This is a genomic window from Pseudomonas fluorescens, from assembly GCF_001902145.1.
Classification (GTDB): Bacteria; Pseudomonadota; Gammaproteobacteria; order Pseudomonadales; family Pseudomonadaceae; genus Aquipseudomonas; species Aquipseudomonas fluorescens_BV.
This window is the reverse complement of sequence record NZ_MRST01000021.1, coordinates 57,672-285,374: the sequence shown is the minus strand read 5'-3', so window position 1 is coordinate 285,374 and position 227,703 is coordinate 57,672. Positions and strand designations below refer to the sequence as shown.

The 227,703-nt window shown below is 59.0% G+C and carries 220 protein-coding genes and 2 pseudogenes (1 of these 222 cut by a window edge); 95 read left to right on the top strand and 127 right to left on the bottom strand.

Features of this window, described 5'->3' with window-relative positions; translation table 11 throughout:
• Positions 1-27, top strand: the 3' end of a protein-coding gene (locus BUE92_RS09980; protein WP_073523437.1) for a GreA/GreB family elongation factor. It extends 456 nt beyond the left edge of the window; only the last 27 of its 483 coding nucleotides appear in the window; its start codon lies off the left edge, out of view; its stop codon occupies positions 25-27.
• 126 nt (positions 28-153) lie between these two features.
• Here the strand turns inward: BUE92_RS09980 and cysB are convergent, their stop codons facing one another.
• The 5 genes from cysB to BUE92_RS09955 all read right to left on the bottom strand — a co-directional run bounded on the left by cysB (position 154) and on the right by BUE92_RS09955 (position 4,059).
• Positions 154-1,128: an HTH-type transcriptional regulator CysB gene (cysB, locus tag BUE92_RS09975; RefSeq protein WP_003189876.1), complete on the bottom strand. Its 975-nt coding sequence runs from the start codon at positions 1,126-1,128 to the stop codon at positions 154-156.
• 103 nt (positions 1,129-1,231) lie between these two features.
• The gene (locus tag BUE92_RS09970) at positions 1,232-1,732 is read right to left on the bottom strand and encodes a universal stress protein (protein WP_034126733.1); all 501 of its coding nucleotides are present in this window, start codon (positions 1,730-1,732) and stop codon (positions 1,232-1,234) included.
• Between the two features lie 48 nt (positions 1,733-1,780).
• On the bottom strand, positions 1,781-2,698 hold the full coding sequence (locus tag BUE92_RS09965; RefSeq protein WP_034126732.1) for a 5'-nucleotidase: 918 nt from the start codon (positions 2,696-2,698) through the stop codon (positions 1,781-1,783).
• Positions 2,699-2,713: 15 nt separating this feature from the next.
• Complete coding sequence (locus BUE92_RS09960; RefSeq protein WP_073523436.1) at positions 2,714-3,676, bottom strand: putative 2-dehydropantoate 2-reductase; 963 nt, start codon at positions 3,674-3,676, stop codon at positions 2,714-2,716.
• A complete protein-coding gene (locus tag BUE92_RS09955) occupies positions 3,673-4,059 on the bottom strand; it encodes a thioredoxin (RefSeq protein WP_073523435.1) in 387 nt (128 codons plus the stop codon). Before BUE92_RS09955 ends, BUE92_RS09960 begins: the two co-directional genes overlap by 4 nt.
• Between BUE92_RS09955 and BUE92_RS09950 the strand changes: the two genes are divergently transcribed.
• Together BUE92_RS09950 and BUE92_RS09945 are read left to right on the top strand one after the other, a co-directional pair.
• Entirely contained in the window at positions 4,058-4,492 is a 435-nt protein-coding gene (locus BUE92_RS09950; RefSeq protein WP_073523433.1) for a pilus assembly protein PilZ, read from the top strand. The two genes, BUE92_RS09955 and BUE92_RS09950, sit on opposite strands and share 2 nt — an antisense overlap.
• A gap of 130 nt (positions 4,493-4,622) precedes the next feature.
• Positions 4,623-5,699 carry a 3-deoxy-7-phosphoheptulonate synthase gene (locus BUE92_RS09945; RefSeq protein WP_073523432.1) on the top strand — a complete coding sequence of 359 codons (1,077 nt, stop codon included), beginning with the start codon at positions 4,623-4,625 and terminating at the stop codon, positions 5,697-5,699.
• Between the two features lie 69 nt (positions 5,700-5,768).
• Here BUE92_RS09945 and BUE92_RS09940 read toward each other — a convergent pair whose 3' ends face one another.
• Positions 5,769-6,050 (bottom strand): GNAT family N-acetyltransferase, encoded by a 282-nt coding sequence (locus tag BUE92_RS09940; protein WP_073523431.1) that lies wholly within the window; start codon positions 6,048-6,050, stop codon positions 5,769-5,771.
• Between the two features lie 612 nt (positions 6,051-6,662).
• On the opposite strand from BUE92_RS09940, the gene oprI reads away from it, so the two are divergent.
• Entirely contained in the window at positions 6,663-6,914 is a 252-nt protein-coding gene (gene oprI, locus BUE92_RS09935; RefSeq protein WP_003172710.1) for an outer membrane lipoprotei OprI, read from the top strand.
• A 178-nt stretch (positions 6,915-7,092) separates the two neighbouring features.
• Here oprI and BUE92_RS09930 read toward each other — a convergent pair whose 3' ends face one another.
• The 3 genes from BUE92_RS09930 to BUE92_RS09920 form a co-directional block, all read right to left on the bottom strand.
• Positions 7,093-8,058, bottom strand: a complete 966-nt coding sequence (locus tag BUE92_RS09930) for a L,D-transpeptidase family protein (protein WP_019820319.1) — start codon at positions 8,056-8,058, stop codon at positions 7,093-7,095.
• Between the two features lie 97 nt (positions 8,059-8,155).
• Positions 8,156-8,449 (bottom strand): hypothetical protein, encoded by a 294-nt coding sequence (locus tag BUE92_RS09925; RefSeq protein ID WP_003189866.1) that lies wholly within the window; start codon positions 8,447-8,449, stop codon positions 8,156-8,158.
• A gap of 58 nt (positions 8,450-8,507) precedes the next feature.
• Positions 8,508-9,113, bottom strand: coding sequence for an arylesterase (locus BUE92_RS09920; protein WP_073523430.1), 606 nt, complete (start codon positions 9,111-9,113; stop codon positions 8,508-8,510).
• 10 nt (positions 9,114-9,123) lie between these two features.
• Here BUE92_RS09920 and BUE92_RS09915 point away from each other — a divergent pair, with 10 nt between their 5' ends.
• Both BUE92_RS09915 and BUE92_RS09910 read left to right on the top strand, forming a co-directional pair.
• A complete protein-coding gene (locus BUE92_RS09915) occupies positions 9,124-9,807 on the top strand; it encodes an ABC transporter ATP-binding protein (protein ID WP_003189864.1) in 684 nt (227 codons plus the stop codon).
• Complete coding sequence (locus tag BUE92_RS09910; RefSeq protein WP_073523429.1) at positions 9,807-12,317, top strand: ABC transporter permease; 2,511 nt, start codon at positions 9,807-9,809, stop codon at positions 12,315-12,317. The genes BUE92_RS09915 and BUE92_RS09910 overlap by 1 nt, the downstream gene beginning before the upstream one ends.
• Before the next feature lie 36 nt (positions 12,318-12,353).
• Here BUE92_RS09910 and greB read toward each other — a convergent pair whose 3' ends face one another.
• Positions 12,354-12,833 (bottom strand): transcription elongation factor GreB, encoded by a 480-nt coding sequence (gene greB / locus BUE92_RS09905; RefSeq protein WP_032897540.1) that lies wholly within the window; start codon positions 12,831-12,833, stop codon positions 12,354-12,356.
• Positions 12,834-12,958: 125 nt separating this feature from the next.
• Positions 12,959-13,999 carry a hypothetical protein gene (locus BUE92_RS09900; protein ID WP_073523428.1) on the bottom strand — a complete coding sequence of 347 codons (1,041 nt, stop codon included), beginning with the start codon at positions 13,997-13,999 and terminating at the stop codon, positions 12,959-12,961.
• Between the two features lie 240 nt (positions 14,000-14,239).
• On the opposite strand from BUE92_RS09900, the gene BUE92_RS09895 reads away from it, so the two are divergent.
• The 3 genes from BUE92_RS09895 to BUE92_RS09885 are packed head-to-tail and all read left to right on the top strand — an operon-like array spanning position 14,240 to position 17,665.
• The gene (locus tag BUE92_RS09895; RefSeq protein ID WP_073523426.1) at positions 14,240-15,166 is read left to right on the top strand and encodes an ABC transporter ATP-binding protein; all 927 of its coding nucleotides are present in this window, start codon (positions 14,240-14,242) and stop codon (positions 15,164-15,166) included.
• Positions 15,163-15,888: an ABC transporter permease gene (locus tag BUE92_RS09890; protein ID WP_073523424.1), complete on the top strand. Its 726-nt coding sequence runs from the start codon at positions 15,163-15,165 to the stop codon at positions 15,886-15,888. The genes BUE92_RS09895 and BUE92_RS09890 overlap by 4 nt, the downstream gene beginning before the upstream one ends.
• 16 nt (positions 15,889-15,904) lie before the next feature.
• Positions 15,905-17,665, top strand: a complete 1,761-nt coding sequence (locus tag BUE92_RS09885) for a Gldg family protein (RefSeq protein ID WP_073523421.1) — start codon at positions 15,905-15,907, stop codon at positions 17,663-17,665.
• On the opposite strand, the gene BUE92_RS09880 is transcribed toward BUE92_RS09885, so the two are convergent.
• The 3 genes from BUE92_RS09880 to BUE92_RS09870 form a co-directional block, all read right to left on the bottom strand.
• On the bottom strand, positions 17,652-17,960 hold the full coding sequence (locus BUE92_RS09880; protein WP_073523420.1) for a hypothetical protein: 309 nt from the start codon (positions 17,958-17,960) through the stop codon (positions 17,652-17,654). The two genes, BUE92_RS09885 and BUE92_RS09880, sit on opposite strands and share 14 nt — an antisense overlap.
• Before the next feature lie 259 nt (positions 17,961-18,219).
• Positions 18,220-18,654 (bottom strand): DoxX family protein, encoded by a 435-nt coding sequence (locus BUE92_RS09875; protein WP_073523419.1) that lies wholly within the window; start codon positions 18,652-18,654, stop codon positions 18,220-18,222.
• 104 nt (positions 18,655-18,758) lie between these two features.
• Entirely contained in the window at positions 18,759-20,180 is a 1,422-nt protein-coding gene (locus BUE92_RS09870) for a transglycosylase SLT domain-containing protein (RefSeq protein WP_073523418.1), read from the bottom strand.
• 236 nt (positions 20,181-20,416) lie between these two features.
• Between BUE92_RS09870 and BUE92_RS09865 the strand changes: the two genes are divergently transcribed.
• The 8 genes from BUE92_RS09865 to BUE92_RS09830 all read left to right on the top strand — a co-directional run bounded on the left by BUE92_RS09865 (position 20,417) and on the right by BUE92_RS09830 (position 30,378).
• Positions 20,417-21,223 (top strand): TatD family hydrolase, encoded by an 807-nt coding sequence (locus BUE92_RS09865; protein WP_073523417.1) that lies wholly within the window; start codon positions 20,417-20,419, stop codon positions 21,221-21,223.
• A gap of 96 nt (positions 21,224-21,319) precedes the next feature.
• Positions 21,320-22,789, top strand: coding sequence for a methyl-accepting chemotaxis protein (locus BUE92_RS09860; RefSeq protein WP_073523413.1), 1,470 nt, complete (start codon positions 21,320-21,322; stop codon positions 22,787-22,789).
• 198 nt (positions 22,790-22,987) lie between these two features.
• Positions 22,988-27,814, top strand: coding sequence for an RHS repeat-associated core domain-containing protein (locus BUE92_RS09855; RefSeq protein ID WP_073523412.1), 4,827 nt, complete (start codon positions 22,988-22,990; stop codon positions 27,812-27,814).
• Positions 27,815-27,817: 3 nt separating this feature from the next.
• The gene (locus BUE92_RS09850; RefSeq protein WP_073523409.1) at positions 27,818-28,183 is read left to right on the top strand and encodes a hypothetical protein; all 366 of its coding nucleotides are present in this window, start codon (positions 27,818-27,820) and stop codon (positions 28,181-28,183) included.
• A gap of 282 nt (positions 28,184-28,465) precedes the next feature.
• Positions 28,466-28,876, top strand: coding sequence for a DUF6896 domain-containing protein (locus BUE92_RS09845; RefSeq protein WP_073523408.1), 411 nt, complete (start codon positions 28,466-28,468; stop codon positions 28,874-28,876).
• Positions 28,877-29,215: 339 nt separating this feature from the next.
• Positions 29,216-29,509 (top strand): polymorphic toxin type 47 domain-containing protein, encoded by a 294-nt coding sequence (locus tag BUE92_RS29270; protein ID WP_178380699.1) that lies wholly within the window; start codon positions 29,216-29,218, stop codon positions 29,507-29,509.
• On the top strand, positions 29,509-29,898 hold the full coding sequence (locus tag BUE92_RS09835) for a hypothetical protein (protein WP_073523406.1): 390 nt from the start codon (positions 29,509-29,511) through the stop codon (positions 29,896-29,898). The genes BUE92_RS29270 and BUE92_RS09835 overlap by 1 nt, the downstream gene beginning before the upstream one ends.
• 117 nt (positions 29,899-30,015) lie before the next feature.
• Positions 30,016-30,378 (top strand): Mpo1-like protein, encoded by a 363-nt coding sequence (locus BUE92_RS09830; protein ID WP_073523405.1) that lies wholly within the window; start codon positions 30,016-30,018, stop codon positions 30,376-30,378.
• Between the two features lie 9 nt (positions 30,379-30,387).
• Here the strand turns inward: BUE92_RS09830 and BUE92_RS09825 are convergent, their stop codons facing one another.
• The 3 genes from BUE92_RS09825 to BUE92_RS09815 all read right to left on the bottom strand — a co-directional run bounded on the left by BUE92_RS09825 (position 30,388) and on the right by BUE92_RS09815 (position 32,359).
• Entirely contained in the window at positions 30,388-31,185 is a 798-nt protein-coding gene (locus BUE92_RS09825) for an acyl-CoA thioesterase (protein WP_073523403.1), read from the bottom strand.
• 89 nt (positions 31,186-31,274) lie between these two features.
• The gene (locus BUE92_RS09820; RefSeq protein ID WP_073523402.1) at positions 31,275-32,036 is read right to left on the bottom strand and encodes a CHAD domain-containing protein; all 762 of its coding nucleotides are present in this window, start codon (positions 32,034-32,036) and stop codon (positions 31,275-31,277) included.
• 44 nt (positions 32,037-32,080) lie between these two features.
• Positions 32,081-32,359 (bottom strand): hypothetical protein, encoded by a 279-nt coding sequence (locus tag BUE92_RS09815; RefSeq protein WP_005786355.1) that lies wholly within the window; start codon positions 32,357-32,359, stop codon positions 32,081-32,083.
• A gap of 216 nt (positions 32,360-32,575) precedes the next feature.
• Between BUE92_RS09815 and BUE92_RS09810 the strand changes: the two genes are divergently transcribed.
• Positions 32,576-33,613, top strand: coding sequence for a patatin-like phospholipase family protein (locus BUE92_RS09810; RefSeq protein WP_003189836.1), 1,038 nt, complete (start codon positions 32,576-32,578; stop codon positions 33,611-33,613).
• A 127-nt stretch (positions 33,614-33,740) separates the two neighbouring features.
• On the opposite strand, the gene BUE92_RS09805 is transcribed toward BUE92_RS09810, so the two are convergent.
• The 6 genes from BUE92_RS09805 to kdpF all read right to left on the bottom strand — a co-directional run bounded on the left by BUE92_RS09805 (position 33,741) and on the right by kdpF (position 41,781).
• Positions 33,741-34,430 carry a response regulator gene (locus BUE92_RS09805; RefSeq protein WP_073523401.1) on the bottom strand — a complete coding sequence of 230 codons (690 nt, stop codon included), beginning with the start codon at positions 34,428-34,430 and terminating at the stop codon, positions 33,741-33,743.
• Positions 34,431-34,561: 131 nt separating this feature from the next.
• A complete protein-coding gene (locus tag BUE92_RS09800) occupies positions 34,562-37,213 on the bottom strand; it encodes a sensor histidine kinase (RefSeq protein WP_073523400.1) in 2,652 nt (883 codons plus the stop codon).
• A gap of 131 nt (positions 37,214-37,344) precedes the next feature.
• Positions 37,345-37,890, bottom strand: coding sequence for a potassium-transporting ATPase subunit KdpC (kdpC, locus tag BUE92_RS09795; protein ID WP_073523399.1), 546 nt, complete (start codon positions 37,888-37,890; stop codon positions 37,345-37,347).
• A gap of 27 nt (positions 37,891-37,917) precedes the next feature.
• Positions 37,918-39,975 (bottom strand): potassium-transporting ATPase subunit KdpB, encoded by a 2,058-nt coding sequence (gene kdpB, locus BUE92_RS09790; RefSeq protein ID WP_175556200.1) that lies wholly within the window; start codon positions 39,973-39,975, stop codon positions 37,918-37,920.
• 12 nt (positions 39,976-39,987) lie between these two features.
• Complete coding sequence (gene kdpA, locus BUE92_RS09785; protein WP_056791880.1) at positions 39,988-41,682, bottom strand: potassium-transporting ATPase subunit KdpA; 1,695 nt, start codon at positions 41,680-41,682, stop codon at positions 39,988-39,990.
• A gap of 9 nt (positions 41,683-41,691) precedes the next feature.
• On the bottom strand, positions 41,692-41,781 hold the full coding sequence (kdpF, locus tag BUE92_RS09780; protein WP_003218754.1) for a K(+)-transporting ATPase subunit F: 90 nt from the start codon (positions 41,779-41,781) through the stop codon (positions 41,692-41,694).
• 396 nt (positions 41,782-42,177) lie between these two features.
• Here kdpF and eat point away from each other — a divergent pair, with 396 nt between their 5' ends.
• Positions 42,178-43,542 carry an ethanolamine permease gene (gene eat / locus BUE92_RS09775; protein WP_073523398.1) on the top strand — a complete coding sequence of 455 codons (1,365 nt, stop codon included), beginning with the start codon at positions 42,178-42,180 and terminating at the stop codon, positions 43,540-43,542.
• 110 nt (positions 43,543-43,652) lie between these two features.
• Positions 43,653-43,820, top strand: coding sequence for a DUF2897 family protein (locus BUE92_RS09770; RefSeq protein WP_003172675.1), 168 nt, complete (start codon positions 43,653-43,655; stop codon positions 43,818-43,820).
• 57 nt (positions 43,821-43,877) lie between these two features.
• Here BUE92_RS09770 and BUE92_RS09765 read toward each other — a convergent pair whose 3' ends face one another.
• The 3 genes from BUE92_RS09765 to BUE92_RS09755 all read right to left on the bottom strand — a co-directional run bounded on the left by BUE92_RS09765 (position 43,878) and on the right by BUE92_RS09755 (position 45,856).
• Positions 43,878-44,726: an urea carboxylase-associated family protein gene (locus BUE92_RS09765; RefSeq protein WP_073523397.1), complete on the bottom strand. Its 849-nt coding sequence runs from the start codon at positions 44,724-44,726 to the stop codon at positions 43,878-43,880.
• Between the two features lie 14 nt (positions 44,727-44,740).
• Positions 44,741-45,385, bottom strand: a complete 645-nt coding sequence (locus BUE92_RS09760; protein ID WP_073523395.1) for a GntR family transcriptional regulator — start codon at positions 45,383-45,385, stop codon at positions 44,741-44,743.
• Between the two features lie 138 nt (positions 45,386-45,523).
• Positions 45,524-45,856: a ComEA family DNA-binding protein gene (locus BUE92_RS09755; protein WP_073523393.1), complete on the bottom strand. Its 333-nt coding sequence runs from the start codon at positions 45,854-45,856 to the stop codon at positions 45,524-45,526.
• A gap of 380 nt (positions 45,857-46,236) precedes the next feature.
• Between BUE92_RS09755 and BUE92_RS29190 the strand changes: the two genes are divergently transcribed.
• The gene (locus tag BUE92_RS29190; RefSeq protein ID WP_178380698.1) at positions 46,237-46,797 is read left to right on the top strand and encodes a DapH/DapD/GlmU-related protein; all 561 of its coding nucleotides are present in this window, start codon (positions 46,237-46,239) and stop codon (positions 46,795-46,797) included.
• A 108-nt stretch (positions 46,798-46,905) separates the two neighbouring features.
• On the opposite strand, the gene BUE92_RS09745 is transcribed toward BUE92_RS29190, so the two are convergent.
• The 24 genes from BUE92_RS09745 to mtnA all read right to left on the bottom strand — a co-directional run bounded on the left by BUE92_RS09745 (position 46,906) and on the right by mtnA (position 73,951).
• Positions 46,906-48,900, bottom strand: a complete 1,995-nt coding sequence (locus BUE92_RS09745) for a polysaccharide biosynthesis protein (RefSeq protein ID WP_073523390.1) — start codon at positions 48,898-48,900, stop codon at positions 46,906-46,908.
• A gap of 64 nt (positions 48,901-48,964) precedes the next feature.
• Positions 48,965-50,146 carry a DegT/DnrJ/EryC1/StrS family aminotransferase gene (locus tag BUE92_RS09740; protein ID WP_073523389.1) on the bottom strand — a complete coding sequence of 394 codons (1,182 nt, stop codon included), beginning with the start codon at positions 50,144-50,146 and terminating at the stop codon, positions 48,965-48,967.
• Positions 50,147-50,194: 48 nt separating this feature from the next.
• On the bottom strand, positions 50,195-51,208 hold the full coding sequence (locus BUE92_RS09735; RefSeq protein ID WP_073523388.1) for a ketoacyl-ACP synthase III: 1,014 nt from the start codon (positions 51,206-51,208) through the stop codon (positions 50,195-50,197).
• A 4-nt stretch (positions 51,209-51,212) separates the two neighbouring features.
• A complete protein-coding gene (locus BUE92_RS09730; protein ID WP_073523387.1) occupies positions 51,213-51,860 on the bottom strand; it encodes an acetyltransferase in 648 nt (215 codons plus the stop codon).
• Positions 51,857-52,624, bottom strand: a complete 768-nt coding sequence (locus tag BUE92_RS09725; RefSeq protein WP_371915185.1) for an SDR family NAD(P)-dependent oxidoreductase — start codon at positions 52,622-52,624, stop codon at positions 51,857-51,859. The genes BUE92_RS09730 and BUE92_RS09725 overlap by 4 nt, the downstream gene beginning before the upstream one ends.
• Positions 52,621-53,703, bottom strand: coding sequence for a 3-oxoacyl-ACP synthase III family protein (locus tag BUE92_RS09720; protein ID WP_073523386.1), 1,083 nt, complete (start codon positions 53,701-53,703; stop codon positions 52,621-52,623). The genes BUE92_RS09725 and BUE92_RS09720 overlap by 4 nt, the downstream gene beginning before the upstream one ends.
• Positions 53,704-53,764: 61 nt before the next feature.
• Complete coding sequence (locus BUE92_RS09715) at positions 53,765-54,799, bottom strand: Rieske 2Fe-2S domain-containing protein (RefSeq protein WP_073523459.1); 1,035 nt, start codon at positions 54,797-54,799, stop codon at positions 53,765-53,767.
• Positions 54,800-54,934: 135 nt separating this feature from the next.
• Positions 54,935-55,147, bottom strand: a complete 213-nt coding sequence (locus BUE92_RS09710; RefSeq protein WP_034135135.1) for an acyl carrier protein — start codon at positions 55,145-55,147, stop codon at positions 54,935-54,937.
• Positions 55,144-55,749, bottom strand: a complete 606-nt coding sequence (locus BUE92_RS09705; RefSeq protein ID WP_305887674.1) for a sugar transferase — start codon at positions 55,747-55,749, stop codon at positions 55,144-55,146. The genes BUE92_RS09710 and BUE92_RS09705 overlap by 4 nt, the downstream gene beginning before the upstream one ends.
• Before the next feature lie 16 nt (positions 55,750-55,765).
• Positions 55,766-56,665 carry a glycosyltransferase gene (locus BUE92_RS09700; RefSeq protein WP_073523383.1) on the bottom strand — a complete coding sequence of 300 codons (900 nt, stop codon included), beginning with the start codon at positions 56,663-56,665 and terminating at the stop codon, positions 55,766-55,768.
• A complete protein-coding gene (locus BUE92_RS09695) occupies positions 56,665-57,717 on the bottom strand; it encodes a hypothetical protein (RefSeq protein ID WP_143169966.1) in 1,053 nt (350 codons plus the stop codon). Before BUE92_RS09695 ends, BUE92_RS09700 begins: the two co-directional genes overlap by 1 nt.
• A gap of 3 nt (positions 57,718-57,720) precedes the next feature.
• Positions 57,721-58,419: a hypothetical protein gene (locus tag BUE92_RS09690; protein WP_073523380.1), complete on the bottom strand. Its 699-nt coding sequence runs from the start codon at positions 58,417-58,419 to the stop codon at positions 57,721-57,723.
• Positions 58,420-58,781: 362 nt separating this feature from the next.
• Positions 58,782-60,080, bottom strand: coding sequence for a Wzz/FepE/Etk N-terminal domain-containing protein (locus tag BUE92_RS09685; RefSeq protein WP_073523378.1), 1,299 nt, complete (start codon positions 60,078-60,080; stop codon positions 58,782-58,784).
• Between the two features lie 330 nt (positions 60,081-60,410).
• Positions 60,411-60,641 carry a LapA family protein gene (locus BUE92_RS09680; RefSeq protein ID WP_073523376.1) on the bottom strand — a complete coding sequence of 77 codons (231 nt, stop codon included), beginning with the start codon at positions 60,639-60,641 and terminating at the stop codon, positions 60,411-60,413.
• 24 nt (positions 60,642-60,665) lie between these two features.
• A complete protein-coding gene (ihfB, locus tag BUE92_RS09675; RefSeq protein ID WP_003189779.1) occupies positions 60,666-60,962 on the bottom strand; it encodes an integration host factor subunit beta in 297 nt (98 codons plus the stop codon).
• 130 nt (positions 60,963-61,092) lie between these two features.
• Entirely contained in the window at positions 61,093-61,377 is a 285-nt protein-coding gene (locus BUE92_RS09670; protein WP_073523374.1) for a hypothetical protein, read from the bottom strand.
• 160 nt (positions 61,378-61,537) lie between these two features.
• The gene (rpsA, locus tag BUE92_RS09665; RefSeq protein ID WP_073523372.1) at positions 61,538-63,223 is read right to left on the bottom strand and encodes a 30S ribosomal protein S1; all 1,686 of its coding nucleotides are present in this window, start codon (positions 63,221-63,223) and stop codon (positions 61,538-61,540) included.
• 120 nt (positions 63,224-63,343) lie between these two features.
• Positions 63,344-64,033: a (d)CMP kinase gene (gene cmk, locus BUE92_RS09660; protein ID WP_003189772.1), complete on the bottom strand. Its 690-nt coding sequence runs from the start codon at positions 64,031-64,033 to the stop codon at positions 63,344-63,346.
• A complete protein-coding gene (locus BUE92_RS09655; RefSeq protein ID WP_256673952.1) occupies positions 64,030-66,240 on the bottom strand; it encodes a bifunctional prephenate dehydrogenase/3-phosphoshikimate 1-carboxyvinyltransferase in 2,211 nt (736 codons plus the stop codon). The genes cmk and BUE92_RS09655 overlap by 4 nt, the downstream gene beginning before the upstream one ends.
• Positions 66,241-66,268: 28 nt before the next feature.
• Positions 66,269-67,381, bottom strand: coding sequence for a histidinol-phosphate transaminase (hisC, locus tag BUE92_RS09650; RefSeq protein ID WP_073523368.1), 1,113 nt, complete (start codon positions 67,379-67,381; stop codon positions 66,269-66,271).
• Between the two features lie 9 nt (positions 67,382-67,390).
• Positions 67,391-68,485 carry a prephenate dehydratase gene (gene pheA, locus BUE92_RS09645; RefSeq protein WP_003172650.1) on the bottom strand — a complete coding sequence of 365 codons (1,095 nt, stop codon included), beginning with the start codon at positions 68,483-68,485 and terminating at the stop codon, positions 67,391-67,393.
• Positions 68,485-69,570 carry a 3-phosphoserine/phosphohydroxythreonine transaminase gene (gene serC / locus BUE92_RS09640; RefSeq protein ID WP_073523366.1) on the bottom strand — a complete coding sequence of 362 codons (1,086 nt, stop codon included), beginning with the start codon at positions 69,568-69,570 and terminating at the stop codon, positions 68,485-68,487. The genes pheA and serC overlap by 1 nt, the downstream gene beginning before the upstream one ends.
• A gap of 231 nt (positions 69,571-69,801) precedes the next feature.
• The gene (gene gyrA, locus BUE92_RS09635) at positions 69,802-72,456 is read right to left on the bottom strand and encodes a DNA gyrase subunit A (protein WP_073523363.1); all 2,655 of its coding nucleotides are present in this window, start codon (positions 72,454-72,456) and stop codon (positions 69,802-69,804) included.
• 424 nt (positions 72,457-72,880) lie between these two features.
• A complete protein-coding gene (mtnA, locus tag BUE92_RS09630; protein WP_073523362.1) occupies positions 72,881-73,951 on the bottom strand; it encodes an S-methyl-5-thioribose-1-phosphate isomerase in 1,071 nt (356 codons plus the stop codon).
• Positions 73,952-74,060: 109 nt separating this feature from the next.
• On the opposite strand from mtnA, the gene BUE92_RS09625 reads away from it, so the two are divergent.
• The 4 genes from BUE92_RS09625 (at position 74,061) to BUE92_RS09610 (ending at position 77,731) form a co-directional block, all read left to right on the top strand.
• Entirely contained in the window at positions 74,061-75,392 is a 1,332-nt protein-coding gene (locus tag BUE92_RS09625; protein ID WP_032892794.1) for a TRZ/ATZ family hydrolase, read from the top strand.
• Between the two features lie 64 nt (positions 75,393-75,456).
• Positions 75,457-76,155 carry a bifunctional 2-polyprenyl-6-hydroxyphenol methylase/3-demethylubiquinol 3-O-methyltransferase UbiG gene (gene ubiG / locus BUE92_RS09620; protein WP_003189760.1) on the top strand — a complete coding sequence of 233 codons (699 nt, stop codon included), beginning with the start codon at positions 75,457-75,459 and terminating at the stop codon, positions 76,153-76,155.
• 4 nt (positions 76,156-76,159) lie between these two features.
• Entirely contained in the window at positions 76,160-76,831 is a 672-nt protein-coding gene (mupP, locus tag BUE92_RS09615) for an N-acetylmuramic acid 6-phosphate phosphatase MupP (RefSeq protein WP_073523361.1), read from the top strand.
• Between the two features lie 159 nt (positions 76,832-76,990).
• Entirely contained in the window at positions 76,991-77,731 is a 741-nt protein-coding gene (locus BUE92_RS09610; protein WP_014717613.1) for a YciK family oxidoreductase, read from the top strand.
• Positions 77,732-77,806: 75 nt separating this feature from the next.
• Here the strand turns inward: BUE92_RS09610 and BUE92_RS09605 are convergent, their stop codons facing one another.
• The 6 genes from BUE92_RS09605 to BUE92_RS09580 are packed head-to-tail and all read right to left on the bottom strand — an operon-like array spanning position 77,807 to position 83,967.
• Positions 77,807-79,321: an ABC transporter substrate-binding protein gene (locus BUE92_RS09605; protein WP_073523360.1), complete on the bottom strand. Its 1,515-nt coding sequence runs from the start codon at positions 79,319-79,321 to the stop codon at positions 77,807-77,809.
• A 32-nt stretch (positions 79,322-79,353) separates the two neighbouring features.
• A complete protein-coding gene (locus tag BUE92_RS09600; protein ID WP_073523359.1) occupies positions 79,354-80,325 on the bottom strand; it encodes an ABC transporter ATP-binding protein in 972 nt (323 codons plus the stop codon).
• The gene (locus BUE92_RS09595) at positions 80,322-81,278 is read right to left on the bottom strand and encodes an ABC transporter ATP-binding protein (RefSeq protein WP_073523358.1); all 957 of its coding nucleotides are present in this window, start codon (positions 81,276-81,278) and stop codon (positions 80,322-80,324) included. Before BUE92_RS09595 ends, BUE92_RS09600 begins: the two co-directional genes overlap by 4 nt.
• Positions 81,275-82,132: an ABC transporter permease gene (locus BUE92_RS09590; protein ID WP_073523357.1), complete on the bottom strand. Its 858-nt coding sequence runs from the start codon at positions 82,130-82,132 to the stop codon at positions 81,275-81,277. Before BUE92_RS09590 ends, BUE92_RS09595 begins: the two co-directional genes overlap by 4 nt.
• On the bottom strand, positions 82,129-83,076 hold the full coding sequence (locus BUE92_RS09585; protein WP_073523354.1) for an ABC transporter permease: 948 nt from the start codon (positions 83,074-83,076) through the stop codon (positions 82,129-82,131). The genes BUE92_RS09590 and BUE92_RS09585 overlap by 4 nt, the downstream gene beginning before the upstream one ends.
• Positions 83,077-83,079: 3 nt before the next feature.
• Positions 83,080-83,967, bottom strand: a complete 888-nt coding sequence (locus BUE92_RS09580) for a proline iminopeptidase-family hydrolase (protein ID WP_073523353.1) — start codon at positions 83,965-83,967, stop codon at positions 83,080-83,082.
• Positions 83,968-84,150: 183 nt separating this feature from the next.
• Between BUE92_RS09580 and BUE92_RS09575 the strand changes: the two genes are divergently transcribed.
• Together BUE92_RS09575 and BUE92_RS09570 are read left to right on the top strand one after the other, a co-directional pair.
• Entirely contained in the window at positions 84,151-84,915 is a 765-nt protein-coding gene (locus BUE92_RS09575) for a LuxR family transcriptional regulator (protein ID WP_073523352.1), read from the top strand.
• Positions 84,916-85,009: 94 nt separating this feature from the next.
• Positions 85,010-85,942, top strand: a complete 933-nt coding sequence (locus BUE92_RS09570; protein ID WP_073523351.1) for a proline iminopeptidase-family hydrolase — start codon at positions 85,010-85,012, stop codon at positions 85,940-85,942.
• A gap of 114 nt (positions 85,943-86,056) precedes the next feature.
• Here BUE92_RS09570 and BUE92_RS09565 read toward each other — a convergent pair whose 3' ends face one another.
• The gene (locus BUE92_RS09565; protein ID WP_073523350.1) at positions 86,057-87,559 is read right to left on the bottom strand and encodes a nucleobase:cation symporter-2 family protein; all 1,503 of its coding nucleotides are present in this window, start codon (positions 87,557-87,559) and stop codon (positions 86,057-86,059) included.
• A 156-nt stretch (positions 87,560-87,715) separates the two neighbouring features.
• On the opposite strand from BUE92_RS09565, the gene BUE92_RS09560 reads away from it, so the two are divergent.
• Positions 87,716-88,549 carry a nucleoside-binding protein gene (locus tag BUE92_RS09560; RefSeq protein WP_073523349.1) on the top strand — a complete coding sequence of 278 codons (834 nt, stop codon included), beginning with the start codon at positions 87,716-87,718 and terminating at the stop codon, positions 88,547-88,549.
• Between the two features lie 142 nt (positions 88,550-88,691).
• Here the strand turns inward: BUE92_RS09560 and punC are convergent, their stop codons facing one another.
• Positions 88,692-89,876, bottom strand: a complete 1,185-nt coding sequence (gene punC / locus BUE92_RS09555; protein ID WP_073523347.1) for a purine nucleoside transporter PunC — start codon at positions 89,874-89,876, stop codon at positions 88,692-88,694.
• Positions 89,877-89,998: 122 nt separating this feature from the next.
• On the opposite strand from punC, the gene punR reads away from it, so the two are divergent.
• Positions 89,999-90,913, top strand: coding sequence for a DNA-binding transcriptional activator PunR (punR, locus tag BUE92_RS09550; RefSeq protein WP_073523344.1), 915 nt, complete (start codon positions 89,999-90,001; stop codon positions 90,911-90,913).
• Positions 90,914-91,035: 122 nt separating this feature from the next.
• On the opposite strand, the gene BUE92_RS09545 is transcribed toward punR, so the two are convergent.
• A complete protein-coding gene (locus tag BUE92_RS09545) occupies positions 91,036-92,205 on the bottom strand; it encodes an aspartate aminotransferase family protein (RefSeq protein ID WP_073523341.1) in 1,170 nt (389 codons plus the stop codon).
• Between the two features lie 102 nt (positions 92,206-92,307).
• Here BUE92_RS09545 and BUE92_RS09540 point away from each other — a divergent pair, with 102 nt between their 5' ends.
• Complete coding sequence (locus BUE92_RS09540) at positions 92,308-93,213, top strand: LysR family transcriptional regulator (RefSeq protein ID WP_073523340.1); 906 nt, start codon at positions 92,308-92,310, stop codon at positions 93,211-93,213.
• Here the strand turns inward: BUE92_RS09540 and BUE92_RS09535 are convergent.
• Positions 93,210-93,833 carry an HAD family hydrolase gene (locus BUE92_RS09535; RefSeq protein ID WP_073523339.1) on the bottom strand — a complete coding sequence of 208 codons (624 nt, stop codon included), beginning with the start codon at positions 93,831-93,833 and terminating at the stop codon, positions 93,210-93,212. The genes BUE92_RS09540 and BUE92_RS09535 overlap by 4 nt on opposite strands.
• Positions 93,834-94,024: 191 nt before the next feature.
• The gene (gene fabV, locus BUE92_RS09530; RefSeq protein ID WP_073523458.1) at positions 94,025-95,218 is read right to left on the bottom strand and encodes an enoyl-ACP reductase FabV; all 1,194 of its coding nucleotides are present in this window, start codon (positions 95,216-95,218) and stop codon (positions 94,025-94,027) included.
• Positions 95,219-95,494: 276 nt separating this feature from the next.
• On the opposite strand from fabV, the gene BUE92_RS09525 reads away from it, so the two are divergent.
• The 4 genes from BUE92_RS09525 to BUE92_RS09510 all read left to right on the top strand — a co-directional run bounded on the left by BUE92_RS09525 (position 95,495) and on the right by BUE92_RS09510 (position 98,663).
• A complete protein-coding gene (locus BUE92_RS09525) occupies positions 95,495-96,319 on the top strand; it encodes an aspartyl/asparaginyl beta-hydroxylase domain-containing protein (RefSeq protein WP_073523338.1) in 825 nt (274 codons plus the stop codon).
• Positions 96,320-96,466: 147 nt separating this feature from the next.
• On the top strand, positions 96,467-97,840 hold the full coding sequence (ppnN, locus tag BUE92_RS09520) for a nucleotide 5'-monophosphate nucleosidase PpnN (protein WP_032892811.1): 1,374 nt from the start codon (positions 96,467-96,469) through the stop codon (positions 97,838-97,840).
• Between the two features lie 173 nt (positions 97,841-98,013).
• Positions 98,014-98,271 carry an AbrB/MazE/SpoVT family DNA-binding domain-containing protein gene (locus BUE92_RS09515; RefSeq protein ID WP_073523337.1) on the top strand — a complete coding sequence of 86 codons (258 nt, stop codon included), beginning with the start codon at positions 98,014-98,016 and terminating at the stop codon, positions 98,269-98,271.
• Positions 98,268-98,663: a PIN domain-containing protein gene (locus BUE92_RS09510; RefSeq protein WP_073523336.1), complete on the top strand. Its 396-nt coding sequence runs from the start codon at positions 98,268-98,270 to the stop codon at positions 98,661-98,663. The genes BUE92_RS09515 and BUE92_RS09510 overlap by 4 nt, the downstream gene beginning before the upstream one ends.
• A 134-nt stretch (positions 98,664-98,797) precedes the next feature.
• Here the strand turns inward: BUE92_RS09510 and BUE92_RS09505 are convergent, their stop codons facing one another.
• Positions 98,798-99,127 carry a YXWGXW repeat-containing protein gene (locus tag BUE92_RS09505; RefSeq protein WP_047710347.1) on the bottom strand — a complete coding sequence of 110 codons (330 nt, stop codon included), beginning with the start codon at positions 99,125-99,127 and terminating at the stop codon, positions 98,798-98,800.
• A gap of 192 nt (positions 99,128-99,319) precedes the next feature.
• A complete protein-coding gene (locus BUE92_RS09500; protein ID WP_073523334.1) occupies positions 99,320-100,216 on the bottom strand; it encodes a LysR family transcriptional regulator in 897 nt (298 codons plus the stop codon).
• A gap of 66 nt (positions 100,217-100,282) precedes the next feature.
• Between BUE92_RS09500 and BUE92_RS09495 the strand changes: the two genes are divergently transcribed.
• Positions 100,283-100,987 carry an NADPH-dependent F420 reductase gene (locus tag BUE92_RS09495; RefSeq protein ID WP_256673951.1) on the top strand — a complete coding sequence of 235 codons (705 nt, stop codon included), beginning with the start codon at positions 100,283-100,285 and terminating at the stop codon, positions 100,985-100,987.
• A 64-nt stretch (positions 100,988-101,051) separates the two neighbouring features.
• Here the strand turns inward: BUE92_RS09495 and mqo are convergent, their stop codons facing one another.
• Positions 101,052-102,698, bottom strand: a complete 1,647-nt coding sequence (gene mqo, locus BUE92_RS09490) for a malate dehydrogenase (quinone) (RefSeq protein ID WP_073523330.1) — start codon at positions 102,696-102,698, stop codon at positions 101,052-101,054.
• Positions 102,699-103,180: 482 nt separating this feature from the next.
• Here mqo and BUE92_RS09485 point away from each other — a divergent pair, with 482 nt between their 5' ends.
• Positions 103,181-104,368 carry an MFS transporter gene (locus tag BUE92_RS09485; protein ID WP_014717589.1) on the top strand — a complete coding sequence of 396 codons (1,188 nt, stop codon included), beginning with the start codon at positions 103,181-103,183 and terminating at the stop codon, positions 104,366-104,368.
• 541 nt (positions 104,369-104,909) lie between these two features.
• Here the strand turns inward: BUE92_RS09485 and BUE92_RS09480 are convergent.
• Positions 104,910-105,128: a hypothetical protein gene (locus BUE92_RS09480; protein ID WP_073523329.1), complete on the bottom strand. Its 219-nt coding sequence runs from the start codon at positions 105,126-105,128 to the stop codon at positions 104,910-104,912.
• Positions 105,129-105,272: 144 nt separating this feature from the next.
• The gene (locus tag BUE92_RS09475; RefSeq protein WP_073523328.1) at positions 105,273-105,638 is read right to left on the bottom strand and encodes a DUF6124 family protein; all 366 of its coding nucleotides are present in this window, start codon (positions 105,636-105,638) and stop codon (positions 105,273-105,275) included.
• 424 nt (positions 105,639-106,062) lie between these two features.
• Between BUE92_RS09475 and BUE92_RS09470 the strand changes: the two genes are divergently transcribed.
• From BUE92_RS09470 to BUE92_RS27840, 6 genes and pseudogenes are all read left to right on the top strand, one after another.
• Positions 106,063-106,509, top strand: coding sequence for a thiol-disulfide oxidoreductase DCC family protein (locus tag BUE92_RS09470; protein ID WP_073523327.1), 447 nt, complete (start codon positions 106,063-106,065; stop codon positions 106,507-106,509).
• A 178-nt stretch (positions 106,510-106,687) separates the two neighbouring features.
• Entirely contained in the window at positions 106,688-106,930 is a 243-nt protein-coding gene (locus BUE92_RS09465; RefSeq protein ID WP_073523326.1) for a CopG family ribbon-helix-helix protein, read from the top strand.
• Positions 106,931-107,016: 86 nt separating this feature from the next.
• Positions 107,017-107,414: pseudogene (locus BUE92_RS09455) on the top strand (N-acetylmuramidase domain-containing protein).
• A complete protein-coding gene (locus BUE92_RS09450) occupies positions 107,411-107,761 on the top strand; it encodes a phage virion morphogenesis protein (RefSeq protein ID WP_256673949.1) in 351 nt (116 codons plus the stop codon). Before BUE92_RS09455 ends, BUE92_RS09450 begins: the two are co-directional and overlap by 4 nt.
• Positions 107,742-107,885, top strand: a complete 144-nt coding sequence (locus tag BUE92_RS28865) for a hypothetical protein (protein WP_256673948.1) — start codon at positions 107,742-107,744, stop codon at positions 107,883-107,885. The genes BUE92_RS09450 and BUE92_RS28865 overlap by 20 nt, the downstream gene beginning before the upstream one ends.
• 161 nt (positions 107,886-108,046) lie before the next feature.
• Positions 108,047-108,319: a hypothetical protein gene (locus tag BUE92_RS27840; protein ID WP_143169965.1), complete on the top strand. Its 273-nt coding sequence runs from the start codon at positions 108,047-108,049 to the stop codon at positions 108,317-108,319.
• 191 nt (positions 108,320-108,510) lie between these two features.
• Here BUE92_RS27840 and BUE92_RS09445 read toward each other — a convergent pair whose 3' ends face one another.
• Positions 108,511-108,819, bottom strand: a complete 309-nt coding sequence (locus BUE92_RS09445) for a BrnA antitoxin family protein (RefSeq protein WP_073523325.1) — start codon at positions 108,817-108,819, stop codon at positions 108,511-108,513.
• The gene (locus tag BUE92_RS09440; protein ID WP_073523323.1) at positions 108,797-109,072 is read right to left on the bottom strand and encodes a BrnT family toxin; all 276 of its coding nucleotides are present in this window, start codon (positions 109,070-109,072) and stop codon (positions 108,797-108,799) included. Before BUE92_RS09440 ends, BUE92_RS09445 begins: the two co-directional genes overlap by 23 nt.
• 174 nt (positions 109,073-109,246) lie before the next feature.
• On the opposite strand from BUE92_RS09440, the gene dusA reads away from it, so the two are divergent.
• Positions 109,247-110,233 (top strand): tRNA dihydrouridine(20/20a) synthase DusA, encoded by a 987-nt coding sequence (dusA, locus tag BUE92_RS09435; protein WP_073523321.1) that lies wholly within the window; start codon positions 109,247-109,249, stop codon positions 110,231-110,233.
• A gap of 329 nt (positions 110,234-110,562) precedes the next feature.
• The gene (gene tal / locus BUE92_RS09430) at positions 110,563-111,489 is read left to right on the top strand and encodes a transaldolase (protein WP_073523320.1); all 927 of its coding nucleotides are present in this window, start codon (positions 110,563-110,565) and stop codon (positions 111,487-111,489) included.
• A gap of 200 nt (positions 111,490-111,689) precedes the next feature.
• Here tal and rssC read toward each other — a convergent pair whose 3' ends face one another.
• The 3 genes from rssC to BUE92_RS09410 all read right to left on the bottom strand — a co-directional run bounded on the left by rssC (position 111,690) and on the right by BUE92_RS09410 (position 114,375).
• Positions 111,690-112,172, bottom strand: coding sequence for an anti-sigma factor antagonist RssC (gene rssC / locus BUE92_RS09425; RefSeq protein WP_003172602.1), 483 nt, complete (start codon positions 112,170-112,172; stop codon positions 111,690-111,692).
• The gene (gene rssB, locus BUE92_RS09420; protein WP_073523319.1) at positions 112,172-113,353 is read right to left on the bottom strand and encodes a two-component system response regulator RssB; all 1,182 of its coding nucleotides are present in this window, start codon (positions 113,351-113,353) and stop codon (positions 112,172-112,174) included. Before rssB ends, rssC begins: the two co-directional genes overlap by 1 nt.
• 332 nt (positions 113,354-113,685) lie before the next feature.
• Complete coding sequence (locus BUE92_RS09410) at positions 113,686-114,375, bottom strand: MlaA family lipoprotein (RefSeq protein WP_073523318.1); 690 nt, start codon at positions 114,373-114,375, stop codon at positions 113,686-113,688.
• 195 nt (positions 114,376-114,570) lie between these two features.
• On the opposite strand from BUE92_RS09410, the gene BUE92_RS09405 reads away from it, so the two are divergent.
• A complete protein-coding gene (locus BUE92_RS09405) occupies positions 114,571-115,179 on the top strand; it encodes a phosphatase (protein ID WP_073523317.1) in 609 nt (202 codons plus the stop codon).
• Between the two features lie 111 nt (positions 115,180-115,290).
• The gene (locus BUE92_RS09400; protein ID WP_014717525.1) at positions 115,291-115,557 is read left to right on the top strand and encodes a DUF4404 family protein; all 267 of its coding nucleotides are present in this window, start codon (positions 115,291-115,293) and stop codon (positions 115,555-115,557) included.
• Positions 115,558-115,709: 152 nt separating this feature from the next.
• Here the strand turns inward: BUE92_RS09400 and queF are convergent, their stop codons facing one another.
• Both queF and copI read right to left on the bottom strand, forming a co-directional pair.
• Positions 115,710-116,540, bottom strand: coding sequence for an NADPH-dependent 7-cyano-7-deazaguanine reductase QueF (queF, locus tag BUE92_RS09395; protein WP_073523316.1), 831 nt, complete (start codon positions 116,538-116,540; stop codon positions 115,710-115,712).
• A 66-nt stretch (positions 116,541-116,606) separates the two neighbouring features.
• On the bottom strand, positions 116,607-117,128 hold the full coding sequence (copI, locus tag BUE92_RS09390) for a copper-resistant cuproprotein CopI (protein WP_073523315.1): 522 nt from the start codon (positions 117,126-117,128) through the stop codon (positions 116,607-116,609).
• 261 nt (positions 117,129-117,389) lie between these two features.
• On the opposite strand from copI, the gene BUE92_RS09385 reads away from it, so the two are divergent.
• Both BUE92_RS09385 and BUE92_RS09380 read left to right on the top strand, forming a co-directional pair.
• Entirely contained in the window at positions 117,390-118,070 is a 681-nt protein-coding gene (locus BUE92_RS09385) for a heavy metal response regulator transcription factor (RefSeq protein WP_073523314.1), read from the top strand.
• Entirely contained in the window at positions 118,067-119,413 is a 1,347-nt protein-coding gene (locus BUE92_RS09380) for a heavy metal sensor histidine kinase (protein ID WP_073523313.1), read from the top strand. The genes BUE92_RS09385 and BUE92_RS09380 overlap by 4 nt, the downstream gene beginning before the upstream one ends.
• Positions 119,414-119,515: 102 nt before the next feature.
• Here BUE92_RS09380 and BUE92_RS09375 read toward each other — a convergent pair whose 3' ends face one another.
• Genes BUE92_RS09375 through BUE92_RS09365 form a run of 3 tightly spaced genes read right to left on the bottom strand, consistent with a single transcriptional unit; the run spans position 119,516 to position 122,762 of the window.
• Positions 119,516-120,760: a lipoprotein-releasing ABC transporter permease subunit gene (locus tag BUE92_RS09375; RefSeq protein WP_073523312.1), complete on the bottom strand. Its 1,245-nt coding sequence runs from the start codon at positions 120,758-120,760 to the stop codon at positions 119,516-119,518.
• Positions 120,761-120,820: 60 nt separating this feature from the next.
• A complete protein-coding gene (lolD, locus tag BUE92_RS09370; protein WP_019818240.1) occupies positions 120,821-121,504 on the bottom strand; it encodes a lipoprotein-releasing ABC transporter ATP-binding protein LolD in 684 nt (227 codons plus the stop codon).
• A 7-nt stretch (positions 121,505-121,511) separates the two neighbouring features.
• Entirely contained in the window at positions 121,512-122,762 is a 1,251-nt protein-coding gene (locus BUE92_RS09365) for a lipoprotein-releasing ABC transporter permease subunit (protein WP_073523311.1), read from the bottom strand.
• Positions 122,763-122,856: 94 nt separating this feature from the next.
• Here BUE92_RS09365 and BUE92_RS09360 point away from each other — a divergent pair, with 94 nt between their 5' ends.
• Together BUE92_RS09360 and BUE92_RS09355 are read left to right on the top strand one after the other, a co-directional pair.
• Positions 122,857-123,435 carry a PilZ domain-containing protein gene (locus tag BUE92_RS09360; RefSeq protein WP_073523310.1) on the top strand — a complete coding sequence of 193 codons (579 nt, stop codon included), beginning with the start codon at positions 122,857-122,859 and terminating at the stop codon, positions 123,433-123,435.
• Between the two features lie 44 nt (positions 123,436-123,479).
• Positions 123,480-124,202 carry a glycerophosphodiester phosphodiesterase gene (locus BUE92_RS09355; protein ID WP_014717518.1) on the top strand — a complete coding sequence of 241 codons (723 nt, stop codon included), beginning with the start codon at positions 123,480-123,482 and terminating at the stop codon, positions 124,200-124,202.
• Between the two features lie 42 nt (positions 124,203-124,244).
• Here BUE92_RS09355 and sthA read toward each other — a convergent pair whose 3' ends face one another.
• Both sthA and BUE92_RS09345 read right to left on the bottom strand, forming a co-directional pair.
• The gene (sthA, locus tag BUE92_RS09350; RefSeq protein WP_003189670.1) at positions 124,245-125,639 is read right to left on the bottom strand and encodes a Si-specific NAD(P)(+) transhydrogenase; all 1,395 of its coding nucleotides are present in this window, start codon (positions 125,637-125,639) and stop codon (positions 124,245-124,247) included.
• 382 nt (positions 125,640-126,021) lie between these two features.
• Positions 126,022-127,485: a glyceraldehyde-3-phosphate dehydrogenase gene (locus BUE92_RS09345; RefSeq protein WP_032873405.1), complete on the bottom strand. Its 1,464-nt coding sequence runs from the start codon at positions 127,483-127,485 to the stop codon at positions 126,022-126,024.
• Positions 127,486-127,825: 340 nt separating this feature from the next.
• On the opposite strand from BUE92_RS09345, the gene mfd reads away from it, so the two are divergent.
• Genes mfd through BUE92_RS09330 form a run of 3 tightly spaced genes read left to right on the top strand, consistent with a single transcriptional unit; the run spans position 127,826 to position 134,553 of the window.
• A complete protein-coding gene (gene mfd, locus BUE92_RS09340; RefSeq protein WP_073523309.1) occupies positions 127,826-131,275 on the top strand; it encodes a transcription-repair coupling factor in 3,450 nt (1,149 codons plus the stop codon).
• A gap of 11 nt (positions 131,276-131,286) precedes the next feature.
• Entirely contained in the window at positions 131,287-131,853 is a 567-nt protein-coding gene (locus BUE92_RS09335; protein ID WP_073523308.1) for a CsiV family protein, read from the top strand.
• A 9-nt stretch (positions 131,854-131,862) separates the two neighbouring features.
• Entirely contained in the window at positions 131,863-134,553 is a 2,691-nt protein-coding gene (locus BUE92_RS09330; protein ID WP_073523307.1) for a DEAD/DEAH box helicase, read from the top strand.
• Between the two features lie 101 nt (positions 134,554-134,654).
• On the opposite strand, the gene nagZ is transcribed toward BUE92_RS09330, so the two are convergent.
• Entirely contained in the window at positions 134,655-135,665 is a 1,011-nt protein-coding gene (gene nagZ / locus BUE92_RS09325) for a beta-N-acetylhexosaminidase (protein WP_073523306.1), read from the bottom strand.
• A gap of 135 nt (positions 135,666-135,800) precedes the next feature.
• Positions 135,801-136,508, bottom strand: coding sequence for a TetR/AcrR family transcriptional regulator (locus BUE92_RS09320; RefSeq protein ID WP_073523305.1), 708 nt, complete (start codon positions 136,506-136,508; stop codon positions 135,801-135,803).
• Between the two features lie 263 nt (positions 136,509-136,771).
• On the opposite strand from BUE92_RS09320, the gene lexA reads away from it, so the two are divergent.
• Both lexA and sulA read left to right on the top strand, forming a co-directional pair.
• Positions 136,772-137,380 carry a transcriptional repressor LexA gene (gene lexA / locus BUE92_RS09315; protein ID WP_003172575.1) on the top strand — a complete coding sequence of 203 codons (609 nt, stop codon included), beginning with the start codon at positions 136,772-136,774 and terminating at the stop codon, positions 137,378-137,380.
• 10 nt (positions 137,381-137,390) lie between these two features.
• Positions 137,391-137,864 carry an SOS-induced cell division inhibitor SulA gene (sulA, locus tag BUE92_RS09310; RefSeq protein WP_005786162.1) on the top strand — a complete coding sequence of 158 codons (474 nt, stop codon included), beginning with the start codon at positions 137,391-137,393 and terminating at the stop codon, positions 137,862-137,864.
• 37 nt (positions 137,865-137,901) lie between these two features.
• On the opposite strand, the gene BUE92_RS09305 is transcribed toward sulA, so the two are convergent.
• The 7 genes from BUE92_RS09305 to BUE92_RS09255 form a co-directional block, all read right to left on the bottom strand.
• Positions 137,902-138,138: a hypothetical protein gene (locus tag BUE92_RS09305; RefSeq protein ID WP_073523304.1), complete on the bottom strand. Its 237-nt coding sequence runs from the start codon at positions 138,136-138,138 to the stop codon at positions 137,902-137,904.
• 705 nt (positions 138,139-138,843) lie between these two features.
• A complete protein-coding gene (locus tag BUE92_RS09285; RefSeq protein ID WP_003189653.1) occupies positions 138,844-139,365 on the bottom strand; it encodes a DUF6586 family protein in 522 nt (173 codons plus the stop codon).
• A gap of 190 nt (positions 139,366-139,555) precedes the next feature.
• On the bottom strand, positions 139,556-142,177 hold the full coding sequence (gene topA, locus BUE92_RS09280) for a type I DNA topoisomerase (RefSeq protein ID WP_073523301.1): 2,622 nt from the start codon (positions 142,175-142,177) through the stop codon (positions 139,556-139,558).
• 114 nt (positions 142,178-142,291) lie between these two features.
• Positions 142,292-142,528, bottom strand: coding sequence for a DUF1653 domain-containing protein (locus BUE92_RS09275; protein WP_003189651.1), 237 nt, complete (start codon positions 142,526-142,528; stop codon positions 142,292-142,294).
• A gap of 98 nt (positions 142,529-142,626) precedes the next feature.
• Complete coding sequence (gene fadA, locus BUE92_RS09270; RefSeq protein WP_003189650.1) at positions 142,627-143,802, bottom strand: acetyl-CoA C-acyltransferase FadA; 1,176 nt, start codon at positions 143,800-143,802, stop codon at positions 142,627-142,629.
• Positions 143,803-143,831: 29 nt separating this feature from the next.
• Positions 143,832-145,979, bottom strand: a complete 2,148-nt coding sequence (fadB, locus tag BUE92_RS09265) for a fatty acid oxidation complex subunit alpha FadB (RefSeq protein ID WP_003189649.1) — start codon at positions 145,977-145,979, stop codon at positions 143,832-143,834.
• Between the two features lie 559 nt (positions 145,980-146,538).
• Positions 146,539-146,976 (bottom strand): hypothetical protein, encoded by a 438-nt coding sequence (locus tag BUE92_RS09255; protein ID WP_073523297.1) that lies wholly within the window; start codon positions 146,974-146,976, stop codon positions 146,539-146,541.
• 107 nt (positions 146,977-147,083) lie between these two features.
• Between BUE92_RS09255 and BUE92_RS09250 the strand changes: the two genes are divergently transcribed.
• Positions 147,084-147,524 (top strand): universal stress protein, encoded by a 441-nt coding sequence (locus BUE92_RS09250; protein ID WP_034126643.1) that lies wholly within the window; start codon positions 147,084-147,086, stop codon positions 147,522-147,524.
• Between the two features lie 182 nt (positions 147,525-147,706).
• On the opposite strand, the gene BUE92_RS09245 is transcribed toward BUE92_RS09250, so the two are convergent.
• Positions 147,707-149,626 carry an ATP-binding cassette domain-containing protein gene (locus BUE92_RS09245; protein WP_073523296.1) on the bottom strand — a complete coding sequence of 640 codons (1,920 nt, stop codon included), beginning with the start codon at positions 149,624-149,626 and terminating at the stop codon, positions 147,707-147,709.
• Between the two features lie 213 nt (positions 149,627-149,839).
• On the opposite strand from BUE92_RS09245, the gene BUE92_RS09240 reads away from it, so the two are divergent.
• A complete protein-coding gene (locus BUE92_RS09240) occupies positions 149,840-151,768 on the top strand; it encodes a transglycosylase SLT domain-containing protein (RefSeq protein ID WP_073523295.1) in 1,929 nt (642 codons plus the stop codon).
• 143 nt (positions 151,769-151,911) lie between these two features.
• Here BUE92_RS09240 and BUE92_RS09235 read toward each other — a convergent pair whose 3' ends face one another.
• Positions 151,912-153,720, bottom strand: a complete 1,809-nt coding sequence (locus BUE92_RS09235; RefSeq protein ID WP_178380701.1) for an ABC transporter ATP-binding protein/permease — start codon at positions 153,718-153,720, stop codon at positions 151,912-151,914.
• A gap of 214 nt (positions 153,721-153,934) precedes the next feature.
• Here BUE92_RS09235 and BUE92_RS28485 point away from each other — a divergent pair, with 214 nt between their 5' ends.
• Complete coding sequence (locus tag BUE92_RS28485) at positions 153,935-154,108, top strand: PA1571 family protein (RefSeq protein WP_014717504.1); 174 nt, start codon at positions 153,935-153,937, stop codon at positions 154,106-154,108.
• A gap of 154 nt (positions 154,109-154,262) precedes the next feature.
• Here the strand turns inward: BUE92_RS28485 and pdxB are convergent, their stop codons facing one another.
• Complete coding sequence (pdxB, locus tag BUE92_RS09230) at positions 154,263-155,405, bottom strand: 4-phosphoerythronate dehydrogenase PdxB (protein WP_073523293.1); 1,143 nt, start codon at positions 155,403-155,405, stop codon at positions 154,263-154,265.
• A 274-nt stretch (positions 155,406-155,679) separates the two neighbouring features.
• Here pdxB and BUE92_RS09225 point away from each other — a divergent pair, with 274 nt between their 5' ends.
• On the top strand, positions 155,680-157,083 hold the full coding sequence (locus tag BUE92_RS09225; RefSeq protein ID WP_073523292.1) for an MATE family efflux transporter: 1,404 nt from the start codon (positions 155,680-155,682) through the stop codon (positions 157,081-157,083).
• A gap of 97 nt (positions 157,084-157,180) precedes the next feature.
• On the opposite strand, the gene tusA is transcribed toward BUE92_RS09225, so the two are convergent.
• Together tusA and rlmM are read right to left on the bottom strand one after the other, a co-directional pair.
• Positions 157,181-157,426, bottom strand: a complete 246-nt coding sequence (tusA, locus tag BUE92_RS09220; protein ID WP_073523290.1) for a sulfurtransferase TusA — start codon at positions 157,424-157,426, stop codon at positions 157,181-157,183.
• Positions 157,427-157,555: 129 nt separating this feature from the next.
• Positions 157,556-158,632 (bottom strand): 23S rRNA (cytidine(2498)-2'-O)-methyltransferase RlmM, encoded by a 1,077-nt coding sequence (rlmM, locus tag BUE92_RS09215; RefSeq protein ID WP_073523288.1) that lies wholly within the window; start codon positions 158,630-158,632, stop codon positions 157,556-157,558.
• A 196-nt stretch (positions 158,633-158,828) separates the two neighbouring features.
• On the opposite strand from rlmM, the gene acnA reads away from it, so the two are divergent.
• The gene (gene acnA / locus BUE92_RS09210; protein WP_073523286.1) at positions 158,829-161,570 is read left to right on the top strand and encodes an aconitate hydratase AcnA; all 2,742 of its coding nucleotides are present in this window, start codon (positions 158,829-158,831) and stop codon (positions 161,568-161,570) included.
• A gap of 126 nt (positions 161,571-161,696) precedes the next feature.
• On the opposite strand, the gene BUE92_RS09205 is transcribed toward acnA, so the two are convergent.
• Positions 161,697-162,635: an aspartyl/asparaginyl beta-hydroxylase domain-containing protein gene (locus BUE92_RS09205; protein ID WP_073523284.1), complete on the bottom strand. Its 939-nt coding sequence runs from the start codon at positions 162,633-162,635 to the stop codon at positions 161,697-161,699.
• Positions 162,636-162,783: 148 nt separating this feature from the next.
• Here BUE92_RS09205 and BUE92_RS28845 point away from each other — a divergent pair.
• Positions 162,784-162,876, top strand: a pseudogene (locus BUE92_RS28845) (outer membrane lipoprotein carrier protein LolA); the annotation flags it as partial.
• Here BUE92_RS28845 and cysK read toward each other — a convergent pair.
• A complete protein-coding gene (cysK, locus tag BUE92_RS09200; RefSeq protein ID WP_073523283.1) occupies positions 162,875-163,849 on the bottom strand; it encodes a cysteine synthase A in 975 nt (324 codons plus the stop codon). The pseudogene BUE92_RS28845 and the gene cysK overlap by 2 nt on opposite strands.
• 127 nt (positions 163,850-163,976) lie before the next feature.
• Here cysK and BUE92_RS09195 point away from each other — a divergent pair, with 127 nt between their 5' ends.
• The 3 genes from BUE92_RS09195 to BUE92_RS09185 all read left to right on the top strand — a co-directional run bounded on the left by BUE92_RS09195 (position 163,977) and on the right by BUE92_RS09185 (position 167,281).
• The gene (locus tag BUE92_RS09195; RefSeq protein WP_073523280.1) at positions 163,977-165,053 is read left to right on the top strand and encodes a DUF748 domain-containing protein; all 1,077 of its coding nucleotides are present in this window, start codon (positions 163,977-163,979) and stop codon (positions 165,051-165,053) included.
• A gap of 204 nt (positions 165,054-165,257) precedes the next feature.
• Positions 165,258-166,103 (top strand): AAA family ATPase, encoded by an 846-nt coding sequence (locus BUE92_RS09190; RefSeq protein ID WP_003189627.1) that lies wholly within the window; start codon positions 165,258-165,260, stop codon positions 166,101-166,103.
• Positions 166,103-167,281: a vWA domain-containing protein gene (locus tag BUE92_RS09185; protein WP_003189625.1), complete on the top strand. Its 1,179-nt coding sequence runs from the start codon at positions 166,103-166,105 to the stop codon at positions 167,279-167,281. The genes BUE92_RS09190 and BUE92_RS09185 overlap by 1 nt, the downstream gene beginning before the upstream one ends.
• A gap of 42 nt (positions 167,282-167,323) precedes the next feature.
• Here the strand turns inward: BUE92_RS09185 and BUE92_RS09180 are convergent, their stop codons facing one another.
• The 4 genes from BUE92_RS09180 to BUE92_RS09165 form a co-directional block, all read right to left on the bottom strand.
• Positions 167,324-167,866 (bottom strand): hypothetical protein, encoded by a 543-nt coding sequence (locus BUE92_RS09180; protein ID WP_073523277.1) that lies wholly within the window; start codon positions 167,864-167,866, stop codon positions 167,324-167,326.
• 104 nt (positions 167,867-167,970) lie between these two features.
• A complete protein-coding gene (locus BUE92_RS09175; protein WP_073523275.1) occupies positions 167,971-168,882 on the bottom strand; it encodes a biotin-dependent carboxyltransferase family protein in 912 nt (303 codons plus the stop codon).
• Positions 168,883-168,884: 2 nt separating this feature from the next.
• On the bottom strand, positions 168,885-169,583 hold the full coding sequence (locus tag BUE92_RS09170) for a 5-oxoprolinase subunit B family protein (RefSeq protein ID WP_073523272.1): 699 nt from the start codon (positions 169,581-169,583) through the stop codon (positions 168,885-168,887).
• Positions 169,580-170,320: a 5-oxoprolinase subunit PxpA gene (locus BUE92_RS09165; protein ID WP_073523270.1), complete on the bottom strand. Its 741-nt coding sequence runs from the start codon at positions 170,318-170,320 to the stop codon at positions 169,580-169,582. The genes BUE92_RS09170 and BUE92_RS09165 overlap by 4 nt, the downstream gene beginning before the upstream one ends.
• Before the next feature lie 174 nt (positions 170,321-170,494).
• Between BUE92_RS09165 and BUE92_RS09160 the strand changes: the two genes are divergently transcribed.
• A complete protein-coding gene (locus tag BUE92_RS09160; RefSeq protein WP_073523268.1) occupies positions 170,495-171,415 on the top strand; it encodes a LysR family transcriptional regulator in 921 nt (306 codons plus the stop codon).
• Between the two features lie 126 nt (positions 171,416-171,541).
• Here the strand turns inward: BUE92_RS09160 and BUE92_RS09155 are convergent, their stop codons facing one another.
• Genes BUE92_RS09155 through BUE92_RS09145 form a run of 3 tightly spaced genes read right to left on the bottom strand, consistent with a single transcriptional unit; the run spans position 171,542 to position 173,429 of the window.
• Complete coding sequence (locus BUE92_RS09155) at positions 171,542-172,084, bottom strand: DUF2937 family protein (protein ID WP_073523267.1); 543 nt, start codon at positions 172,082-172,084, stop codon at positions 171,542-171,544.
• 10 nt (positions 172,085-172,094) lie between these two features.
• Positions 172,095-172,871 carry a class II glutamine amidotransferase gene (locus BUE92_RS09150; RefSeq protein WP_003189615.1) on the bottom strand — a complete coding sequence of 259 codons (777 nt, stop codon included), beginning with the start codon at positions 172,869-172,871 and terminating at the stop codon, positions 172,095-172,097.
• Positions 172,872-172,901: 30 nt separating this feature from the next.
• On the bottom strand, positions 172,902-173,429 hold the full coding sequence (locus BUE92_RS09145; protein ID WP_073523265.1) for an MFS transporter: 528 nt from the start codon (positions 173,427-173,429) through the stop codon (positions 172,902-172,904).
• 24 nt (positions 173,430-173,453) lie between these two features.
• On the opposite strand from BUE92_RS09145, the gene BUE92_RS09140 reads away from it, so the two are divergent.
• The gene (locus BUE92_RS09140; protein ID WP_073523263.1) at positions 173,454-175,496 is read left to right on the top strand and encodes a S9 family peptidase; all 2,043 of its coding nucleotides are present in this window, start codon (positions 173,454-173,456) and stop codon (positions 175,494-175,496) included.
• On the opposite strand, the gene BUE92_RS09135 is transcribed toward BUE92_RS09140, so the two are convergent.
• Positions 175,493-175,774: a hypothetical protein gene (locus BUE92_RS09135; RefSeq protein WP_073523262.1), complete on the bottom strand. Its 282-nt coding sequence runs from the start codon at positions 175,772-175,774 to the stop codon at positions 175,493-175,495. The two genes, BUE92_RS09140 and BUE92_RS09135, sit on opposite strands and share 4 nt — an antisense overlap.
• Positions 175,775-175,852: 78 nt before the next feature.
• On the opposite strand from BUE92_RS09135, the gene BUE92_RS09130 reads away from it, so the two are divergent.
• The 4 genes from BUE92_RS09130 to BUE92_RS09115 all read left to right on the top strand — a co-directional run bounded on the left by BUE92_RS09130 (position 175,853) and on the right by BUE92_RS09115 (position 178,039).
• Complete coding sequence (locus BUE92_RS09130) at positions 175,853-176,539, top strand: spermidine synthase (protein WP_073523259.1); 687 nt, start codon at positions 175,853-175,855, stop codon at positions 176,537-176,539.
• 59 nt (positions 176,540-176,598) lie between these two features.
• Complete coding sequence (locus BUE92_RS09125; RefSeq protein ID WP_057013308.1) at positions 176,599-176,973, top strand: YajD family HNH nuclease; 375 nt, start codon at positions 176,599-176,601, stop codon at positions 176,971-176,973.
• 180 nt (positions 176,974-177,153) lie between these two features.
• On the top strand, positions 177,154-177,621 hold the full coding sequence (locus BUE92_RS09120; protein WP_003189607.1) for an RNA methyltransferase: 468 nt from the start codon (positions 177,154-177,156) through the stop codon (positions 177,619-177,621).
• Between the two features lie 67 nt (positions 177,622-177,688).
• Complete coding sequence (locus tag BUE92_RS09115; RefSeq protein ID WP_057710842.1) at positions 177,689-178,039, top strand: YgaP family membrane protein; 351 nt, start codon at positions 177,689-177,691, stop codon at positions 178,037-178,039.
• 142 nt (positions 178,040-178,181) lie between these two features.
• Here BUE92_RS09115 and BUE92_RS09110 read toward each other — a convergent pair whose 3' ends face one another.
• Positions 178,182-179,402, bottom strand: a complete 1,221-nt coding sequence (locus BUE92_RS09110; protein WP_073523256.1) for a hypothetical protein — start codon at positions 179,400-179,402, stop codon at positions 178,182-178,184.
• A 13-nt stretch (positions 179,403-179,415) separates the two neighbouring features.
• Complete coding sequence (locus tag BUE92_RS09105; RefSeq protein ID WP_003172524.1) at positions 179,416-179,865, bottom strand: YcgN family cysteine cluster protein; 450 nt, start codon at positions 179,863-179,865, stop codon at positions 179,416-179,418.
• Positions 179,866-180,019: 154 nt separating this feature from the next.
• On the opposite strand from BUE92_RS09105, the gene BUE92_RS09100 reads away from it, so the two are divergent.
• On the top strand, positions 180,020-180,613 hold the full coding sequence (locus BUE92_RS09100; RefSeq protein WP_073523254.1) for a nitroreductase family protein: 594 nt from the start codon (positions 180,020-180,022) through the stop codon (positions 180,611-180,613).
• A 151-nt stretch (positions 180,614-180,764) separates the two neighbouring features.
• Here the strand turns inward: BUE92_RS09100 and BUE92_RS09095 are convergent, their stop codons facing one another.
• The 5 genes from BUE92_RS09095 to BUE92_RS09075 all read right to left on the bottom strand — a co-directional run bounded on the left by BUE92_RS09095 (position 180,765) and on the right by BUE92_RS09075 (position 185,420).
• Entirely contained in the window at positions 180,765-181,697 is a 933-nt protein-coding gene (locus BUE92_RS09095) for a D-2-hydroxyacid dehydrogenase (protein WP_073523251.1), read from the bottom strand.
• Between the two features lie 106 nt (positions 181,698-181,803).
• A complete protein-coding gene (locus BUE92_RS09090; protein ID WP_073523248.1) occupies positions 181,804-182,097 on the bottom strand; it encodes a YcgL domain-containing protein in 294 nt (97 codons plus the stop codon).
• A complete protein-coding gene (gene rnd, locus BUE92_RS09085; protein WP_073523246.1) occupies positions 182,094-183,227 on the bottom strand; it encodes a ribonuclease D in 1,134 nt (377 codons plus the stop codon). The genes BUE92_RS09090 and rnd overlap by 4 nt, the downstream gene beginning before the upstream one ends.
• 122 nt (positions 183,228-183,349) lie before the next feature.
• Complete coding sequence (locus BUE92_RS09080) at positions 183,350-183,949, bottom strand: class I SAM-dependent methyltransferase (protein ID WP_073523245.1); 600 nt, start codon at positions 183,947-183,949, stop codon at positions 183,350-183,352.
• A 100-nt stretch (positions 183,950-184,049) separates the two neighbouring features.
• Positions 184,050-185,420, bottom strand: a complete 1,371-nt coding sequence (locus BUE92_RS09075) for a glutamine synthetase family protein (protein ID WP_073523244.1) — start codon at positions 185,418-185,420, stop codon at positions 184,050-184,052.
• A gap of 386 nt (positions 185,421-185,806) precedes the next feature.
• Here BUE92_RS09075 and BUE92_RS09070 point away from each other — a divergent pair, with 386 nt between their 5' ends.
• Entirely contained in the window at positions 185,807-186,580 is a 774-nt protein-coding gene (locus BUE92_RS09070; protein WP_073523243.1) for a transporter substrate-binding domain-containing protein, read from the top strand.
• 417 nt (positions 186,581-186,997) lie between these two features.
• Here the strand turns inward: BUE92_RS09070 and cynR are convergent, their stop codons facing one another.
• Positions 186,998-187,849 carry a transcriptional regulator CynR gene (gene cynR / locus BUE92_RS09065; RefSeq protein WP_073523242.1) on the bottom strand — a complete coding sequence of 284 codons (852 nt, stop codon included), beginning with the start codon at positions 187,847-187,849 and terminating at the stop codon, positions 186,998-187,000.
• Between the two features lie 112 nt (positions 187,850-187,961).
• Between cynR and BUE92_RS09060 the strand changes: the two genes are divergently transcribed.
• The 3 genes from BUE92_RS09060 to BUE92_RS09050 are packed head-to-tail and all read left to right on the top strand — an operon-like array spanning position 187,962 to position 189,997.
• Positions 187,962-188,603, top strand: a complete 642-nt coding sequence (locus BUE92_RS09060; protein ID WP_054919998.1) for a carbonic anhydrase — start codon at positions 187,962-187,964, stop codon at positions 188,601-188,603.
• A 28-nt stretch (positions 188,604-188,631) separates the two neighbouring features.
• On the top strand, positions 188,632-189,102 hold the full coding sequence (gene cynS, locus BUE92_RS09055; protein ID WP_073523240.1) for a cyanase: 471 nt from the start codon (positions 188,632-188,634) through the stop codon (positions 189,100-189,102).
• Positions 189,103-189,157: 55 nt separating this feature from the next.
• A complete protein-coding gene (locus tag BUE92_RS09050) occupies positions 189,158-189,997 on the top strand; it encodes a cache domain-containing protein (protein WP_073523237.1) in 840 nt (279 codons plus the stop codon).
• Positions 189,998-190,138: 141 nt separating this feature from the next.
• On the opposite strand, the gene BUE92_RS09045 is transcribed toward BUE92_RS09050, so the two are convergent.
• Both BUE92_RS09045 and pobA read right to left on the bottom strand, forming a co-directional pair.
• Positions 190,139-191,656: an MDR family MFS transporter gene (locus tag BUE92_RS09045; protein ID WP_073523234.1), complete on the bottom strand. Its 1,518-nt coding sequence runs from the start codon at positions 191,654-191,656 to the stop codon at positions 190,139-190,141.
• A gap of 66 nt (positions 191,657-191,722) precedes the next feature.
• Positions 191,723-192,907, bottom strand: a complete 1,185-nt coding sequence (pobA, locus tag BUE92_RS09040; protein WP_178380700.1) for a 4-hydroxybenzoate 3-monooxygenase — start codon at positions 192,905-192,907, stop codon at positions 191,723-191,725.
• A 189-nt stretch (positions 192,908-193,096) separates the two neighbouring features.
• Between pobA and BUE92_RS09035 the strand changes: the two genes are divergently transcribed.
• Positions 193,097-193,972: a helix-turn-helix domain-containing protein gene (locus tag BUE92_RS09035; RefSeq protein ID WP_014717471.1), complete on the top strand. Its 876-nt coding sequence runs from the start codon at positions 193,097-193,099 to the stop codon at positions 193,970-193,972.
• On the opposite strand, the gene BUE92_RS28835 is transcribed toward BUE92_RS09035, so the two are convergent.
• Positions 193,965-194,144, bottom strand: a complete 180-nt coding sequence (locus BUE92_RS28835; protein ID WP_003189580.1) for a hypothetical protein — start codon at positions 194,142-194,144, stop codon at positions 193,965-193,967. The two genes, BUE92_RS09035 and BUE92_RS28835, sit on opposite strands and share 8 nt — an antisense overlap.
• A gap of 91 nt (positions 194,145-194,235) precedes the next feature.
• On the bottom strand, positions 194,236-195,141 hold the full coding sequence (locus BUE92_RS09025; protein WP_073523229.1) for a LysR family transcriptional regulator: 906 nt from the start codon (positions 195,139-195,141) through the stop codon (positions 194,236-194,238).
• Positions 195,142-195,246: 105 nt separating this feature from the next.
• Here BUE92_RS09025 and BUE92_RS09020 point away from each other — a divergent pair, with 105 nt between their 5' ends.
• Both BUE92_RS09020 and BUE92_RS09015 read left to right on the top strand, forming a co-directional pair.
• A complete protein-coding gene (locus BUE92_RS09020; protein WP_073523226.1) occupies positions 195,247-196,113 on the top strand; it encodes an MBL fold metallo-hydrolase in 867 nt (288 codons plus the stop codon).
• A gap of 34 nt (positions 196,114-196,147) precedes the next feature.
• The gene (locus BUE92_RS09015; protein WP_073523224.1) at positions 196,148-196,762 is read left to right on the top strand and encodes an NAD(P)-dependent oxidoreductase; all 615 of its coding nucleotides are present in this window, start codon (positions 196,148-196,150) and stop codon (positions 196,760-196,762) included.
• 688 nt (positions 196,763-197,450) lie between these two features.
• Here BUE92_RS09015 and BUE92_RS09005 read toward each other — a convergent pair.
• Complete coding sequence (locus BUE92_RS09005; RefSeq protein WP_073523221.1) at positions 197,451-198,323, bottom strand: LysR substrate-binding domain-containing protein; 873 nt, start codon at positions 198,321-198,323, stop codon at positions 197,451-197,453.
• 110 nt (positions 198,324-198,433) lie between these two features.
• On the opposite strand from BUE92_RS09005, the gene BUE92_RS09000 reads away from it, so the two are divergent.
• The 3 genes from BUE92_RS09000 to BUE92_RS08990 all read left to right on the top strand — a co-directional run bounded on the left by BUE92_RS09000 (position 198,434) and on the right by BUE92_RS08990 (position 202,499).
• On the top strand, positions 198,434-200,056 hold the full coding sequence (locus tag BUE92_RS09000) for a 5-guanidino-2-oxopentanoate decarboxylase (protein WP_073523219.1): 1,623 nt from the start codon (positions 198,434-198,436) through the stop codon (positions 200,054-200,056).
• A gap of 182 nt (positions 200,057-200,238) precedes the next feature.
• Positions 200,239-201,426: a cyanate transporter gene (locus BUE92_RS08995; protein WP_073523216.1), complete on the top strand. Its 1,188-nt coding sequence runs from the start codon at positions 200,239-200,241 to the stop codon at positions 201,424-201,426.
• 137 nt (positions 201,427-201,563) lie between these two features.
• Entirely contained in the window at positions 201,564-202,499 is a 936-nt protein-coding gene (locus BUE92_RS08990; RefSeq protein ID WP_073523214.1) for a LysR family transcriptional regulator, read from the top strand.
• Between the two features lie 32 nt (positions 202,500-202,531).
• On the opposite strand, the gene BUE92_RS08985 is transcribed toward BUE92_RS08990, so the two are convergent.
• Complete coding sequence (locus BUE92_RS08985; protein ID WP_073523213.1) at positions 202,532-203,491, bottom strand: LysR substrate-binding domain-containing protein; 960 nt, start codon at positions 203,489-203,491, stop codon at positions 202,532-202,534.
• Between the two features lie 278 nt (positions 203,492-203,769).
• Between BUE92_RS08985 and BUE92_RS08980 the strand changes: the two genes are divergently transcribed.
• From BUE92_RS08980 to BUE92_RS08955, 6 genes are all read left to right on the top strand, one after another.
• Positions 203,770-204,729, top strand: coding sequence for an isopenicillin N synthase family dioxygenase (locus BUE92_RS08980; protein WP_073523212.1), 960 nt, complete (start codon positions 203,770-203,772; stop codon positions 204,727-204,729).
• A 14-nt stretch (positions 204,730-204,743) separates the two neighbouring features.
• Positions 204,744-205,277, top strand: coding sequence for a hypothetical protein (locus tag BUE92_RS08975; protein WP_073523211.1), 534 nt, complete (start codon positions 204,744-204,746; stop codon positions 205,275-205,277).
• Between the two features lie 178 nt (positions 205,278-205,455).
• Positions 205,456-206,526 (top strand): fatty acid desaturase family protein, encoded by a 1,071-nt coding sequence (locus BUE92_RS08970; protein ID WP_073523210.1) that lies wholly within the window; start codon positions 205,456-205,458, stop codon positions 206,524-206,526.
• 142 nt (positions 206,527-206,668) lie between these two features.
• Positions 206,669-207,688, top strand: coding sequence for a TauD/TfdA family dioxygenase (locus BUE92_RS08965; RefSeq protein WP_073523209.1), 1,020 nt, complete (start codon positions 206,669-206,671; stop codon positions 207,686-207,688).
• Positions 207,689-207,706: 18 nt separating this feature from the next.
• On the top strand, positions 207,707-208,891 hold the full coding sequence (locus tag BUE92_RS08960; RefSeq protein ID WP_073523208.1) for an amidohydrolase family protein: 1,185 nt from the start codon (positions 207,707-207,709) through the stop codon (positions 208,889-208,891).
• Positions 208,892-208,932: 41 nt separating this feature from the next.
• Positions 208,933-209,889: a hypothetical protein gene (locus BUE92_RS08955; protein ID WP_073523206.1), complete on the top strand. Its 957-nt coding sequence runs from the start codon at positions 208,933-208,935 to the stop codon at positions 209,887-209,889.
• 474 nt (positions 209,890-210,363) lie between these two features.
• On the opposite strand, the gene BUE92_RS08950 is transcribed toward BUE92_RS08955, so the two are convergent.
• From BUE92_RS08950 to BUE92_RS28480, 6 genes are all read right to left on the bottom strand, one after another.
• Entirely contained in the window at positions 210,364-211,290 is a 927-nt protein-coding gene (locus BUE92_RS08950; RefSeq protein WP_003189553.1) for a LysR substrate-binding domain-containing protein, read from the bottom strand.
• Positions 211,291-211,550: 260 nt separating this feature from the next.
• Positions 211,551-212,897: an MFS transporter gene (locus BUE92_RS08945; RefSeq protein WP_073523204.1), complete on the bottom strand. Its 1,347-nt coding sequence runs from the start codon at positions 212,895-212,897 to the stop codon at positions 211,551-211,553.
• A gap of 77 nt (positions 212,898-212,974) precedes the next feature.
• Complete coding sequence (locus tag BUE92_RS08940) at positions 212,975-213,907, bottom strand: 3-keto-5-aminohexanoate cleavage protein (RefSeq protein ID WP_073523202.1); 933 nt, start codon at positions 213,905-213,907, stop codon at positions 212,975-212,977.
• 66 nt (positions 213,908-213,973) lie between these two features.
• Positions 213,974-214,762, bottom strand: coding sequence for an SDR family oxidoreductase (locus BUE92_RS08935; protein WP_073523201.1), 789 nt, complete (start codon positions 214,760-214,762; stop codon positions 213,974-213,976).
• Positions 214,759-215,481, bottom strand: coding sequence for a GntR family transcriptional regulator (locus tag BUE92_RS08930; protein WP_073523200.1), 723 nt, complete (start codon positions 215,479-215,481; stop codon positions 214,759-214,761). The genes BUE92_RS08935 and BUE92_RS08930 overlap by 4 nt, the downstream gene beginning before the upstream one ends.
• A gap of 211 nt (positions 215,482-215,692) precedes the next feature.
• Entirely contained in the window at positions 215,693-215,839 is a 147-nt protein-coding gene (locus tag BUE92_RS28480; RefSeq protein WP_178380697.1) for a hypothetical protein, read from the bottom strand.
• Between the two features lie 197 nt (positions 215,840-216,036).
• Between BUE92_RS28480 and BUE92_RS08925 the strand changes: the two genes are divergently transcribed.
• Positions 216,037-217,344 (top strand): MFS transporter, encoded by a 1,308-nt coding sequence (locus BUE92_RS08925; RefSeq protein WP_073523199.1) that lies wholly within the window; start codon positions 216,037-216,039, stop codon positions 217,342-217,344.
• Positions 217,341-218,099 carry a substrate-binding domain-containing protein gene (locus BUE92_RS08920; RefSeq protein WP_073523198.1) on the top strand — a complete coding sequence of 253 codons (759 nt, stop codon included), beginning with the start codon at positions 217,341-217,343 and terminating at the stop codon, positions 218,097-218,099. Before BUE92_RS08925 ends, BUE92_RS08920 begins: the two co-directional genes overlap by 4 nt.
• Here the strand turns inward: BUE92_RS08920 and BUE92_RS08915 are convergent.
• The 4 genes from BUE92_RS08915 to BUE92_RS08900 all read right to left on the bottom strand — a co-directional run bounded on the left by BUE92_RS08915 (position 218,091) and on the right by BUE92_RS08900 (position 222,779).
• On the bottom strand, positions 218,091-218,993 hold the full coding sequence (locus BUE92_RS08915; RefSeq protein ID WP_032901014.1) for a LysR family transcriptional regulator: 903 nt from the start codon (positions 218,991-218,993) through the stop codon (positions 218,091-218,093). The two genes, BUE92_RS08920 and BUE92_RS08915, sit on opposite strands and share 9 nt — an antisense overlap.
• Before the next feature lie 114 nt (positions 218,994-219,107).
• Positions 219,108-220,145, bottom strand: a complete 1,038-nt coding sequence (locus BUE92_RS08910; RefSeq protein WP_073523197.1) for a histone deacetylase family protein — start codon at positions 220,143-220,145, stop codon at positions 219,108-219,110.
• A gap of 73 nt (positions 220,146-220,218) precedes the next feature.
• Entirely contained in the window at positions 220,219-221,451 is a 1,233-nt protein-coding gene (locus BUE92_RS08905) for a Zn-dependent hydrolase (RefSeq protein ID WP_073523195.1), read from the bottom strand.
• An 11-nt stretch (positions 221,452-221,462) separates the two neighbouring features.
• The gene (locus BUE92_RS08900) at positions 221,463-222,779 is read right to left on the bottom strand and encodes an MFS transporter (protein WP_073523193.1); all 1,317 of its coding nucleotides are present in this window, start codon (positions 222,777-222,779) and stop codon (positions 221,463-221,465) included.
• Between the two features lie 157 nt (positions 222,780-222,936).
• On the opposite strand from BUE92_RS08900, the gene BUE92_RS08895 reads away from it, so the two are divergent.
• The 4 genes from BUE92_RS08895 (at position 222,937) to BUE92_RS08880 (ending at position 226,056) form a co-directional block, all read left to right on the top strand.
• The gene (locus BUE92_RS08895; RefSeq protein ID WP_073523191.1) at positions 222,937-223,878 is read left to right on the top strand and encodes a LysR family transcriptional regulator; all 942 of its coding nucleotides are present in this window, start codon (positions 222,937-222,939) and stop codon (positions 223,876-223,878) included.
• A 106-nt stretch (positions 223,879-223,984) separates the two neighbouring features.
• Entirely contained in the window at positions 223,985-224,299 is a 315-nt protein-coding gene (locus BUE92_RS08890; protein ID WP_073523188.1) for a type II toxin-antitoxin system RelE/ParE family toxin, read from the top strand.
• Positions 224,300-224,301: 2 nt separating this feature from the next.
• Entirely contained in the window at positions 224,302-224,589 is a 288-nt protein-coding gene (gene nadS / locus BUE92_RS08885; RefSeq protein WP_073523186.1) for a NadS family protein, read from the top strand.
• Positions 224,590-224,829: 240 nt separating this feature from the next.
• Positions 224,830-226,056 carry an MFS transporter gene (locus BUE92_RS08880; RefSeq protein WP_073523184.1) on the top strand — a complete coding sequence of 409 codons (1,227 nt, stop codon included), beginning with the start codon at positions 224,830-224,832 and terminating at the stop codon, positions 226,054-226,056.
• Positions 226,057-226,129: 73 nt separating this feature from the next.
• On the opposite strand, the gene BUE92_RS08875 is transcribed toward BUE92_RS08880, so the two are convergent.
• Positions 226,130-226,381, bottom strand: coding sequence for a DUF6124 family protein (locus BUE92_RS08875; protein WP_073523182.1), 252 nt, complete (start codon positions 226,379-226,381; stop codon positions 226,130-226,132).
• 642 nt (positions 226,382-227,023) lie between these two features.
• Between BUE92_RS08875 and BUE92_RS08865 the strand changes: the two genes are divergently transcribed.
• Together BUE92_RS08865 and BUE92_RS08860 are read left to right on the top strand one after the other, a co-directional pair.
• Positions 227,024-227,263: a type II toxin-antitoxin system RelB/DinJ family antitoxin gene (locus BUE92_RS08865; RefSeq protein WP_073523456.1), complete on the top strand. Its 240-nt coding sequence runs from the start codon at positions 227,024-227,026 to the stop codon at positions 227,261-227,263.
• Complete coding sequence (locus BUE92_RS08860) at positions 227,253-227,546, top strand: type II toxin-antitoxin system RelE family toxin (protein ID WP_073523177.1); 294 nt, start codon at positions 227,253-227,255, stop codon at positions 227,544-227,546. The genes BUE92_RS08865 and BUE92_RS08860 overlap by 11 nt, the downstream gene beginning before the upstream one ends.
• Positions 227,547-227,703: the final 157 nt, after the last annotated feature.

Here is a 227,703-nt window from a genome sequence, read left to right as displayed (position 1 = left end):
CACTTTACGGTTACCGAGGCCAGATAACCTGCAGCTTCCCTGTAGGAGCGAGCTTGCTCGCGAAGGAACGCAAGGGCGCCGCATACAACCTGGCACCTCGCGTTAACGTTGGCGATCTTCGCGAGCAAGCTCGCTCCTACAAGGTCATCGCGGTCAGTGGACGGGCAATTCAACGCCGTCGAACAACTCTTCCAGCTCTTGCTTGTTGTGGCACTGGATCGCCTTGGCCATCACTTCACGGGTCAGGTGCGGTGCGAACTTCTCGATGAAGTCGCACATGAAGCCGCGCAGGAAGGTACCGCGGCGGAAACCGATCTTGGTCACGCTGGACTCGAACAATTCGCTGGCATCCAGCACCACCAGGTCTTTGTCGAGGTTGGTGTCGACCGCCATCTTGGCGACGATCCCGACGCCCAGGCCCAGGCGAACATAGGTCTTGATCACGTCGGCATCGGCAGCGGTGAACACCACCTTGGGCGTGAGGCCGCGATGGCTGAACGCTTCGTCGAGCTTGGAACGGCCGGTAAAGCCGAACACGTAGGTCACGATCGGGTATTCAGCCAAGGCTTCCAGGGTCAGCTTCGGCAGCTTGGCCAAAGGGTGCCCCTGGGGCACAACCACGCAGCGGTTCCAACGGTAGCAGGGCATCATTACCAGGTCGCCGAACAATTCCAGGGCCTCGGTGGCGATGGCAAAATCGACGGTGCCGTCAGCGGCCATCTCGGCAATCTGCATCGGCGAACCCTGGTGCATGTGCAGGGCCACGTCCGGGTATTGCTTGATGAAATCACGGATCACCGGCGGCAATGCATAGCGCGCCTGGGTGTGAGTGGTGGCGATCGACAAGGTGCCTTTCTTCTCGTTGGAGAATTCCTGGGCGATCTGCTTGATGCTTTCGACTTTACGCAGGATCTCGCCGGCGGTGGTGATGATGCGCTCGCCAGCTGGAGTGACGCGGGTCAGGTGTTTGCCGCTGCGTGCGAAGACTTCGACGCCCAACTCGTCTTCGAGCAGGCGGATCTGCTTGCTGATACCAGGCTGCGAGGTATAGAGGCTTTGAGCGGTAGCGGAAACGTTGAGGTCGTGGTGCGCCACTTCCCAGATGTAGCGCAGTTGTTGAAGCTTCATATGAATCCCTCAAAGCAGATAGACGCCACGGGTATCAGCGACGATATATAACTATATTAAAGGTTTGACGGATAAATCTAGAACTTTTTATCGTTTTTACCGATCAACTATCGTCACTGCGCCGACGCTGCAGCGACGGCACCAGGTAAACCGGCACCGGCGACAACTGCAACACCCGTGCGGCGGTACGCCCAAGGGGGACGGCCACTCCGGTTGCCTGGCTATGACTGCCTACGACCAGCAAGTCGACGGACAGTTTTCGCAACTGGTCGAGAATCACCTCGCAAGGGTCCCCCTGGATAACCTTGACCGAGCGAATCCATTGCAGGTCCTGCTCCCCTTCCTCCCACTCCTCGCGAAAGCTGTCCAGCACGCGCTGTTCAATCGTCGCCATCACCGTGCTCAGCCCCTTGCTCTGCCATTCGCTCAAGGCGGTTTCATCAAGGTAGCTCTGCAACACCGATTCGGCGAACAAGCCAATGGGCTCGACCACGTGGATCACATACAGGTCAGCCTTGAACGTTCGCGCCAGCGCCACTGCATGTTGCATCACATAGGGTGCATACAGACCGAGGTCCGTGGCAAACAGCATCGAGCGAATCATAAAACCTCCTGGACTGCCAGGATGGCGGGAATTGAATGAGCTTAGCAGCTAGCTCTCGGTCTGGATTCTCAACTCATTGCTGATGCCATGGGGCACGTGCCCGGTGGCCACTACCTCCCTGGCTTTCTCGCAATGGCCGGCCTGGTCATCGAAAAACACATCGGCGGCAAAGGCTTCCAGAAACGCGGATTTTTCCAGGCCACCGAGGAACAGCGACTCGTCCAGGCGGATATCCCACTCGCGCAACGTGCGGATCACGCGTTCATGGGACGGTGCCGAACGTGCGGTGACCAACGCGGTACGGATCGGGCAGGCCTCATCGGCAAACTCACGTTGCAACAGGTTCAGTGCCGCCAGGAAGCCCTTGAACGGACCGCCGTGCAAAGGCTGGCGCGCCGACTCTCGCTCGCTGGCCTGGAAGGCTGCCAGCCCGCCGGCCTGGTAGACACGCTCGGACTCATCGGAGAACAGCACGGCATCGCCATCGAATGCGATGCGCAGCTCTTCGCTGGAAGCGCGGCGCGGGCCGCCGGACAAAATCGTCGCGGCCGCAAACCCGGCATCGAGGGCGCTGCGCACATCTTCAGCATGGGTGGAGAGAAACAGATGACAACCGAAGGCGGCCAAATAGGGATAGGGACTACGCCCGCCTACGAACGCGGCGCGGGAAATATCCAGGCCGTAATGCTGGATCGAGTTGAACACCCGCAGCCCGGTATCGGCACTGTTGCGCGACACCAACACCACCTCGACCCGCGCACGCCCCAGGCTGGCATTCAGGCTCAGCAGCTTCTTGACCAGCGGGAAGGCATCGCCAGGCTCGAGGGTTTCTTCCTCGTGCTCGATCTGGTATTTGCGGTAAGCCTCGACCCCTTCAGCCAGATAAACCTTGTGGCTGTCACTCAGGTCGAACAGCGCTCGTGAGGAAATCGCCAGCACCAGTTTGTCAGCTAATCCCTTCACCATGGTGGTTCCCCCTACTCAGCGGTTGTGCCGATCAATAAAACTCAAGGCCTGATAGAGCGCCTGCATGCGTGGCAGTTCGCAACCGGCCGCTTTGGCAGCGGCCAAGGGACGGGCGTAGATGGCCGCCAGCTCCAGCGGCCGCTTGTGCAGATGGTCGTGGTACATGCTGGGCAGGTAGTCGTCCATGGTTTCTGTCATGGCGAACATCTGCCCAGCGTAACTGGTAGGAATTTCATGCCCGCAGGCATGAGCGCCCTGCACCACCTCGGCCATCAGCGCCTGGATCAACTCGCGGCTGGACTCATCGGCCATCATGGCTGTGGTGCCCGTGCCCAGCAATACCGAGAGGCCGTTGAACGGCACGTTCCAGACCAGCTTGTGCCAACGCGCCAGAAGCACATTGGCCATGGCCTGGGATTCGATGCCAGCTTGATGAAACAGCCCGGCGCCGGCTTCGACAATCGCCTGTTGCTGCACCTCATCGTTGGCCGCCGTGCCACTGTGATAGCCCAGGTTGACCCGGCCCAACGCCTGATGCTCGACCACTCCGGGGGCCGAGCGGTGCACACCGATGTAGCACAGGCCGCCCAACAGATGCAGCGACGGCGGCAGGTGTTCACGCAGGCTGTCTTCGACATCGAGGCCGTTTTGCAAGAGCACCACTTTGGCGTCCGGCGCCGCCACCTGGGCGATGGTTGGCGCCAGGTCCACATTGCCGGTGGACTTGGTGCCCACCAATAGCCAGTCGCACGGCGGCATGTCGGCGGCGCTGGCATAGGCCTGAACCGGATGCAGGTGCAGTTGCCCATGCACCGTACTGTTGACGTGCAGGCCATGCCTGCTCACCGCGGCATATTCGCTGCGCAACAGGAAATGCACATCGAAGCCGGCACGCGCCAGCATCAGTCCGTAGTAACCACCAATGGCACCGGTACCGATAATGCCAATGCGTGGCGACGGGGCTGCAACTGCTGTCATGGCAAATCCTCTGGTATTCGATTGAGCGCCTGGTTTACGCATTCGGCGAGGTCGGATGCTGTAAGACGTGTCTGTAATTGCCCAAGGAATTGACCCTCGCACACCAGGAACAACGCCGGCAAATGAAAGATCTGGTAGCGTTCCACCGCACCGCCGTTGTGCCCTGCATCCACCCAGCACACGCGGTTCACCGGCAAGTGCCAGCCGGGCAACTGCTGGCGTGCCCAGCGGCAACTGGCACAACCGACACTGGTGAACACTACCAGCGAAATACCTGGCAATCCCAGCAATTGCTGGTCAATATCCAGGTCGGTCAATTCCAGTTCCTTCACTATACTGCTGCCATTGCCGTCAACTGGACGGCGCTCGGAGTCCGTGTACATGGGTCGTTTTTTACCTCACCCTGATGATGTCGCTGTCGAGTTGATCCAACGTCCCTCTCCCGCCCTGCCCCGCCAACGCCTGCACACTATCGGCCGCGGCGGCGTCGCCTGCAATTGGCCGCGTGCCTGGCGCGCCGGCACGGCGGTTGACCTGCGTATCCCTTCCCTGGGGCCCAGCGCCCGTTATCCAGGCTATGTCGCCTGGTGCCGCAAAGTCGAACAGGGCTATCGCATCGGTATTTGCTTCACCGATGAACACGCCTTGTTCGGTGCGCGGATGGGCGAGCAAGTGTGCCAGATCGAGCGTTACTGCCGCCTGCACGAAGATGCCGAGCCAACGCCTGCACAACTTGAAGCCATGGCCCGTGACTGGGTGTCGCGCCATGCCGGCGAGTTCTCCCATGAGGCGGTTGTGCAGCCAGCGCTGGATTAAACCGGGCTTTGCCCATTGTCGCGGGCCCGTGTTACGCGCTAAGGTTCCTCCCCCCTGCATTCAAATCATGCTGTGCCCGCCGCACGGGGATAGCTGGCGGCCGGCACCCGTGACCCTGGCGAGTAACACGATGGCTGATTTACCGATCAATGACCTTAACGTTGAATCCAACGAGACCCTGATCACCCCCGATCAGCTCAAGCGCGAAATCCCCCTGAGCGACGCTGCCCTGCAGACCGTCACCAAGGGCCGCGAAGTCATCCGTGACATTCTCGACGGCACCGACCACCGCCTGTTCGTGGTGATCGGGCCCTGCTCGATCCACGACCTCAAGGCCGCCCACGAATATGCCGAGCGCCTCAAGGTGCTGGCAGCAGAGGTGTCCGACACCTTGTACCTGGTCATGCGCGTCTATTTCGAGAAACCGCGCACCACCGTCGGCTGGAAAGGCTTGATCAACGACCCGTACCTGGACGACTCCTTCAAAATCCAGGACGGCTTGCACATCGGTCGCAAGCTGTTGCTGGACCTGGCTGAAATGGGCCTGCCCACCGCAACCGAAGCCCTCGACCCGATCTCCCCGCAATACCTGCAGGACCTGATCAGTTGGTCGGCCATCGGCGCACGCACCACCGAATCCCAGACCCACCGCGAAATGGCGTCCGGCCTGTCTTCGGCCGTAGGCTTCAAGAACGGCACTGACGGCGGCCTGACCGTGGCGATCAATGCGCTGCAGTCGGTCTCCAGCCCTCACCGTTTCCTGGGTATCAACCAGGAAGGCGGCGTGTCCATCGTGACGACCAAAGGCAACGCCTACGGTCACGTGGTGCTGCGTGGCGGCAATGGCAAGCCCAACTATGATTCGGTCAGCGTCGCCCTGTGCGAACAGGCACTGAACAAGGCCAAGATCAAGCCAAACATCATGGTTGACTGCAGCCACGCCAACTCAAACAAAGACCCGGCGTTGCAGCCGTTGGTAATGGAGAACGTTGCCAACCAGATTCTGGAAGGTAACCAGTCGATCATCGGCTTGATGGTCGAGAGCCATTTGAACTGGGGTTGCCAGGCGATTCCAAAGGATCTGGCCGACTTGCAGTACGGTGTATCGATCACCGATGCCTGTATCGACTGGTCCGCCACCGAAACCACTCTGCGCAGCATGCACGCCAAGCTCAAGGACGTATTGCCGCTGCGCAAACGCACCTGAGCCTGTACCCGTTTCGCGCACACAAAAACGCCGGGCGTAGCCCGGCGTTTTTTATTGGCAACTGGTCAGTTACAGCTTCGCGGCATGGCGCTGGTGGCGCTCCATGTAGCGTTCGACATAGGAACACGACGGGATCACCTCATAGCCGGCCTCTTTGGCATACTTCAAGGCTTCCTCGGTCAATGCAGCCGCAATGCCTCGCCCTCGCAGTGCGTTGGGCACGAAGGTGCGATAGATATCCAGGGTCTGCTTCCCGAGGTCCATGTAGGTCAGGTAGGCACGATGACCGTCCACATTGGTCTCGAACTGATGACCAGCCTGGTCATGGTGGATGGACAACGCCTCGCTCATCACTACTCCTCGCGGGTCTGAATTAACGACCCTACCTTACCGATGTTTTTCCGGCGAAGGAACATCTACGCCACCCCGTGCCGGTTTCGACAACGAGAAAACCGTGAGCGCTCACAACCAGCACATAGGGAATAGTAGGCACCAATCCTGAAATTGCTCAAGGCGCACTCGTCATTCCCCGCCGCTGGTGGATATAGAAAGGGCCTCGATCAACCGGTGACCGATAGCCTGAACATTGCCGGCAGTTGAACCTTGAGACGAACTGCCGCTCTTAAAGTCACCTCTAGATGCGCGAAAGATGCCTGGCGCAGTAAAGCCCAGCGCAACCAAAGTGCCCCGCTTCGTTATATAAAATTTCATCTGTTTACAAGGCTTAACACATGCAGGCCGGCCCTTTCAGCCTGGATCCAACGTTCGTCGAGGTGCAAAAACCTGGACAGTTTTCATACAAACCGTCAAAAGATTAGCCAAAATAGATTCGGCACAAGAATTTTTTTTGCTTCTTGCGCAACGTCAGTTTACTTACTACAAGTAATGGGTAGTATGTACGCCGGCTATTAGCTCACTCTGAGAAAGTAGCCATTAAATTGAAAGTCCTTGAAGGGGAACACGATGAACAACGTTCTGAAATTCTCTGCTCTGGCTCTGGCCGCAGTTCTGGCTACCGGTTGCAGCAGCGTCTCCAAAGAAACCGAAGCTCGTCTGACTGCAACTGAAGACGCAGCAGCTCGCTCCCAGGCCCGTGCAGACGAAGCCTACCGTAAAGCTGATGAAGCTCTGGCTGCTGCTCAAAAAGCACAACAGACTGCTGACGAAGCTAACGAGCGCGCTCTGCGCATGCTTGAAAAAGCAAGCCGCAAGTAATAATCCTTCGGGGTTGTTATCAAGCCGATCCATTTATGGGTCGGCTTTTTTTTGCCTTTGATTTGGCATGTGGGAGCGGGCTTGCTCGCGAAAGCGGTGGATCAGTCAACATCAATGTTTGCTGGGCCGACGTCTTCGCGAGCAAGCCCGCTCCCACAGGGATGTTCGCTCAGGCTTATTATTGAAGATCGAGCGGGGTGCTGGACGCCACAGGTGCGCCGCCTGGCACACCAATTTCGGTCGGCAAGCCATCCTCGGCGGCGACCACATCACGCACCTGGTCCCAGTTGACGCGCAGGTTATTGGACAGGTCTTCGCGCTTGAGCAACGCATTGATGACCGCGGTGTGCTTGTCGACCACCGATGGCGTACCGTCATCATTCAACGGCGTGTGGGCCTCAAGGTAGACCTTGCCACCACTGCTGCCGAACTTGTACGCGTCATTGATGATGCGCACTGACGTGCCTACCGGCACCATGCCTGCCATTTCCAACACGTTGTTATTGAACATGCGGAAGCACCCGTGGCTGGTACGCGTGCCGATCCCGAATTTCATGTTGGAGCCGTGGATCAGGTAACCCGGCGTACCCAGGGTGAACTTGAAGGGCCCCAGCGGGTTGTCCGGGCCGGCAGGCACCACGTTGGGCAGCGGGTCACCGTTGGCGGCGTGCTCGGCCTTGATCGAGGCCGGTGGCGTCCAGGTCGGATTCGGCGTCTTGGCGATGATACTGGTATGGGCGATCGGCGAACCCCAGCCCTCTCGGCCAATACCAAGCGGGAAGGTATAGACGACGTTTTGGCCTTTTGGATAGTAGTAGAGCCGGTATTCCGCCAGGTTGATCACAATGCCTTCCCGCGGCCCGGGCGGCAGGATAAAGCGTGTCGGCAGCACGATTTCGGTGCCCGCGCCCGGCAACCAGGCATCAACGCCCGGGTTGGCCGCGACCATTTCCGAGTAACCCAGGTCGTAGGTGGTGCCAAGGTCAGCAAAGGTGTCTTCGTACTTGGCCTTGATCACTTGGACCTGGCCAACAATGTCCTCACCGGGCGGCGGCAAGGGCAACTGCAAGGCCGCTGCCGAACCTGCCGCACAAAGCGCAGCAAGAGACAGGCAGCAGGTGACGACGGAAAGGCGCGACAACATCCGGAAAATCCTTCGCAAGACGACGGGTAGGTAAAAAGCGAGCTACAAGCTTTCAGCCGCTAGCTTACAGCTTATAGCTTGAAGCTTGCAGCTGCTTCTATAACTCGAAGCGCAGCTCCGGCCAGATCGGCGGCGTGCCGCGCTTTTGCGATTCGAGAATCGCCCGGCACAAAGGGCAAAGTCGCTGGTCTTGGAAAATCGAGCGGTTGACCGATGACCAGCGTGGTTGCGCCGGCAATAAAGTGCCGCAGAGCGTGCGGTCGATCGAGCCGCCCAGTTCCAATTGACGCGCCACCAGATGCACCCGCACTTCCTGGCAGGCGAACAGGTCCAGCTGCTCGTCCGGCTCGATCAGTTGGTAGTTAAACAGGGACCAGGCAGGGCGCGACATCGAGGGCTCCAAATCGGGGGGGCGCCACCTTAGCCGAAAGCCTGCCGGTAGAAAAGCGTCATAACAGTGGTTTTAGCGTTGGCCAGACATTTTCCAGCAACTTGTCTTGCGCCGCGACTGCCGGATGCAGCCCGTCAGCCTGCATCAACTCCGGATGGCCACCCACGCCCTCGAGGAAAAACGGCACAAACGGCACCTTTTCTTTCTGTGCCACATCACCGAATACCTTGGCAAAGGCTTCGACATAGCGCTTGCCGTAATTGGGCGGAATCTGCATGCCCAACAACAGCACCTTGGCGCCGCTGTCCCGGGACTTCTGGATCATCGAAGCAAGATTTTGTTGCAATTGCGCAGGCGGCTGGCCGCGCAAGCCATCGTTGCCGCCCAACTCGATCACCACCACGTCCGGTTTGTGCGCTGCAAGGGCCGCTGGCAGCCGTGCGAGGCCTCCCGCACTGGTGTCGCCGCTGATGGAAGCATTGACCACTTTATCGTCAAAACCCTCCTGTTTGAGCCGTTGCTCCAGCAAGGCGACCCACCCTTTGCGGGTATCCAGGCCGAAACCGGCACTGATACTATCGCCAACGATCAGGACTGTACCCGCCGCTGCGTTCTGGGCCATGCACATCAAGGCCAGGCCAGCACTCAAAAACCACACTCGCATCGGATTCTCCATGGGCGCAAGCATTCTCACCGCGCGAAACCTTAGCAAAGTGGTTCCCAGCGCGGAAGGTGAACTGACTATCCTGCACGAACTGAGCCTGGAACTGAACAAGGGCGATAGCCTGGCTATCGTCGGCAGCTCCGGTTCCGGCAAATCCACGCTACTGGGCCTGCTGGCCGGCCTCGACCTGCCCAGCAGCGGCGAAGTCACCCTGGCCGGGCAAGCCCTGAGCACCCTGGACGAAGACCAGCGCGCACGCATCCGTGCCGAGCATGTGGGCTTCGTATTCCAATCCTTCCAATTGCTCGACAGCTTGAACGCGCTGGAAAACGTGATGCTGCCGCTGGAGCTGGACGGTCGCCAGGACGCCCGCGAGCGAGCCAAACACCTGCTGGAGCGCGTAGGCCTGGGCCAGCGCCTGACCCACTCGCCCCGCCAACTGTCCGGTGGCGAACAACAACGCGTGGCGATTGCCCGCGCGTTTGCCGCCGAACCGGACGTGCTGTTTGCCGACGAGCCCACCGGCAACCTCGACAGCCATACTGGCGAGCGCATCAGCGATCTGCTGTTCGAGTTGAATAAAGAGAGCGGTACGACCTTGGTACTGGTCACCCACGACGAGCGCCTGGCCCACCGTTGCCGGCGCCTGATCCGCCTTGAAGCCGGCCTGATGGTCGCGCCCCTGGAGCCTTGATGGCACGTTTGCCGCTGTTGCGTCTGTTCAGCCTTGCCATGCGTCAGTTACTGCGCGATGCCCGCGCCGGCGAATTGCGCGTGCTGTTCTTTGCCCTGCTGGTGGCCGTGGCTGCCAGCACCGCCATCGGCTACTTTGGTGCGCGCCTCAACGGCGCCATGCTGCTGCGCGCCACCGAGTTCCTCGGCGCCGACCTGGTGCTCGAAGGCAGCTCGCCGGCCCGTCCCGAACAAATCAAATCCGGGATCGAACTGGGCCTGGATCATGCTCGCATCGTGGAGTTCTCCAGCGTTATCGCCACCGATAACGGCATCCAGCTCTCCAGCATCAAGGCGGTCAACGAGCAGTACCCCTTGCGCGGCGAGCTTAAAAGCAGCACCGAGCCCTTCGGTACGCAAACCCCGGGCGGTGGTCCCAAACCCGGTGAAGCCTGGGTGGAAGCACGATTGCTGACGGCGCTGGACCTGAAAATCGGCGACAGCATCGATGTCGGCATGAAGACCCTGCGCCTGGCGCGCATCCTGACCTACGAGCCCGACCGGGCCGGGAACTTCTACAGCCTCACGCCCAGGGTCATGATCAACCTGACGGACCTGGACGCCACCGGTGTCGTCCAGCCAGGCAGCCGTGTGAGCTACCGCGAACTATGGCGTGCGCCACAAGGCAGCACTGCGCTGCAAACCTATCGCGACCTGGTCAAAACGGGCCTCGCCGCCAACCAGCGGCTGCAGGACTCCCGCGATGGCAACCAGCAAATCGGCGGCGCGCTGGGCAAGGCCGAACGTTACCTGAACATGGCCAGCCTGGTGGCCGTGCTGCTGGCTGGCGTGGCCGTGGCGCTTTCAGCCAACCGCTTCGCCAGTCGACGTTTCGATGCCAGCGCGTTGTTGCGCTGCCTGGGCCTGTCGCGCCGTGAAGCCATGCTGCTGTTCAGCCTGCAACTGAGCGTGCTGGGCTTACTGGCGAGCCTGGCCGGCGCCCTGCTCGGCTGGCTGGCGCAATTTGGCCTGTTCTACTTCCTGCACGACCTGCTGCCCACCGACGTACCGCCAGGCGGGTTGCTGCCGGCTGTCGCCGGGATCGGCACCGGGCTGGTCGCCCTCGCCGGCTTCGCCCTCCCGCCGCTGGCCGCACTGGGGCGGGTACCACCGCTGCGGGTATTGCGCCGCGATTTGCTGCCTATTCCTTCAAGCACCTGGATGGTCTACGGCGCTGCACTGTTTGCCTTGGGGCTGATCATGTGGCGCCTGAGCCTGGACCTGGTATTGACCTTCGCGTTACTCGGCGGCGGTGTAGTCGCTGCGCTGCTCCTGGGTGGCTTGCTGCTGTTGTTGCTACAGAGCCTTCGGCGGTTACTGGCTCGCGCCTCCCTGCCGTGGCGCCTGGGCCTGGGCCAATTGTTGCGGCACCCGTTGGCGGCGGCAGGCCAATCCCTGGCCTTTGGCTTGATCCTGTTGTCCATGGGGTTGATCGCGCTGTTACGGGGCGAATTGCTCGACACCTGGCAAAACCAGCTGCCCAAGGATGCGCCCAACTACTTCGCCCTGAATATCCTGCCAGCCGACAAGGACGCCTTTGGCGCCCGCCTGCTGGACGTCCAGGCACAAGCAGCGCCGCTCTACCCGGTGGTGCCAGGGCGCTTGATCAGCATCAATGGCGAACCCGTGCAGGAGATTGTCAGCAAGGACTCCAGTGGCGACCGTGCCACTCAACGTGACCTGAGCCTGACCTGGGCAGCCGACTTGCCAGCGGGTAACGTCCTGACGGCAGGTACCTGGTGGTCGGCGCAACCCACTGACGGGGTTCCTGGCGTGTCGGTGGAAGCCAAAGTGGCCGAGAGCTTGAAGCTCAAGCTCAACGACCATCTGTTGTTCACCATCGGCGGGGAAAACCGTGAAGCGCGGGTCACCAGCCTGCGCACCATCAACTGGGATAACTTCCAGCCCAACTTCTTCATGATTTTCCAACCGGGCACCTTGAAGGATCTGCCGGCGACCTACCTGACCAGCTTCTATTTGGCTCCCGGCCATGACCAACAGATCGTCGACCTGTCACGGGCCTTCCCGGCGGTCACTATCCTGCAGGTCGAGGCCCTGCTGGAGCAGTTGCGCAGCATCCTTGCCCAAGTAACGCTGGCAGTCGAATACGTGCTGTTGTTTGTCCTCGCGGCGGGCATGGCGGTGTTGTTCTCTGGCCTGCAGGCCACCCTGGATGAACGAATCCGCCAAGGTGCATTGCTACGCGCCTTGGGTGCCGAGCGTAAGTTGCTGGTCAAGGCCCGACGCATTGAGTTCGGCCTGCTGGGCGCCGTCAGCGGCTTGTTGGCGGCACTGGGCACCGAACTGGTGACCTGGGTGCTGTACCGCTATGCCTTTGACCTGGCGTGGCATCCCCACCCGTGGTTGTTACTGCTGCCTGTGATCGGTGCTGTGTTGATTGGCGCTGCCGGAGTGTTCGGCACGCGCCGTGCGCTGAATGCTAGCCCGCTGACCGTTCTGCGCGAAAGCTGACCCCGATGGCGCGTACTCTGCCAAGGGTACGTGCCATCAGGCGGGCTTTACATATTCGATCTTGGTGATCCACCAGCACACCTCTCCGCCTGGGGTCTGTACGATTGCCTCGTCATCCACCTCCTTGCGCAGCAGGGCCCGTGCCATGGGTGAGTCGATGGAGATGTAATCCATACGGTCGTAGATCTCGTCATAACCCACGATGCGAAAACGCTTGGTCTCGCCCTGTTCGTTTTCGATTTCGACCCATGCGCCGAAAAATACCTTTCCCTCCTGCTCGGGCATGTACTCCACCACCCGCATGTCTTCCAGGCGTTTGCGCAGGTAACGCACCCGTCGGTCGATCTCGCGCAACAGCTTCTTGTTGTACTGGTAATCGGCGTTTTCACTGCGATCTCCCAGGGAGGCTGCCCAGGTCACTTTGCGCGTGGTATCCGGACGTTTTTCACGCCATAGGTAATCCAGCTCTTTTTTCAGCGCTTCATGACCCTCTTTGGTAATCAGCTTGGTACTCAAACGCTCGCATCCCCAGGCAATGTCTAATGGTGCCGATACGCCAGGGCATCATGCCCAGGCAGCGGCTGGCTGGGACTGATGATAAATGAACCCTGGAAAGTATCCAGGCCGGCGCCTCTGTAACCTCACCCATGGCCCTCCAGGACTTGATCCAACTCAAGCAGCATGCCCTGCATGCGCTGGCGCATGCCGGACAGCTGCAACATCATCATTGTCAGTTTTTCGGCTTTCTGACTGACCTCCAACCCCTGCTTCTGCAAATAGGTATGGCGCTGCTCAAGTTCACGGCCTCTTTCATCCAGTTGGCTCTGCTGCTGTTGCAGGCATGCCTGCCACTGTTCAAGCATCTGTTCCTTCTCGAGGACGGCGCATTTTTTTTGCGTCAACTCTTGGGCGACCTTGGCCAGATTGCTCAGCGCGCTGTCCATTTCAAGCAAAGAGGTATGTTCCAGGTGGGCAGGCGGGTCCAAGTGGTCGGGCTCGGGTGGCTCCAGCCGCAGATTGTGTGGCTCAAACTGACTGTCATTTTGTTCATCCGGGACAGGCGGCGCACTGGTCTTGACCTGCAACTGCGGTATCGCGGCCAGCGATTGCGCCGGCTCTTCAAAGGTGTCTTCATCCATAGGCTGCGGCGCAGACGTGGGTGAGCGCGGATTTCGGGGCGGCGCAACCATTTGCGACGAAAAGCGAATGGACGGCACGATCACTGCGCTGCTCTCGATCGCAGGCAATGCCGGCGCAGACATACCCAAGGTGATCACCTTCATGACCAATGCCTTCTTGATGATCACCGAGTGATGATCCTCGGGCCTGGCAGGCGGCAGCCGGCAGCCCTTCAAGTCAATAAAGTGAAAGGGAACCTCGGCGTCGCCAATCGAACCTGCCTTCGAGCCTGACGCGGCCGCCATCATCAGGATCTGCTTGAAGACCTGCATCGCTGATTGCAGGTCCTCTTTTGAATCAACCCCCCCCAGAAAATATCGTTCGAGCTTTTTACGTAATACCGCGATATAGACCCGGGAGTGACCGGGTTCGGTCTCCTCATCCAGGCTATACACGAGAAAGTTGGACCCGGTTTGCGTGACAGCGAACCCACAAAGCAACGCGCCGTTAACGGGCGCGTCTTCGTCGTTACGTTCAAGAACAAGAGTACGTAGAAGCATCATGGCAATCAGGCCTCATTACAAGAGATAAAACCTTATATAAACACCAGATAAACATCCGAGCATTAATAAGTCTTCCAAACAAAACAATTGTTTCAGCGAATTATCGAGCTGAACGTAGGATTTTTCTTATTAGTGACGTCTCGCGTTCCCAAGCCACTTTATTGAACGTACCCTTTTTAAAGCGCTCTCCCATACGGCCGGCACCTCTCACACGCCCTGCAAAACTTATTCGGTAAAAATATGATCGAGATAAGCAACTTGACAAAACAGCTGGGCAAAAAAAGCGTCATCACCAACCTCTCCTTCTGCGCACAGCGCCAGGAGTGTGTGGCCCTGCTGGGAGAGAGTGGTGCAGGAAAAACAACACTGCTGAGTTTGATTGCCGGGGCAATCAAACCTACTTCAGGACAAATCACTATCCAAGGCTTCAATACCCAGACCCATTCACTCCAAGCCAAAAAAGTCGTTGGCTATCAACTCCAGAACGGCCTCAATCATCACAGGATGTCCGTCAGGCATATGCTCGATTTTATTGCCGCTATTCGCGGTTTGAGCGGTGTTGAAAAGCGCAGTCGAGTCGAGCAGATAGTCACGCGACTGGAACTGCTGCCCGTGCTCAACTGCCCGATCGATGTGCTTCCACTTGGCTTGAAGCGCAGAGTCGCAATGGCCCAGGCACTCCTGCACTCCCCAAGCCTGCTCCTGCTGGATGAGCCCACGGAGGGACTATGCCCTGATCAACGGCTCAAGTTCAGGGCACTCATCCAATCCCTGACCGAGGAAATGATGATCATCATCGCCTCCCGCCGTTATCAAGAGTTAGCGGATACCTGCACCCGTGCCTTGGTCATCGCCGGTGGCCGCCTGGTGGCCGACGCTTCACTGCCGGATTTGCAACGCAGTTCCCGGCATTTCCAGGCTGTGACCCTGGCGGCGGACACCCCGCTGGATTTGCTGGCACTTGCCGTATTACCTGGCGTCGCAGGCATCGAAGAAGACCGGCATGCCCCCGGCAAGGTGACTGTTCTGGCCATGCCCGGGCACTCCATCTTCCCTTCGATCAACGCGCTCATCACCCACCGTGGCTGGAACATAACGTCAATGAATCTGGAGCCGGGTCGCCTGAACGATGTCGTTCACCATCTGAGCCATGAGGTAAATACTTGAGACTGCTAGCCATCATTTTCAAACGACAACTCGCCAGCTATGCCTCGTCACCGAGCACTTATCTTAGTGTGGCGGTTTTTCTTGTGCTGGGTGCGACGCTGGGGTTGCACAGCCATCACTGGCTGGAGCAAAACAGCAGCGATTTGCAGGCCTTCTTCGAACTGCATCCATGGCTCTACCTGCTACTGGTACCGATTTTATCGACGCAGCTATGGTCAGACGAATCCAATACCGGCTTTTGCGACACATTGAAATCCTTACCCGTCACTCCGATGCAGCGGGTGGTTGGAAAGTTTATGGCGGCATGGATCGTCTGTGGCATCGCTTTAATGCTTAACTTCCCTTGGGTGATGGCTGTCAATTATCTTGGCACCGCCGACAATACCGTTATCGCATCACAGTTCTTCGCCAGTTGGTTGTTGGCGGGAAGCTATCTCTCTGTGGGTTGCTTTGCCTGTGTGCTGACGAACCAACGCGTTATGATTTCCCTCTTGACGCTGTGCTTGTTGCTGGCCGCCAGTGGGATATCTTCAACGTTGGATGCACTGGAACAGCAGACCCCCATATGGATTATCGACAGTTTGATATCCCTTGATCCGATTTCCCGCTTCAGCGCGATGGATAACGGCAAGTTGACATTGCATGACTGCCTGTACTTCATAAGCATGATCTTGGCTTTTCTGTTTGCGACCACTCTCATACTCAACTACAGAAACAGCTGATATAGGAACGCCACTGATGGGATCCGCTTTTCGCGCGGGTATGACATTGATCGTCATATCACTACTGTTTCTGGCATTCAATCTAGTCTGGGTACCCAAACTGCCAACTGTCCGTTGGGACTTTTCCCAAGAAAACACCCACACCCTATCGCCACCGGCGCGGCAATTACTCGTTTCACTTGAAAGCCAACTGGATTTATATTTCTTCAACAGCCGCAATGCACCGCAAAAAAAACCGGTATTGAAACGTTATGGCCGGCGCGTGGAAGACTTGCTCAAGGAATTCGAAAAAGCTGCCAACGGCATGATCAACTTACATATTATCAACCCCACCCCGTTCTCTGAGGACGCCTATAAAGCCAGCTTGTTTGGCCTTGATGACACACAAGGATTCCTTGGCCTTATCGGTACGCGTGCCGGCCAGGGCGCCCAACGCATCCAAGCGTTCAGCCCTGAGCATGAATCATTGCTCGAGTATGAAATCAGCCACCTGATCTATAAGTTGATGCACCCTGATCGCTCCACTGTTGGCCTACTGTCGGGACTGCCCTTGGGCAAATCGGCCGGCGGGTTACTGGAGTTGATGCGCGAGCAATTCAATGTGGTGGAATTGGCAGCGGACATCACCCAAGTACCGCCCTTCATGAACACACTGATGGTCGTGCAGCCACACGCTCTATCTGGTCGAGCCCTATATGCCCTTGAGCAATGGGTACTCAAAGGCGGCAAGCTGATGATGTTCATCGACCCGGTGAGCGAGATAGGCGCCGACGCCGTATCGACAAACGCCAGGCTGGATGCGCTGCTGACCGCATGGGGCATCCAGATGCCTGCGGACAAGTTGCTGGTCGATAATCTTTATGCCTCATCAGCAACGCCCGGCACCGGAATGCCCGCGGTACTGCACCCGGCCAGACTACATCTGCCAAGGCAGGCAATGACCAGAACGGATATCAGCACCTGGGGACTGCATTCGGTCATCGTATCGAGCAGCGGCGCGCTCTCCTTGGCGCCCAAAAGCCGCTCGCTGTTGACCCCGCTTCTGCTGAGCTCAGGCCAATCGGCATTGGTGGACGCAGAACGCTTTGCTTCTGCAACTACGTTCGATTCACTCATAGATGAATCAGCGACTTCAGGGCAGCGTCATGTCATCGCCGCCCGCCTTGACGGGCCTGCTTATTCAGCGTTTCCCGACGGCCTGGAGGGCCAGCCGCCCGGGCTGCAGAGGGCAGAACAGATCCAGATGGTGATCGTGGCCGACACCGACTTGCTCGCAGACACGCTCAACAATGCCCTCCCAAACGGCAACGCGCAGTTTGTATTGAACACATTGGATAATCTGGCAGCACCCGAGGCACTCAGAAGTATTCAATCTCGTGTCATGCGCCAACCACTGCACAGGCTAGAACACATGCACGACGAAGCCGCACAGGCTTATCGCAAAAGTGCGACTGCGATGGAGCGACGACTTGAGCAGACAGAACAAGCATGGCGCAGGTTGAACCCACCCCACACCAGCCTCATGACCCAAGCGGTGGATACCACTACCCAGTTGCAGGCACTCAACAAAGAGCGCCTGCAATTGCCCATCGAGTTGCAGGCGCTCAAGGCCCAGGCATACGCCCCGCTGCTGCGTTTCGAACGATACCTGCAATGGCTGATGGTCGTCACAATACCGCTGCTGCTGTGCCTGATTGCCTGGGTACTTTTCCTATACCAGCGCCGGCGTCGAACATTTACGTTGGCGGCCTATCACCACTCGCTCAGCGACGGGTGATCAGGCCTTGGCGGGCAATGCGTGTCAGTTGATGGATCACCTCATCGGCGTTGCTGGCATTCGGTGCCTGGATCACTGCAAGGTCGAAACTATCGCTGGCAAAACGGGCCAGGGAATCGCCGTCCTCAACAAACTGGATCAGGAACGCCGAAGGTCGACCGGAACGACGTGGCCAGCCGTCCAGATAACGCAGCAGCGTCGGCTGGTGCTTACCGCCCAGGAGGATTTTCGGATTGCGTTGAGTCAGGTCCGCGGTGATCGGGGCCAGGCGTATGAGAGGGCGTATTGCATTCATCGTGTCGTGTCTCTGCCTCAAAAGTCTGCGGGCAGGTGAGAGGCAACACCGAACCAGCGCTTTAGCGGTATTTCGAAGAACGCCCTGCGTGAGCAAGCGTGCTTCTGTCGGGCTGCATTGAGACCCAGTGGCGCCCCGCAATTAGCTGTTTAAATCGGCGCATGAGCAGCATCCTAGAGAAGCCGGTGGGGCAGTGTCAAGAATCCCGGGCAACGAAAAGGCCCGCATCAGCGGGCCTTTTGTGCAGCTTGCTGAACGATCAGTGAGTGATCGCGCGGTCGACAGACAATTTGCCCGCACCTTCCAGCAACACCGCCAACGCGCCGCCGAGCAACGCCAGTGCGAACTCATAACCGTTGTTGGCCATGAACAGCCCGTTATGGATATGTACAGAGAAAATCGCCACCAGTGTCAGGAAGGTCAGGCCCAATGCAGCAGGGCGAGCCAGCAAACCGATGATCAGGGCCAGGCCGGCGAAGAACTCGGTACCGCCCGACAGCAGCGCCATCAGCGTGCCCGGCGCCAGGCCGATGCTTTCCATCCATTGTGCGGTGCCCGCCAAGCCACCACCGCCAAACCAGCCGAAGAGTTTTTGCGAACCGTGGGCAGCGAAGATGATGCCGACGAAAATGCGCAGAATAGTCAGGCCATAACCGGCGCGGGTGGACAGTACACGGGTAATCATTGGGCTCATGGGGGTAAATCCTTTTCCAGGTAGGGGTTGGTTGGCCGCTATATTAATCAGTTTAAGCAATGATAAAAGCCGAAATATTGCCTGATAAACATCGACTAAATCGATTATTTACGTGACGCAATTTTAGCCGCTGGCGGCTCCAGGGACTTCCGCTCCCGATCGAACGCCAAATAATACTTGTTGACGCTATTAACATAGCTGACGCCGCCCATCCCTACCTGCTCCATGGCAATGCGTTCAACCTGGAAGAACCACTGATTGGGGTTAAGCCCGCGGCGCCTGGCCTCGGTGCGCATGCCTTGCACCCGCTCCGGCCCCATGTTGTACGCCGCCAGCATAAAGGCCATGCGCTCACGCTCATTGAGCTTGGGGCTGGAGAAAAACTTGCGGCGGATCATCGCCAGGTAACGTGCCCCCGCTTGCACATTACTGTCGAGCGTCTCGATATTATTGACCCCCACCCGCTGGGCCGCCGACGGCGTAATCTGCATCAGCCCGGTAGGGCCGCTGCTGTTGCGTGCGCCTGGGTCCAGGGAAGACTCCTTGAATGCCAACGCCGCCAGGTTCAGCCAGTCCATACCTTGCTCACGCGCATGTTTTTGCAAAACCGGGCGCAGTTTTTCCAGGCGCTGGCGGTCAGCCCGCGCCAACGGGTTACGGACCTGGTAGAGGCGTCTATAGATACGCTGGAAAGCCACATCCTGGTCGGAAGGCGTGTGATAGGTCTTGAGAAACCGATCAATGCTGGCGCGCAGCATCGAGGCATCCTGGCGCACAAACCAGAACTCGTCGCCCGGCTCGCTGATCACCACCTGCTTGTCAAAGCGCAACTTGGGCAGGATTTTCGACCAGCGTTGGGCAATCGGTTTTTCTACGATCGTCAGGTGAAAAATCCCGGCCTGCACCATCTCCAGGACGTCTTCCACCGCCAGGCTGGGGTCAACCCATTCCACTTTCACCGGTGGTCGCTTGTGCAGAGCCAGTTTTTGATTGACCTGACTGATGGCATCCGCCGCCGCACTGCCCGTGGTCAGCGTCAGCGTGCGACCCGACAGTTGCTCCAGCCTGGTAAAGCGTCGTTCACCCTTGACGCCCACCAGCCACAACGGCACATCGCTGACAATCGGGTCGCTGGCGCTGACCTTGTGCACGCCCTTCACGTCCAGCAACTCACCGGGCGCCACCAGGTCGCCCTCGCCACGGGCCAGCGCGCCGAGTAACTGGTCCTTGGCCTTGGGGATGATCTTGAGGTTGATGGCCTGCCCATCACGGGCATGGCCATTGAGGTACTGCTCGAAGGCACGCAACCGATGGTATTCGACACCGATGGCCTGGCCCTGCACTTCACCGGAACTGTTGCGGCTCTGGTTGACCAATACGCGCAGGGTGCGGCTGGAGCGAATTTGCGCGAGGTCGCGGACCTTACCGGGCTTGGCCACTTGCAGCGGCCCATCCAGACGTGCGACCGCCGCCATGGGCAGCAGCAACGTCAGGCACAACATAAGCAACGCCGAGGGTCGGATCATCCGCTCTCCGGAAAGAAAACTGGCCAGCGCCTTCGCGAATAACGCAGTGCTGGTGGTCAGAAACAGAGCGCTTTATGCGCTGGCAAGGCGTGCAACAGCGCCACGGTGGCAGGCAATCGGCCCACCACAATGTCGCTTGCGACGTTCAAAGACAGCGTTAACGCGTTGTAGTTCTTGGTTTTTCTTATCAATCTACAGCTCTGATATGCTTTCCGGCCGCAGGCGGAGATAGCACCATGCAACTCATTGATATTGGCGTCAACCTGACCAACCCCAGTTTCGACGAGAGGCACACGGCCGTTCTCGAACGCGCTTACGCCGCTGGCGTGCACCAATTGGTACTCACCGGCACCAGCGTCGAGGGCAGCGAACAGGCCCTGAAACTGTGTGTAAAACTCGACGAAAGCGGCCAGCGCCTGTTCAGCACCGCCGGCATTCACCCTCACTCTGCCAGCGACTGGAACAGCGACAGCGCCCAACGCCTGCGCAGCTTGCTGGGCGACAGCCGAGTGCGCGCCGTGGGTGAATGCGGGCTGGATTTCAACCGGGACTTCTCCCCTCGCCCCCAGCAGGAAAAAGTCCTCGAAGAACACCTCGCCCTGGCCGTCGAGTTGCAACTGCCGGTGTTTCTACATGAGCGCGATGCCAACCAGCGTCTGCTGGAAATCCTCAAGGACTACCGCGACCACCTGCCAGCCGCCGTGGTGCACTGCTTCACCGGTGAACAGGCAGCGCTGTTCAGCTACCTGGACCTGGATTTGCACATTGGCATCACGGGTTGGATCTGCGACGAACGCCGTGGCACCCACCTGCATCCACTGGTAAGGGAAATTCCCCGAGGCCGTCTGATGCTGGAAAGCGATGCGCCCTACCTGCTGCCACGCACCCTGCGCCCCAAGCCAAAGAATGGTCGCAATGAACCGGCGTACCTCCCCGAAGTACTGCGCGAAGTGGCCTTGCACCGTAACGAAACGATGGAAGACCTGGCGCTGCACAGCACCGCCTGCGCCCGCCGCTTTTTCGGCTTGCCTGCCATCGATTGATGCGGCGCGTTGACCCATGTCAAAAGCGCTTTTCTGAATAGCGGCACAATAATGGCACCTTGCCAATACTGTTTCCGCTATCAGAGAAAACCTTCCATGGGTGCCTGGCTTAGCAATATCTCGCTCAAATACAAATTCTGGGCCGTCAATGCGGTCGCCTTCATCACCACCCTGCTACTGGTGCTGTACGCCGTACAGCTTGAGCAACAGGCGCGCAGCCAGGCGTCTCAGGCATCGGCCCAGGCCCAGGGACACTTGCTAAGCGCCTGGCCAGCCGACAGAACCTTGCCCACAGGTGAGCACTGGCTCGCATTTTCCAAGGACCAGATCCCCCAGGATCTGCCCGCCCTGAGCACTGCCAACGGCTGGACTGAACTCAACCACATGCCGTTGTTCGGTGAAAACCCGCTGATCGGCGCCGAGGTGGTCAGCCGGGCCGACGGCCAGCAGGTCGCAGTCCTCGCCTACGCGCCGAGCCTGAGCCAGGTGTTCAGTGAACGCTTCGCCAATTACGCCGTTGCCGTGGCAGTCCTGATGCTGGCCATGCTTGGCGCCTCGCAGTTGTTGATCCGCTTCCTGCTCAGTCAGCTCAACACCCTCAAGGATGTAATGCTGCACGTTGAAAAAACGGGTGACCTGTCGGCGCGGGTGCCGTTGGCCTGCAAGGATGAAGTCGGCCAGATGGCCAGCGCCTTCAACGCCATGCAAGCCGGTTACCAGCGCGTGGTCAATACCGTGGCACGCACCGCCCGGCAACTGGACGACGGCGCCGCACGCCTGGCCAGCAGCATGAACGAGGTGCAACACGGCATGCTGGGCCAGCAAAGCGAAACCGACCAAGCCGCCACCGCCATCAACGAAATGACCGCCACCGTCTACCACATCGCCCAGCACGCGGGCGCCACCCGTGACTTGTCCCAGACCGCCGACACCCTCGCCGGCAGCGGCCAGGCAGTGGTCACCCGGGTACAGCGTTCGATCGCCGGGCTGTCCAGTGGCGTACAGCAGACCGCCGAAATGATCCAGAAACTGGCCGAAGGCAGCCAGAAAATCAACGGTGTGGTCGGTGTGATCCACAGCATCGCCGAACAGACCAACCTGCTTGCCCTCAACGCAGCCATCGAAGCCGCCCGCGCCGGGGAAATGGGTCGCGGTTTCGCGGTAGTCGCCGACGAAGTGCGCAACCTGGCCAAGCGTGTGCAAAGCTCCACCGACGAAATCACCCGCATGGTCTCGGCGCTGCAAGCCGGCACCCGCGACGCCGTGGACTTCATGCAGGAAAGCTCATTCAAGGCCGATGACTGCGTGCAGCAGGCCCAGGAAGCTGGCGTGGCCCTGGCTGAAATCACCGGAGCCGTGGCACAGATGCGCGAAAGCAACACCCAGATCGCCGTGGCCGCCGAGCAGCAAAGCCATGTTGCCGAAGAGATGAACCGCGCCGTGGTGAGCATTCGCGATGTGACCGAAAACACCGTACGTCAAACCGTGGCCTCGGCGACTACCAGCAATGAACTGGCGACGTTGGCCGGGGAGTTGAGCAAGGCGATTGGGCAGTTGAGGTTGTAAGACTGTTCCAGCTGTAATCCGACTCCTACGACCAAGCCTCGGTTTACCTGAAGTTAAGACGAAACTTCCTCGCTATTTCCGCGCATAACGCCGACTTTTTTTACCTGACAACCGCTGCAAAGTCCCTCGCCTGATCAAACAGTGCGAGGGATTGCAGATGGTGGTGTTCGTTAGAGCCCTGGTGAATGGGGCTGTCTCTTGATCTCGGTACTTGCCAACCTGGTGCTGGTGCCCATGGATCCCGAAGCGCCGAAGGTTGAGCGCGTATTCGCGGATTTGCGTACCTGCCTGAATACCTTTGATAAGTGGGCCGACACCTTTTCAAGTGGTTCGGCACTTAGCGTAGAGCAGGTGTTCAAGGTGGGAGAAGACGTCGCGCTGGTAGCGCCGGTCTCTTCGAAAAAATCCAGCCGCACGGTCGCTCAATGCAAAGCCCAGGGTGGGCTGACCCTGGTGCATCTGTTCGAAAGCACGCAGTTTGTGCCTATCGGCAACACGCCCGTGATGCTGCAAGCCGTTGCACCGGACGGCAGCCCGGTAGGTGCGCCACTGCATCGGACCATTGGCCCCAGCGGCATTCTTGAAGTCAGCGACTGTACCCGCGACCAGCAGTACCAAATCACCTTTTACCCCACTGTTTCCAAGGCTCACGTCCAGGCGCTGTATGCGTCCTATGAGACTGTGATTGCCGGGCTGGAAACGGATTTGCGCAAGGCATGGACCGAGCAGTTCAAGCCTCGATGGGCAGACTTTGCCAAAGCGCCTGCTTACAAGCGCAGTGCGATGCAGGGCATGGCCTTTGCTACCGGGCTCGGCAAGGCGCTCTACAACCTGTGGGACAACATCACCGAGCTGTACGACCTGCTCGCGAACCTCAAATCCAACAGCGAAAAGTTGCTGAAGTACCTGTCCCAGGCCGAGCTGGATGCACTGCTCAAGCTGAGCAAAGACACGCTGGCCAAGGGGTTGCTGGTACTCAGTGATGAGCCGCTGTTGTTTATCTACCTGTCGGCACTGGTGGCCTGGATACGCATGCTGCCGCCACCCGACCGGTATGAACTGCTGGGTGAAATCACCGGCGAAGTGTTGATCAACTTGCTGCTGATCTGGGCCACGCGGGGCATTGGGGTACAGCTGCGCCTGGGTGCTCAGGTGCTTAGTGGCATCAAGTCCGGGCGTGCGCGGGCATTGTTGGAATTGCTGGCCAAGCAGGTGACAGGGCCTCGGCTGGAAACCCATGTCGAGGCCGCCAAACCGGTGTTGCTGAGCAGTGCGGCGACGCCGGTCAAGGCGGTGCCGGCTGTGCCGTTGAAGGCGGGCGACACGCTGGTTTCGAACCCGGTGCCAATGGTGCGCGGCAAGGCCCAGCGCACGACGTTGGTCCGTCATGAGCCTGTCGATGATATGCCAGCTGTGGCGTCGAATCCGAAGGGCGATGCGGCGGCGCCTGCGGATAAAACAGTCACTCACGGCTGCCCGGTGTCGATGGTCACCGGCGAGGAATTGCTGACCCTCACCGATGGCGCGCTGGATGGGATCTTGCCGTTTGAGTGGACGCGGCTGTACCGCACCAGTGCGGTGGAAGTCGATTGTGGGTTGGGGTTTGGCTGGAGCCATGCGCTGGCTCATCGGCTGGTGGTGTCGGGCGATTCGGTGGTGTGGACTGACCATGAGAATCGCCGTACTCAGTTTCCCTTGCCCACGGTTGTTCGACCCGCGATCACCAATAGCCTGGCAGAAGCGGCGATCTATTTGGGAGCCTCGCCTGATGAACTGGTGCTGGCCCAGGCGTCGCGTTTCTATCACTTTCGCGATGGTGTGCTGACAACCATCAGCGATGCGTATGACAACCGGCTGCGCCTTTGCCGGGATCGTTCAGGACGGATTGAGCGGCTGGATAACGGCGCGGGGCGCTCGTTGCTGTTGCGTTATGAGTTGGATCGCATCGTGGCGGTGGACTACCAGGTGCATCGCGCCACAGGGCGTGCGCCCTACGTGTGGGAGACCGAGCAGAACGTTGTTTCCTACGCCTATGACGAAGACGGACGACTGGTTTGCGCGACCAATGCCGTGGGGGAAAGCGAGCGTTATCGCTACGACGATCAGCACGTCATTCTGGAGCGGCAACTGGCCGGTGGGGCGAGTTTCTTTTGGGAATGGGAACGCGCTGGCAAGGCGTCACGCTGTGTCCGGCATTGGGCGAGTTTTTCGCAGATGGACACGCGCTATGCCTGGGGCGATGACGGGCGTGTCACCGTGCATAACGCCGATGGTAGCCAGGAAGTCTATGTTCATGACGACCGTGCGCGGCTGGTACAGCGCATCGATCCGGACGGCGCTCAGCATTACAAATCCTACGATGACCAAGGCCGGCTGACTGTCGAGCAAGACCCGATGGGCGCGGTGACGGCCTATCAGTATGACGATGCCGGACGTTTGGTGGCGCTGTTTCCGGGGGATGATGAGCCAACGTCCTACGAGCATGACAACGGTTTTGTACGAGTTGTCAGGCGTGGGGAGGCGGTCTGGAAATATGAGCGCAGTGTTCAGGGCGATGTCATCCGCAAGACTGACCCGGATGGCAATTCGACTGACTACAGCTATGACAAACATGGGCAATTAATTGGGGTTTGGTATCCCGACAGCAGTTGCCATCGGCTGGTGTGGAACGAGCGTGGGCAACTGCTTGAGGAGCAGTTGCCCAATGGCGGCATCAAGCGTTATCGCTATGACGATCTGGGGCGGCAAGTTGCCCGTGAGGATGAACACGGCGCGCAGACAGTCTATGAATGGGACAGCGTCGGTAGGTTGATTCGCCTTGTATTACCAGATGGCGCCACACGAGAATTCAGCTACAACCCCTACGGCAAAATCATCGCCGAACGCGACGAACTCGGCCACGTCACCGGCTACGAATACGCAGACGGCCTGCACCTGATCAGCCGCCGTCTCAACGCCGACGGCACCCAGATCAAGTACCGCTACGACAACACTCGGCTGCTGCTCACCGAGATCGAAAACGAAACCGGCGAAACCTACCAACTCGCCTACCACCCCAATGGCCTGATCCGCCAGGAAACCGGCTTCGACGGCCAGCGCACTGCCTACGCCTACGACCTCAACGGCAACCTGCTGGAGAAGACCGAATACGGCGACGATAACAGTCAGCTAATCACCCGCTACGAGCGCGACCACGCCGGGCGCCTCGTACGAAAAACCCTGCCCGATAACAGCGTTGTCGACTATACCTACGACCGCCAAGGCAACCTCCTCAGCGTCGAAGACGGCCACTGGGCCTTGGCCTACGAGTACGACCGCCAAAACCGCCTCACCGCCGAACACCAAGGCTGGGGCACCCTGCGCTACGGCTACGACGCCTGCGGCCAGCTGAAAAACCTGTGCCTACCGGACAACAACCGCCTGACTTTCAACCACGACAAAGGCGGCCACCTCGCCACCGTCGAACTCAACGGTAAAGTACTCACCTCACATCTGTTCAGGAGCGGTCGAGAGCATCAGCGCCAACAAGGCCAACTGCTCAGCCACTACCACTACGACGAGCAAAACCGCCTACACGCCCACGCGGTGACCCAGCAACAAAACCACCGCTACCAACGCCAATACGACTACGACAAAACCGGCAACCTCACCCGCCTGCTCGACACCCGTAAAGGCGAACACCGCTACCACTACGACCCCCTCGCCCGCCTGACCCGCGCCGATCACTCCCAAGACGTACAGGAACGCTTCGGTCACAACCCGGCCGGCAACCTGCTGATGCAAGACCGCCCCGGCCCGGACATCGTCGCGGCGAATCGCCTGATGATCCAGGGCGACCGCCATTACGACTACGACGCCTTCGGCAACCTCATCCGCGAACGACGCGGTAAGGGCCAGCAACTTGTCACGGAATACCGCTACGACTGCCAGCATCGGCTGATTGGCGTCACCACGCCCAACGGGCAAACCGCCAGCTATCGGTACGACCCATTTGGGCGGCGCATCAGCAAGACTGTCGAGGGCCAGACCACCGAGTTTTTCTGGCAAGGCGACAAGTTGATTGCCGAGCATCACGCGGAACGTCATCGAAGCTACCTCTACGAACCGGACAGCTTCCGCCCATTGGCGCTGCTGGAAGGTTTCGGCCCAAAAGAGACCAAGCCCTACCACTACCAACTCGACCACCTCGGCACTCCGCAAGAACTGACCGACACCGAAGGCGAAATCGTCTGGTCCGCCCACTACCGCGCCTACGGCCAGGTCGCCCGGCTCGACGTAGGCAAAATCGACAATCCGCTGCGTTTTCAAGGGCAGTATTTCGATCCGGAAAGCGGGCTGCACTACAACCGCCATCGCTACTACAATCCGGATATTGGTCGCTACCTGACGCCGGATCCGGTGAAGTTGGCGGGTGGGATCAATGGGTACCGGTATGTACCTAACCCTACGGGGTGGGTAGACCCGCTAGGCTTGAATTCATGCCCAGACAGTGACGGGTGTAAACCCAGTGCTAGCGTTCAAAATCCTGCGGCAAGTGTTAACCACGGAGAACCGGCCCTACCGCAACTGACCCGTGCGGAGCGGCAGGCGAGAATTGATGAGCTTGCAGAGGCAAACGCCTACAGACGTCTGAAAGAGATCGAGCAAGCGTTCCCAAGAGCACATTTTTTGGAGAAGCACGGCGCGCAGACAACACGCGGTTCTCAACTTGAAAGAGTACAATCAGGTAAAAATCCGACCACAGGAGAAATTGAAAGATACATTGGCGGAAACAAAGATGGCGAGCCCAAAATACCTACTGCTGCTACTCGGTACCTCAGCCATCGAGACCAGCTTAACGCTATTTACCGTGCCAGACTTATACTTAGGTACACAAACCTAGAGACTTCTCGAGAACCGATGAATATGGGAAAAATAATTGGCGAAGGATACAAAAAAAATAATTTTGAATATGGGAAGCAAAGCAAAGCCATTGTGATCCTGGATATCAACGGAAATCCAATCACTGCGTACACGGAGTTTTAGGTCATGAAACTCACCCCAAAACTATCAGTCATCAAAAGCTTACTATTCACCTACAGCATTGAAAATTACGACGACCCTGAAAGAGAACGCTTCATAGCATCAAAAAATATCAATGATGAAAAGGAACTTACGGAGCTTTTTGACAAATTAACTAAACCAGAATTTCTATCCTACAGACCCGAAGAGCGTCAATGGCATATTGACACACTTCACCATTACCTAAATATGGATGAGAATTTCGAATCTGTATTTCAGTTTTTCGACACTTATTTTGATGATGAAATAACTAATCACAAGCAATTTATGAAAGTGCTACTTCGCTGCCTAGAGCACTACAACTTGGACGCTAACGCAAGTGAATCAAAATAAATAAATCCTACAAAGCTTCCTGCTTGAGAAGAAAATATTCACATGGTGTTCGCACCGCCATTTGCCGCTCTCCGTGGAGACCGCTTGCCGTAGAAAGCTAGTCAGCTCGACCAGATCAGCGCTTGGCAGCGCTCCATAATCCTCAACATAAATGTTAGAAAATTAATACCGTCCAATCATTAATTAAATTTATTCCCTCTCACCTCATCCCTTTTCACTCACGTTGCTGAAGGGCACCGACAGCTATGCACTAGGACTGAACAGACTAGAAAGGCCAAGAAGATGAGAGCTCAAACTCTAGAAAATTTGATCACCGAATACTTGGAACAAGTAAAAAAGGCTACCGACTTACTTGAGCAAGTGTTTGGAACCAAAAATATCATTGGTCTGTGGCGATCCAAAAAAATCCCGCAGCGCGGGACGGTCGCTGCAAATGTCACCTACGAGGTGCACGGTATTGGTTGCAGTGTTTACTTATCTGAAATATGTGTCGACTTTGATTACGGTCCGGACGATAGGGTCGACGGTTTCGACTCGTGGAGGCTGTATATGTACGCACGCGAAACACCCAGCAAGTACAAAAAATATACAGACAAACAAGCCTTGGAACGTGAGTTCAATGCGTACCTAAAAAAGGGCAAAGCCAAGAAAATCGAAGGATCCACATCTAATTTGTACTTCATACAGTCTTGATGACATTCAGGTAAGTCCCCTTACCCTAAACCCCCTGAATATCGAATATGGGATGGGACTTGACCCTGATAGCTGTGAACCAGCCAATGCATGTGCAAACTGACCCAACAACATCGGGGGCAAGCCTTGGTGCCGATCAGTCAAGCGAACGCAATGCTCAACGCAACGAAGATCAAATGTGGGAGCTGGCTTGCCTGCGAAAGCGGTAGTGCAGTAACAGATGCCGTGACTGACACACCGCCTTCGCGGGCAAGCCCGCTCCCACAGGGGATCTGCGTTTAACTGACTGGCATTCCTTCCTCATTCGAACCCGCGGCGCTACGCTTTCCCACCGATGGTTTGGATGAGCCTTTTCGCAGGACGAGCATACCCAAGACCGAATACAGCGTATCGAAATGGGGCAAAGACCAATATGGCAAATCATTTCCAACAGAATGGCGAGTACAAACCGGTCCCAATAGAGGAGCGGAAGTGAATATTGACGATCCTATGCTCGTGCCAAGTAAAGAAGGCCCGAAATCACCTCATATTGGCTATCAAACACCTGGAAAGAGAGGCGACGGAGGAGCCAAAAGAGGCCATATACTGCTCCAACTGGTTCCTGTCAGCCGGTCCAGAATAGGTGTCCCCTGATGAGTTACCTGGAAGACGAAATAGACGAAGCCTGTAATGCGCTGAACCTCGACGCGGGAAAGCTTGATTCGAGCGAACTCAACTTGTTGATAAGCTCTCTGACGAGAAAATTCTTCAAAGCGCAGAGCAATGTGCTTGATCCCATCGAACTGAACGAGAAAAGCACCGAACACAACCCTGACTTTTGGAAGGAGATGCCGCATCGCATTAGCGGGAATGGCCTGGTTCTGCTGGTATTTGACTCAGCGTATAGCGCCTGGAGAATGGAAAACGCTCGAGTGCTAGCCTCTGTGTTAGGCGAAACCACCGGATATCCGTTTTGGATAACCGATAACGAGCTGACGTTCTTAGTACACATGGATGATCATGACTGTGTCATTTGGGCATGAGTGTCACTCCACCTAAATTGCAGCCTATGAGCCCCATAGCCAGCCCCAATTCGCCACCTCGCCCACCTCAACCTAAACTCTGTTCAAGTTGTTTCAACGGACAGAGGATTCACCACCATGGGCAAACGTCACCCCAATCTCCCCGCCTGGCAATGGCGTCAGTACCCACAAAACCATCAGCACCCGACCAACCTGGCGTTGCACCTGATTGCCGTGCCGCTGTTTATCGTCGGTTTCCTGCTGATCGTGTCGGGCGTGTTCAGCTTCAGCCTGGCCAGCTTCGCCGTCGGCGTGATTGGTATTGTCGCGGGCCTGGCATTGCAACGTCATGGCCATAGCCTGGAAGCCCAGGCCAGTGAGCCGTTCAGCGATCGTAAAGATGCAGTGCAGCGCCTGGTGGTCGAGCAGTTCGTGACCTTCCCGCGCTTTGTGCTCAGCGGTGGCTGGTGGCGCGCCTGGCGGCAGCGGCACCACCACTGACCGGCAGGCTCAGGCGAACACCACCACGGTCTGGCGGCTGAGTGCGATCAACTCGCCGGTCGGGCTCCACAAGGCAGCGGCCGCGTGGCCATAGCCGTCGCGGGCGTGTTCGATATTGACGTGGTACTGGCACCAGTCGAGGGTGGTCAGGTCTTGCAGCGGCTGGATGAACTCGATGGTCCAGGTCAGGGTGCTGCCCGGCGCGGGCTTTTTCAGGTGCGGCAGCAACGCCGGTGGCCAGGCGTCGACCAGGGCGAGGATATGCGCCTCGGTCAAAGGTTCTTCTTTCACATCCCCGCGCAACCGTACCCAACCGCCCATGTCGCGGGATTTATTGCCGGTAAATGGCAGGCCACCGACACTCCAGCGCATTGCCAGGTGGCGCATGAATTCGGGGGTAACCTCCTTGATATAGGGCAGTTCCTGGCACTCATCCCAATGTTTGAATACCGGTGGCGGCTCACTTGCCACGTCAATTTCGGAGGGGCGAGAGGCGCCAAAACTGGCCTGGACCAGGGTCGCCACTTCACCGTTCTGCACCACGCGCCCCAGCAACTGGCTGACCGCCTTGCCTTCGCGCAGCACTTCGACTTGATAGCTGGCAGGTACATCCGGCGCTACCGGGCCGACAAAAGTGATGGCCAGCGAGCGCAGCGGTCGATCCGCCGGCACCTGGGCGCGCAGCGCCTCGTACTGCAAGGCAGCGACCAGGCCGCCAAAGGTGGCCCGGCCCTGGGCCCATTCGGCAGGGATGGTGACATCCAGCGGATTGCTACGGGCAGCGTCGAGCAAATCACTAAAGCGCATGGCGACCTCACTTCAAGAAAGTCGTGGAGGAATCTTAACCATCGAATTGCACAGGCACAGCGCCTATTCCGGCCAAAAACCGGACCGGTTTAAAAACATTCGGCGCTGAGTGTATCCAGCACGCGGTCGGCCTTGCCTTGCGCCTTGAGCATGGTGCGCTGCCACACCGCTACGCAGGGTTGCAGGTCTGGCTCGTGCCCGGCCTGGGCCAGCCACTGCCAACAGTCATGCCAGTCACCCAGTGCGCCCTGGGCTTTCTTTAATTGCGGCAAGGCGTTGGCGGGTAACTTGTCCAGTTCGGGGTACGCCTCGGCGGCGTAGCGCACACGCTTGATCAACAACCGTAGCCGGTGGCGATCATGATCGGGATCTTTCAGGGCGTCATCGAGTGCCTGCCATTGCTTGGCCAGGCGTTTCTGGATAAGCGAGCGCAAGCCCTTGAGCAGTTTCTGGTGCTGGGATGCGCGGATAAAGCGCGGGAATGCATCCAGGATCAACAGCAAGTGCGCCAGCTCCGGGCTTTGCGCCACTTGGCGGTAAGCCTGAGGCTGCAAACGCAGGCGCCGATCAGCCGCGTCGTGATAGCCGTGCTGATGCAAATACGCCGCCAACACCTCTCGGTCGCGTAGCGGCGTAGTCAGTTGGCCAACCGTGCTGGCGGCCAATTCAAGCTGTTCGACACCGGGCAGCCCGCGCAAAGGGCGCAACAGGCTGCGCAGGCGGCGTACCGTGGTGCGCAAATCATGCAAGGCTTCATCGTCAGTGACGGCGGCGAGGCGAGCCTGGCAGCTCAGTAACCCTACTTCCAGGCCAATGACCTGAGCGACTAACTGATTGACCAACGCTGACATCCTGCCCTCACTTTCCGATGAAAAATCCTACTCGCCGCTGCAGGTCATCGCCCAGCGCGAGACTCACGAATATAGAACCGCGCCTTCTGGGCTTTGTTGGAGCAGCCTTCGAACGCTTCGAATTGCTGCTGAGTCTTGGCGCCGGTCAACAGCGACAACGCCTTGGAATAGCTGACAGTGCCGGCAAAACCCTCGGCCTTGGCCAGGTCCAGTTCTTTCCAGGCGGCATCCAATTGCGAGCCGCAGCTGTCGCGATACGCGGTTTTCCCGGCACAGCCAGCCAAGGCCAACACGATCACAGGCACACACATCCAGGCTTTCATTGATGACACCTCAAATATACAAATTCAGTCGTAGCCTGTAGACGTTGCCTACAGGGAAAAGTGCCTTGTCCTTAGCCTGAAATCGGTAGTACCTATTGCCAGAGCATACCCGAGCCTGATCATCAGCCTGGAAAAATCTTGCGCGCTGTCAGCAAGGATTGAAGCAGGCCCCTTGATGGGTGCATTGTGGGCCCCTGTTTTGCGAAGGATCCGGCCATGAAAAAACGTGTTGCCTTAGTGCTGGGCTCCGGTGGGGCCAGGGGCTACGCCCATATCGGGGTGATCGAAGAAATCGAACGACGCGGCTATGACATCGCCTGTATCGCCGGCTGTTCCATGGGCGCCGTGGTGGGTGGGATCTACGCCGCCGGCAAGCTCGACGAGTACCGCAATTGGATCGAAAGCCTGGACTACCTCGACGTATTGCGCCTGGTGGATGTGAGCTTTCGCCTGGGGGCAATTCGTGGTGAGAAGGTGTTCGGGCAGATCCGCAAGATTGTCGGCGATATCAATATCGAAGAGTTGCGCATCCCCTACACCGCCGTCGCCACCGACCTTACCAACCAACAGGAGATCTGGTTCCAGGAAGGCTGCCTGCACCAAGCCATGCGCGCCTCGGCGGCAATCCCCAGCCTGTTCACGCCGGTGATGCAGGGCAACCGCATGCTGGTGGACGGCGGCCTGCTCAACCCGCTGCCCATCGTGCCGGTGGTGTCGAGCCATTGCGACTTGATCATTGCGGTCAACCTCAATGCCACCAACCAGAAGCACTACCAATTACCGGTAATCCAGCGCCCGCCCGCATTCAAGAGCCGCTTCAACAGCCTGGCCAAGTCATTGGGCTCGCACCTGCCGTTTCGTCGCAAGCAGGCCGAGCAGTTGATGAAGCTGGAACAAGAAGCCTTGCAGGCCCAGGCCGCCGAAATCAACCCATGGCTGGAGTCTGCCGAACCCGAAGCCCAACAACCTGCCGCCGCGCCGGAGAAAGCCGGCGCACCGAAGTCGGCAACCGGCTCGTTCATCATCGATAACGTCGGGCCTGCGTCGCTGCTGGACCTGATCAACCAGAGTTTCGAGGTGATGCAAACCTCATTGGCGCAATACAAGATCGCTGGGTATCCGCCCGATGTGCTGATCAACGTGCCGAAGCGGGTGTGCCGGTTTTTCGAGTTTTATAAAGCGCCGGAGTTGATTGCTTTGGGGCGGGAGATTGCCAGTGATACGTTGGATCGGTATGAGAGTGAGCAGAGTTGAGTGAGCGTGTGGGTGTTGCTGATGGCCCTTTCGCGAGCAAGCCCGCTCCCACATTTTGATCTGTGAATACATTCAAAGTGTGGGAGCGGGCTTGCTCGCGAAAGGGCCGGCCCAGACAGCGATAAACTCAAGCACTTAGCAACCGATACCCCACCCCCGCCTCAGTCACGATAAACCGCGGCTGGGTCGGGTCATCCGCCAGCTTCTGGCGCAGGTGCCCCACCACGATCCGCAGGTAGTGGCTGTCCTCGGTATGGGTTGGCCCCCAGATGTCCTTGAGCAGTTGCTGCTGGGTAATCACCCGCCCCGGATGCCGCGCCAATTGCGCCAGCACTGCGTATTCCTTGCGGGTCAGCGCCACTTCGGCACCGTCCAGCAAAACGCGGCGATAGGCCAGGTCGACCGTCAGCGGGCCAAAACTCAAGGCGGCTTCCTGGGCATCTCCGGCCGGTGCCTGGCGCAACAGCGCACGCACACGGGCAAGAAACTCCTGGATGCCGAACGGTTTGGTCACGTAGTCATTGGCGCCACCGTCGAGGGCCTCGACCTTCTGACCTTCGCTGGCCCGCACCGACAGCACCAACACCGGCACCGTGGACCATTCGCGAAACTCGCGCAGCACCTGTTGGCCGTCCATGTCGGGCAGGCCCAGGTCGAGCACCAGCAGATCCGGTTTGCTCAAGGCCGCCTGCGCCAGGCCCTCGTTGCCGGTGCCGGCTTCGATCACCTTATAGCCCTGGGAGGCCAGGCTGATGCGCAGGAATTTGCGGATCTGCGGTTCGTCATCAATGACAAGAATCGTCGCGGTCTGGCTCATGGTGTCTCATCAAAACCCATTAAAAAATCACCCCCCTGTAGGAGCGAGCTTGCTCGCGAAAAACCTCTAGGCACCGGGTGCATTCAGGACGCCATCTTTATCGTTAACGACCTTCGCGAGCAAGCTCGCTCCTACAGGTTGTGTTCCAGGGCGGGTTGTGTGGGCAGTGGTAAAAACAAAGTGATGCAGGTGCCCCGCCCGTCAATGCCATCGGCCACGCTGATATGCCCGCCGTGCGCGCCGACCATACCCTGGCAGATCGCCAAGCCGAGGCCGGTGCCCTGCCCGCCGCGATCACCGCGGGCTGCGGTGTAGAACATGTCGAAGATCTTCGCACGCTCTTCCTCGGGAATCCCCGGCCCTTCATCCGCTACGGCAAAAAACAACTGCTCATCCTGCACACCAGCGCGCAACTGCAAGCGACCCTGGGGTGGCGAAAACCGTGCGGCGTTTTCCAGCACATTGACCAAGGCCTGCTCGATCAATGCCGCATGCACATACAACAAAGGCAGTTCCGGCGGTACATCGGTGCTCACCTGCAACGGCGCCAGCACGGCGCGCAATCGCCCAAGGGCACTGCCGACAATATCGCCGGGCGACACCCAATCGCGTGCCAGTTTCAGCGCACCATGACCCAGGCGTGTCATGTCCAGCAGGTTCTGAATATAGCGGTCGAGGCGCTCGGCTTCATCACGGGTACCTTCCAGCAACTCGCGACGATCCTCCAGGGGGATGGCTTCACCCAGGGCCAGCAGGCTGTCGATGCTGCCGCGCATGGACGTCAACGGCGTGCGCAAGTCGTGGGACACCGAAGCGAGCAAAGCGCTGCGCAACTGTTCGGTTTCGCCGTGCAGGCGCGCCGATTCCAACTCCTGCCCCAATTGTGCCCGCGCCAGCGCCTGGGCCAGCGGTTGGCTCAACGCGGTGAGCAAGCGTCGACGTTGCCCGCTCAATTCCAGGCCAGGCTTGGCACTGACACCCAGCAACCCCAAAGGCCCCTCTTCCCCCGACAGCGGCCACCACCACCAACGTCCAAACGGTAAGGTGCCGGTACCCATGCCGGCCGGCTGATCATGCTGCCAGGCCCAATCGGCGGCGGCGCGTTCGGCTTCGGTGAGGGTCAACGGGCCACCGGTCTCGACCGTCCAGCCGCCCTGACCGTCGCGATTGACCAGGCACAGGTCGAGCTCGTTCCAACCTTGCAGATGGTGGGCGGCTGCGCTGATAACGGCTTGGCGGTCGGTGGCAGCGGTGAGCTTGCGCGACAGGTCGAGCAGCTCGCTGGTTTCTTCCTGGGTATCGCGCAACGCCTGCAACTGGCGGCGCTGGCGTGCGGCGAGGTTGCCGGTCAACGCCGCCATCAACAGAAAGAACAACAGGGTCAGCACGTCTTCTTCGCGCTGGATGGCGAAGGAAAAATTCGGTGGAATAAACAGAAAATCGTAAGTCAGAAACGACAGTGCCGCACACACCAGGGAAGGCCCCAGGCTGCTGCGCACCGCCACCAACAGCACGGCGGCGAGAAACACCAGCGAGATATTCGGCAGCGGCAACGCACTGGACACGGCCCAGGCCACTGCGGTAGCAACGAGGGTTGCCACCACCGCCAAGGCGTAATCGAACCACACCAACCCGCGTACCTCCGGCAGGCGTGGCGGTGCAGGCATGTCATCGCTGTCGAGGACGTTGATTTCCAAGCCGCGAGCATTGCGCAACAGGCGTGCCGCCAGGCCGCCACCGAACAGGCGCCGCCGCCAGCGCATCCGTGACTGCCCCACCAGCACTAAACTGGCACGGCGCTCGGCGGCGTGCTGGATCAGGGTCTTGGCCACTTCCCCAGCGCGCAGCAATACCACCTCCCCGCCCAGCCGCTCCGCCAGTTGCTGGGCGTTCTGCAGGCGCAGGCGCGATTGCTCATCCCGCGCACGGCCGTTGTCGATGTGCACCAGGCTCCAGGGCAAATGCCGACGCTGGGCCACACGACTGGCATGGCGCACCAGGCGTTCGGCTTGCGCATCCCCATCCACGCCGACCAGCAGGCGCCCGCGCACCGCCGGCGCGGCCTGGCCGAGTTGGCGATAGCCCTGGGCCAGGTCATCGTCGACGTGGGCGGCGGCGGTTTGCATGGCCAGCTCGCGCAGGGCCATGAGGTTGGTCTGGGTGAAAAACGCATCGATGGCCGCACGCGCCTGTTCGGGCACATACACCTTGCCGTCACGCAGGCGCTCGAGCAGCTCGCGAGACGGCAGGTCGATCAGCAGCAGTTCGTCGGCCTCTTGCAGCACCCAATCCGGCAGGGTTTCGCGCACTTGCACGCCGGTGATACCGCGCACTTGGTCGTTGAGGCTTTCCAGGTGCTGGACGTTGACCGTGGTGAACACGTTGATACCCGCGGCGAGCAGTTCCTGAATGTCTTGCCAGCGTTTTTCATGACGGCTGCCGGGGGCGTTGCTGTGGGCCAGTTCGTCCACCAGCACCAGCTTTGGCTTGGCGGCGAGCAGGCCGTCTAGGTCCATTTCTTCGAGCATCACGCCACGGTATTCGCTGCGCAACAGCGGTTGTTGCGGCAGGCCGCTGAGCAAAGCTTCGGTCTCGGCGCGGCCGTGGGTTTCAACCACCCCAGCGATCAGGCGCACGCCCTGGCGCAGTTGGGTGTGGGCCGCCTGAAGCATGGCGTAGGTCTTGCCCACACCGGGCGCGGCGCCGAGGAAGACTTTGAGCCGGCCACGGCCGTCCCGGGGCAGATCGGCTAACAGGGCATCGGCGCGGCCGGCGTCGCTCATGCTGTGGTCCTTCGATAATTCAATGATGTAGGAGCGAGCTTGCTCGCGAAAAACTCAAGAGCGCCGCGTTTAGGCTGGACGCCCGCGTTATCGTTAACGACCTTCGCGAGCAAGCTCGCTCCTACAGTGGGTCAGAGTTGTTCCAGGACCATGTTCAGGGCCAGGACGTTTACTACGGGCGGGCCTACCAACGGGCTTTCGATGTGCTCATCCAGCAACCGCTGCAAGGTCGACACTGGCACATTTCGCGCCGCCGCTACTCGCGCCAGTTGATAGGCAATCGCCTGCGGTGGCAAGTGTGGATCAAGGCCGCTGCCGGAGGTTGTCAGCGAGGCCAGTGGCACCGGGCCCTGGCCAGGCACTGACTGCTTGCTGGCATCCTCGAATATGCGTGTCGCCAAGGCCGGATTGCTGGGGCCCAGGTTACTGGCACTGCTGGACACTGTGGCAAAAGCACCGGCTGACGGGCGTGGGTGGAACCAGCTGTCGCCGGTAAAGTCCTGGGCGATCAGGCTGGAGCCGCGCACCTTGCCGCTGGCGTCGCGCACCAGGCTGCCATTGGCCTGATCGGGGAAGGCCACTTGGGCCACGCCGGTGACTACCAGCGGGTAGGCCACGCCGGTGATCAGGGTCATGAGTACCAGCAAGCTCAGGGCTGGGCGGATGATGTTTGTCATAGTCAAATCCTCAATAAATCAGACAGGTCAAACCAGGTGCAGCGCGGTCAGCAGCATGTCGATGGCCTTGATCCCCACGAACGGCACCAACAATCCGCCCAGCCCATAGATCAGCAGGTTGCGCCGCAGCAAGGCCGCCGCACTCGCCGCCTGTACGCGCACACCGCGCAGGGCCAACGGGATCAGCACCACGATAATCAGCGCGTTGAACACGATGGCCGAGAGGATCGCGCTCTGCGGGCTCTGCAAGTGCATGATGTTGAGCACGCCCAGCTGCGGGTAGATCGAGGCAAACAGCGCCGGCAGGATCGCAAAATACTTGGCCACGTCGTTGGCGATGGAAAAGGTCGTCAGCGCGCCACGGGTCACCAGCAATTCCTTGCCGATCTGCACCACGTCCAGCAGCTTGGTCGGGTCGCTGTCGAGGTCGACCATATTGGCGGCTTCGCGCGCGGCCTGGGTGCCGTCGTTCATGGCCATGCCGACGTCAGCCTGGGCTAGCGCCGGGGCGTCGTTGGCGCCGTCGCCGCACATAGCGACCAGGCGACCGTCGTTCTGCTCATGACGAATACGCGCGAGTTTCTTCTCTGGCGTGGCTTCGGCCAGCACATCGTCCACCCCCGCTTCAGCGGCAATCGCGGCGGCGGTCAGCGGGTTGTCGCCAGTGACCATCACGGTGCGAATCCCCAACTTGCGCAACTCGGCAAAACGCTCACGGATACCTGGCTTGACCACGTCCTTGAGATGGATCGCCCCCAGCAACTTGCCATCGGCGCACACCAGCAAGGGCGTGCCGCCGCTTTGGGCGATCTTGTCGATTTCCCGCGACAGCGCAGGCAGCAGGTCGCTGCGTTGCTGGCCGATAAACGCCAGCAGCGAGTCCACCGCGCCTTTACGGAACACACGGCCCTGATAGTCGACACCGGACAAACGGGTCTCGGCGCTGAAGGGCACCGCGGTCAACGCCTCCAGGCTCGGCTCGGCCTGGGGGTGCAAGGCGCGCAGGTATTCAACGATGGACTTGCCTTCCGCCGTATCATCGGCCAGGGACGCCAGCAGCGCGCCTTCGGCCAATTCGCGACCACTGACGCCAGGTGCAGCGACCACGGCCGAGCAACGACGGTTGCCGAAGGTGATGGTGCCGGTCTTGTCCAGCAGCAACACATGCACGTCCCCCGCCGCTTCCACCGCGCGGCCAGACTTGGCGATCACGTTGAGACGCACCAGGCGGTCCATGCCGGCAATCCCAATGGCCGACAACAAGCCGCCAATGGTGGTAGGAATCAGCGTCACCAGCAGTGCGACCAGGAACACCAAAGGCAAGCTGCCATTGGCGAAGTGGGCGAACGGCTGCAAGGTCACCACCACCAGCAGGAAGATCAGGGTCAGGCCGATCAGCAGGATATCCAGCGCGACTTCGTTGGGAGTTTTCTGGCGTTTGGCGCCCTCCACCAGCGCGATCATGCGGTCCAGGGTGGACTCGCCCGGGTTGGCGGTGATGCGGATCAGCAGCCAGTCCGAGACCAGCCGCGTGTTGCCGGTGACGGCCGAGCGGTCGCCGCCGGACTCGCGGATGACCGGGGCAGATTCGCCGGTGATCGCCGCTTCGTTGACCGCTGCAATACCTTCGACGACCTCGCCATCACCGGGGATCATTTCTCCGGCGGCCACACGCACCACATCACCCTTGCGCAGGCTGGTGGCCGGTACCACCTTGAAGCTGCCATCGGCTTCCTGGCGGCGGGCGCTCAAGCCTTCGCTGCCAGCCTTGAGGCTGTCGGCGCGGGCCTTGCCACGGCCTTCGGCCAAGGCTTCGGCGAAGTTGGCGAACAGCACGGTGAACCACAGCCACACCGCGATTTGCACCGCAACAAAGGTGGGCACGGTGGTATCGGGCACAAAGCACAACACGGTGGTGAGGATGGCCGTCAGCTCCACCACCAGCATCACTGGCGAGCGTTGCAGTTGGCGTGGGTCCAGCTTGACGAACGCCTGGACCAGTGCCGGGCGCCACAGGGCCGAGATAGCGGTTTTGGCGGGCTCCTGGGGTTTGACCGGGGCCGCGTTTTTTGCAGGCATATTCATTTTCATGTCCCTTTAGAAGCCCATGCTCAGATGTTCAGCGATAGGCCCAAGCGCCAGCGTCGGCAGGAAAGTCAGGCCGCCCACCAGCAAAATGGTCACGGTCAATAGGGTCACAAACAGCGCACCATGGGTGGGGAAGCTGTTCTGGCCAATCGGCGCGGTCTTCTTCATCGCCAGGCTGCCGGCCAGGGCCAGTACCGGGAGGATGTAGCCAAAGCGGCCGATCAGCATGCCCAGGCCCAACATCAGGTTATGGAACGGGGTGTTGGCGCCGAGGCCAGCAAACGCCGAACCGTTGTTGGCACTGGCCGAGGTGTAGGCGTACAGCAACTGGCTGAAGCCATGGGGGCCTGGGTTACTGATGGCACCTGCCGGGCCGGGCAGGCTGGCAGCGATGGCACTCAACACCAGCACGCCGACCGGCATCACCAGCAGGGTCACCACCAGCAATTGCACTTCCTTGGCCTGGAGTTTTTTGCCCAGATATTCCGGCGTGCGGCCGATCATCAGGCCGGCGAGGAACACCGCGATCAGCACGTTGAGCAACATGCCGTACATACCGGCACCGACACCGCCGAAGATCACTTCGCCGACCATCATGTTGACCAGCGCCACCATCCCGCTCAGGGGGCTGAGGCTGTCCTGCATGCCATTGACCGAACCGTTGGACGCTGCGGTGGTGGTCACCGACCACAACACGGTACCGGTGGTGCCAAAGCGTGTTTCCTTACCTTCCAGCGGTGCGGTTTGCTCCACGGCAGGGTTGTTGAGGGTTGGATTGGGTTGGTATTCGGACCACAGCGACGTCGCACCGCCGATCAGGAACAGCGCCAGCATGCACGCAAGGATCGCCCGGCTCTGGCGCAGGTCCTTGACGTAATGGCCGAAGGTAAACACCAACGCCACCGGGATCAGAATGATCGAGGCCACTTCGAACAGATTGGCCCAGGCGGTCGGGTCTTCGAATGGATGCGCCGAGTTCACGCCGAAGAAGCCACCGCCGTTAGTGCCCAGTTGTTTGATCGCAATCTGGCTGGCGGCCGGCCCCAGGGGAATCACCTGGTCCACGCCCTGCAGCGTGACGGCATCAACATAATGGGCGAAGGTTTGCGGCACGCCCTGCCATACCAGAAACAGCGCCAGCACCAGGCACAACGGCAGCAGGCCGTAGAGGGTGGCGCGGGTCATGTCGACCCAGAAGTTGCCCAGGGTCTGGGCAGATTTGCGCCCGATCCCACGGCACAAGGCGACCAGGACGGCGAGACCGGTCGCCGCACTGACGAAGTTCTGCACCGTAAGGCCGGCCATCTGGCTGAGGTAGCTCAGGGATGCCTCGCCGCTGTAGTTCTGCCAGTTGGTATTGGTCATGAAACTGACGGCGGTGTTGAACGCCAGGGTCCATTCCTGGCCCGGCAGTTTTTGCGGGTTCAGCGGGAGGGAGCCTTGAAATAACAGAATAGAGAAGAGCAACAGGAAGCCGGCGAGGTTGAATGCGAGCAAGGCCAGCATGTACTTCTGCCAGCTTTGTTCCTGCTGTGCGTCCACGCCCGAGAGGCGATAACAGGCCTTCTCGACAGGCCCCAACACCGGGGTCAGCCAGGTGCGCTGGCCCTCCATCACCTTGTAATAGAACCGCCCCAGGAACGGTGCCGGCACCAATACCACGGCGAAGAAGGCGATGATCAGCCAATAGTCATAACTGTGCATAGCCCGCTCCTAGTTCCGATCCGCGCGTAACAGCGCAACCAGCAAATAAATGAACAGCGCCACGGCCAATAGCAGTGACACCCCGTCCAGAACGCTCATGGAAATCTCCCCGTCTTGCGGCGATTGCCGCGTGTAGGGCCATTGTCCGCAGGAGCGGTGTAAAGGAACGAGAGCGAGGGGCTGGGTGGGGCGTAAAGATGGCGTAAAGAGTGGGTTTATGCGGGGTTTACAGGAAGATCTGCAGTGGCTGGGAGGGCCTCATCGCGGGCAAGCCCGGCTCCCACAGTGGAATGCATTCCAAATGTGGGAGCCGGGCTTGCCCGCGATAGCGGCAGGTCAGACACCATCGCCCCTATCTGGTGCACACCGAGCCACATTCAAACGCCAAACCATCCCCCAGGCGACACAAGCACTGCTTTGCGACAGGGTTCCTCAGCCTGGCATAACCGCTGCAACACCTTGAATCATTCCAAATGGTTCAAGGAGCGCAGCACAATGAACACACAACTCAAACCCACCTTGGGCACCCTGCATCTCTGGGGCATCGCCGTAGGGCTGGTGATCTCCGGAGAGTATTTCGGCTGGAGTTACGGCTGGGGCGTCGCCGGCACCTTGGGCTTTCTGGTGACCTCGTTGATGGTCGCCGCGATGTACACCTGCTTTATCTTCAGCTTCACCGAACTGACCACTGCGATTCCCCACGCAGGAGGCCCCTTTGCCTACAGCCGTCGCGCCTTCGGTGAGAAAGGCGGCTTGATTGCCGGCCTGGCCACCTTGATCGAATTTGTCTTCGCCCCGCCCGCGATTGCCCTGGCCATTGGCGCGTACCTGAACGTGCAGTTCCCGGCACTCGACCCCAAGCACGCCGCCGTCGGCGCCTATATCGTGTTCATGGGCCTGAACATCCTCGGCGTCAAACTTGCCGCTACCTTCGAATTGGTGGTGTGCGTGCTCGCCGTCGCCGAACTTCTGGTGTTCATGGGCGTGGTCGCCCCGGCGTTCAGCTTCAGCAACTTCGCCCTCAACGGCTGGGCCGGTTCCGACACCTTCGGCGCCCCGGCGATTGCCGGGATGTTTGCCGCCATCCCCTTCGCCATCTGGTTCTTCCTCGCCATCGAAGGCGCCGCCATGGCGGCCGAAGAAGCCAAGGACCCCAAGCGCACGATTCCAAAAGCCTACATCAGCGGCATCCTCACCCTGGTGATCCTGGCCATGGGCGTGATGTTCTTCGCCGGCGGCGTGGGTGACTGGCGCACCCTGTCGAACATCAACGACCCACTGCCCCAGGCGATGAAAACCGTAGTCGGCGACAGCTCCGGCTGGCTGCACATGCTGGTATGGATTGGCCTGTTCGGTCTGGTGGCGAGCTTCCACGGCATCATCCTCGGCTACTCGCGCCAGTTCTTCGCCCTGGCCCGAGCCGGTTACCTGCCGTCTTCCCTGGCCAAACTCTCGCGTTTCCAGACTCCGCACCGTGCCATCCTCGCCGGCGGCGTGGTGGGTATCGCCGCCATCTACAGCGACGGCCTGATCAACCTGGGCGGCATGACCCTGACCGCCGCGATGATCACCATGGCGGTGTTCGGTGCCATCGTCATGTACATCATGAGCATGCTCAGCCTGTTCAAACTGCGTAAGACCGAGCCGCTACTGGAACGCACCTTCCGCGCGCCGGGCTACCCCATCGTGCCGGGTATCGCACTGGTACTGGCCGTGGTGTGCCTGGTGGCGATGGCCTGGTTCAATGCCTTGATCGGGCTGATCTCCCTGGGCTTCATGGCGGTGGGTTTCATCTACTTCCAGCTGACCGCACAAGACCGTGTCGATGCGCCGGCGGATGCGATGTTGACCGGACAATAGCGCCTATGAGGCAGAACGGGCCTACACTGAACTACTCAGAAAGCCCGTCACTCAAAGCAGTGATTACCGTGGGAAACTTTCCCACGGACATCTGCCTCAAGGAGCGTCTTATGCCGTGGTATGCATGGTTGATTATGGTAGTAGCGATCGGGTCGATCGTCGGTGGCCTGATGATGCTGCGTGACAGCGCCAACAAGGTAGAACTCACCGACGAACAACGCAAACGCGTAGCCGAGCGCAATGCGCAGGCGGATGCCAAGGATGCGCAAGACAGATAAAACGCGTGTAACCCCGTGGCGAGGGAGCTTGCTCCCGCTGGGCTGCGAAGCAGCCCCCTACTCCCACTTCGCCTTGGCAATATGCAACCCATGTTGCCCCTTATAGGCCGCACGCTCCGGCTGGCTCCAGCCACTGAGCAACTCATCCTCCAGCCTATAGATCTCAACCCCTAATGGACGACACACCGTCAACGGGTCCTGCGCATCCGGCCCCCACATCGGTAGCGACAAATCCCCGCCTGGGCACGTCGACAACGCACACAGCAAATCAATCTCGGCAAAAAACTCCAGGTAATCGCCCTTCTTCGCCGGACAGGCTTTCATAAAGTACATGTCATCCTGATTGAGCCCGGTGCACTGGAAAATATTCAACACGTCATGCACATCGAACTCCGTCAGCCCATGGGGCAATACCGCACGGGTCAGGTTCGAGTGGCAATGGTGATGAAAGTCCTCCCCCGTCAGCATACGGTTCACATAGGGGTCGCACCGCGTGCCCAACAAATCATGCAAACGCCCACCGTGCTCATCAATGCCGTAGCTGGCCAGGCTGTCATCGGTAATAGTGACCAAGGGCCTTAGAAAAGGCAGGTTCGACCACAACCGATCATGGGTACTGACATGAGCGCCTTGAAGCTGCCGGGTGCGCGCGGCCCACAAACGTTCGCGTGGGTCGTTGGCGTTCCAGACATTAAAGTCCCCCACCTGCGGCCCCACAGGTGTGGTCACACGAAACACATGCCCGGCCGGCACCTTCCACGCCCTTCCCGTGCGGATCGGCACCTCGAACTGTTCGATCAACGTGCGCTGGGTTTTCTGATCACGAATACGCTCATAGAACGCCGTATCCACCTGCAATGCCGAACCTTTGCTGACCTGGTACGCGGCGGGATAGTCTTTGTACATGGGGCAATCCTCCATCAAGGGTGATCAAACAAGGCGAGGGAAAGGTGTTCCGAATCGTCCAGGTACAGGCTCATCGCCTCGCTCGCGGCCTGGGTTTGGTTGCGGGTTAGCAGCGTGTATATCTCCAGGTCGCGCTCCAGCCAGGGTGACTGGAAACGCTGCTCATCAGGCGCGGCGCAGAACGCCAGGCGCAATTGGGCGATCACCTGGGCGAAAAACTCATCGAACAGTGGGCTGCCCATCAATGCGACGATCTGTTGGTGGAACATGAGACTGTGGGTGGCCACCGCACGCCAGTCTTCGCGCTCCTGGGCCAAGGTGGTGGCATCGATGGCGTTTTGCATACGGCCTGATTGAGCGTCCGTCAGCGGACCGCATTGGGCTATCGCCCGCAATTCCAGGGTGCGGCGGACTACGAAGAGGTCGCGCACTTCTGCTCGCTCCAAGCGCCGAACCATTACGCCCTTGTTGCGGACATAGCGAGTGAGGCCCTCCTGGCCCAGACGATGCAGCGCCTCGCGGATTGTATTGCGTGATGCGTTGTAGGCTTTGACCAGGTCGGCCTCGATTAGCGGCATGCCTGGCAACAGCCGGCCGCCGATGATGTCGGCGCGGAGTTCCAGGGCGATTTGGTCGGCTAAAGATAAAGTGGGTGGCATCGTTACCTCGAGATTGTTGAACAATCACTGAGGAAGAGGTAACCACGTTTCGTGCCAATGCTGCCGGCGAGGGGAACTCGCAAGGCCGGATAAGGAAAGGCCGGTCATCAACCGGCCCTTCGCGCTGTTTTCAGATCCTCAATTAATGACCAACCTGTCGCGATTTTTCTCCAGCAATGCCTTGCCGATGCCTTTCACTTCCAGTAACTCATCCACCGCCGTGAACGGGCCGTTGCTCTCGCGATAGGCGATGATTGCCTTCGCCTTGGAAGCGCCAATGCCGAACAGATCGCGACGCAGGGTTTCGGCGTCGGCGGCGTTGAGGTTGACCTTGGTGGACTGCTCGGTCTTGGTCATTTGGGTGGAGATGGCGGTTGGGGGTTCCGGCTTGATGGACGGCGCGGCGGTGGTGGCGACGGAGAGGCTGGTGAGGAAGGCGAAGATGAGGGACGAGATGTAGAGGTTTTGCATTGATGACGCTCCATGATATCGGTAAGAAAAAAAGCAGCTTTTCCGAAGCTGCTTTTCTACGTTAGGCGATGATAGAAGTTAGTCAAAACTAGTAAGTTACAAAGTGTGAGCTAAGCTAACCTATGAAGCTGAAATTTTCTTAAGCGGCATTAAAGATCACACGCTGAAATCAATATAATGCGCACAGGAAAAACGCAACAAAAACAAACCAACAAAAAATAACACCAAACAAAATACTTAAAGCTACCGAACGGCAGAACCACCACACGCATAAACATTGCACAAACAATTATCTTTCTTTCAACCGCTTCGTCATTTGGGTATAATCACGTCGCCAACAGCAAAAACACAACCAAAAAAAACTGGAAACGGAGAGTTCCATGGAACCCAGCATGAGATCAAAGTATTCAACACTTGATTTCTTCAGACTAGCTTGGTCTTTTACAACTACAAAGATATTTTATAGCCCCGCCCGAATCATCAGGCAGCCCACTCGAGTAAGAGGCTGGGAAAACATGTCAATTGGTACCGGCTTTACAACGGGGCAATACTGTCGAATAGAGGCGGCCAATGGTAAAGAAGGCAAAAAAACACTCACCATAGGTAGTCATGTTGAAATAAATGACGCCTGCCATATCGCAGCGCTTGATTCGATAACAATTGGTAACAACGTATTAATCGCCAGCCAAGTTTATATCACCGATCATGACCATGGGGAGATAACAAAAGAAGAGCTTTTAATACACCCCAACCAGAGAAAACTTGTTTATGCACCGGTGGTAATTGAGGACGATGTTTGGATAGGGGAAAAAGTAGCCATCCTAAAAGGCGTGACCATCGGCAAGGGTTCCGTTATAGGTGCGGGAGCTGTAGTCACGAAAGACGTACCACCTTACTCGGTTGCCGCTGGCATTCCCGCAAAAATTTTGAAAACTCTTTGAGAGGGATAGAGAATAAGGTGGCAGCAAAAAGCTAAACAACCTGCAGCAATATATTTGAATTAACGCATACAAAGGCCAGTTCCCTCTCGCCTTTGTATGAGTTTTAGATCAAGGCTCAAGCCGACGTTGCTGATAAATCCAATCAACAATCTCACCATCAGGAGCATAGCCGCTAACCGTATCACGCAGCAATTGACGGACTCGACCATAATCATCTTCGTCGACCGCCGAGAGAAGATCGGCTAATTTTAACCTTAGCGCGTCCCAAGAAATAAAATCCTCGTTCGCGCTCATGATCATAGGGTGCTGTGTTGCCACGACGTTATCACCAATTAGTAACTCCTCATATAGCTTCTCACCAGGGCGAAGTCCAGTAAATTCTATCGCGATATCGCCATGAGGGTTTTTTTCAGAACGAACACTTAGCCCAGACAAATGAATCATTTTCTCGGCCAATTCAACAATTTTTACCGGTTCCCCCATATCTAATACAAAAACGTCCCCACCCTGCCCCATTGAACCCGCCTGAATAACCAATTGAGCAGCCTCAGGAATGGTCATGAAATAGCGAGTAATCTTGGGATGGGTAACAGTCAACGGTCCTCCCGACTTTATCTGCTTATGGAAAAGCGGAATAACCGAACCAGAAGAACCTAAAACATTACCAAAGCGCACCATGGTAAAACGTGTTTTATTCACTCGAGAAATATTAAATTTATCGTTGAATAATACAGGGGCAGATTCGCGACTGAGGGCCTGCAAAGTCAATTCCGCCAATCTTTTTGTACTACCCATCACATTCGTAGGTCGAACAGCCTTGTCGGTTGAAATGAGTACAAAGTTTTGAACACCCGCCTGCAACGCAGCCTGAGCTGTATTTAGGGTGCCAATCACATTATTCAGCACCCCCTCGGCAATATTGTGTTCTACCATTGGAACATGCTTGTAAGCTGCCGCATGGTAAACGGTATCCACATGCCAAGTTTTCATGACATCTAACAGTTTTTCCTCATTACGTACGGAACCCAGAATAGGAAGCAAACGTACGGAAAGTGACTCACGGCTAATTCGCTGTTCCAATTCGGACAAGATGCAATAAAGATTAAACTCGCTATGCTCGAAAAGCAAAAGGGTGGTGGGACGTAATTCGAGAATCTGACGGCATAATTCTGAGCCAATAGAACCGCCGGCTCCGGTGACCAAAACGCTTTGATCTTTGATGCACCTCTCAAGCAATTCAGCCTGAGCGGGAACGGCGTCACGACCGAGCAAATCACCTATGTCCACTTCTTGAATGTCATCAACCTTTACCCGACCGCTAGCCAGATCCATAAAACCGGGTACGCTACGGACATGCAGCGGGAATCCTTCGAGCAGGCCAAGAATTTCGCGACGACGACCCCGAGATGACGACGGTATTGCCAACAGTACCTCTTGAGCCCCTGTCATTTCGATCATTTGCTGAATATGTTTGGGTTTAAACACCTGCAAACCTGAAATGACGCGGTCAGCGATACTACTGTCATCATCAATAAAAGCCACAGGTCGCATTACCCGACCCATTCTCAGCGCTGCTACGAGTTGATTACCGGCTGCGCCGGCACCATAAATAGCAACTTTAGACAGACCGTTATCCCGACTAGTAAAAGGTACATGCTGCACCGCGGCAAACCAGTCACCAAGAAAATACTGCCGCATGGCAAGTCGCATTCCGCCGATCATAATCAGACTCAACCACCAATAGTTGAAAATAATTGACCGAGGAACCACATTTTCGTGATTGCTATACCAATAAACAACGAATGCCAAGATTAGAGAGGACAGGCTGACAGCTTTGATAATAGCAATTAGTGCATCATTTCCAAAATATCGCATTACCGCACGATACATGCCAAAGCGCACAAATAAAGGAATGGCGACAATGGGTGCACATATGAACAGCCAGAAATGCATTTTGACGGGGTTGATCATTTCATCAATACCCAAACGCACTACAAAGGCCATCCACAAAGCGACCCAGACAAGGGTAGTATCTGCGATAACCTGCAAAATTCGCTTCTTGCGACGCGAAAGGCTTAACAAATGTGTGCGAATGTTATCCATGTGCCCTCTCAATCTCTGTCGCTCCAACACCGATCACCCATCACACCAGCGGTCCACAAAGCCTTCATACTGAATCAGTTGCCTCGGTTATTACGTCGGCTAATACCCTGCACGTCAAATCTATCTGTGCTGCGGTTAATGTGGGGTGGACTAGAAACATTAAGCTAGTCTCACCTAAAAGCTGTGCATTTGCGAGACGAACCTCCGGACGCCATCCCGTGTTATCAAACGCTTTTTCAAGATAAACCTCGGAGCACGACCCGGAGAACGCCGGAACACCACGAGAATTGATTTCAGCAAGAATTCGATCACGCGACCACTCCTCGCGAAGAAGCTCAGGCAGGATAAATACATAACATTTATAGGCCGCATGTCGAACACCGGCCGGCAGCACGGGTACCCTGAGTGCAGGCAATGATTCAGCACAATTCCAAATAAGCGCCGCATTCGCCTGACGGGTAGCTTGCCACTCCGCCATCTTTCGAAGTTGAATCCGGCCAATAACGGCTTGCATCTCTAGCATGCGCCAATTAGTGCCGAAACTCTCATGCAGCCAACGAAAGCCTGGCGCGTGCTCGCGCTCGTAAACAGCTTCCCAACTTTTTCCATGATCCTTGTAAGCCCACATGTTTGCCCAAAGCTCACGGTCGTTAGTCGTGACCATACCTCCCTCGCCGCCAGTGGTCATAATTTTATCCTGGCAGAATGACCATGCTCCAACATGCCCGATAGAGCCTACTGGACGGCCTTTGTAGAGCGCGCCATGAGCTTGAGCGCAGTCTTCGATCACCTTCAGATCATGGGCATGGGCCACATCCATTATTTCGTCCATGTCACAAGGCCATCCTGCCAAGTGAACACAGACAATGCCCCGCGTCTTGGAAGTGATAACCGCGCGGATGGTATCGGCAGTGATATTCTGAGAGTCCAGATCAACATCGGCAAAAACCGGCGTAGCACCCGCGTTGACAATACTGGAAACAGACGCAAGAAATGTGCGAGATGTGACGATAACTTCGTCTCCGGCACCAATACCTAACGCCTTTAGTGCCAAATCCAACGCCACGGTACCGTTTGCTAGTGCAATTGCATATTCAGTACCAGCAAAAGCCGCGAACTCCTTTTCAAACTCTCGACATTCAGTGCCCGTCCAATAGTTAACCTTGTTCGAGAGGACCACATCTCGAACGGCATCAGCCTCTTCAGTTGTAAATGATGGCCAAGGAGCGAATGGAGAATTCAGCATAACCAATACCTATAAAATTAAGATCGCAAAACGCCTAGCAAATCTGATTTAAAAACGAATCGTACACGCCGCCCATGACAGGCCTACGCCAAATCCGACACACGCCACGATATCATCCGATTTAATGTTACCCTTCTCAAGAGACTCCTTAAGTGCTATAGGGATAGTAGAAGATACCGTATTGCCGCAGTGCTCAAACTCCCTGACAAATTTTTCTTCAGGCAGCTTTAACCTTCTTTTTAACGCATCAAGCATAAATTTATTGGCTTGATGAAAGACAAAGTGGTCAACCATGTCTAACGTAAAGTTATCATCGAACAAGGATTCAAATAACTCAGGAACGCGCTTTAGCGAAAACTCCAGAATCGCCGGACCGTTCATGTAAAGGTTGGCGTCAGTCCTGATATTACCGCTGTCGTCCTGACGAGTCTCCAAATTAGAGTTGAGCAACGCCGGGAACCTTGCCCCCCCTACCGGAACGATCAGACTTCCTGCGCCAGAACCATCCGTACCATAACGAAAGCGGTCAATCGCTACAGTGTCATCTGTTGCTCTAATTAGGGTTGCCGCCGCCGCATCACCAAAAAGCGTGCGAACGCTTTTGTCGCCCGGGTGAATATACTTACTATAAGTTTCAGCGGTAACCAGAAGGACATTCTTGACCTGGCCGGTCTCTATCAGCCCCTTCGCCATACCCAAGCCGTAAATAAATCCCGAGCAACCTTGATTATAATCAAACGCTGCACATGCCGTGGGTAGCCCTAGACGATGTTGAAGAATGCACGCCGTCGACGGAAGTACATAATCTGGGCTCTGTGTGCATAGAATCAGGCAATCAATATCAGATCTATCAACGACGCCGGAGTCAAAGATTTTCTCACACGCTCGAAAACCTAGATCCGATGCACATTCGTTTTCAGCCGTTATCCGGCGATCATTTATACCCGTTTTACCAAAAATTTTCGGAACATCCCACTCCGGAAATTCCCGCGCCAAATCTTCGTTGCTTAACGAATGGCTAGGCAATTCATATTCTATTGCAGTGATTTTTGCAAATTTCATTCTATTACCCAGCTATTCGTTTCGCGGGAACACCAAAAACCGTCACGCCAGGAGCTACTTTGCGTATGACCACCGATGAAGCCCCGATAACAGCAAAAGCGCCTACAGTCACCTTAGGTACAACTACTGCATGAGACCCCATAAATACGCCCTCTGCCAGCTGAACACCACCAGTAACATCACAATGTCCACTGATAGTGCTGTAGCTTCCGACAGAGGTGTCATGTCCGATGGTGGTGCAAGAGTTAATCGTTACAAAATCGCCAATTTCCAGATCTGTTGACAGAATTGTGTTTGGGCAAACGACAACACCCTGCCCAATCACCACTCTAGTACCGACTATCGCTGTAGGATGCACAAGAGAAAAGAATTGCGCACCTTTAGCAACCAGCTTCTCTGATACAATTTTCTTTATCGTCGGATCCGCAATAGCGCATACCAAAAATACGCCTTCCTGATGCACGTAGTCCTCTATAGAGGAAATAATTAACGGTGCATCCGAAAAGCGTTCCAGCGCCGCAGGCGAATCGTCCAGAAACCCATTAATCTGGTACTCATTGGGTGTCTCACTATGCTCAATCCAATCTTTTAACCAAACATATACCTCGCGCCCAAACCCACCAGCCCCAACTATTAAAAATTTCTTACTCATGCCAGGTACCCCCCATCGACTACGAGAGATGTACCAGTTACCCAACGGGCCGCTGGAGAGAGTAAATAGTTAATTGCATAGGCAACATCTGCAGGAGCACCAATACCTAACGGATGCTTTTGCTCAATCAACTCCATCGATTCCGCACCCACCAAGTCCTTGAGTGTCTCTGCCATTTCAGTTTTGACAACACCTGGCGCTACGCAGTTAACGCGGATACCCTCGCGAGCCAGCTCAATGGCAGCAGCCCGGACCATTGATTCCACCGCACCTTTACTCGCGCAGTAACCCAGAAGCGCAGGCTCACCGACTTTGGCCATGACCGATGAAATCAACACAATACTTGAACCGATTTGACATACACCTTTCTGCCGGAACGCTTTGATCAGCGAAAAAGATGAGGTTACGTTTGTTGATATTATCTTTTCCCAATGCGCCAGACTTGTTGCTCGAATAGGCATGGGCGCCTGAACACCTGCTGCATGAACCAGCCCGTCAAAAGCTGCAGTTTCCTTTGCAATTTTCTTCATCCAACCGGATATATCAGGTTCATTTAGAAAATCCACTACCGCGATGGTGTGACCGCTCCCATCCAGGCGTTGAAGTGTTTCCTCCAAGCGCTGTGTGTCCCTGGCGACCAGAGTAATACGGGCACCCTGCTTGCTGAGCCATACCGCGACCTCACGTCCGATTCCGGACGACGCGCCGGTAACCAGAATATGTTTTCCCTCCAAGGAAAACGGATTAAAACCTGGCATATTCATACTGACTCCTTCACAGCACACGTGTAGGACATCTCACTTACCCACACTTTATCAAAGTCTACAATGCAACCCGCCCAGGAATAACCCACACCAAATCCCGCTAGCATCATCAAGCCTGTCGCCCGATTATCTTTTTCAAGATCAGCTAATGACAATGCAAGCGGTATAGATGTGCAACTCGTGTTTCCTACATTTTCCAGATCAAGTACTACCTTTTCACGAGGTAACTTCATGCGTTTTGCTAAATGTTCGAGCATGAATTTATTAGCTTGGTGAAAGACGTAATGGTCAATGCCCGCCCCCAAATCCGAACGGCTCTCGTGAAGCGCTTTTACTAAAGAGGGAACCCGTGCCAAGGTGAAAGCAAAAATTTCTGCTCCATTCATGAACAAGTCGAACGCTCCACGCACCTCGGGTTCGCTGACTTCACTAAGGCCACCGGTACGATCACGAAAACCACCCGCCGGCACAATGAGATTTTTCGCACCACGCCCATCAGTCCCTAACGAGAAAGACATTGGTTGGGCACTTTCGTCATATTGAAGCAACGTCGCCGAGCCAGCATCTCCAAAAAGAGCGGCGACAGAACGATCTTCGCCGGATACTATCTTACTGATAGTGTCCCCAACTAATAACAAAACACGTCGGCTGCCCCCTCCCGATATCAAGGAAGAAGCTAGCCATAATCCGTATACATAGCCTGAGCAACCTAGAGCAACGTCAAACGCCGCCACGCCTACGGAAAGCTGCAGTCGCTCCTGCAAAATGCAAGCCGTGGCGGGCAATGTATGATCGTGAGTCTGAGATACGAATATCAATGTATCGATAGAGGACCGATCGATAGAGAGGTCTGCCATCAGTCGCTCAGCTGCAGCAACACAAAGATCAGATGAGCACTCACTATCGACTACATGTCGACGGAAGACACCCGTACTTGCCATTATTTTTTGAATACTTTCCGCACCGAACTTTTCAGCGAGATCAGAAACTTCTGAAATTTTCTCTGGCATTGAGCACGCAATGCCTTCGACTCGAACATTATTTACAACTCTAATATTTTCAAAATTACTCGCTGACATAATCACCCACCCCTACCGAAAAATACAAATTAAATGATAGCAATAAAACACAGAGAGCAAACTATTTGCGTCCCTTTGCACACGATTGACGAAAGTGCGCAATTTTCTGTTCTAACGAGCTCAAATATTTTGGAGGAGACATGGTCCAAGAATCACTAGGGACCCTTTGACAAATCTGGTGATCTTCCTCGAAGACCTGACGATTCAATTCAGCGGTAGACTTGGAAAACAGGCCGGTGATCTCACTGTAACGCGGATCGGATGTTTTCGCCGGAAAGAGCCGGCTAGTAAAAAACGCACGATCCACCTTCGGAGAAGGGAAAAAGTTCTGCATCGAATAGGAGTACCCATATGTCGACGAGATCATCGCAAAGGGGAAAAGAAAAATGCTCATGTAACCTTGATAAGGATCGGTGGTTTCGAAGAACTTGCTGAGTCCCGAAAGCCGGCGCTGAACTCTCTCATCCTCTACCGGCGAATACCAAATAGAATTCTCGCCTTCAAAAACATTCTCGCCAACACCTAACTTCAATGTCGCAAGCGTATTACGATGAATTAATGGTATATGGTAAGGCTCAAGTGCATTTTCCAGGGCAATCGTCCAATTACACTCAAACTCATAACGATTAAAATCATTACAGGCCTGTACATCCTTACCTAAGCGTTCGACAACGCCGTAGACCTCACTACCAATCTGTTCCTGGAGCGACACACTTGGGTTCACTGCAAAAAAAACCAGCTCCCCACAGGTTGCCAATTTGAACTGATTGAGAGAAGCTTTTTCTATATCGCATCCAACAAACGACGCCGCATTGGGTATCCGTAAACGGCCATCCGAAAAGCTCCAACCATGATACCGGCAGACGACACCTCGGTTACCATAATCCTCGGTGAAAAACCGGCTTCCTCGATGTGGACAGCGATTGTCGAATGCAATGAGACGTCCCTTATCGTTAAATATGACAACCTCAAAATCCAAAACATCAAAGCGTAAAAAATCTCTGTCGTTCGGCAAATCAGAATTAAAGCACAGGGGGTGCCAGTATGACTCAACTAAATCTCTTTCGATTTTACTCGAGTCCAATTCAACATTCATAAACACCCCACCCTCTTCAATTCTTGTATAACGCTATACCGAGCAAATTCGATAAAATCATTAAAATAAAAAATCCAAACCACTCAAAATTGTGAAGTATTTTGAGCGGTATGGATTAGGTAAGCCTAAAGCTTATCATGCACTTTTAGCAGCGACCAAGGCCACGACATCATCTACGGTTTCGCACTTATTAAGACCGTCAGCAGAAACACTGATATCTCGCTCAGAAAGAAAAGCCATGAATGTTACGACGGCGATGGAATCCCAATCCAATTTATCGCCCAGCTTAACAGAGCCTTCGTCAGCTTCTTTGGCTTCTGCGATCAAGTTCAGAATATCGTTGCTCATTTCTTTTCCCCATCAATTTCGTTGTCGTTGGAACCCTTGAAGGCTTCCATAGTTGCTTGCCCTTCTTGATTGATGCCCTCTCGCAAGAACACCTTCTTGAAGGTCAAAATAATGATTTTAAGATCCAGCAGCAGAGACTGGTTGTCCACATACCACACGTCCAGTTTGAATTTTTCCTCCCAAGAGAGCGCGTTCCGTCCGCTCACCTGAGCGAGCCCCGTCACTCCGGGACGGACCAAATGCCTGCGATTCTGCTCTGCACTGTATAGGGGGAGATAGGCCATCAGCAAGGGCCGCGGCCCCACAACGCTCATATCCCCTTTTAGCACATTTAGCAAACCAGGAAGCTCATCAAGACTGCTAGCCCTAAGGAACCGCCCGAACTTGGTCAAACGCTCGGAATCGGGTAACGGCGTACCCGCCGCGTCATGCGCGTCAAGCATTGTGCGAAATTTTAGCATCTCGAAGGGTCTCCCTTCAAAGCCAGGTCTCACCTGCCTGAAAAATGCCGGACCTCCCAGATACCACCTCACCAGTAAATAGGTGACTATCATGACAGGAGACAATAAAAGCAAACCCAGGCCAGAGATCACTATATCCATTAATCTTTTCATATAACTAAAATAACCCGAAGAAAAAGAACACACTCAACACACGGCACTCAGAAGTCTTGCGTCTGAACGAACCAACGCGACCGATAAGTTTCAAACGATCAAGAAAGCTATTTCTTTTAACTAACGCTATTACATCCTTCTCTCTATCGCCGGCACCGCAATGTTCTGCTATCCACAATACGTTAGACCTATACCACCCGCCTCGGACAAGTTTTATTTTTTCCAGCAGCCCGCCTAGGGTCGTCATGGCACCATAAACATTACTGGCATGCTGCCTGTAAAAAATAGGCGCATAAGCGTCATAGCACCAGCTCATCTGGTTGGCACGAGCAATTGCATACACTAACCAATCATGAGAGCGGCCTATGAAATCCGCACTTTGTAAGTTCGCAGTGTAGCGCGCCACAAGGGCTGCCAACTTTGCAGTCATTACATATGTACAACCCGCCGATGCGCCCTGAAATAAATAATCGAAATCTTTAGCCGGATAAGACTTTTTTAAATATTGGGCATGACCTTTTGAATTCGAATAAGCAATTAAATCGGCGCTATAACCCTCATGGCCACCCTCGACTATCTTTGAGTGCGCCCGCTTCAGTTTTTCGGGATCCCAGATATCATCCTGATCGGCAAAAGCCACGTAATCATAGTTTTCTATCTCAATTTGAGAGAAAATTTTAAAAAAGTTTCCCGCGGCCGACCGGGTGCTAGCATCGTCCTCGATAATTGTTACATTCATCAAGCTTGCAAAGCTTTGGATAACATCGGCCGTCTTATCCGTTGACCCGTCGTCACGAATATAAAGATCGACATCAACATCCAATTGAGACAGGATCGAATTGACTTGAGAAACAATAAATGGCTCACCATTGTAAGCTGCCAACAGCACCGCAATTTTAGCCATCATGCACCTCCCGCATTTCGAAGAATATCCATAAACACCAAGCAAAAATACCCAACGGCAAATATGACGTCTACCTGGCGATATCTACTGCTACTCTGCCCGGTAAATAAAAAAGCCCCTTTGGCCAAAACGCAGCTGCCCAACACATATAAAGCAAATCGAACCCCGACAACTTCGCTCAACGCAAAGGAAAGCGCTGTCAGTAACATAGCGCCACAAACAAACAGCTTAGTCCTCGCTTGCACCGCTAGATTTTTTATCGTGGTATAGGCCACCACCCAAATCACAACCATGAAAATCTTTTTTACAGTTGACGTTTCAGGGAGTTCTTGAAAGTAAACTGACCGAATGCCAATATTTAATTTTGATACTACGGAGAACAAAATATAAGCGACCTGCTGTGAAAGCAGTATCAACGTGAGAGAACACCACATCAAAAATTGGTAAAAAACCAGACCAATCGACTTAAACATGTACGTAGCTATGCAGCTAGCAGCATACACAGCAACCAGAATCAACGCTGAATCGTGGAAGGAAACGGCTAAAATAGAGAGCAGTATGAACTTTAAATTAAACCTCCCCCCGGTAGCCGCTATATAGGCAACCAATATATATGCCGGGGAGGCTCGCAGCGCCGTAGTAATCAATAAAGGACCTAAAACGGCGGTAAAGAAAAACCAACCCCGCCTCGATATACCACCTTTAACAACACCAAAATAGAAAACAAATAACACATAAAAAATCTGGACAAACAAGGCAAAAAAATCGACAACATGGTCGGCATTGTCAAAAAAAAGGAGCCCCTCACTTAAAAACAGTCGAGAAACCCACTCAGCCATATATTCGTCTTTACTAAACAAGTACCCACCATTATTAACGATGGTTACATAATTTGGATAATCCGGAAACGACCAACCCCCCATGAAATAATAAACAACAAGCAGGGCAAGCACAAAAAGCAGATTGAGATAGACATACCAACTACCCGAAAAAGAGCGTGATTGCGCCCCACCCTTTTCAAGCTTAGCTACGGCGTCGGCTTCTACACTCACCCCTTAACCCCCAACGGTAAAATAAAAGCAAAAAACACCCAGCACCAGTATGAACTGCGCTACAAGTTTCCCCGTGATAATTCTATTAGCACAGTCAAACTCATTACCGGCATCAAGCGCTTTGAAAAAAACGCGATCCACATAAGTAAACATTATAATCGACGCACAAAAATTAAGTAATTGGCCGGTATACGCCAGCGTCATCCTAACCTCTGGATATCGCACACTTAACATAAAAGGCATGATAATCGCCAAGTTTATAAACAAACTAACCAACACAGAAAACCAAGTAAGCCTTGAAAAAAAATCAAACTTTACACGCCACCAATACGCCTTCTTACCAGGCTCACCAAACACCGGAGTAAATCCTACACACTGGAGAACTCTCAGTACTGGACTGGTAAAACTAAACTTGCAAACGAGCCCGATCATTACCAACCCAAGGCACATTGAATAGCCAAACATCGCAGGCACACCAATGGTGCTAATCTTACTTTCCAACAACAGAGATATGCTGAACACAGAAACCATATTCATAATGCGTGCCAGGTACTGGATCCAGTTAGCAACAGCTAAAACTTGTGTAGTACCATCCACATTCACCTTCGCTCGAACCATGACAGCGTACACATCAAAAACCTGTGCCCCCACCAATGTAAAAATCACGATGAATTCGAATACACTCACTAAATTACTGTCCATCCATACTCCGAGCTCATTATTAAAACCTTTGGCCTAAACCTGAACACCGATCTTGATGCCTAAAGGCACTCATTAATGCAAGCCCAGACCCGCTCATGATTGGCACGGTGCTTCTGTATCGTGTGTGCCAACATACGGGTATTATGCCTGACAGGCTCAATCCAAGATACCACTCGGAATGCTCGTGCTTCATACGCTTATGACCAGCGCAACGAAGATAAATTCAACGAAATCATCTATTCCACCCCGTCGCCCTTTCGCCCCCACCCCAACGGCGAGACTCGGTCAAGCAGCTAAACGACGAGCCCACAAGCCATTATTTAGCCACTATTACAAACCGAGAGTATGATTCATGATCACCGCTATTTTAGGAGTGGTACCTCATTCATTACCGCTATTTTCGAACGTCTTGAGAAATACATGACTACCGCAATCGCCAGACCCAAGATGATTCCGCACAATACACCAACTACAATGACTAGAAACCGTTTGGGCTTAATGGGAGTAGTTGGTTCAAGAGCCAGCTTATCGATGCTGACCAGTTTCAATCCGTCCAAGTCGATGTTCAGGTTCTGCAACCGAGCCATCTCTGCGCGTAATGGCTGGACGCCGCTGAGGAAGAGCTCTTCATTTGCGCGACTTTCTAACACTTCCACTTCACGGTTCGTACGCAATAGTTGAAGCTCTTTTGATATTTGCGCTATCCGGCCATCAGCAAAGTCATCACTGGTCCGACGCTGCAGAGCAGAACGCTCCGCCAATAATGCCTCCGCCCCCATAAAATACAGTGGTATTTGTTGATTATTTATCTCGGTCTTCATTACGCTCGAATTAGGACGATCGGCCTCCCCAAGCAAAGAGGGGGTAGTAGGCTTATGAATACCCAATGATCTAGCAATCACAATAGCTTCTTCGAGCTGGGAAATTCGATCCGCTCGCAGCTCCTTTAACTGTATCCTTAGCGCCCTGAGTTCGTCCTGTAATTGTGAGCGCTTCATGCTATCACTCTCAAGCAAGAACGCTATTCTCGCCTGCTTGTCATTATCATAGCCTGCTCTTGCAGCTTCAAGTTTACCTTGAATTTCGTTTATTCGATTTTTAACAATAACACGCATATCAGAAGCGATTTTCAAGCGCTCAGCTTCAACAGCGTAACCTACGAAGTTATTAAGTATAGCGACACCATCAACCCCTGCAGGATAATTAAGATGCAGTGTTATATTCGAATCTATTGTTGTATTATTTTTCGGATCCGATCGGGTCAGAACAATTGAATTACGATTAAACTCTTCAAAGCTTTGCTCTAATGTCCGACCTGGGCGCACGAACGCGTCAAACAGCTTCTGGTTTTCTCTAAAGAAGTTTAAACGCACTTCGTAAGATTCAAGTGACGCCCCAACTTTTATCAACGCAGCCTCTGGGGGCAACTTATAAACTTCAGAACGATTAAGTGCGTCCAACTCGTTGAGCGCAGCAGGTCGCAACACGCTATTCACAGAGTACTCAGGGGTAGCTATAAAAGCATAGGCAGTCGCGAGCAAACCGGCACCTAGCGCGAATGCTAGAATCAGCTTTTTATGCTGCCAAATGGATTGCACAAGCTCGACGATATCGATCTCGTCGTTTTGAGATACAGGAGGGATACGAAAGCTACTACTCACAACAAAAACCTGCCTTCAAAGAGAAACTGCGGGCTCGTTATGCAGACAAAATTGCGTTTTTTTATTCTAATTGGATGATCGCCAAAACCCAGCGTCTCTGCCAAATCTTGAGCGCACAAAATGCCCGTTATCGAGAACAGATTCCATTCTGCCATCTCTTTGGTATATTACAAGTCTTGACATGTATGTAGGACGATTCTTAATCCACCAGGAGAACTGTCGTAACCAGCGGGAATAGGTAGCTAGGCAGCTCAAAGCGCTCAGCATGATTAGGTTTCTGACAAACGGTCGGCCAACGCCACCATCTCCATCACCATGCCAGTTGAGCCCCTAAACCACCGCCTTACCCCGACGCCTCCGCACAACCACCCCCAACAACGGCCCAATCACCATCCCCACAATCAAAGCCACCACCACAAACACCGCCACCGGCATCTGCGCAGTACTCCACCCCAGGAACGACAGCGCCACACCCTGCTGGTTCTCCAGCACAAACGCCAGAACCACTAAAGCCGCAAGCACTGCAATCAACACCGCAACAACGCGCTTAACCCCACGCATACCCTTCTCCTTACTCAAAAACACTCAGACGCCTTCTTCCTCTTCTTCGTTCACCCGATCGCGCAATTCCTTGCCCGGCTTGAAGTGGGGAACGAATTTGCCGTCGAGGCTGACGGACTGGCCGGTTTTTGGGTTGCGGCCTACGCGCGGTGCGCGGTAGTGCAGTGAGAAGCTGCCGAAGCCGCGGATTTCGATGCGATCTCCGGTGGCAAGGCATTGGGACATTTGCTCAAGCATGGTCTTGATAGCCAGCTCTACATCCTTGGATGAGAGCAGCCCTTGATGGGTGACAATTCGTTCGATCAACTCCGACTTCGTCATATTTTTCCCTTCTTTTTCAAGCAGCTAGGAAAAGCGCTCCGAAGGTTTTAGCATGAGTTGATGAATTTGAACAGCCCATATGTCAACTTATCTGAGGCTGAATAAACACGTTCAGCGAGCAGCCAACCCCTTACTTACAGATCACTAACATGGTCCGCGTCACTGCGCCAGCAGGGTTCCAGCCGAACAGGTAGTCGCCCTCTTCGTCCTCTGCATCGCTGGAGCGGGTAATGACCTTGTAGCCCTGCATCTTGCACTCACGGGCGGCACGCTTCTCGCACTTCTCCCACTTGTTACCCAAGCCGGAGCAATCGATCTCGATACCACTGACGCCGCGCTTGGCGTGGGTTTTGGCGCTGGTGGAGGAGCAGCCTGCAAGCACTAGCAGCGCAAGCATTACGATAATCCTGTTCATTCAAACCCTTATTGAGTCAGCAACGCGAAATAGCCGTTTTCAAGACTATAGTCAGTTCTGACATTGGGCTGAACGCCTTCGTTCGGTGCAGTTGCTTCATCAAATTTCAGGCGCAAAAAAGGGCGACCGAAGTCGCCCTTTTTCTACAGCTTTACAGAACTTAGTTCTGCTTAGCCATTGCCTGGCGCAGCAGTGCCGCCATGGTGGTGTCAGCAGCAGCTTCCGGAGCAGCTTCTTTCAGGCTCTGGATAGCTTCTTTCTCTTCCACTTCGTCTTTGGACTTGATGGAGAGCTGAATCACGCGGCTCTTGCGGTCAACGCTGATGATCTTGGCTTCTACTTCCTGGCCTTCTTTCAGAACGTTGCGCGCGTCTTCAACGCGGTCACGGCTGATTTCGGAGGCTTTCAGAGTCGCTTCGATATCGTCGGCCAGAACGACGATGGCGCCTTTGGCGTCAACTTCTTTCACAGTGCCTTTAACGATGGCGCCTTTGTCGTTCTCTTGAACGTACTCGGAGAACGGATCGCTTTCCAGTTGCTTGATACCCAGGGAGATGCGCTCGCGCTCTGGGTCAACCGACAGGATAACGGTGTCCAGCTCGTCGCCCTTCTTGAAACGACGAACAGCTTCTTCGCCAACTTCGTTCCAGGAGATGTCGGACAGGTGAACCAGGCCGTCGATGCCGCCGTCCAGACCAATGAAGATACCGAAATCGGTGATCGACTTGATGGTGCCGGAGATTTTATCGCCCTTGTTGAACTGGCCAGAGAAATCTTCCCATGGGTTAGATTTGCACTGCTTGATGCCCAGGGAGATACGACGACGCTCTTCGTCGATGTCCAGAACCATAACTTCCACTTCGTCGCCGACTTGTACGACTTTCGAAGGGTGGATGTTCTTGTTGGTCCAGTCCATTTCGGAAACGTGTACCAGGCCTTCCACGCCTTCTTCCAGCTCTGCGAAGCAGCCGTAGTCGGTCAGGTTGGTAACACGCGCGGTTACGCGAGTGCTTTCTGGGTAACGAGCTTTGATAGCAACCCATGGATCTTCGCCCAGCTGCTTCAAGCCCAGGGAAACGCGGTTACGCTCACGATCGTACTTCAGAACCTTGACATCGATCTCGTCGCCAACGTTGACGATTTCGGAAGGATGCTTGATACGCTTCCAAGCCATGTCGGTAATGTGCAGCAGGCCATCGACGCCACCCAGATCGACGAATGCGCCGTAATCGGTGAGGTTCTTGACGATACCTTTGACTTGTTGGCCTTCCTGCAGGGATTCCAGCAGAGCTTCACGCTCGGCGGAGTTCTCTGCTTCCAGCACGCTGCGACGGGAAACGACAACGTTGTTGCGCTTCTGGTCGAGCTTGATGACTTTGAATTCGAGTTCTTTGCCTTCCAGGTGCGTGGTGTCGCGCACTGGACGAACGTCGACCAAAGAACCTGGCAGGAACGCACGGATGCCGTTAACGTCGACAGTGAAGCCGCCTTTAACCTTACCGTTGATAACGCCCTTGACCACTTCTTCAGCTGCGAAGGCTGCTTCGAGAACAATCCAGCATTCAGCGCGCTTGGCTTTTTCACGGGACAGCTTGGTTTCACCGAAACCGTCTTCAACCGAGTCCAGAGCAACGTGAACTTCGTCACCGACATTGATAGTCAGGTCACCAGCATCGTTGTAGAACTGTTCCAGCGGGATCAGAGCTTCAGACTTCAGACCAGCGTGAACGGTTACCCAGCGAGCTTGGTAATCGATATCAACGATAACACCGGTGATGATGGAGCCTGCCTGAAGGTTCAGGGTTTTTAGGCTTTCTTCAAAGAGTTCCGCAAAGCTTTCGCTCATTTTAATTCCTGTTGATAAGGGCGAAGAATACGCCCATCTCCACACCCCAGACGGTGTGGGTCAGTTTCAGTTAAAAGAAGCCACCGCAGGACTATGACTGGTCCCCTGCGGCCTTCTTGATCACCCGGCGATATCGCGAATGGCGATTTCACTCATGATGCGTTCCAGCACCTGCTCGATGGACAACTCCGTGGAATCCAGCTGTATGGCGTCAGCCGCCGGCTTGAGCGGGGCTACCGCACGCTGGGTATCACGCTCATCGCGTGCACGGATCTCATCTAGCAGACTCGACAGACTAACACCATCGACCTTGCCCTTCAACTGCAAGTAGCGGCGGCGTGCCCGCTCCTCGGCGCTGGCGGTCAGGAAAATCTTCAGCGGCGCCTCGGGAAACACCACCGTGCCCATGTCGCGGCCATCGGCCACCAGGCCCGGCGCTTCCTGGAATGCGCGCTGGCGCTGCAGCAGCGCCTCGCGCACGGCGGGCAGCGCGGCTACTTGGGAGGCACCCGCGCCGATACTCTCGGTGCGAATCACATCGCTGACTTCATCACCTTCCAGAATGATGCGCTGCAACTGACCCTCGGTCGCCGCAATGAACTGCACATCCAGATGCGCGGCTAGTTTCGTCAGCAACTCTTCGTTGGTCAGGTCCACACCATGGTTGTGCGCAGCAAACGCCAGCAGGCGGTACAGCGCGCCAGAATCCAGCAGGCACCAACCCAGGCGCTTGGCCAGAATGCCAGCGATTGTGCCTTTGCCCGAGCCGCTAGGCCCGTCGATGGTAATCACCGGTGCTTTGATATTCACAATTGAGCCTCTTGGGCAACACGGATGCCGACTTGGGCACACAGTGTCAGAAAGTTCGGAAAAGACGTAGCAACATTGGCGCAGTCAAGGATACGAATAGGCGCCATCGCCCGCAGGGAAGCCACACTGAACGCCATGGCAATGCGGTGATCGCCATGGGCATACACTTCACCGCCGCCTATCGGGCCGCCCTCAATGATAATCCCATCAGACGTGGGTTCACACTTCACGCCCAGGGCCAACAGACCGTCGGCCATCACCTGGATACGATCGGACTCCTTGAGGCGCAGCTCCTCGGCACCGCGCAAAACGGTGCGGCCTTGAGCGCAGGCTGCGGCAATAAACAGCACGGGGAACTCATCAATCGCCAACGGCACCAGGGCCTCTGGAATTTCGATGCCCTTGAGCGCGGCAACACGCACACGCAAATCCGCAACCGGCTCGCCGCCCACCTCACGCTGATTTTCAACGGTGATATCAGCCCCCATCAGCCGCAGGATATCGATCACCCCGGTGCGGGTCGGGTTGATACCGACATGCTCCAGCAGCAACTCGGAGCCTTCGGCAATCGAGGCCGCCACCAGGAAAAACGCCGAAGACGAAATATCCCCCGGCACTTCAATACGTGTAGCGGTCAACCCACGCCCCGACGCCAGCGACGCCGTCGCGCCCTGCACCGCCACCGGGTAACCAAAGCCGCGCAGCATGCGCTCGGTGTGGTCGCGGGTCGGTGCGGGCTCGGTCACCGAGGTTTTACCCTCAGCGTACAACCCCGCCAACAACAGGCAGGATTTCACCTGGGCACTGGCCATGGGCAGTACATAGTTCAAGCCTTTGAGCGCTTGCCCGCCACGAATGGTCAGCGGCGGACGCCCGTCTGGCCCGGTCTCGATGATCGCGCCCATTTCCCGCAGCGGCTTGGCCACGCGATTCATCGGGCGCTTGGACAGCGAAGCATCGCCAGTCAGCACGCTGTCGAAGCTCTGCGCCGCCAATACACCTGCCAACAGGCGCATCGACGTGCCGGAATTGCCCACGTAGATCGGCCCCGGCGCAGCCTTCAGGCCCTGCAGGCCGACACCGTGAATGGTCACGCGCCCATGGTGTGGGCCCTCGATCACCACGCCCATGTCGCGAAAGGCCTGCAAAGTCGCCAGGGCGTCTTCCCCCTCGAGGAACCCTTCTACCTCGGTCACGCCCTCGGCCAACGACCCTAGCATGATCGACCGATGGGAGATCGACTTGTCACCTGGCACGCGGATGCGCCCGCTCAAGCGGCCACCCGGGCTGGCGATGAAGGTCAGGTCATCGGTGTTCACTGCGGTTTCCATATAGGCCCGGCGTGCGAGGATCTTGCTGAAATGTTCACGCGCCACCCGTGCACGGGTGAACACGCCCAGCAGTTGATGGCCGTCTCCCGCATCCACGGCGTCGCGCAGGGCGTCGAGATCACTGCGGAAGGTGTCCAGGGTACGCAACACCGCTTCGCGATTGGCGAGGAAGATGTCGTGCCACATCACCGGATCGCTGCCGGCAATCCGCGTGAAATCGCGAAAACCACCCGCCGCGTAACGGAAAATCTCGAGGTTCTCGTTGCGCTTGGCCAGCGAATCCACCAAGCCAAATGCCAGCAGATGCGGCAAGTGACTGGTCGCTGCCAACACTTCGTCGTGACGCTCGACCTGCATATGCTCCACATCCGCGCCCAGCTCGCGCCAGAGACGATCCACCACTGCCAACGCCGCGGGATCGGTTTGCGCAAGCGGCGTCAGGATGACCTTATGCCGACGGAACAGCTGCGCATTGGATGCCTCCACCCCGCTCTGCTCGGAGCCAGCAATGGGATGGCCCGGCACAAAGCGCGGCGGCATGCCACCAAACGCCAATCGTGCTGCGCGCACCACGTTGCCTTTGGCGCTGCCCACATCGGTAAGGATCGCTTGCCCGAGGTCCATGCCAGCCAGTACCGCCAGCAATTTCTCCATGGCCAGGATCGGCACGGCGAGCTGGATCACATCCGCGCCCTGGCACGCAACGGCCAGGTCCGCCTCACAGCGATCCACCACGCCCAACTCCACCGCCAACGTGCGCGATTGCGGGTCGAGGTCCACGCCTACGACTTCGCCACACAGCCCGCTTTCACGCAGGCCCTTGGCGAAGGAGCCACCGATCAACCCCAGGCCGACCACCACCAGGCGACCGATCATAGGCACAGCAGGTTGCAATGCAGTGACATCAACCACGGGTCAGAACCTTGGCCAACGCCTCAAGGAAGCGGCTGTTCTCAGCCGGCAAACCGATGGTGATACGCAGGTGGTTCGGCATGCCGTAGTTGGCCACGGGGCGCACGATCACGCCCTCGCGCAGCAAGCCCTGGAACACCGGCGCGGCCACTTGGCCGAGGTCGACGCAGATGAAGTTGCCCTTGGACGGAATCCAGCCCAGGCCCAACTCACGAAAGCCTTCCTGCAATTGCAGCATGCCGCTTTCGTTGAGGCGACGGCCTTCTTCCAGGTATTGGGCATCCTTCACCGCCGCACAGGCGGCCGCCAGGGCCAGGCTGTTGACGTTGAACGGCTGGCGCACGCGGTTCAGCACATCGGCCACCACGGGCGTGGACAAGCCATAACCGACCCGCAACGACGCCAGGCCATAAGCCTTGGAGAACGTACGCGACACCAGCAGGTTCGGGTAGGCCGCGAGGAAATCCAGGCCGTCGGGCAGGTCGCTGCCTTCGGCGTACTCGATGTAGGCTTCGTCCAGCACAACCAGCACATGCTCCGGCACGCCCTGCAGGAATTCGTTCAGTGCCTGCTCGTCAAACCAGGTGCCGGTCGGGTTGTTCGGATTGGCGATAAACACCACGCGAGTCCGGGCATCGATGGCCGCCAGCATCGCCGGCAAGTCATGACCCCAGTCCTTGGCAGGAATCACCCGAGCATCCGCCCCCACCGCCTGGGTCACGATCGGGTAGACCGCAAACGCGTGCTCGCTGAACACCGCATTCAAACCTGGCGCCAGGTAGGCACGGCCGACCAGCTCAAGGATGTCGTTGGAGCCGTTGCCCAAGGTCACTTGATTCAGCTCGACCCGGCATTTTTCTGCCAGCAGCGACTTGAGAGCAAAACCGTTGCCATCGGGATAACGGGTCAGCTCGGCCAGCTCTTCACGAATGGCCGCCAACACTTTGGGGCTCGGACCCAGCGGGTTTTCGTTACTCGCCAGCTTGACGATTTTAGACGGATCCAGATTCAACTCGCGGGCCAGCTCGTCCACAGGCTTGCCTGGAACGTAAGGCGAGAGTTGTTGCACGCCCGGCTGCGCCAGGGCGAGGAAGTTGCCACTCATGTCAAAGCCTCACAAAACCGCTTTCGGGTAAGAGCCCAGCACCTTGAGTGCCACGGCTTCCTGACTGATCTTCTCCAGCACACCTTTGACCAGCGGGTCGCGGTGATGGCCAATGAAATCAATAAAGAACACGTAGGTCCATTTACCGCTGCGCGAAGGACGAGTCTCGATGCGCGTCAGGTCAATCCCGTTATCGTGGAACGGCACCAGCAGCTCATGCAGCGCGCCGGGTTTGTTGCTCATGGAAACGATGATCGAGGTCTTGTCGTCGCCGGTGGGCGGCACTTCCTGGCTGCCGATCATCAAAAAGCGCGTGGAGTTATCCGGGCGATCTTCGATCTTCTCGGCCAGGCGCGTCAGGCCGTACAGGCCGGCAGCCATATCGCCGGCAATCGCCGCCGAGTTCCACTCCCCCTTGACCCGCTTGGCCGCTTCGGCGTTGCTGGACACCGCCACGCGCTCGACATTCGGGTAATGGGCGTCCAGCCACTTGCGGCACTGGGCCAGGGACTGGGCGTGGGAATAGATACGGCTGATGCTGTCGGTCTTGGTGTTTTCACCCACCAGCAAGTGGTGGTGGATACGCAACTCCACCTCACCGCAGATGACCATGTCGTGTTCGAGGAAGCTGTCCAACGTGTGGTTGACCGCGCCTTCGGTGGAGTTTTCCACCGGCACCACGCCAAAATTCACCGCACCGGCCGCGACTTCACGGAAGACTTCGTCGATAGCCGCCATCGGCTTGCTGATTACCGCATGGCCGAAGTGCTTCATGGCCGCTGCCTGGGTGAAGGTGCCTTCAGGGCCGAGGTAAGCCACTTTCAGCGGCTGCTCCAGCGCCAGGCACGAGGACATGATTTCACGGAACAACCGCGCCATCTCTTCGTTGCCCAACGGCCCCTTGTTGCGTTCCATCACACGCTTGAGCACCTGGGCTTCACGCTCGGGGCGGTAGAACACCGGCACTTCGCCTTCCGCGAGGGAAGCCATCTTCACCCGGGCCACTTCCTGGGCGCAGCGCGCACGCTCACTGATCAGCTCCAGGACTTTCTCGTCCAGGCTGTCAATGCGTACGCGCAGGGCCTTGAGTTCTTGCTCAGACATTAGCCGTGTTCCTTCTCGAACTCTGCCATGTAGGCAACCAGCGCATTGATGGCGTGGATGTCGACGGCGTTATAAATGGAGGCGCGCATGCCACCCACCGAGCGGTGGCCCTTGAGGTTCAGCAGGCCGCGTTCGTCGGCGCCAGCCAGGAACGGCTTGTCCAGACGATCATCAGCCAGGCGGAACGGCACGTTCATCCACGAGCGGTCGGTGAGATTGATCGGGTTGCTGTACAGGCCGCTGGCGTCGATGAAATCGTACAGGACGCGCTTCTTCTCTTCGTTGAGCTTGCCCATGGCCGCCACGCCGCCCTGCTCCTTGAGCCATTCGAACACCAGGCCCGACAGGTACCAGGCAAACGCCGGCGGGGTGTTGTACATCGAGCCGTTATCGGCCGCGACCTTGTAGTTGAGCATGGTCGGGCACAGCGAGCGGGCGCGACCCAGCAGGTCTTCGCGGATGATATTGACCAGGATGCCGCTCGGGCCGATGTTCTTCTGCGCGCCGGCGTAGATCATGCCGTACTTGGACACGTCGATCGGGCGCGAGAGGATGTCCGAGGACATGTCGCACACCAGTGGCACGTCACCTACTTGCGGCACCCAATCAAATTCCAGGCCACCGATGGTTTCGTTCGCGACGTAGTGAACGTAGGCCGCGTCCTTGGACAGCTTCCACTCATTCTGACCGGGAATGGCGAAGTAGTCGTAGGGCTTGGCGGTGCCTGCCACGTTGACATGGCCGTAGCGCGAGGCCTCTTCAATGGCCTTCTGACCCCAGATACCGGTGTCGATATAGTCGGCAGTGCCGCCTTCGGGCAGCAGGTTCAGCGGTAACTGGGCGAACTGCTGGCTCGCACCACCTTGCAGGAACAGCACTTTGTAATTGGATGGGATGTCCAGCAAGTCGCGCAGGTCTTGCTCGGCCTTGTTGGCGATGGACACGAACTCATCGCTGCGATGGCTCATTTCCATCACGGAGAGGCCTTTTCCATGCCAGTCGAGGAGTTCACCCTGCGCACGCTGCAGGACTGCTTCAGGAAGCGCCGCGGGACCGGCACAGAAGTTATAGGCTCTCTTGCTCACATCCAATCTCACTCTGATCTGGTGGTAGTCAGGCAAACATATCAGCCGACACCGGACCCAATGTGGGAGCGGGCTTGCTCGCGAAATCGATCTAACAGGCGCCACCTTGGGTGAATGTCAGTCCGCCTTCGCGAGCAAGCCCGCTCCCACAAGGGATCTCCATGGTTGTCGATATTTCCATCCGGACAAACAACAAGGGGGCGAATCTTCATCCGCCCCCTGTGTGTCCGCTTACTCCTGCGGTTCTTCTTCGTCTGCGGCAGCGTCGAGGGTTGGCTCGTCAACGTTGTCATCGCCAGCTGCGATCACCTCGCCTTCAAATTCCTCACCTTCGAGCTCTTCACCTTCGACTTCCGAAGGCTCCTGCACACGCTCCAGGCCGACCAGTTTTTCGTCCTTGGCCAGCTTGATCAGGGTCACGCCCTGGGTGTTACGGCCCAGGCTCGACACTTCCGCCACACGGGTACGCACCAGGGTGCCCTGGTCGGAAATCAGCATGATTTCTTCGCCATCGAGCACCTGCACCGCGCCGACCAGACGGCCGTTACGGTCGTTGCTGACCATGGCGATCACGCCCTGGCCGCCACGCTTGTACTCCGGGAACTCGCTGATGGCGGTGCGCTTGCCATAACCACGCTCGGAAGCGGTGAGGATCTGGCTGCCTTCTTCCGGGATCAGCATGGAAATCAGCTTCTGCCCTTCCGGCAGGCGCATGCCGCGTACACCGCGGGCGGTACGGCCCATGGCACGTACGTCGGATTCCTTGAAGCGTGTGACCTTGCCGCCATCGGAGAACAGCATGACTTCGCGCTCGCCATCAGTGATGGCTGCGGAAATCAGCACGTCGCCTTCATCCAACTCCAGGGCGATCAGGCCCACGCTGCGTTGACGGCTGAAGGATTCCAGCGGGGTCTTCTTCACGGTGCCTTTGGCGGTGGCCATGAAGATGAAGTGACCTTCGGTGTATTCCTCGACCGGCAGCATGGTGGTGATGTATTCGTCACTATCCAGCGGCAGCAGGTTGACCAACGGACGACCACGGGCAGCGCGGGAGGCTTCCGGGATTTCGTAGGTCTTGAGCCAGTACACCTTGCCCTTGCTGGAGAACAGCAGCAGCGTGGTGTGGCTGTTGGCGACCAGCAGGTGAGCGATGTAGTCCTCATCCTTCACGCCGGTAGCCGATTTACCTTTACCGCCACGACGCTGGGCCTGGTAGGCCGCCAGCGGCTGGGTCTTGGCATAGCCGCCGTGGGAGATGGTCACCACGCGTTCTTCTTCCGGGATCATGTCACCCAGGGTCAGGTCCAGACGCGCATCGAGGATTTCGGTGCGGCGCACGTCGCCGTATTCGGCGCGGATCACTTCCAGTTCTTCGCGGATCACTTCCATCAGGCGCACGGCGCTGTTGAGGATGCGGATCAGCTCGCCGATCTGGTTGAGGATTTCCTGGTACTCGGCCAGCAGCTTCTCGTGTTCCAGGCCGGTGAGGCGGTGCAGGCGCAGTTCCAGGATGGCCTGGGCCTGTTCCGGCGACAGGAAGTACTTGCCTTCGCGCAGGCCGTATTGCGGGTCCAGGGTCTCGGGGCGGCACGAGTCGGCACCGGCGCGTTCAACCATCGCGACCACGGCGCTGGATTCCCATGGCATCTTGATCAGTGCTTCCTTGGCTTCCGACGGCGTCGGCGAGGCCTTGATCAGGGCGATCACCGGGTCGATGTTCGACAGCGCAACCGCCTGGCCTTCCAGGATGTGGCCGCGCTCACGGGCCTTGCGCAGTTCGAACACGGTGCGGCGGGTGACCACTTCGCGGCGGTGACGCACGAAGGCTTCGAGCAGGTCCTTGAGGTTCAGGATGCGCGGGCGGCCGTCGATCAGGGCAACCACGTTGATACCGAACACGCTTTGCAGCTGGGTCTGGGCGTAGAGGTTGTTGAGGATCACCTCAGGCACTTCGCCACGGCGCAGCTCGATCACCACGCGCATACCGTCTTTGTCGGACTCGTCGCGCAGTTCGGTGATGCCTTCGAGCTTCTTCTCTTTGACCAGCTCGGCGATCTTCTCGATCAAGCGTGCCTTGTTCAGCTGGTACGGGAGTTCGGTGATGACGATCTGTTGGCGGCCACCGACCTTGTCGATGTCTTCGATCATCGAGCGGGCGCGCATGTAAATGCGCCCACGACCGGTGCGGTAGGCTTCGATGATACCGGCGCGACCGTTGATGATCGCGGCGGTCGGGAAGTCCGGGCCGGGGATGTATTGCATCAGCTCATCGACGGTCAGCTCAGGGTTGTCGATGAGGGCCAGGCAACCGTCGATGACTTCACCGAGGTTGTGCGGCGGGATATTGGTGGCCATGCCCACGGCGATACCGCTGGAACCGTTGACCAGCAGGTTGGGAATACGGGTTGGCATGACAGCCGGGATCATTTCGGTGCCGTCGTAGTTCGGCACCCAGTCCACGGTTTCTTTATGCAGGTCGGCCAGCAGCTCGTGCGCCAGCTTGGTCATGCGCACTTCGGTGTATCGCATGGCCGCGGCGTTGTCGCCGTCCACCGAACCGAAGTTGCCCTGGCCGTCTACCAGCAGGTAACGCAGGGAAAACGGCTGCGCCATCCGAACGATGGTGTCGTACACCGCAGTGTCGCCGTGAGGGTGATACTTACCGATCACGTCACCGACAACACGGGCAGATTTCTTGTACGGCTTGTTCCAGTCGTTACCCAGCTCGCTCATCGCGAACAGCACACGCCGGTGCACGGGCTTCAAGCCATCGCGCGCATCAGGCAGTGCCCGACCGACAATTACGCTCATCGCGTAGTCGAGGTAGGACTGTTTCAGCTCGTCTTCGATATTGACCGGGAGGATTTCTTTGGCCAGTTCGCCCATGAGAAGCCTGATTCCTTTTTCGGGTGAAACCTCGTCACATCCATTCGGGACGAACGAAGCTCGCCGCTGCCGGCACGGTGCCTGACAACGACTTACGACAAATCAACGAGTTATGTCACGGATCTGCACGTTATAGGCAACCCCTCGGGGCAGCCCTGGAAACCGCCGGATGTTATCACAATCGCCGCCACGCACCTATCCCCCTGATGCGCATGGAGGCTAGTAATTTGACGGATGACAGGCTTGAAGGGGACGAGAGGGGCTCAGAGGCGCGGTGGTGCTTTTTTGCGAGGGTGGAATGCAGAAGTTTTATTGACTTCAAGGGCCAATCGCAGGCAAGCCAGCTCCCACATTTAAATGTATTCACAAATCAAATGTGGGAGCTGGCTTGCCTGCGATAGCGTCCCCACAGGCGCCAAAGCCCTCAATGCAGCCGCTTACGACACATCAACTTGGCCAACTTGGCGACATCCGGCCGCTCCACCACGCCCTTTTCAGTGACGATGACATCAACCAGATCCGCAGGGGTCACATCAAACACCGGATTGAACGCCTGCACGTCCAACCGCTGCCCATCAACCTCAAGCAGCTCGCCGATATCCCGCTGCTCCAGCGCAACATCATCACCCGTAGCCATCATCAAATCGAGGGTCGAACTCGGCGCCACCACCATAAAGCGCACGCCATGGTGCATGGCACAGACGGCCAACTGATAAGTGCCGATCTTGCTGATCACATCGCCATTGGCCGCAATACAGTCAGCACCCACCACCACCCAGGTCACGCCTTTGGTCTTGAGGATATGCGCCCCCGCTGAGTCGGCATTCACCGCCACCGGAATGCCCTGGCCCGCCAACTCCCACGCCGTCAGACGCGAGCCTTGCAGCCATGGGCGGGTTTCGTTGACATAGACCTGCTCGACCAACCCCTCCAGATACGCCGCGTGAATCACCCCGAGGGCTGTGCCAACGCCGCCGCAAGCCAACGCGCCGGCGTTGCCATGGGTGAGGATCGCCTGGGCATTGCCCTGGTGCTTGCGAATCCGCTCCATACCCAGCTGGGCCATGACCACATTGGCTTCCCGATCGCTCTCATGGATCGCGACGGCTTCGGCCTCCAGCACCACCAGCGGGTCGGCGTGCTGCTTGAGGCGGTCCAGGCGGTCGCGCATGCGCTGCAAGGCCCAGAACAGGTTCGACGCGGTCGGCCGGGTATGGGCCAGCAAGGCGTAGTCTTCTTCCCACGCGGCCTGCCAGTCACCACCCTCGGCGATGCGCTCGCGGGCGGCCAGCACCAAGCCATAGGCGGCGCAGATGCCGATGGCCGGTGCGCCCCGCACCACCATGTTGCGAATGGCGTCGGCCACCGCGTCAACGGTACGGCAGGCCACCCAGTGCTCCCGGGACGGCAAAACGCGCTGATCGAGCAGGTGCAGCGCGCCATCACGCCATTGGATGGCCTTCACTTTCTCTGCAGCCAACAGTCGGTCGCGCATCCCTTACCCCGCACTCAAGAACAAAAGCCGCCGATTATAGCGATCCGCCAGCCAGGACGCTCGGGTATACTTCGCCCTTCTTTTATAGCTGCCTGGGAAGAAGCCTGCGATGACCTCCACTGCCGCCCCGCTCGACTTGTTGCTGCTGCCGACCTGGCTGGTACCCGTCGAGCCCGCTGGCGTGGTGCTCAAGGAGCACGGCCTGGGTATTCGCGATGGCTGCATTGCCTTTATCGGGCCACGGGACGCGGCGTTGAAGCTGGCGGCGCGAGAGGTGCGTGAACTGCCCGGCATGCTGCTCAGCCCCGGCCTGGTCAATGCCCACGGCCATGCAGCCATGACCCTGTTCCGCGGCCTGGCCGACGATTTGCCACTAATGACCTGGCTGGAAAAGCACATCTGGCCCGCCGAAGCCAAGTGGGTTGATGAAGCGTTCGTGCGCGACGGCACCAACCTGGCCATTGCCGAGCAGATCAAGGGCGGCATCACCTGCTTCTCGGACATGTATTTCTACCCAAAGGTCGCCAGTGACTGCGTGCACAACAGCGGTATGCGTGCGCAGATCGCGCTGCCGATCCTCGACTTCCCGATTCCCGGCGCCAGCAGTGCCGACGAGGCGATTCGCCAGGGTATCGAGCTGTTCGGCGACCTCAAGCACCATCCGCGCATCAAAATCACCTTCGGCCCCCACGCGCCCTACACCGTGTGCGATGCCAACCTGGAAAAGATCCGGGTGATCGCCGAAGAGCTGGACGCCGCGATCCATATGCACGTTCACGAAACCGCCTTTGAAGTGCAGCAAGCCGTCGAGCAGACCGGCGAGCGACCACTGGCACGCCTGGCTCGCCTTGGCCTGCTGGGCCCGCGTTTTCAGGCCGTACACATGACCCAAATCAGCGAAGACGACCTGGCTTTGCTGGTAGAAAGCAACACCAGCGTCATTCACTGCCCGGAATCGAACCTGAAACTGGCCAGCGGCTTTTGCCCGGTGGAGCGCTTGTGGCAGGCTGGCGTCAACGTGGCCATCGGCACCGACGGCGCTGCCAGCAACAATGACCTGGATTTGCTCGGCGAAACCCGAACGGCGGCGATGCTGGCCAAAGCCGTGGCCGGTTCGGCCACTGCGCTGGATGCCCATCGCGCCTTGCGCATGGCCACACTCAACGGTGCCAGGGCGATGGGCCTGGACAGCCAGATTGGCTCCCTGGAAGTCGGCAAGGCGGCAGACATCGTCGCCTTTGATCTTTCCGGGCTCGCGCAACAACCGATCTACGATCCGGTCTCACAGCTTATATATGCCACCGGACGCGATTGCGTGAAACACCTTTGGGTCGCCGGCAAGCCATTGCTCGACGACCGGCAATTGACCCGCATGGATGAACAACAGTTGACCGCCACGGCCATTGCCTGGGGCCAACGCATCAGCGGGCACAGCGAATAACGACGCGGCTGAAGCCTTGGGTTCAGCCGCGACACACCGACTTATCAGATTCAGAGGATTCACCATGAGCAACGTCGACCACGCCGAAATCGCCAAGTTTGAAGCCCTGGCTCACCGCTGGTGGGACCGCGAGAGCGAATTCAAACCCCTGCACGATATCAACCCACTGCGGGTCAACTGGATTGACGAGCGCGTCAACCTGGCCGGCAAGAAGGTGCTGGACGTCGGTTGTGGCGGCGGCATCCTCAGCGAAGCCATGGCCCAGCGCGGCGCCACCGTCATGGGCATCGACATGGGTGAAGCGCCGCTGGCCGTGGCCCAGTTGCACCAGCTCGAATCCGGCGTGAGCGTGGAATACCGCCAGATCACCGCCGAAGCCCTGGCCGAAGAAATGCCCGAGCAGTTCGACGTGGTCACCTGCCTGGAAATGCTCGAACACGTGCCAGACCCGTCCTCGGTGATCCGCGCCTGCTTCCGTATGGTCAAGCCCGGGGGCCAGGTGTTCTTCTCCACCATCAACCGCAACCCCAAGGCCTACCTGTTCGCGATCATCGGCGCCGAATACATCATGAAACTGCTGCCGCGCGGCACCCATGATTTCAAGAAATTCATCCGCCCTTCCGAGCTGGGTGCGTGGAGCCGCCAGGCCGGGCTGACCGTCAAGGACATCATCGGCCTGACCTACAACCCGCTGACCAAGCACTACAAGCTGGCCAACGACGTTGACGTCAACTACATGATCCAGACCCTGCGCGAGGAGTAAGCCTGTGAAGTTGCGAGCGGTTCTCTTCGACATGGACGGTACCCTGCTGGACACCGCGCCGGACTTTATCGCCATCTGCCAGGCCATGCGCGCCGATCGCGGCCTGCCGCCAGTCAACGACCAGCACATCCGCGATGAAATCTCCGGCGGTGCGCGGGCGATGGTCGCCGTGACTTTCTCGATGGACCCTGAATCCCCGGGCTTCGAGGACCTGCGCCAGGAATTCCTCGAGCGCTACCTCAAGGGCTGCGCAGTCCACAGCAGGCTCTTCGACGGGATGGCCGAACTGCTCGAAGACATCGAGAAAGCCAACCTGATCTGGGGCGTGGTCACCAACAAGCCGCTGCGGTTTGCCGAACCGATCATGCAGCGCCTGGGCCTGGCCGAGCGTTCGGCCGTGCTGATCTGCCCGGACCATGTGAAAAACAGCAAGCCGGACCCGGAGCCGATGATCCTGGCGTGCAAGATGCTCAAACTGGACCCGGCCAGCGTGCTGTTCGTGGGCGATGACCTGCGCGACATCGAATCCGGCCGCGACGCCGGTACGCGCACGGCGGCGGTCACCTATGGCTATATCCACCCGGACGACAACCCACGCCACTGGGGCGCCGATGTGGTGGTGGACCACCCGTTGGAGTTGCGCAAGGTGCTGGATAACGCGCTGTGCAGTTGCTGATGGTTCACTGACTTTACTGACCGATGGAGATCCAAATGTGGGAGCGGGCTTGCTCGCGAATGCGGTGTTTCAGTATCAGATTCAGTGACTGGCACACCGCATTCGCGAGCAAGCCCGCTCCCACAGGGAGATTCAGCGTTTTCAAATCTGAGGCTATTTATGTTTGATTATTCTGCACCGCCAGAACTGCTCAAAGGCCGGATCATCCTGGTAACCGGCGCCGGTCGCGGGATTGGCGCGGCAGCGGCGAAGACCTATGCCGCCCATGGCGCCACCGTGCTGTTGCTGGGCAAGACCGAAGCCAACCTGGCCCAGGTGTATGACGAGATCGAAGCCGCGGGCCACCCACAGCCGGTGGTGATCCCGTTCAACCTGGAGACCGCCCTGCCCCATCAATACGATGAGTTGGCAGCGATGATCGAAAAGGCATTCGGCCACCTCGACGGCCTGCTGCACAACGCCTCGATCATCGGCCCGCGCACGCCCATCGAGCAGTTGTCCGGCGAGAACTTCATGCGGGTGATGCACGTCAACGTCAACGCGATGTTCATGCTGACCAGCACTTTGCTGCCGCTGCTCAAGCTGTCCCAGGATGCGTCGGTGGTGTTCACCTCCAGCAGCGTCGGGCGCAAGGGCCGTGCTTATTGGGGTGCCTATGGCGTGTCCAAGTTCGCCACCGAGGGGCTGATGCAGACCCTCGCCGATGAGCTGGAAGATGTGGCCGCAGTGCGCGCCAACAGCATCAACCCGGGCGGCACCCGCACCAGTATGCGTGCCCAGGCGTACCCGGGCGAAAACCCGATGGAAAGGCCGGCGCCGGAAGAAATCATGCCGGTGTACCTGTACCTGATGGGGCCGGACAGTGCGGGCATCAATGGCCAGGCCTTCGATGCGCAATAAGCCCTGACACACCGCAAAACGAAGGTGGGAGCAGGCAAGCCAGCTCCCACACTGCTTTGTGGTGTAGTCAAAAACTCAGTTTTTCACCACTTCCTCCAAGGTGAAGCGCCCCAACGGGTTCTGCAGGAAATTGCTCACGTTCTTGCGTGAGATGTTGATATACGGGCTGTAGTACAGGTCAATCCAGTTCACATCCTGTTTGGCCAGCTTCTGCAACTCGACATACATCTGCTCGCGCTTGGCCGAGTCTGCCTCGATCCGCGCGGCCGCCACCAAGGCCTTGACCTGGTCGTTCTTGTAGCGGGTCATGTAGTTCTGGTTGGTGTCGTGGCCCAGCACGAAGGTGGTTTTCTGGTCGGGGTCGAGGATGTCGTTGGTCCAGTACATCACCGAAATGTCGTACTCACCGTCCACCAGCATCTGCCAGCTTTGGGTCGGGTCGACTTTTTGCAGGTTGGCGGTCACGCCGACCTTGGCCAACTGGTCCTTGATGATCACCGCAATCTGCTCGTCGGCCTCGTTGCCGGCGTTGACCACGTAGTTGAGCTTCAAATCCTGGGCACCCGCAGCGGCCAGCAGCTTCTTGGCTTCGGCCGGGTCGTACGGGCGTTGCAGGTTGTTGGCGTAGTGGTACAGCGAGCCCTTTGGAATGTAGGAATAAGCCACGGTGCCTTGACCGTAAGTGACGGCTTTGACCAGTGATTGCTTGTCGATGGCCATGTCCAGGGCCTGGCGCACTTGCGGCTTGGCCAACAGGCCGTGCTCGTGGTTGATCAACAGGTGATCTTCACGGGTGGACGGGTCGGCGTGGATCACCACGTTCTGGTCTTTCTTCAGCTCTTGCACCCGGGAGAACGGTACGAAGATCGCCGTGTCGAGCTCGTTGTTCTGCACCATGCGCATGCGCGTGTTGTCATCGGTCACCGACACCCATTCCACGCCGTCCAGGCTCACGCTGCTGGCCTGCCAGAAATTCGGGTTTTTCTTCAGGATCACGCGGTCGCCCTTGCGCCACTCGTCCACGGTAAACGCGCCGGAAGTCACCGGGTTTTCCGAGTAGGCGTCTTCGCCCATCGTGGTCATGGCTTTTTCCGACAGGATCGACACCGTTGGCGACGCCAGTTGCGAGAGGAAGGCCACCGCCGGGGTTTTCAGGGTGACCACCAGGGTCTTGGCATCGCTGGCCGTGGCGGTGTTGATCAGGCTGAACGGGTCGCTCCACAACGAGGCCTTGTTGTCGCGGATGCGCAGCAGGCTGAACGCGGCGTCGGCGGCGGTGATCGGCGAGCCGTCAGAGAACTTCGCCTCGCGCAGCTTGAAGGTGTAGGTCAGGCCATCCTTGGAAATGTCCCAGCTTTCGGCGAGGCCCGGTTCCATCTTGGTGCCCAGGTTATCCACGCGCACCAGGGTGTCGTAGACGTTGGCAAACACCCAGGTGTCGCGGTTTTGCGCGCTTTTGATCGGGTCGAAGGTGGTGCTGTCTTCACGGCAGCCGATGGTGAGCACACCGGCGGCCTGGGCCAGGCCAGCAGTCAGCGACCAGGCCGTGAGAGTAGCGGCGGCGAGCAATTTCAAGTGGCGCGAGTGCATATCACAACTCCTTGTTAATGAATGGCAGAGGGTCAAAGCAAAGGGTCTTCAAGCACGCAACTGTACCGATGCTCGTGCAGGAAATGGGTGGGGGGCAATACCGTGGAACACATGGCTCGCGCATACCGGCAACGCGGGTGAAAGGCACAGCCTGTCGGCAGATTCAGCGGGCTGGGCGGCTCGCCGGGCAATGGCTGCGCAGGCAATGGCCGGTGCGGATCGATCTCCGGGATGGCCTGGATCAGCGCCGCCGTATACGGGTGACGCGGCGCGGTGAACACCGCCTCCACCGGGCCTTCCTCGACGATCTTGCCCAGGTACATCACCGCCACGCGGTCGCACAGGCGTCGCACGATGGCCAGGTCATGGGCGATAAACAGAATCGCCAGGTTCATACGCTGCTGCAGTTCCAACAGCAGGTTGATGATCTGGCCCTGGATCGACACATCCAGCGCCGCCACGCATTCATCGGCAATGATCAGGCGCGGCTCTACCGCCAGCGCCCGGGCGATACCCACACGCTGGCATTGGCCGCCACTGAGGGAGCCGGGTTTACGGCTGGCCAACTCCGGTCTTAGGCCAACCAGCGCCAGCAGTTCGTTGACGCGTCCAGGAATCTGCCCCACCGCCACTTTGCGCTGTACCCGCAGCACCTCGGCCAGGGTTTCGCCGATGGAGTGCCGCGGATTCAGCGCGGCGTAGGGGTCCTGGAAAATCATCGCGGTTTCATGCCGCAGCCGGGCGATGTCGATGGCGCTGCCATGGGCCATGTCGACACCGTCGAACAACACCTGCCCGGCGCTGATCGGGTTGAGGTGCAGAATTGCCCGGCCGAGGGTGCTTTTGCCACTGCCGGACTCGCCCACCAAACCCAGTGTTTCACCGGCGGCGAGGTTCAGCGACACCCCGTTCACCGCCCTCACCCACTGGCGGTTGAGGCCAAACAGGCCGCTGCCGGACGCGGCAAAGCGTACGTCCAAATCCTTGATCTGCAGCAAGCTCATGGGCGCGCTCCCAACGGGTAGTGACAGGCCACGCGTGCGCCCTGGGGCAGCAACTCGGTGCACAAGGCGCCGGCCTGTGGGCAGCGGGGGTGGAAGCGGCAGCCGTCGGGCAATGCATCGAGCAACGGCGGTTGGCCAGCAATGGTGCGCAGCAACGCATGCCCGCTGCTATGGGCCGGCTGGCAGTCGATCAGGCCTGCGGTGTACGGATGTTGCGGCTGGGCCAGCAGTTCGTATTTGCTGCCGTGCTCGCACAGGCGCCCGGCATACATCACGGCGATGGCATCGCAGGTTTGCGCCACCACGCCCAGGTCATGGGTGATCATGATGATCGACAGGCCACGCTGGTCGCGCAGGTCGAGTAACAGCCGCAGGATTTGCGCCTGCACCGTCACATCCAGGGCAGTGGTCGGTTCGTCGGCGATCAACACCTTCGGGTTACAGCCCAGGGCGACGGCGATCATTGCGCGCTGGCGCATGCCACCGGAAAACTCATGGGGGTAGTTGTCGACCCGCGCCTGTGGATCAGGAATCCCGACCTGACGCAGTACCTCGATCGCCTGCAAGCGCGCGTCTTTTTTCGACGCACCTTGGTGCAGGCGGATGCCCTCGGCGATCTGCTCACCGATGCGCATCAACGGGTCCAGGTGGCTGCTGGGGTTCTGGAAGACCATGCCCAACTGCCCGCCGCGCACGGCGCGCATACCGGCATCATCCAGCGCCAACAGGTCCTGGCCGGCCAACTGCACCGCACCGCCCTGCACGCGCAGATTGGGCGATGGCAACAGACGCATCAGGCCACGACAGGCCATGGTCTTGCCGGAACCGCTCTCGCCCACCAGGCCAAGGATTTCACCTTCGGCCAGGTCGAAGGACACCCGATCCACCAGGGTGACCTCACGCCCGGCGTTGGTGGCGATGACACTGAGGTCGCGTACCTGCAGCAGGCTCATGAGCGCTCCCCCAATACCTGTGCGACGCCGTCGGCCAACAGGCTGAAGCCCATGGCCAAGGTCACGATGGCCAGGCCCGGGAAGGTGCAGATCCACCAGGCGGTGGTGATAAAGGCTTGCCCCTCGGCCACCATCGTCCCCCATTCGGCGGTCGGCGGTTGCACACCCAGGCCCAGGTAGCTGACGGCGGCGCCGTTGAGCAGCACCAGCACCGCGTCGGACATGGAAAACACAATGGAGCCAAACAGCGCATTGGGCAGCAAATGCCGGAACAGAATGCGCCCATGGCCAAACCCCAGGCTCTTGGCGGCCAGGGCGAACTCGCTTTCCTTGAGCACCAGTATCTGCGAGCGAATCAGACGCGCGTACGACACCCAGCCCACCAGTGCCATGGCGATATAAAAACTCTGCAAGCCCGGCCCGAGGATGGCCATGATCGCCAGCATCAGCACCAGGAACGGGAATGCCAGCACCACATCGATAACACGCATGCAGACACTGTCGAAACGCCCGCCGATATAACCCGAGACCGCACCGATAAAGGTGCCAATGATGAACGGGAAGATCACCCCGATAACCGCCAGTTGCAGGTCGATGCGTGCGCCCCAGATCACCCGCGACAGGATATCCCGGCCGTAATTGTCCGTACCCAATGGATGGGCAAGGCTGGGGGCCAGCAAACTCATGCTGGTGTCCTGCACGATGGGGTCATAGGGCGCGACCCACGGCGCAAACAGCGCCAGGGCCAACCACGCGAACAGGATCAACAACCCCCATGCGGCGGTGAGTCGGCCATTGCGAAAACCAAAGCGCAGGCGCAAGCGCCACGGGGCAACCAGGGGGCGACTGCTCATTGCATTTTTACCCGCGGGTCGAGGGCCACGGTCACCAGGTCGGCCAGGAAGTTGACCACCACCGTGGCACAGGCCAGCACCATCGCCACGCCCTGCACCACCATGTAGTCACGGGTGAAAATGCCGCGCACCAGCAATTGGCCGATGCCCGGAATCGCGAACAGGCTTTCGATGACCACCGTGCCGCTGATCAGCCAGCCGATGTTGACCGCCAGCAGGTTGACCGCCGGCACCAGGGCGTTGGGCAGCACATGCCGGCGAAACACCGCCGCCTCCGACAGCCCGCGCGCCCGGGCAGCGGTGACATGGTCCGCCTGCAACTCCATCAACATACTGGCCCGCAGGTTGCGCACCAGCACCGCCGACAGCGCCAAGGCGATGGTCAGGCACGGCAAAAGCATGTGGTGCGCCTTGTCCAGCCAGGTGCGCCCATAACCGGACACCGGGAACAAGCCCCATTTCACGCTGAGCAGCAGGATCAGCATCAACCCCAGCCAGAACGCCGGCATGCCCAGGCCGACCGTGGTGAACACGCGGATCAGCTTGTCCGCCCAACGGCCTTGCTGGCGCGCGGCAATCGTTGCCAGTGGCACCGCTATCAGCAAAGCGAGCACCACGCTGCCCACCACCAGCACCAGAGTCGGCTCGATCCGGGTGACGATCAGTTTCAGCGCGTCGACCTTGTACAGCAGCGATTGGCCGAGGTCGCCCTTGAGCAGGTTTTTCAGGAAGTAAAAGTACTGCAGCCACAAGGGCTGGTCGAGGCCGAACTGGGCGCGGATCTTCAGTAGCGCATCCGGCGTGCTGCGCGAACCCAGCAAGGCACGCGCCGGGTCGCCAGGAATCGAGCGCACCAACACGAAGGTGATCAGGCTGATGCCCAGCAGCACCGGCAGCAATTGCAGGGGCCGGGACAACACAAAACGGTAGCGCGCCAGGTTCATGCGTCAGCCTCGATGGCGAGCGAGAAAGTCCAGCAGCACCGGGAAGTACGCCTGCGGCTCCTCGTAAAACGGCATATGACTGCTGTTGGGGAAAACATGCAACTCGGCGTGGGGGGCCGCGAGCTTCATGCGCATCGCACAGGCGGGGGTGAGTTCATCATGCTGGCCAGTGGTGATCAGGATCGGCATCTTGAACTCGGCCATTTCCTTGAGGCGGTTCCAGTCCTTGAGGTTACCGATATAGAGGAACTCGTTGGGGCCTTGCATGGTTTCGTAAGGCCCCATGTTCCAGTCGCCCAGGGACCGCTTGACCGGCTCCGGCCATTCGTCGAGCCGGCACACGTGGCGGTAGTTGAGCAAGGTGATGGCGGCCTGGTACTGCGGGTGGTCGAGGGTGCCCATGGCTTCGTGGCGTTGCATCATGGCCACGGTTTCGCTGCCCAGAGCGCCGCGCAGGCGCTCCAGTTCCTGGGACAGGTGGGGGATGTCGCCGACGGTGTTTTCCAGGATCAGGCTTTTGAGCGCACCGGGATAATGCACGGCATATTCGATTCCTAGCCAACCGCCCCAGGAATGCCCGAGCAAATGCACGCGGCCCAGGCCCAGCGCCTGGCGCACGGTCTCGACTTCTTCGACATAACGGCGGATTTCCCACAGTGAGGCATCGGTCGGTCTGGCTGATGCGCCCGTGCCAAGCTGGTCGAATGCAACCACTCGCAGGTTATGTGCTTTGAGCCAGCCATGGGCGTCGCGCAGATAGTCACACGGCAGGCCCGGCCCGCCGTTGAGACACAGCAGCACCTCATCGCCTTCGCCAAAGCTGTAGACCACGAGGTTATGGCCGTCGACTTGCACGTTGTACTGCTGGTCGGGGGCAATTTCACGCCACATGCATACATTCCTTGTGTTGTATCGGCCTGGCGGGTAGCGGCCGTTTATCAGGTCAACACTACCGAGGATGCCGTGCGTCCATAACCTAGTATTTCTTATAGGTTTGGCCTGGCAGTCCTTCGCCGGGGCGTGGCATTCTACTTGCAGCAAGTCGAGATTCAAATGAATTCGGGAGCAGAACGGATGCTGGCCAAGCTGACCGCCTTCAATAATCGCCTCATTCCGGGCAGGAGCCTGGATGAACAAATGGACAATACGTTTATCCTTGCCCAACAACTGGGCTTCGATGCCTTGGTGTATGACTACACCCCGGTGCCCATCGACCTCAACGGTGCACTGATCACCCCCTCGCTGTTGCAACTGCGCAACACACCGGCCGATTGGCACGCCTTATGGTGCAGCGAAGGGTTTTACCAGATCGACCCGGTGCAACACCTGGCGTTGAGCACAGTGTCGCCGTTTGTCTGGTCCTATGAGGCCAAGACCGAGACGGCCCTGCAAAAGATCATCGACCCCTGCCACGCCCCCGTCTCCTCCTACCTGCATGAACGCCAGCTGACCTGCGGCGTCAGCGTGCCGATTCATCTGCCCCGGGGCGGCTTCGCCTCGCTGACCGGGTTGCGCACCGGCAAGGCGCACACGGTATTGAAGGACGCCCAACACACGCTGGCCGATTTCAGCCTGATTACCCATGCCCTCCAGGAAGCGGCGTACCCGCTGTTCAGCAAGGAGGTGCGGGCTTATCCGCACATCCGCCTGACCAAGCGCGAGCGCGAATGCCTGAAATGGGCGGCTGAAGGCCTGACCGCCGCTGAAATCGCGACGCAATTGAGCCGTTCCCTGGCGGTGGTCACCCTGCACCTGGCCTCGGCCATGCACAAACTGGGCGCCAAGAACCGTGTTCAGGCAGTGGTTCGCGCCACCCATTACCGCTTGCTGGAAGGTTGAGCTTTCGGCAAAAACCTATCTGTTTTGCTAGTTACCTAAACTTTTTGTTCAGACTATCGTAACCCTGATCCTTTTTTTCAGAGCAGGGTACGAAATGGAATTCATCGAAAAAGTTCGCGAAGGCTACGCGCCCTTTGGCGCCTATCAGACCTGGTATCGCGTCACGGGCGACCTGACCACAGGCCGCACGCCCTTGGTGATCATCCATGGCGGCCCGGGCTGCACCCACGATTACGTCGACGCCTTCAAGGACGTCGCCGCCAGCGGTCATGCGGTGATCCACTACGACCAGCTGGGCAACGGCCGCTCCACGCACTTGCCGGAAAAAGACCCGTCGTTCTGGACCATCGGCCTGTTCCTCGACGAGTTGAACAACCTGCTGGACCACCTGCAAATCAGTGAGAACTACGCGATCCTCGGTCAATCCTGGGGCGGCATGCTTGGCAGCGAACACGCGATCTTGCAACCCAAGGGCCTGCGCGCGTTTATCCCTGCCAACTCCCCCACCTGCATGCGCACCTGGGTCAGCGAAGCCAACCGCCTGCGCAAGCTGTTGCCTGAAGGCGTGCATGAAACCCTGCTCAAGCATGAGCAGGCCGGTACCTACCAAGCCACGGAATACCTGGCGGCCTCACGGATTTTCTATGACCAGCATGTGTGCCGGGTCAACCCGTGGCCCGAAGAAGTGGCACGCACCTTCGCCCAGGTAGATGCCGACCCGACGGTGTACCACGCAATGAGCGGCCCGACCGAATTCCACGTAATCGGCAGCTTGAAGGACTGGAACGTGATCGGCCGCCTGTCAGCCATCAAGGTGCCAACCCTGGTGATTTCCGGTCGACATGACGAAGCCACACCGTTGGTGGTCAAGCCATTCCTGGATGAGATAGCGGACGTGCGCTGGGCACTGTTTGAAGACTCCAGCCACATGCCCCATGTGGAAGAACGCCAAGCGTGCATGGGGACGGTGGTGAAGTTTCTGGATGAGGCGTGTTCGTTGCCGCACAAAGCCCTCAAGGCCGGCTGAAATCCGCCCTCTGTAGGAGCGAGCTTGCTCGCGAAAAACTCATCGACGCCGTGCTTATTCAGGAAGCACGCGTCATCGTTGACGTTTTTCGCGAGCAAGCTCGCTCCTACATGTTTAAACCTCAGTGGTTTCGGGTCTCGCAGATTTCTTTGAGGTATCTGCTATCAGGGGGATTTCCTTGCCCTCAGCATCAAACAACTTCCCACCCCGGTAATAATCCCCATCGCGCAACGCAGCCACGTCGCGAAAGCACAAGCTGCGCTCAGTCCCCGCCACAAACACTGACTGCTGGTCCGAGTTGCCGGCCGTGAAGTGGTTGAACGCCAGGTTCAGCAATATCGCCATGATTGCCGACGAGCTGATGCCCGAGTGGAAGATGGTCGCGAACCAGCTTGGAAACTGATCGTAGAAGCTCGGCGCGGCGATGGGGATCATGCCGAAGCCGATAGACGTGGCAACGATGATCAGGTTCATGTTGTTGCGGTAATCCACCTTGGACAGCGTGCGAATACCACTGGCTGCCACCGTGCCGAACAATACAATCCCGGCCCCGCCCAACACGGAGGTGGGCACGGCCGCGATCACCCGGCCCATGAATGGCAACAGGCCGAGCACCACCAGGAACACCCCGCCAGTGGCCACCACAAACCGACTCTTGACCCCGGTCACCGCCACCAGGCCGACGTTCTGGGCGAATGCGCTCTGGGTAAACGAACCGAAGATCGGCGCGAACATGCTCGACAACATGTCGGCACGCAAGCCGTTGCCCAGGCGCTTGGAGTCCACCTTGGTGTCGATGATCTCGCCCACCGCCAAGATATCCGCCGACGTTTCCACCAGCGTCACCATCACCACAATGCACATGGAAATAATCGCCGCCACATGGAAGGTGGGCATGCCGAAGTGAAAGGGTGTGGGGAAACCGAACATCGGCCCCTGCATCACACCGGAGAAGTCCGCCATGCCGAGCAGCACCGCGATCACCGTGCCGATCACCATGGCCAGCAGGATCGACAAGCGAGAGATGGCTGCGCTGCCGATCTTGCTCAGCAGCAGCACCAGCACCAGGGTCAGCGCGGCCAGGCCGATGTTGGGCATGCTGCCAAAATCTGCCGCCCGGCTGTTGCCACCCATGGCCCAGCGCGCCGCTACGGGCATCAGGGTCAGGCCGATGGTGGTAATCACAATGCCCGTCACCAGCGGTGGAAAAAACTTGGTGATCCTTGAGAACACCGGGGTGATCAACAAGCCGATAAAGGACGCGGCCATCACCGCGCCGAGAATCGCTGGTACGCCGCCAGCACCGTCGCTGCCGACAATCGCCACCATGGTCGCCACACCCGCGAACGACACGCCCTGCACCAGCGGCAACTGACAGCCGAAGAACGGCAGGCCCAGGGTTTGCAACAGCGTGGCCAGGCCACCGGCAAACAGCGACGCAGCAATCAGCAAGCCGATATCCGCCGGCGACAACCCGGCCGCCTGGCCGACGATCAACGGCACGGCGACGATGCCGCCATACATGGTGAGCACATGCTGCAGGCCGTAAGCCATGTTGGCGGCGACGCCCAGATTTTCATCTTCGGGCCGCTGCGGTGACGCCTTCGGAATAGTCATGGTGAGGGGTTCTCTGTTTTTGTTGTGCGCTCACTGTATGCAATGTTCAGACTGTATGTCCATAGAGTTGTATACAATCAATCGAACAAGATACCCTCCAACGGCGTTACAAAAACAATCCGGCCGTCACGAGCCAGAACGCCAAAGGACAAAATAATGAAAAAGGCACTACAGGGCGCCACCGTCGCATTGACCCTTCTCGGCGGCGGGGAGGCTGTTGCGGTGGAGTGGATGAACAACAGCGTCGGGTTTCGCTACGGGCAGCATTTCACCAACCCGAACAACCCCGACGACTTCAGCAAGCGCATCTACAGTTTTACCCACGCCAGCGGCTACCGTTACGGCAGCAATTTCCTCAACCTCGATGTGTTCCTGTCCGACAGCAGCGACCCCCGCAGGGGCACCGACCACGGTGGCAGCGAGGTGTACGCCGTGTATCGGCATCAGCTGTATGCCTCACGCGTGTTCGACTTGCCGCAGGGCACGGGGCTGATCAAGGATTACGCGCTGACCCTGGGCTTCGACGCCAACCGCAACAACAACTTCGCTTCCGCCAAGAAGCGCGCCCTGGTGATCGGCCCCACGTTGAAGTGGGGCACTGTCGGCGTGCTGGACCTGAGCCTGATGTACTACAAGGAAAAGAACCACACCGGCATTCCCGGCGCGCAAGAGTCGAACCACACCTTCGACGCTACCTACATGCTCAACCTGAGCTGGATGCGACCGTTCGAGGTTGGCAACCATGCGGCGAAATTCCAGGGGTTTATCAATTACGTCGGGGAGAAAGGCGAGGATTACCATGGCCGCGATACGGCAGCGGAGGCCTTGATGCGTACAGCGCTGATGGTGGCGGTGCGACCGGGTAAAAGCGTCAAGCCGAACCTGTACCTGGGGGTGGGGTATGAGTATTGGCATAACAAGTTCGGCGTGGACGGCGGCCGGGGAAGCCGCACCTCAACACCGACACTGAACATGGAAGTAACGTTCTAACTGAAGAACCTCAGCTGGCTTTTTGTAGGAGCGAGCTTGCTCGCGAAAAACTCATCGACGCCGCGTTCATTCAGGAAGCCCACGTTATCGTTGAGGTTTTTCGCGAGCGAGCTCGCTCCTACATTTTGATCGCATTGTCAGCTCAGGCGTTGGCCAGTTCGGAAGAGTTGCCCTTCGGCCGTGCCAGCCAATACCCCAACACCGCCAGGGGCGCCGTCGCCAACATCACTATCACGGTAATCAACAGCGGCTGCTCGATCATCGACGACACCAACAGGCTGGCCACAAAACACAGGCCCAATTGCAAGGTGTTTTGCAGCGCCGCCGCCTTGCCGGAGTTTTCTGCAAAGGGCATCAGCGCATTCGCCACCACAATCGGGTAGCTGGCGCCGTTGCACAGCGCCATCAGGCAGAACGGGATCAACAAGGTGGTCAGGGTCGGCACACTCAAGGTGGCCACCAGGTACAACGCCACCATGCTCAAGCAATAGGCGACCAGCAACCACGGCAGCAGGGTTTTACCCGGCAGGCGCTGCAAGGCGCTGCGGCAACTGTAGCCGCCAACGAGAAACGCCAGGGTCGGCAGTACGTAGCTGAGGCCGATGTCGTTCGGGCTGTAGCCCATGCCACCGAGGATGAACGGCGAGGCGGTCAGCCAAGCGAAGAAGCTGGCCGAACAGGCGGCGAAGATCATCACATTGCCGGTAAACACCCGCGAGGTGAGCAATTGCCCATACCCCAGACGCACCGGGCTGCCCTTGTGCTCCGAACGCTTGGGCACATTGCGCAGGAACAGGGTCGGCACCAGCAACAACAACGACACCACCAACAACACGCCGAAGATCGCCTGCCAGCCAAAGTGATTCAGCACCATGGCGCCCAACAGCGGGGCCAGGGCCGGCGATAGCGACATCAACGGCATGATGCTGGAGAAGACGCGGTGGGCCTTGTCGGCCGGGTAGCGATCAATCACCAAGGCCTGCCAACTCACGGCGGCGGCACACACGCCAATCGCCTGCATAAAACGCAGAGCCAGCAGCTGCGGCGCAGTCCCGACCCAGAACATGCCCAGGCAGCCGAGCACAAACAGGCTCAGGCCGGCGAGCAGGATGGGCTTGCGCCCCAGGCGGTCCGAGAGCGGCCCCCACAGCAACTGCCCCACCGCAAAGCCGGCAAGGAAAATACTCAAGCTGGCGCCCACCGCGCCAGCACCAATGTTCAACTGCTCGCCCATGGCGCCAAACGCCGGCAAGTACATGTCCATGGCCAGATAGCCGAGCATGCTCAGCCCCGCCAGGTACCAGGTAAAACCAAAAGAATTTTTCATCGAAGCCTTGTAGATACTGCCATCAAACTATTTGCTGACTGGCACCCATTATGAAGCTGACAATATCTGTGTGAAGCGATAATAATTGGACACTCTTATCAATAATTTTGAAGGCAACGCCTATGTGGTCAGAATATTCCCTGGATGTGGTCGACGCAGTCGCCCGTCACGGCAGCTTCAGCGCCGCTGCCCAGGAACTGCACCGCGTACCGTCGGCCATCAGCTACACCGTGCGCCAACTCGAAGAATGGCTGGCCGTGCCGCTGTTTGTGCGTCGGCATCGCGACGTAGAACTGACCCCTGCCGGCCGCCTGTTTATCGACGAAGCCCGCGGCGTGATGAAAAAAATGCTTGGCACCCGGCGCCTGTGCCAACAGGTGGCCAATGGCTGGAGCGGCCAATTGAAGGTGGCCGTGGACTCCATCGTCAAACCCCAGCGCTGCCGGCAGTTGGTGCTCGACTTCTATCGGCAGTTTCCCGAAGTGGAATTGCTGCTCGAATACGAGGTGTACAACGGCGTGTGGGATGCACTGGCGGATGAACGCACCGACATCGTGATCGGCGCCACCAGCGCGGTGCCGGTGGCCAGCCACTTCAGCTTCCGCGACATGGGCCTGTTGAACTGGCTGTGCGTGGTCAGCGCCCGGCACCCGTTGGCGGCGGTGGAAGGTTTGCTCAGTGATGACCAACTGCGCCCCTTTGCCTCGCTGTGCATGACCGACACCTCCCGCAACCTGCCCAAGCGCGACACCTGGACCCTGGATAACCAGCGCCGCCTGGTGGTGCCCAACTGGGCGTCGGCCCTGGATTGCCTGCGCGATGGCCTGTGTGTAGGGATGGCGCCGGCCCATCAGGTATTGCCATGGATCGAGCGCGGGGAGTTGGTGGCGCTGCAGTTGAGCCGGCCATTTCCAGCCAGCCCGTCGTGTGTGGCCTGGGCTCAGAACAAGCTGTCGCCCGCCATGGCGTGGTTGCTGGAGTACCTGGGGGATACCGAAACCATGAATCAGGAGTGGCTGAATGGTGGTGATCTCTAAAGGCATACAGGCTCCCCTGTGGGAGCGGGCTTGCTCGCGAATGCGGTGGTTCAGTCAATGCATCCGCAAACTGATATATCGCATTCGCGAGCAAGCCCGCTCCCACATTTTCTAATCGTATTTCAGCTCAGTAGGCGGGTGATGGCCCTCACGATCATCTCCACTTCCTTGCGCTCCAGCGTCAGCGGCGGCAACAGGCGAATGATCTTGCCCCGCGTGACGTTGATCAACAGCCCGTGCTCCTGGGCGGCACGTTGGGCCAGGTCGCGGTAAGGGCTGGCCAGTTCAATCCCGACCATCAAGCCCTTGCCACGAATCGCCCGCACCTGCGGATGGCCCTCCAACTCCATACGCAACCGCGCCAGCAAGTGTTCGCCCTGGCGTGCGGCGTTTTCCAGCAAGCCTTGCTCCTGAATAATCTCCAGCACCGTACACCCCACACGGCACGCCAGCGGGTTGCCGCCAAAGGTGCTGCCATGGCTGCCCGGGGTGAACAGTTGCGCGACGGCGGCGCGGGCCAGGCAGGCGCCGATGGGCACGCCATTGCCCAGGCCTTTGGCCAGGGTCATCACGTCCGGCACAATGCCTTCGTGCTGGAAGGCAAACCAGGTGCCAGTGCGCCCGATGCCGGTCTGGATTTCGTCGAGCATCATCAGCCAACCGTGGCGCGTGCAATGCTCGCGCAAAGCTTTGAGGTAACCCGGGGGCGCTACCAACACGCCACTTTCGCCCTGGATCGGTTCAAGCAGCACCGCCGCGATGCGCGTGCCGAACTGTGCGGTGACCGCCTCCAGGGCCGCCATGTCGCCAAACCCAATCTTGATGAAATCGCCGGGCAGGCGCTGGAACCCCAGGCGCACCGAAGGCCCGTCGCTGGCGGCCATGGTGCCCAGCGTGCGGCCGTGGAAGGCGTTCTCCATCACGACCACCAACGGCTGTTCGATGCCTTTTTTCCAGCCGTGCAAGCGCGCCAGTTTCAGCGCCGTCTCGTTGGCTTCGGCGCCGGAATTGTTGAAGAACGCGCGGTCCAGCCCGGACAGTTGGGCCAGCCGCCGGGCCAATTGTTGTTGCCAGTCGATGCTGTAGAGGTTGGAGGTGTGCAGCAGCAAGCCGGCCTGTTCGCTGATGGCGGCCACTAACCTTGGGTGGGAATGGCCAACATTGGTCACCGCCACGCCGGCCACGGCGTCCAGGTATTCGCGGCCCTGTTGGTCCCACAGGCGCGTGCCCAGGCCGCGGGTGAAGCTCAGGGCCAGGGGTTGATAAGTGCTCATCAGGCAGGCGGCGGTCATGGTTGCGGCTCCAGTGCATCGTTGGGGTGGATCAAGTATGGTTAACCACCCTCGCTGGATAAACGCAGTATTGCTGCAATAACTTTAAACCAGGGCTTGATAATGGATCTGTTCCAGGCAATGTCGGTGTACGTGAAAGTCGTCGAGACCGGCAGCATGACCGCCGCCGCGCAGGAATGCGGGATTTCGACCACCATGGTGGGCAACCATCTGCGAGCGCTGGAACAACGGCTTGGCGTCAGCTTGCTCAAACGCACCACGCGCAAACAAAACCTCACCGAATTTGGCGGGCAGTATTATCAGCGCTGCCTGGAAGTGCTGGGGCTGGTGGCCGACTCCGAGTTATTGGCCGAGCAGGTCCACAGCGAAACCCCCAAAGGCAGCCTACGCATCACCGCGCCCCCCGTGTTCGGCACCGAACGCATGGTGCCGGCCTTGAGTGAGTTTTCCCAGCGCTACCCACTTATCGACCTGTACGTGGTGATGAGCAATGAGCGCATGGACCTGGTCGACAGCGGTTTTGACGTGGCGATCCGTCTCGGCGAACTGGAAAGCTCCAGCCTGATCGCCCGGCCCCTGCAGGCCTATACCCTCACCCTTTGCGCCTCCCCTGCCTACCTGGCGCGACGCGGCACACCGCACACCCCGGATGACCTGCAGCAGCATGACTGCCTGGCATTCGCCTACCCCGCGAACGACAACTGGCGCGACACCGATAAACTCTGGCGCATGACAGACGATGAAGGTGAGGTGGAGGTGCCGGTGTCTGGCTCATTGACCATCAACAGCTCCCAAGGCTTGCGCCAGGCCGCCATCAACGGCATGGGCATAAGCATGTTGGCCGACGCCCTGGTGCAACCGGACCTGGAGAGCGGCAAGCTGGTGGCCTTGCTGACCACCTATAAACTGCCCAGCCGCCCCATGCACCTGATGTATCGCCAAGACCGCTATCGCCTGCCCAAGCTGCGGGCGTTCGTCGACTTTGTGATGGAGAAATGGGCGCGCTAGAACGCCACGCCCAACTCCCGCAAACGCGCAGCGGTACGATCGGCCGACACATGGTGGATACCCTGCCAGCCCAACGCGACGGCGGCCTCGATGTTGCCCGCGACGTCGTCGATAAACACCACTTCACTGGCCTGGATGTCTGGCAGGTGCGCGCGTACCTGACTGAGGCTGGCGTGGTAGATCGCCGAGTCAGGCTTGATCAACTTCACCTCGCCAGACACCAGAATATTGTGAAAGCGCTTCAAAAATGGGTAGTTGGCCCGGGCGTAAGGGAAGGTTTCAGCTGACCAGTTGGTGAGCCCGAACAGCGGCATCTCAACCTGGTGCAACGCTTCGAGAATCGCCACGCCCTCGGGTAATTCAGCCCGCAGCATTTCGGGCCAGCGCTCGTAATAAGCCTGGATCAGGGTCTTGTGTTCGGGGTATTGGGCAACCAGGGTACGGGTGGCTTCAGCCAGGGAGCGACCGGCATCTTGCTCGGTGTTCCAGTCCTGGGTACAGATGGTGTCGAGGAACCACTGTCGCTCGACGTCGTCGGCAATCAGCTTGCGGTACAGGTGCTGCGGGCTCCAGTCGAACAGGACACCGCCGAAATCAAAAACTACTGCACGAATCGTCATCAGATCCTCCGTTAGCGTGGCTTGATAGCTGCTGGAGTCTGACAGATCTGAAAGAGGGAGGCGCCCGCCGAGGTGAGTGTAGGAGCGAGCTTGCTCGCGAAAAACTCAAAGGCGCCGCGTTCATTCAGCAAGCACGCGGTATCGTTGACGTTTTTCGCGAGCAAGCTCGCTCCTATAAGAAGGCGATGGTTTTAAGCCTGGATCAGGCCGTTGATTTTGACGGTCGGGTTCACATCCGCGTCGTAATCCACGCCGTCGACCTCAAAGCCAAACAAGCGCAGGAACTCGGCTTTGTAACCGGCAAAATCGCTGATCTCGTTGACGTTGTCGTCGGTCACCTGATTCCACAGCGCGGCCACGGCGTCCTGGACCTTCGGTTCCAACTCGGCCAGGTCGGCGCGCAGGCGGCCGTCGGCGTCGAGTTTCGGCTTGCTGCCGTACAGGCTGTCCTTGAACAGGCCGTAGACCTGCTCGATGCAGCCTTCATGGGTGCCCTGCTCTTTCATCACCTTGAACAGCAGCGACAGGTACAGCGGCATGATCGGGATCGCCGAGCTGGCCTGGGTGACCACGGCCTTGAGCACCGACACACGGGCGTCGCCCTTGAGCGCAGCGAGGTTGTCGCGCAGGGTCAGGACTTTCTTGTCCAGGTCTTTCTTGGCTTCGCCGATGGAGCCGTTCCAGTAGATGTCCTGGGTCAGCTTCTCACCCAGGTAGGTGAACGCGGTGGTCTTGGCGCCTTCGGCCAATACATCGGCGTCACGCAGGGCGTCGATCCACAGCTGCCAGTCTTCGCCGCCCATGACCTTCACGGTACCGTCGATTTCTTCCTGGGTCGCAGGCTCAAGCGTGGTGTCGACCACCACGCCCTTGTCGGTGTTGATCCCGCGCAGGGTCACGGCCTTGCCGATTGGCTTGAGGGTGGAGTTGTGCACCACGCCTTGCGGGTCGGTACGGCGTGGCGCGGCCAGGCTGTAGACCACCAGGTCGATCTTGCCCAGGTCTTTCTTGATGGTCTCGATGGTCAGGCGCTTGATCTCGTCGGAGAACGCGTCGCCGTTGATGCTCTTGGCGTACAGGCCTTTTTCCACGGCAAACTTCTCGAACGCCGCGCTGTTGTACCAGCCGGCGGAGCTCAGCTTGCCTTCTTCGCCTTCTTTCTCAAAAAACACGCCCAGGGTGTCGGCGCCGCAGCCAAACGCAGCACTGATGCGCGCGGCCAGGCCGTAGCCGGTGGAGGCACCGAGGACCAGTACCTTTTTAGGGCCGCCTTCGATGACGCCGTGTTGAGTCACGTAGTCGATCTGCTCTTTGACGTTCGCTTCACAGCCAACAGGGTGAGCGGTCACACAGATAAAGCCACGAACCCGCGGTTTGATGATCATAAAAATTTCTGCCTCTTCCAAGGTGCCGAAGGCCAATAGTGGCCATTCAACTTCAATCGTACCGGTCTATGACGCCTGAAAAACCGAAGCGTCACGATAGTCGCAAATCTTCTGTTCTCAAAATTCAATCCACAAAACACCAGAGCATGAACAGCAACGGTTACAAATTGTGCAGGGGCTTCACAATTTCACCTTATTTAAAAACGCCTGCGAGCTTCAGAAACCCCTATGATGACGATATTGTTTCAATATGTTTCAGTCTTGGAGCCTCGTTTCATGAGCAAACATGCTGTCGGCAAAAAACTGGTGTCCCTGGCCTGGGTGCTCGGCGTTCTGCTGTTGATCGACTGTTTCCCACATTGCTGCCTGGTGTTTCTGCTGTTGGTGGTGTGCTGCGGTGTTTATGACTTCCTGCGTAACGGCCTGTACGACCGCGACACCATCAAGAAATATTTTATCGGCAACGGCCGTAATACCTGGGTGCTGGCACCGTTCAACACCCTTCTCGACCTGCTCAGCAGCCGCAACCGGCATGTCTACACCATGAACGACCTGCCACCGGCCTGGCGCGAAGACCTGCAACAGGTGATCGACGACGCCATGGCCCGCAAGGATGAAATCATCAGCTACCTGGACGAGCGCATGGCCGAGAAGAAACGCGGCATGTTGTTCTTCCAATGGTACGGTCGCCCGATCGAAACCACCCTGGATATCCCGCAGCTGCGCAAGAGTTTGCCGTTCGTGAAAACCATCGGCGTCTCGGTGTTCAACGAGAACCGCTCGACGTCTTTCCACTTCGGCCCCCTGCGCATGATGTTCCGTGTGCTCTACAACATGGCGCCGGCACCGCACCATGAGGGTGTGTATATCCAGGTCGGCAAGCACAAGCACTACTGGCACGACGACCCGCTGTTTATTTTCGATGACACGCTGATGCACGCGTCCTTCAACAAAAACGACGCCAAACGCTACTGCCTGTTCATTGATATTGTGCGCCCGACCCTGCTGCCCTCGGTGCTCAACGCCCTGATCGCAGGGTTTGCCGGCCTGGTCTTTACCCTGCGTCGGGTTTTCTACAAAAACTGGAAGCTGATTCAGTAAGTTCTGCGGCATGATGGCGTTGGGCGGTATTTGCGCTGGGCCTTGCGCCTGAGGTAAATAACCGTCTCGTGCGACCTTAACTGGCGCTCACCCTTCTCAAGCCATCGCCCCAAGCGCACGCGGTGGCTGTGCTTTCAAGGAATCAGAATGCCCCAACGTCAAGTCATCAACGCCTCCGTCAGCCCCAAGGGCAGCCTCGAAACCCTGTCCCAACGTGAAGTGCAGCAACTGAGCGAAGCCGGTACCGGCAGCATCTACACCCTGTTCCGCCAATGCGCCCTGGCGATTCTCAACACCGGCGCGCATATCGACAACGCCAAGACCATCCTCGACGCCTACAAAGATTTTGAAGTACGCATACACCAGCAAGACCGCGGCGTACGCCTGGAACTGCTCAACGCCCCGGCCGATGCCTTCGTCGATGGCGAAATGATCGCCAGCACCCGCGAAATGCTGTTCAGCGCCCTGCGCGACATCGTCTACACCGAGAACGAGCTGGACAGCCAGCGTATCGACCTGAGCAACTCCCAAGGCATCACCGACTACGTGTTCCACCTGCTGCGCAACGCTCGTACGCTGCGCCCGGGTGTGGAGCCGAAGATCGTGGTGTGCTGGGGCGGCCATTCGATCAACACCGAAGAATACAAATACACCAAGAAAGTCGGGCACGAACTGGGCCTGCGCAGCCTCGACGTGTGCACAGGTTGCGGCCCCGGCGTAATGAAAGGTCCGATGAAAGGCGCGACCATTTCTCACGCCAAGCAACGCATCACCAATGGTCGTTACCTGGGCTTGACCGAGCCAGGCATTATCGCTGCCGAAGCGCCGAACCCGATCGTCAACGAACTGGTGATTTTGCCGGACATCGAAAAACGCCTGGAAGCCTTCGTGCGTGTCGGCCACGGCATCATCATCTTCCCCGGCGGCGCCGGCACGGCCGAGGAGTTCCTGTACCTGCTGGGCATCCTCATGCACCCGGACAACCGCGACCTGCCGTTCCCGGTGGTGCTCACCGGGCCCAAACATGCCGCGCCTTACCTGGAACAATTACACGCGTTCGTCGGCGCCACCCTGGGCGAAGCGGCGCAGAAGCATTACCAGATCATCATCGACGACCCGGCCGAAGTGGCCCGCCAGATGACCACCGGGCTCAAGGCGGTGAAGCAGTTCCGCCGCGAGCGTAACGACGCGTTCCACTTCAACTGGCTGCTGAAGATCGACGAAGGCTTCCAGCGCCCGTTCGACCCTACCCACGAAAACATGGCCAGCCTGCAACTCAACCACGCGCTGCCGGCCCATGAACTGGCGGCCAACCTGCGCCGGGCGTTCTCCGGGATTGTGGCGGGTAACGTCAAGGACAAGGGCATTCGCCTGATCGAAGAAAACGGCCCGTATGAGATTCACGGCGACCCGGCCATCATGAAACCGCTGGATGAGCTATTGAAGGCATTCGTGGCCCAGCACCGCATGAAGTTGCCAGGCGGCGCGGCCTATGTGCCGTGCTATCGCGTGGTGCAATAAGGCCGCGGCGGTCAGTCATAGTTTGTATCCGTTTGGGGCATGGCCCGGCGTGTGAGGAGGGAGAGTTCGGACTAGGGTTTTACTATTCCCAACTCACCCACCTCAACGAGCGACCTATGGACCAACGGATATTGTCCTCTGTCGCTCCTTACCCTAAGGTAAGGAATATCACGATGGAGATCTTCACTATGACGACCGCCACACTCACTTCAAAAGGGCAAATCACCATCCCTGTCCAGGTCAGGACGGCCCTGGGCCTGGAAACAGGCGACCGGGTGGAATTTGTCGAAATGGAAGACGGCAAGTTTTCCATGATTGCCGCGAGCAAAACCGTCAAGGACCTCAAGGGGTTGATCCGCAAGCCCGCCCATGCCGTGTCTATCGAAGACATGAACCGCGCCATCGCAGCCCAGGGAGCAACAGCTGGATGATCGGCCTGGATACCAACGTGCTGGTACGCTACCTGACCCAGGACGACCCGGTTCAATCAGCCAAGGCGTCCCAACTCATCGAATCGCTCACCGCCGCCTCGCCAGGCTTTGTCAGCCTGGTGACGCTTACGGAGTTGGTGTGGGTGTTGCAGTCCTGCTACCAGTCGGCCAAAAGCGACGTGGTGACGGTGCTGGAAACCTTGTTGCACACGCGGGAGCTGACCGTCGAGCACGCCGATATCATCTGGCAGGCACTGCGCAAGTTCAGCGCAGGCAAAGCCGACTTTGACGACTGCCTGGTTGAACGCTGTGGCCATGCGGCGGGCTGCGAGTACACCGCCACCTTTGATCTGAACGCGGCCAAGGCAGCGGGGATGAAACGGCTCGGTTAGCCCGTATTTTTTGTAGGAGCGAGCTTGCTCGCGAAGAACGTCAACGATAACGCGAGCATTCAGATTGCAAGCGGTGCCTGTGAGCTTTTCGCGAGCAAGCTCGCTCCTACAGAGGAGAGGGAGAGGAGGTTTGGTCAGCGTATCCAGCCACCGACCTGCCAATGGTAGCCATCATTACGCTGCACCCAGTGCGGGTGTACATAACGATAGCCCTGGCGCACCGGCTCCCAATGGCCGTGCACCGCCACGTAACGCCCGCCCTCCCAACGCCAGTAACCGCGTGACCAGATATAACCCTCGCGTACCGCCGGTTCGACTTCTATCACCTGCACCGGAGGCGGCTGCGGCGCCACCACCTCGACATACTCACGTTGCACCGGCCTGCGCTCATGTACTACACGCTCTTGTACACACCCGGACGCCGCGACCACCATGGCGGCCAATGCTGCATAACGTAACAACATATAAAATCCTCGAGCGCGAACGCCCTGCACCTGCATCAGAAAGTAATCCGCCTTTATTCCAGCCGGGCTCCTGCATGGGCTTTGATTATTTTTAACAGGAAATGTCTGTCAGATTGCTGAACCCACCGGCCTCAAGTCGAACGGGCACTGCTGGCGCTGCATCTGCATGAACAGGTGAGAGAGCCCGCGCGTTTAAACCGAGCCAAAACGTTGTAATACGGCCTCGACAAACCGCCGCAACTTAGCCGTGCGCTGCCGATTCGCGGTGTAGACCAAATGCATCGATCGACTTGGCGCGTCAAAGTCCGGCAGTACCCGCACTAACTGGCCCTCGGCCAGTGCCCTGCGCAAGAAGTCTTCTGGCCCGAGCACGATACCGAAACCATCCAGCGCCGCCGACATCAGTGCTCTGCTTTCGTTGATCTGCAAACGGCTGCTTACCTGCACCCTGTGCGGGACCGCGCCTTGGTAAAGAACCCATTCACGATCCGCCGGGCGTGACCAGAAGGCATAGCCCAGGCATTCGTGATGCTCAAGGTCTGCCGGCGTCATCGGTGTGCCCCGCACCTGCAAATAGGCCGGCGCCGCGCAGACAACCAGGCGATACGGCGCCAGCGGCCGGGCGGTCAGGCCGGTGGTCCCCAGGGGGCCGATACGAAAGGCTGCCTCATAGCCCTCCTCTACCAGGTCGACGAAACGATCCGTAAGGTGCAGATCGATTTGCACATCCGGGTTGTCACGCAAGAATCCGGTGATCAACGGCATCAGGCTGTAGGAGCCGAACGTCACCGGGGCGGTGATTTTCAGCTTGCCACGCGGGGTGTCGTTCATGATTTGCGCAAGGGAATCCGCCGCCTCAGTCTCCGTCAGGATGTGCTTGCAACGTTCGTAGTAAGCGTTCCCCAACTCCGTAAGGCTTTGCCTTCGCGTAGTACGGTTAAGCAAGCGCGCGCCCAAGCGTTGTTCCAAGGCGGTGACATGCTTGGCCACCATTTGCGGTGACATATTCAAACGTTCAGCGGCACGCACGTAGGAGCCGAGCTCAGCAGCCATCACAAAGGCATTCATGCTTGATAAACGATCCATCATTCTCTACTCCCAGTAACAACAGCCGCGCCACAACTGCGATTTATCACCAAATGGTTGCCAATCATCATAGCCACTTCGTACTTCCATCGGAGCAAGCACATGAAGATTGGCGTAATTGGAGCAGGTTTTATTGGACGGGCCGTGGCGCAATTAGCCCTGGCCGCCGGGCATGAGGTGATGCTGAGCAACTCCCGGGGCCCGCACACCATGAGCAGCGTGGTAAGCGGCATACTCGGTGTGCAAGTTGGCAGCGCAGACGATGCCGCACGGTTCGGCGATGTGGTGCTAGTGGCGATTCCCTTTCAACACTACCGCAGCGTGCCCGCGCAATGGCTGGAGGGTAAAACGGTGATGGATGCCAACAATTACTACCCCGACCGCGATGGGCATATCCCAGAGCTGGACCGCTTTGAAACGACTACCAGCCGCCTGCTGGCCGACCATTTGACACATTCGCACGTGGTGAAAGTGTTTAACGCGATCTTCGCCCCCGACCTGACGCAAGACGCCCGCCCTCACGGTGCACCTGATCGGCGGGCGCTGCCCGTCGCGGCGGATGACGCCACCGCGAAGGCCGTCGTGACCAAGCTGCTCGATGAGCTGGGGTTCGATGCTGTCGACGCCGGTGGGCTGGATGAAAGCTGGCGATTCGAGCGGGCCAAACCTGCGTATTGCGTACCCCTGGACCAGGCTGGCTTGAAGGCTGCGCTGGCGGCGGCCGAGCGTGCGGTTGAGCTGCCCCCGGTGGAGCGACACCCGCCGCGCTCCTGAACATTGGCCCATGAAAAAGCCCGCTGACCGTCACCGGTTCAGCGGGCTTTTTCGTGGGTGTGGCTTACAGCGCCAGGTCAGAAACCGGCTTGCTTGGCTCAGCCGCAGGCTTGGCAGCCTCGGTGGCCTGTGGAGCAGCCAGCTGCGGGATCGCAGGTGGCGGGGTCAGTTGCAGGACACCGGCGGTGTAGGCCCACTCCTTGGCAACCGCTTCAGGGCTGTCGTTCAGCTTGGTGCCGTAGCTTGGCACGATCTGGTGCAGTTTTTCCTGCCAGGCCGGGCTGGCTACTTTGTCCTTGAACACCTTTTGCAGCACGGTCAGCATGATCGGAGCCGCAGTGGACGCGCCTGGCGATGCACCCAACAGGCCGGCAATGGAGTTGTCGGCAGAGCTGACCACTTCGGTACCCAGCTTCAGCACGCCGCCTTGCTCTTCGTCACGCTTGATGATCTGCACGCGCTGGCCGGCTTGCCACAGACGCCAGTCCGATTGCTTGGCGTTCGGGAAATACTCTTGCAGCGCCTTGAAGCGGTCGTCATCGGACAGCATCAGTTGGCCGGCAAGGTACTCGACCAGTGGGTATTCACGAATACCGACTTTGGTCATGGGCCAGATGTTGTGGGTGGTGGTGCTGGTCAGCAGGTCCAGGTACGAGCCTTCCTTCAGGAACTTGGTCGAGAAGGTCGCGAATGGGCCAAACAGAATCACGCGCTTGCCATCCAGCACACGGGTGTCCAGGTGCGGAACCGACATCGGTGGCGAACCGACCGAAGCCTTGCCGTAGGCCTTGGCCAGGTGCTGCTCGGCGATGGTCGGGTTCTCTGTCACCAGGAACGAACCACCGACTGGGAAGCCTGCGTATTCCTTGCCTTCGGGAATGCCCGACTTCTGCAGCAGGTGCAGGGCACCGCCGCCAGCGCCGATGAACACGAACTTGGCGTCGGTTTCAGTCTTGGTGCCGTCTTTGAGGTTTTTGTAGCTCACGCGCCACGAACCGTCGGCGTTCTTGGTGATGTCCTGCACTTCGCTCGACAGCTTCAAGTCAAACTTCGGCGTGGTTTGCAGGTGAGCGACGAATTGGCGGGTGATCTCGCCAAAGTTCACGTCGGTACCGATCGGGCTCCAGGTGGCCGCGATTTTCTGGTTGGGATCACGCCCTTCCATCATCAACGGAACCCACTTGGCGATCTGCGCCGGGTCTTCGGAGTACTGCATGCCGGCGAACAGCGGGCTCGCTTGCAGGGCTTCGTAGCGCTTTTTCAGGAACTTGATGTTGTCATCGCCCCACACAAAGCTCATGTGCGGTGTGGAGTTGATGAACGAACGTGGGTTCTTCAACACGCCCTGCTGAACCTGCCAGGACCAGAACTGACGGGAGATCTGGAACGCTTCGTTGATCTCGACCGCTTTAGGGATCTCAACGTTGCCGTTCTTGTCTTCCGGGGTGTAGTTCAGCTCAGCCAGGGCCGAGTGACCGGTACCGGCGTTGTTCCAGCCGTTGGAGCTTTCTTCGGCCACGCCATCGAGGCGCTCGACCATCTCCATCGACCAGCCCGGCTCCAGCTCATTGAGCCAGACACCCAGGGTTGCACTCATGATGCCGCCGCCGATCAGCAGCACATCGACTTTCTTTGCCTCTTCCGCGTGAACGGACGTGATCCCCATCGACAAAGCCAGCCCCAGCAGGGCAGTGTTTACTTTTTTAAACATCAGTAGCACCTATGATAAAACGCCATCCGCCCTACCGCCCCTGGTCATGAGTAACCCTCGTTCACGCTACGTCAGGCAACGTACCGCGGGGTCTGCACAGTCACATAAAGGCTGCAGGGTGGGCACACAAGGCCGATGGATCGACCTCACTGTTATGTCCCTTCTGCGCTGACTTCTTATCATTATTGGCTTCAGCTACCTGGGCGACAGCCAACCGCTGGGACGTATACGGGTGTACGCACCAAGGAAAGACTAGCCCAAGACGGCGCGCAGAATATCACGCTAAACAGCGTTTATGCGCCGTTTGGCCAATTGACAGGCCTAAATCGCGGCTTTTAATACGCCCCTGTCAAGCCTGGCAGCCGCGACCTGCGGTCACAGGCGTGGAACTCTGCCGAAAATGGCGGTTCTAGACACCTTCGTCGCGGCTTGCGTAGCATCGGCGACAGTCCTTCGTGCACACCCTCCACACAGAGTTACCCATGACTATCCAGCAAACACCCGGGCACGTACTGCCCGCGCGCAGCGCCGCCAAAATGGAAGCGGCCATGGCCGTGGGCGCCTTCGCGATCGGCACCGGCGAATTCGCCATCATGGGCCTGATGCCCGACATCGCCCAGAACCTGGGCCTGAGCGAACCCCAGGTCGGCCACGCCATCAGCGCCTACGCCCTGGGCGTCATGGTCGGCGCCCCACTGCTGGCCATCCTCGGCGCCAAGCTGCTGCGCAAACACATGCTGCTGTTGCTGATGGGCCTGTACGCCCTGGGCAACTTCGCCACCGCCTTCACCCCCACCTTCGGCTCGCTGGTGGCCTTCCGCTTCATCAGCGGCCTGCCCCACGGCGCCTACTTCGGCATCGCCGCCGTGGTCGCCTCCAGCATGGTGCCCACCGACAAACGCGCCGGCGCCGTGGCCCGCGTCATGATGGGCCTGACCCTGGCCATGCTGCTCGGCAACCCCATTGCCACCTTCCTCGGCCAACACTTGGGCTGGCGCTCGGCCTTCGCCCTGGTCAGCGTGATCGCCCTGCTCACCATCGCCCTGGTCTGGCAATTCGTGCCCCACCGCCACGACGAACAACGCAGCGACCCGCGCAAAGAACTGCGCGCCTTCACCAAACCCCAGGTCTGGATGGCCCTGTCCATCGGCGCAATTGGCTTTGCCGGGATGTTCTGCGTATTCAGCTACCTGGCGCCGACCATGCTGGAAGTGACCAAGGTCTCGCCCCAGTGGATTCCGTTTGGCCTCGCCGCGTTTGGCGTGGGCGGCATTATCGGCAACATTGCCGGTGGCAAACTGTTTGATCGCATGCAGTTCCGGGCGGTGGGCTTGATATTGGTGTGGTCGATGGCGGTGTTGTTGTTCTTCCCCTTCGCCGCCTCCTCGCTGTGGGGCGTGCTGCTGAGCATGGGGTTGGTTGGCACTATGGTCGCGTTGGCGGCACCGTTGCAGATTCGCTTGATGGACATTGCGCATGAGGCGCCGAGTTTGGCGGCAGCGTCGAACCATGCGGCGTTCAACCTGGCGAATGCGCTGGGGCCGTGGTTTGGGGGGATGGCGATTACGGCAGGGTTGGGTTGGACCAGTACCGGCTACATCGGTGCTGCTACAGCGCTGGTGGGGCTGGGCCTCTACCTGATTGCCCGGCGTATGAAAGGCGGCCATTAACGGCTTGCCTAATACCGATCAGCTAAGCGAAAACAATACTCAAAACAACGAAGACCCAATGTGTGGAGCTGGCTTGCCTGGGAAAGCAGTGGTTCAGTCATAGATTCCAGTGACTGACACGCCGCCTTCGCGAGCAAGCCCGCTCCCACAGGGATCTGGGCCAGACGCTGGTTCTGCGGGCGATACATGGCCAATGTGGGAGCTGGCTTGCCTGCGATAGCGGTATACCAGTGACAGATGAGTTAACTGACCCACCGCCGTCACAGCACAAATATCTACACAACTTCGGCACAACGCTGCACCTGTGGCGACGGAGCCTGCTCCCGTGAAGACCTGACAGCCGACGCTTATCTCCCTGACTCCCACACTCCAACTGTGGGAGCGGGCTTGCTCGCGAAGGCGGCCCGACAGCCGACGAAAATGCGGGATCAGACCGCTTACTATCCGTTACTCAGGCAACGGCTAATTAGCGTTCCACCCCAACGGCTGCTCACTTTGCAAAGCGGTAAAGCAAGCAAAACACTCTTGCCCCACCACCCCATCAATCATCATGCAACAACCCCGAACCATACTCCCCATAACTACTCCCCAGCCCACTGCCACCGAAATTCATCTTTGCGGCCTTGTTGGGGCTATGGTCACCAAACGCCTGGCATCCGCCTGAAAAGCAAGGGTCACTGCTCACGGCTGGTGAAGATGAACAAGCACTCAACATCAACGTGCCGGCGATCATCACAGCTTTGACGAGGTTCGAGATCATGGTTTCAGTTCCCTGTGGGCTGGAGGCCCTGGGGCCCTCTTTTGCAGGGAATCGTAGACCTCAACGGCACAGGGAATTATGAAACTTTGCTGGGGGACAGCAGGAGTTCAGGTTGCCGCCTGGGTAAGGCGGCAGGGTTGGTTGTCAGGCTTTGACTGAGGCAGTCGCGGGCGCAACTTGCTCCTGGGCTCGATCAACGAGCAGCGAGCTCAACTCGATTAACTGCTGAATGCCCAAGGCGATAGCGCGTTGGGCGTCGTCGAGGTCGAACGCCAAGGTGGCGGCCATTTCGTTGGCGGATGCCAGGTTTTCGGCGGCGTTGGCCAGGAGGGTTTCGGGGTCGAGGGTTGGGTTTACGAGGAATAGGTTGTTGCTTGGGCGTTCGACGGGTGCAGCGTCGTCGGATGGGGGCAAGTGATGATGGATTGCTCGGTGGGCTGCGGCTTGAAGCTTGGGATCGGCGGACGATGTACCGTGATCAATAGAAGAATTTCGTGTGTTGTTGTGCATGGCGAAGCTCCAAATATTTACGGGAGTTAAAACGCCTTAGCAATGCGGACTTCCACCTCCGGCCACTGGTTTGCAGCGGCTTGAGGAGGTTAGCTAGGGGTGGTCTGAGGGGCAAGCCGAGAAATGTGTAGGAAATACCCTAAGGCGTATCAAGGGCTGGATCTAAAACTCCCGGCCAGCACCATTACCAACTTCGTTACGTCTGCGAGCTGTAAGATGCTTTAAACAACGTCGTATGCGCTCCAGAGTGGAGGAACGCTAGCGACACGTGGGATGCCCTTTGTGACGTTCCATGGCATATCCTCCCAAACCTGAGCGAGAGACTTGCTGAACAGGCGTAGAGACAACAAAGATCGCTAAGTTATAAAAACGATCGCTAAATGACAGCCTCCAAAATGGTTTATCTTCAGATACGGCAGACCCGATGACCATTCAAACCCAATCTCCCGCCCCGCTTCTGCAACCAGGCGAAACAGCAGTCCTTTTTGACGGCACCTGCAAGCTATGCAATGGCTGGGCACGATTTATTATTCACTATGACCATGCTCGTCAAATTCAGCTTGCTGCGGTTCAATCGCCGGAAGGTCAAGCGCTATTACAATGGGCGGGGCTACCGCAGGACAAATTCAACACCATTGTTCTCATCTCGAATGACAAGGTGTCCGTGCGTTCCGAAGCGATGTTCGAGATCTTGGCACGCCTGAATGCTCCGTGGCGCTGGCTAACGGCTGCCCGCGTCGTCCCAGCGGCCCTGCGAGATTGGATGTACGACAAAATCGCTATAAATCGCTATAGATTATTTGGGAAGTATAATTCCACCCGTCTTCCGGTGGCGGATTACGAAGGGCGGTTTTTGAAGGCGCGGAGATAAAGAGAGCAGGCAGCAAAAAACCTCCTCGGATACTGGGATCAGGCCACAACACCCGGCTATGAGTTGGCAGAGGAAAAGCAAACGATTCACTCCCAGACACACCTCGCGACGGCGTGCTGCTTCAACCCGACGCTTCACAGCGTAAGATGCCCAACATCCGTCCACCATTGAGGCCGCCATGACTGGGATATCCCTAAACCTGCCGGAAGACCTATCCAACTCTCTCTCCGACCTGGCCAAAACCAACGGCCAGACAGCGAGCTATCTGGCGATGGAGGTTCTTCGCGACTACATACAGCACGAAAAAACGCTGACGGCTCAAATCGAGCGGGCAGTAAAGGAAGCCGACCAAGGCAAATTCGCCATCGATGACCAAGTAGCAGCCATGCGCGCTAGGCGCTGGAGCAGGAACCCGGGTTGAGTGGCTTGAAAAAGCACTCAAAAATCTGGAAGACGAAGCGAACTATATCGCTCTCGAAAATCCAAAAGCCGCTGACGAATTCTCGGATGCCATTTTCGACTGCGTCGGCCGGTGGCTATATCGGCGGTACCGCCGAGCACCAACGCCTGGCCATGGCCCGCCAGATCGACGATACGGCCGCACTTGAATCCGCATCCTGGGGCGCTTTCCAGATTATGGGTATCACTGGGAGCGCCTTGGCCACACGAGCGTGCACGACTTCGTGGCGGCGATGAGTGCCGGCGAATCGCAGCAGTTCGACGCTTTCACCCGTTTCATCGAAACCGACCCGGTGCTGCACAAGGTGCTGAAAGCCCGCAAATGGGCCGAGTTTGCCCGGCTCTACAACGGGCCGGACTACCTGCGCAATCTTTACGACACCAAGCTGCAGCGTGCCTATGAACGGCACGCTGGTTATGAGTGCGGACAGGGGGTGGCGGCATGATTGACTTCGAAGCAGTGAAGAAACTCCGCGTGCGGGACGGGGATCTGCTGGTGGTGCCAGAGTCGACCGAACAAGGCGATATGGTACGGCTGGAAGCCCTGGAGACCTGGGCGTCCGGCCTGCTGGAGCAACTCCAGCCAGCCGCCCGCAATCAACTCGCCCGCGCCATCGGCCAGGAACTGCGGCGCAGCCAGCAAAAGCGGGTACTGACACAGCAAAACCCGATGGCAGCAAGTTCGCACCACGGAAAAAGCGGGACTTGCGCGGCAAGCAAGGCCGCATACGGCGCAAGGTTGAGATGTTCAAAAGCTGCGTACCGCCAGTTACATGAAAGCCCGAGGCGATAGCAATGCCGTGACCGTGGGTTTCACCAGGCGGATCTCCCGCATCGCCAGGGTTCACCAATTCGGTTTGAAGGACGCGCGGAGGGCGGCGCCCCCCCAGTACTGGGCTTCACCGAGGATGATCTAGACTTAATTCGTGACGGGCTGTTAAAAAATCTAACAGGCACCTTATAACAAATAGCACCTAACATTCATTCTTTTTAATATAAAAAACTGTCAAGTATTACAGTATCGCTACCTCTCGCACAAAGATTAACCTGCGCCAGTACATCGACGGAGGTTAAAATCATGGCCACTTCACTAGAAGACACTTTAGCTACCGCTAAACCCAACGAACGCCTTATTGGATCTGATAACGAGAAAAAACCTATAGACGGTTTATTTCAGCGTTACGACAAAGCCACAGGCCTATTGACTCTCAAGGTCATCGGTGGAAACGAGTTACAAACCCACAATAAAGTAAATATAAGTAAACTATCTAAATCGACAGAAAGGTCACCAAAGGCATTTGCATACAATATGGCATCTGCCCCGGATGAATCCGAATTTACGCGGTTTTAGATTGCAGCCTTCTACGCGCATGAAACAGTAACAATCAACACAACTGGCGCCCATGCCCATGGGTGCCATTTTTTTTGCATGTCGTGCTCACCCTTCTGAATACAAAAACGGGGACAGATTTATTTATACCATCGCTGAGAAAAATCTAATTACAAGGCAGCAAAAAGCCGCGTCATCCGCGGCTTTTTGCCTTAGGCCTTCAGTTCATCCGGCGTGTGCGTCTTGAGCCAATCAGCCAAGGCGGCGTTCATTCGCGTTTGCCAGCCCGGCCCAGAAGCTCTGAATCGCTCCAGCACGTCAGCATCAAAACGAACATTAACGTGCTCTTTAGTGGCTACCGACTTTGGCCGCCCGCGCTTGGGTTTGAGCATTTCCTTCGCCTGAGCTTTGCCAAACAATCCCACAAGCACCTCTCTGGCTGGCTTGGCCTTAGCAAAGTCCTCAGCCGACCATTCCGGGTTCGCTGTATCGACCTTCTCAGGACTGGGTTTCTTGGTCATAATTTTTGACCTCCCGTTTGTTGGCTTTACGAAAGCTGATGACGTGGGCCGCGTCACCCCGTGGGGTGAACACTACGACATGCAGCCGATCCCCTATGTATCCCATCGCTCGGTAACGACACTCACCGTAGTCGAATCGATCATCTTCCACGATCAAGGCCGTAGACCATTCAAAGTCCCGCACTAACGCAAACGGGAGTCCACGTTCTTCAACGTTACGAGCGTCTTTGGCTGGGTCATAGGTAATCTGCATGCGATTATCGTAGCCACAATAAATCATCAACACAAGGTGCGCGTCGAAAGCCTGACCGAGCGTGTGCTTTGGTTATCACCGAAGGCTGACTGGCTAGGCTTGAGAACCCGCCAAGTACCTGACATACATCCCTGATAAACTACGCCCCATTCGCCTGGCTGACTCAGATCCCCCATGTCCCTACAAACCGCCCCACTCTCCCGCCGCTTCTCCGTCGCCCCCATGATGGACTGGACGGACCGCCATTGCCGGTTCTTCCTACGCCTGCTCTCCAAACACGCCCTGCTCTACACCGAGATGGTCACCACCGGCGCAATCCTCCACGGCGACCACGACCGCTTCCTGCGCCATAACGAAGCCGAGCACCCGCTTGCTCTCCAGCTAGGCGGCAGTGTCCCGGCTGACCTGGCCGCCTGCGCCCGTATGGCCGAGGCCGCCGGTTATGACGAAGTGAACCTGAACGTCGGCTGCCCCAGCGACCGTGTGCAGAACAACATGATCGGCGCGATCCTCATGGCGCACCCTGCCCTGGTGGCGGACTGTGTGAAGGCGATGCGTGATGCGGTGTCGATTCCGGTGACGGTGAAGCACCGTATCGGTATCAATGGGCGGGACAGTTATGCCGAGTTGTGTGATTTCGTCGGGACGGTGAGGGATGCCGGTTGCACCAGTTTTACCGTGCATGCGCGGATTGCGATTCTGGAGGGGTTGTCGCCCAAGGAGAACCGGGACATTCCGCCGTTGCGTTATGACGTGGCGGCGCAGTTGAAGCGGGATTTTCCGGGGTTGGAGATTAATCTCAATGGCGGGATCAAGACGTTGGAGCAGTGCCATGAGCATTTGCAGACGTTTGATGGGGTGATGTTGGGGCGAGAGGCTTATCACAATCCGTATCTGTTGGCGGAGGTGGATCAGCGGTTGTTTGGCAGTGAGGCGCCGGTGATTAGCCGGGCGGAGGCGTTGGCGCAGTTGCGCCCGTATATAGCTGAGCACCTGGCAACAGGTGGCTCGATGCATCACATCACGCGCCATGTTCTGGGGCTGGGCACTGGTTTTCCGGGGGCGCGCAGGTTTAGGCAGTTGTTGTCGGTGGATATTCATAAGGCGGCGGATCCGTTGGCGTTGCTGGATCAGGCGGGGGAGTTGTTGGAGGGGCGGTGATGGGTTGGGTGTCAGTGGGGATATTTGGGACTGACAGGCCGCTTTCGCGAGCAAGCCAGCTCCCACAGTTTGACTGATGGGGGTCAGGTGAATGTCAGTGGCTGGGCTGGTGTCATGCAGGCAAGTCGGCTCCCACAGTTTGATCGGAGGGCATCGAGCAGTTAGGGGGAACCTGTCGGCGATTTTGGCCTCCTAGTTAGCACCACGGCCGGTGATTCAAACGGCTGTTTCCAGGTTATTGCCCTCGCAAACGACCTAACGCATTTGCGCCCTTGAGCGCCTGCCAGCGCTCGGGTAATGTCAACAGACCCACAGGACAGAGCACGCCCATGACTTCCAAGCTGGAACAACTCAAGCAATTCACCACCGTCGTAGCCGATACCGGCGATTTTTCTACCCTCGCCAAGCTCAAGCCGCAAGACGCGACCACCAACCCTTCCCTGCTGCTCAAGGCTGCGTCGATTCCTGGCTATGCCAAGCTGCTGGATGAGTGTGTGCAGGATTGCAACGGCGATGTGGGCCTGGCCAGCGACCGTTTTGCGGTGGCGGTAGGCCAGGAGATTCTTAAAGTAGTACCGGGCCGTATTTCCACTGAGGTGGATGCGCGCCTGTCGTTCGACGAAGCTGCCATTCTCAAGCGTGCGCACCGTCTGATCGACCTGTACGACAAAGCCGGGGTTAGCCGCGATCGCGTGCTGATCAAGATCGCTTCTACCTGGGAAGGCATCCGTGCCGCCGAGAAGCTGGAAAAAGAAGGTATCCAGACCAACCTGACGCTGCTGTTCTCCTTCGCTCAGGCCGTGGCTTGTGCCGAAGCGGGTGTGTTTCTGATTTCGCCGTTCGTGGGCCGTATCTACGATTGGTACAAGAAGGCCAACGGCAACGATTACACCGGTTCCGATGACCCGGGCGTGCAGTCGGTGACGCGCATCTACAACTACTACAAGGCCAATGGCTACAAGACGGTGGTGATGGGTGCGAGCTTCCGTAACCTCAGCCAGATCGAAGAGCTGGCCGGGTGTGATCGCCTGACTATCAGCCCGGACCTGCTGGAGAAGCTGGCAGCCGATGAAGGCAAGCTGGAGCGCAAGTTGGCGCCAGGCCACTCCGGTGAGGCGCGGGTGCATATGACTGAAGCGCAGTTCCGTTGGGAGTCCAACGAGGACGCGATGGCGACTGAGAAACTGGCGGAGGGGATTCGTCAGTTTGCTCGGGACCAGGAGAAGCTGGAGGCGTTGTTGTCGGCCAAGCTGTAAAGGCAGATAGCAACAAAAAGGGCGGCACCTGTGAGGGTGCCGCCCTTTTTTGTCTTTCGACCATCTTGAGCCAGCCTCAGATCAACCTGTGGGAGCGGGCTTGCTCGCGAATGCGGTGGTTCAGCCAAAGATGTATTCATTGGCAGACCGCATTCGCGAGCAAGCCCGCTCCCACATTGGAATGTTATTGCAACTGGAGGTCAGTGGCGCTCGAGGGCGTTGACGAGGTCGTGGAAGGCTTCGCGGTTGGACTCATTCAAGCCCATCAGGATTTTGTGCGCTTCCAGCACCTTGACCCGCACCACTTCCTCGGACTGGTCCTGGGACGGCAGGTCGGTCAGGCACTCAGGGCACGGGATCGGGCGGTCAACGATGTTGAACACCTGGTCAAAACCCATGGACTGCAACAGACGGGTGATGTCTTCGTGGGTGGTGACCACGGTCGGCAACAGGCCGACCTTCTGCCGCGACAGAATGGACAATTTGGCCAACAGGCCCAGGGTGGTGCTATCGATGCTGCGCGTTTCGGTCAGGTCGATCACGATCGCCGAGAAGTTCAGCGCTGTGAAGATCCGCTCGATCGTCGCATCCAGGGCCGAACACAAGGTCAGGCGCACTTCACCGACAAATTTCAGGACGAAGGTCCCGTCTTGCTCGGCGAATTGGATTCTTCCGGTACTCATCAAAGATTCCTGCTCAACACCAATAGGGCGATATCATCCGGCATCTCCCCTAGCGTGGCCAATCCAAAAACCTGCCGCAGGCCATCCAGGCTGCCGCCCGCCGACTTGACCTTTTGGGGCAAGGCGGCTTCTTTCTCTTTGAGTGTAGGCTCTGGAAGAAGGTCCAGAATACCGTCAGACATCAGCGTCAGGCTGAAGGTCGGCGGCAGTTCCAGGATGTGGTCTTCGTAGGTGGCTTCGTTAAACAAGCCTACGGGCAGGCCACGCCCTTCCAGGTAGCGCACACTGTCAGGAGTGTACAAAACAGGCATCGGCAGGTGACCGCCAATGCTGTAGGTCAAAAGACCGGTTTCTTCGTCGATCACGCCGCCCACCATCGTCACGTGCTTGCCCAGCTTGCAGCTGATCAGGCCCCGGTTGATGTGGCCCAGCACCTCGGAGGGGGTGAACTCCGGCAAGGTGCCATTGCGCTTGGACTCGAACAACAACCGTGTGGTCATGAACTTCAACAACACGGTGACAAAAGCCGAAGACGCGCCATGGCCGGACACGTCGGCCAGGTAGAACGCCACACGTCGCTCGTCCACACGGAAATAGTCGACAAAATCACCCGACAGGTACAACGACGGGATGATCTGGTGGGCGAACTTGAATTCGTCGGTGGTCCAGGGGCTGACCGGCAGCATGTTCATCTGCACCTGGCGACCGGCGTTCTGGTCTTCCTGGAGCAGGTTCAGGCTGGCTTCGAGTTCGCGGTTGGCGGTCTCGAGCTTTTCGCGGTAGCGCTGGTTCTCCACGAGCAGGCGTGCACGGTCCAGGGCGCGGCGCACCGAGTGCTCCAGCACGGCCAGGTCTTCCAGGGGCTTGATCAGGTAATCGGCGGCGCCCAGGCGCAAGGCTTCAACGGCGTCGTTCATGACCCCGGCACCGGACACGACAATCACCGGCGTTTGCGGGGCAAGGTCGGTCACCTGGCGAATCAGCTCCAAGCCGCCCATCTGGGGCATGCGCAGGTCGCAGATCACAAGGTCGGGCTTGTCGCGCTCGAATACCTGGAGACCCTGTTGGCCATTACTGGCCTGCAGGACGCTGAAGCCACTGTCTTCCAAATAGGCCGCGAGGCTCGCGCGCACTACTTCGTCGTCATCGATTATCAGCAGCGTGGCACTGGTTTTTTGCATGTGGGCAAACGGCGCCAGAATTAGGTTGGCGTAGGCGGCTCGGCAATGGCCGGGCTCACGTACTGGATTCGCTTTCTAGCCTCTCTGTCCTACAAAGCATTGGGATTTGGCCCATGCACAACGGTAAAGCAGAGGTGCCCTTCTAAGGCGCAGACGGTACTCCCATCCGTGAGGGGTTTCAAGCTCATGCCGATGGTCGCCGGGCGTCTTTACACCGCAAATCACCGGGAGTTATAAGAACCGTCTCGACCACAACGCAAAGTAAGGTTTAGACAGGCATAAAAAAGGCGACCATCAGGAGGTCGCCTTATTTCATTTCAAGATGTCACAGCTTAAAAGTCATCAACGACCTTGCCGTCCTTGACCTTGAACTCGCGGTTCTGCAGGTAAGCGTTACGAATGAAGGTGTACTTGTCGCCAGTGATCAGCTTCTCGCTGTCGAGCAGGCTGGCACGCACGTCGACGACGTTCAGGCCGAAGGTGCTGTTACGCCAGCCGATGTCGTTCATGTAGCGGTACGGTTGGGTGTAGCTGTCGACATATTTGGACGGCGCATCACGCAAGGTGCTTGGGCCCAGCAACGGGATCATCACGTAGGGACCGCTGCCCACACCCCAGTAGCCGAGGGTCTGGCCGAAGTCTTCATCGCTGCGCTGCAGCCCCATTTTGGTGCCGACGTCGATAAAGCCGAGTACGCCAAATGTGGTGTTGACCAACAAGCGGGCGGTGTCGACGCCTGCATTGTGCGGCTTGAGTTGCAGCACATTGTTGGCCAGGTTGCCGACATCGCCGATGTTGCGGAAGAAGTTGTGAACGCCGTCCTGCACAAATTGTGGGGTGACGAACTGATAGCCCTGGGCGATCGGCTTGAGGGCGTAGGTATCAACGGTGTCGTTGAAGGTGAAGATCGGGCGGTTGACGCTTTCCCAGGGATCATCTTCCGACGCGGCCTGGGCGGCGAACGGTGCCAACAGGATAGTGGCACACACCGACAGCTGAGCGAAGTATTGGCTCCAGCGCATAGCTTTTGCTCCTTGAATGGTCTGTCATGGGCGCTATGCCCTGAATAAGGCCGTCAGTATATGACGGAAGTGTTCGTTTAGGCAGCCACAACGAAACGACTTACCTAAAATGAACAAAATTCCTACAAATATCGACAGTGTCATCCCCTTGTCATAGCGCCCCGATAACGTGGTTGCTATTTCAGGGACGTTCAGATGCCACACGCCGAGATTGCCGTCGCCGCCGCCCCCTCGTTGACCGCCGTGTTATTTGGCCTGAGTGGCTGCCTGGTGGATTTTGGTTCCCTGGCGCGCGCAGACTCCCCTTGCGCCGACGCCGAGGCCACGCCGGGCGCATTGAAAATCCTGCGCAGCCTCAAAGAACAAGGCGTGCCCTGCGCCTGGCTGGACGAACTGCCTCCCGCCGTGACCGCGCCACTCTGCGCCGGCCTGCCTGGCTGGCTCAAGGCCGCCTCGCCCTCCTCCATTCGCTGGCCCGCGCCCCACGCCTGCTGGCAAGCCTTGATGGAGTTGAACATCCAACGCCTGGAAGGCTGCGTACTGGTCAGCGGCGAGCCGCGCCTGCTGCAATCGGGCCTGAATGCCGGCTTGTGGACCATCGGCCTGGCCTCCTGCGGTTCGCTCTGCGGCCTGTCGCCCCAGCAATGGCAGGCGCTGACCGATCAGCAACGCGAACACAAGCGCGGCAAGGCCACGGTGGCGCTCTATGGCCTGGGCGTGCACTCGGTGATCGACCACCTCGGCGAACTCGGCACCTGCCTGGCCGACATCCGCCTGCGCCAGCTCAAGGGCGAGAAGCCCTGATCGAGATCATGCACGGTTGGCCCCAGTGGATTAATCTACAGGTCAGCCCGTAGACCTTTCGCGGTACGCCGCGGTCTATGCCAGTGCCTATCGATAAAAGGAAAGAACGTCATGCCTGATCGCGAGAAGTTACAACAGCAGGCCGATATTGTGCGTGAGCAACTGGAGAATCATCCCGAGTTGCCCGCCGAGAAACGTCAAGCATTGGAAGAGTTGATCGCCAAGTTCGAAGTCCAGTTGGAAATGGAACCGGCCACCCAGACGCCCAGCATCGCTGACGATGTGAACCGGGCAGTGGAAGGTTTTGAACTGGACCATCCAGGCATTGCCGGGACGTTGCGCAATATCGTGCTGACCCTGGGCAATATCGGCATCTAACCCAAGCCCAAGCCGAACACAAAACCAAATGTGGGAGCTGGCTTGCTCGCGAATGCGGTGGATCAGTCAGCTCATGTGTAACTGATCCACTGCATTCGCGAGCAAGCCCGCTCCCACACAAGCCCCTCCCACATTGAGTTTTGTGTACAGGCTTACTGACGCGCCAGCCGCACGTTCAGGAACTGGGTGTTCTCAGTGCTGCGGTAAGGATTGATATCCAACCCACCCCGGCGTACATACCGCGCATACACGGTCAACTTCTCCGGCTTGAGCAAGCGCTGCAAGTCCAGGAAGATCCGCTCCACACACTGCTCATGAAAGTCCGAGTGCTGGCGAAAGCTGACGATATATTCCAGCAGGCTGGCGTGATCCAGCGCCGCACCACGGTATTCCACCACCACGCTGCCCCAGTCAGGCTGACTGGTCACCGGGCAGTTGGATTTGAGCAGGTGGCTGTGCACGCTCTCCTCCACCACGCGCGAATCATCGCAACGCAGCAGTTCCGGGCGCGGGTGTTCGTAGCTGCTGACGTTGATATCCAGGCCGTCAATGCACACGCCCGGCAACGCCATCACGCCTTCTGCCTCAATGTCGGCCAGGCTGCGAATACGCACACTCACTGGCTTGCCGGCCGCAAAGCTGAGGTCGGTGCGCAAGGTGGCTTCAAGGCTTTGCGTATCAGCAAACGCGGTCTGGTTCAGCGAGTTGAGGTACAGCTTGAACGACTTGGACTCGATGATGTTCGGCGAGTCGGCCGGAATGCTGAACTCACCGATGGCTACCACCGGCTTGCCCGAGGGCAACAACCAGGACAGTTCGAAGCAGTTCCAGAAATCCACGCCCTTGTACGGCAGGGTCTCGGCGCTCAGGCCCAGTTCGGCCCACTTGGCGGCGCGTGGAATCGGGAACAACAACGAAGGCGTATAGGTAGAGATGTATTCACTGGACTTGCCCAGCGGCGAATGTTCGGCTGCGGGATGCATGGCGGAAACCTGGCTAAATAAACCGCGCCAGTCTACCAGCCTTTGCCCCCGCCCTTAACAAACGCCTCACTCAACGGTCAGTTTGCCGACCATGCCCGCCTGGTAATGCCCTGGAAGGTTGCAGGCAAATTCCAGGCCCGTGGCCTTGGTGAAGGTCCAGGTCAGTTCGGCAGTCTTGCCCGGCTCCACCAAGACACTGTTGGGATCGTCGTGCTTCATGCCGCCCATGTCGCCGTGGCCCATGGCGCTGTGGTCCATCTTGCCCATGCCAGTGGCGGTGAGCATGCCGCTGGCTTGCATCTGCAGCATCTCTTTCTGGTGGGCGGCATGCATCGCTGCGTCGCCCAGGTTGAATTCGTGAAGCAACTGGCCTTTGTTGACCAGCACGAAGCGCACGGTTTCACCGGCCTTTACGTCCAGGTTCTTGGGCTCGAAGGCAATGTCCTGGAGGGTGACTTCCACGGTACGCGTGGCCTTGGCTGCCGGAGCCGGCTGGCCGAACGCGTAACCATGAGCCGCATCCGCCAGCGCATTGAAGCTCAACACCAACAAGCAACCCGCCGTTAACAGGGATGTACGCAACGCCATTTCTCACGCTCCAAAAATAGGTGACCAGCTTGGGCCGCACTTTAAGATAGCCTCGCTGCCAGCCAGCTGACTGCTAGATTACAACTTTGTCAGCTTGCGCCCATACCCTGAAACCCAAGGTATAAAGCCCGATGTTTTTTGTAGGAGCGAGCTTGCTCGCGAAGGGCTTGAGCACAACACGTTAAGCCAGACAGCCCGCGTTATCGTTGACGTTTTTCGCGAGCAAGCTCGCTCCTACATAGCACCTATTAAGAGCCCGATATGAAACTGCTGATCGTCGAAGACCAACCCAAAACCGGTCATTACCTGCGCCAGGGCCTGGCCGAAGCGGGCTTTACCACCGAACTGGTGGCCGACGGCACCAGTGGCCAGCACTTGGCGCTGACGGGCGACTATGACTTGTTGATCCTCGACGTGATGCTGCCCGGCCGCGACGGCTGGCAAATCCTGCAGGCGGTGCGCAGTGCCGGCCTGGACATCCCGGTGCTGTTCCTCACCGCTCGCGATGCCGTAGAAGACCGAGTACATGGCCTGGAGCTGGGCGCCGACGACTACCTGGTCAAACCCTTCGCCTTTTCCGAACTGCTGGCGCGGGTTCGCACCTTGTTGCGCCGTGGCAGCAGCACGCCGCAGGAGACCACGCTGCAACTGGCCGACCTGAGCCTGGACTTGATCCGCCGCCGCGTCGAGCGCAGCGGCCAGCGCCTCGACCTCACCGCTAAGGAGTTCGCCCTGCTGGAACTGCTGCTACGCCGCCAAGGGGAAGTGCTGCCCAAGACGCTGATCGCTTCCCAGGTGTGGGACATGAATTTCGACAGCGACACCAACATCATCGAAGTCGCCATTCGCCGCCTGCGCCTGAAAGTCGACGACAATTTCCCCAATAAGCTGATCCACACCGTGCGCGGCATGGGTTACGTGCTGGAGGAACGGTTCACGTGATCAAGCGCCTGTCCCTGACCAGCCGCCTGGCGCTGCTGTTTGCCGCGTGCACGGCGGTGGTCTCGTTAGTCGCCGGGGTGTTGTTCAACCAGGCCAGCGAGGCGCATTTCATGGAGCTGGACCAGCAACAGCTCGAAAGCAAACTGGTGGCCCTGCGCAGCACCTTGCAGGGTGTGGCCTCACGGCAAGACCTCGCCCAGCGAACCCCTCAACTGCGCGCCGAACTCGATCACCAGCCCGACCTCACCTTGCGCATCACCGGGGCGGGTCAACGTTGGCTGGACGGCGCGCCCAACCTTAGCTTGCCCCAGGCGCCCGGCCTGCATAGCCTGCAGCAGGCGGGCACCGACTACCGCGTATTCATCGCACCCTTGACGCCCAGCCAACTGGATTCGCCACAGCTGACCCTGATCCTCGACATCACCCACCACCAGCACTTTCTGCAACGCATGCAACGCTTGATCTGGCTGACCGTCGGTCTCTCGGCCCTGGCCACCGCCCTGCTCGGCGCCTGGGCCGCACGCAGTGGGTTGCGACCGCTGCGGCGCATGGGGGAAGTGGCCGCCAGCGTCTCCGCCCACTCCCTCACGCAACGCTTACCCCAAGCACAAATGCCGGTGGAACTGGCGGAACTGGCCCAGGCCGTCAACGCCATGCTGGCCCGCCTGGACGACGCGTTCCAGCGCCTGTCTGCCTTTTGCGCCGATATCGCCCACGAGCTGCGCACACCGCTGTCCAACCTGCTGACCCAGACCCAAGTCATCCTCACCCAGCCACGCCCGCTGGAGGATTACCGCGAGGCGCTGCACAGCAACCTGGAAGAGCTGCAATGGATGGCGCAACTGGTCAACGACATGCTTTACCTGGCCAAAGCTGACCACGGCTTGCTGATGCCCAGCCGTGAAGCCCTGGACCTGGGCGATGAGGTCGACGCACTGTTGGAATTTTTTACCCTGCTGGCGGAGGATGCGCAGGTGACGCTGGTGCGCGAAGGCGCCGCTCAGACGATGGGCGATCGCGGCATGTTGCGCCGTGCCCTGTCGAACTTGCTGGATAACGCGCTGCGGTTTACCCCACCGGGCGGTCAAGTGCGGGTGCGGATAGAGCGTGGCGTGACACTGACGGTTGAGAACACCGGGGAAGGCATTCCTGCGCCGTTACTACCGCGGCTGTTTGACCGTTTCTACCGAGCCGACCCGTCAAGGCGTGCCGGCAGCAGTGAACATGCGGGGCTGGGGTTGGCGATCACCCAGTCGATTGTGCGGGCGCATGGCGGGAGGATTTATTGTGAGTCGCAGGCAGGCTGGACCCGGTTTGTGATTGAGTTGCCCAAGGGAGATTGATGCAAGCTGGGCCGGCCCTATCGCAGGCCAGCTCCCACAATTTGAACTGTGAATACATTCACAATGTGGGAGCTGGCTTGCCTGCGATAGCGGTCTTAAAGGTTACGAATACCTGAGGGCGTGCGCCGGCTCAATCTTCGCCGCCCGATACGCCGGGTAAATCGTCGCCAGGAAGCTCAACACAAACCCCGCCGAGCAAATCAGCAACACATCCCCGCCTTGCAGCTCCGAAGGCAGGTTGCTGACAAAATACACATCCGAACTGAAGATATGCTGCCCGCTCACCCGCTCCAGCCAGCCCACCAGTTCACTCACGTTCAGCGCCGCAACCACCCCCAGTACACCTCCGATCAAGGTGCCGACCACGCCAATCACGGTGCCCTGCACCATGAAGATCGCCATGATCTGCCGAGGTGTGGCGCCGATGGTGCGCAGGATGGCGATGTCCGCGCCCTTGTCGTTCACCACCATGATCAAGGTGGCGATGATGTTGAACGCGGCGACGGCGACGATCATCAGCAACAGCAGGCCGATCATGGTCTTTTCCATTTTCATCGCGCTGAACAGGCTGCCCTGGGTGTGGGTCCAGTCATCGGGCTTGTAAGCCGCACCCAGGCTGGCGGCGATATCTGCCGAGACTTTGGGCGCTGCATACAGGTCCTTCACCGCCAGGCGCACGCTTTGCACCTGGTTGGGCTGCCAATGCTGGATTTCAGCGGCGTCGGCCATGTGGATCAGGGCCATGGAGCCATCCAGCTCGGCGCCGACCTTGAAGATGCCCACCACATTCAGGCGCTGCATGCGCGGGGTGATGCCGCCCGGCGCGCTGCTGAGTTCCGGCACGATCAGGGTCAGTTTGTCACCCACGTTCAGGCGAAAACGCCGCGCAGTAATATCACCGACCACCACACCGAACTCGCCGGGTTTGAGGTCGTCGAGTTTGCCGCGCACGATGTGCTGAGCCACGATCGACACCTTGCCTTCCTGGGCCGGGTCGACGCCGCTGATCTCGATCGGCTGCATCGCGCCCTTATAGGAAAACATGCCATCCATCTGGGTGAAGGGCACAGCGGCGGTGACTTGCGGATTCTTCATCGCAGCGGCGGCCACCGGCTGCCAATCATCAATCGGCTTTACGCCGACGATGGTGGCGTGGGGCACCATGCCGAGGATGCGCGAGCTCATTTCACGCTGAAAGCCGTTCATCACCGAAAGCACCACGATCATCGCCAGTACGCCCAGGGCGAGGCCGATCATCGAGGTCATCGAGATAAACGAGACAAAACGGTTGCGGCGCTTGGCGCGGGTATAGCGCGTGCCGATAAAAATCGATAACGGTCTGAACATTCGCGGGCACCGTTGGAAAAATGAAAAAGCCCGGCCTCAAAAAACCGGGCTTGCAACAGGTCAGATAGCGACCAGATGACCTTCCTGCAAATGCAGTACGCGGTCCATCTGCCGGGCCATGCTCATGTCATGGGTCACCACCAGGAACGCGGTGCGCATCTGGGTGCTCAACTCCAGCATCAAGTCCTTGATGCCCTGGGCGGTGTGGGAGTCGAGGTTGCCGGTCGGCTCGTCGAGCATCACCAGGCCCGGGTTGTTCACCAGGGCACGGGCAATCGCCACGCGCTGGCGCTCACCACCGGACAACTCCGCTGGCTTGTGCTCCAGGCGATGGCCGAGGCCGACGCGCTCGAGCAAGGCAGTGGCACGCTGACGCGCTTCAGGAATCGCGGTCTTGCCGATCAACAGCGGCATGCACACGTTTTCCAGGGCGGTGAATTCCGGCAGCAAGTGGTGGAACTGGTATACAAAGCCCAACGAGCGGTTGCGCAGTTGGCCGCGGGCCTTTTCATTCAAGGCCGACAGCTCTTCACCGGCCAGCCATACGCTGCCCTGGGACGGCGTATCGAGGCCGCCCAACAGGTTGAGCAAGGTACTTTTGCCGGAACCGGAACTGCCGACGATCGCCACGCGCTCGCCAGGGTGCAGTTCAAGCTGCAGGTTGGACAGCACCACCACCGATTCCGGGCCTTCCTCGTAGGATTTGCCCAGGTTGCGGCAGCTCAGGATTGCTTTTTCACTCATGCCCGATTCACTCATAACGTAATGCCTGTGCTGGCTGGGTACGTGCCGCGCGCCAGGCTGGATACAGGGTGGCAAGGAAGCTCAGGACCAACGCGGCGCCGCCCACCATCAGCACGTCCTGGGTTTGCACCTGGGACGGCAAGTAGTCGATGAAGTAGACGTCGGCGTTGAGAAACTTGTGGCCGATCACTTTTTCAAGCAGGGCGATGGCGGCGCTGACGTTCAGCGCGGCCAGAATGCCCACCGCCGTGCCGATCAAGGTGCCGACCACGCCGATCACAGTGCCCTGCACCATGAAGATCGCCATGATCTGCCCCGGCGTGGCGCCCAAAGTACGCAGGATGGCGATGTCGCCCTTCTTGTCGTTCACCACCATCACCAGCGTGGAGATGATGTTGAAGGCCGCCACGGCGACGATCAGCAGCAACAGCAGGCCGATCATGGCTTTTTCCATGCGGATGGCCTGGTACAGGTTGCCGTGGGAGCGGGTCCAGTCGCGGGCGTAGTACTCGGTCTCACCCAGGTGCTGGGCAATTTCCCAGGCGCCGCGCGGGGCGTCGAACAGGTCGTTGAACTTCAGACGCAGGCCCTGCACCTGGTCGGGCTGCCAGCGATGCAGGCGGGCCAGGTCGGTGAGGTTGGTCAAGCCGATGTAACCGTCGATTTCGCCAGCGCCGACGTGGAAGGTGCCCACCACGGTAAAGCGCTTCATGCGCGGGAACATGCCGGCCGGGGTCACGGTGACTTCCGGGGCGACGAAGGTCAGCTTGTCGCCAACCCCCACGCCCAGCTTGGCCGCGGCCTTGTCACCGATGACGATGCCAAAACTGCCGGGCGCCAGCTCGTCGAGCTTACCTTGCAGCATGAACTTGTCGATGATCGAGACGTTGCGCTCCTGGGCCGGGTCGATGCCGTTGAGCAGGATCTTCTGCACTTTGCCGTCGTTGGTCAGCAACCCCTGCATCTGGGTAAACGGCGCTACCGCTACCACCTTGGGGTTCTGCTTGACCCTGGCGGCCAGGCTTTGCCAGTCGTTGATGGGCGCATCGCCCTCGATGGTCGCGTGGGGCACCATGCCCAGCACGCGGGTGCGCATCTCATGATCGAAGCCATTCATCACCGACAGCACCACGATCATCACGACCACGCCCAGGGCGAGACCGATCATCGAGGTCAGGGAAATGAACGACACAAAATGATTGCGACGCTTTGCACGGGTATAACGCGTGCCAATAAATACGAAGAGAGGTCTGAACATGTCGGGGCTTGTTCGGAGGAAAAGAAGACGTCCCGGTGGCGGGGTCTGGTCAGCAGCTTTACACTCAGACCATTACCGTTACCTGGGGTTCGCCATGTCGACATTAGATGAAGAAGAGCGCCGCGAATACTACCGTATCGACGACATGATCGCACTTCAAATCAAACCCCTGTCTGGCCCCGACGCGGCGAGCAAGGAAGTGTTGCTGGATGATTCGCCGCTGTTCAATTTGCTCAGCGAACTGCACCTGAGCGAATTCGAAGCCCAGCACCTGCTGCGCCAGATCAGCGAGAAAGACCGCAGCCTGGCGGCCTTCCTCAAAGTGCAGAACAAGCGTCTGGATCTGCTCAGCCAGGTCATGGCCCGCGGCTTGCTCAACGAGGTCGGCGCGCCACAACCGGTGATCCTCTCCGAGGGCGGCATCGACTTCCAGCACCCGACGCCGCTGGCTCCCGACACTCACCTGGCAATCAAGCTGGTGCTGATGCCCCAGGCGCTCGGCCTGTTGCTGCGCGCGCGGGTGACCCATTGCGACCCCAAGGGCGACGGTTTTGATGTGGGCACGGAGTTCGAATCCATGACCGATGCCCAACGCCAACTGCTGGCGCGCTATATCCTGCAGAAACAGGCCCAGGAACGCCGCCTGGCGCGCGAACAAAGCGAAGACCTCTGAATGCGTATTCACGACGCCAGCCATCCTGGCGCAAAGGAGCAACTGTGACCCTGATTTACGGCCACCGCGGTGCCAAAGGCGAAGCACCGGAAAATACCCTGACCAGCTTTCAGGAGTGCCTCAAGCACGGCGTACGCCGCTGCGAGCTGGACTTGCACCTGTCCATGGACGGCGAGTTGATGGTCATCCACGACCCGACCCTCAAGCGCACCACCGACCGGCGCGGCAAGGTCGTCGAGTACTCGGCGGCTGATCTGGTGAAAATGGACGCGCGCAAAGGCGGCCCAGGCTGGGTAAGCCCCTGCCCGATTCCACGCCTGGAGGAGTTGTTCGAACAGTGCGACTTCGATCACTGGCAACTGGAAGTCAAAAGCGCCTCGCGTACCCGTGCCGCCACCACTGTGCTGGCGATTCGCGAAATGGCGGTGCGCTTTGGCTTGATGGACAAGGTCACGGTGACGTCAAGCTCGCGGGAAGTGCTCAAGGCCGCCGTGGAACTCACCCCGGACCTGTCACGCGGGCTGGTCGCCGAATACGCCTGGCTCGACCCGCTGAAGGTCGCGCAGAACTACGGCTGTGAGTATTTGGCATTGAACTGGACGCTGTGCACTCCCGAGCGGCTGGAAAAAGCCCAGCGCCAGGGCTTGCATGTGTCCGTGTGGACAGTCAACGAACCTGCGCTGATGCGCAGGCTCGCCGACTTCGGCGTAGATAGCCTGATTACAGACTTTCCCGGTTTGGCCACTGCCACCCTCGAGAATTACTGAAATCGGTCTCCCCGGCCGGCTCAGGCCACCGGCCGGAGCCGCTCAAAAAAGCCGGTTGAGGCCGTCGTAGGCCGCTACCCGATAGGCTTCGGCCATGGTCGGGTAGTTGAAGGTGGTGTTGACGAAATACTTGAGAGTATTTTGCTCACCTGGCTGGTTCATGATCGCCTGGCCGATGTGCACGATCTCCGAGGCCTGGTAGCCGAAGCAATGCACGCCGAGTACTTCCAGGGTTTCGCGGTGGAACAGAATTTTCAGCATGCCTTGCGGCTCACCGGCAATCTGCGCACGCGCCATGCTCTTGAAGAACGCCTTGCCCACTTCGTAAGGCACCTTGGCCTTGGTCAGTTCGTGCTCGTTCTTGCCGATGGAGCTGATCTCGGGAATCGTGTAGATCCCGGTCGGCACGTCGTTCACGTAGCGCCAGCTGCCATTGTCGACAATGCTGCCAGCGGCCGAGCGGCCCTGGTCATGGGCGGCACTGGCCAGGCTTGGCCAGCCGATCACGTCACCGGCGCCGTAGATGTTCGGCACGCAAGTGCGGTAGTTCTCATCCACTTCGATCTGGCCACGGCTGTTGACCTTGACCCCGATGTTTTCCATGCCCAGCTTGTCGGTGTTGCCGGTACGGCCGTTGCACCACAGCAAGGCGTCGGCCTTGATCTTCTTGCCGGACTTGAGGTGCAGGATCACCCCGTTGTCCAGGCCTTCGACCCGCTCGTACTCCTCGTTGTGGCGCACGGTGATGTTGTTGTTGCTGAAGTGGTAGCTCAACGCCTGAGAGATTTCCGAGTCGAGGAAGCTGAGCAATTGGTCACGGTTGTCCACCAGTTCCACCAATACACCCAGGCCGCTGAAGATCGAGGCGTATTCGCAGCCGATCACGCCGGCACCGTAGATGATCAGTTTGCGCGGGGTGTGGCCCAGGCTGAGGATGGTGTCGCTATCATAGATGCGCGGGTGGTGGAAATCGATGTCCGCCGGGCGATACGGGCGCGAACCGGTGGCGATGATGATGTGCTTGGCCACCAGCTTCTCGACCACGCCATTGGCACAGACCACTTCGACGGTTTGCTCGTCGGCGAAGCTGCCGGTGCCGAAGAACAGGTCGACGCGGTTACGGGCGTAGTAGCCGGTACGCGAAGCGACTTGCTTGGAGATGACTTTTTCGGCGCTTTTCAACACGTCCGGGAACGAGAACCAACGCGGCTCACCAATGGCCCGGAACATCGGGTTGGTATTGAACTGCATGATCTGGCGCACGGAGTGACGCAACGCCTTGGACGGGATGGTACCCAGGTGGGTGCAGTTACCGCCGACCTGGCGACGGCTATCGACCATCGCCACCTTGCGCCCTGCTTTGGCAGCGTTCATCGCCGCGCCTTCACCAGCCGGGCCGGAACCCAATACCACCACGTCGTAGTTGTAGACAGCCATGCGTACTCCTCAGAACAGGCCAGGCGTACGGTTGGACGCCGGGCTAAATCATGCCGCGGCCAGCGGTCATGAAGGACAATTTGGCTCAAGTGTGTGAACCGGGGCACAGTCTATAGAAGGCCGAGCGCCGCGAACATTAACCCTTGGTCGCGTCACAGGCCAGTCCATCCTGCTGGAAATACGTGCAACAGTCACCTATGCATCGACTGCACCACCGCCTTCGCGAGCACGCCCGCTCCCACATTTGACCGAGTACATCTTGAAGAAACGCGATCAAATGTGGGAGCGGGCTTGCTCGCGAAGAGGCCCTCCCAGACAACACAACCCCCCAGTCATGAGAAAGCCCCGAACCAGTCGGGGCTTTCTCATTCAGCCCAAAGGCTTAGCGCGGAAACGCAGGCGGGTTGACCCCAGCCATGTCTTCCATCACGCGAACCACCTGGCAGCTGTAGCCGAACTCGTTGTCGTACCACACGTACAGCACAACACGGTTGTCCTGGGTGATGGTCGCTTCGGCGTCCACCACACCAGCATGGCGCGAGCCGACGAAGTCGGTGGAGACCACTTCCTGGGAATTGACGAAGTCGATCTGCTTATGCAGGTCGGAGTGCAGCGCCATGTAGCGCAGGTACTCGTTCATCTCTTCACGGGTGGCGGCTTTCTCAAGGTTGAGGTTGAGAATGGCCATCGACACGTTCGGCGTCGGTACACGGATCGCGTTACCAGTCAGCTTGCCGGCCAGTTCAGGCAGGGCTTTGGCAGCGGCAGTGGCAGCACCGGTCTCGGTGATCACCATGTTCAACGCGGCGCTACGGCCACGGCGATCGCCCTTGTGGAAGTTGTCGATCAGGTTCTGGTCGTTGGTGTACGAGTGAACGGTTTCAACGTGGCCGTTGACGATGCCGAACTTGTCATTCACAGCCTTGAGCACCGGCACGATGGCGTTGGTGGTGCAGGACGCGGCGGACACGATCTTGTCGTCAGCGGTGATTTCAGCGTGGTTGATGCCGTGCACGATGTTCTTGAGCTTGCCCTTGCCAGGCGCGGTCAGCACCACGCGGTCGACACCCGGGCATGCCAAGTGCTGGCCCAGGCCCTCGGCATCACGCCATACGCCGGTGTTGTCCACCAGCAGGGCGTTCTGGATGCCGTACTGGGTGTAATCCACCTCAGTCGGGTTCTTCGCGTAGATCACCTGGATCAGGTTACCGTTGGCGGTGATGGTGTTGTTTTCTTCGTCAATGGTGATGGTGCCATTGAACGAGCCGTGTACCGAGTCGCGACGCAACAGGCTGGCGCGCTTGGTCAGGTCGTTCTCGGCGCCTTTGCGCACCACGATGGCACGCAGGCGCAGGCCGTCGCCGCCACCGGTTTTCTCGATGAGGATGCGCGCCAGCAGGCGGCCGATACGGCCAAAGCCGTACAACACCACATCGGTGCCTTTGCGGGCGGCAGCGTTTTGCTGGCCAACCACATCGGCCATTTCTTCACGCACGAACTGCTCGGCGGTGCGGCCAGCGCCTTCCTTGCGGAATTTGTAGGCCAACTTGCCCAGGTCTACCGAAGCCGCGCCGAGCTTGAGCTCGCTCATGGCTTTGAGCAGTGGGAATGTTTCGTGGACGGAGAGTTCGCTGTCGTCGGCGGAGCGATGGCGCGCAAAGCGGTGGGCTTTGAGAATCGCGATGACAGACTGGTTGATCAGGCTGCGGCCATAGATCGAGCTCACCACATTGTTATTGCGGTACAGCTGACCGATAAGCGGAATCATCGCTTCAGCGAGTGCTTCACGGTCGATCCATTCACCAAGACACTGGTCGGGCTTCTGAGTCACGGGAACCTTCCACATGTAGGGGCAGAAAAAAGGGGCTACATTATGTCGCCCGACTGAGCGTTGAGCAATGCGCGAAGGGCAACAAAAAGCCCTTGCAAAAAAATACCACCGCGCTACAGCCCAGGAAACACGCGGGTTCCAGAAGGCCACTAGTTTGACGAGCAGGCCGACTTGTCCGTAACCCTCCTAAACATTCGCGCATTTTGGCACTACATATTGAGTCAAAACCCGCCATTGTTTGTCTTAGCCACTACATTTCCTGCAAACCGTAATAGGCACAGTCAGCAACTGACAGGCGGCACCTGGGGCCGTTACAATTACCGACTTTGTCGCAACGCTTGGAGCTCAACCTTCCGTGCCCGTTCTGCGTCTACCGCTACTCCCTGCCGCGGCAGGTAAACAGCACTGGGGCAACCTGCCCGGTGCCGCCCTGAGCCTGGCCATTGCCGAGGCTGCCAGCGCAGCCAAGCGCTTTACCCTGCTGCTCACCGCCGACAGCCAAAGTGCCGAACGGTTGGAGCAGGAGCTGAGCTTCTTCGCCCCGGATTTGCCGGTGCTGCATTTTCCCGACTGGGAAACCCTGCCCTACGACCTGTTCTCGCCGCACCAGGACATCATCTCCCAGCGCATCGCCAGCCTGTACCGCTTGCCGGAACTGGCCCACGGCGTGCTGGTGGTGCCGATCACCACCGCCCTGCACCGCCTGGCACCGACCAAGTTCCTGCTCGGCAGCAGCCTGGTGCTGGACGTGGGCCAGAAGCTTGACGTCGAGCAGATGCGCACGCGCCTGGAAGCCAGCGGCTACCGCTGCGTCGACACGGTGTACGAGCACGGTGAGTTCGCGGTGCGCGGCGCGTTGATCGACCTGTTCCCGATGGGCAGCAAGTTGCCGTATCGCATCGACCTGTTCGATGACGAGATCGAGACGCTGCGCACCTTCGATCCGGAGAATCAGCGCTCCATCGACAAGGTCGACTCGATCAAGCTGCTGCCGGCGCGTGAGTTCCCGCTGCAAAAAGACGCGGTAACACGCTTCAAGGCGCGCTTTCGTGAGCGCTTCGATGTCGACTTCCGTCGCTGCCCGATTTTCCAGGACTTGAGCAGCGGGATTACACCTGCCGGTATCGAGTACTACCTGCCGTTGTTCTTCGACGAGACCTCCACCCTCTTCGACTACCTGCCCCAGGACACCCAGGTGTTCTCGCTGCCGGGTATCGAACAGGCGGCGGAAAACTTCTGGAACGACGTGCGCAACCGCTATGAAGAGCGCCGCGTCGATCCGTCCCGGCCTTTATTGCCGCCATCTGAACTGTTCCTGCCGGTTGAAGACTGCTTCGCGCGCCTGAAAAACTGGCCGCGTGTGGTCGCCAGCCAGCAGGACGTGGACGCCGGCAGTGGCCGCGAGCGTTTCCCGGCGAGCGCGTTGCCCGATTTGGCGATCCAGGCCAAAGCCACGCAACCGCTGGAGGCGCTGTCGAACTTCCTCGGTGACTTCCCGGGCCGCGTGCTGTTTACCGCCGAATCCGCCGGGCGCCGCGAAGTGCTGCTGGAGCTGCTGGAGCGCCTGAAGCTGCGGCCAAAAACCGTCGACAGCTGGCCGGATTTTGTCGCCAGCAAAGAGCGCCTGGCGATCACCATCGCGCCGTTGGACGAAGGGCTACGCCTGGATGACCCCGCACTTGCCTTGATCGCCGAAAGCCCGCTGTTCGGCCAACGCGTGATGCAGCGTCGGCGCCGTGAAAAACGCGCCGACGCCAACAACGACGCGGTGATCAAGAACCTCACCGAGCTGCGCGAAGGCGCGCCGGTGGTGCATATCGACCACGGTGTCGGCCGCTACCTGGGCCTGCAGACCCTGGAGATCGACAACCAGGCCGCCGAATTCCTCACCATGGAATACGCCGAGGGCGCCAAGCTCTACGTGCCGGTGGCCAACCTGCACCTGATCGCCCGCTACACCGGCAGCGACGACGCCTTGGCGCCGTTGCACCGCCTGGGCTCCGAGACCTGGCAGAAAGCCAAGCGCAAGGCCGCCGAACAGGTGCGCGACGTGGCCGCCGAACTGCTCGACATCTATGCCCGCCGCGCCGCCCGCGAAGGCTATGCGTTCGCCGACCCGAAAGCCGACTACGCCACCTTCAGCGCCGGCTTCGCCTTCGAAGAAACCCCGGACCAGCAAACCACCATCGAAGCGGTGCGCGCCGACATGCTCGCGCCCAAGCCGATGGACCGCCTCGTGTGCGGCGACGTCGGCTTCGGCAAGACCGAGGTGGCGATGCGCGCTGCCTTTATTGCGGTGCACGGCGGTCGCCAGGTGGCGATCCTGGTGCCGACCACCCTGCTCGCCCAACAGCACTACAACAGCTTCCGCGACCGCTTTGCCGACTGGCCGGTGACCGTGGAGGTGATGAGCCGCTTCAAGTCCGCCAAAGAAGTGAATGCCGCCGTCGCCGATCTGGCCGAGGGCAAGATCGACATCGTCATCGGTACTCACAAGCTGCTGTCGGACGATGTGAAGATCAAGAACCTGGGCCTGGTGATCATCGACGAAGAACACCGTTTTGGTGTACGCCAGAAAGAACAGCTCAAGGCCCTGCGCAGCGAAGTCGACATCCTCACCCTCACCGCCACGCCGATTCCGCGCACGCTGAACATGGCCGTGTCGGGTATGCGCGACCTGTCGATCATCGCCACGCCACCGGCGCGTCGCCTGTCGGTGCGCACCTTCGTGATGGAGCAAAACAAGAGCACGGTCAAGGAAGCCCTGCTGCGCGAACTGCTTCGCGGCGGCCAGGTGTATTACCTGCACAACGATGTGAAAACCATCGAGAAATGCGCCGCCGACCTCGCCGAACTGGTGCCGGAAGCCCGTATTGCCATCGGCCACGGACAGATGCGCGAACGCGAACTCGAACAGGTGATGAGCGACTTCTATCACAAGCGCTTCAACGTGCTGATCGCCTCGACCATCATCGAGACCGGCATCGACGTGCCGAGCGCCAACACCATCATCATCGAGCGTGCCGACAAGTTCGGCCTGGCGCAGCTGCACCAATTGCGCGGCCGCGTCGGGCGCAGTCACCACCAGGCCTATGCCTACCTGCTCACACCGCCGCGCCAGCAGATCACTTCCGATGCGGAAAAACGCCTGGAAGCGATCGCCAATACCCAAGACCTCGGGGCCGGCTTTGTATTGGCCACCAACGACCTGGAAATCCGTGGTGCCGGTGAATTGCTCGGCGACGGCCAGAGCGGGCAGATCCAGGCGGTGGGTTTCACGCTGTACATGGAGATGCTCGAGCGCGCGGTGAAAGCCATCCGCAAAGGCGAACAACCGAACCTCGACCAACCCTTGGGCGGCGGCCCGGAGATCAACCTGCGCTTGCCGGCGTTGATTCCCGAAGACTACCTGCCGGATGTGCATGCACGGTTGATTCTGTACAAGCGCATTGCCTCGGCGGCCGACGAAGAAGGCCTCAAGGACTTGCAGGTAGAGATGATCGACCGTTTCGGCCTGCTGCCGGAACCGACCAAGAACCTGGTGCGCCTGACCCTGCTCAAGTTGCAGGCCGAGCAGTTGGGCATCAAGAAAGTCGACGCCGGGCCGCAAGGCGGGCGTATCGAATTCGAAGCGCAAACGCCGGTCGACCCGTTGGTGCTGATCAAGCTGATCCAGGGCCAGCCCAACCGCTACAAGTTCGAAGGGGCTACGCTGTTCAAGTTCATGGTGCCGATGGAACGCGCCGAAGAACGCTTCAACACCTTGGAGGCGCTGTTTGAACGCCTCATTCCGAAATCCGTTTAAGGACGCCCCCCATGCGCGTGTTCCGCATTTTGAGCCTGTTGTTGGTGGTACTCGCACCTTCGGCCTTTGCCGACAGCCTGTATCAGGTGGAAATGATCCTGGTGCGCCAGAATGCAGAACCGGTGATCAACAGCCGCGCCGCCCCGGAAAACTGGGATGCGGGAGCGCCGCGCCTGGGTGAGCGGATGAGCCCGCCGCGCCTGGGTAATATCGTCGACAAGCTGCGCGCCGACGCCAACTACACGGTGCTCGCCCACAAGGCCTGGGAACAGAACCTGGGCGAGCAACCGGTGAAGGTGGCGATCACCGACGGCCAGGAGCAATTCGGCCAGTTCCCTATCGAAGGGGTGTTGAGCCTGCAACTGGGGCGCTTTACCGATATCGACGCGGATTTCTGGATCAACCAGTTCGACGGCAACGGCAGTGTGATTGCCAGCGAACACTTGAGCCAGACAGACGTGCGCACCAAGAACAACCAGCTCAACTACCTGGATGGCGGCCACCTGGCGCTGCTGATCAAGATCACCTCGCTGACCGCCAAGCCACCCAGCGCACCACCGCCCGACCTTCAGGACTGATTGCGCGCCATGCCCCTGACGTCGTCATTGACCAAACCCCTGGCCCCTTCATGGGCCAATCGCTTTAAAGAGCAAAGCCTCGAGCGCGGGCGGCGCTACGCCCTGGAAAACCGCGTGCGCATCGTCGAGTGCGGAGACAGCACCATCACCGCCAGTTGCGAAGGCTCGGGCGGCAACGTTTACCGCCAGACCATCTCACTGCGCGAATCGGCCAAGGGCCTGCTGATCCTGGTGGACAGCCGCTGCACGTGCCCGGTGCACACCAACTGCAAACACATCGCGGCGGTGCTGCTCAAGGTCCAGGAAACCCTGGCCTACCCGGCAGCGGCCCAGGATGCGCAACTGCTGGAAAAGCTCCAGGCGGTGCTGGATAACCGCGTAGTCCTGCCGCAGGTGCTGATGGACGACGTGCAACCGGTGCCACGCTTGTGGCTGGCCAGTGTGGAGTTCAGCGCGTTCGAGCCGCGCAACGGCAAGATGCAGCGCTATATCCAGCACCGTGCGGCGCTGTCGTTCAACTACCTGGGCAACTATGTCAGCGGGCAAAAAAATGCCGACATCATTGTGCGCCAGGAGACGCAGAGCCTGCGGATCAAGCGCCAACCCGAGCAAGAGCAGGCCTATCGCGAACACCTGCGCCTGCTTGGCTTCAAGATCGCCACGCGCCAGAGCAAGGCCCTGCCGGAAAGCGCCGGCGAGCTATTCGAAATGGTCAATGACAGTGCCTGGCTGAACTTCACCCTCAATGTGTCGCCCACTTTGCGTGCCGAGGGCTGGGAGCTGCAGATCGACGAGGACTTCGGCTTTGACCTGAGCCCCGTCGATGACTGGTATGCCACGGTCGATGAAGGGCCGGAACGCGATTGGTTCGACCTGGAGCTGGGCATCATCGTCAACGGCGAACGCTTGAGCCTGTTGCCGATCCTGCTGAACCTGATGCGCTCTCACACCGAGATCCTCAACCCGGAGAAACTCGCGCGGCGCCGCGATGAAGAGCTGATCCTGGTAAACATCCCCGGCCTGCCCAACGGCCACGGCCCGCTGCAAGTGGCGCTGCCCTATGGCCGCTTGAAGCCTGTACTGGCGACCCTCGGCGAGTTTTACCTGCAGGAAGCCGGCACCACCGCGCTGCGCCTGGCCAAGGCCGACGCCATACGCCTCAACCCGCTGGAAGACCTGCCACTGCAATGGGAAGGCGGCGAGAAGATCCGCAACTTCGCCCAGCGCCTGCGCGATATCAAGGATTTCACCTGCGTGGCGCCCGAAGGCCTGAATGCGACCTTGCGCCCCTATCAGCTGGAAGGTTTGAGCTGGATGCAGTCGCTGCGCCAACTGGAGGTGGGTGGGATACTTGCGGATGACATGGGCCTGGGTAAAACCTTGCAGACCCTGGCGCATATCCTCACCGAAAAAATCGCGGGGCGCCTTGATCGGCCGTGCATGGTCGTGATGCCTACCAGCCTGATCCCGAACTGGCTGGATGAAGCCGCGCACTTCACCCCGCAACTGCGGGTGCAGGCTCTGTACGGCGCAGGGCGCAAGAAACACTTCGCCAACCTGAATGACTACGACCTGCTGCTGACCACCTACGCCCTGCTGCCCAAGGACATTGAACAGCTCGCCGCCCTGCCCTTGCACGTCTTGATCCTCGATGAAGCGCAGTACATCAAGAACCCGTCCAGCAAGGCAGCCCAGGCCGCACGCGAGCTGAATGCCCGCCAGCGCTTGTGCCTGAGCGGCACGCCTTTGGAAAACCACTTGGGAGAGCTGTGGTCGCTGTTCCACTTCCTGCTACCGGGCTGGCTGGGCGATGTGAAGAGCTTCAACCGTGATTACCGCGTGCCGATTGAAAAGCGTGCCAGCGAGGTGCGATTGCAGCACCTCAACGGTCGGATCAAGCCCTTCCTGCTACGCCGTACCAAGGAACAAGTGGCAACCGAACTTCCACCCAAGACCGAGATTATCCACTGGGTCGACCTCAACGAGGCCCAGCGCGACGTATACGAAACCATGCGCCTGGCCATGGATAAAAAGGTCCGCGACGAGATCACCCGCAAGGGCGTGGCCCGCAGCCAGATCATCATCCTTGAAGCGTTGCTCAAACTGCGCCAGGTGTGCTGCGACCTGCGCCTGGTCAACGACGCCACCCTGCCCGCGCGCGGCAGCAGTTCGGGCAAGCTCGACAGCCTGATGGACATGCTCGACGAGCTGTTTGCCGAAGGCCGCCGGATTCTGCTGTTCTCACAGTTCACCTCGATGCTGAGCCTGATCGAGGCCGAACTGAAAAAACGCGGCATTGCCTACGCCTTGCTGACCGGCCAGACCCGGGATCGGCGCACACCGGTGAGGGATTTTCAGAGCGGCAAGCTGCAAATCTTTCTGATCAGCCTGAAGGCCGGCGGCGTGGGCTTGAACCTGACCGAAGCCGACACGGTTATCCACTACGACCCCTGGTGGAACCCGGCCACGGAAAACCAGGCCACCGACCGCGCGTACCGCATCGGGCAGGAAAAGCCGGTGTTCGTGTACAAGATGATTGCCCGAGGCACGGTGGAGGAGAAAATCCAGCACCTGCAGAAGGAGAAGTCCGATCTGGCGGCGGGTGTGCTGGATGGGCGTACGACAGGGGATTGGCAGTTGGGTAACGAGGAGATTGAGGCGTTGTTTGCGCCGTTGCCCAATAAGCAAGAAAAGCGCTGACTGTTAGGCCGCCTTCGCGAGCAAGCCCGCTCCCACACCTGAATGTATTCACAAATCAAAATGTGGGAGCTGGTTTGCCTGCGATGGCCGGGGCGCGGTCTTCAGCCGATCAACTGCGCATCACGCAACGCAGTAAGCGCTGTCAGCCAACGCGGGTCCTGCTTATAGTCCGTCGACGCAACCGCCTGGCCGCGCATACGCGCAATCCGCGCCGATGGCGTGACCTTCATCCGCTGTGCTGCACTCAGCGCCAGCTCGGCCGCCGCACGGTCATTGCACACCAAGCCCATGTCACAGCCGGCGGTCAGCGCCGCTTCGATCCGACTGGCCGCATCGCCGACCACATGGGCGCCAGCCATGGACAGGTCATCGCTGAAGATCACCCCGTCGAACTGCAACTCACCGCGCAGGATGTCCTGCAACCAGCGGCGTGAGAAGCCGGCGGGCTGGCTGTCAACCTGCGGGTAGATCACATGCGCAGGCATCACTGCCGCCAGTTGCTTGCTCAGGCGTGCGAAAGGCACCAGGTCGTTGGCGCGAATCTGTTCCAGGCTGCGCTCGTCATTGGGAATGGCGACGTGGGAATCGGCCTCGGCCCAACCATGGCCAGGGAAGTGCTTGCCGGTGGCGGCCATGCCGGCGCTATTCATGCCACGGATAAATGCACCCGCGAGCACGGCAGCGCGCTCGGGGTCGCCTTCGAAAGCACGGGTACCGACCACGGCGCTGCGTTGGTAGTCGAGGTCCAGCACTGGGGCAAAACTCAGGTCCAGGCCCACCGCCAGCACCTCGGTGGCCATGATCCAGCCGCACTGCTCAGCCAGGTATTCAGCGTTGGGGTTATCTGCCAGCGCACGCATGGCCGGCAGGCGCACGAAGCCTTGACGCAGACGCTGTACGCGGCCGCCTTCCTGGTCCACGGCCAGCAGCAGGTCCGGGCGCACTGCGCGAATGGCTGCGCTCAATTCGCGAACCTGGCGTGGGTGCTCGATATTGCGCGCAAAAATGATCAGGCCGCCCACTTCCGGTTGGCGCAACAGATGACGATCCTCGGCCGTGAGCCAGGTACCGGCGACGTCGACCATCAAAGAACCTTGCAGGGCAGCAGTCATAAACCTTCCTTAAATAACGCACACAACCCATCGTCCCTGCCAGGCACGGCAAGGACGACGGGTTGCGAATAAATAGCTGAAATCGGCATGGCGGCTAGCTTAGCGGATGCAAGCGGCCGCGCCCACCCGCAGCGATCAAACCTTGGCGGCGAGCGGTACGGTTTTGCTGCGGGGGCGCAACTGGGCGGCGGCCATGGCCGGGTCGGTGACGCCGGTTTCGGCGCGCATGCCAGCGGCAAGGAACGGCACCATCAGGCGCATTACCTGCTCGATGGAGGTGTTCACACCGAAATCGGTCTCGGCAATTGCTCGCAATGCTTTGATACCGGACATGCTGAAAGCCGCGGCGCCGAGCATGAAATGCACGCGCCAGAACAGTTCGATAGGCGGAATACGCGGCGCCGCTTCGTTGACCAGCAGCATATAGCGGCGGAACACCTTGCCGTACATGTCCTCCAGGTAACGGCGCAAGTGACCTTGGCTCTGGCTGAATGCCAGGCCCAGCAGGCGCATGAAGATCGATAAATCGTTGCCGCTGCGGGGCTGCACGACCAACGCTTGTTCCACGAGGATTTCCAGCAGGTCTTCCAGGCTGGGCTTGTGATCGGCCTTGGCCTGGCGGCGTTCCAGCTCACGGTCGAGGCTTGCGCAGAACGGGCCCAGAAAGCGTGAGAACACCGCCTGGATCAGGGCTTTTTTAGAGCCGAAATGGTAATTCACGGCGGCCAGGTTGACCCCAGCCTTGCTGGTGATCAGCCGCAATGAAGTTTCAGCAAATCCTTTTTCCGCGAACAATTGCTCGGCAGCATCGAGAATGCGTTCAACGGTTTCCGACTGGGCCATGGCTACTCCGCCTGACAAACACTTGTTTGAAACATACGTTTCAGAGTGTGTCTTGTCAAGCCTGCGGGTCCGCTTTGCGGCTGGTCGGTCATCTGTTTCATCGCTATTTAATCATATCCTCGCAGCTCTGTAGGCAGCGCCGCTCCTGCCCTGTAGGACGGCTGACGGATGACCGTCCAGCGGAGCCGCCAAAAAGGATGATTGCCAAGCGCAGTTCACTGTATATAATCCCAGTCACTGTATAAAAAGACAGAGCGATCAACATGCTAAAACTGACGCCACGCCAAGCTGAGATTCTGGCTTTTATCAAGCGCTGCCTTGATGACAATGGTTACCCGCCTACCCGTGCGGAGATTGCCCTGGAATTGGGGTTCAAGTCCCCGAACGCCGCCGAGGAACACCTCAAGGCCCTCGCTCGCAAAGGGGCGATCGAGATGACTCCGGGTGCTTCACGGGGTATTCGCATCCCTGGCTTCGAAGCCAAGGCCGACGAGTCGACATTACCGATCATCGGTCGCGTCGCCGCCGGTGCGCCGATCCTGGCGCAGCAGCACGTCGAGGAATCCTGCAACATCAACCCGACCTTCTTCCATCCTCGCGCCGACTACCTGTTGCGTGTGCACGGCATGAGCATGAAGGACGTGGGCATCTTCGACGGCGACCTGCTGGCCGTGCATACCACCCGCGAAGCCCGCAATGGCCAGATCGTCGTTGCCCGTATCGGCGACGAGGTCACGGTCAAACGCTTCAAGCGCGAAGGCAGTAAGGTCTGGCTCCTGGCCGAAAACCCTGAGTTTGCCCCGATCGAAGTCAACCTGAAAGACCAGGACCTGGTGATCGAAGGCTTGAGTGTCGGCGTCATTCGCCGCTAAAGGAGGCATCATGCAGCTCGTGCACACCCCACAACACACACAACTGTCGCTGTTCGAGGCCTTCATGGCCCAACCCCTTGCGCCAATCCTCAAGGAAACGGTCGAAGCCCCCTGGGGCGGCGAACCTGAGGCGTTCAGTGAATTGTCGTTGCGCGGTGCGGCTGAGAGCTGCCTGAACCTGCTGGCACCTATCCTGCGCGAGTTGAGCGAAGATCAGGACGCCCGCTGGCTGACATTGATCGCCCCGCCCGCCAGCCTCACCCAGGCCTGGCTGCGGGACGCCGGACTCAACCGCGAGCGTATCCTGTTGCTGCAACCACGCGGCGCACAAAGCGCCCAGCAGCTAACCTGCGAAGCCTTGCGCTTGGGCCGTAGCCATACGGTGGTGAGCTGGTTGAACCCGCTGAATGCCAGCGCCAAGCAACAACTGATCAGCGCTGCGCGCACGGGTGATGCACAGAGTTTGAATATTCGATTGGGGTAATGATGGGCGCGCCACAGAAGCAGCCTTCACGAAGGACTCAGTGAAGAACGCGCGGCCCTTCTTCTTCTTTCTCCGGCTCGCCTTCGGCAAGGCGACCTGCCATCTGCACGCCCACGCTCAACATGGCTTTAGCCACTTCGACGTGCTGGCCTTGCAGGAAGACCTTGGCGTCTTCGGAGAAATCCAGAATAACCAGAGAACCCTCGTCCTCCGCCCGGCGCAGTTCGATTCGGCCGTCAGGCAGTTCAACAATTTCCAGAAAGGACGTTGGCATAAAAGTCTGTTCTCCACGAAAGGCCTGGGATTATATCAGTCATCCACCCAGCCTCGCAGGGGATATGGACAGGTTTGTTTACGGCGTGATGAATGGTGACCTAGGGAACACGCTTCTCTGTGTGGGAGCTGGCTTGCCTGCGATGGCGGAGTATCAGCGAATAACCAGCAAACTGACCCAACGCTATCGCAGCATAAGTACCTATACAACTTTGCAGGCTGAAGCAGCCAACGGTAACCACGATGCGAAGCGAGCCGCTCTTGATCTGCTTTTGATCTCAGGCGCCCCGTTAAACCACGCTGGCCGAACGCAGGCTTGAATTCGTGGGTAACCCGGCAGGACGCCGGGTTAGCCGCCCCGCGCCATGGATGGCGCGTGGCGGCGGCCCACGGATTCAAGACTGTGTTCGGGCACACCGAGCCTAGGCGAGGTGCCGAGTGGTGGGGCAAGAGCGCTTTGGTTACTTTCGCGCTTTTCGAAAGTGACCCGCCGTCAGGCGGAACCCTAAGTGGCCGTTACCGCAGGAATGGATATGTACTCGGTATAACAGGGTCGCCTGTCAGGCCGCCATCGCAGGCAAGCCAGCTCCCACATTTAGATCCTAGGGCGTCAGGTAGATAAGCGTCGGCCGTCCGGCCGTCGCGGAGCAAGCTCCCTCGCCACAGGTTCAGCGTCGCTGCGCAGCCAGCCCCCTCATTTACCCCTTCAGCACTCGTTGAGCCCTTCACGAAAACGCAGCGCCATCTTCTTCAACTCCTGGCGCCAGCCTTCCAACTCCTCACGGCTCAACGGCTTGGGCTCATCCTGCTCCAAGGCCACGGCGACGATCAGCGGCTGGGTGACATCCCCCTTGGGCACATGGGGAATACGCGGCGGCTGGAACATATCCGCATGGGCTTTGAGCAGGCGCGCCACCCAACTGTCGGGGCTCTGGGCCATTTCCACCAGTTCGGCCAACTCGGGGATCGCCATGGAGTCCAGCACTTCACGATTCATGATCATTTCCGCCCGAGGTGCGCCCGCCTGGGGCAAGCGGTAGAACCCAGCGATCTCATGGCACAGCCCCAGCAAGGCACCGTACAGGTGGAACAACGCAGCTTCGCGCCCCGCCTGTACCAGCGCGATGGCGTTCATCTCTTTCCCTTCCTCGGCACGGCCAAGGGCCTCCAGGGATAAACCCGCGAAGTAAATTTTCTGATTGGTACGGGTATAGAGTTCGTTGGCCATGACGGCAATCTCCACAACGAATAGGCGTGATGCTGGCTGCGTAGGAGCGAGCTTGCTCGCGAAAAACTTCCAGGCACCGCTGGGTGTAAGGCTTCCCGCGTTTTCGTTAACGATATTCGCGAGCAAGCTCGCTCCTACAGTAAGCAAAAGCCGTCATACAGACGGCTTTTGGCGTTAACAGACTAGCGGATCAAGCGCCCTGGCGCTTGTCCTCGACCTTCCACTTGCCGCCGTCGTAGAACGCTTTCCAGCCAGTAGGCTTGCCGTCCACTTCGGTCTGCACGTACTGCTCCTTGGTCTTGCGGCTGTAGCGGATCACGGCTGGGCGACCATCCGGGTCCTTTTTCGGCGCTTCACACAGGAAGTGGTACTTCGGATCGATCTCGTCCTTGTGCGGCACGATCTCCATCACCAGTGGCGCACGGGTCTCGCGGTTCTTCGGAAACTGGCTGGCAGCCAGGAACAGCCCCGAAGCGCCGTCACGCAGGATGTAGGTGTCGTTGACCTTCTCGCACTTGAGCTCAGGCATCTTCACCGGGTCCATCTTCGGCGGCGCCGCATCACCGCTTTTCAGCAGTTTGCGGGTGTTCTTGCAGGTCGGGTTGGTGCACCCGAAGAACTTGCCGAAACGGCCAGTCTTGAGCTGCATCTCGCTGCCGCACTTGTCACATTCCAGGCTCGGGCCTTCATAGCCCTTGATGCGGTAGGTGCCCTCTTCGATCTCGTAGCCGTTGCAATCTGGGTTGTTACCGCAGATGTGCAGCTTGTGCTTCTCGTCCAGCAGGTAGGCGTCCATCGCCGTGCTGCAGATCGGGCAGCGGTGCTTGCCACGCAGCACCAGCGACTCGGACTCACCCTCGTCGTCCGCCGCGATTTCATCGCCCGGCACCAGGTTGACGGTCGCCTTGCAGCGCTCTTTGGGCGGCAGGCTGTAGCCCGAGCAACCGAGGAACACGCCGGTGGAGGCGGTACGAATCTGCATCGGTCGACCGCAGGTAGTGCACGCAATATCCGTCATCACTGGCTGGTTGGCGCGCATCCCGCTCTCGGGGTTCTCAGCCACTTCGAGCTTTTTCTTGAAGTCGCCGTAGAACTCATCGAGCACGTTTTTCCAGTCACGCTCGCCCTGGGCCACGTCATCGAGGTTCTCTTCCATGCCGGCAGTGAAGCCGTAGTCCATCAGGTTGGAGAAGCTCTCCGACAGACGCTCGGTCACGATGTCACCCATCTTTTCCGAATAGAAACGACGGTTGTGCAGCGCAACATAGCCACGGTCCTGGATGGTGGAGATGATCGCCGCGTAGGTCGAAGGACGACCGATACCGCGCTTCTCCATCTCTTTCACCAGGCTGGCTTCGGAATAACGCGCCGGCGGCTTGGTGAAGTGCTGGGACGGGTCGAGCTTGATCAGCTTCAACGTGTCGCCCTGGGCCATGTCCGGCAGCACATCATCATCGCCAGGCTTGGCGATCTGCGGCATCACACGGGTATAGCCGTCGAACTTGAGGATACGACCCTTGGCACGCAGCTCGAAATCGCCCGCGCCCACGCTGACGGTAGTAGACAGGTATTGCGCCGGCAGCATCTGGCAAGCCAGGAACTGGCGCCAGATCAGCTCGTAGAGGCGCTCAGCGTCGCGCTCCATGCCGCTCAGCTTGGCAGGCGTGGTGTTGGCGTCAGACGGACGAATCGCTTCGTGAGCCTCTTGTGCGCCTTCCTTGCTGCTGTAGACGTTCGGCTTCTCCGGCAGGTAGGTCTTGCCGAATTCGCTTTCAATATAGGTACGTGCCATCGCCACCGCGTCTTGCGACAGGTTGGTGGAGTCCGTACGCATATACGTGATGTAGCCAGCCTCATACAGACGCTGGGCCATCATCATGGTCTTCTTCACCCCGAAGCCCAGGCGGTTGCTCGCGGCCTGTTGCAGGGTGGAGGTGATGAACGGCGCCGACGGCTTGCTGCTGGTCGGTTTGTCTTCACGCTTGACGATGCTGTAGCTGGAAGCCTTGAGCTTTTCCAGCGCAGCCATGGCCTGGGCTTCGTTCAGCGGCTTGAAGGCCTCGCCTTTCTCGCGGGCCACTTCAAAGCGCACGTTGGCGCCCTTGGCAGTGCCGAGGTCGGCGTGGACTTCCCAGTATTCTTCAGGGATGAACGCACGGATCTCGCGCTCACGCTCCACCACCAGCTTGACTGCCACCGATTGCACACGGCCGGCGGACAGGCCTCGGGCGATCTTCGCCCACAGCAGTGGCGAGACCATGTAGCCGACGACGCGGTCGAGGAAACGACGGGCCTGCTGGGCGTTGACACGGTCGATGTCCAGCTCGCCCGGCTTGGAGAAGGCTTCCTGGATGGCTTTCTTGGTGATTTCGTTGAACACCACGCGCTTGTAGCGGCTGTCATCACCGCCGATGGCTTCGCGCAGGTGCCAGGCAATGGCTTCCCCTTCGCGGTCCAAGTCCGTCGCGAGATAGATGGTGTCAGCATCCTTGGCGAGCCGGCGCAGCTCTTCGATGACCTTTTCCTTGCCCGGAAGGATTTCGTACTTGGCCTTCCAGCCATGGTCCGGGTCCACACCCATGCGCGAAACCAGTTGCTTGCGCGCTTTTTCTTTAGGCGTGAGTACCGGCCCCTCGCCCGCGGCGGCCTTGCCGCGCTTGGCAGCAGGCTCCTTGCTGGCGCTAGCCGAACCGCTGGTGGGCAGGTCTCGGATATGGCCGATACTCGACTTCACCACGTACTCGTTGCCCAAGTACTTGTTGATGGTCTTGGCCTTAGCCGGGGATTCCACAATGACCAGCGATTTGCCCATGGATCGGAAAATTCCTGAATTCGAGAAGTGAAAGGCAGTTGGCGCCTGACGCGGCAACGCTATATATAGTGGCAACCGGATGAGGTCAAGCGCAGCATTCTGCGCGACCTGCCGTTATTGCCCTGTAAAAAGACTGGGTTCGGCCGTGACCAAAGCAAAGCGCGGGACCTGCTCTCCGTCAACTTCAACGGTCTCCAGGAACATGCTCAAAGGGCGCACCCAAAAGCCGTATTCGCCATACAGCGCTTGGTAAAACACCACTTCTTCTTCGGTTTCAGAGTGGCGCGCCACGCTGAAAACACGGTACTGCGGCCCCTTGTAATGCTGGTAGAGCCCTGGTTCGACTTTCATGCTCTGGCCCTCATGCAAAATTTGTTGAAAAAAAATATTTAAAAGTTCCAAAAAACAAAAACCGGGGCACTGGGCCCCGGCTTCCGTCAACCGAACGTTTAGACGCGTTCGAAGACGGTAGAGATGCCTTGGCCGAGACCAATGCACATGGTTGCAACCCCAAGGTTGCCGCCATTTTGCTTCATCACGTTAAGCAAAGTGCCGGAGATACGCGCACCGGAGCAGCCGAATGGGTGGCCCAGGGCAATCGCACCGCCGTGCAGGTTAACCTTCTCGTTCATCTTGTCGAGTACTTTCAAATCTTTCAGCACTGGCAGGGCCTGTGCGGCGAAAGCTTCGTTGAGCTCGAAGAAGTCGATATCGGAGATGGAAAGGCCTGCGCGCTTCAAGGCTTTTTGTGTGGCCGGTACTGGACCATAGCCCATGATCGCCGGATCCACACCCGCCACTGCCATCGAACGAATCACCGCCAGCGGCTGGATACCCAGGTCCTGGGCACGCTGCGCCGACATCACGATCATGCACGAAGCACCGTCGGTGATTTGCGAGGAAGTACCGGCTGTCACGGTGCCACCCTTTGGATTGAAGGCTGGCTTGAGGGCCGCCAGGCTTTCCAGGGTAGTGTCCGGACGAATGGTTTCGTCGTAGTCGAACAGTTTCAGGAAACCATTCTCGTCGTAGCCGTTCATCGGGATGATTTCATCCTTGAACTTGCCTTCCACAGTCGCCTTGTGGGCGAGCTGGTGGGAGCGCAGGCCGAACGCGTCCTGGGCTTCACGGGTGATGCCGTGCATTTTGCCGAGCATTTCCGCGGTCAGGCCCATCATGCCCGAGGCTTTCGCCGCGTAGAGGGACATGTGCGGGTTAGGATCGACGCCGTGCATCATGCTGACGTGGCCCATGTGCTCCACGCCGCCGACCACGAACACATCGCCGTTGCCGGTCATGATCGCTTGCGCAGCGGTGTGCAGCGCGCTCATCGACGAACCACACAGACGGCTGACGGTCTGGCCGGCCGCGGTGTGCGGGATCTGGGTCATCAACGACGCCATGCGTGCGATGTTCCAGCCCTGCTCCAGGGTCTGGTTGACGCAGCCCCAGATCACGTCCTCGACTTCGTTCGGGTCGACCTTGGTGTTGCGCTCCAGCACTTTGCTGATCAGGTGCGCCGACATGTCTTCGGCGCGAGTGTTGCGGTGCATGCCGCCCTTGGAGCGGCCCATCGGCGTACGACCGAAGTCGACGATCACGACGTCTCTTGGATTCAAGCTCATAAATATTCTCGCTCTAGTCGTCTGGGCACTTAACCGAAGAAGCTCTGGCCATTCTTGGCCATTTCACGCAGCTTCGCGGTCGGGTGGTACAGCGGGCCCAGATCAGCGTACTGATCAGCCAGGGCAACGAACTGGGCCACACCGATGGAGTCGATGTAACGCAGCGCACCACCACGGAATGGAGGGAAACCAATACCGTACACCAGGCCCATATCGGCTTCGGCGGCGGTTTCGACGATGCCGTCTTCCAGGCAACGCACGGTTTCCAGGCACAGGGCGATCATCATCCAGTTGATGATGTCCTCGTCAGACACCTCACGCTGTTCGTAGATGACCGGAGCGAGTACTTCGTGCACCGACGGGTCGGCCACTTTCTTCTGCTTGCCCTTCTTGTCGGTCTCGTAGGCGTAGAAACCCTTGCCGTTCTTCTGGCCCAGGCGCTTGGCTTCGTAGAGTGCATCGACAGCCGAACGACGGTCGTCTTTCATGCGGTCCGGGAAGCCTTCAGCCATGACGTCGCGACCGTGGTGGCCGGTGTCGATGCCGACCACGTCCATCAGGTACGCCGGGCCCATTGGCCAGCCGAATTTTTCCATGACCTTGTCGATGCGCACAAAATCCACACCGGCGCTGACCAACTTGGCGAAACCGCCGAAGTACGGGAACAGCACGCGGTTGACCAAAAAGCCCGGGCAGTCATTGACCACGATCGGGTTCTTGCCCATTTTCTTGGCGTAGGCAACGGTGGTGGCCACAGCCAATTCGCTGGACTTCTCACCACGGATCACTTCTACCAGCGGCATCATGTGCACTGGGTTGAAGAAGTGCATGCCGACGAAGTTTTCCGGACGCTTGAGGGCCTTGGCCAGCAGCGAGATGGAAATGGTCGAGGTGTTGGAGGCCAGGATGGTGTCATCTTTGACCTGGGCTTCCACTTCAGCCAGTACGGCTTGCTTGACCTTCGGGTTTTCGACAACCGCTTCGACCACCAGGTCGACGTGGCCGAAATCGCCGTAGGACAGCGTAGGACGAATGCCGTTAAGCACTTCAGCCATTTTTGCAGCGGTCATGCGACCTTTATCAACGCGGCCCACCAGCAGCTTGGCGGCTTCGGCCAGGCCCTGCTCGATACCGTGTTCGTTGATGTCTTTCATCAGGATCGGCGTGCCTTTGGACGCCGACTGATAGGCGATACCGCCACCCATGATACCGGCGCCGAGTACGGCAGCCTGTTTCACGTCCTTGGCAATTTCGTCGTAGGCCTTGGCCTTTTTCTTCAACTCCTGATCGTTCAGGAACAAGCCGATCAGGCTCTGGGCCGCCGAGGTTTTCGCCAGTTTGACGAAGCCTGCCGCTTCCACTTCCAGGGCTTTGTCGCGACCGAAGTTCGCGGCCTTCTGGATGGTCTTGATCGCTTCAACCGGCGCCGGGTAGTTCGGGCCGGCCTGGCCTGCCACGAAACCTTTGGCGGTTTCGAACGACATCATCTGTTCGATGGCGTTGAGCTTGAGTTTTTCCAGCTTCGGCTGACGCTTGGCCTTGTAGTCAAATTCGCCGCTGATGGCGCCCTTGATCAGGTTCAGCGCGGCTTCGGCCAGTTTGTCCGGGGCAACCACAGCGTCGACAGCACCGACTTTCAGTGCGTCTTCGGCCTTGTTTTCCTTACCGGCGGCGATCCATTCGATCGCGTTGTCGGCACCGATCAGGCGCGGCAGGCGCACGGTACCGCCAAAGCCTGGGTAGATGCCTAGCTTGACTTCCGGGAGGCCGATCTTGGCAGTCGCGGACATGACACGGAAGTCTGCCGCCAGGCACATTTCCAGGCCGCCGCCCAACGCGATGCCATTGATGGCAGCAACGGTCGGCACGTTGAGGTCTTCGAAATCGCTGAAGATCTTGTTGGCTTCGAGGTTGCCAGCCACCAGCTCGGCATCGGGCAGCTTGAAGTTGTCGACGAATTCGGTGATGTCAGCGCCGACGATAAACACGTCCTTGCCGCTGGAGACGATCACGCCCTTGACCGAAGCATCTGCTTTGATGGTGTCTACGGCCTGACGCAGTTCGTTCAGGGTTAGACGGTTGAACTTGTTGACGGACTCACCCTTGAGGTCGAATTTGAGTTCGACGATGCCACTTTCAAGAGCCTTAACCGTGATGGCTTTACCTTCGTAAATCATCAACTGATCTCCACGATATGGAAGCTGAACAGTACACACTGGACGCTGGTCTCTGGTTTGACATTGACAGTTGAATCAATGCTCACGCCAATCCGCCAGGCACACCCGCCAGTGCGATAGTCGGGTTTTGTATGAGTCGTCTGACAGACAAACGCTCAATTCATACGCCCGTTTGATTTGGGTACGCCACCTTCATCCAATTCCGAGCAATTGTCAATCGCTCCAAAGGCTAGGAAAAACGCGACTTTCCAGTCATTTCAGAACCCGGCCCACAGGCTGGCCACCCGTCAATATTCAAATATTCACAGGATCAATAATAGAAAAGATGTGGGAAAGGGCTGTACAGAAAGGAATACACGTCTAGGCTAGCGGCAACCTCCAGATTTACCGGCCTGCCTGGCCATCTCCAGCCCGATGATGATGTCGGGCTTTTTATTGCCTGCTTTTTTGTGGGAGCGAGCTTGCTCGCGAAAACCTGGAGAGCGCCGCGTATAACCTGATTACCCGCGTTATCGTTGGCGATTTTCGCGAGCAAGCTCGCTCCTACAAGGTGTGTGGGTCAGGCCAGGGCCTTGAGCAGCGTATCAATATCTTTCAGGACGCTTGCGTCGCCCTTTTCGCCCCAATACAGGGCAATCATTTGTTTGTCGGCCTCGACCTTGTAGACGTTCGCCGGCAGCGTTGCAAAATGCGGCAACAACTTCTCATCCACACAGGGTTCACGCCACTGATTGACCCATAGCCCCGGCTCCAGCTGCCAGTAGCTCCAGGTTGCGGGCGCGTTGCCGCGTCGTGGCCGGCAATACTGCGCGCACGGGCTCGGCGGCTCCTGTTTGAGCCAGTGCGGCCACTGCTGGGGCGCCAACTGCATGGCCAACCCAATGCGACGTGCCTCCATGCGCAGGGCCATGCGCCCACTCTGCTGGCGCGAAGGGCGCAGCCATACCAGGGGGCTTAAAACCACCGCAAGGATTGACACCACTATCCAGACCGTCATATGTGTACTCCCGAATTTCTAGATGAGCGGATTTGACCTGCGGCAACCCCCATCCGCTTGAAAGCAGCCATACTGAACTTATTGCAGTCCCCCTGGAGGAACGCCTCATGCCCTACGAACATATTCTGGTCGCTGTCGACCTGACCGAAGAGTGCGATCCAGTGATCAAGCGCGCACAGGAATCCGCGATTGCCAATGGCGCCAAACTGTCGCTGGTGCACATCGTCGAGCCCATGGCCATGGCCTTTGGTGGTGACGTGCCGATGGACCTTTCCCAGCTGCAGCAGCAACAATTCGACCAGGCCAAGGAGCGCCTTGACCGCTTGATCCTCAAGTATCCCAAAGTCAGCAAGGAAAATTCCCACCTTACCTACGGCCAACCGCGCCAGGAAATCCACCACTTGGCCAAAGAACAGGGGTGTGACCTGATCGTAGTGGGTAGTCACGGGCGACACGGTCTGGCACTGCTGCTGGGCTCGACCGCCAATGACGTATTGCACGGCGCGCCGTGCGATGTACTGGCCGTCAAACTGGTAAAGAGTTCGTAAGACCGATGAAGGTCTAATGTGGGAGCTGGCTTGCCTGCGATAGCGCTGTATCAGCCACCCGATGCATCAACTGACAGACTGCTATCGCAGGCAAGCCAGCTCCCACAGTTGAATCGCATTTCATATTAAAAAGCCCGGCGCTCATAGAAGAGTGCCGGGCTTTTTTATTGCGGTGCGATTACTCAGGCATCCAGCTCGGCCCAACGCTCAACCAACGCTTCCAGCTCCTGGTTCAACGTCTCCAGGGAAGCGATGACCTTGGCGGTTTCTGCAGCAGGGCGCAGGTAGAAACCGGCGTCAGCCATTTCCGCTTCGATCGCAGCGATCTGTTGTTCCTTGGCGTCGATATCACCCGGCAAAGCTTCCAACTCCCGCTGGAGCTTGTAGCTGAGTTTCTTCTTGGCCGCTGGTGCAGCTTCCTGAGCCGGTGCAGCAGCCTCCACGGTGGCAACCACCGCCGTATTCAGGTCCGCCTTGCCCGACTTGCTCTCGGTCACGCCCAGCAAGCGCGGCGAACCGCCCTGGCGCAGCCAGTCCTGGTAACCGCCCACGTATTCACGCACCTTGCCTTCACCTTCGAAGACCAGGGTGCTGGTGACCACGTTGTCGAGGAATTCCCGGTCGTGGCTGACCATCAGCACGGTGCCGTTGAAGGTCAGCAAAACCTCTTCCAGCAGTTCCAGGGTTTCCACGTCGAGGTCGTTGGTCGGTTCGTCGAGTACCAGCAGGTTGGCCGGCTTGCTGAACAGCTTGGCCAGCAGCAGGCGCGCGCGCTCACCACCAGACAGAGCCTTGACCGGCGTGCGCGCACGTTGCGGGCTGAACAGGAAGTCGCCCAGGTAGCTGAGTACGTGGCGGCTCTGGCCGTCGATGTCGATAAAGTCGCGACCTTCGGCGACGTTGTCGATCACGGTCTTTTCCAGGTCCAACTGGTGGCGCAACTGGTCAAAGTAGGCCACGTCGATGCGAGTGCCCTCTTCTACCTTGCCGCTGGTCGGTTGCAGACCGCTGAGCATCAGCTTGAGCAAGGTGGTCTTGCCGGTACCGTTGGCGCCCAGCAGGCCGATACGATCGCCACGCTGCAGGACCATGGAGAAGTCCTTGATCAGGAACGGGCCGTCCGGGTGATGGAAGCTGACGTTCTCCAGCACCATCACTTGCTTGCCCGACTTGTCGGCAGTATCGAGCTGGATATTGGCCTTGCCGGTACGCTCGCGGCGCTCACTGCGCTCGACGCGCAAGGCTTTCAAGGCACGCACGCGGCCTTCGTTACGGGTGCGACGGGCCTTGATGCCCTGGCGGATCCAGACTTCTTCCTGGGCCAGCTTCTTGTCGAACAGTGCGTTGGCGGTTTCTTCGGCCGCCAGGGCGGCTTCCTTGTGCACCAGGAAGCTGGCGTAGTCGCCGTTCCAGTCGATCAGGCCGCCACGGTCCAGCTCGAGGATGCGCGTGGCCAGGCTCTGCAGGAATGCACGGTCGTGCGTGATAAACAGCACGGCGCCCTGGAAGTCCTTGATGGCCTCTTCAAGCCAGGCGATGGCGCCGATGTCCAGGTGGTTGGTCGGTTCGTCGAGCAGCAGCAGGTCCGGCTCGGACACCAGGGCCTGGGCCAGCAGCACGCGACGACGCCAGCCACCGGACAATTCGGCGAGGGTCTTGTCGGCCGGCAGTTGCAGGCGGCTCAGGGTGCTGTCCACCAGTTGCTGCAAGCGCCAGCCGTCACGGGCTTCGAGGTCTTGCTGGACGTGCATCAGTTTGTCCAGGTCTTCTTCGGTGACGCAGTTCTGTGCCAGGTGATGGTATTGCGCGAGCAACTCGCCAACGCCGTCCAGGCCTTCGGCTACCACGTCGAACACTGTCCGTCCGTCGGCCACCGGCAATTCTTGCGGCAATTCGCCGATCTTGAGGCCCGGGGCACGCCAGACAGAGCCGTCATCGGGCTTCTGGTCGCCTTTTACCAGCTTCATCATGCTGGACTTGCCGGTGCCGTTGCGGCCGATGATGCACACCCGCTCACCACGGGCGATCTGCCAGGACACCTTGTCCAACAACGGCATGGCGCCGAAAGCAAGGGACACATCGCTGAATTTGAGCAGGGTCATACGCTTCTCCAAAAACTGGGCGCGCATTCTACCTGAGTTGAGGGTGAGATGCGGTCGGGTTTTTCTGTATAGACACGTTCTGTAGGACATTTCCGGCGAACTTGAACGAACCAGCCGGCAAAGCTTTCGCGGGTCGCTGGCAAAAGGCTAAGCTAGGGGCAATCAGTGTCGGCGGTGCCGGTGCTAGTCGTGATTTCTCTGCACGGACGTCTCATGCGCAGTCGCCTTTTCAACTTTTTATCTTGTCTGCTTCTTTCCGCCACTGCCGTTCAATCCGCCCAGGCGGTGGATCTCACCACTCAACGCCAGTATTACGATCAAGCCAAACGCGCCCTGGCCAAGGGCGACACCGGCCCTTACATGCAATACAGCCAGGCCCTGGCCGACTACCCGCTCACGCCCTACCTGGCCTATGACGAGTTGACGGCGCGCCTGAAAACCGCGAGCAACGAGGAAATCGAACAATTCCTCGCCAAACACGGCGACCTGCCACAGGCCAACTGGATGAAACTGCGTTGGCTGCGCTGGCTGGCCGAACGCGGCGATTGGCAGACCTTTGAAAAGTACTACGACACCAAGCTCAATTTCGTCGAGCTGGACTGCCTGCATGGCCAATACCAGCTCAGCCACAACCTGAAGGCCGAAGGCTACAAGACCGCCGAAAAACTGTGGATGACCGGCAAATCCCAGCCCGCCGCCTGTGATGCCACGTTTGGCCAATGGGCCGCCGCCGGCCAACTCACCGAGCAGAAGATCTGGGACCGCGCCAAGCTCGCCGCCGAAGCGCGTAACTACGTGCTGGCCAACAGCCTGGTGAAAACCTTGCCCACCCTCGGCGCCCAAGGCCGCCTGATGGTGGATGTAGCGCAAAAGCCCGACATGCTCAGCGACCCATCACGCTTCCAGCCGGCCACCGAGGCTATGTCTGATGCCGTGGGCCTGGGCCTGCGTCGCCTGGCGCGCCAGGATCCGGACAAAGCCATGTCGCTGCTCGATGGCTACGCCAGCAGCATGCACTTCTCCCGTGACGAAAAAGTGTCGATTGCCCGCGAGATCGGCTTGACCCTGGCCAAGCGCTTCGACCCGCGCGCGCTGGAGGTCATGACCAAGTACGACCCCGAGTTGCGCGACAATACGGTTTCCGAGTGGCGCCTGCGCCTGCTGTTGCGTTTGGCGCGCTGGGAAGACGCCTACCAGTTGACCCGCAAACTCCCACAAGACCTGGCCACCACCAACCGTTGGCGCTACTGGCAAGCGCGCAGCCTGGAGCTGGCCGAGCCGAAAAACCCGCAGGCCATGGTGTTGTATAAAAACGTGGCAAAGGAACGGGACTTCTATGGTTTCCTTGCTGCTGACCGCTCCAAATCGCCTTACCAGTTGAACAACAAACCGCTGGTGATGAGCCAGGCCCTGGTCAACAAGGTCCGCAACACCCCAGGCGTGCGCCGTGCCCTGGAATTCTACGCCCGCGGCCAGATCGTGGATGGCCGGCGCGAGTGGTACCACGTCAGCCGTCATTTCAACCGCGACGAGATGGTCGCCCAGGCCAAATTGGCCTACGACATGAAGTGGTACTTCCCGGCGATCCGCACCATCAGCCAGGCGCAGTACTGGGACGACCTCGACATCCGCTTCCCGATGGCCCACCGCGACACCTTGGTGCGTGAAGCCAAGGTACGCGGCCTGCACTCCAGCTGGATCTTTGCCATCACCCGCCAGGAAAGCGCGTTCATGGACGATGCCCGCTCCGGCGTCGGCGCCAGCGGCCTGATGCAACTGATGCCCGGCACCGCCAAAGAAACCGCACGCAAGTTCAGCATCCCCCTGGCCTCCCCGGCCCAGGTGCTGGACCCGGATAAAAACATCCAGCTCGGTGCTGCCTACCTGAGCCAGGTGCACAGCCAGTTCAACGGCAACCGCGTGCTCGCCTCGGCCGCCTACAACGCCGGCCCCGGCCGCGTGCGCCAATGGCTGCGCGGCGCAGACCACCTGAGTTTCGACGTGTGGGTGGAAAGCATCCCTTTCGACGAAACCCGCCAGTATGTGCAGAACGTGCTGTCTTATTCGGTGATCTACGGGCAGAAGCTCAACTCACCGCAGCCGTTGGTGGATTGGCATGAGCGTTACTTTGACGACCAGTAATAGTTTGTAGGAGCGAGCTTGCTCGCGAAGAACGTCAACGATAACGCGTGCTTACTGAATGAACGCGGCGCCTATGAGTTTTTCGCTAGCAAGCTCGCTCCTACAGAGGTTCCATTGCCCGCATCGATAGATGCGGGCATTTTTTATGGGCGCTGACTCACCTGTTCATCCCCATCACTGAATTGCAACGCCGCCAACCGCGCATACAACGGGTTGTTCGCAATCAACTGCTGGTGCGTGCCCACCGCCACCAGCTTGCCCTGGTCCATCACCGCAATGCGGTCGGCATTCTTCACCGTGGCCAAACGGTGAGCGATCACCAGCGTGGTGCGCCCCTGCATCAGCTGCGGCAGCGCTTGCTGGATAAGGTGTTCACTCTGGGCGTCGAGGGCGCTGGTGGCTTCGTCCAGCAGCAGGATCGGCGCGTCGACCAGCAAGGCGCGAGCGATAGCCAGGCGTTGGCGCTGGCCACCGGAGAGGCCCTGGCCACTTTCACCTAAATGGGTCTGGTAGCCGTCGGGCATTTTCAGGATGAAGTCGTGGGCGTGGGCGATTCGGGCGGCGGCTTCTACCTGGGCGGTGGTGGCAGAGGGGTTGCCGTAGCGGATGTTGTCCTCGACGCTGCCGAAAAACAACGCCGGGCTCTGGGACACCAGGGCGAAATGGCGCCGCAGGTCTAACGGATCAAGCTCGGTCAGCGGCTGGCCTTCGAGCAGGATGCGGCCTTGCTGGGGGTCGTAGAAGCGCAGCAGCAGATCAAAAATCGTCGATTTGCCCGCACCGGACGGCCCTACCAACGCCAGGGTTTCGCCCGGGTTGATGGTCAGGTTCAAGCCGTCGATGGCGTAGCTGTCCGGTCGCGATGGATAAGAAAAGCGTAGGTCTTGCAGTTCCATGCGGCCACTGACCCGTTCCGGCAAACGTACGCCGCCTGTGGCCGGCGCCTGGATCTCGTTGCCTGACTGCAACAGCTCACCGATACGCTCGGCTGCCCCGGCGGCACGCTGCAACTCGCCAAGCACTTCGCTCAGGGTGCCGACGGCGCTGCCGACAATCAGGCTGTAGAACACGAACGCCGCCAGCTCACCGCCTGAAATGCGCCCACTGATCACGTCCATGCCGCCCACCCACAGCATCACGCCCACCGCGCCGAGCACCAGCATGATCACCAGGGTGATCAGCCAGGAGCGCTGCAAGATGCGTTTACGTGCCGTGACAAAGGCGTCTTCGACGGTAACGGCAAAGCGCTGTTCGTCCTGCACCTGATGGTTATAGGCCTGCACGGTCTTGATCTGGCCCAGCGTCTCGGCGACATAGCTGCCGACGTCCGCGATACGGTCCTGGCTCAAACGCGACAGGCTGCGCACCCGGCGCCCGAAGATCAGAATCGGCGCCAGCACCAGCGGCAACGCCACCACCACGATGCTGGTGAGCTTGGGGTTAGTGATAAACAGCAACACGATGCCGCCGATCACCATCAGGGCATTGCGCAGAAACAGCGACAGTGATGAGCCGATCACCGATTGCAGCAAGGTGGTGTCGGTGGTCAGCCGCGACTGGATTTCCGAGCTGCGGTTGTTCTCGTAGAAGCCGGGGTGCAGGTAGATCAGATGGTTGAACACCTGCCGGCGAATATCGGCCACCACCCGCTCGCCAATCCACGACACCAGGTAAAACCGCGTGAAGGTGCCCACGGCCAGGCCTAGCACCAGCAGCATGAACAGGCCGATTGACTGGTTGAGCAGGTGCGGCGACTGGGTCATGAAACCTTGGTCCACCAACAGGCGTATGCCCTGCCCCATGGACAAGGTGATGCCAGCGGTGACGATCAGCGCCAGCAGTGCGCCAAGCGCCTGCCAACGGTAGGGCGCAATAAAGCGGCTGGCCAGGCGAATCGCACGGCGTTGACGGATTGAGAACATGGAAGGATCACCAATGGAGAGTCTATACATCAACATTGGGGGAACTTGCACAAATAACAATGAGTCAGGTTAATTATGCCCACCGATGCAGGCCGCTAGAGGCTATCGGTCTAAGACTCATCTGGAAATATGTACCGGTTTCTGGTGGACTGGGTGTTCGAACCGACGAGCGTGTAAGGAGTTGTAACAGCGCGTTCATGTGGGGCAATTAAAGTAGGTACACAACCTGATGAGGAGACAGGCCATGACCTTGCAAAATAGCAGCGACGCCAAGATTGAAGTGATCCGCCAGCCGCAGCAGCTGCCTTGCTCGTATATCGATGCCAAGGGCCGGGAAGTGCAGATTACCGAAGAAATGATCCAGCAAGCCTGCAGCGAGCTGGAACAGCGACTGGTCAAGCCTGCCCAGCAAGGCTGAAGCGCCCACGCTCTTTCAGACCCGGCCCAGGTGGCCGGGTTTTTTATGCCCCCTGTAGGAGCGAGCTTGCTCGCGAAAAACGCAAGGGCATCGCGTTTTTCCAGGTTTCCCGCGTTATCGTTGGCGATTTTCGCGAGCAAGCTCGCTCCTACAGTTACAGGTGTTCGGCGCCGAGAGCAGTGACGATCTGTGACAGCACCCCCGACTCACCCTTGATGCGCACCTTCAAGCCGTCGATCTCGCGACGTTCCGGGTAGTGCTTGCGCAGCAGGTCGAAGGCCTGGCGCTGCTCCTGCACGGTGCCTACCAGGCTGCGACGCAAATCCGCGTCATCACGGCGCGGGTCGTACACACTGCGGCACAAGGTCGCCAGCGCCCAGGCCGGGTCAGTCGTCGCGTTCAGGTGCACTTCGGCCAGCCAGGGTGCCGGCAGCAAATCACTTAAGTGAATACTCGGCTCCTGGCCCAGGTGCGTGCAGAACGCCTGGTATATCTGCGCCGTGCCACGCTGCTTGCCATCGAGGCTGTAGCCGGCGATATGGGGCGTGGCCAGCACGCACAGGTCGGCCAGGTCGACGTCCACCTCGGGCTCGCCTTCCCACACGTCCAGCACCGCTTGCAGGTCTTCGCGCGCCAGCAACACCTCGCGCAGGGCGGCGTTATCTACCACCGCGCCACGGCTGGCGTTGATCAGCCAGGTGCCAGGCTTGAGTTGCTCCAGGCGCTGGCGATCAAACAGGTGCCAGGTCGAACCATTGCCGGACTTGATCAGCGGCGTATGCAAACTGATCACGTCACACTGCTCGATAATCTGCTGCAAGCTGACGTAGTCACCGTCTTCGGTGATCTGGCGCGGCGGGTCGCACACCCGCACGTTCCAACCCAGACCCTTAAGCACCTTGACCAACCGCCCGCCGACTTCGCCGGCACCGACGATGCCGTAGGTGCGCTGCTTGAGGTCAGCGCCTTCGATTTCAGCCAAGGTCTGCAAGCTGCCAAGCACATAGTCCACCACCCCCCGCGCATTGCAGCCGGGCGCGCTGGACCACTGGATACCCGCTTGCTTGAAGTAGTCGAGGTCCAGGTGGTCGGTGCCGATGGTGCAAGTGCCGACAAAGCGCACCTGGCTGCCCTCGAGCAAGGCACGGTTGACGTTGGTCACCGAGCGCACCAGCAGCACGTCGGCCTGCTCGACCGTGGCACGGTCGATGGAACGACCAGGCACGCGGCGAATCTGGCCAAACCCTTCGAAGAATGCATCGAGCAGCGGGATATTTTCGTCGGCAACAATCAGCATGGCAGGCTCCTTTGGCGGATTGGCAGTGTACAGGCATGGGATCTATGTTCCAGCGTAGATCGAGTGTGGGAGCGGGCTTGCTCGCGAATGCGGGGTATCAGTCAGTACACCTCTGACTGGCCCACCGCATTCGCGAGCAAGCCCGCTCCCACAAGAGATATGGGGCGCCTGCGAGGTTGCATTACAAATCAGCAACACAGCTTTTTTCCTGACCGCTGCGTCAACGCGTAGAATCCGCCGTCCTTGCGACTGCCTTTTGATTGGACACCTGTACGTGAACACTGCCACCGCTACCCTCTCCCGCCCCGCCCGCATCAGCCGGGAAGTGCGTGGCCTGCTGACGCTGGCCTTGCCGATCATGATTGGCCAACTGGCAACCACCGCGATGAGTTTTGTCGATGCGGTGATGGCTGGGCGCGTGAGCCCGCAGGACCTGGCGGCGGTGGGCCTGGGTAATTCGATCTGGATCCCGGTGTATCTGCTGATGACCGGCACCTTGCTGGCCACCACACCGAAAGTGGCCGAGCGTTATGGGGCGGGCAAACTGGCCGAGATCGGGCCGTTGGTACGCCAATCGTTGTGGTTGGCCGTGGTGGTCGGCCTCTGCGGTGCGCTGCTGTTGCTGTGTGCCGAGCCGATCCTGCATGCGATGAAGGTCGAACCCGACCTGATCGAGCCGTCCATGGGTTACCTGCATGGCATCGCCGCGGGTATGCCGGCGATTGCGCTGTATTACGTGCTGCGCTGCTTCAGTGATGGCCTGGGCCGTACGCGGCCGAGCATGGTCATGGGCCTCTGTGGCCTGGCGCTGAATATTCCGCTGAACTACATCTTCATTTATGGCCACTTCGGCGTGCCGGCCATGGGCGGCGTGGGCTGCGGCTGGGCCACTGCCATTGCGATGTGGGTGATGATGCTCGGCCTGGCCGGCTGGACGCGCTGGGGCCCGGTGTACCAGAGCAGCGAACTGTTCAAGCGCTTCGACTGGCCGCAATGGACGGTGATCAAGCGCATCCTGGGCATCGGCCTGCCGATTGGCGTGGCGATCTTCGCCGAGTCGAGCATTTTCGCAGTGATTGCCCTGTTGCTCGGCAGCCTGGGCGCTACCGTGGTTTCCGGCCATCAGATCGCGTTGAATGTCAGTTCTTTGGTATTCATGATCCCCTACTCCCTGAGCATGGCCGTGACCGTGCGCGTCGGTCAGGCCCTGGGGCGTGGCGAACCGCGTGAAGCGCGCTTTGCGGCCGGGGTCGGCATGGGCACTGCATTGGCCTATGCGTGCCTGTCGTGCAGCTTGATGCTGCTGTTTCGCGAGCAGATTGCAGCGATCTACACCCCCGACCCGGTGGTGATCCACCTGGCATCGATGCTGATCGTGTTCTCGGCGCTGTTCCAGTTCTCTGACTCGATCCAGGTCACCGCCGCCGGCGCATTGCGCGGCTACCAGGACACCCGGGTGACCATGGTGCTGACCTTGTTCGCCTATTGGGGTGTGGGCTTGCCAGTGGGTTATGCCTTGGGCCTGACCGACTGGCTCGGTGAGCCCAGCGGCCCGAGCGGTTTATGGCAAGGGCTGATCGTGGGCTTGAGCTGTGCGGCGGGGATGTTGCTGGTGCGCCTGGCGCGCAGTGCACGCCGACGCATTCGCGCAGGCAACGCGCTCACGCGCGCCCTGTAGGAGCGAGCTTGCTCGCGAAAAACGTTAACGATAACGCAGCGTTTCTGATTTAACGCGGCGCTCTCAGGTTTTTCGCGAGCAAGCTCGCTCCTACAGGTCAATCAGGTTTCTTGCGGATCCAGTACAGGTAGGTGCCAGCATCTTCCTGTTGATCCACCAGTTCGTGGTCTAGAAACACACAGAACTTGGGGATGTCACGGCGGGTCGACGGGTCGGTCGCGATCACCTTGAGCAGGCCACCCGCCGGCAGGTCGCGGATGTGCTGGTGCAGCATCATCACGGGTTCCGGGCAGTTGAGGCCGGTGGCGTCGAGGGTGCCATCAACCGGTAAATCAACACTCATACTTCACTCCTGAAACTGGCACCGCTCAACAATGTGGGAGCGGGTTTGCCCGCGATGACGGGGGCACATTCAACATAAATTTCGACTGTTATACCGCTTTCGCAGGCAAGCCAGCTCCCACATTTAATATCAGCGGCCTTTAGATTTCTTTACGTCTACCAGGCGGCGCAGGTGACAGGTCACTTCTTCGCGGTCGTGGTAGAGCTGCTTGCAGCCGATCTCCACACGAATGCCACGCGCCTTGAAGCCCTCTTCGATGCGCTCCAGCAGGCGCTTCACCTCGGCGTAACGCTGTTTCATCGGCAACTTCAGGTTCACCACCGCCTCGCGGCAATGCCCTTCGCCAATCCAGGTTTCCAAGAGTGCCGCGTTGCGCGCGGGTTTCTCGACAATATCGCAGACCATCCAGTCCACCGGCTGCTTGGGCACGAAGGTGAAGCCGTCGGCCATGAGGTGTTGCACCAGGCCTGTGTCCATCAGGCTTTCGGCCATGGGGCCGTTGTCGATGGCGGTCACCAGCATGCCACGGTTGACCAGTTGCCAGGTCCAACCGCCCGGCGCTGCGCCGAGGTCGACGCCGGTCATGTCGCCGTGCAGGCGTTCGTCCCACTGGTCACGGGGGATAAAATGGTGCCAGGCCTCTTCCAGCTTGAGGGTGGAGCGGCTGGGTGCGTCACGCGGGAACTTGAGGCGCGGGATGCCCATGGGCCACATCGCCGAGTTGTTCGACTCGGCCAGGCCCATGAACACTTCGCGGCCGCTCTTGAAGGTCAGCAGCAGGCGCGGCTTGCTCGGGTCGTCCACCAGCTTACCGGCGTTAAGCAGGGCTTTGCGCAGGTGCACTTCGAATTTCTTGCAGAAGTTCGACAGTTCCTTGCCATCATTGGTGTCGACCATTTCCAGCCACAGGCTGCCGCACGTCGGGAAGTCGCGCAGGTGGGCAAGGATCACGCTGATACGGTCGGTTTCCGGCAGGTCGATAAACACCCCGCGCGCCCACTGCCTGGGGAAGATCAGCTCGGCAAAGCGCTGGCTGTGCATCAGGCGCTGGGCACCGTCTTCTTCGGTGCAGACAAATTCGGCGCAGGCGCTGCCGGTCTTGGCCTTGGCGTAGCCGGAAACGTTCAGGCGCGCGGCGTGCTCCGCGATCTCGGAACAGACTTCGCCTTCAAAACCCGGGCGGCAGTGCATAAAAAGGGTGTTCATTGAATCTCCTGGTGAATCAACCGGCGTTGCGCTATCGCAATACCTGTCATGAAAACGCGCGCATGATAGCCGAGTTCGGAACCTTGGACTCAGCGATAGAGTCCAGTTATTAGCCTGCTAATGAAAACAGCGCTAACGTGAAAGCTCTGTTCGTCCCGTCAGGTCCGTAGCCGTGCGGACCATAAGGAGTCATGTAATGTCATCCCTTGATAGCCTGAGAACCCTTAAGACACTGCAAATAGACAGCAAAACCTACCACTACTTCAGCCTGCCCGAAGCCGCCAAGAGCCTGGGTGACCTGGACAAGCTGCCGATGTCCCTCAAGGTGCTGCTGGAAAACCTGCTGCGCTGGGAAGACGCAAAGACCGTCACCGGCACCGACCTCAAGGCCATCGCCGCCTGGCTCAAAGAACGCCAGTCGGACCGCGAGATCCAGTACCGCCCCGCTCGCGTGCTGATGCAAGACTTTACCGGGGTACCCGCGGTGGTCGACCTGGCCGCCATGCGCGCTGCCGTGGCCAAGGCCGGGGGCGACCCGCAGCGGATCAACCCGCTGTCACCGGTGGACCTGGTGATCGATCACTCGGTGATGGTCGACAAGTTCGGCAGCACCAGCGCCTTTGAGCAGAACGTCGATATCGAGATGCAGCGCAACGGCGAACGCTACGCCTTCCTGCGCTGGGGCCAGAGCGCCTTCGACAACTTCAGCGTGGTACCGCCGGGTACCGGCATCTGCCACCAGGTCAACCTCGAATACCTGGGCCGCACCGTGTGGACCAAAGAGGAAGACGGCCGCACCTACGCCTTCCCCGATACCCTGGTAGGCACCGACTCCCACACCACCATGATCAACGGCCTCGGCGTATTGGGCTGGGGCGTGGGCGGGATCGAAGCCGAGGCGGCGATGCTCGGCCAGCCGGTGTCGATGCTGATCCCGGAAGTGATCGGCTTCAAGCTCACCGGCAAGCTCAAGGAAGGCATCACCGCCACCGACCTGGTGCTGACCGTGACGCAAATGCTGCGCAAGAAAGGCGTGGTGGGCAAGTTCGTCGAGTTCTACGGCGACGGGCTGGCCGATTTGCCCCTGGCCGACCGCGCGACCATCGCCAACATGGCCCCGGAATATGGCGCGACCTGTGGCTTTTTCCCGGTGGATGAGGTGACCCTGGACTACCTGCGCCTGTCCGGCCGCCCGGCTGAGACGGTCAAGCTGGTGGAAGCCTATACCAAGTCCCAGGGCCTGTGGCGCAACGCCGGCCAGGAGCCGGTCTTCACCGATACCCTGGCCCTGGACATGGGCACTGTCGAGGCCAGCCTTGCCGGGCCCAAACGCCCACAGGACCGCGTCGCCCTGCCGAATGTAGGCCAAGCGTTCAGCGATTTTCTCGACCTGCAATTCAAGCCCACCAGCAAAGAAGAAGGACGCCTGGAAAGCGAAGGCGGAGGCGGCGTTGCCGTGGGCAATGCCGACCTGGTCGGCGAGGCGGATTATGAATACGAAGGCAACACCTATCGCCTGAAAAACGGCGCGGTGGTGATCGCCGCGATTACCTCCTGCACCAACACCTCCAACCCCAGCGTGATGATGGCGGCCGGGCTGGTGGCGAAAAAAGCCGTGGAAAAAGGCCTGACCCGCAAGCCCTGGGTGAAAAGCTCCCTGGCGCCGGGCTCCAAAGTGGTCACCGACTACTACAAGGCTGCGGGCCTCACCCAGTACCTGGACAAGCTTGGCTTCGACCTGGTGGGCTACGGCTGCACCACCTGTATCGGCAACTCCGGGCCCCTGCCCGAGCCGATCGAAAAAGCCATCCAGAAGGCCGACCTCACCGTGGCCTCAGTGCTGTCCGGTAACCGTAACTTCGAAGGCCGCGTGCACCCACTGGTGAAAACCAATTGGCTGGCCTCGCCGCCCCTGGTCGTCGCCTACGCGTTGGCCGGCACCGTGCGCATCGACATCAGCAGCGAGCCGCTGGGCAGTGATCAGCAGGGTAATCCGGTGTACCTCAAGGACATCTGGCCCAGCAGCCAGGAAATCGCCGAGGCGGTGGCCCAAGTCAGCACCAGCATGTTCCACAAGGAATATGCCGAAGTGTTTGCCGGCGACGAGCAATGGCAAGCCATTGAAGTACCGCAGGCAGCCACCTACGTGTGGCAGCAGGACTCCACCTACATCCAGCATCCGCCGTTCTTCGACGATATTGCCGGCCCGCTGCCGGTGATCGAGGACGTCAAGGACGCCAACGTCCTGGCCCTGCTGGGCGATTCGGTAACCACCGACCACATCTCCCCTGCAGGCAATATCAAGGCCGACAGCCCGGCCGGGCGCTACCTGCGCGAACAGGGCGTAGAGCCGCGTGACTTCAACTCCTACGGCTCACGCCGGGGCAACCATGAAGTGATGATGCGCGGTACCTTCGCCAATATCCGTATCCGCAATGAAATGCTTGGCGGCGAGGAAGGCGGCAACACGCTGTATATCCCCACCGGCGAGAAAATGGCGATCTACGATGCCGCCATGAAGTACCAAGCCTCGGGCACACCGCTGGTGGTGATCGCCGGCCAGGAATACGGCACCGGCTCCAGCCGCGACTGGGCGGCCAAGGGCACTAACCTGCTGGGCGTCAAGGCGGTGATCGCCGAGAGCTTCGAGCGTATCCACCGCTCCAACCTGGTAGGCATGGGCGTGTTGCCGTTGCAGTTCAAGCTGGATCAGAACCGCAAGACACTCAAGCTCACCGGCAAGGAGAAGATCGACATCCTCGGGCTGACCGATGCCGAGATCGAGCCGCGGATGAACCTGACATTGGTGATCACTCGGGAGGATGGCAGCAGCGAGAAGGTTGAGGTGCTGTGCCGGATTGATACCTTGAATGAAGTGGAGTACTTCAAGGCCGGCGGGATTCTGCACTATGTGCTGCGCCAGTTGATCGCCTCCTGACCAACGCCGCAAAACTAATGTGGGAGCGGGCTTGCTCGCGAAGGCGGTGAGTCAGTCAAGAATGTATCGACTGACACTCCGTATTCGCGAGCAAGCCCGCTCCCACAGTTTTGACCGTATTTCAGATCAGCCGAATAGCCACTTCCACAGCAGTACCAAGACGACTACCGCCAGCACCGGCCGCGCAATGCGGTAGGCCTTGGGATGCTTGCGCTTCCACTGCTTGACCTGGCCGCTGAACTTGTCGCTGAAGGTCTTGCTCCAGGCGTACGCCTGGTTGATGCCGCCCACGCGCTCGTCATCGAGGTTCTGCGGTGCAGTTGCGCGGCCCAGTTGCTTGCTGACCCAGCGGTTGATGCGGGTCATCACGCGGTTGCTCAATGGCCGTTCGATGTCGCAGAACAGGATCACACGGGTCTGTTCGGTTTCGTTTTTCACCCAGTGCACGTAGGTTTCGTCGAACATCACGTCGTCACCGTCGCGCCAGGCGTAGACCTGGCCGTCGACGAAGATACGGCAGTCGTCGGAGTTCGGCGTGGACAGCCCCAGGTGATAACGCAGGGAACCGGCAAACGGATCGCGGTGCGGGTTGAGGTGACTGCCACCCGGCAACAGCGCAAACATCGCGCCCTTGACGTTAGGGATGCTGCTCACCAACGCCACGGTCTTGGGGCACAGCGCCTCGGCCGATGGCAACGGTTTGTCGTACCACTTGAGGTAGAAACGCTTCCAGCCCTTCTTGAAGAACGAACCGAAACCGGCGTCGTTGTTCTTTTCGGCGGCGCGGATGTAGCCCTCGTCGAACAGGTGCATGGCCTCTTCGCGGATCACTTCCCAGTTGTCCTTGAGCACATCCAGTTCCGGGAACTTGCTGCGGTCCAGGTAGGGCTTGGACGGCACCGCGGAAAACAGGTACATCAGGGCGTTATACGGGGCGAACAGCGCCGAATGGTTGACGAACTGACGCAACATCGGCAAACGGGCCTTGCCACGCAGGTGCACATACAGCGTGCTGCCGATGAACAGCAGCAACACCGACAGTTTGGCGGCCAAAGAAAAGGTCATGCAGCAACTCCTGGAAATAAGCGCCTGGCCAGCAAACTTCCGTCAATGGGAAACCAGACGTAACAGCCGGCCATGATAAACACTTGAGCCATTATGCAGAAGGCCCAGGAAACCAGACTGACCTGTATCAACACCTGTAGGAGCGAGCTTGCTCGTGAAGAACGTCAACGATAACGAGGGCTTACTGACACAACGTGGCGCTCTCAGGTTTTTCGCGAGCAAGCTCGCTCCTACAGTATTCAGGCCTGGTTTTCCTGCTCGGTAAACACATCGCTGAACAACATGCTCGACAGGTAGCGCTCACCGGAGTCCGGCAAGATCACCACGATAGTCTTGCCCTGCATTTCCGGCTTCTCGGCCAGGCGCACGGCCACGGCCATGGCGGCGCCACAGGAGATTCCGCACAAGATGCCTTCTTCCAGCATCAAGCGCCGGGCCATGGCCTTGGACTCCTCGTCGGTCGCCAGCTCCACGCGGTCGACTATCGACAGGTCGAGGTTTTTCGGCACGAAACCGGCGCCGATGCCTTGGATCTTGTGCGGGCTGGGCTTGATCTCTTCACCCGCCAAGGCCTGGGTGATCACCGGGGAAACCATGGGTTCCACGGCCACCGACAGAATCGGCTTTCCCGCCGTGTTCTTGATATAGCGTGATACCCCGGTGATCGTACCGCCGGTCCCCACGCCTGCCACCAGCACGTCCACGGCGCCATCGGTGTCGTTCCAGATTTCCGGGCCGGTGGTTTTCTCGTGGATCGCAGGGTTTGCCGGGTTGTCGAACTGGGCCGGCATAAAGTAGGTGGCCGGGTCGCTGGCGACGATCTCGGCGGCCTTGTCGATGGCGCCCTTCATGCCCTTGGCCGGCTCGGTCAGTACCAGTTCGGCGCCCAGAGCCTTGAGCACTTTACGGCGCTCAAGGCTCATGGACGACGGCATGGTCAGCAGCAACTTGTAGCCACGGGCAGCGGCGACAAAGGCCAGGCCGATGCCGGTGTTGCCCGAAGTCGGCTCGACAATGGTCATGCCCGGCTTGAGCTTGCCGCTGCTTTCCGCGTCCCAGACCATGCTGGCGCCAATGCGACACTTGACCGAATAACTCGGGTTGCGCCCTTCGATCTTGGCCAGGATCGTCACGCCACGCGGTGCGATGCGGTTGATCTGAACCAGAGGCGTATTGCCGATGGAGTGCGCGTTGTCTGCGAAGATGCGGCTCATGGCGATTCCTGTTGTCGAGACGTTGGGAAAGGCCCCAAGGGTATGCCTCGTGCTCCCAAGCGTCCAGAAGGAGGAACGTTGCGACGATCAGAACAGTCAATCCCCTACAAGCTAGGAGAACTGCCCTATGAAACGTCGCTACAGTTGGCCGTTAGGGACAATCGCCGCTCTGGTGCTGGTCCTGATTGCCGCGCACATTGCGCTGCCCTACCTGGTGCGCAACTACCTGAACGACAAACTCGCCAACATGGGCGATTACCGTGGCGAGATTGCCGATGTGGACCTGGCACTATGGCGCGGTGCGTACCGGATCAATGGCCTGCAAGTCGTCAAGGTGGACGGCAAGGTCCCGGTGCCGTTCGTCAAGGCGCCACTGATCGAGTTCGCGGTGAGCTGGCATTCGCTGTGGTACGACCATGCCGTCGTGGCCGAGGGGCATTTTGTGCGCCCGCAGATCAACTTCGTCGATGGCGGTGCCAACAAGCAGGCGTCCCAGACCGGTAAAGGCACCGACTGGCAGGAACAACTGCGCAAGCTGCTGCCGATTACCCTCAACGAAGTGCGCATCGAAGACGGCGAGATCGCCTTCCATAACTTCAGCTCCAAGCCCCAGGTGAATATCAACGCCACCGGGGTCAACGCCAGCTTCTATAACCTGACCAATGTGGTGGATGTCAAAGGCAAGCGTGACGCGCGCTTTGAAGGCAAGGCACTGCTGCAAGGCCAGGCGCCCTTGGAAGCCAACGCCACCTTTGACCCTCTGAGCGATTTCGAAGAGTTCGATTTCCGCTTCCGCGCCCGCGACCTGCAACTCAAGCGCATGAACAACTTCGCCTCCGCCTATGGCAAGTTCGACTTCAAGGCCGGCACGGGCGATGTGGTGGTCGAAGCCCAGGCTGAAAATGGCCGGCTCACCGGCTATATCAAGCCGCTGCTGCGCGATGTAGAGGTGTTCGACTGGCAACAAGACGTTGAAAACCAGGACAAGAATATCTTCCGTTCGATCTGGGAAGCCGTGGTGGGCGCCAGCGAAACCGTGCTGAAAAACCAGCGTAAAAACCAGTTCGCCACCCGTGTAGAGCTGAGCGGTAGCGTGCATCAGCAAAATGTCAGTGCGTTTTCTGCGGTGATCGCAATCCTGCGCAATGGGTTTATCCAGGCCTTTAATGCCAGGTATGAACAACCCAAACCCAGCGCTGATTAACGGTCCTTCTGTAGGAGCGAGCTTGCTCGCGAAAAACGTCAACGATAACGCGTGCATGTTGAAGGAACGTGGCGCCTGGGAGTTTTTCGCGAGCAAGCTCGCTCCTACAGACCCGCCATTCAGAGACTGAATGCCCCGTCTGCGTTCACAGTCGCCGGGGCTGCGGGGTATAGTCGGGCCATTGATGAATCCGAGGAATGACCAATGAAGTTCGAAGGCACCCAGGCCTATGTGGCTACCGATGACCTGAAACTGGCCGTCAACGCCGCCATCACCCTGGAGCGGCCGCTGCTGGTCAAGGGCGAACCGGGCACCGGCAAGACCATGCTTGCCGAGCAACTGGCCGAATCCTTCGGTGCCAGGTTGATCACCTGGCACATCAAGTCCACCACCAAGGCGCACCAGGGCCTGTACGAGTACGACGCGGTCAGCCGCCTGCGCGACTCGCAACTGGGCGTGGACAAGGTGCACGACGTGCGCAACTACCTGAAGAAGGGCAAGCTGTGGGAAGCCTTCGAGTCCGAAGAGCGGGTGATCCTGTTGATCGATGAAATCGACAAGGCCGACATCGAGTTCCCCAACGACCTGCTGCAAGAACTCGACAAGATGGAGTTCTACGTCTACGAAATCGACGAGACCATCAAAGCCAAGAAGCGCCCGATCATCATCATTACCTCCAACAACGAAAAAGAGCTGCCGGACGCGTTCCTGCGCCGCTGCTTCTTCCACTACATCGCCTTCCCCGACCGCACCACCCTGCAAAAGATCGTGGATGTGCACTACCCGGACATCAAGAAAGACCTGGTCAGTGAAGCGCTGGATGTGTTCTTCGATGTGCGCAAGGTGCCGGGCCTGAAGAAAAAACCGTCCACCTCCGAGCTGGTCGACTGGCTCAAGCTGTTGATGGCCGACAATATTGGCGAAGCAGTGCTGCGCGAGCGCGACCCGACCAAGGCCATCCCTCCCCTGGCTGGCGCCCTGGTGAAGAACGAGCAAGACGTGCAGTTGCTGGAGCGTCTGGCGTTCATGAGCCGTCGCGGTAATCGCTGATGCTGCTTAACCTGTTCAACGAAATGCGTGCCGCCAAGGTGCCGGTATCGGTACGCGAGCTGCTCGACCTGATCAACGCGCTCAAACAGCGCGTGACCTTCGCCGACATGGACGAGTTCTACTACTTGGCCCGGGCGATCCTGGTCAAGGACGAGCGGCACTTCGACAAGTTCGACCGGGCCTTCGGCGCCTATTTCAACGGCCTGGAAAAGCTCGACGACCACCTGCAGGCGCTGATCCCCGAAGAATGGCTACGCAAGGAATTCGAACGTTCCTTGAGCGATGAGGAACGCGCGCAGATCCAGTCCCTGGGTGGTCTCGACAAGCTGATCGAGGAGTTCAAGAAACGCCTGGAAGAACAGAAAGAACGCCACGCTGGTGGCAACAAGTGGATCGGCACCGGCGGCACCAGCCCCTTTGGTTCTGGCGGCTACAACCCTGAAGGCATTCGCGTCGGTGACGCCGGCAAGCGTCAGGGCAAGGCGGTGAAAGTCTGGGACCAGCGCGAGTACAAGAACCTCGACGACCAGGTGGAGCTGGGCACGCGCAACATCAAGATCGCCCTGCGCCGCCTGCGCAAGTTTGCCCGCCAGGGCGCGGCCGAAGAGCTGGACATCGACGGCACCATTGACCACACCGCCCGCGATGCCGGCTTGCTGAATATCCAGATGCGCCCCGAGCGGCGTAACACCATCAAGCTGTTGCTGCTGTTCGATATCGGCGGCTCGATGGATGCCCACGTGAAGATCTGCGAAGAGCTGTTTTCCGCGTGCAAGACCGAGTTCAAGCACCTGGAGTATTTTTACTTCCACAACTTCGTGTACGAATCGGTGTGGAAGAACAACCAGCGCCGTACTTCCGAACGCACCTCCACCCAGGACCTGCTGCACAAATACGGCGCCGACTACAAAGTGATTTTTATCGGCGATGCGGCCATGGCGCCCTATGAAATCACCCAGGCCGGCGGCAGCGTCGAGCATTGGAATGAGGAGCCAGGGTATGTGTGGATGCAGCGCTTCATGGCCAAGTACAAGAAGCTGATCTGGATTAACCCCTATCCAAAAGATACCTGGGGCTATACGGCGTCGACGGGGATTGTGCGAGAGTTGGTGGAGGATCAGATGTATCCGCTGACGCTGCGCGGGCTTGAAGAGGGCATGCGTTTTCTATCCAAGTGAACCCTGGCCTGTAGCCGATGCTATCGGCTACAGGCACGGCACTCAGCAGTGCTCGTTGTCGATCCAGGAAAACCTGAGAAAGAGCGCAGCGAACTGTTTGATCAGTTCAGAATCCTGGCGGTCTACTTTCCCGTCGTTGTTCACATCCTGATTGATCGAAACACTGGCCCCTTGACCATTCCCGTCGCTGTACACCGCCGCCGAATAGACGATGGTTTCATCTCGAGGGTCCCCCTCGCCCTGATGGAAGTGCAGCCGTACCGTATCGGGAATCCCGTTGTCATCGAAGTCGCTGGCAAACACCCTCAGGTATTTGTCAAAGGGCTCGTCGAGACTGAACCACTTGAAGGCCAGAAACAGCTGGGAAAACTGCAGTGCCATTTCCCGGTCGACATTGTCGACAATGCCGTCTCGATTAAGGTCATCCGCAATAATCCAGTCAAATTGACCATCGTCGGTAATATCAAAAGCCGTTGCCCGATGGATAAGCGCGGGGGCTTGGGCGGTGTCATAAAACTCCAGATAGACCACATCGGGAATATCGTTATCGAGTACATCTTGGGCATATATCTTCAAATAGCGCATAACAAAGCCTGATAGTGAATAAGCCAATCAAGGCTTGCATAGCCACGCGCCGGGGCGAAGACGGCAAACTTGTGCAATGTCGTAGGACTTGTCTTTAAACCCGCTTACTCTGAAAACCTGCGTAAATACTCTACATGCTGGCGATGTGCCGTTTCCTGCACCATCGGTGACAACCGCACCTTCTCCCCCGGCAAACACTGCGCCAGCCGCGCCAGTGACAAAGGCGTCAACGCGCCCAGGCGCGGATAACCGCCGATCGTCTGCCGGTCATTGAGCAGCACAATCGGTTGACCATCCGGTGGCACCTGGATCGCGCCCAACGGAATGCCTTCAGAGATCAACGACGGCCCTTGATAGTGCAGCGGCGTACCGAGCAAGCGCATGCCCATGCGGTCGGCGCGGCTGTCCAGCACCCATTCGGTGTTGAAGGCATCGAACAGACTCTGCCCGCTGAACTGGCCAATCTGCGCGCCGACGATCACGTCCAGTGCAGCACCTGATTGCACATCCGGGTTTGCCAGCACCTTCATCGCACCACCTGTCCCGGAATAAGCCAACCGCCCGCCTTCAGCCAAGGCCTTGCCGAAGCCGTCCACCCCGCCTAATTCTTCACGCACCACGGTGGCACAACTGCCAAGTACCGCCTGCGCATCAAAGCCACCGGGCGCGGCCAGATAAGCGCGTGCCCCATTGCACGGCTGGGTGAAGCGCAGTCGCTGGCCCTTTTGCAGGATAAAACTGCGACCGGGGCTTATCGCCCGCTCATCGACATAGGCGCCCAGGTCCGCACCGGCCAAGGCCAGCAGGCAATAATCCTCAGCCTGTACGGTAAAGCCCCCCAGGGTAATTTCCACAACCGGCGCATCCAGGGCATTGCCCAAAAGCCAGTTGGCCCAGGACATCGACACCCAATCCAGCGCGCCGCCCTGGGTCACGCCCAGGTGGCGTACGCCAAAACGACCGGCGTCCTGCAACAGGCACAGTGGCGTGCTGGCCTCGATGATCAAACGGCTCATGCTTACGCCTCCAACGGCGTGTCATCGCCACCCAAGTTGATGAATTCGGCGTGGCTGACCGAGGCGAAGCGCACCGTGTCGCCGGGCTGCATCAGGCTGTAGCCGTCGCGCTCACGGTCGAACAGTTTGGCCGGGGTGCGGCCGATCAGGTTCCAGCCGCCTGGGGACACCACCGGGTAAGCGGCGGTCTGCCGCTCGGCGATACCGACACTGCCAGCGGCCACACGTTTGCGCGGCGTGTTGAGGCGTGGGGTGGCGAGCACTTCGTCCACCAGCCCCATAAAGGCAAACCCAGGGGCAAAGCCCAGGGCGAACACCTGGTACTCGTGGGCGCTGTGGCGGCGGACCACCTCCTCCACGGCCAGCCCGCTACGCTGGGACAACAAGTTCAGTTCCGGGCCGACACTCAGGTCGTACCACACTGGCAACACATGGCACTGGCCGCTGCCCTGAGCCTGGGGTTGCAGGTCGGTAAGGGCCTGGTCAATCAGCGCCCGGGCCTGGGCCGGGGTTAGCGCAGTGAGATCGTAATGCACCATCAATGTGGTGTAGGACGGCACCAGGTCCACCAATGCCAAGCCGAAGCCATTGCGCAGGCGCTCGGTAGCCGCGAGCATCCACGGCATGTTGGCTTCGGCGATCACGTCAAACAGGCGCACCATCAGGCAGTCGATCGCCACCACTTCGATGCGTGGCTTCATGCTGTTTTCAACGCTTCTCGGATACGCTGCACGGCAGCCACCGAGCTGGCGTTGTCGCCATGCACACACAGGGTATTGGCCTGGAGTACCAATGAGCTGCCGTCGCTGGCAATCAGCGATTCGCCACGGGAAAGGGTCAGGGCCTGCTGCACGATGGTGTCGGCGTCGTGGTGCACCGCGCCCGGCAATTGGCGGGACACCAGATGGCCCTGGCTGTCGTAGGCGCGATCGGCAAAGGCTTCAAACCACAGGGTCACACCATATTCATCACCCAAGGCCTGGGCCGCGCGGTTATCACGGGTGGCCAGCAGCATCAGCGGCAGGTCGCCATAGGCGGCCACGGCCTGGATCACCGCACGCAACTGCGCGGGGTTGGCCATCATGTCGTTGTACATCGCGCCGTGGGGTTTCACATAGCTGACGCGCCCGCCCTGGGCGCGGCAGATGCCGTCCAGCGCGCCGATCTGGTAATGCAACAGGTCCTGGATTTCCTGCGGCGTGTAGTTCATGGAGCGCCGGCCGAAGCCTTGCAGGTCCTGGTAGGCCGGGTGAGCGCCCACTTGCACGCCGTGCTTGAACGCCAGGCTGACGGTCTTGCGCATGATGCTCGGGTCGCCGGCATGGAAGCCGCAGGCCACGTTGGCGCAATCAATGAACGGCATGACTTCGGCGTCCAGACCCATGGTCCAGTTGCCAAAGCTTTCGCCGATGTCGCAGTTCAGTAGCAGGCGGCTCACGGTGGTCGCTCCTGTAGGTTTTGTTTTTTGTAGTGTGGGATGTATTACACAGAACTCGCAACTTGTCCTGGCACCCCGACGACGCTTATCGTGGAACGGCTCGATTTTTGGCGCTTGCCCGGTGCGACGTCCAACTAATAAAAACCGATCCATGCATAAGAAAAAGTTGATCCCATGAATTTGAAGTTCCTCGAAACCTTCGTCTGGGTGGCCAGGCTCAAGAGCTTCCGGCTCACGGCCGAGAAGCTGTTCACCACCCAGGCCTCGATCTCCAGCCGCATCGCCGTGCTCGAAAGCGAGCTAGGGGTGAAGCTTTTCCTGCGTGACTCTCGAGGCGTGAGCCTGACCCCGGACGGTTTGAAAGTGCTCGACTATGCCGAGCAAATGATGGTGACCATGCAGGGTTTGAAGCAGTCTCTGGAAACCACCAGCAGCAAGGTCGGGCGCATTCGGATCGGCGCGATGGACACGGTGATCCATACCTGGCTCAGCCCGCTGGTCGCTGAACTGATGAAGCTGTTCCCGCTGGTGGAGATCGAGCTGATCGCCGATACCGCGCTGAACCTCAGCGATCAGCTACAAAAAGGCTTTCTCGACCTGATCCTGCAAACCGACCTGCTACGCCTGGAAACCGTGCGCAGCCTGGAGTTGGCCAGCCACCCCATGGCCTGGATCGTGGCCAGCCAGTCGATCTACAACCGCGACTACGCCTCCCTTGCCGAACTGGCCCAGGAGCGCATCATCACCTACTCGAAAAACTCTCACCCGCATCAGGACGTATTGAGTTTGATGCAGGCCAATGGCGTGGCGGCACCGCGCATGAACTGCGTGAATTCGGTGTCGGCGATTACCCGGTTGCTGCGCGATGGCTTCGGCATCGGCGCACTGCCGCCGGTGCTGGTGAGCGAAGAGCTGGAGCGAGGGGAATTGGTGATGCTGCCCATGGCCCAGCGCCTGCCGAACTTGCAGGTGGTGGTGTCGTGGCGCGTGGGGGTGGAGTTGGTGGAGGAGATTGTGGGGTTGTGCCAGAAAGTCGTCGCCCGCTATGCCGAGCAAGTCGGTGCAGAACGCATGCAACTGAATAAACCCGATTGAAACTGTAGGAGCTGGCTTGCCCTAAGGCTTTTGTAGGAGCGAGCTTGCTCGCGAGAAACCCACAGACGCCGCGTTTACTCAGGAAGCACGCGTTATCGTTGACGTTTTTCGCGAGCAAGCTCGCTCCTACAGGCCCTTGAGGTCCCGCTCTTCGATGGGCCGGCTCTGACGCAGGCGTCGGCCGCCCAGCACAACCCAATCGATCAAGCGATACAGGCATTCGATACCGAATGACAACAGCATCGCCCCGCCCAAGCCCCAGCCCATAGCCTCGGGTGTCAGCAAGATCTGGTAGTTGTAGCCATTCCAGGTTTCCAGACGGATATCCGGGTCGGCGGCCACCGCCACTTGCAGCGCCCGGATGTACCACGGGCCTTGCATGGCCTGGTATTGCTTGTCCAACTCGACCTGGCGATCGAGCATGGCGCCCAGGCTGCTGGCGTCGCTCTGGAATACCGGGTCATCGCTGGCGCGGTAATGCGCCACCAAGGCTTGCATATCACCGTTGAAAAACTGCTGCGCCGTGGACTCGAAACCGCGCAAGCCCGTCTGGGCCTCGATCAGGTGGGCCTCGACGCGCTTGGCGTAGTCATTGATGAACCCCGGCACCTGCACGCCGACCAACAAGCCAACGGCAAACAGTACCAACCGCAGATAGCTAAGCAACATGCTCGATTCCTTACTCGGTAACGCCCTGGCTGACACATTCACCGCGTCGCCACAGGCTCCATTGGCCCGGTTCGTAGCGGGTCCAGTTTTCGTTGTCGGTCAACGGCTCGGTGGCGATCACCGTTACCACATCATTGGGGGTGGTTTCGGCCTGAAAGTCGACGATCACGTCGACATCTTTCAAGCGCGCCGGGCCAAAAGGCGCCCGCCGGGTGATCTGTGCCAGCTTGGTCGAGCAATAGCAGAACAGCCAGTCGCCGTCACTGAGCAGGCAGTTGAACACGCCCTTGCTGCGGTATTCGGCGCAGGCGGCGATCAGGTCGGGCAGCACCTGTTCGATGTCCACCGGCTCGGGGAAGGCTTCGCGCACACGATTGAGCAGGTCGCAAAACGCCGCCTCGCTGTCGGTATCGCCCACCGGCCGGTAGAAGGTGGCGCGGGGATTGAAGTCCGCCAGTTGGCCGTTGTGGGCAAAACACCAGTTGCGGCCCCACAGCTCGCGCACGAACGGATGGGTATTGGCCAGGCTGACCTTGCCCACGTTGGCCTGACGGATATGGCCGATCACCACTTCGCTCTTGATAGGGTAACGCTGCACCAGCAAGGCGACTTCCGACTCGCTACTGGCAGCCGGGTCCTGGAACAGGCGCAGGCCGCGGCCTTCATAGAAGGCAATGCCCCAGCCATCGCGGTGCGGGCCGGTACGCCCACCGCGCTGCATCAACCCGGTAAAGCTGAATACGATATCGGTGGGGACGTTGGCACTCATGCCCAATAATTCACACATGCCAGGGCTCTCGCTGCAGGGCGGACAACGTTAAAGGCGCGGTTCGACCCGCATACCGCCCGCAGGCGCAGGACGACGGAACGGCTCATCGTCCTGCGGCTCGTCGGCCAAGGCCGCATCGGCAGCGGCCTTGCGCTCACGGCGGGCGTTGGCGGCGCGCTCGATGGGCCAGCGGATCAGCACAAACACGATGTACAGGGCAAACACGATCATCGTGTACATGAACAGGTCGGAAATGGCGCGCCAGGCGTTGTTGCCGACCTTGAGCACCAGGTCCAGGGCGGTAATGGCCACGGCCGGCGCAAACTGGGTCTTGACCGGGTCGACAATGGTCGGGCTGAGCAGCAACACCGCCATCAGCAATTGCAGGGGCTCGCGCAGCCAGCGCCAGATCCAGCGGGTCATGCGCCACCACACCAACAGGCAGCCCAAAGCGGCGAAGGCGTAAAGGCCCCAAGCGGTCAGATAGTCGTTCTCGGTCATGGTGTCCATGGCAAGGTTGGCAAACAGGCGGCTATGATAACGGCTTTTGCGTGTCGCGGCTGCAATGCCTGCCACCGTCTGCCAGATAGGGAATTATCCATGCCTATTTCCACCGCACCGATTGCCCGCAAGGCCCCAGGCCCAGACCCGTACGCCTGGCTGCAAGAACGCGACAACCCTGAGGTGCTCGACTACCTCAAGGCCGAAAACGCTTGGCAGGAAGCCCAACTCGCCGACCAGCAGGCGTTGCGCGAGACCCTGTTCGACGAGATCAAGGGCCGCATTCTGGAAACCGACCTGTCCCTGCCCTCCCCTTGGGGCCCGTATCTGTATTACACCCGCACCACCGCCGGCGACGAATACGCCCGCCACTACCGCTGCCGCCGCCCGGCCGATGACAGCAACCAGGTGGACACCAGCAGCGAAGAGCTGTTGCTGGACCCGAACGTGCTGGCCAATGGCGGCTTTTTCTCCCTGGGCGCGTTCAGCATCAGCCCCGATCACCAACGCCTGGCCTACAGCCTCGATACCAGCGGCGAAGAGATCTACACCCTGTTCGTGAAGGAATTGGCGACCGACAAGGTCAGCGAACTGGCGTTCGACAACTGCGACGGCAGCATGACCTGGGCCAATGACAGCCTGACGTTGTTTTTCGGCGAACTGGACGACACCCATCGCCCGCACAAACTGTACCGGTATCGCCTGGACGGCACCGCCGCGCAGGAAGTGTTCCACGAGCCCGACGGCCGTTTCTTCCTGCATTGCTACCGGTCCAGCTCCGAGCGCCAGCTGTTGCTGGCCCTGGGCAGCAAGACCACCAGCGAAGTCTGGGCGCTGGACGCCGATCAACCGCACCTGGCCTTCACCTGCCTGGCGCCACGGGTCGAAGACCACGAGTACGATGTCGACCACGGCAAGCGTAACGGCGAATGGACCTGGTTTATCCGCAGCAACCGCGACGGCATCAACCATGCGCTGTACGTTGCCGCCGACACCGGCACGCCGCCCACCGAAGCGGACTGGCAGAACCTGATCCCCCACAGCGACGAGGTCATGCTTGACGGCGTGAGCCTGAACGCCAACGCCATGACCTTGAGCCTGCGCATCGGTGGCCTGCCGGTCATCGAAGTGCACCCTGAGGATGTGCCGGCCTATCGGGTGCAATTGCCTGACGCCGCCTACAGCCTCTACGTGCAGAACAGCCTGGAGTTTCCCAGCGACAAGATCCGCCTGCGCTATGAAGCCTTGAATCGCCCGGCCCAAGTGCGCCAGCTCGAGCTGGCGACAGGCGCGCAGGTCGTACTCAAGGAAACTCCGGTGCTGGGCGTCTTCAACGCCGACGATTACGTCAGCCAACGCCTGTGGGCCACGTCCGCCGACGGCACCCAGGTACCCATCAGCCTGGTGGTCAAGCGTGACCAGCTCGGCAAGCCGACGCCGCTGTACCTGTATGGCTACGGTGCCTACGGCTCAAGCCTGGACCCGTGGTTCTCCCATGCGCGCCTGAGCTTGCTCGACCGTGGGGTGGCGTTTGCCATCGCCCATGTGCGCGGCGGCGGTGAGCTGGGGGAAGCCTGGTATCGCAACGGCAAGCAGGAACACAAGCAGAACACCTTCAGCGACTTTATCGCCTGCGCCGAACACTTGATCGCCGAGGGCCTGACCACCGCCCAGCAACTGGCGATCAGCGGCGGCAGTGCCGGTGGCCTGTTGATCGGCGCCGTACTCAACCAGCGTCCGGAATTGTTCCAGGCGGCGATTGCCGAAGTGCCGTTCGTCGATGTGCTCAATACCATGCTCGACCCGGAACTGCCGCTGACCATCACCGAGTACGACGAATGGGGCAACCCCGAGGACCCCGAGGTGTATGCGCGCATCAAGGCTTACGCGCCGTACGAGAACGTCAGCGCACAGGCTTACCCGGCCACGCTGGTGATCGCCGGCTATAACGACAGCCGCGTGCAGTACTGGGAAGCCGCCAAGTGGGTGGCCAAGCTGCGGGATACCAAGACGGACGATAACCTGCTGCTGCTCAAGACCGAGCTGGGTGCCGGCCATGGCGGCATGAGCGGGCGCTATCAGGGGCTACGTGACGTCGCCCTCGAATACGCCTTTGTGTTCAAGGCCCTCGGTCTGGTCTAACCGCCCGGCGCTTTTGGCTTGCTGTCGTTTTGCAGCAGGCCAGGGACGGTCTGGTCCTTGGGCGGCGCCGGCAGCACGATGGGCACCAGCGGTGGCGAGCCATTATGGGTCTTGGGCGCAACGGGCGGAGTGACTTGCGGGTATAACGTGGGCGTTGGCGTGCCCGGCGCGCCTGGGGTTGGCGCGGGCGCGACCGGTACGGTTTGTAACTCCTGAGCCTGCGCGGTACCCAATGCGAGCGCGCTCAACACAATGACCGTTAGAATGCTGCACTTCATCGATGGCTCCATGGCCTGACCGGAATGTCGTAAGGCTACTCCCAACCGCGCAAGAATGCCCTTCCCAATGAGATTTCCATGAAACGTTTCGTTCTGCTGGACACCACTCCGATCCCCGACAACGGCGGTGCCTTGTGCCTGTTCGAATACGGCGAGGACTTCGTCATCAAGATCCAGGGCGGTGACGGTGGCCAGTTGATGAACACGCGCATGCACGGCTCCGAAGATGCCCTGGCCGAGATTCCCTGCCGCAAGGTGGCCGGTCGCCCGGGTTCACGGGTGCTGATCGGCGGCCTGGGCATGGGCTTTACCTTGGCCGCGGCGCTCAAGCAGTTGGGCAAAAACGCCGAAGTGGTGGTGGCCGAACTGGTGCCCGGCGTCGTGGAATGGAACCGTGGGCCGCTGGGGGAGAAATCCGGACGCCCGCTGCTGGACCCGCGCACCGTAATCCGCCAGGAAGACGTGGCCAAGGTACTGCAGGCCGAGCCCCAAGGCTTTGACGCGATCATGCTCGACGTCGACAACGGCCCCGAGGGGCTCACGCAAAAAGCCAACAGTTGGCTGTACTCGGCCAGTGGCCTGGCCGCGTGCGCCAAGGCCCTGCGGCCCAAGGGCGTGCTGGCGGTGTGGTCGGCCAGTGCCGACAAGCTGTTCAGTGACAAATTGCGCAAGGCCGGCTTCAAGGCCGAGGAGGTGCAGGTGTTTGCCCACGGCAACAAGGGCACGCGGCATACCATCTGGATTGCAGAGAAGCTCAAGGGCTAATTGCGCTGTAATTAGCTAGAATCAACCTGTCCGTGACCACCCAATAGCCAGGAGCCATGATGAGCTCGACCAACCCGCCCTCCCACACCGCCAAGCTGGACCGCATCCTCGCCGATGCCCAGCGCGACCGCGAAATGGGCTACCGCGATAAAGCCTTGAAGATGTACCCCCACGTGTGCGGCCGCTGCGCCCGTGAGTTTTCCGGCAAGCGCTTGAGTGAACTGACCGTCCACCACCGTAACCACAACCATGATGACAACCCCCAGGACGGTTCCAACTGGGAGTTGCTGTGCCTGTACTGCCACGATAACGAACACTCGCGCTACACCGACCAGCAATACTTCGGTGAAGGCTCCACCAGCAGCCCGAGCATTGCCAAGGCCACGCACAACCCGTTTGCGGCGTTGGCCGGGCTGATGAAGAAAGACGACTGAAGCTCTGCGCTGACTGCCCTGGCCCCTTCGCGAGCAAGCCCGCTCCCACATTTGGAATGCGTTTGAATGTGGGAGCGGGCTTGCTCGCGAAGGCGGCTGCTGCAACAACACACAACTTGTTCCCGACCGCATTCCCACATTCCCCGTATAATCGCCGTTTTTCTCAAGGCACCCTTCCCCGTGGGCAATAAACGCTACAGCTGCATCGGTCTGTATAACCCCAAATCCCCCGAAAACGTCGGCTCGGTGATGCGTGCCGCCGGCTGCTACGGCGTGGCCTCGGTGTTCTACACCGGCGTGCGTTACGAGCGCGCCCGGGATTTCATCACCGACACCAAGAAGGTGCACCACGATATCCCGCTGATCGGCATCGACGACCTGAAAAAGATCCTGCCCCTGGGCTGCATCCCGGTGGCCGTGGAATTGGTCGAAGGCGCCCGCCCGTTGCCTGAATACACCCACCCCGACCGCGCGCTGTATATCTTCGGCCCCGAAGACGGCTCCCTGGACAAAGAGATCCGCGACTGGTGCGAGGACGTGGTGTACATCCCCACTACCGGCTGCATGAACCTTGCGGCTACGGTCAACGTGGTGCTCTACGACCGCCTGGCCAAGGGCAATAACACCCGTTCAGGCCCCAAGTACTGATATTGCGGGAACATCCGGCACGTGCGCGCAGTCAGCTAGTAACACTTGCCCTTGTTGGAGACTGATCATGAGCGACAGCAAAACCTTGCGACCTGTCATCGAAGCCACACCGTTGAAGCCGCAACCCAACCAGAACGTGCACGGCTGGGAGCGCATCGGCTCGGTGGCCGGTGGCGTGATGATGGTGGGTAAAGGCCTGCGCCGCGGCGGGATTTTCGGGCTGATCCAGGTGGCGATTGGTGGCGTGGCACTGGCCCGTGGCTTTACCGGGCACAGTTCGCTCAAGGACAAACTGGAACAGGGCCGCCAGGAAATGAACAGCGTGCGCACCAAGATCGAACGGGCTGGTGAAGAGTTGAAGAACCTGAAGACCAAGGCCGAAGTGGCGGCTGAAAAGGTTGTGAAACCTAAAGCCTGACCTAAGACTTGGACATGCTGGAGATTCAAATGCGGGAGGGGGCTTGCCCCCGATAGCAGAGTGTCAGCAGCCTACTTTTTGCTGACCCACCGCCATCGGGGCCAAGCCCCCTCCCACATTTTGAATTGCACAGGGGTTGGGATCAGCGCAGCAGTTTGCTATCCAGTACCACCGACGACTCACCGATCACACTCTCGGCCAACTGCACGAACTCTTTGGTGTTGATGCTGTTCACCCGCATCACCGCCTGCGCCAGATCGTCCAGGGAGCGTTTGTTGTGGGTCTTCACGCGGATCTCACGGTCCAGTTCCTGCAATACCACCACCGAACGCGCCAGCGTCGCGCCGTTGACGTGCTCGCCTTTGAGGGTGGTGACGTCTTTGCCTTCCTTGGTCAGCCGTGCCTGGATCGCCGCATAGCGCTCATCGGTGATGCCACCGGCACGTCGCATAAGCTCAATCGCGTAGTACTCACCCAAGCCCTCGCTGATCCAGTCACTGCTGTCGTGGTCATTGAAGCGCCCGATGGCCTGCACCACTTCGCGCAGCACCGGGCTGCTGCCATTTTCGCTGACCAGTGGCGTACGGCTGTTGAGGTAGATCGAATCGCGCAACGAATAAGCACCCCGCCGCATCGGGTCACTGGCGCCGACGATCAACAGTTTGCCGGGATGGCGCGGGAACGCGGCTTCCACCTGGGGCCAGACAAACGTCAGCAACGTCAGCACGTCCATGCGGCGCATGCCCTGCCCCTTTGGCGAGGCCACGGTGACGTCGGTTTCACCCAGGCGCAGGCGGCGGCTGCCGAGGTTGCCGGCCAGCATCCAGCCGGTGGGGCGGTCGAACAGCCGGGACACGTTGTCGATGCGAAATTTGTTTGGGCCAATGCGCGGCCAGGCGGTTTCGACGCTCTTCCAACCGGTCGGCAGTTCGAACATCAGGCGTGAGACCAGCTCGATACCGTCTTGCTGGTCGAGACGGGCGGCCGGCACCAGGTCTTCGCCACGCAGTAACGCCCAGCCGGGCGTGATCCGCGTGTCGTAAATACCGGGCTTGCGCGCATGCGCCAGGCGCACCCGGTAGGTCAGGCTGGCCTTGTCAGGGCTGGGTTGCCACAGGCCACGGTTGCCCGTGACCTGCCACTGGCCATCGGCCTTGAAGTCGCTGTAGTCACCGTCGCGACCCAGGTCAAAGTTCAGGCTGCGCACCACCGCGCCTTGGGATAGGCTGACGCGCACTTCGGCCTGCTGGCTTTGGGGCAACAGCTTGATGTGGTAATCCAGGTCGACTTTCTTCGCGCACCAGCCCGGCCCGCTCAGCGCCAGCACGACCAGGCTCGCTGCCCACTTGGCGGCCACCTTCATACACACTCCTCGTTCAGCCTGCGCGGAAAATCAGGTAATCCTCCCAGTCGTCCTCGGGCACGCTGCCTTCGCTGAGCATGCGCCCGGACTGGGAAATGCGTTCGTGATGCACCGCGTCACGGTCGCCGCAGACCAGGTGATGCCACAGCGGCAAGTCCTTGCGCTCGCTGACCAGGCGGTAACCGCAGGTTGGCGGCAACCATTTGAACTGATCGGCCTGGCCCGGCGTGAGCTGGATGCAATCGGGTACCGAGGCACGGCGATTCGGGTAGTCGGTGCACTGGCAGGTTTTGAGGTCGAGCAGTTTGCAGGCGATACGCGTGTAATAGACGCTGTTGTCGTCCTCATCCTCCAGCTTTTGCAGGCAGCACAGGCCGCAGCCGTCGCACAGCGACTCCCATTCCTCCTGGTCGAGGTGCTCAAGGGTTTTGCGTATCCAGAAAGGTTCGACTTTGGCGGCCATGGCTCTGCATCAGTATCGGTATGTTGAAAGGCCGCCAGTCTAGTGCCCAAGCCCGTTGGGGCCAAGCGCTTACGACTGACGGTGTTGCAAGACTTGTCAGGCCTGGGTGGGCGCAGTAGTTTTGAATCCCGGTTTTTTTCATCAGGGTCTGTCCATGAGCAATAACCCCCGTGTTGCCGATTATCCGATCCACACCCAATTCACCGAGCGCTGGTCGCCCCGCGCCTTTACCGGCGAAAGCATCCCGCAAGAGACCTTGCTGAGTTTCTTCGAAGCGGCGCGCTGGGCGCCCTCGGCCTACAACTCGCAGCCATGGCGGTTTCTGTATGCGCGCCGTGACACGCCGGATTGGGAGCGTTTCCTGGGTCTGCTGAATGAATTCAACCGTGGTTGGGCGCAGCACGCGTCGGCCCTGATCATCATCGCGTCGAAAACCGACTTCATCGCCCCAGGTGCTACCGAAGAAACCCCGGCGCTGTGGCACACCTTCGACACCGGCTCGGCCTGGGGCCACCTGGCGCTGCAAGCCAGCCTCAGTGGCTGGCACACCCACGGCATGGCCGGTTTCGACCAGAAACTGACGCGCAAGGAGCTGAAGATTCCCCAGGGTTATGCGCTGCATGCGGCGGTGGCGGTAGGCAAGCTGGGTGACAAGTCGAGTTTGCCGGAGTACCTGCAAGGGCGCGAAATGCCGAGCCCGCGCAAGCCGTTGAGCGAGCTGGTGTCCGAGGGTGATTTCAGCCTCTAAGCCTTGCGCAATTATCGCCCTCTCACCCTCTGTAGGAGCGAGCTTGCTCGCGAAAAACTCACAGACGCCGCGTTTATCCAGAAACTACGCGTAATCGTTGAGGTTCTTCGCGAGCAAGCTCGCTCCTACATGAGGCCATCGGGCAAGCTCTTCAGTACCCGCGCTCGAAATCCACTTCCCCGCGCAGCGCTTGCTTGGCCTGATACGCCCGCAGGTTCTGCACAAACAACTCCACCATCATTGGCGGCGAGGTCGGCGCCGAGCTGTGCCCGGTCAACAGCAAACCCCACGCCGTCCAGAACGGGTGGCGTTGCGGCAAGGGCTCCTGGCGGCACACATCGATCACCGCGCCGGCCAGATGCCCTTCTTTGAGCGCCTCGACCAGGTCGGCGTCCACCACCGCCACGCCGCGCCCGACGTTGATAAACAAACCGGTGGGCTTGAATTGCTTGAACAGCGCCGCGTCGTACAGGTCATGGGTATCAGGCGTGTTGGGCAACAGGTTGATCACGTAATCCACCTCCCCAACCAGCCGGCCCAACTGGTCGAGCCCCGCCACTTCGATAAACGGTGCCTGTTCGCGAGCCTGGCTGGCGATGCCATATAGCTGCACGCCGAACGGCAACAGAAACTCGGCCACGCTCTGGCCGATGTCACCGGTGCCGACGATCAGCGCCTTGCGCCCCGCCAGGCTCTGGCCCATGCGGTTATCCCACTTGCGCTCCACCTGGCTGACCAAGCGCGCCAGCACTTCGCGCTCGTGGCCCAGCATGTAGGTGAGGACAAACTCGGCCATGACCTGGCCAAAAATGCCTACCGCGCGGGTAAGGCGATAGTCGCGGGGCAAGCCATCGGCCAGCAGTGGCGTGATGCCCGCCCAGGTCGATTGCAGCCATTGCGGATGATGGCCCTGGCGCAGCAGGGTCGCCAACAGATCGGGCTGGCCCAGCCACACCGGACAGTCGGCGGCCAGGCGCGAGAGTTCGGCCGAGTCGCCGCTGGTCAGCACTTCAAGGTCTGGGGCGGCGTCCTTAAGCAATTGGGCGTAGAGCGGATGATCCTGTTCAGCAATCAGAACACGCATGGTTCAAACCTTTCAAAAGCAGTGCAGACGGCCGCCCGCATCCTTACGGCCACCGTCCTCTAATACGATTCCATTGAAGCTGTGCCCTGATGTGGGCACTGATCGATCACATCGGGTCGTTACGGCGCAGCAGCTCTTCGGGCAAGTGCTCGATGTACTCGTCCTCGGCCGGCGGCATTTGCAGGTGGTAGCCCTGCTTGTCGAGGTTTTCCAGCACCACGGTGATGTCTTCGCGCGACAGCTTGCGCTCCGGCGTCAGCACCATGTCAAACGCGTGATGTGCCTTGCCGAACGCTTGCATCAACGGCTCGGGCACACGCTCCAGGGCATCGCTTTTGAGCACGTAGAGGTACATGCCGTCTTTTTTCTTGCTGCGGTAGATGGAGCAAATACGTTTCAAGGCTGTTCTCCGGCATTGGCCAGGCTGTCGAGCAACGCCTGGCCCATCAACTCACGGCGCCAGCCACGCAGCGAGTCTGGCAATTGGTAAGGCCCATCGGGGTAGCCACTTTTAACCAGGGCTTCGAGGGTTTTCTTGCGCAGCATCAGTTCCGGCGCCATGTCCAGGCGCTCGGCGAAGGTTTGGCCCAGGGCTCGCAGTTGCTTGATCAGCGCGGCGGCGTCCACCGGTAAAGGCTCAGCCACGGCAGGCGGCCATTGGTCCATGGGCACGCTCCCGGTGCGCTTGATCAGGTCCAGCAGGAACTGGCCGTCCTGGCGCACGGTGCGCGGGTGCATGTCTTCGATCTTGCCCAGGGCGGCGAGGTTATCCGGCTGGGATTTGGCCAGGGGCCACAACGAGTGTTCACGAATGATGCGGTTGCGCGGCAAGTCGCGGGCACGGGCCTGCTGCTCGCGCCAGGCGCACAGTTCACGCAGCACCGCGAGTTGGGCACGGGACAGTTTCCACGCCAGCTTGGCGTCGCGGTAGACCTCGTAGGGGTCGATCTCACGGCGCAGGTTGGCCACCAGTTCGGCGCCGTCTTCCAATACCCACGCGTATTTGTCGTCCGACAGTTGCGGGCGCAGGCGGGTGTAAACCTCGGCCAGGTGCACCGCGTCTTCGGCGGCGTAGCTGATCTGCGTCTCCGACAAGGGCCGCTGCAGCCAGTCGGAGCGGGTTTCACCCTTGGGCAATTCGATATCCAACACCGCTTGCACCAGGCGCGAGTAGCCCATGGAGAAACCAAGGTTGAGATAAGCCGCAGCCAACTGAGTGTCGAACAACGGCACCGGCAAGCTGCCGGTCAGGCGCAACAGCACTTCCAGGTCTTCGCTGCAGGCGTGCACCACCTTGATCACCGCAGGGTTTTCCAGCAAGGCGGCCAAGGGTTGCCAATTGTCGATGGTCAGGGGGTCGATCAGGTAAGCGCGCACGCCATCACCGATCTGGATCAGCCCGGCAATAGGGTAAAAGGTGTCGACCCGCATGAATTCGGTGTCGAGGGCGACGAATGGCAACTGCTGCCATTCGGCGCAATGCTGGCCGAGGCTATCGTTGTCGCAGATCCAGTGAATATCGATGGCCACACGGCTCTCCCTTGAAGAATGGCGCGCAGTATATATCGCGAAAGGGACTTGCGAGCATCCGCAGTGCACACACGATCATGAAAACTCCGACAGGGGATGAAGAATAGTCCGACGAATGGAAGTTATCCTCTCTTACGCAGAACGTAGACGCACCACAGCCTGGAGCCCGGCAGGAACTCCTGATAATTCAGAATCTTGAAGCCTGCCTGACGAAACTCGTCTTCCACCGGTGTTCCTACGCTCACCGCGACAATGACCGTGTCGCGGCTGACGCGGTGAAACTCGCGTAGCAACATTAATCGCACATCGCTGCTGGGCACATGACGAAACAATTCCAAGCAGAAAATGCAGTCCACCGCATTCGCCGATAGGCCAATGGAAAACGCCGAGCCCTGGAATGTCTTGACGCGCTTGAGCAGCGCCCCCGGATGATGGGTACAAGCGTGATCGAGCATGGCCTGGGAGTGGTCCGAGGCCAGGATCACCCGGTTGACGTGCTCAGCCAACACCGGCCAGAAACGCCCCGAACCACATGCCAGGTCAAGGATAAGCCCCGGCTCCCCGGCCACCTTCAATGCATGGCGCACCAGCCGTGCATCCCGCCACGCCGCCAGGCGCTGCAGCAGCCGGGGCGGGCGCGGGTCACCGCAGACCCTGGCGTGCTCACGGCCACAGCGCTCAGCGAATTCGATCTCAATGGAGGATGGGGGTTGTGGCGACATCGCGGACTCATGTGGATAGAACGGTAGTGAACGACCTTGACCCGCAGCTTAACCACCGCAACGTGAAAAAAAGGTCGAAAGCCTCACTACCGTGAGTCGGTCACGCCTGGTGCAGGTACCAACGCCAATCCTGCGCCCCCACCTCGCCCATGAACTGGCGGTATTCCTCGCGTTTAACCGCCAGATAGACGCCGAGGAATTCACTGCCGAACGCATCCCGTGCCCAATTTGACCCCTCAAGGGCGCGCAGGGTGGTCAGCCAATCGGTAGGCAGCAACTCCTTGGCCTGGGCGTAGCCGTTGCCTTCCACCGGGGCACCGGGGTCGCTCTGTTCGCGGATGCCGCGGTGGATGCCGGCAAGCATCGCAGCGGCCGCCAGGTAAGGATTAGCGTCAGCCCCGCAAATGCGATGCTCGATATGCCGGGAATGGGCCGGGCCGCCGGGCACACGCAGGCTGACGGTGCGGTTGTCCACGCCCCAGGTGGCGGCCAGGGGCGCGTAGCTGTTGGTCTGGAAGCGCCGATAAGAGTTGGCGTTAGGGCAGAACATCAGCAACGAATCAAGCAAGGTGTCGAGCATGCCGCCCACCGCCTGGCGCAACAGCGGCGTGCCATCAGCCGCCTCGCTGGCGAACAGGTTATGGCCCTGGGCATCGGCCAGGCTGACATGCATATGCATGCCGGTGCCGGCCAGGTCATCGAATGGCTTGGCCATGAAACACGCCGTCATCCCATGCTTGTGGGCCACGCCCTTGACCAGGCGTTTGTAGCGCACGGCTTCGTCCATCGCCCGCAATGCGTCGGTGCGGTGTTCGAGGGTGATTTCCACTTGGCCCGGTGCGTACTCGGAGATGGCCGTGCGCGCCGGAATCCCTTGCAGTTTGCAGGCGCTGTAGAGGTCGGCGAGAAACGGCTCGATCTGCTCCAGCTCGCGCAGGCCATACACCTGGGTCGAGCGCGGGCGATTGCCGTCCACATCCCGCGCCGGTTGTGGGCGGCCGTTGCTGTCGGGTTTCTGGTCGAGCAGGTAGAACTCCAGCTCCGCCGCCATCACCGGGTAATAACCGTCGGCCTTGAGCGCATCGATGACCTTAGCCAGCAAGTGCCGGGGGTCGGCGACGGTGGCGGGTAAGCCTTCGGTGGGGTGCATGCTGACTTGCACCGCAGCGGTAGGGATCAAGCGCCAGGGCATGCGCTGCAAGCTGCCGCTGATCGGGTAGGCGCGGCAGTCAATATCCCCCACCTCCCAGACCAGCCCGGAGTTTTCTACGTCATCGCCATTGATGGTCAAGCCGAGGATGGTGCTAGGCAGAGGCCGGCCACTTTCGTATACCGCCAGCAGTTCGTCGCGGTGCAGCAGCTTGCCGCGTGGTACGCCGTTGTTGTCGAGGATAAACAGCTCGAACAGCTCGATGTCCGGGTTCTGTTCAAGGAACGCCTGGGCTTCGTGCAGGCTGGCAAAAACACTCATGGGGGCTTCTCATACGTTTGGGTCAGGCAGATGCGCACAGGAGCGCGTCATCCATGGGGTAGCTCAACGTAGGAAAAAGATATCGGGTGGGCGTGCGTGTCGGCAGTGAAACAAGGCCCAGAAGGCCAGTTCGGAGGGTAGCGCCTCAATATCGGCCGGGCCGGGTACAGGCAATGTCGCGGGATGAGGGGAAGAACCGTCCATGCGCAAGTCACATTGAGGTAGATGCCAAGCACCTTAGCACGCGTTGATCGCGAGTTAGGTTCAGGTTCTATAACGTTTTGTTGCAATGCAACCAAACAATCGCCGCCCTCTTGCTACCTTGGCGCTCTGCTGGAAATAATGGCCCTCCCCCCCCCCGCGTGGCCTCCAAGGATTCGATTCCCATGAAAGTGCCTCTGACCCTCTGTGTACTGGCGACCCTGGCAAGCACCGCCCAGGCCGACACCGCCGCCTCGCGCCTGGATGAAGTGCTTCAGCGCGGCACCCTCACCGTCTGCACCACCGGCGACTACAAGCCCTACACCTCGTTGCGCAGCGACGGTGGCTATGAAGGTATCGACATTGCCATGGCCGAGTCCCTGGCCAAGAGCCTCAACGCCAAAATCAACTGGGTGCCCACCACTTGGAAAACCCTGATGCCGGACTTTCTGGCCCAACGCTGCGACATCGCGGTGGGCGGTATTTCCGTGTCGTTGGAACGTCAGAAAAAAGCCTTCTTCAGCCAGTCGCTCGGGGTCGATGGCAAGATCCCACTGGTGCGCTGCGCCGATGTGCAGCGCTACCAGACGGTGGAACAGATCAACCAGCCCCAGGTGCGAGTGATCGAACCCGCCGGTGGCACCAATGAAGTGTTTGCCCGTGCGCACTTGGGCCAGACGCAGATTCGCCTGCATGACAACGTGACGATTTTTGATGAACTGCTGGCGGGCAAAGCCGATGTGATGATTACCGACGCCAGCGAGGCGCGTTATCAGCAGAAGCTCAAACCTGGGTTGTGTGCGGTCAACCCGGAGCAACCGATGCAGTACAGTGAAAAAGCGTTTTTGTTGCCGCGCGATGATGTGGCCTGGAAGAGTTACGTGGATCAGTGGTTGCATTTGAGTGTGGCGACGGGGGCGTATGCGGGGATTGTGGGGCAGTGGTTGGCTGCGCCATGAATGTGGCCGACGCTCATTGACCTGACTCCCTCGCGATCCAAATGTGGGAGCTGGCTTGCCTGCGAAGGCGGCCTGAAAGCCGACCAGTATCTCGGATCAGACCGCGTACATATCCGTTCCTGCGGTAATGGCTGCTATTGGTTCCGCTTTTACAGCGGGTCACTTTTGAAAAGAGCCCAAAAGTAACCAAAAGGCTCTTGCCCCACCACTCGGCACCTCGCCCAGGCTCGGTGTACCCGTAATCCGCCAGCGTGGTTTAACGGGGCGCCTAAGATCAAAAGCAGATCAAGATCAAGAGCGGCTCGCTTCGCATCGTGGTTACCGTCGGCGGCTACAGCCTACAAAGTTGTGTCGATACCTATGGTCATCGCAGGCAAGCCAGCTCCCACATTTGGATCCTGGGGTGTCAGCACGGTCCTACACCTTGATCAACGCTACAAACGCCGCACACGCAGCGCTGCGATACGCGCCCTTGCGGCTCAGCAGTGCCGCAGTGCGCTGCGGCAACGGTGGGTCAATCGCCACAGCACGCAGGCCTGCCTGGGCCTCGGCCAGTGCGCGGGGCAGGATGGTTGCCAGGGGCGTGCTGCGCACGATTTCGATAATCGCGCTGATGGAATTGGCCTCCATGGCAATCTGCGGTTTAACCCCTTGCTGGTGGCAGTAGTCGTCGATGTAGCGGCGGGTGGCGAAGCCTGCGTTCAGTAGCACCAGGGGCTGTTCGAGCCAGGCTGGTTGCGTGCGTTCGGGATGGCTGGCACTGACGACCAGGCTCAGTTCTTCGACAAACAGCGCCTCACAGTCGATCTCCAGCCCATGCTCGCCGGTAAAGCCGATGCCGATATCCAGCAGGTCCTCGCCCAGGGCGGCTTCGATGCGGTCTTGGGTCAGTTCCTCGATACTCAGGGTAATGCCGGGATACAACGCATTGAACCGTGCCAGCAGCGGGCCGATCAGGTAGGCGGTGAAGGTCGGCGTCATGGCCAGGCGCAAATGCCCCCGGCGCAGGTCCTGCACGTCATGTATGGCGCGGGTGCCGGCCTGTAGATCCTGCAAGGCCAGCCGCGCATAACGCACATAGGCCTGCCCCGCGTCAGTCAGGCTGACACTGCGCCCGGAGCGGTCCAGCAGTGGCGCGCCCAGGCTTTCTTCCAGTTGCTTGATCTGTTGCGACAAGGTCGGTTGCGACACATGTAGCGCCTCGGCGGCACGCGTGAAGTTGCGATGCTCGGCAACGGCCAGCAAGTATCGGATATGACGCAACAGCATGGGCAGCGCTCCAACTATAGGCATGACTTATAGAAAGCATAATAAACCGGTCTTGGACGCTATAGCCGAAAACTTCCATCCTTGCCCCAGCAGCGACGCAAGGAGAACCACCATGCAGCATCTCATCGACGGCTTTCGCAAATTCCAACGTGAAGCCTTTACCCCTCGCAGTGACTTGTTCAAACACCTGGCAACCACGCAGAACCCCGGCACCCTGTTCGTGTCCTGCTCTGACAGCCGCGTAGTCCCCGAGCTGTTGACCCAGCAGGAACCCGGTGACCTGTTCGTCATCCGTAACGCCGGCAACATAGTGCCGTCCTATGGCCCGGAGCCGGGAGGCGTGTCGGCCACAGTCGAATATGCCGTAGCGGTGCTGGGCGTCAGCGACATTGTGATTTGCGGGCATTCGGACTGCGGCGCAATGACCGCGATTTCCACCTGCAAATGCCTGGACCACCTGCCCGCCGTGGCCAACTGGTTGCGCCATGCCGAGTCGGCCAAGGTGATCAATGCCGCCCGCACGCATGTCTCGGACGCTGCCCGCCTGGATTCGTTGGTGCGCGAAAACGTGGTCGCCCAACTGGCCAATCTCAAGACTCACCCTTCGGTCGCCCTGGCGCTGGAACAAGGCCGGATGAACCTGCATGGCTGGGTGTACGACATCGAAACCGGCGGCATTGACGCTTTGGACGGGCACACCGGGCGCTTCGTCTCCCTGCTCGACCACCCCAGCACCCGCGCCCACGCCGCCTGAACCCTAATCAACCCAAAAGGACGTCACCATGTTGCAATCCCAATTCGCCCAAACCCCACGCCTGGCCCTGGCCGACACCGTTATTGACCTCAAGGCACGCAAAAACCTGTCGTGGCAGGACCTCACCGACGGCACCGGCCTTAGCCTGGCATTCGTGACCGCCGCGCTGCTCGGCCAGCACCCGCTGCCCAAGGAGGCGGCCGACATCGTGTGCGGCAAACTGGGCCTCGACGAGGACGCCAGCCGCCTGCTGCAAAGTGTGCCCCTGCGTGGCAGCTTTCCGAGCGGCGTGCCCACCGATCCAACCATGTACCGTTTCTATGAAATGCTGCAGGTCTACGGCTCTACCTTGAAGGCCCTGGTGCATGAGCAATTCGGCGACGGCATCATCAGCGCCATCAACTTCAAGCTGGACATCAAGAAAGTCGCAGACCCGGACGGCGGCTCCCGTGCGGTCATCACCCTGGACGGCAAATACCTGCCGACCAAACCCTTCTGATTTGCCGCCAACCGTCTACGCTCTTGGCACACCAACAAGAACGAGGGACGGGTAAATGAAGAGACTGCTCCGATTCACCTGGCTGCTGCTGTGGTGTTGCAGCCAGGTGCATGCCGCCACGGCACAGGAAGCGGATGCCCAAGCCGCCAAGGCCCTGCTGGAAAAGGCCTTGGCGTACTACCACAAGCAAGGTGACAAGGCGTTCGCCGCCTTCAGCCGTCAGGGCGAGTTCATCGACCAGGACCGTTATGTGTTTGTGGTCAATACCCAAGGCGTGCTGTTGGCCAGTGGCGGGCCCTCCTCCGCGCTGATCGGTCGCGACGTGTCCGAGGTACTCGGGCCCGACCTGCAAGCCTCGTTCAAACAAGCCTTGAGCGTGCCGGAAGGCCAGGGTATCCAGCAGGCTGACTACCGCTGGCAGAACTGGAATGACGGCAAGGTCGAACATAAGCATGTGTTTTATCAGCGGGTGGGCGAACGCATCCTGGCGGTCGGTTATTACTTGCCGCGCGCCACACCAGAACAGGCACGGGCGCTGCGCAACAAGGCGGTGGAGGCGTTGGTCAAGGATGAAACCGGCACGCTCAAGGCGATCAACTCCTTGCAGGGCGGCTTCCTGCAAGATGATCTCTACGTGTTCGTGGTGGACCTGAACACGCGGCGCTACGTCGCCCATGGCACCAACCTGCGCCTGATCAACACCGATTTTGCCAAGATCAAGGACCCGGATGGCAAACCGGTGGGTGTGCCGATCCTCAAGATGATGGCCGAGCAGGACCAGGGCGAATACAAATACCGCTGGAAAAACCCGGTGACCGGCAAGGTCGAGAACAAGCATGCCTATGTGCGCAAGAGCGGGCATTTCATGGTGGCAGTCGGGTACTACAGCCCCTGACGCTCTGCTCGCTTTTTGTAGGAGCGAGCTTGCTCGCGAAAAACTCAAAGGCGCCGCGGTTACTCAGGAAGCCCGCGTTATCGTTGACGTTTTTCGCGAGCAAGCTCGCTCCTACAGAGGGCGGTGTACCGTTAGTCTCAATTATCGAGCCTTGTCTTCACGACCGCGCAGTACCCGGTTGGGCATCGCGATCGCAGCGGCCAACCCCAGCAGCGATACCGCCGCACTCACCATCAGCAAATGCCGGAACGTCACCGCCAACTCGTCGCGCAACGCATCCTGCGCCGGGCCGGGTGCGGCGTTGAGGCCGTCGAGCAGTACGTTGCCGGAACTGCCTTCGGCCACCAGTGCGCCGCTCGTCAAATGGGCGAAACTGGAATCGTGCAACAGCGCCAGCAGCAACGCCGACATGCAAGCCACCCCCACTGCCCCGCCCAGGGAGCGAAACAGGTTGGTGGTGCTGGTGGCCACACCGATATCCCGTTGCTCCACCGAGTTCTGCGTACCCACCAACGAGGTCGGGAACTGCATGCCGGCGGCGATACCGCACAACAACATGAAGACGCTGGTGAGCGCCACCGCCTGGGGGGCGCTGTAGGCCATGCCGAGGATCGCCAAGGGGCTCAACACCGCGCCGCTGAGGATCATCGGTTTATAGCGGCCAGTCACCGAGGTCATGCGCCCGGCGAAATACGCGCCCATCGGCAAGCCCATCGCCAACGGCAGCAAGTGCAGGGCCGCGCTGTCGGCACCGGCTCCGGTCACGCTCTGGTAGCGCAGGGGCATCAGCACCGTCAGGGAAATCGCCTGGAAGCTGGTGACAAAAATCGTGCACCAACACAACACCGCACTGCGGTTGGCAAACAAGTGCATCGGCAACAGCGGTTCCCGCGCCCGGCGTTCGTGCCACACAAACACGCTCAAGGCCGACAGGGCACAGGCCAGCAACCCCAGCACTTGATCGTCACGCCACGAATGGCCCTGGCCGATTTCAGTGATGCCCAACAACAAGGCAGTCAGGCCGACAATCATCAGCACCGTGCCGAGGTAATCGATGATGGGCTTGCGCTGCGGCACCGGCAGCCCCACCAGAGTGCGATGGGCCACGTACCAGGCGCCGGCGCCCAGTGGCAGGTTGATCAAAAACACCCAGCGCCACGACAGGTATTCGGTCATATAGCCGCCCAGCACCGGCCCGGCCACGCTGGCCACCGCGTACATGCTGCTGAAATACCCCTGATAACGTCCCCGTTCTCGGGGAGGAATAATGTCGCCAATGATCGCCTGGCTCACCGAGACCATCCCGCCAGCGCCGATACCCTGCAGAACTCGCGCCAGCACCAGTTGTTCCATGCTTTGCGCCAAGCCGCAGAACAGCGACGCGAGGGTGAACACGCCCATGCCGATGAGCATCATGGGCCGGCGCCCATACAGGTCACCGAGCTTGCCGTAGATCGGCACCGCCACGGTCATCGCCACCATGTAGCCGGAGATCACCCAGGCCAGCAGGTTGACGTCATGGAACTGGGCGGAAATGGCCGGCATGGACACGGCGACAATGGTCTGGTCCAGGGCACCCAGGAAGATCGCCATCATCAGCGCGACCAGGATACTGCGCACGGCGGGGACGGTTGGAGCGGGCTGATTGAGGTGAGTCACGGCAGAACCTTCGAGCAGGGCCCACAGGCAACGGTCACCGGTGGGAATGCTCGATACGATAGCAGGCTATTCGATAGGCTCGTAAGGAAGGCCGACGTAATTTTCTGCGATGGTTTTACGCCCGGCCTCAGAGTGAATGAAATAGTCCAGTTCGCTTTCGGCAATACGCTGGCTGAAGTCATCCGCCTGGGGAAACTGATGCAGCATCGAGGTCATCCACCAGGAAAACCGCTCGGCTTTCCACACCCGGCGCAGGCAGATTGCCGAGTATTTTTCCAGCAAGTCCAGGCGCCCTTCGCGGTACACCTTGAGCAAGATGCGCAACAAGGTGCTCACATCACTGGCCGCCAGGTTCAAGCCCTTGGCACCGGTGGGCGGCACAATGTGCGCGGCATCGCCGAGCAGGAACAGGCGCCCGTACTGCATGGGTTCCACCACAAAGCTGCGCAGCGGCGCGATGCTTTTCTCGATCGACGGGCCGGTCACCAATTGTTCGGCCAATGAGCCGGGCAGGCGGCTTTTGAGTTCATCCCAGAAGCGTTCATCCGCCCAGTCTTCCAGCTTCTCTTCAACCGGCACTTGCAGGTAGTAACGGCTGCGGGTCGGCGACCGCATGCTGCACAGCGCAAAACCCCGCGCATGTTTGGCGTACACCAGCTCGGCATGTACCGGCGGCGTGTCAGCCAGCACGCCCAGCCAGCCGAAGGGATAGACCCGTTCGAACACCTTCAGCGCTTGCGCCGGTATCGACTGGCGGGCCACGCCATGGAAACCGTCGCAGCCGGCAATGTAGTCGCACTCCAGGCGACAGGCTTGGCCTTCATGCTCGAAGGTCAGCCATGGCTGTTCACTTTTCAGGTCATGGGGTTGAACATCGGAGGCTTCGTACAGGGTGATGGCACCCGCAGCTGCGCGGGCAGCCATCAGGTCGCGGGTGACCTCGGTCTGGCCGTAGATCATCACCGACTGGCCGCCGGTCAAGGCCTTGAGGTCGATAGAGGTGAGTTGGCCATTGACGGCAATATCAAACCCGTCGTGCACCAGACCTTCGGCGTCCATGCGTTGGCTGACGCCGGCTTCGCGCAGCAGGTCGACCATGCCCTGTTCCAACACGCCGGCGCGGATACGGCCTTGTACGTAATCGGCGCTCTGACGCTCTAGAACGAGGGTTTGGATGCCAGCATTGTGCAGCAGTTGGCCGAGCAGCAATCCGGAAGGACCGGCACCAATAATGGCGACTTGGGTTTTCAGGGTTTTCATTATTTTTATGACCTTCAAGCTTCACGCGAACGTATGGAGTGAAAGAGTTGTCATTGCTCTTGTGGCTGACATTTTTCACTTGAGTGAGGCTCATAAGAAGGTGAAAACTGCGTCAAAACCTGTGCTTTTCGCCAATCGGGGCGATTACCGAACCATTACCCTGAGTATCGGATTGAAACCATGACCAAAACCGCGATTCCGGTCTTCAAGCTTTACGGGGAAAGCCAGCAGTGGCCGACTCCCGATTTGTTGCACTGCGAAACCATTTCCCGGCGCAGTCGGGAATACCAGTGGGAAATTCAGCCCCACCGGCACGCGGACCTGTGCCAGTTGCTGTATGTACACAAAGGCCAGGCACAACTGGAAATCGAGGGCCAGCGCACCACGCTTAACGAGTCGAGCCTGCAAGTGCTGCCACCGCTTTGCGTGCATGGCTTTCGTTTTTCCGAGGATGTGGAAGGGTTTGTGGTAACGCTTTCGGCGCCGCTGGTCAGCCACTTGCAGGCGCAACTGGGCTCTACCGTCGATGGCCTGCACACACTTGGCAGTTACCCCGCGGGCAAGGACAGCGATTACTTGAACAGCCTGTTCGTGCGCTTGCAGGACGAATACGCCGATGACCAACCGGCACGGGACATGATGCTGCACGCCCTGGTCAGCGTGTTGTTGGTGTGGGTCAGCCGGCAGGCGATCCAGCGCCGCCACCCACGCGCGCCGCGAGGTCGCGAGTACTTTCGGCGGTTTACGCAACTGGTCGAACAGCATTACCGCGAACACCCCAAGATTGAAGACCTGGCCCACAAGCTGGGCATCTCGGTCTCACACTTGAACGGGACGTGTCGGGAGTTGGGTGGGCAACCGGCGTTGCAGATCATGCATGACCGCCAGTTGCTGGAAGCCAAGCGCCTGCTGACCTACACCAGCATGACCATCAATGAAATGTCCGAAGTGCTGGGCTTTTCCGACCCGACCAACTTCTCACGACTGTTTCGCCGCAGGGTCGGGTTTTCACCCAAGGCGTTTCGTGAACAACTGAAGGCAGAGCAGCCTACCTGAGCGCACTGAAACTGCCGGTGCGGGGAACGCATTGGTCCTGATGGCAGCTGATAGCGAACGCCGCTGGCTGCATGCGCGTTTGCTCGACGCGGTAGGCGGCAGTCCCATACAGCGCTGTCGCCAATGCGCAGAGGGTGAAAATTGTCAGGTACTTTCTGGTTTTAATGCTCATGGCACAGACCTCTGAACGGATCTACAGGGTGCTGTTTAAAGCATAGGTCAACTTGCCATGATGCGATGCCATTCAGCGCGCTTATTTCAGCTCAAAGCCCGACATCCCAAGCCGGCTCTTCGGGGAAGCGCAGCACCAGGAAATCCAGGAGGCTACGCAGCGCCGAAGGCATGTGTTTGCGTGAGGCGTACACCGCATAGATGTTCATTTGTCGTGGCTCGGCGTGCGGCAGCAAGCGCACCAACTCCCCATTGCGAATCAGCTCACCGGCCTGATAACTGGGCAGCATCGCCACCCCTGCCCCGGCCAGCGTCACGCGCATTAACGTGCTGGCCTCGTTGGCCGTGATATTGCCGTGGACCGGCACCGACACGTGCTCTCCGTTTTCTTCGAAATGCCACAGGCTCTTGCCGAAGTAAGAGTGGGTCAGGCAATTGTGCCGGGCCAGGTCTTCGACTTTCTGCGGCGCCGGATGCTCGCGCAGATAAGCCGGTGTGGCGCACACCACCGAGCGACATACGGTCAGGCGCCGGGCGATCAGGTTGGGGTCCAGATCGTTGCTGGTGCGGATCGCCAGGTCGATGCGCTCGTCCACCAGGTTCACCGTGCGATCAAGCATCTGCAAATCCACCGTCACCAGGGGGTAGCGCTTGACGTATTCGGCAATCGCCGCGCCCAGCTGCGCCTGGCCGAACGAGGTGCTGACGCTCAGGCGCAACAGACCTCGGGGCGCATCATCGGGTTCGCTGACGGCGGCCTGCATATCCCCACACAAATCCAACAATTGCCGGCAACGCGGTAGCGTTTCACCCCCGGCGGCGGTGAGGCTGAGCTTGCGCGTGGTGCGGTGCAACAGGCGTGCGCCCACCCAGTCTTCCAGCTCGGCCAGGTAGCGCGAGACCACCGGGCGCGAGAGGTCAAGGTGGTCGGCAGCGGCGGATTGGCTGCCCAGGTCCACCACGGTGACAAACACGCGCATTGCTTGAAGACGATCCATGATTTGCCCGCTTTTAGAAACAAACTATGTCCCAGCATCGCATTTTTTGTCGCGTTTTATGCAACTAAGCTCTGTGCATCCCTTACCGATGGCAGGAGCTGCCCGATGTTCTCGACCTTCAAACGCTTGACCCTGGCCACCGCCGCCCTGGCCTTCGCTGCTCACGCAGCGGCGGCAGAGCTGAAACTGGACGTGTACAACCCAGGCGAAGCCGCGATCTTCCCGGTCAGCTCGGTGCTGGTGAGCGGCGAGAAAGACGCGATCCTGATAGATGCGCAATTCGGCAAAGGCCAAGCCGAGCAACTGGTGCAGAAAATCCGCGCCAGCGGCAAGCACCTGACCACCATCTACATCAGCCATGGCGACCCGGACTACTACTTCGGCCTCGACACCCTCACCGCCGCGTTCCCCGACGCCAAGGTACTGGCGCCGCAGCCGGTGGTCGACCATATCAACGCCACCGTCGCCGACAAGCTGGCCTTCTGGGGCCCGAAAATGGGTGCCGACAAACCGGCCAAGACCCTTGTACCGCAGGTACTTAAAGGCCACAGCCTGACCCTGGAAGGACAGCAGCTTGAAGTGGTGGGCCTCGACGGCCCGCAGCCGGATCGCAGCTTTGTGTGGATCCCGTCGATCAAGGCCGTGGTCGGTGGTGTGGTTGTCGCTGAAAACATCCACGTCTGGATGGCCGATACCCAGAGCGCTCAATCCCATAAAGACTGGCTGGCCACCCTCAAGCGCATTGAAAACCTGAAACCGAACACCGTGGTGCCGGGCCATTACCTGGGCACGCCATCGCTGGCCTCAGTCACCTTCACCGCCGATTACATCAAGGCCTTCGACCTCGAAACCGCCAAGGCCAAGGATTCCGCCGCCCTGATTGCGGCCATGAAAAAACGCTATCCCGCCCTCGCCGACGAAAGCTCGCTGGAACTGAGCGCCAAAGTCGCCAAGGGCGAGATGAAGTGGTAATTGGCTTTAAACCTTAACCCTGTTGGAGAACATCATGAGCAAGATCGCAATCATTGGTGCCACCGGCCGTGCCGGTAGCCAACTGCTGGAAGAAGCGCTGCGTCGCGGGCATACCGTTACTGCCATCGCCCGCAATACCGACAAGCTGGCTGTGCATCCTGGCGTGACGGTCAAACAGGTTGATGCCCTGGATGCCGAGGCCTTGCAACACGCCATCAGCGGCAGCGACGTGGTGATCAGCGCGGCGCACTTCGCCACCCTTCCCGCCAGCGCCGTGATCGGCCCGGTGAAAAAAGCCGGGGTGAAACGTTTGTTGGTGGTCGGCGGCGCAGGTTCGCTGCTGTTGCCCGGTGGCGGGCGCGTGATCGACAGCGAAGGGTTCCCGGCTGAATATAAAGCTGAAGCCAGTGCCGGAGCTGACTTCCTGGAAACGTTGCGCCAGGAAAAGGAACTGGACTGGACCTTCCTGTCGCCATCGGCCCTGTTCGACGGCACCCTGCGCACCGGCAAATTCCGCCTCGGCAAGGATGATCTGCTGATGGACAGTGACGGCAACAGCTCAATCAGTTTTGCCGACTTCGCCATCGCCATGCTGGATGAAGTGGAAACACCGAAGCACTCGCGCCAGCGCTTTACGGTCGGTTACTGACACAGCGCGGTCAACGGTAACCACGATGCGCAGCGAGTCGCTCTTGATCTGGCTTTTGATCTGCTTTTGATCTTGATCTCAGGCGCCCCGTTAAACCACGCTGGCCGAACGCAGGCTTGAATTCGTGGGTAACCCGGCAGGACGCCGGGTTAGCCGCCCCGCGCCATGGATGGCGCGTGGCGGCGGCCCACGGATTCAAGCCTGCGTTCGGGCACACCGAGCCTAGGCGAGGTGCCGAGTGGTGGGGCAAGAGCGTTTTGCTTACTTTTGTCTGGGCCGGCATTCCGGCTTTTCAAAAGTGAGCCGCCGTCAGGGCGGAACCCTAAGTGGCCGTTACCGCAGGAATGGATATGTACTTGGTATAACAGCGTCGCCTGTCAGGCCGCTATCGCAGGCAAGCCAGCTCCCACAGTTGGATCGTGGGGTATCAGGTAGATAAGCGTCGGCTGTCAGGCCGTCATCGCAGGCAAGCCCCAATGCCAGTCAGTTAAGGGCTTTTTGTAGGAGCGAGCTTGCTCGCGAAAAAATCACAGGCGCCGCGTTCATTCAGCAAGCGCGCGTTATCGTTGACGTTTTTCGCGAGCAAGCTCGCTCCTACAGTAGGCGATGACCGCTTAACTGACTGGCATTGAGGCAAGCCCGCTCACACAGTTGGATCGCGGCGAGTCAGGTAGATAGGCGTTAGCTGTCATCCCACACTGGCCTCACTGACCAACCAATCCATCAGCTCGACCAACCCAACTAACGGTTCCTTCCCCGGCGGATACACCAGGTAATACCCCATTCCCGTCGACACCCGCAGTTCAAACGGCATCGCCAGCCGTCCCGCCTTCAGATCCTCGCCAATCAGCGCACTGTCGCCCATCGCCACCCCGGTGCCTTGGGAAGCCACGGTCATTGCCAGGTCCAAGGTTTCGAAGTGATGCCGTTGGATGGGATCGCTCAAGCAGGTATTGGCAGCCTTGAGCCACAACGCCCAGTCGCGCTCGTCCCGTGTCGGGTGTAACAGCACCTGGTGCTGCAAATCCTGCGGCGTATGCAAACTACCTAGCAACCCGGGCACGCAGACCGGCGTGAGGCGCTCGTCGAATAAGTGCCGCGCCTCGGCCGACTGTTCGGCGATAGGCCCGTAGATCACCGCCGCGTCAAACGGCTCACGACGAAAGTCGACGTTATAGGCCACCGTCGTGGTGAGCTCCACCGGCACATCCGGGCGCTCTTTTTGCCATTGCAGCAAGCGCGGCAATAGCCAGCGCATCACGCAGGTGGACGCTTTGAGCTGCAAGGTTCGGCGCCGGTCACCGATGTGTTCCACCGCGTCAGCGAGCAAGCCGAACACCTGTTGCGCGCACGCCAGCCATTCGCGCCCCTCCTCCGTCAGGCTCAAGCCCCGCGCCTGGCGCTGGAACAAGGCATAGCCCAACTGGCTTTCCAGCCCGGCGACCTGTCGGCTCACCGCGCCCTGGGTAATGTGCAGGCGTTCGGCGGCACGGGTAAAGTTGCAGCACTGGGCCGTGACCCAGAAGGTGTGCAGTGCAGGTAACGGTGGGAGGCGTTTCATCGGGCGCAGCCATGACGGGAGGACATGGCGAGTATGACTTTTTATCGATTGTTGCCGCCACCGGCCAACCGCTCCAATAGCGCTTCGACCCCATCACAAGAGCGACCTGTATGGCGACCTGCGGCGAAGTATTGGTGCACCTCCTGGAACGCTACGGCGTGGACCACGTATTCGGCATTCCCGGCGTACACACCGTGGAGCTGTACAGGGGCTTGGCGCGCTCCAGTATCCGGCATGTCACCCCGCGCCACGAACAGGGCGCCGGCTTCATGGCCGACGGCTATGCGCGCACCCGTGGCAAGCCCGGCGTGTGCTTTATCATCACAGGCCCCGGTATGACCAATATCACCACAGCCATGGGCCAGGCCTATGCCGACTCGATCCCGATGCTGGTGATTTCCAGCGTGCAGGCACGCAGCCAGTTGGGCGGCGGGCGCGGCAAGTTGCATGAGCTGCCGAACCAGAGCGCGCTGGTGGCCGGGGTGGCGGCGTTCTCCCACACCTTGATGTCGGCGGCGCAACTGCCGGGCGTGCTGGCGCGGGCGTTTGCGTTGTTCCAGGCCGGTCGGCCGCGCCCGGTGCATATCGAGATCCCCCTGGATGTGTTGGTGGAAAATGCCGACGCGTTGCTGGGCAGCACGCCTGTCAGCGTCGCCCGCGCTGGCGCGGCACCGGCGGCCGTGCAGCAGATGAGCCAGAGGCTGGCTGCGGCCAAGCGCCCGCTGATCCTGGCCGGTGGCGGCGCCATTGACGCAGCCGCCGAACTGACCCACCTCGCAGAAGCCCTCGGCGCGCCCGTGGCCCTGACCATTAACGCCAAGGGTATGTTGCCCGCCGCGCACCCGCTGCTGATCGGCTCCACGCAAACACTGCCCGCCACCCGTGCCCTGGTGGCTGAAGCCGATGTGGTGCTGGCGATCGGCACGGAGTTGGCGGAGACCGACTACGACGTCACCTTCGCCGGCGGTTTCAACATTCCCGGAACGCTGCTGCGCATCGATATCGACCCGGACCAGACCGTACGAAACTACCCGCCCCAAGTGGCACTGGTGGCCGACGCACGCATCGCCGCCCAGGCCCTGCTTACCGCACTCAACCGCCAGCCGCTGGCGCCGCGCACTGCCGACTGGGGTGCAGCACGCGTCGCCCGTTTGTGGGCCGAGCTGGAACCTGCCTGGGACGCTGCGACGCGTGCGCAAACCCGGTTTCTCAACGCCGTTCTGGAGGAATTGCCCGGCGTGGTGTTCGTGGGCGACTCCACTCAACCGGTATACAGCGGCAACCTGACCCTGAACCTCGACCACCCACGCCGGTGGTTCAACGCCTCCACCGGTTACGGCACCCTGGGTTATGCCCTGCCCGCCGCCATTGGTGCCTGGCTCGGGCGCGGCGATGGCCAACCGGTGGTGTGCCTGATCGGCGACGGCGGTTTGCAATTCACCTTGCCGGAACTGGCCAGCGCGGTGGAGGCCCGTACTCCGGTGATTGTGCTGTTGTGGAATAACCAGGGTTATGAAGAGATCAAGAAGTACATGGTCAACCGTGACATCGAGCCGGTGGGTGTGGACATCTACACGCCGGACTTTATCGGCGTGGCCACGGCCCTGGGTTGCGCGGCAGAAAGCATCCGCGGCATCGAACATCTGCGCACCGCGTTGCATGCTGCTGCTGGCCGCCAGGGGCCGACGCTGCTTGAAATCGACCAGGGGCGATGGGAGTTGACGAGCCTGTAATCCCGCTGCGCTGGACCTGTGGCGAGGGAGCTTGCTCCCGCGACGCCCTGCCAGCCAACGCCCAATGCGCGCTTACCTCACCACTCGGCATCCGCATTTTTTCAATAGCCCCTGCGACTTTCTGATTTGCCCCGCTGCGCGCTCCATGGCCTGATTCGCCCTTGTTCATTCAAGGCAGGCCCATGGAAAACGTTCAGGCAAAATCCACCACCGCCGTCTGGCTGATGATCAGCGTGGTGCTCGTCGCCCTCAACTTGCGCCCCTCGATGGCGGCCGTGGGGCCGTTGCTGGCGTCGATTCGTGCGGATGTGCCGCTAAGTTTCAGCAGCGCCGCCTTACTGACCATGTTGCCGGTCATGGCCATGGGCCTGGCGATGTTCTTTGGCATGGGCCTGGCCAAGCGCGTGGGCGAGCATCGCAGCATTGTGGTATCGCTGCTGGTGATTGGGCTGGCGACCTTGTCGCGGTTGTTCCTGGATTCGGCACTGGAGCTGATCGTGAGTGCCATTGCGGCGGGTGTCGGCATTGCGTTGATCCAGGCGTTGATGCCGGCGCTGATCAAGTCGCGGTTCAGCGCCAACGTCTCGTTATTCATGGGCCTGTATGTCACCGCGATCATGGGCGGCGCCGCGTTGGCTGCGTCGTTCTCGCCGCTGGTGCAAACCCAGACCGGCAGTTGGCGTATTGGCCTGGCGATCTGGGCGATGCTGGCGTTGTTGGCCCTGGTGTTCTGGTATGCGCAGCGTTCGGCCCTGCCGCCCCTGCCTCAAGCCGGTTCGGGGCCCCAGGAGGCATTTTTCAGCAATCGCCGCGCCTGGTTGCTGGCGATCTTTTTTGGCCTCGGCACCGCGTCTTACACCTGTGTGCTGGCGTGGCTGGCCCCCTACTACGTCGAGCAGGGTTGGAGTGAACAGAATGCCGGCTTGCTGCTGGGCTTCTTGACCGCCATGGAAGTGATCTCCGGCCTGGTCACCCCGGCCATCGCCAACCGCCGCCAGGATAAGCGTGGCGTGGTGGCGGTGTTGCTGGTGCTGATCATCCTGGGGTTTTGCGGCCTCATACTCAGCCCCCAACACTGGAGCCTGTTGTGGCCATGCCTGCTCGGCCTGGGGATTGGCGGCCTGTTTCCGATGAGCCTGATCCTGTCCCTGGACCACCTCGACAACCCGCGCCGTGCCGGTGGCCTTACCGCGTTCGTGCAGGGCATCGGTTATCTGATTGCCGGCCTGTCGCCGCTCATCGCCGGCATGATCCGCGACCAATTGGGCAGCTTCGAATGGGCCTGGTGGTCATTGATGGCAGTGAGCGGGCTGATGCTGCTGATCGTCATGCGTTTCAACCCGGCGCATTACGCACGCCATATCCGCTGACGTCGTATTAAAAACATTTTTTGTCCCACACAAAACATTGAAAGGTCCTACAGAGCTTTCTATTGGTACGAGCGTTCCGTTAACATTTTGCTCAGTCTTGTACTGAGTTCGGTACAAAGGGTTTACGGACGAAACCGATGCTAAACAGTAACTTGCTCAGAAAGCTCGATATGCAGGATTTGATGGTGTTTATCGCCGTCTACGACCAGAGCAGCGTTACCGAGGTGTCTGAAACGCTGTTCGTCAGCCAGTCCACCGTGAGCTACAGCCTGAAGAAGCTGCGCACCAGCTTTGAAGATGAGCTGTTTATCAACACCCGCGCAGGCATGCGTCCTACGTACAAGGCCACCACCATGTACGAGCACGTGCAGAAGATTCTGGAAAGCATCAACCTGTGCCATGCCGGTGGCCAGGTTTTCGACCCGACCCAACAGACCGTGACCTTCAATGTGTGCGCGCCGGAATATTTCGAACAGTTGATCCTGCCGCGCCTGTTGAAGCGCTTCGACCATGCCGACCTGCCGGTGATCGTCAACGTGCAGAAGCTGGAAACCGACATCCCCGCCGACGACCTGCGTGAAGGCCGCCTGGACCTGGTGATCTGCTTCGGCCCGCACTTTCACCGCGCCCATAAAGACTTCAAGACCCAGATGCTGTTGGAGGACGACTTGGTCTGCGTGTGCGACCAACGTTCAGCGCCCAGGGAACAGGCGTTCAGCCTGCAGTCCTTCGTTGAGCGGCGCCACGTATTCCCTACACCCTGGACCTCCGACACCAACATGATCGACGGCTGGCTCGCGCGCCAGGCCCGCAAGCGCCAGGTGATCGCGCGGGCCAACAGCTACAGCGCTGCGTTGAAGATGATTGCTGGCACCGACTTTATCGTCACCCTGCCCCGCCGTGTGCAAAAGTTGCTGGCACCAGCGCCGGCATTCGGAGTTTGCGAAGCCCCCCATGGTTTGCCGGGTTTCACCCTGGATATGCAGTGGAACGAAACCAGTGGGCAGGACAGCGCCAATACCTGGTTTCGAGAACAAGTGGTGAAGGTGTGTGCGGATCAGGGTTTGTTGTAGGAACGCGCCTGCTCAAGCTCTCCACACCCTAATCAGATAGCCAGTGACGTTCGGCGCTTAGTGACAGCCTGCGACGCGTCATCCCGAGCGACAGGGCAATCGGTATGGCAGTCTGCTATCACTTTGACCATCCATGCCAGAAACTGCTTTACGGCACCTGAACGCTCACGCCCCGGCACGCACACAGCCGAAAACTGCGCGCCCGGAATCTTGATGTCGGGTCTGTAAGGAATCAGCAATCCATTCGCAACATAATCTGCCGCCAAGACCGTGCTCGCCAGCGTCAAGCCATGCCCGGCAATAGCGGCCTGGAGCGCAAAATGCTCATCGTTGTATTCACGATAGACCGCGTTTGATAGCCAACTTTCATGATTCGCAGCCGCGCACCAGGACGCCCAACTAATCGAAGCGGGCGATGACGTAGCCCAACGTATATTTATAAGTTTCAACGAAGTTTCAGTTTCTTCTTGCTTCCAGTGGGCGTGGGAGAAAACACCAAACTGTTCGCGCATAAGCGCGTGGCTGTACAAGTCTGGAAAATCGCGAAACCCACAACGAATGGCTAAATCAACAGATGAGTCACGAAATAAGTCCACCACTTCATTACTGGTTTCAACACTGACATGAATGTCTGGATGTTCACTGTAAAATTTCGCCAGCCGAGGAATCAACCATAAAGACGCAAATGCCGGCGTGGTAGAAACTCGGAGTGTGTTGGAGTCGGCGGGTGGTTTAAGCGACGACATACTACCGCTTATATCCAGAAAAGAAAGATGCACCTTTGAATATAGCCTCTCACCGTTCGCAGTGAGTTGAACACCGTGGGAAGTGCGCACAAAAAGCATACTGCCCAGCAAATTTTCAAGTGTTTTTATTTGTTGTGATACTGCCGCCGGGGTGACAAACAACTCTGCGGAGGCTGCTTTAAACCCACCGAGTCTTGCGGCAGATTCAAATGCACGAATGGCTGTCAACGGCAATTTTGCGAACATTAATCAATCCCCCTTCCATGGTAAAAAAACTAAGCCAGGCTTACTTTATCTGATTTGCCTTCGCTTTCATAGAAGTGAATTCTAGGCTACGCCACCTAGCCTGTAAGAGGAGGCGAGCCGTTCGAGAGTGTCGAGTACTTATTGACAGCGCTTGCGGGTTGACGGAATTCCTTAGTCTAACTAAATGACACCGGCCTATATACGGTCTATCCCTGATTGCACTTCAGCATTCATGGAGTAGGTCTCGTTGCGCCTTTTTTAGAGCAAATGGTGCATCCATGGAAAAGAACATACCTATTATTGACGTCGGTAGTTTGACGCAGGGCGCAGAGATATCGCCACGTCTAGTAAAGGAGATCGACAACGCGTGCAGGGAGGTCGGATTTTTCACCGTCGTCAATCACGGTGTAGATGACACGCTTATTTCAACTGTCTTCTCTCAAATAGAATCGTTTTTTGACCTGCCTGTTCAGGCCAAGGAAAAAATCGAAATTCATAAATCTCCCTATATGCGTGGATACTTTAGCGAAGGCGCTGATAAGTCGGATGGCCTATTGGGCGATGTCAAAGAGGGTTTTGACATGGCAGCGGACTTGTCGCTTGACGACGAGTTCGTAAAAGCCAAATTACCTTTTTACGGCCCCAATGTATGGCCAGAGGAATTGCCCGACTTCAAGCTTGCGATGACGGAATATCACTCGCAAATGCTCACGTTCGGAAAAAAACTGCTTAACGTGTTTGCCCTTGCGCTCGATATGCCGATCGATTACTTCGATGATAAATTCAAGAAGCCGATGGCCCAATTGAGAGTCCTGCGTTATCCCTCCACTCAATATACGCAGGGAGCGCCGATGGGTGCTGGAGAGCATACAGACTTCGGCTGGATAACCATGATCTCGGAAAGTGCCACCGGGGGGTTGGAGGTACAGAGTGCTAACGGCACCTGGATCAAAGTCAAACCCATCCCAAATGCCTTTGTCGTCAACGTCGGGGATCTGATGTCTCGCTGGACGAATGACCGTTACAAGGCAACGCTGCATCGAGTGATAAATACCTCTGGCAAATTACGCCACTCGGCGGCGTTTTTTATGGACCCAGACTACACCGCCAAAGTGGAGTGCCTACCCAGCTGTTGCGCAGATGGCAGTCCTGCAAAATACAAACCGATCATCGCGGGTGAGTACATGGACCAGAGGTTCTTGGAAACCACCACATTTCGTGAACTTGAACCCAACTAGTAGGAGCATTGAACGTGCTAGGTAAAGAATACACATTCTATCTATCAGCGATCGTAGCGATACTGGGCACCGTGGGCTATCACATGCTCATGAAGAAAATACCGTCTACGATCAACCCCTTGGTTTCAATTGTCAGTATTTATGTGGCAATTGTTATCCTGTCCACCTTGATGTTGCCGTTTTTTCTGGGCAGTGGAACGTTACTCGCGGGCTTGAAGCAAATGACCTGGCTTCAGGGAGGCATCGCGTTTTGCATCCTAATGATGGAAATCGGCTTCTTGATGATGTATCGCAGTGGATGGGACCTCAGTACGGGCAATATCGTTACCGGCGCCATTATCAATATTGCGCTCGGCTTCATCGGGGTATTTCTGCTTAAAGAAGGACTCTCCTATTTAAACATTGCCGGTGTTTTATTGTGCATCGTCGGCGTGATACTGATCGGCTACAAATCCAGTAGCGGCGAACAATCCTTGGGCGCGGATACACACGCTACGGTCTCGCTAGTGCCGCCTTCACTGGCGCCAGATGCAGCAAAAGAACCCTAGCCACCCGTACACCTGCAATACATCTTTGGCATTGTGTATGTACATATTCGAGCCCCGCCGTCAGTTCCACATGCGCACGGAAGTAATTACACCTGTCCAGGCATGATCGGTTGTTCAATGCTATCCCCCAAACCAGCTCAATAAGCGTTTCAGTGATTTTGCTCTTGAAGGTGATGAGATGTCTTTACTGTATGCTGATAATTATCTGCGCGCCATCAAAGACGCCAACGTGAAAACCCTGCTTATTTCAATAGCCAAAGAGCGAAAGCTATTGCCATCGCTGATTGTATTAAGTGCGATAGCAACCTTCACTGGTTGGGGCATATTCCTGGCGTGTACTCAACAGATCGTTGCGGTACTCGGTGCGATTATCTTGATTGCCCTGGCGAAAATCTGGTCCTGGTACCTGAGCCACGATTGCGCGCACAATTCTGTTTTCAAGTCGAAGAAAGTCAATTCTGTCGTCGGAGAGTTGCTGTCTTTCCTTAACGGCCTCTCTTTCTTTTCATTTGAAGCCTATAGAAAAGATCATGTTCGCCATCATGCCGAAAGAATTGATATTGGTGGGTTCGATAGTGGTCACTTTGCTGTCGCTCATCCAAGGCTATTTAGTGCAATCATTGTTGCAGAAAAAATATACCTTCCCGCCTTCTACTATGTGATCAAGCTTACCAATATTTACTCCGTGATATTTAGTGGCAGCAGGCGCGAGGTTGCAAGGGGTATTGGAAGCCTGTGCATTTACGTTGTAGCCTTCGCTACGTTCGCCCGGTTCTCCCTGATACTTGTGGTGGTATGGCAAGCCTCCTCCTTCCTGAGGATACACATCGTACGATTCGTCGACTGTTTCCAGCATTCTTTCCAGCAGGTGTATACGGCGGGAGAAAAGCTAACCCATGGAAAACACTACGAAATCCACAATACCTTCTCCGTACCGGTGGCAAGAAAGTTTACCTTCCTCAATCTGATTATTTTGAATTTTGGTTACCACGCGGCCCACCACTGCTTTCCAACGTGCCCTTGGTATATGTTGCCACAACTTGAAGCTGCAATAATCAAACAGTTGAGGCTTTACGGAATATCTGACACAAGAGAAGAAAGCACGCCATTCTTCAACTTCTTGACTGCCTATCATCGTGGGCGGTTATCAAGAATCATCAGCACCGATGAAGGACAACCCTATGATGCTGATGGCCAATTCAACACCCATCATTTCACCGGTGCGTATACAGATAAGCTCTTAGGTTGAGTCACCCACTCAGGTCGGGCCTTATCAAAGCATGGAAACTGTCAGGTCGTGGTTACGGAGCCCCCCACCTCAGTGCTTGAAAGTCGTAATTTACCTATAACTCAACTCATGACAAATCAATCAGATCTTTAAAGGAGTGCGTGTGGACGATTCATGTGCAGACGCCAACAGCTTCTGGCTGACGGCCGTTGAAAAAGAGAGTATTCGGGACGCGCTCATAGACATTTGTTACGAGCCAACGGGAGGGCGAGACTACATTCACCTCATTCGCATGACCGCTTATCAAAAGTTTCCCGCGCGACTTCTAAAAAAGCTTGAATCACTTAAAGATGACGATGCTTCTTATTGTGTATTTGAGAACCTTCCGATTGATGACACATTTGGCAGCCCGCAAGGCGACGCTAATAGCTTGAACTTCAAAAGTGGTTATCTTTCTGAAAATGTGCTGGTTGCCCTGGGCAGTTTGATAGCGGAGCCTTACTCCATCAAGCATGAGGGGCCAAAACTGGTCAATGACTTGGTACCGCATCCGGAGGCCGTAGGCGAGTATACCGGCAACGGTTCGGACCTGGAGTTGGACCTGCACACCGAAAATGCATTCCAGGCTTATGACTCCCGTGGAGACACCTCGCCGCTGGCACTTTTGCTTCTCGGCGTTCGCGGTGATCCTGCCGGAGTGGGCCCGAAAACCTGGGTTGCCGATGCGAGGGAAGCCCTTCAGGTTCTGGAACGGGCCGATATTGAAATCCTATATGGCAAACATTTCATCATTCGCCAGCCCTACCGCTGGAGGAACAGTACCGCAGGGGCGAAAGAGACTCATGTATACCCTATTCTGAGCGGCCCGCTGACTCACCCTAGAGTGACTGCCGCGTTTTACCCAGACATGGTAATTGCCGCTGATCACGAAGCGCAAAATACCCTGTTGAGGTTTTACAACGCGCTTAAAAGCGTAGCGCGGCCGCTGGACATTCAACCTGGCAAGTTGGTGTACATCAACAATCGTTTCATGCTCCATTCGCGTGATAAGTTCACCCCGAGTTTCGATCCAGAGGGGCATGCGTATCGTTGGATCCAGCGTTTGTTCATCACGAACAACTTGTGGAACTTCCGTTCATTCAACAAGTGTGGCGCGCGAATCTTCGAACCCGTTACTCGATGATATAAAGAGATAAATTAAATGTCGAACCATAAGCCATATACGTCAATTATTCATAATATAGGCACTTTCCTCACAGGTGATCTCGCGACTCCACTCATTACTGCAGATACCCTCGTCAGTGTTGATGGAATGATCACCTACGTTGGTCAGGCAGTAGATGTAGATTTTTCACACGCAGACCTGCTGATTGACGCCAAACAGAGCACGGTCATGCCAGGCTTGATCGACAACCACACTCACCCGACCCTGGGTGAGTACAGCCCGCGCTCTGGCAACCACAATTGGATCTGGCACTCCTTGCAGGGCGGCGTGACGACCATGATCTCTGCCGGCGAAGTGCATGTTCCAGGGCTACCGACCGACAGGGTCGGTACTATCGCCATGGCAATCGCAGCGCAGCGCTCTTTCTCCAATGCGCGCCCTAGCGGAATAAAAATGGAAGCCGGCGCGCCACTGCTCAACGATGAATTTTCGGATGAGGATTTCGCCGCAATGGTTGCTCAAGGCATCAACCAACTGGGAGAGGTTGGGATAGGCCCTGTCAAGTCAGTCAGTCGTGCAGCTGAATTGGTCAAAATGGCTCGCAAACACGGCATGACCTCCATTACCCACACGGGCGGTCCTTCAATTTCTACCTCCCAGAGCATGGGCGCAGAAGAAATCCTTGAAATTGCGCCCGATATCATCGGGCATATCAATGGCGGCTATACCGCACTGGCACCAAGCCAAATCAGATGCCTGTGTGAAGGCTGTCTGGGTGCCTTGGAAATCGTACATAACGGGAATGAGTTCGCGGCGGTCACCACCCTGAATTACGCACGAGAAATGAACCAACTGGACCGTATCGTCATTGGCACAGATTCTCCTGCCGGATGTGGGGTTCCCGCGCTTGGCATGCTCAGGGCAATTGCCTTGCTCAGTAGTTTCGGCGACGTTCCACCGGAAAAGGCCGTCTGCTTCGCAACGGGTAACACCGCCAAGGTGCGAAAGTTGAATCGCGGGATTCTGGGTGTCGGAAGAGAAGCCGACATTCTGGTCGCCTGTGGGCCTTTGGGAGGAGCGCAACCCAGCGTACTTGGAAGTTTCAGCAGTGGTGACCTTCCAAGTATTACCTCGATTCTGATCGATGGGCGCCTGGTCGTGAGGCAATCCAGGAACTCGCCACCGCCATCTGTCACACCTGAAATAACTCTGCGTACCTAATAGCAGCGTCCCGAAAGGGACGTCGCCTCGAGAGCACTCATATGCATAGAATTCTGCCCGAAATTACGCGCAGAGGGCCTACCGTACTCGCATGCGGTTGCGCAATTGGATTGGCTATTCCCTATCTTGCAGACTTGGCGAGGCCATTGCTCCCCGTCATGGTTTTCATATTTGTCCTGGGCACTCTTCTGCGTATTAACAACGCTGAAGTCATCACTGCAGCAAGAAACTTGAAAATATCCCTGATATTTCCAGCCCTGATGGTGGTGGCTTGCCCTTATATCTTTGGAATGCTTTCGCTTTACCTCACCGGCAATCAAGAACTATCCCTTGCGATAGCCATCGCTGTTGCCGCCCCGCCCGCGAGCGGAAATGCAGCCGTCGCGAGAATGCTCGGGCTTGACCCTTCCATGTCACTGGTGACTGCACTCTGCTCAATGGCAATTATCCCTGTCACCGCTCCGCTGATACTCCACCTATTCGCTGATGGCCTTTCACTCTCCTTGAACCCTGTTGACCTGGCGATCAGACTGGCCGTGTTGATAGGAGGCGCCGAAGGCGCTGCTATCTTGATACGTCGTTTTTCGCACACCTTCGTCGCCACGCACGGCCTGGCTATTGACGGTATTGTCGTCATCGCGCTTTTCCTCTTTGCAGTCGGCACGATGGCGGGCATGCAGCAGGTCATTCTGGAGACCCCTTCGTTGGCCATCTCAATGATCGCCATCGCCTACTGCATCAACGTCTGCCTGCAACTCCTCATGGGCTGTTTATACCCCGGGTCATTGATCGCCAAGTTCACCATGGCACTCAACGGTGGCAATAGAAATGTTGGACTATTATGGTCTGCTCTTGGTGTCAGCTTATCGCCCACAATGGCGTTGTATTTTGCATGCTGCCAACTGCCTATTCACACCATGCCGAAGATACTGCAGTTTGTTTTACCCAAAATTGAAAGCTATTTGAACAAACTGGTTTTAAGCAAGAATCGAATTTGAGCTATTACCGCCTGGAACTGCATAAAAATGATACTCACGCCAGAAAATATCAGGCAGATTGCCGAACGCTCTTCGCTGGAGTCTACTGCCTGCTCTTGTGTTCGGGGCTTGTCACAGGGGTGGGAAACCTTACCCAAAACACTCGAGGCGAGCAGCCTATTGCGTTTCTTAGGTGAAATCTCGACCGATAGGGCACAAGAACTCAGCCTTGAGGAATATCACCCGAACGGTACCCATTTCTGGTCTGAAGACGCGCCTATCTGCTTTGATTTCTTTCCTTATAATATTTCAAGCATTTGGGGCTGTAGGTGTTGCTCGCGAGCATTCCTCAGGTTTACAGAAGCAGGCGCCTATCACTGCGAGCAACGCATCCGTATTTTGCGTGCGTCGCTGATTAGCAACCCCGTTCAAGAAGAGCACGTTCAGGATTAGCCGTTCTTGAGCCGCCCCCTGCCCATAGCACGGATATAAGCCTCAGGCTTTATTCGCTACCAACCCGCGATCACTCATGAATGCCTCCAGCCGCGAGCGCATCCAGCGTTCCGCCGGGTCTGTGTCAACATGGCTGAGCCAGACCATGGACAAATCCAGGGTCGGGGTTTCGAACGGGAACGGCTCGCAGAACAGATTCCCGCTGGCAGCCATGGCCTGGGCTGTGTAATCCGGCAGGCTGGCGATCATGTCGGTGCCGGCAAGCAAGGCCGGCAACGAACTGTATTGCGGCACCGAGAGCACTACATGGCGTTTGCGGCCCACCTCTGCCAGCCACTCATCAGCAAACCCGGCCACATTGGCGGTGTGGGACACCAGCACGTGGGGCCGTGCGCAGTATTCGTCAAGGGTCAGCGGGGTATCCGAGGCATCGGCGCGCAGCAGGCACGGGCGGATGTGCCGCAATAACTTGCGCTTGGCATTGGCCGGCAACCCGCGGGTCTGGGTGATGCCGACGGTAATATCGCCAGAAGCCAGCAGGTCGGGAATGCGCCAATAGTCCACATGCTGCACCACGAACACCACCTGCGGCGCTTCCTGGCGCAAGGCCCGTAGCAAGGGTGGCAGCAGGCCGAACTCAACGTCATCGGACAGGCCGATGCGGAAGGTCATGGTGCTGATGGACGGGTCGAAATCATGGGTCAGGCTCAGGGCCGAAGACAGGGAATCCAAGGCCGGCGACAGGTGCTGGATGATCTCCTCGGCGCGAGCCGTAGGCTCCATGCGATGGCCGACACGAATAAACAGCGGGTCGTTGAACAGGGTGCGCAGGCGGTTGAGGGCCGAGCTGATGGTCGGTTGGCCGAGAAACAGCTTCTCCGCCACCCGCGTCACATTGCGCTCGAGCATCAGTGCTTCGAAGACCACCATCAGGTTGATGTCGGCCTTGCGTAATTCATTGCGATTCATCGGCGCCTGCCCCTTTGCCCAAGACAAGCGGCAGTTTAGGAAGGCTGCGGGGCTGCGTCTATGTGCGCACTGTTCAATAAACGGGTTTGGGACTATAAATCAGGTCTTGAAGGTTGCAGGTACCCCCTTGTGCTGGTCATTTTCGCCTTAAGCGTCCTGCTCAGCGGGGCTTTGCTCTGGGCCATCAAATTCATTGTGCATCCCACCGCCAGGACACTGCTGCGCGCATTTGTCGGTTTGTGCCTGGCGGCGGTGCTGGCTTACCTGGTGCTGGCTTCCGGATTCCCTACTTCGTTGCTGGTGTGAGACGCTTCCTGGCCCTGGCGCAGGCGTAAAGCCGACAACGCAGCCACCACCAACACCACGGCAATGACTTTCAAGCCGTTCATGGCATTGCCCGTGCTCATCTCAATGGCGCCCATCACCGACGGCCCGACAAAGCCGCCCAACAACCCGCACGCATTCACAAACCCCAGCCCTCCCGCCAACGCCACGCCTTTGAGGCGCGAGGCCGGGTAGAGAAACACGATCGACTGCACCACAAAGAACATCACTGCCGACAGGCAAAAACCCAACAGGCTGAACACCGGCCCCGACACCGACGCAATGCCCAGCCCCAACGCCATGGTCAGCAGCCCAGTCACCAGCAGCCGGCGGCAACGCCCGGGCGTGGTCGCAAAACGCGGGATCAATACCGCACCCAGTGCCGCCGCGATCCACGGCAACGAGGTCAGCAGGCCGACACTCATGGTGCTCAACTCGCCGTATTTGCTGATGATGCTCGGCAAGAAAAAGATCACGGTATAGATGGTGATCTGATGACAAAAATACACAAAGATCGCCAGCAGGATTTGCGGCGTCAGCCAGTTTTTCAACGCATGGCCGCCCGCCCCCGCACCTTCCTCGGTTTCCTGGGCGATACGCTGTTCAATACCGCGTGCTTCTTCGGCCGACAGCCACGGCGCCTTGCTCGGACGGTCCGGCAACTTGCGCCACACCACCCAGGCAAACGCCACGGCGGGCAAGCCTTCGAGCAGGAACATCCACTGCCAGCCGTGCCAACCAAGCAGGCCGTCCATGCGCATCAAGGCCGCGCCCACAGGGCCGCCGATGATGTTGGCAAAGCACACGCCCAGCAGGAAATACCCGGTGGCGCGCGCCCGCTGTTCGCGGTTGAACCAGTAGGTCAGGTACAGCATGACCCCGGGAAACAACCCGGCTTCGGCAATGCCCAGCAGCAGGCGCAACACATAGAACGACGTTTCGCCCTGCACAAACGCCATCGCTGCGGAGATCAGGCCCCAGGTCACCATGATGCGGGCGATCCAGAATCGCGCTCCCACCTTGTGCATGATCAGGTTGCTGGGGATTTCCGACAGTGCATAGGTCAGGAAAAACAGTCCGGCGCCCAACCCGTAGGCGGCGGCGGAAATACCCAGGTCGACGTCCAGGTGATGCTTGGCCAGAGCGATGTTGGTGCGATCCAGGAAGCTCAGAATGTAGGCAATGATCAACAGCGGCATCAACTTGGCGAACATCAGCCGGTTGAGGGCCTGCGGTTCGCGGGGTGAGGCGGTCTTGACGTCCTTGGGCACTTCGATAGGCATGGTGTGATCCCCTTATTGTTGTTGTGCGGGAATGTCGGCCAAGTCATGACGCGACCTTTTTCGATAAATAAACGAAGTCAGAAATTGACCTGGTCACGCCCCTTGAGCCCGAGGATTTCCCGCGCTTCATCGGCCGTGGCGACGCGGTGGCCGAGAGCTTCGATCACCGTGCGAATGCGCCGTACCTGGTCGGCATTCGAAGCCGCCAACTTGCCCGGCCCGTCCCACAGCGAATCCTCAAGGCCTACCCGTGCGTTGCTGCCCATGGACAGGCCCATGGTCGCCAGCGGAATCTGCCCGCGCCCGGCACCGAGGATTGACCACACGTAGTCATCGCCAAACAGGCGGTCGGCGGTGCGCCGCATGTGCGCCAGGTCTTCAGGATGCCCACCGATGCCGCCCCGCAGGCCGAACACCGACTGGATAAACAGCGGTGGCTTGAGCAGACCGCGTTCCAGAAAGTGCGCGGCGGTGTAGAGATGGCCGATGTCGTAGCACTCGATTTCAAAGCGGGTGCGGTTATCGGCACAGGCATTGAGGATGTGGGTAATGTCGCGAAAGGTGTTGCGAAAGATCCGGTCGTCGCTCTCTTCCAGATACGGGCGTTCCCAATCGTGCTGGAACTCGGTAAAGCGGTTGAGCATTTCGTACAGCCCGAAATTCATCGAGCCCATGTTCAGCGAGGCCAACTCCGGCTTGAACTGCATCACCGGTTGCAGGCGTTCTTCCACGCCCATGGTCGGTGCACCGCCGGTGGTGATGTTGATCACCACGTCGCTGGCCGCCTTGATCTGCGGCAGAAATTCGGCAAACAGCGCCGGGTCCTGGCTGGGGCGGCCGTCAATCGGGTCACGGGCATGCAGATGCACAATGGCCGCGCCGGCTTCGGCGGCGCCGATGGCGGCATCGGCGATTTGCTCGGCAGTGATGGGCAAATGCGGTGACATCGACGGTGTATGGATGGCACCGGTAACAGCGCAGGTGATGATGACAGGTCGTTTTTTGGACATGACGATTCTCCAACTTTTATTCTTCTGAAAAAAATCCTGGGTGCGGCGCGATGTGTGCTTACGGGCTTACAGGTACTCGACGTTACCGTCGACACTGATCGCCTGGCCGGTCACGTTGCGTGCGGCGGGCGAGCAGAGGAACAAGGCCATGGCGGCCACGTCTTCGGCGGTGACCATGCGCTTGAGTGAGATCTTGTTGAGGTATTCCTGGCGCATCTGGGCTTCGGGCACGCCGAGTTGTTCAGCGCGGGCGCGGATCACGCCGTCCATGCGCGGGCCTTCGACAATCCCGGGCAGCAGGGCGTTGACACGGATGTCGCTCTCGCCCAGCTCCGAAGCCAGGGATTTCATCAGGCCGACGATGGCCCATTTGGTCGCTGCATAGGGCGTACGCCACGCGTAGCCTAACCGCCCCGCCACCGAGGCGATATGCAGCAAATGGCCGTGGGACGATTCCTTGAGCATCGGCACCGCGTGATGGGCAAAACGGTACTGTGCAGTGAGATTGATGTTGATGGTGGCTTGCCATTCGGCGTCGCCGATCGTGTCGATACCCCCCGTAGGCCCGGCGATCCCGGCATTGTTGACCAGCACATCCAGACCACCGAACTGCTCGCGCTGCACCTTGAATACCGCCTCGACCTGCGCGGCATCGCTGACATCGGCCCGGGTCGCGACGCTGCCCGGGTATTTATCCCGAAACGCCGCCAGGGCCGACTCGCTCACATCACACACATGCACCCGGGCGCCGGCTTCCAGATAAGCCGCCGCCAACACTTCACCAATGCCGGCAGCCCCGCCGGAAATCAACACACGTAACCCAGGATAAGGCTGTAGCCGTTGTAGGACACTCATGCACGTTTACCTCCAGATACAGACGACCGCGCACGGTCGTTCTTGACGAGCAGGCGCGCCAGGGAGTCGGCGGCCTGCATGATGTCGTCGGTCACCGCCGCCCGGGCGCCGGCGCCATCGCGGGCAGCCAGGGCTTCGACGATGCGCGTATGCGCCTCCATCGAGCGTTGCAGATGCGCTTTGTCCGGGGCGACCAGGGCAAAACACGGCCCCATGTGCAGCCAGAAATTCTCCACGGTGGCCATGGTCAATTCGGCCTGGGCCACCGCGTAGATGCGTCGGTGAAAGGCGAAGTTGGTCCACAGGTAGCGGGACACGTCGACCTCATCGGCGGCGTGTTGCATCTGGCGGCACAGGTCGGTGATTTCATCGAGGTCGTGTTTTTGCAGGAGCAGCACGGCTTTTTCCGCCAGCAAGCCTTCGAGCGCTACCCGCGTGTCGCGAATTTCACGCAGGCGTTCGACCGTCATCAGGCGTACCCGCAGACGGGATGTTTCGGTGACTTCAAAGGCGTTTTCGGCACTCAGGCGTTGCAACGCTTCGCGTACCGGCATGGGGCTGGAGCCGAGCGCTTCGGCCAGGCCACGGATGGTGAGTTTCTGGCCAGGCTGGAAACGGCCACTCATCAGCGCTTCGCGGATCTGACGGTAGACCTGGTCTTGCAAAGTATCGCGGGACACCTGGCGCAGGGTAGGCAGGAGGAGCGAGCCATCGGTCATGAGGCAAAACCTGTATTGTGGTTGTTATGGCCTCAATATGTGATCACAAATCAAATATGTCAAATAGTTTCCCCGCTCAGAAGTCCACCAATACAAAATGTGGGAGCGGGCTTGCTCGCGAATGCGGTGGATCAGCCGACAACTCTGTTGACTGACATTGCGCATTCGCGAGCAAGCCCGCTCCCACAATTGGATCACGTCTGCCCTGAAATCAGGGTTTGAGCGGACGTTCCTGGTCACGCTCTGAAAGCTCGGTGCCGTCGTCCGGATGCTTCCAGGTTTGCGGCTTTTCTTCTTCACGCTGCTGCCGGGTTTCTTCACGCTCCGGCTCGTCGTGCTGCTTGCGTTCGTTCCCCATAGCGACCTCCGCCCGTAAAAATTGGACACAGGTTCAAGCATAGAGCACCGCAGGCTGTTTTGACGCTCGCCATGATTGATAGCCAATACGCATCAATTCATCCAAATTAGTCACTTATCATTTCTAAATGTGTCAGCCACTATCCCAAGTCTTAAGCGAAACAAGCACTTTAAAAAGAACGCTGGAGACACAAAACCATGACTAACCCTTCCCGGCCTGCGGCTGCCCCCTCGAAAGTAGGCGCGGTATTACGCGTTACTTCGGGCAATTTCCTCGAACAGTTCGACTTCTTTCTGTTCGGTTTCTACGCCACTTATATCGCTGCCGCGTTTTTCCCGGCCGCTAATGAGTTTGCGTCATTAATGATGACCTTTGCCGTGTTCGGCGCCGGCTTCCTGATGCGTCCATTGGGCGCGATTATTCTGGGTGCCTACATTGATGACGTAGGTCGTCGTAAAGGCTTGATCGTGACCCTGGCGATCATGGCCAGCGGCACGCTGTTGATCGTGCTGGTGCCGAGCTATCAAACCATCGGCCTATGGGCGCCGTTGCTGGTGCTGTTGGGGCGCCTGCTGCAAGGCTTCTCGGCCGGTGCGGAGCTGGGTGGTGTGTCGGTGTACCTGTCCGAAATGGCCACGCCGGGCCGTAAAGGCTTCTACACCAGTTGGCAGTCGGGTAGCCAACAGATCTCCATCGTCGTCGCCGCGGCCCTGGGTTATGGCCTGAACGTGTGGATGGAACCTGCGGTGGTGGCCGATTGGGGCTGGCGGATTCCGTTTGCCGTCGGTTGCGTGATCATTCCGTTTATCTTTGTGTTGCGTCGCAACCTGCAGGAAACCGAAGAGTTCGCCAACCGCAAGCACCGCCCGACCATGCGTGAAGTGATGGCGACCCTGGTGAAGAACTGGACCGTGGTCATCGGCGGCATGCTGATGGTGGCCATGACCACCACGGCGTTCTACCTGATCACCGTGTACGCACCGACTTTCGGCAAAACCGTGTTGCACCTGAGCACCTCGGACGCCTTGCTGGTGACCTTGCTGGTCGCGATCTCGAACTTTTTCTGGCTGCCGATCGGCGGCACGTTAAGCGACCGCTTCGGCCGTAAACCCGTGCTGATTGCCATGACGGTGCTGACTGTCCTTACGGCTTATCCGGCATTGTCCTACGTGGTCAACGCACCAAGCTTTGCGCACATGCTGGAAACCCTGCTGTGGTTCTCGTTCCTGTATGGCATGTATAACGGCGCGATGATCCCGGCATTGACTGAAATCATGCCGGTGGAAGTGCGTGTGGCGGGTTTCTCGCTGGCTTACAGCCTGGCAACAGCAGTGTTCGGTGGCTTCACGCCAGCGATCTCCACATGGTTCATTCACATCACCGAAGACAAGGCTTCACCTGCGTATTGGATGATCTTCGCCGCGCTGTGTGCATTGTGTTCGACCCTGGCGTTGTATCGCCGCGCCAATACCCGTGGCCAAGTCATGCAGGAGGCTGCGCAATGAAGCCGCTGTTCAAGACCCTCGCGGCTGTCGTCCTCGGCACCCTGGCGCTATCAGCCCAGGCCGAACAACTCAAGGTCATGACCTCGGGCGGCTTCACCGCCGCGTATAAATTGCTCGGCCCGCAATACGCCGAGCAAAGCGGTGACACCCTCGACACCATCCTTGGCCCGTCCATGGGCAAGGCGCCGGAAGCGATTCCCAACCGCCTGGCCCGTGGCGAACAGGCCGATGTGGTGATCATGGTCGGTTATGCCCTGGATGAGTTGATCAAACAAGGCAAAGTCGACCCCGCGTCCCGCGTGGAGCTGGCGGACTCGCGGATCGGCCTGGTGGTGAAGGAAGGTGCGGCCAAACCTGTGATCAATACAGACGCCGAGCTGAAGGCCGTACTGAGCAAAGCCAAATCGGTGGCCTATTCGGATAGCGCCAGCGGCGTTTATGTCGAGAAGGAATTGTTCAAGAAACTCGGCATGCCGGCCAAGGGCACCATGATCCAACGCGTGCCGGTGGGCGAACAGGTGGCCAAGGGTGATTACGAGGTCGGCTTGCAACAAGTGGCGGAATTGTTGCCAGTCAAGGGCGTGACGTTCGTAGGCAAGATCCCGGAAGACGTACAGTCCGTTACCCGTTTCGCCGCCGGTATTCCAGTGAACGCCAAACACCCTGAGCAGGCCAAGGCGCTGTTGCAGTTCATGGCCTCGCCCGAGGCCCAGCCGGAGGTGCAATCCACCGGCCTGGACTCGGTGTCACGCTGACCGGAACGGCATCTCCCGCACCAGTCGCTCCAACTCCAGCGCCGCCGGTGGCAACGTCCGCCCACGGCGCTTGATCAAGCCCACATTGCGCAGTACGTGGGGCTCCACCAGCGGCACACTGACCAGAATCGGGTGAGTGTGCGCCGGCATCGCAATCGACGGCACCATCGCTACGCCCAACCCCGCCTCCACCAACCCGATCATGGTGGTCACGTGGTGCGTCTCGCAGATACTCGGCTTTTTCACCCGCACCCCACGCAGGGCCTGGTCGAGCAGGAAGCGATTGCCCGACGTCTTGTCCACCTCGATGTAGTCATGCTCATAGGCCTCGGTCCAGCTCACGCTGTCACGCGCAGCCAGAGGGTGATCACGCCGACAGGCCAGCACGTAGCGCTCCTGCAACAGCAACTCGAACTCCACCTCATCGGCCAGGCTGCCGCTGAAACTCACGCCAAAATCCGCCTCGCCGCTGGCCACCGCATTGCACACCTCGCCGGCACTGGCATCCAGCACCCGCAGGCGAATCTTCGGATACAGCTTGTGGAACTCGGAGATCACGTGGGGCATGAAGTAGTACGCGGTAGACGGCACGCAGGCGATGGTGACATTCCCCATGCGCGTCGAGGCGACGTTACTGATACCCATCAGCGCGATATCGAGATCGTCGAGCATGCGCTCAACCTGGGGCAAGAATGCACGCCCGACCATGGTCAGGCTGACCCGCCGCGTGGTGCGTTCGAACAGCTTTACATCCAGCGCGGATTCGAGCTTTTCGATACGCCGGCTGAGGGCCGGTTGCGAGATACGGATAGCCTCGGCGGCACCGCGAAAACTGCCCTTGTCTACCACGGCGCGGAAAGCTTGGAGGTCGTTGAGGTCGAAGTTGATGATCACGGGAGGCAGGCCAAAGGGGTCGAGGTGGCGAGCATTATCGTATGGGAGCCCGTGGGACGCCATGTGTGCCGGGACGGTTTGCCTACTGAAAACTGATCAGCAGGCTTTTAGCGCTTAGTCGCCTGATAGCTTCCCCCAAGCCGCTGGCGTACTGAAAAACGCCTGCGCGTTACTGTCGAGCGTCTCCAGGTGATAACCACCCTCCTGCACGATCAAGCACGGCAACCCCAGCCCTCGAATACACTGCCCCAACTGCGCAAATCCCTCCCGCGTTACCGCGACTTTGCTCTGCGGGTCCAGCTCGTAGATATCGAAGCCCAGTGACAACACCAGCACATCCGCCGAGAAGTCCTTCACCGCTGCCAGGGCCTGCTCCAGTTTTTCGAAGAACACCGCTTCGCTGGCACCATGGGCCATCGGCAGGTTGAGGTTGAACCCTTCGCCGGCGCCGTTGCCTTTTTCTTCGGCAAAGCCTGCCACGCCAGGATAGAAGTTGGTCGGGTCGCCGTGGATCGACACATACAGCACGTCGTCGCGGTCGTAGAAAATGTCCTGGATGCCTTGGCCGTGATGCATATCGGTATCGAGCACGGCAACGCGCTGGAAACCTTGGCGCAGCGTTTGCGCAGCCACCGCCGCGTTGTTGATGTAACAGAAGCCACCGGCCGCGTCGAAGCGGGCGTGGTGGCCCGGGGGCCGGCACAAGGCATAGGCGGCGGGTGCGCCATCGAGGATGTCAGCCGCAGCGGCGACGGCGCTTTGCGCCGACCAATAAGCCGAGCGCCAGGTCAACTCACCGATGGGGCAACTGCCATCGGCCAGGTAGCGTGCAGCCTGGGCCAGGATGCCGCGCAGGGCATTGGGTTCACGCACGAAAATGTTGGACATGACTTCGTCGCCCCAGTCTTCGGGGATCTCCTTCCAACGCTGGTGAGCGTCTTGAAGAAAAGCCAGGTAGTCGCCGCCGTGCACCGCGAGCAAAGGATCCATACCGTGATCGGTCGGTTGCTGGATATCGAAGCCCAGGGTTTGCGCAGCCAGCAGCAGGTTGCGCGCACGCTCAGGGACTTCCTGCGGCATGCGCATCTGGCCGCGGGAATAGTAGCTACGCGGGTGGTGCAAGAGTTGTTCGGGGTGGAAAAACGTCTTCATAGGGTGCTCCTGGATAAACACAGCCCCTGTGGGAGCTGGCTTGCCAGCTCCCACAGGGGCACGGCGTCGGCCTTTAGAAATGAACGCGCCCTGCGCGTTTCAATACGGCGTTGAGCAAGACATCGGTGCCTTGGCGCACATCGTCGGGCAAGACATCTTCGGCTTCGTTGTGGCTGAGGCCGCCGACACAAGGGATGAAGATCATCGCGGTGGGGCAATAGCGCGCCAAGTGAATCGCATCGTGACCCGCGCCGCTGACAATGGTCTGCTGGCTGTAGCCCAAGGCGTCCACCGCAGCCTGCACGCAGGCCACGCACTCGGCGTCGAACGGCGTGGCCGGGCTGGTCCAGTGCGGCGTGATGGTGACGCTCAGGCCGCGATTGTCAGCGATTGCCTGCAGGCGTGCACGCACTTGCTGCTCCATGGCGTCGATGTCGGTGTCGCGGTGATGGCGCAGGTCGACGGTAAAATCGAGCAAACCGGGAATGGTGTTGCGCGACGACTTGGCGATGCTCAATTCGCCCACAGTGGTGAGACCCTGCGGGGCAAAATCGGCGGCTAGGTTTTCCAGGGCCTGGATCATTTTCGCCGCACCGTACAGCGCATCTTTACGCAACGGCATCGGCGTGGTGCCGGCGTGAGCGGCCATACCTTGGACCCGCACATCGAGCCAGCGAATCGCTTGGCCACCGGTGACTACGCCGATGCTGTTGGCGTTGTCTTCCAGGATCGGGCCTTGCTCGATATGCGCTTCGAAATACGCATCCACCGCGCCACCCAACGGGCGCTCACCGTTGTAGCCAGTGCTGCGCAACGCCTCGGCCACGCTGACACCCTCAGCATCAGCAGTGGTCAGCGCCTTGTCCAGAGCGAGGGCACCGGTGAACACCGCCGAGCCCAGCATCGCCGGAGTGAAACGGGCGCCCTCCTCGTTGGTCCACACCGCAATTTCCAACGGCTTGCGCGTCTGGATGCCGTGGTCGTCGAGGCTGCGGATCACCTCCAGGCCAGCCAACACGCCGTACACGCCATCAAAGCGCCCGCCTTCGGGCTGGGTATCGAGATGGCTGCCCATCATCACCGGGGCGGCGTCATTGTCAGTACCTGCGCGACGGGCGAACAGGTTGCCGATGGCATCCGCACTCAACGTCAGGCCAGCCGCTTTACACCAGTGACTGAACAGCTCACGACCGGCCTTGTCTTCGGCGCTCAATGCCAGGCGGCAGCTGCCACCGCGTGCGGTCGCGCCGATCTCTGCCATGGCCATCAGGCTATGCCACAGGCGCTCGCCATTAATCTTCAACATTGCTGACTCCTTCAACTGTGTGCCATTTCCAGGCGGTGGGCCGTAGCGTGGCGGCGGGACAAGGCCAGCACGCACACCAACGAGACCGCCGCGATCACGCTGTAAAACACTGCCATCGGCCACCATTGGCCCAGGTATTGATGGGCCAGCCAGGTGCCGATCAACGGTGTCAGGCCGCCGGCCAACGCGCCGCATACCTGGTAAGCCAGGGAGATCGCGGTGTAACGCACACGGGTTTCAAACAGGCCGCTGACAAAGCCCGCGATGACGGCGTAGAACGACGCCATGCACACCACCGCCAAGGCAATGCCGAGGATGATCAAGGGTGCCTGGCCGCTGCTGACCAAGACGAACATCGGGTACGGCGAGGCCATTGCCAGTACGCACATGGCGCACAGGAACCGCGTAGCACCGACCTTCTCCGCCACCCAGGCGGCCAATGGCTGAACGCAGAACTGGATAATGGCAACCAAGAACAGGCACTCCAGGATCAGCGATCGCGGTAGGCCCAGTTGCTGAGTGCTGTAGGCAATCATGAAGGTGTTGGTGAAATACACGCCGGCAATGCCCAGGGTGTTGGCGCCAATGCACAGCAGCAGTGGACGCCAAGCGGTCTTCAACACCTCCAACACGGGGGCTTGGTCCTTCTTGATGGCACGGGCTTTTTCCGCCAGGGCTTTGTCTTCGAGGAACTCCGGCGACTCGTTCACACCCAGGCGAATCGCCAGGCCAACGATCAGCAACAACGCACTGGCCAGGAACGGCAGGCGCCAGCCCCAACTGAGCAGGTCTTCTTCCGGCAGACGAGTGACGGCGCTGAACGCCAGCAGGGAAAGGATCAAACCCGCCGGGCTACCCAACTGCGCAAAGGATGCAAAGAAGTTACGACGCCCCTTTGGCGCGTGCTCCCCGGCCATCAATACCGCCCCGCCCCACTCGCCGCCGACCGCAATGCCCTGCACCACGCGTAACAGGATTAACAGCACTGGCGCGGCGGCGCCGATCTGGGCATAGGTCGGTAACAGGCCGATGCACACCGTGACCACGCCCATCATCACGAGGGTAATCACCAAGGATTTCTTACGGCCGATGCGGTCGCCGATATGACCGAACACGATGCCGCCCAACGGCCGTGCGAAAAAGCCCACAGCGAAGGTGCCGAATGCGGCCATGGTGCTGAACAATTTATCGTCGGAGGGGAAGAACAGCTGACCGAACACCAGCGCCGCAGCGGTGGCATAGATGTAAAAGTCGTACCACTCGATCATGGTGCCGATAAAGGCGGCGGCCGCGGCACGGCGAGGCTGCGGCGAAGCGGAAGGCTTCATGGGGCTGGCTCCTTTGGTTATTTTTTTGGCAGGAGAAGGTCAAACCGATGCGCTCTGATGGCACTTGTTAAGCCTGATTTTTCGGCCTGGGGCTATGATTAGTCAATTTTCTATTTATTATCTTGATTATAAATACTGCTTATTATCGAGCGACACCATGCCCGAGTCCCGCCGCGACATTCCCCCCCTGCTCAACGACCGCTTGGACTGGAACCTGCTGCGCACCTTCCGCGTGATCGGCCAGGAACTGAGCATCAGCCGCGCCGCCGCGCGCCTGCACCTGACGCAACCGGCAATCAGCCAGGCGCTCAAGCGCCTGGAAGAACAGCTCGACTGCCAGCTCATCCTGCGTCGTGGCCCGCGCTTCGTGCTCACCGAGGCCGGTGAACAGATTTTCGCGATTGCCGGCGAGATGTACGGCCAGGTCTCGCAGATGAGCAATGCCCTGCAAAAGCCTGGTGATGAAGTCATCGGCAAGGTGCGCTTGCTGATGATCAGCCGCATTAATTCGGCCACCTTCGATGACTTCCTCGCAGGCTTTCATCGCGAGCATCCACGGGTAGACCTGGAGGTCGAAGTGATGCGCAGCTCCGACATCGTCGCCGCGCTGCTGGAAAAAACCGCAACCCTGGGGCTTAGCCTCAATCGCCGGCCGCAACCGCGCCTGGAACAGCATCTGTTCCTGCGTCAGCGCTATGCGTTTTTTTGTGGAAAACACCACCCATTATTCGCACGCACAGGGTTGGTCGAAGGGGATCTGCAATCGGAAAACTTCGTGAGTTTTACCAGCGACCAGATCGGCGGCATGTTGTCGCCGCTGACGATTTTTCGCGATCAACAAGGGTTCGGTGGACGGATCGTAGCGTCGTCTTCCAGCCTGGAAGAAGTGCGGCGCCTGGTGATTGCCGGGTATGGCCTGGGATGCCTGCCGGTGCATGTGGTGGCTGAGGATGTGGAGAAAGGGCTGCTCTGGCGGCTGCCGCCGGATGAGGGCATTGCGGATGTGGATATTCACCTGCTGTGGAATCGGGAGCAGAAGATGAGTCGGGCGGAGGGGGTATTTATTGAATGTCTTTTGGGGCGGTTGGCCAGAACATAATTGGCCGTATCCGAGTGGGTCAAAAAGCAGTTACAACTCACCGAGTGCGCACCGAAGCACGCACGGCTAGGATTGCAGCGAACTAAGCCAATGGCGTACATTAGCGATGATTTTCATAGAGACATCGGTCTTCACCCGTCGCGTTAAAGAACTGATCGACGAGGATGCCTACATGGCCTTTCAGAACGTGCTTGTAGTGAATCCCGCTGCCGGCGACGTTATCGAGGGTACGGGTGGCATTCGCAAGATACGAGTAGCAGCCAAGGGCCATGGAAAACGAGGCGGGGCACGTGTGATCTATTACCACTTCGTCTCGGCATCACAGATTGTTTTACTGATGATCTATCCCAAAAATGAACAGCAGGACTTGAGCGCCGACGAGCGCAAGTCACTGAAGGCTGCGATTGAGCACTGGAGATAGCTATGAGCAGATTTTTTGATGACTTGATGGAAAGCGTTCAAGAGATGAACGAGATCCTGAGCGGAGAACGGGAGCCTTCCCGTGAATTCCATATTGACTCAATGCGAGTCAAAGAGATCCGTAAGGCGACAGGGCTCACCCAGGCTAAATTCGCAGCGCTGATTGACGTTCAGCTCGGCACGTTGCGCAACTGGGAGCAGGGTCGTCGCGAACCTACTGGGCCGGCAAAGGCGTTATTGAAAGCTATCCATAATGACCCAGTACATGTGCTGAATGCGTTGGCTAGCTAAAAAATTTACCGCTGCGCCTTCCTTAAACATCGTCATAACCGGAAAGCTCGGAGCTGAATCAACTTCGGGCTTTCGTTTGTGATGCAGAGTGAGGACTCTTCAAAACCTCACATCGATAGCACTGATGATTACTATCGAAACGAGCGCCTGCTCGATTGCCAGCACTGATTCCTATAATCGCCTCCAGCTTCCCTCTCCTGCGTCTGCTTTCAGGCGACTTTCACCTTGGAACCCCACACCATGCCAAGCGCGAGCCAGGCCCCTAGCGGCCTTCCCGAACATAATCAACAAAGCGTCAAACAGCAGTGGCTGGCGATTCTTTCGGTCGCCGTGGGTGCCTTTGCCCTGGTGACCAGCGAGTTTCTGCCGGTGGGCGTACTCAACGACGTCGCCAGCGACCTGGGCATCAGTGCCGGCCACGCAGGCCTGATGGTCACCCTGCCCGGCATCATGGCGGCCCTCGCCGCGCCGTTGCTGTCTGTCGGCATTGGCGCCATGGACCGCCGCTATCTGCTAATCGGCCTGACGCTGGTCATGATCCTCGCCAACGCGGTGGTGGCTTTTGCCAGTGACTTCAGCCTGCTGCTGTTCGGCCGCGTACTGCTGGGCATCAGCATCGGCGGTTTCTGGGCCACGGCCATCGCCCTCAGCGGCAGGCTGGCGCCCAAGGGCGTGGGCGTCGCAAAAGCTACGTCGATCATCATGATGGGTGTGACCCTGGCCACCGTACTCGGCGTGCCCGTAGGCACCTGGCTCAGCGGCCTGATGGGCTGGCGCATGACCTTTCTGGTCACCGCGCTGGTGGGTGTGCCAGTGCTGCTGGCGCAAGTCTTCCTGCTGCCGCGCCTCAACCCGGAAAAGGCCATTGAGGTACGCGACCTGCCGGCCCTGTTTATCAACCCACAAGCGCGGGTCGGGTTGATCGCCGTACTGCTGATCGGCCTGGCGCACTTTGCCGCGTACACTTATGTCGCGCCCTTCTTTAAACACAGCTCCGGCTTCGACGGGCCGACGATTGGCTCATTGTTGCTGTTGTATGGCGTCGCAGGCGTGCTGGGTAATGTGTTCGCCGGCTTCGCCGCCAACCGCAGCGTACGCAACACCTTGCTGCTGGTGGCGCTGATGATCGGTACCAGCACCGCCCTGTTCCCCTACTTCGCCACCGGTATGACGGGCGCCGTGGTGCTGATCGCCCTCTGGGGCTTCGCCTTTGGCGCTTTCCCGGCCTGCGCCAGTATCTGGATGTTCGTGGTGGCGCCCAAGGATGTGGAGCGAGGCATGCCGCTATTCGTGGCGTTGTTTCAGGTGATCATTGCCCTGGGCTCTTTCTTTGGTGGACGGATCGTCGATCAACTCGGCAGCGCGGTGTTGTTGAGCCTGGCGACCATATTGGTGGGGTGTGGTTTTGTGACGGTGCTGGTGTTGGGCCGCAAGGTGAGTAATAGCCTGGTAGCGCAGCCTGCCTGACCAGGTGATCGCGGCAAAAAAGCCTGCTGAGCGTTGAGTTCAGCAGGCTTTTTTCATTTCAGGGGGCAGGTATTTATTGGGCCGCGGGGAAATCACGCTCGAGGACAGCCTCCACCAGGGCTTGCGCGTTCTCGATCAGTTGAGCCAGGGCCATGATCACAGGCGACTGCGTGCTGACTGGATCTTCGGCGCATTGGTAAGCGGTTTGAAGGGCGGATGACAGGATTTCGGTGGCGTTTGTCAGGGCTTCTTCGGTGCCGACATCTGCACCTACATGGAATATTTTTCGAGGGGAAAGTGCGGAATCAAAATCGAAATTGCTCATTGTGTAGCTCCTGTATGCAATGGAAGCTGCCACATCCCGCTGTCAAACAAGATCAGGTGGCAGCTATGCGCGGGTTGACAGACCGGTATACAGGACCCGGCGCACCCGAAGATGCCCCACGCACAGCCGCCATAAAACGACGTCACAGCAGAAAAGCCTGTAATCGCATGGAGGTCGTACACCTGTAAATCAGTCTGTCAAAACCGGTCGCCATGAGGGCGACGGCGGAAGGTTAGCGCCCTACCCCAGCCAACGCAACCCTGCCCGAAAACTGCTGAGCCGGCACAACGTAAGCACCTGTTTCGGAAAAGCTTGGTAACCAGAATTCGCGCATCGAACCTTGTGCAGATAAGCCTCTGAGCTAGCCTGAAGAGGTCGCCACCGTGGCGGCATACTATCAAGGATGCTTATATGCCAACGAGATATCGCGATGCGGTCACCGGTGAATACGTTACAGAGCAAGAGGCGAAAAAAAGACCGAGGGAAACGGTGAGGGAAACGGATAAAAAGCGCCCGGCAAAGCCCAAGGTCAAGAAATAGGATCAACAAATGAGAGCGATTGCCGTATGTCCAGACAGACTTGCCAATGAAACACACTTGCTCCAATGTAATGACCAACGTCATTACAAGAGGAGCTATCCCTTGGCATCTATCAACATCCGTATCGATGACGACCTGAAAGCTCGCGCCTACTTGGAGCTGGAGAAACTCGGTGTCACCCCTTCCGAACTGATACGTCAGGCGTTGCAATATGTTGCCGAACGCGGCCAGTTGCCATTTAAGCCTGTCCTGATGACTGAAGACGACGAGGCCTTGATGGCGACCGTACGTGAGCGCCTTGCGTCGCCTCAACGAGTGAGGGTTTCGTTGGATGATCTATAGCCTTGATTTTGATGCGCGTGCATTGAAGGAATGGCAAAAACTCGGCGACACCCTCCGTCAGCAATTCAAGAAGAAGCTGGTCGAAATCCTGAACAACCCACGTATTGAGGCTAACCGTCTACATGGCCTGCCTGACTGCTACAAGATCAAACTACGTAGTAGCGGGTACAGGCTGGTCTATCAAGTGATCGATCAGGAAATTACGGTGTTCGTGGTCGCCGTTGATAAACGTGAGCGAGATCAGGCTTATCACAAAGCATCTGAGCGCCTTGCCCAACGCTAGGCACTGTTACAGCCAATCCCTGAAGCAGCCGTGAATAACCGCAGCTTTTCTATGTAATGGTGAAGATATAACTGACACGTCGGATAGCGTAAATCGCGTGCATTTTATCAGGTACGCCGCCGGCCATCCTGTAGGAACGAGCGGGGTCAAGTGACCC

Bases quoted from the DNA above. Each gene is read 5' to 3' on its own strand.
- BUE92_RS09800 (WP_073523400.1), bottom strand. From the start codon at position 37,213: ATGAGCGACGCCGGCCGCGCCGATGCCCTGTTAGCCGATCTGCCCCGG.
- fabV (WP_073523458.1), bottom strand. From the start codon at position 95,218: ATGATCATCAAACCGCGGGTTCGTGGCTTTATCTGTGTGACCGCTCAC.
- hisC (WP_073523368.1), bottom strand. From the start codon at position 67,381: ATGAGTGGCAACTTCCTCGCCCTGGCGCAGCCGGGCGTGCAACAACTC.
- sulA (WP_005786162.1), top strand. From the start codon at position 137,391: ATGCAGCTCGTGCACACCCCACAACACACACAACTGTCGCTGTTCGAG.
- mtnA (WP_073523362.1), bottom strand. From the start codon at position 73,951: ATGCGCGACCGACTGTTGGCTGCAGAGAAAGTGAAGGCCATCCAATGG.
- BUE92_RS09770 (WP_003172675.1), top strand. From the start codon at position 43,653: ATGCCGTGGTATGCATGGTTGATTATGGTAGTAGCGATCGGGTCGATC.
- fadB (WP_003189649.1), bottom strand. From the start codon at position 145,979: ATGATTTACGAAGGTAAAGCCATCACGGTTAAGGCTCTTGAAAGTGGC.
- BUE92_RS09150 (WP_003189615.1), bottom strand. From the start codon at position 172,871: ATGTGTGAATTATTGGGCATGAGTGCCAACGTCCCCACCGATATCGTA.
- BUE92_RS09850 (WP_073523409.1), top strand. From the start codon at position 27,818: ATGAAACTCACCCCAAAACTATCAGTCATCAAAAGCTTACTATTCACC.
- BUE92_RS09205 (WP_073523284.1), bottom strand. From the start codon at position 162,635: ATGACCTTTTCTTTGGCCGCCAAACTGTCGGTGTTGCTGCTGTTCATC.
- BUE92_RS09515 (WP_073523337.1), top strand. From the start codon at position 98,014: ATGGAGATCTTCACTATGACGACCGCCACACTCACTTCAAAAGGGCAA.
- BUE92_RS09095 (WP_073523251.1), bottom strand. From the start codon at position 181,697: ATGCGTGTTCTGATTGCTGAACAGGATCATCCGCTCTACGCCCAATTG.
- BUE92_RS09020 (WP_073523226.1), top strand. From the start codon at position 195,247: ATGTTCTCGACCTTCAAACGCTTGACCCTGGCCACCGCCGCCCTGGCC.
- BUE92_RS09730 (WP_073523387.1), bottom strand. From the start codon at position 51,860: ATGAGTAAGAAATTTTTAATAGTTGGGGCTGGTGGGTTTGGGCGCGAG.
- BUE92_RS08960 (WP_073523208.1), top strand. From the start codon at position 207,707: ATGTCGAACCATAAGCCATATACGTCAATTATTCATAATATAGGCACT.
- BUE92_RS09710 (WP_034135135.1), bottom strand. From the start codon at position 55,147: ATGAGCAACGATATTCTGAACTTGATCGCAGAAGCCAAAGAAGCTGAC.
- BUE92_RS09125 (WP_057013308.1), top strand. From the start codon at position 176,599: ATGAGCTCGACCAACCCGCCCTCCCACACCGCCAAGCTGGACCGCATC.
- BUE92_RS09245 (WP_073523296.1), bottom strand. From the start codon at position 149,626: ATGACCCTGCTCAAATTCAGCGATGTGTCCCTTGCTTTCGGCGCCATG.
- BUE92_RS09600 (WP_073523359.1), bottom strand. From the start codon at position 80,325: ATGAGCTTGCTGCAGATCAAGGATTTGGACGTACGCTTTGCCGCGTCC.
- BUE92_RS08950 (WP_003189553.1), bottom strand. From the start codon at position 211,290: ATGAATCGCAATGAATTACGCAAGGCCGACATCAACCTGATGGTGGTC.
- BUE92_RS09625 (WP_032892794.1), top strand. From the start codon at position 74,061: ATGACCTCCACTGCCGCCCCGCTCGACTTGTTGCTGCTGCCGACCTGG.
- BUE92_RS09510 (WP_073523336.1), top strand. From the start codon at position 98,268: ATGATCGGCCTGGATACCAACGTGCTGGTACGCTACCTGACCCAGGAC.
- BUE92_RS09575 (WP_073523352.1), top strand. From the start codon at position 84,151: ATGCTGGCCAAGCTGACCGCCTTCAATAATCGCCTCATTCCGGGCAGG.
- BUE92_RS09075 (WP_073523244.1), bottom strand. From the start codon at position 185,420: ATGAGTGTTTTTGCCAGCCTGCACGAAGCCCAGGCGTTCCTTGAACAG.
- BUE92_RS27840 (WP_143169965.1), top strand. From the start codon at position 108,047: ATGGCCACTTCACTAGAAGACACTTTAGCTACCGCTAAACCCAACGAA.
- BUE92_RS09885 (WP_073523421.1), top strand. From the start codon at position 15,905: ATGGGATCCGCTTTTCGCGCGGGTATGACATTGATCGTCATATCACTA.
- oprI (WP_003172710.1), top strand. From the start codon at position 6,663: ATGAACAACGTTCTGAAATTCTCTGCTCTGGCTCTGGCCGCAGTTCTG.
- BUE92_RS09115 (WP_057710842.1), top strand. From the start codon at position 177,689: ATGAGCGACAGCAAAACCTTGCGACCTGTCATCGAAGCCACACCGTTG.
- punR (WP_073523344.1), top strand. From the start codon at position 89,999: ATGTGGTCAGAATATTCCCTGGATGTGGTCGACGCAGTCGCCCGTCAC.
- BUE92_RS09060 (WP_054919998.1), top strand. From the start codon at position 187,962: ATGCAGCATCTCATCGACGGCTTTCGCAAATTCCAACGTGAAGCCTTT.
- BUE92_RS09070 (WP_073523243.1), top strand. From the start codon at position 185,807: ATGAAAGTGCCTCTGACCCTCTGTGTACTGGCGACCCTGGCAAGCACC.
- BUE92_RS09870 (WP_073523418.1), bottom strand. From the start codon at position 20,180: ATGATCCGACCCTCGGCGTTGCTTATGTTGTGCCTGACGTTGCTGCTG.
- BUE92_RS09385 (WP_073523314.1), top strand. From the start codon at position 117,390: ATGAAACTGCTGATCGTCGAAGACCAACCCAAAACCGGTCATTACCTG.
- ppnN (WP_032892811.1), top strand. From the start codon at position 96,467: ATGCCCCAACGTCAAGTCATCAACGCCTCCGTCAGCCCCAAGGGCAGC.
- BUE92_RS09745 (WP_073523390.1), bottom strand. From the start codon at position 48,900: ATGGATAACATTCGCACACATTTGTTAAGCCTTTCGCGTCGCAAGAAG.
- BUE92_RS09820 (WP_073523402.1), bottom strand. From the start codon at position 32,036: ATGTCAGCGTTGGTCAATCAGTTAGTCGCTCAGGTCATTGGCCTGGAA.
- BUE92_RS09405 (WP_073523317.1), top strand. From the start codon at position 114,571: ATGCCACACGCCGAGATTGCCGTCGCCGCCGCCCCCTCGTTGACCGCC.
- BUE92_RS09335 (WP_073523308.1), top strand. From the start codon at position 131,287: ATGCGCGTGTTCCGCATTTTGAGCCTGTTGTTGGTGGTACTCGCACCT.
- kdpA (WP_056791880.1), bottom strand. From the start codon at position 41,682: ATGCACAGTTATGACTATTGGCTGATCATCGCCTTCTTCGCCGTGGTA.
- BUE92_RS09670 (WP_073523374.1), bottom strand. From the start codon at position 61,377: ATGAACAGGATTATCGTAATGCTTGCGCTGCTAGTGCTTGCAGGCTGC.
- BUE92_RS09830 (WP_073523405.1), top strand. From the start codon at position 30,016: ATGGGCAAACGTCACCCCAATCTCCCCGCCTGGCAATGGCGTCAGTAC.
- BUE92_RS09110 (WP_073523256.1), bottom strand. From the start codon at position 179,402: ATGAAGGTGGCCGCCAAGTGGGCAGCGAGCCTGGTCGTGCTGGCGCTG.
- BUE92_RS09705 (WP_305887674.1), bottom strand. From the start codon at position 55,749: ATGGATATAGTGATCTCTGGCCTGGGTTTGCTTTTATTGTCTCCTGTC.
- BUE92_RS08930 (WP_073523200.1), bottom strand. From the start codon at position 215,481: ATGACCGATGGCTCGCTCCTCCTGCCTACCCTGCGCCAGGTGTCCCGC.
- cynR (WP_073523242.1), bottom strand. From the start codon at position 187,849: ATGCTGTTGCGTCATATCCGATACTTGCTGGCCGTTGCCGAGCATCGC.
- sthA (WP_003189670.1), bottom strand. From the start codon at position 125,639: ATGGCTGTCTACAACTACGACGTGGTGGTATTGGGTTCCGGCCCGGCT.
- BUE92_RS09140 (WP_073523263.1), top strand. From the start codon at position 173,454: ATGCCTATTTCCACCGCACCGATTGCCCGCAAGGCCCCAGGCCCAGAC.
- BUE92_RS09000 (WP_073523219.1), top strand. From the start codon at position 198,434: ATGGCGACCTGCGGCGAAGTATTGGTGCACCTCCTGGAACGCTACGGC.
- BUE92_RS09965 (WP_034126732.1), bottom strand. From the start codon at position 2,698: ATGGTGAAGGGATTAGCTGACAAACTGGTGCTGGCGATTTCCTCACGA.
- BUE92_RS09175 (WP_073523275.1), bottom strand. From the start codon at position 168,882: ATGAGCCGTTTGATCATCGAGGCCAGCACGCCACTGTGCCTGTTGCAG.
- BUE92_RS09860 (WP_073523413.1), top strand. From the start codon at position 21,320: ATGGGTGCCTGGCTTAGCAATATCTCGCTCAAATACAAATTCTGGGCC.
- BUE92_RS09880 (WP_073523420.1), bottom strand. From the start codon at position 17,960: ATGAATGCAATACGCCCTCTCATACGCCTGGCCCCGATCACCGCGGAC.
- BUE92_RS08910 (WP_073523197.1), bottom strand. From the start codon at position 220,145: ATGAAGACGTTTTTCCACCCCGAACAACTCTTGCACCACCCGCGTAGC.
- BUE92_RS09450 (WP_256673949.1), top strand. From the start codon at position 107,411: ATGATTGACTTCGAAGCAGTGAAGAAACTCCGCGTGCGGGACGGGGAT.
- BUE92_RS09540 (WP_073523340.1), top strand. From the start codon at position 92,308: ATGGATCTGTTCCAGGCAATGTCGGTGTACGTGAAAGTCGTCGAGACC.
- BUE92_RS09485 (WP_014717589.1), top strand. From the start codon at position 103,181: ATGACTATCCAGCAAACACCCGGGCACGTACTGCCCGCGCGCAGCGCC.
- BUE92_RS09440 (WP_073523323.1), bottom strand. From the start codon at position 109,072: ATGCAGATTACCTATGACCCAGCCAAAGACGCTCGTAACGTTGAAGAA.
- rlmM (WP_073523288.1), bottom strand. From the start codon at position 158,632: ATGAACACCCTTTTTATGCACTGCCGCCCGGGTTTTGAAGGCGAAGTC.
- kdpC (WP_073523399.1), bottom strand. From the start codon at position 37,890: ATGACAAACATCATCCGCCCAGCCCTGAGCTTGCTGGTACTCATGACC.
- BUE92_RS09005 (WP_073523221.1), bottom strand. From the start codon at position 198,323: ATGAAACGCCTCCCACCGTTACCTGCACTGCACACCTTCTGGGTCACG.
- BUE92_RS09305 (WP_073523304.1), bottom strand. From the start codon at position 138,138: ATGCCAACGTCCTTTCTGGAAATTGTTGAACTGCCTGACGGCCGAATC.
- BUE92_RS09190 (WP_003189627.1), top strand. From the start codon at position 165,258: ATGAAGTTCGAAGGCACCCAGGCCTATGTGGCTACCGATGACCTGAAA.
- BUE92_RS09465 (WP_073523326.1), top strand. From the start codon at position 106,688: ATGACTGGGATATCCCTAAACCTGCCGGAAGACCTATCCAACTCTCTC.
- BUE92_RS08985 (WP_073523213.1), bottom strand. From the start codon at position 203,491: ATGTTCGCAAAATTGCCGTTGACAGCCATTCGTGCATTTGAATCTGCC.
- BUE92_RS09915 (WP_003189864.1), top strand. From the start codon at position 9,124: ATGGGCGCAAGCATTCTCACCGCGCGAAACCTTAGCAAAGTGGTTCCC.
- BUE92_RS08890 (WP_073523188.1), top strand. From the start codon at position 223,985: ATGATTTTCATAGAGACATCGGTCTTCACCCGTCGCGTTAAAGAACTG.
- BUE92_RS09740 (WP_073523389.1), bottom strand. From the start codon at position 50,146: ATGCTGAATTCTCCATTCGCTCCTTGGCCATCATTTACAACTGAAGAG.
- BUE92_RS09255 (WP_073523297.1), bottom strand. From the start codon at position 146,976: ATGACGGTCTGGATAGTGGTGTCAATCCTTGCGGTGGTTTTAAGCCCC.
- BUE92_RS09105 (WP_003172524.1), bottom strand. From the start codon at position 179,865: ATGGCCGCCAAAGTCGAACCTTTCTGGATACGCAAAACCCTTGAGCAC.
- BUE92_RS09755 (WP_073523393.1), bottom strand. From the start codon at position 45,856: ATGCAAAACCTCTACATCTCGTCCCTCATCTTCGCCTTCCTCACCAGC.
- BUE92_RS08945 (WP_073523204.1), bottom strand. From the start codon at position 212,897: ATGCCTATCGAAGTGCCCAAGGACGTCAAGACCGCCTCACCCCGCGAA.
- BUE92_RS09195 (WP_073523280.1), top strand. From the start codon at position 163,977: ATGAAACGTCGCTACAGTTGGCCGTTAGGGACAATCGCCGCTCTGGTG.
- BUE92_RS09950 (WP_073523433.1), top strand. From the start codon at position 4,058: ATGGGTCGTTTTTTACCTCACCCTGATGATGTCGCTGTCGAGTTGATC.
- BUE92_RS09680 (WP_073523376.1), bottom strand. From the start codon at position 60,641: ATGCGTGGGGTTAAGCGCGTTGTTGCGGTGTTGATTGCAGTGCTTGCG.
- BUE92_RS09480 (WP_073523329.1), bottom strand. From the start codon at position 105,128: ATGATCTCGAACCTCGTCAAAGCTGTGATGATCGCCGGCACGTTGATG.
- BUE92_RS09050 (WP_073523237.1), top strand. From the start codon at position 189,158: ATGAAGAGACTGCTCCGATTCACCTGGCTGCTGCTGTGGTGTTGCAGC.
- BUE92_RS09505 (WP_047710347.1), bottom strand. From the start codon at position 99,127: ATGTTGTTACGTTATGCAGCATTGGCCGCCATGGTGGTCGCGGCGTCC.
- kdpF (WP_003218754.1), bottom strand. From the start codon at position 41,781: ATGAGCGTTCTGGACGGGGTGTCACTGCTATTGGCCGTGGCGCTGTTC.
- rssB (WP_073523319.1), bottom strand. From the start codon at position 113,353: ATGCAAAAAACCAGTGCCACGCTGCTGATAATCGATGACGACGAAGTA.
- topA (WP_073523301.1), bottom strand. From the start codon at position 142,177: ATGGGCAAATCGCTGGTCATTGTGGAATCCCCGGCTAAGGCCAAGACC.
- BUE92_RS09690 (WP_073523380.1), bottom strand. From the start codon at position 58,419: ATGGACAGTAATTTAGTGAGTGTATTCGAATTCATCGTGATTTTTACA.
- mqo (WP_073523330.1), bottom strand. From the start codon at position 102,698: ATGTTTAAAAAAGTAAACACTGCCCTGCTGGGGCTGGCTTTGTCGATG.
- BUE92_RS09130 (WP_073523259.1), top strand. From the start codon at position 175,853: ATGAAACGTTTCGTTCTGCTGGACACCACTCCGATCCCCGACAACGGC.
- BUE92_RS09930 (WP_019820319.1), bottom strand. From the start codon at position 8,058: ATGTTGTCGCGCCTTTCCGTCGTCACCTGCTGCCTGTCTCTTGCTGCG.
- BUE92_RS09805 (WP_073523401.1), bottom strand. From the start codon at position 34,430: ATGAGCCAGACCGCGACGATTCTTGTCATTGATGACGAACCGCAGATC.
- BUE92_RS08955 (WP_073523206.1), top strand. From the start codon at position 208,933: ATGCATAGAATTCTGCCCGAAATTACGCGCAGAGGGCCTACCGTACTC.
- BUE92_RS09560 (WP_073523349.1), top strand. From the start codon at position 87,716: ATGAAAAAGGCACTACAGGGCGCCACCGTCGCATTGACCCTTCTCGGC.
- BUE92_RS09365 (WP_073523311.1), bottom strand. From the start codon at position 122,762: ATGTTCAGACCTCTCTTCGTATTTATTGGCACGCGTTATACCCGTGCA.
- BUE92_RS08860 (WP_073523177.1), top strand. From the start codon at position 227,253: ATGATCTATAGCCTTGATTTTGATGCGCGTGCATTGAAGGAATGGCAA.
- tal (WP_073523320.1), top strand. From the start codon at position 110,563: ATGACTTCCAAGCTGGAACAACTCAAGCAATTCACCACCGTCGTAGCC.
- BUE92_RS09970 (WP_034126733.1), bottom strand. From the start codon at position 1,732: ATGATTCGCTCGATGCTGTTTGCCACGGACCTCGGTCTGTATGCACCC.
- BUE92_RS09725 (WP_371915185.1), bottom strand. From the start codon at position 52,624: ATGAATATGCCAGGTTTTAATCCGTTTTCCTTGGAGGGAAAACATATT.
- BUE92_RS09835 (WP_073523406.1), top strand. From the start codon at position 29,509: ATGAGTTACCTGGAAGACGAAATAGACGAAGCCTGTAATGCGCTGAAC.
- BUE92_RS09545 (WP_073523341.1), bottom strand. From the start codon at position 92,205: ATGACCGCCGCCTGCCTGATGAGCACTTATCAACCCCTGGCCCTGAGC.
- BUE92_RS09700 (WP_073523383.1), bottom strand. From the start codon at position 56,665: ATGGCTAAAATTGCGGTGCTGTTGGCAGCTTACAATGGTGAGCCATTT.
- BUE92_RS08995 (WP_073523216.1), top strand. From the start codon at position 200,239: ATGGAAAACGTTCAGGCAAAATCCACCACCGCCGTCTGGCTGATGATC.
- BUE92_RS09180 (WP_073523277.1), bottom strand. From the start codon at position 167,866: ATGCGCTATTTGAAGATATATGCCCAAGATGTACTCGATAACGATATT.
- BUE92_RS09170 (WP_073523272.1), bottom strand. From the start codon at position 169,583: ATGAAGCCACGCATCGAAGTGGTGGCGATCGACTGCCTGATGGTGCGC.
- BUE92_RS09585 (WP_073523354.1), bottom strand. From the start codon at position 83,076: ATGAACCTGGCGCGCTACCGTTTTGTGTTGTCCCGGCCCCTGCAATTG.
- BUE92_RS09445 (WP_073523325.1), bottom strand. From the start codon at position 108,819: ATGACCAAGAAACCCAGTCCTGAGAAGGTCGATACAGCGAACCCGGAA.
- BUE92_RS09135 (WP_073523262.1), bottom strand. From the start codon at position 175,774: ATGAAGTGCAGCATTCTAACGGTCATTGTGTTGAGCGCGCTCGCATTG.
- BUE92_RS09810 (WP_003189836.1), top strand. From the start codon at position 32,576: ATGAAAAAACGTGTTGCCTTAGTGCTGGGCTCCGGTGGGGCCAGGGGC.
- BUE92_RS09400 (WP_014717525.1), top strand. From the start codon at position 115,291: ATGCCTGATCGCGAGAAGTTACAACAGCAGGCCGATATTGTGCGTGAG.
- BUE92_RS09845 (WP_073523408.1), top strand. From the start codon at position 28,466: ATGAGAGCTCAAACTCTAGAAAATTTGATCACCGAATACTTGGAACAA.
- BUE92_RS09360 (WP_073523310.1), top strand. From the start codon at position 122,857: ATGTCGACATTAGATGAAGAAGAGCGCCGCGAATACTACCGTATCGAC.
- pdxB (WP_073523293.1), bottom strand. From the start codon at position 155,405: ATGCTGATTGTTGCCGACGAAAATATCCCGCTGCTCGATGCATTCTTC.
- nagZ (WP_073523306.1), bottom strand. From the start codon at position 135,665: ATGACTGCTGCCCTGCAAGGTTCTTTGATGGTCGACGTCGCCGGTACC.
- BUE92_RS09500 (WP_073523334.1), bottom strand. From the start codon at position 100,216: ATGATGGATCGTTTATCAAGCATGAATGCCTTTGTGATGGCTGCTGAG.
- punC (WP_073523347.1), bottom strand. From the start codon at position 89,876: ATGAAAAATTCTTTTGGTTTTACCTGGTACCTGGCGGGGCTGAGCATG.
- BUE92_RS08935 (WP_073523201.1), bottom strand. From the start codon at position 214,762: ATGAGTGTCCTACAACGGCTACAGCCTTATCCTGGGTTACGTGTGTTG.
- BUE92_RS09580 (WP_073523353.1), bottom strand. From the start codon at position 83,967: ATGTGGCGTGAAATTGCCCCCGACCAGCAGTACAACGTGCAAGTCGAC.
- lolD (WP_019818240.1), bottom strand. From the start codon at position 121,504: ATGAGTGAAAAAGCAATCCTGAGCTGCCGCAACCTGGGCAAATCCTAC.
- BUE92_RS09910 (WP_073523429.1), top strand. From the start codon at position 9,807: ATGGCACGTTTGCCGCTGTTGCGTCTGTTCAGCCTTGCCATGCGTCAG.
- BUE92_RS09960 (WP_073523436.1), bottom strand. From the start codon at position 3,676: ATGACAGCAGTTGCAGCCCCGTCGCCACGCATTGGCATTATCGGTACC.
- BUE92_RS09925 (WP_003189866.1), bottom strand. From the start codon at position 8,449: ATGTCGCGCCCTGCCTGGTCCCTGTTTAACTACCAACTGATCGAGCCG.
- BUE92_RS09080 (WP_073523245.1), bottom strand. From the start codon at position 183,949: ATGTCGCCACAACCCCCATCCTCCATTGAGATCGAATTCGCTGAGCGC.
- BUE92_RS09100 (WP_073523254.1), top strand. From the start codon at position 180,020: ATGAGCAATAACCCCCGTGTTGCCGATTATCCGATCCACACCCAATTC.
- BUE92_RS09320 (WP_073523305.1), bottom strand. From the start codon at position 136,508: ATGGCCCAGTCGGAAACCGTTGAACGCATTCTCGATGCTGCCGAGCAA.
- BUE92_RS08875 (WP_073523182.1), bottom strand. From the start codon at position 226,381: ATGAGCAATTTCGATTTTGATTCCGCACTTTCCCCTCGAAAAATATTC.
- BUE92_RS09815 (WP_005786355.1), bottom strand. From the start codon at position 32,359: ATGAAAGCCTGGATGTGTGTGCCTGTGATCGTGTTGGCCTTGGCTGGC.
- copI (WP_073523315.1), bottom strand. From the start codon at position 117,128: ATGGCGTTGCGTACATCCCTGTTAACGGCGGGTTGCTTGTTGGTGTTG.
- BUE92_RS09160 (WP_073523268.1), top strand. From the start codon at position 170,495: ATGAATTTGAAGTTCCTCGAAACCTTCGTCTGGGTGGCCAGGCTCAAG.
- BUE92_RS09375 (WP_073523312.1), bottom strand. From the start codon at position 120,760: ATGTTCAGACCGTTATCGATTTTTATCGGCACGCGCTATACCCGCGCC.
- BUE92_RS09945 (WP_073523432.1), top strand. From the start codon at position 4,623: ATGGCTGATTTACCGATCAATGACCTTAACGTTGAATCCAACGAGACC.
- cynS (WP_073523240.1), top strand. From the start codon at position 188,632: ATGTTGCAATCCCAATTCGCCCAAACCCCACGCCTGGCCCTGGCCGAC.
- cysK (WP_073523283.1), bottom strand. From the start codon at position 163,849: ATGAGCCGCATCTTCGCAGACAACGCGCACTCCATCGGCAATACGCCT.
- BUE92_RS08990 (WP_073523214.1), top strand. From the start codon at position 201,564: ATGCTAAACAGTAACTTGCTCAGAAAGCTCGATATGCAGGATTTGATG.
- BUE92_RS08920 (WP_073523198.1), top strand. From the start codon at position 217,341: ATGAAGCCGCTGTTCAAGACCCTCGCGGCTGTCGTCCTCGGCACCCTG.
- BUE92_RS09570 (WP_073523351.1), top strand. From the start codon at position 85,010: ATGGAATTCATCGAAAAAGTTCGCGAAGGCTACGCGCCCTTTGGCGCC.
- eat (WP_073523398.1), top strand. From the start codon at position 42,178: ATGAACACACAACTCAAACCCACCTTGGGCACCCTGCATCTCTGGGGC.
- BUE92_RS09035 (WP_014717471.1), top strand. From the start codon at position 193,097: ATGACCAAAACCGCGATTCCGGTCTTCAAGCTTTACGGGGAAAGCCAG.
- BUE92_RS09235 (WP_178380701.1), bottom strand. From the start codon at position 153,720: ATGTATAGACTCTCCATTGGTGATCCTTCCATGTTCTCAATCCGTCAA.
- BUE92_RS09240 (WP_073523295.1), top strand. From the start codon at position 149,840: ATGCGCAGTCGCCTTTTCAACTTTTTATCTTGTCTGCTTCTTTCCGCC.
- ubiG (WP_003189760.1), top strand. From the start codon at position 75,457: ATGAGCAACGTCGACCACGCCGAAATCGCCAAGTTTGAAGCCCTGGCT.
- BUE92_RS09410 (WP_073523318.1), bottom strand. From the start codon at position 114,375: ATGCGCTGGAGCCAATACTTCGCTCAGCTGTCGGTGTGTGCCACTATC.
- BUE92_RS09535 (WP_073523339.1), bottom strand. From the start codon at position 93,833: ATGACGATTCGTGCAGTAGTTTTTGATTTCGGCGGTGTCCTGTTCGAC.
- BUE92_RS09825 (WP_073523403.1), bottom strand. From the start codon at position 31,185: ATGCGCTTTAGTGATTTGCTCGACGCTGCCCGTAGCAATCCGCTGGAT.
- BUE92_RS09865 (WP_073523417.1), top strand. From the start codon at position 20,417: ATGCAACTCATTGATATTGGCGTCAACCTGACCAACCCCAGTTTCGAC.
- BUE92_RS09765 (WP_073523397.1), bottom strand. From the start codon at position 44,726: ATGTACAAAGACTATCCCGCCGCGTACCAGGTCAGCAAAGGTTCGGCA.
- dusA (WP_073523321.1), top strand. From the start codon at position 109,247: ATGTCCCTACAAACCGCCCCACTCTCCCGCCGCTTCTCCGTCGCCCCC.
- BUE92_RS09275 (WP_003189651.1), bottom strand. From the start codon at position 142,528: ATGAAAGTCGAACCAGGGCTCTACCAGCATTACAAGGGGCCGCAGTAC.
- BUE92_RS09895 (WP_073523426.1), top strand. From the start codon at position 14,240: ATGATCGAGATAAGCAACTTGACAAAACAGCTGGGCAAAAAAAGCGTC.
- BUE92_RS09760 (WP_073523395.1), bottom strand. From the start codon at position 45,385: ATGCCACCCACTTTATCTTTAGCCGACCAAATCGCCCTGGAACTCCGC.
- cysB (WP_003189876.1), bottom strand. From the start codon at position 1,128: ATGAAGCTTCAACAACTGCGCTACATCTGGGAAGTGGCGCACCACGAC.
- BUE92_RS09250 (WP_034126643.1), top strand. From the start codon at position 147,084: ATGCCCTACGAACATATTCTGGTCGCTGTCGACCTGACCGAAGAGTGC.
- BUE92_RS09185 (WP_003189625.1), top strand. From the start codon at position 166,103: ATGCTGCTTAACCTGTTCAACGAAATGCGTGCCGCCAAGGTGCCGGTA.
- BUE92_RS08980 (WP_073523212.1), top strand. From the start codon at position 203,770: ATGGAAAAGAACATACCTATTATTGACGTCGGTAGTTTGACGCAGGGC.
- rpsA (WP_073523372.1), bottom strand. From the start codon at position 63,223: ATGAGCGAAAGCTTTGCGGAACTCTTTGAAGAAAGCCTAAAAACCCTG.
- ihfB (WP_003189779.1), bottom strand. From the start codon at position 60,962: ATGACGAAGTCGGAGTTGATCGAACGAATTGTCACCCATCAAGGGCTG.
- BUE92_RS28835 (WP_003189580.1), bottom strand. From the start codon at position 194,144: ATGAGCATTAAAACCAGAAAGTACCTGACAATTTTCACCCTCTGCGCA.
- BUE92_RS08905 (WP_073523195.1), bottom strand. From the start codon at position 221,451: ATGTTGAAGATTAATGGCGAGCGCCTGTGGCATAGCCTGATGGCCATG.
- BUE92_RS09940 (WP_073523431.1), bottom strand. From the start codon at position 6,050: ATGAGCGAGGCGTTGTCCATCCACCATGACCAGGCTGGTCATCAGTTC.
- BUE92_RS09525 (WP_073523338.1), top strand. From the start codon at position 95,495: ATGAGCAAACATGCTGTCGGCAAAAAACTGGTGTCCCTGGCCTGGGTG.
- queF (WP_073523316.1), bottom strand. From the start codon at position 116,540: ATGCATCCCGCAGCCGAACATTCGCCGCTGGGCAAGTCCAGTGAATAC.
- BUE92_RS09735 (WP_073523388.1), bottom strand. From the start codon at position 51,208: ATGAAATTTGCAAAAATCACTGCAATAGAATATGAATTGCCTAGCCAT.
- BUE92_RS09920 (WP_073523430.1), bottom strand. From the start codon at position 9,113: ATGCGAGTGTGGTTTTTGAGTGCTGGCCTGGCCTTGATGTGCATGGCC.
- BUE92_RS09470 (WP_073523327.1), top strand. From the start codon at position 106,063: ATGACCATTCAAACCCAATCTCCCGCCCCGCTTCTGCAACCAGGCGAA.
- BUE92_RS08940 (WP_073523202.1), bottom strand. From the start codon at position 213,907: ATGTCCAAAAAACGACCTGTCATCATCACCTGCGCTGTTACCGGTGCC.
- BUE92_RS28480 (WP_178380697.1), bottom strand. From the start codon at position 215,839: ATGGGGAACGAACGCAAGCAGCACGACGAGCCGGAGCGTGAAGAAACC.
- BUE92_RS09025 (WP_073523229.1), bottom strand. From the start codon at position 195,141: ATGGATCGTCTTCAAGCAATGCGCGTGTTTGTCACCGTGGTGGACCTG.
- BUE92_RS09900 (WP_073523428.1), bottom strand. From the start codon at position 13,999: ATGATGCTTCTACGTACTCTTGTTCTTGAACGTAACGACGAAGACGCG.
- BUE92_RS09015 (WP_073523224.1), top strand. From the start codon at position 196,148: ATGAGCAAGATCGCAATCATTGGTGCCACCGGCCGTGCCGGTAGCCAA.
- BUE92_RS09565 (WP_073523350.1), bottom strand. From the start codon at position 87,559: ATGACTATTCCGAAGGCGTCACCGCAGCGGCCCGAAGATGAAAATCTG.
- BUE92_RS09155 (WP_073523267.1), bottom strand. From the start codon at position 172,084: ATGTTGCTTAGCTATCTGCGGTTGGTACTGTTTGCCGTTGGCTTGTTG.
- BUE92_RS08970 (WP_073523210.1), top strand. From the start codon at position 205,456: ATGTCTTTACTGTATGCTGATAATTATCTGCGCGCCATCAAAGACGCC.
- acnA (WP_073523286.1), top strand. From the start codon at position 158,829: ATGTCATCCCTTGATAGCCTGAGAACCCTTAAGACACTGCAAATAGAC.
- BUE92_RS28865 (WP_256673948.1), top strand. From the start codon at position 107,742: ATGAAAGCCCGAGGCGATAGCAATGCCGTGACCGTGGGTTTCACCAGG.
- BUE92_RS09655 (WP_256673952.1), bottom strand. From the start codon at position 66,240: ATGATCGGTCGCCTGGTGGTGGTCGGCCTGGGGTTGATCGGTGGCTCC.
- lexA (WP_003172575.1), top strand. From the start codon at position 136,772: ATGCTAAAACTGACGCCACGCCAAGCTGAGATTCTGGCTTTTATCAAG.
- BUE92_RS09330 (WP_073523307.1), top strand. From the start codon at position 131,863: ATGCCCCTGACGTCGTCATTGACCAAACCCCTGGCCCCTTCATGGGCC.
- fadA (WP_003189650.1), bottom strand. From the start codon at position 143,802: ATGAGCTTGAATCCAAGAGACGTCGTGATCGTCGACTTCGGTCGTACG.
- gyrA (WP_073523363.1), bottom strand. From the start codon at position 72,456: ATGGGCGAACTGGCCAAAGAAATCCTCCCGGTCAATATCGAAGACGAG.
- BUE92_RS08900 (WP_073523193.1), bottom strand. From the start codon at position 222,779: ATGAAGCCTTCCGCTTCGCCGCAGCCTCGCCGTGCCGCGGCCGCCGCC.
- BUE92_RS09475 (WP_073523328.1), bottom strand. From the start codon at position 105,638: ATGCACAACAACACACGAAATTCTTCTATTGATCACGGTACATCGTCC.
- BUE92_RS28485 (WP_014717504.1), top strand. From the start codon at position 153,935: ATGACCTTGCAAAATAGCAGCGACGCCAAGATTGAAGTGATCCGCCAG.
- nadS (WP_073523186.1), top strand. From the start codon at position 224,302: ATGAGCAGATTTTTTGATGACTTGATGGAAAGCGTTCAAGAGATGAAC.
- BUE92_RS09610 (WP_014717613.1), top strand. From the start codon at position 76,991: ATGTTTGATTATTCTGCACCGCCAGAACTGCTCAAAGGCCGGATCATC.
- BUE92_RS08895 (WP_073523191.1), top strand. From the start codon at position 222,937: ATGCCCGAGTCCCGCCGCGACATTCCCCCCCTGCTCAACGACCGCTTG.
- BUE92_RS09285 (WP_003189653.1), bottom strand. From the start codon at position 139,365: ATGGCCAACGAACTCTATACCCGTACCAATCAGAAAATTTACTTCGCG.
- BUE92_RS09955 (WP_073523435.1), bottom strand. From the start codon at position 4,059: ATGTACACGGACTCCGAGCGCCGTCCAGTTGACGGCAATGGCAGCAGT.
- BUE92_RS09595 (WP_073523358.1), bottom strand. From the start codon at position 81,278: ATGAGCCTGCTGCAGGTACGCGACCTCAGTGTCATCGCCACCAACGCC.
- BUE92_RS09720 (WP_073523386.1), bottom strand. From the start codon at position 53,703: ATGTCAGCGAGTAATTTTGAAAATATTAGAGTTGTAAATAATGTTCGA.
- pheA (WP_003172650.1), bottom strand. From the start codon at position 68,485: ATGTCTGAGCAAGAACTCAAGGCCCTGCGCGTACGCATTGACAGCCTG.
- BUE92_RS29190 (WP_178380698.1), top strand. From the start codon at position 46,237: ATGGAACCCAGCATGAGATCAAAGTATTCAACACTTGATTTCTTCAGA.
- BUE92_RS09605 (WP_073523360.1), bottom strand. From the start codon at position 79,321: ATGCACTCGCGCCACTTGAAATTGCTCGCCGCCGCTACTCTCACGGCC.
- BUE92_RS09590 (WP_073523357.1), bottom strand. From the start codon at position 82,132: ATGAGCAGTCGCCCCCTGGTTGCCCCGTGGCGCTTGCGCCTGCGCTTT.
- BUE92_RS09875 (WP_073523419.1), bottom strand. From the start codon at position 18,654: ATGAGCCCAATGATTACCCGTGTACTGTCCACCCGCGCCGGTTATGGC.
- BUE92_RS09345 (WP_032873405.1), bottom strand. From the start codon at position 127,485: ATGTGGAAGGTTCCCGTGACTCAGAAGCCCGACCAGTGTCTTGGTGAA.
- BUE92_RS08880 (WP_073523184.1), top strand. From the start codon at position 224,830: ATGCCAAGCGCGAGCCAGGCCCCTAGCGGCCTTCCCGAACATAATCAA.
- kdpB (WP_175556200.1), bottom strand. From the start codon at position 39,975: ATGAATATGCCTGCAAAAAACGCGGCCCCGGTCAAACCCCAGGAGCCC.
- tusA (WP_073523290.1), bottom strand. From the start codon at position 157,426: ATGAGTGTTGATTTACCGGTTGATGGCACCCTCGACGCCACCGGCCTC.
- BUE92_RS08925 (WP_073523199.1), top strand. From the start codon at position 216,037: ATGACTAACCCTTCCCGGCCTGCGGCTGCCCCCTCGAAAGTAGGCGCG.
- rssC (WP_003172602.1), bottom strand. From the start codon at position 112,172: ATGAGTACCGGAAGAATCCAATTCGCCGAGCAAGACGGGACCTTCGTC.
- BUE92_RS09715 (WP_073523459.1), bottom strand. From the start codon at position 54,799: ATGAATGTTGAATTGGACTCGAGTAAAATCGAAAGAGATTTAGTTGAG.